This is a genomic window from Roseateles sp. P5_E4, assembly GCF_054049255.1.
The window spans coordinates 1-218,794 of record NZ_JBFUMS010000010.1 but is presented as its reverse complement, the minus strand read 5'-3'; the positions used below and the strand labels follow the sequence as shown (position 1 = coordinate 218,794).

Annotated in this window: 218 protein-coding genes and 1 riboswitch (1 of these 219 cut by a window edge); of the genes, 115 read left to right on the top strand and 103 right to left on the bottom strand. The window is 68.6% G+C overall.

All coding sequences use genetic code 11. The features are described from left to right. Positions 1-158: the 5' end (the start) of a ProQ/FINO family protein gene (locus tag ACXJLH_RS20390; protein WP_457445905.1), read on the bottom strand. The gene continues 754 nt to the left of window position 1, outside the view; only the first 158 of its 912 coding nucleotides appear in the window; it begins with the start codon at positions 156-158; its stop codon lies beyond the left edge, outside the window. Between the two features lie 92 nt (positions 159-250). Between ACXJLH_RS20390 and ACXJLH_RS20385 the strand changes: the two genes are divergently transcribed. Further along, entirely contained in the window at positions 251-736 is a 486-nt protein-coding gene (locus ACXJLH_RS20385; protein ID WP_457445904.1) for a GFA family protein, read from the top strand. Here ACXJLH_RS20385 and ACXJLH_RS20380 read toward each other — a convergent pair. The 4 genes from ACXJLH_RS20380 to ACXJLH_RS20365 form a co-directional block, all read right to left on the bottom strand. Next, complete coding sequence (locus ACXJLH_RS20380) at positions 733-1,410, bottom strand: DUF4197 domain-containing protein (protein ID WP_457445903.1); 678 nt, start codon at positions 1,408-1,410, stop codon at positions 733-735. The two genes, ACXJLH_RS20385 and ACXJLH_RS20380, sit on opposite strands and share 4 nt — an antisense overlap. A 40-nt stretch (positions 1,411-1,450) precedes the next feature. Continuing rightward, a complete protein-coding gene (locus tag ACXJLH_RS20375) occupies positions 1,451-2,455 on the bottom strand; it encodes a sensor domain-containing diguanylate cyclase (RefSeq protein WP_056191807.1) in 1,005 nt (334 codons plus the stop codon). A gap of 203 nt (positions 2,456-2,658) precedes the next feature. Then, the gene (locus ACXJLH_RS20370) at positions 2,659-3,597 is read right to left on the bottom strand and encodes a nucleoside hydrolase (protein WP_457389699.1); all 939 of its coding nucleotides are present in this window, start codon (positions 3,595-3,597) and stop codon (positions 2,659-2,661) included. Next, complete coding sequence (locus ACXJLH_RS20365) at positions 3,594-4,376, bottom strand: hypothetical protein (RefSeq protein WP_056191804.1); 783 nt, start codon at positions 4,374-4,376, stop codon at positions 3,594-3,596. Before ACXJLH_RS20365 ends, ACXJLH_RS20370 begins: the two co-directional genes overlap by 4 nt. 34 nt (positions 4,377-4,410) lie before the next feature. Between ACXJLH_RS20365 and ACXJLH_RS20360 the strand changes: the two genes are divergently transcribed. The 3 genes from ACXJLH_RS20360 (at position 4,411) to ACXJLH_RS20350 (ending at position 8,119) form a co-directional block, all read left to right on the top strand. Continuing rightward, positions 4,411-5,307 carry a hypothetical protein gene (locus ACXJLH_RS20360; protein ID WP_457445902.1) on the top strand — a complete coding sequence of 299 codons (897 nt, stop codon included), beginning with the start codon at positions 4,411-4,413 and terminating at the stop codon, positions 5,305-5,307. A 123-nt stretch (positions 5,308-5,430) separates the two neighbouring features. Further along, a complete protein-coding gene (locus ACXJLH_RS20355; RefSeq protein ID WP_056191800.1) occupies positions 5,431-5,712 on the top strand; it encodes a BTH_I0359 family protein in 282 nt (93 codons plus the stop codon). 94 nt (positions 5,713-5,806) lie between these two features. Further along, positions 5,807-8,119 carry an ATP-binding protein gene (locus ACXJLH_RS20350; RefSeq protein WP_457445901.1) on the top strand — a complete coding sequence of 771 codons (2,313 nt, stop codon included), beginning with the start codon at positions 5,807-5,809 and terminating at the stop codon, positions 8,117-8,119. Positions 8,120-8,135: 16 nt separating this feature from the next. On the opposite strand, the gene ACXJLH_RS20345 is transcribed toward ACXJLH_RS20350, so the two are convergent. Genes ACXJLH_RS20345 through ACXJLH_RS20330 form a run of 4 tightly spaced genes read right to left on the bottom strand, consistent with a single transcriptional unit; the run spans position 8,136 to position 10,590 of the window. Continuing rightward, the gene (locus ACXJLH_RS20345; RefSeq protein ID WP_457445900.1) at positions 8,136-8,444 is read right to left on the bottom strand and encodes a hypothetical protein; all 309 of its coding nucleotides are present in this window, start codon (positions 8,442-8,444) and stop codon (positions 8,136-8,138) included. A 39-nt stretch (positions 8,445-8,483) separates the two neighbouring features. After that, positions 8,484-8,999 (bottom strand): N-acetyltransferase family protein, encoded by a 516-nt coding sequence (locus tag ACXJLH_RS20340; RefSeq protein ID WP_457445899.1) that lies wholly within the window; start codon positions 8,997-8,999, stop codon positions 8,484-8,486. Next, positions 8,996-9,562: a helix-turn-helix domain-containing protein gene (locus tag ACXJLH_RS20335; RefSeq protein WP_457445898.1), complete on the bottom strand. Its 567-nt coding sequence runs from the start codon at positions 9,560-9,562 to the stop codon at positions 8,996-8,998. The genes ACXJLH_RS20340 and ACXJLH_RS20335 overlap by 4 nt, the downstream gene beginning before the upstream one ends. 29 nt (positions 9,563-9,591) lie before the next feature. Continuing rightward, on the bottom strand, positions 9,592-10,590 hold the full coding sequence (locus tag ACXJLH_RS20330; RefSeq protein WP_457322848.1) for a questin oxidase family protein: 999 nt from the start codon (positions 10,588-10,590) through the stop codon (positions 9,592-9,594). Positions 10,591-10,620: 30 nt separating this feature from the next. Here ACXJLH_RS20330 and soxR point away from each other — a divergent pair, with 30 nt between their 5' ends. The 4 genes from soxR (at position 10,621) to ACXJLH_RS20310 (ending at position 13,015) form a co-directional block, all read left to right on the top strand. Then, positions 10,621-11,109, top strand: a complete 489-nt coding sequence (soxR, locus tag ACXJLH_RS20325; RefSeq protein WP_235531787.1) for a redox-sensitive transcriptional activator SoxR — start codon at positions 10,621-10,623, stop codon at positions 11,107-11,109. Between the two features lie 91 nt (positions 11,110-11,200). Next, on the top strand, positions 11,201-11,977 hold the full coding sequence (locus tag ACXJLH_RS20320; RefSeq protein WP_457445897.1) for a ferredoxin--NADP reductase: 777 nt from the start codon (positions 11,201-11,203) through the stop codon (positions 11,975-11,977). Between the two features lie 47 nt (positions 11,978-12,024). After that, positions 12,025-12,597 carry a nucleotidyltransferase domain-containing protein gene (locus ACXJLH_RS20315; protein ID WP_457445896.1) on the top strand — a complete coding sequence of 191 codons (573 nt, stop codon included), beginning with the start codon at positions 12,025-12,027 and terminating at the stop codon, positions 12,595-12,597. Further along, complete coding sequence (locus tag ACXJLH_RS20310; protein WP_457389707.1) at positions 12,581-13,015, top strand: hypothetical protein; 435 nt, start codon at positions 12,581-12,583, stop codon at positions 13,013-13,015. The genes ACXJLH_RS20315 and ACXJLH_RS20310 overlap by 17 nt, the downstream gene beginning before the upstream one ends. A gap of 16 nt (positions 13,016-13,031) precedes the next feature. Here the strand turns inward: ACXJLH_RS20310 and ACXJLH_RS20305 are convergent, their stop codons facing one another. From ACXJLH_RS20305 to ACXJLH_RS20280, 6 genes are all read right to left on the bottom strand, one after another. Continuing rightward, positions 13,032-13,868 carry a LytR/AlgR family response regulator transcription factor gene (locus ACXJLH_RS20305; RefSeq protein ID WP_457445895.1) on the bottom strand — a complete coding sequence of 279 codons (837 nt, stop codon included), beginning with the start codon at positions 13,866-13,868 and terminating at the stop codon, positions 13,032-13,034. A gap of 18 nt (positions 13,869-13,886) precedes the next feature. Next, the gene (locus ACXJLH_RS20300; RefSeq protein ID WP_457322851.1) at positions 13,887-14,288 is read right to left on the bottom strand and encodes a hypothetical protein; all 402 of its coding nucleotides are present in this window, start codon (positions 14,286-14,288) and stop codon (positions 13,887-13,889) included. Continuing rightward, complete coding sequence (locus ACXJLH_RS20295) at positions 14,285-15,727, bottom strand: sensor histidine kinase (protein WP_457445894.1); 1,443 nt, start codon at positions 15,725-15,727, stop codon at positions 14,285-14,287. Before ACXJLH_RS20295 ends, ACXJLH_RS20300 begins: the two co-directional genes overlap by 4 nt. A 216-nt stretch (positions 15,728-15,943) precedes the next feature. Next, positions 15,944-16,513 carry a YceI family protein gene (locus ACXJLH_RS20290; RefSeq protein WP_056191784.1) on the bottom strand — a complete coding sequence of 190 codons (570 nt, stop codon included), beginning with the start codon at positions 16,511-16,513 and terminating at the stop codon, positions 15,944-15,946. A gap of 51 nt (positions 16,514-16,564) precedes the next feature. Next, positions 16,565-17,098, bottom strand: coding sequence for a YceI family protein (locus tag ACXJLH_RS20285; RefSeq protein ID WP_056191782.1), 534 nt, complete (start codon positions 17,096-17,098; stop codon positions 16,565-16,567). A gap of 20 nt (positions 17,099-17,118) precedes the next feature. Then, positions 17,119-17,655, bottom strand: coding sequence for a cytochrome b (locus ACXJLH_RS20280; RefSeq protein ID WP_457322853.1), 537 nt, complete (start codon positions 17,653-17,655; stop codon positions 17,119-17,121). Positions 17,656-17,872: 217 nt separating this feature from the next. Between ACXJLH_RS20280 and ACXJLH_RS20275 the strand changes: the two genes are divergently transcribed. The 3 genes from ACXJLH_RS20275 to ACXJLH_RS20265 all read left to right on the top strand — a co-directional run bounded on the left by ACXJLH_RS20275 (position 17,873) and on the right by ACXJLH_RS20265 (position 21,581). Continuing rightward, positions 17,873-18,985, top strand: coding sequence for a TRAP transporter substrate-binding protein (locus ACXJLH_RS20275; RefSeq protein ID WP_457322854.1), 1,113 nt, complete (start codon positions 17,873-17,875; stop codon positions 18,983-18,985). Positions 18,986-19,048: 63 nt separating this feature from the next. Then, complete coding sequence (locus ACXJLH_RS20270) at positions 19,049-19,717, top strand: TRAP transporter small permease subunit (RefSeq protein WP_457445893.1); 669 nt, start codon at positions 19,049-19,051, stop codon at positions 19,715-19,717. Beyond that, positions 19,710-21,581 carry a TRAP transporter large permease subunit gene (locus ACXJLH_RS20265; RefSeq protein WP_457445892.1) on the top strand — a complete coding sequence of 624 codons (1,872 nt, stop codon included), beginning with the start codon at positions 19,710-19,712 and terminating at the stop codon, positions 21,579-21,581. Before ACXJLH_RS20270 ends, ACXJLH_RS20265 begins: the two co-directional genes overlap by 8 nt. Here ACXJLH_RS20265 and ACXJLH_RS20260 read toward each other — a convergent pair. The 4 genes from ACXJLH_RS20260 to ACXJLH_RS20245 form a co-directional block, all read right to left on the bottom strand. After that, positions 21,523-22,476: a DMT family transporter gene (locus ACXJLH_RS20260; RefSeq protein WP_457445891.1), complete on the bottom strand. Its 954-nt coding sequence runs from the start codon at positions 22,474-22,476 to the stop codon at positions 21,523-21,525. The genes ACXJLH_RS20265 and ACXJLH_RS20260 overlap by 59 nt on opposite strands. An 86-nt stretch (positions 22,477-22,562) precedes the next feature. Next, positions 22,563-23,360 carry a substrate-binding periplasmic protein gene (locus tag ACXJLH_RS20255; RefSeq protein ID WP_457445890.1) on the bottom strand — a complete coding sequence of 266 codons (798 nt, stop codon included), beginning with the start codon at positions 23,358-23,360 and terminating at the stop codon, positions 22,563-22,565. A gap of 66 nt (positions 23,361-23,426) precedes the next feature. Beyond that, positions 23,427-24,146, bottom strand: coding sequence for a site-2 protease family protein (locus ACXJLH_RS20250; protein ID WP_457389713.1), 720 nt, complete (start codon positions 24,144-24,146; stop codon positions 23,427-23,429). After that, positions 24,146-25,027: a DUF2167 domain-containing protein gene (locus tag ACXJLH_RS20245; RefSeq protein ID WP_457445889.1), complete on the bottom strand. Its 882-nt coding sequence runs from the start codon at positions 25,025-25,027 to the stop codon at positions 24,146-24,148. Before ACXJLH_RS20245 ends, ACXJLH_RS20250 begins: the two co-directional genes overlap by 1 nt. A 116-nt stretch (positions 25,028-25,143) precedes the next feature. On the opposite strand from ACXJLH_RS20245, the gene ACXJLH_RS20240 reads away from it, so the two are divergent. Continuing rightward, the gene (locus ACXJLH_RS20240; protein ID WP_457445888.1) at positions 25,144-25,653 is read left to right on the top strand and encodes a DUF4440 domain-containing protein; all 510 of its coding nucleotides are present in this window, start codon (positions 25,144-25,146) and stop codon (positions 25,651-25,653) included. Positions 25,654-25,721: 68 nt separating this feature from the next. Here ACXJLH_RS20240 and ACXJLH_RS20235 read toward each other — a convergent pair whose 3' ends face one another. Further along, a complete protein-coding gene (locus tag ACXJLH_RS20235; RefSeq protein WP_457445887.1) occupies positions 25,722-29,267 on the bottom strand; it encodes an indolepyruvate ferredoxin oxidoreductase family protein in 3,546 nt (1,181 codons plus the stop codon). Positions 29,268-29,483: 216 nt separating this feature from the next. On the opposite strand from ACXJLH_RS20235, the gene ACXJLH_RS20230 reads away from it, so the two are divergent. The 3 genes from ACXJLH_RS20230 to ACXJLH_RS20220 all read left to right on the top strand — a co-directional run bounded on the left by ACXJLH_RS20230 (position 29,484) and on the right by ACXJLH_RS20220 (position 31,919). Continuing rightward, positions 29,484-29,993, top strand: coding sequence for an Lrp/AsnC family transcriptional regulator (locus ACXJLH_RS20230; RefSeq protein ID WP_056191761.1), 510 nt, complete (start codon positions 29,484-29,486; stop codon positions 29,991-29,993). Positions 29,994-30,003: 10 nt separating this feature from the next. Continuing rightward, positions 30,004-30,741, top strand: coding sequence for a metallophosphoesterase family protein (locus tag ACXJLH_RS20225; RefSeq protein WP_457445886.1), 738 nt, complete (start codon positions 30,004-30,006; stop codon positions 30,739-30,741). A 62-nt stretch (positions 30,742-30,803) separates the two neighbouring features. Continuing rightward, a complete protein-coding gene (locus ACXJLH_RS20220; protein WP_457445885.1) occupies positions 30,804-31,919 on the top strand; it encodes a GGDEF domain-containing protein in 1,116 nt (371 codons plus the stop codon). Here the strand turns inward: ACXJLH_RS20220 and ACXJLH_RS20215 are convergent. From ACXJLH_RS20215 to ACXJLH_RS20205, 3 genes are all read right to left on the bottom strand, one after another. Continuing rightward, the gene (locus ACXJLH_RS20215) at positions 31,916-34,507 is read right to left on the bottom strand and encodes a hypothetical protein (RefSeq protein ID WP_457445884.1); all 2,592 of its coding nucleotides are present in this window, start codon (positions 34,505-34,507) and stop codon (positions 31,916-31,918) included. The genes ACXJLH_RS20220 and ACXJLH_RS20215 overlap by 4 nt on opposite strands. After that, complete coding sequence (locus tag ACXJLH_RS20210; protein ID WP_457321080.1) at positions 34,507-35,142, bottom strand: hypothetical protein; 636 nt, start codon at positions 35,140-35,142, stop codon at positions 34,507-34,509. The genes ACXJLH_RS20215 and ACXJLH_RS20210 overlap by 1 nt, the downstream gene beginning before the upstream one ends. A gap of 178 nt (positions 35,143-35,320) precedes the next feature. Then, positions 35,321-36,946 (bottom strand): LuxR C-terminal-related transcriptional regulator, encoded by a 1,626-nt coding sequence (locus ACXJLH_RS20205; protein WP_457389721.1) that lies wholly within the window; start codon positions 36,944-36,946, stop codon positions 35,321-35,323. 63 nt (positions 36,947-37,009) lie between these two features. On the opposite strand from ACXJLH_RS20205, the gene ACXJLH_RS20200 reads away from it, so the two are divergent. Together ACXJLH_RS20200 and ACXJLH_RS20195 are read left to right on the top strand one after the other, a co-directional pair. Beyond that, positions 37,010-37,897, top strand: a complete 888-nt coding sequence (locus ACXJLH_RS20200) for an EamA family transporter (protein WP_457445949.1) — start codon at positions 37,010-37,012, stop codon at positions 37,895-37,897. 9 nt (positions 37,898-37,906) lie between these two features. Beyond that, positions 37,907-38,530 carry a hypothetical protein gene (locus ACXJLH_RS20195; RefSeq protein WP_457445883.1) on the top strand — a complete coding sequence of 208 codons (624 nt, stop codon included), beginning with the start codon at positions 37,907-37,909 and terminating at the stop codon, positions 38,528-38,530. Here the strand turns inward: ACXJLH_RS20195 and ACXJLH_RS20190 are convergent. Then, positions 38,521-39,315 carry an isocitrate lyase/PEP mutase family protein gene (locus tag ACXJLH_RS20190; RefSeq protein WP_457351233.1) on the bottom strand — a complete coding sequence of 265 codons (795 nt, stop codon included), beginning with the start codon at positions 39,313-39,315 and terminating at the stop codon, positions 38,521-38,523. The two genes, ACXJLH_RS20195 and ACXJLH_RS20190, sit on opposite strands and share 10 nt — an antisense overlap. 194 nt (positions 39,316-39,509) lie before the next feature. Here ACXJLH_RS20190 and ACXJLH_RS20185 point away from each other — a divergent pair, with 194 nt between their 5' ends. The 4 genes from ACXJLH_RS20185 to ACXJLH_RS20170 all read left to right on the top strand — a co-directional run bounded on the left by ACXJLH_RS20185 (position 39,510) and on the right by ACXJLH_RS20170 (position 44,040). Next, positions 39,510-39,878 (top strand): methylglyoxal synthase, encoded by a 369-nt coding sequence (locus ACXJLH_RS20185; protein WP_457445882.1) that lies wholly within the window; start codon positions 39,510-39,512, stop codon positions 39,876-39,878. A 22-nt stretch (positions 39,879-39,900) separates the two neighbouring features. Continuing rightward, positions 39,901-42,009: a putative bifunctional diguanylate cyclase/phosphodiesterase gene (locus ACXJLH_RS20180; protein ID WP_457445881.1), complete on the top strand. Its 2,109-nt coding sequence runs from the start codon at positions 39,901-39,903 to the stop codon at positions 42,007-42,009. Between the two features lie 66 nt (positions 42,010-42,075). After that, entirely contained in the window at positions 42,076-42,240 is a 165-nt protein-coding gene (locus ACXJLH_RS20175; RefSeq protein WP_200955205.1) for a hypothetical protein, read from the top strand. An 87-nt stretch (positions 42,241-42,327) separates the two neighbouring features. Then, complete coding sequence (locus ACXJLH_RS20170) at positions 42,328-44,040, top strand: NAD(P)/FAD-dependent oxidoreductase (protein ID WP_457445880.1); 1,713 nt, start codon at positions 42,328-42,330, stop codon at positions 44,038-44,040. Between the two features lie 22 nt (positions 44,041-44,062). Here the strand turns inward: ACXJLH_RS20170 and ACXJLH_RS20165 are convergent, their stop codons facing one another. The 8 genes from ACXJLH_RS20165 to ACXJLH_RS20130 form a co-directional block, all read right to left on the bottom strand. Beyond that, positions 44,063-44,464, bottom strand: a complete 402-nt coding sequence (locus tag ACXJLH_RS20165) for a hypothetical protein (protein WP_457445879.1) — start codon at positions 44,462-44,464, stop codon at positions 44,063-44,065. Positions 44,465-44,486: 22 nt separating this feature from the next. After that, positions 44,487-44,714: a DUF7661 family protein gene (locus ACXJLH_RS20160; RefSeq protein WP_457445878.1), complete on the bottom strand. Its 228-nt coding sequence runs from the start codon at positions 44,712-44,714 to the stop codon at positions 44,487-44,489. 38 nt (positions 44,715-44,752) lie between these two features. After that, on the bottom strand, positions 44,753-45,181 hold the full coding sequence (locus ACXJLH_RS20155) for a hypothetical protein (RefSeq protein WP_457445877.1): 429 nt from the start codon (positions 45,179-45,181) through the stop codon (positions 44,753-44,755). A 183-nt stretch (positions 45,182-45,364) separates the two neighbouring features. Then, positions 45,365-45,922, bottom strand: a complete 558-nt coding sequence (locus tag ACXJLH_RS20150) for a transglycosylase domain-containing protein (protein WP_457445876.1) — start codon at positions 45,920-45,922, stop codon at positions 45,365-45,367. 17 nt (positions 45,923-45,939) lie between these two features. Continuing rightward, complete coding sequence (locus ACXJLH_RS20145; protein ID WP_457445875.1) at positions 45,940-46,569, bottom strand: glutathione S-transferase family protein; 630 nt, start codon at positions 46,567-46,569, stop codon at positions 45,940-45,942. A 1-nt stretch (position 46,570) separates the two neighbouring features. Then, on the bottom strand, positions 46,571-46,924 hold the full coding sequence (locus tag ACXJLH_RS20140) for a HepT-like ribonuclease domain-containing protein (RefSeq protein ID WP_457445874.1): 354 nt from the start codon (positions 46,922-46,924) through the stop codon (positions 46,571-46,573). After that, entirely contained in the window at positions 46,921-47,211 is a 291-nt protein-coding gene (locus tag ACXJLH_RS20135) for a nucleotidyltransferase family protein (RefSeq protein WP_457445873.1), read from the bottom strand. The genes ACXJLH_RS20140 and ACXJLH_RS20135 overlap by 4 nt, the downstream gene beginning before the upstream one ends. A 10-nt stretch (positions 47,212-47,221) precedes the next feature. Next, positions 47,222-47,458, bottom strand: coding sequence for a hypothetical protein (locus tag ACXJLH_RS20130; protein WP_457445872.1), 237 nt, complete (start codon positions 47,456-47,458; stop codon positions 47,222-47,224). A 24-nt stretch (positions 47,459-47,482) separates the two neighbouring features. Between ACXJLH_RS20130 and ACXJLH_RS20125 the strand changes: the two genes are divergently transcribed. Continuing rightward, entirely contained in the window at positions 47,483-47,764 is a 282-nt protein-coding gene (locus tag ACXJLH_RS20125) for a DUF427 domain-containing protein (RefSeq protein ID WP_056191728.1), read from the top strand. Here ACXJLH_RS20125 and mltA read toward each other — a convergent pair. From mltA to apaG, 3 genes are all read right to left on the bottom strand, one after another. Further along, positions 47,748-48,749, bottom strand: coding sequence for a murein transglycosylase A (mltA, locus tag ACXJLH_RS20120; RefSeq protein WP_457445871.1), 1,002 nt, complete (start codon positions 48,747-48,749; stop codon positions 47,748-47,750). The two genes, ACXJLH_RS20125 and mltA, sit on opposite strands and share 17 nt — an antisense overlap. A gap of 198 nt (positions 48,750-48,947) precedes the next feature. After that, positions 48,948-50,915, bottom strand: coding sequence for a site-specific recombinase (locus ACXJLH_RS20115; RefSeq protein ID WP_457351246.1), 1,968 nt, complete (start codon positions 50,913-50,915; stop codon positions 48,948-48,950). Beyond that, on the bottom strand, positions 50,912-51,286 hold the full coding sequence (gene apaG / locus ACXJLH_RS20110) for a Co2+/Mg2+ efflux protein ApaG (protein WP_056192606.1): 375 nt from the start codon (positions 51,284-51,286) through the stop codon (positions 50,912-50,914). Before apaG ends, ACXJLH_RS20115 begins: the two co-directional genes overlap by 4 nt. 83 nt (positions 51,287-51,369) lie before the next feature. On the opposite strand from apaG, the gene ACXJLH_RS20105 reads away from it, so the two are divergent. The 4 genes from ACXJLH_RS20105 (at position 51,370) to ACXJLH_RS20090 (ending at position 54,267) form a co-directional block, all read left to right on the top strand. Continuing rightward, the gene (locus tag ACXJLH_RS20105) at positions 51,370-52,095 is read left to right on the top strand and encodes a substrate-binding periplasmic protein (RefSeq protein ID WP_457445870.1); all 726 of its coding nucleotides are present in this window, start codon (positions 51,370-51,372) and stop codon (positions 52,093-52,095) included. Between the two features lie 213 nt (positions 52,096-52,308). After that, positions 52,309-52,929 carry a DNA-3-methyladenine glycosylase I gene (locus ACXJLH_RS20100; protein ID WP_457445869.1) on the top strand — a complete coding sequence of 207 codons (621 nt, stop codon included), beginning with the start codon at positions 52,309-52,311 and terminating at the stop codon, positions 52,927-52,929. Between the two features lie 34 nt (positions 52,930-52,963). After that, positions 52,964-53,656 (top strand): ribulose-phosphate 3-epimerase, encoded by a 693-nt coding sequence (rpe, locus tag ACXJLH_RS20095; protein WP_457445868.1) that lies wholly within the window; start codon positions 52,964-52,966, stop codon positions 53,654-53,656. 137 nt (positions 53,657-53,793) lie between these two features. Further along, the gene (locus ACXJLH_RS20090) at positions 53,794-54,267 is read left to right on the top strand and encodes a low molecular weight protein-tyrosine-phosphatase (protein WP_056191718.1); all 474 of its coding nucleotides are present in this window, start codon (positions 53,794-53,796) and stop codon (positions 54,265-54,267) included. Here the strand turns inward: ACXJLH_RS20090 and ACXJLH_RS20085 are convergent, their stop codons facing one another. The 5 genes from ACXJLH_RS20085 to ACXJLH_RS20065 form a co-directional block, all read right to left on the bottom strand. Then, positions 54,268-57,369 carry an efflux RND transporter permease subunit gene (locus tag ACXJLH_RS20085; protein ID WP_457445867.1) on the bottom strand — a complete coding sequence of 1,034 codons (3,102 nt, stop codon included), beginning with the start codon at positions 57,367-57,369 and terminating at the stop codon, positions 54,268-54,270. After that, complete coding sequence (locus tag ACXJLH_RS20080) at positions 57,366-58,553, bottom strand: efflux RND transporter periplasmic adaptor subunit (protein WP_457445866.1); 1,188 nt, start codon at positions 58,551-58,553, stop codon at positions 57,366-57,368. The genes ACXJLH_RS20085 and ACXJLH_RS20080 overlap by 4 nt, the downstream gene beginning before the upstream one ends. Before the next feature lie 107 nt (positions 58,554-58,660). Then, on the bottom strand, positions 58,661-59,569 hold the full coding sequence (locus ACXJLH_RS20075) for a pseudouridine-5'-phosphate glycosidase (RefSeq protein ID WP_457445865.1): 909 nt from the start codon (positions 59,567-59,569) through the stop codon (positions 58,661-58,663). After that, positions 59,570-60,478 carry a carbohydrate kinase family protein gene (locus ACXJLH_RS20070; RefSeq protein ID WP_457445864.1) on the bottom strand — a complete coding sequence of 303 codons (909 nt, stop codon included), beginning with the start codon at positions 60,476-60,478 and terminating at the stop codon, positions 59,570-59,572. A 17-nt stretch (positions 60,479-60,495) separates the two neighbouring features. Further along, a complete protein-coding gene (locus ACXJLH_RS20065) occupies positions 60,496-61,188 on the bottom strand; it encodes an alpha/beta hydrolase family protein (protein WP_457445863.1) in 693 nt (230 codons plus the stop codon). Between the two features lie 94 nt (positions 61,189-61,282). Here ACXJLH_RS20065 and alaC point away from each other — a divergent pair, with 94 nt between their 5' ends. Both alaC and gph read left to right on the top strand, forming a co-directional pair. Next, positions 61,283-62,500: an alanine transaminase gene (gene alaC / locus ACXJLH_RS20060; protein WP_457445862.1), complete on the top strand. Its 1,218-nt coding sequence runs from the start codon at positions 61,283-61,285 to the stop codon at positions 62,498-62,500. Then, complete coding sequence (gene gph / locus ACXJLH_RS20055) at positions 62,497-63,144, top strand: phosphoglycolate phosphatase (RefSeq protein ID WP_457445861.1); 648 nt, start codon at positions 62,497-62,499, stop codon at positions 63,142-63,144. The genes alaC and gph overlap by 4 nt, the downstream gene beginning before the upstream one ends. 163 nt (positions 63,145-63,307) lie before the next feature. On the opposite strand, the gene ACXJLH_RS20050 is transcribed toward gph, so the two are convergent. Beyond that, positions 63,308-63,910 carry a chalcone isomerase family protein gene (locus ACXJLH_RS20050; RefSeq protein WP_056191702.1) on the bottom strand — a complete coding sequence of 201 codons (603 nt, stop codon included), beginning with the start codon at positions 63,908-63,910 and terminating at the stop codon, positions 63,308-63,310. Positions 63,911-64,182: 272 nt separating this feature from the next. On the opposite strand from ACXJLH_RS20050, the gene trpE reads away from it, so the two are divergent. From trpE to ACXJLH_RS20015, 7 genes are all read left to right on the top strand, one after another. Then, positions 64,183-65,670, top strand: a complete 1,488-nt coding sequence (gene trpE, locus ACXJLH_RS20045; protein ID WP_457445860.1) for an anthranilate synthase component I — start codon at positions 64,183-64,185, stop codon at positions 65,668-65,670. Positions 65,671-65,746: 76 nt separating this feature from the next. After that, the gene (locus ACXJLH_RS20040; protein WP_056191700.1) at positions 65,747-66,331 is read left to right on the top strand and encodes an anthranilate synthase component II; all 585 of its coding nucleotides are present in this window, start codon (positions 65,747-65,749) and stop codon (positions 66,329-66,331) included. Between the two features lie 70 nt (positions 66,332-66,401). Continuing rightward, complete coding sequence (ltaE, locus tag ACXJLH_RS20035; protein ID WP_457351269.1) at positions 66,402-67,451, top strand: low-specificity L-threonine aldolase; 1,050 nt, start codon at positions 66,402-66,404, stop codon at positions 67,449-67,451. Positions 67,452-67,454: 3 nt separating this feature from the next. Further along, positions 67,455-68,501 carry an anthranilate phosphoribosyltransferase gene (gene trpD, locus ACXJLH_RS20030; RefSeq protein ID WP_457445859.1) on the top strand — a complete coding sequence of 349 codons (1,047 nt, stop codon included), beginning with the start codon at positions 67,455-67,457 and terminating at the stop codon, positions 68,499-68,501. Then, the gene (gene trpC, locus ACXJLH_RS20025) at positions 68,498-69,292 is read left to right on the top strand and encodes an indole-3-glycerol phosphate synthase TrpC (protein ID WP_457445858.1); all 795 of its coding nucleotides are present in this window, start codon (positions 68,498-68,500) and stop codon (positions 69,290-69,292) included. Before trpD ends, trpC begins: the two co-directional genes overlap by 4 nt. Next, positions 69,289-69,975, top strand: coding sequence for a uracil-DNA glycosylase (locus tag ACXJLH_RS20020; RefSeq protein ID WP_457445857.1), 687 nt, complete (start codon positions 69,289-69,291; stop codon positions 69,973-69,975). Before trpC ends, ACXJLH_RS20020 begins: the two co-directional genes overlap by 4 nt. 139 nt (positions 69,976-70,114) lie before the next feature. Next, complete coding sequence (locus ACXJLH_RS20015; RefSeq protein WP_157256194.1) at positions 70,115-70,273, top strand: hypothetical protein; 159 nt, start codon at positions 70,115-70,117, stop codon at positions 70,271-70,273. Positions 70,274-70,277: 4 nt separating this feature from the next. Here the strand turns inward: ACXJLH_RS20015 and ACXJLH_RS20010 are convergent, their stop codons facing one another. Next, positions 70,278-71,213, bottom strand: coding sequence for a LysR family transcriptional regulator (locus ACXJLH_RS20010; RefSeq protein WP_056191688.1), 936 nt, complete (start codon positions 71,211-71,213; stop codon positions 70,278-70,280). Positions 71,214-71,296: 83 nt separating this feature from the next. Between ACXJLH_RS20010 and ACXJLH_RS20005 the strand changes: the two genes are divergently transcribed. The 4 genes from ACXJLH_RS20005 (at position 71,297) to ACXJLH_RS19990 (ending at position 78,027) form a co-directional block, all read left to right on the top strand. Beyond that, complete coding sequence (locus ACXJLH_RS20005) at positions 71,297-72,082, top strand: alpha/beta hydrolase fold domain-containing protein (RefSeq protein ID WP_457323529.1); 786 nt, start codon at positions 71,297-71,299, stop codon at positions 72,080-72,082. Positions 72,083-72,116: 34 nt separating this feature from the next. Beyond that, on the top strand, positions 72,117-73,334 hold the full coding sequence (locus tag ACXJLH_RS20000) for an efflux RND transporter periplasmic adaptor subunit (RefSeq protein ID WP_457445856.1): 1,218 nt from the start codon (positions 72,117-72,119) through the stop codon (positions 73,332-73,334). Positions 73,335-73,414: 80 nt separating this feature from the next. Next, complete coding sequence (locus tag ACXJLH_RS19995) at positions 73,415-76,630, top strand: efflux RND transporter permease subunit (RefSeq protein ID WP_457445855.1); 3,216 nt, start codon at positions 73,415-73,417, stop codon at positions 76,628-76,630. An 8-nt stretch (positions 76,631-76,638) separates the two neighbouring features. Then, the gene (locus ACXJLH_RS19990) at positions 76,639-78,027 is read left to right on the top strand and encodes an efflux transporter outer membrane subunit (protein ID WP_457445854.1); all 1,389 of its coding nucleotides are present in this window, start codon (positions 76,639-76,641) and stop codon (positions 78,025-78,027) included. Here the strand turns inward: ACXJLH_RS19990 and ACXJLH_RS19985 are convergent. From ACXJLH_RS19985 to ACXJLH_RS19975, 3 genes are all read right to left on the bottom strand, one after another. Continuing rightward, complete coding sequence (locus ACXJLH_RS19985) at positions 78,008-78,682, bottom strand: GNAT family N-acetyltransferase (protein ID WP_457445853.1); 675 nt, start codon at positions 78,680-78,682, stop codon at positions 78,008-78,010. The genes ACXJLH_RS19990 and ACXJLH_RS19985 overlap by 20 nt on opposite strands. Further along, a complete protein-coding gene (locus tag ACXJLH_RS19980) occupies positions 78,679-79,155 on the bottom strand; it encodes a MarR family winged helix-turn-helix transcriptional regulator (RefSeq protein WP_457445852.1) in 477 nt (158 codons plus the stop codon). The genes ACXJLH_RS19985 and ACXJLH_RS19980 overlap by 4 nt, the downstream gene beginning before the upstream one ends. A gap of 108 nt (positions 79,156-79,263) precedes the next feature. Then, positions 79,264-79,467, bottom strand: a complete 204-nt coding sequence (locus ACXJLH_RS19975) for a hypothetical protein (protein WP_056191678.1) — start codon at positions 79,465-79,467, stop codon at positions 79,264-79,266. A gap of 167 nt (positions 79,468-79,634) precedes the next feature. Here ACXJLH_RS19975 and ACXJLH_RS19970 point away from each other — a divergent pair, with 167 nt between their 5' ends. Then, positions 79,635-80,204 (top strand): thymidine kinase, encoded by a 570-nt coding sequence (locus ACXJLH_RS19970; protein ID WP_056191676.1) that lies wholly within the window; start codon positions 79,635-79,637, stop codon positions 80,202-80,204. Positions 80,205-80,290: 86 nt separating this feature from the next. Here ACXJLH_RS19970 and ACXJLH_RS19965 read toward each other — a convergent pair whose 3' ends face one another. The 3 genes from ACXJLH_RS19965 to ACXJLH_RS19955 all read right to left on the bottom strand — a co-directional run bounded on the left by ACXJLH_RS19965 (position 80,291) and on the right by ACXJLH_RS19955 (position 83,153). Beyond that, on the bottom strand, positions 80,291-80,527 hold the full coding sequence (locus ACXJLH_RS19965) for a hypothetical protein (RefSeq protein WP_056266878.1): 237 nt from the start codon (positions 80,525-80,527) through the stop codon (positions 80,291-80,293). Positions 80,528-80,622: 95 nt separating this feature from the next. Then, positions 80,623-81,384 (bottom strand): enoyl-CoA hydratase/isomerase family protein, encoded by a 762-nt coding sequence (locus ACXJLH_RS19960; protein WP_457445851.1) that lies wholly within the window; start codon positions 81,382-81,384, stop codon positions 80,623-80,625. Further along, the gene (locus tag ACXJLH_RS19955) at positions 81,381-83,153 is read right to left on the bottom strand and encodes a hypothetical protein (RefSeq protein ID WP_457445850.1); all 1,773 of its coding nucleotides are present in this window, start codon (positions 83,151-83,153) and stop codon (positions 81,381-81,383) included. The genes ACXJLH_RS19960 and ACXJLH_RS19955 overlap by 4 nt, the downstream gene beginning before the upstream one ends. A 62-nt stretch (positions 83,154-83,215) precedes the next feature. Between ACXJLH_RS19955 and ACXJLH_RS19950 the strand changes: the two genes are divergently transcribed. Next, entirely contained in the window at positions 83,216-84,868 is a 1,653-nt protein-coding gene (locus ACXJLH_RS19950; RefSeq protein ID WP_056191671.1) for an alkaline phosphatase family protein, read from the top strand. Here ACXJLH_RS19950 and ACXJLH_RS19945 read toward each other — a convergent pair. Both ACXJLH_RS19945 and ACXJLH_RS19940 read right to left on the bottom strand, forming a co-directional pair. Then, on the bottom strand, positions 84,858-85,499 hold the full coding sequence (locus ACXJLH_RS19945) for a hypothetical protein (protein WP_457389754.1): 642 nt from the start codon (positions 85,497-85,499) through the stop codon (positions 84,858-84,860). The two genes, ACXJLH_RS19950 and ACXJLH_RS19945, sit on opposite strands and share 11 nt — an antisense overlap. 33 nt (positions 85,500-85,532) lie before the next feature. Next, on the bottom strand, positions 85,533-86,327 hold the full coding sequence (locus ACXJLH_RS19940; protein WP_457323752.1) for a head GIN domain-containing protein: 795 nt from the start codon (positions 86,325-86,327) through the stop codon (positions 85,533-85,535). Positions 86,328-86,454: 127 nt separating this feature from the next. On the opposite strand from ACXJLH_RS19940, the gene ypfJ reads away from it, so the two are divergent. The 6 genes from ypfJ (at position 86,455) to pssA (ending at position 91,237) form a co-directional block, all read left to right on the top strand. Next, a complete protein-coding gene (gene ypfJ / locus ACXJLH_RS19935) occupies positions 86,455-87,333 on the top strand; it encodes a KPN_02809 family neutral zinc metallopeptidase (protein ID WP_056191665.1) in 879 nt (292 codons plus the stop codon). Positions 87,334-87,511: 178 nt separating this feature from the next. Continuing rightward, positions 87,512-88,249, top strand: coding sequence for a hypothetical protein (locus ACXJLH_RS19930; protein ID WP_457323751.1), 738 nt, complete (start codon positions 87,512-87,514; stop codon positions 88,247-88,249). Between the two features lie 70 nt (positions 88,250-88,319). Next, complete coding sequence (locus ACXJLH_RS19925) at positions 88,320-88,595, top strand: hypothetical protein (RefSeq protein WP_457445849.1); 276 nt, start codon at positions 88,320-88,322, stop codon at positions 88,593-88,595. 8 nt (positions 88,596-88,603) lie between these two features. After that, entirely contained in the window at positions 88,604-89,494 is an 891-nt protein-coding gene (locus tag ACXJLH_RS19920; RefSeq protein ID WP_457445848.1) for an HprK-related kinase A, read from the top strand. Beyond that, complete coding sequence (locus ACXJLH_RS19915) at positions 89,491-90,606, top strand: nucleotidyltransferase domain-containing protein (RefSeq protein WP_457445847.1); 1,116 nt, start codon at positions 89,491-89,493, stop codon at positions 90,604-90,606. The genes ACXJLH_RS19920 and ACXJLH_RS19915 overlap by 4 nt, the downstream gene beginning before the upstream one ends. 13 nt (positions 90,607-90,619) lie before the next feature. After that, entirely contained in the window at positions 90,620-91,237 is a 618-nt protein-coding gene (gene pssA, locus ACXJLH_RS19910; protein ID WP_056191659.1) for a CDP-diacylglycerol--serine O-phosphatidyltransferase, read from the top strand. Here pssA and ACXJLH_RS19905 read toward each other — a convergent pair. Then, positions 91,234-91,455: a hypothetical protein gene (locus ACXJLH_RS19905; RefSeq protein WP_056191657.1), complete on the bottom strand. Its 222-nt coding sequence runs from the start codon at positions 91,453-91,455 to the stop codon at positions 91,234-91,236. The two genes, pssA and ACXJLH_RS19905, sit on opposite strands and share 4 nt — an antisense overlap. 296 nt (positions 91,456-91,751) lie before the next feature. Here ACXJLH_RS19905 and ACXJLH_RS19900 point away from each other — a divergent pair, with 296 nt between their 5' ends. After that, positions 91,752-91,925 (top strand): hypothetical protein, encoded by a 174-nt coding sequence (locus ACXJLH_RS19900; RefSeq protein ID WP_157281035.1) that lies wholly within the window; start codon positions 91,752-91,754, stop codon positions 91,923-91,925. On the opposite strand, the gene ACXJLH_RS19895 is transcribed toward ACXJLH_RS19900, so the two are convergent. Next, on the bottom strand, positions 91,926-92,831 hold the full coding sequence (locus ACXJLH_RS19895; RefSeq protein ID WP_457389758.1) for a LysR family transcriptional regulator ArgP: 906 nt from the start codon (positions 92,829-92,831) through the stop codon (positions 91,926-91,928). Between the two features lie 73 nt (positions 92,832-92,904). Between ACXJLH_RS19895 and ACXJLH_RS19890 the strand changes: the two genes are divergently transcribed. Both ACXJLH_RS19890 and ACXJLH_RS19885 read left to right on the top strand, forming a co-directional pair. Continuing rightward, positions 92,905-93,543, top strand: a complete 639-nt coding sequence (locus tag ACXJLH_RS19890) for a LysE/ArgO family amino acid transporter (RefSeq protein WP_457445846.1) — start codon at positions 92,905-92,907, stop codon at positions 93,541-93,543. Between the two features lie 18 nt (positions 93,544-93,561). Continuing rightward, positions 93,562-94,839, top strand: a complete 1,278-nt coding sequence (locus ACXJLH_RS19885) for a D-amino acid dehydrogenase (RefSeq protein WP_457445845.1) — start codon at positions 93,562-93,564, stop codon at positions 94,837-94,839. Here ACXJLH_RS19885 and prsT read toward each other — a convergent pair whose 3' ends face one another. Then, a complete protein-coding gene (gene prsT, locus ACXJLH_RS19880; protein WP_457445844.1) occupies positions 94,840-97,626 on the bottom strand; it encodes an XrtA/PEP-CTERM system TPR-repeat protein PrsT in 2,787 nt (928 codons plus the stop codon). Positions 97,627-97,731: 105 nt separating this feature from the next. Here prsT and ACXJLH_RS19875 point away from each other — a divergent pair, with 105 nt between their 5' ends. After that, on the top strand, positions 97,732-99,030 hold the full coding sequence (locus ACXJLH_RS19875) for an Hsp70 family protein (RefSeq protein WP_056191644.1): 1,299 nt from the start codon (positions 97,732-97,734) through the stop codon (positions 99,028-99,030). Here ACXJLH_RS19875 and ACXJLH_RS19870 read toward each other — a convergent pair. Further along, on the bottom strand, positions 98,942-99,610 hold the full coding sequence (locus ACXJLH_RS19870) for a YecA/YgfB family protein (RefSeq protein WP_457389762.1): 669 nt from the start codon (positions 99,608-99,610) through the stop codon (positions 98,942-98,944). The genes ACXJLH_RS19875 and ACXJLH_RS19870 overlap by 89 nt on opposite strands. 353 nt (positions 99,611-99,963) lie before the next feature. On the opposite strand from ACXJLH_RS19870, the gene ACXJLH_RS19865 reads away from it, so the two are divergent. Then, a complete protein-coding gene (locus ACXJLH_RS19865) occupies positions 99,964-102,120 on the top strand; it encodes a putative bifunctional diguanylate cyclase/phosphodiesterase (protein ID WP_457445843.1) in 2,157 nt (718 codons plus the stop codon). 12 nt (positions 102,121-102,132) lie between these two features. Here the strand turns inward: ACXJLH_RS19865 and gshA are convergent, their stop codons facing one another. The 9 genes from gshA to ACXJLH_RS19820 all read right to left on the bottom strand — a co-directional run bounded on the left by gshA (position 102,133) and on the right by ACXJLH_RS19820 (position 115,827). Continuing rightward, positions 102,133-103,626 carry a glutamate--cysteine ligase gene (gene gshA / locus ACXJLH_RS19860; RefSeq protein ID WP_457320587.1) on the bottom strand — a complete coding sequence of 498 codons (1,494 nt, stop codon included), beginning with the start codon at positions 103,624-103,626 and terminating at the stop codon, positions 102,133-102,135. 46 nt (positions 103,627-103,672) lie between these two features. Beyond that, positions 103,673-105,340 carry a SulP family inorganic anion transporter gene (locus ACXJLH_RS19855; RefSeq protein ID WP_457445842.1) on the bottom strand — a complete coding sequence of 556 codons (1,668 nt, stop codon included), beginning with the start codon at positions 105,338-105,340 and terminating at the stop codon, positions 103,673-103,675. Positions 105,341-105,492: 152 nt separating this feature from the next. Beyond that, complete coding sequence (locus ACXJLH_RS19850; protein ID WP_457445841.1) at positions 105,493-106,479, bottom strand: tripartite tricarboxylate transporter substrate binding protein; 987 nt, start codon at positions 106,477-106,479, stop codon at positions 105,493-105,495. Between the two features lie 168 nt (positions 106,480-106,647). Further along, the gene (locus ACXJLH_RS19845) at positions 106,648-107,655 is read right to left on the bottom strand and encodes a Bug family tripartite tricarboxylate transporter substrate binding protein (RefSeq protein ID WP_457445840.1); all 1,008 of its coding nucleotides are present in this window, start codon (positions 107,653-107,655) and stop codon (positions 106,648-106,650) included. Between the two features lie 226 nt (positions 107,656-107,881). Then, positions 107,882-109,915 (bottom strand): diguanylate cyclase, encoded by a 2,034-nt coding sequence (locus ACXJLH_RS19840; protein WP_457445839.1) that lies wholly within the window; start codon positions 109,913-109,915, stop codon positions 107,882-107,884. After that, the gene (locus tag ACXJLH_RS19835) at positions 109,912-112,011 is read right to left on the bottom strand and encodes a diguanylate cyclase (protein WP_457445838.1); all 2,100 of its coding nucleotides are present in this window, start codon (positions 112,009-112,011) and stop codon (positions 109,912-109,914) included. Before ACXJLH_RS19835 ends, ACXJLH_RS19840 begins: the two co-directional genes overlap by 4 nt. 122 nt (positions 112,012-112,133) lie before the next feature. Beyond that, entirely contained in the window at positions 112,134-113,819 is a 1,686-nt protein-coding gene (locus tag ACXJLH_RS19830; protein ID WP_457445837.1) for an ABC transporter ATP-binding protein, read from the bottom strand. Positions 113,820-113,821: 2 nt separating this feature from the next. Then, positions 113,822-114,892: an ABC transporter permease gene (locus ACXJLH_RS19825; protein WP_457445836.1), complete on the bottom strand. Its 1,071-nt coding sequence runs from the start codon at positions 114,890-114,892 to the stop codon at positions 113,822-113,824. Beyond that, on the bottom strand, positions 114,889-115,827 hold the full coding sequence (locus ACXJLH_RS19820) for an ABC transporter permease (protein WP_457445835.1): 939 nt from the start codon (positions 115,825-115,827) through the stop codon (positions 114,889-114,891). The genes ACXJLH_RS19825 and ACXJLH_RS19820 overlap by 4 nt, the downstream gene beginning before the upstream one ends. Before the next feature lie 140 nt (positions 115,828-115,967). On the opposite strand from ACXJLH_RS19820, the gene ACXJLH_RS19815 reads away from it, so the two are divergent. From ACXJLH_RS19815 to ACXJLH_RS19780, 8 genes are all read left to right on the top strand, one after another. Continuing rightward, a complete protein-coding gene (locus tag ACXJLH_RS19815; protein ID WP_457445834.1) occupies positions 115,968-117,764 on the top strand; it encodes an ABC transporter substrate-binding protein in 1,797 nt (598 codons plus the stop codon). Continuing rightward, positions 117,764-119,560, top strand: coding sequence for an ABC transporter substrate-binding protein (locus tag ACXJLH_RS19810; RefSeq protein ID WP_457445833.1), 1,797 nt, complete (start codon positions 117,764-117,766; stop codon positions 119,558-119,560). The genes ACXJLH_RS19815 and ACXJLH_RS19810 overlap by 1 nt, the downstream gene beginning before the upstream one ends. 105 nt (positions 119,561-119,665) lie before the next feature. Further along, a complete protein-coding gene (locus ACXJLH_RS19805) occupies positions 119,666-119,995 on the top strand; it encodes a PspC domain-containing protein (RefSeq protein ID WP_457445832.1) in 330 nt (109 codons plus the stop codon). 90 nt (positions 119,996-120,085) lie between these two features. Next, positions 120,086-121,690: a wax ester/triacylglycerol synthase family O-acyltransferase gene (locus ACXJLH_RS19800; protein ID WP_457389002.1), complete on the top strand. Its 1,605-nt coding sequence runs from the start codon at positions 120,086-120,088 to the stop codon at positions 121,688-121,690. A gap of 128 nt (positions 121,691-121,818) precedes the next feature. Further along, positions 121,819-122,640 carry an esterase/lipase family protein gene (locus ACXJLH_RS19795; protein ID WP_457389000.1) on the top strand — a complete coding sequence of 274 codons (822 nt, stop codon included), beginning with the start codon at positions 121,819-121,821 and terminating at the stop codon, positions 122,638-122,640. 76 nt (positions 122,641-122,716) lie between these two features. Then, on the top strand, positions 122,717-123,484 hold the full coding sequence (locus tag ACXJLH_RS19790; RefSeq protein WP_457324301.1) for a DUF4184 family protein: 768 nt from the start codon (positions 122,717-122,719) through the stop codon (positions 123,482-123,484). A gap of 71 nt (positions 123,485-123,555) precedes the next feature. Beyond that, the gene (locus tag ACXJLH_RS19785; RefSeq protein WP_457445831.1) at positions 123,556-124,152 is read left to right on the top strand and encodes an ATP-dependent Clp protease proteolytic subunit; all 597 of its coding nucleotides are present in this window, start codon (positions 123,556-123,558) and stop codon (positions 124,150-124,152) included. 6 nt (positions 124,153-124,158) lie between these two features. Further along, complete coding sequence (locus tag ACXJLH_RS19780) at positions 124,159-125,055, top strand: alpha/beta fold hydrolase (RefSeq protein ID WP_056191610.1); 897 nt, start codon at positions 124,159-124,161, stop codon at positions 125,053-125,055. A 5-nt stretch (positions 125,056-125,060) separates the two neighbouring features. Here ACXJLH_RS19780 and ACXJLH_RS19775 read toward each other — a convergent pair whose 3' ends face one another. From ACXJLH_RS19775 to ACXJLH_RS19760, 4 genes are read right to left on the bottom strand one after another with little or no spacing between them, the layout of a single operon-like run. Continuing rightward, on the bottom strand, positions 125,061-125,624 hold the full coding sequence (locus tag ACXJLH_RS19775) for a hypothetical protein (protein WP_457445830.1): 564 nt from the start codon (positions 125,622-125,624) through the stop codon (positions 125,061-125,063). 47 nt (positions 125,625-125,671) lie between these two features. Further along, positions 125,672-126,076, bottom strand: a complete 405-nt coding sequence (locus tag ACXJLH_RS19770) for a DUF1801 domain-containing protein (protein ID WP_457388996.1) — start codon at positions 126,074-126,076, stop codon at positions 125,672-125,674. 3 nt (positions 126,077-126,079) lie between these two features. Beyond that, positions 126,080-126,523, bottom strand: a complete 444-nt coding sequence (locus tag ACXJLH_RS19765) for a copper chaperone PCu(A)C (RefSeq protein ID WP_457445829.1) — start codon at positions 126,521-126,523, stop codon at positions 126,080-126,082. 24 nt (positions 126,524-126,547) lie between these two features. Continuing rightward, positions 126,548-128,638, bottom strand: a complete 2,091-nt coding sequence (locus ACXJLH_RS19760; protein WP_457445828.1) for a TonB-dependent receptor plug domain-containing protein — start codon at positions 128,636-128,638, stop codon at positions 126,548-126,550. A 111-nt stretch (positions 128,639-128,749) separates the two neighbouring features. Between ACXJLH_RS19760 and ACXJLH_RS19755 the strand changes: the two genes are divergently transcribed. The 4 genes from ACXJLH_RS19755 to ACXJLH_RS19740 all read left to right on the top strand — a co-directional run bounded on the left by ACXJLH_RS19755 (position 128,750) and on the right by ACXJLH_RS19740 (position 132,622). Beyond that, positions 128,750-129,145 (top strand): GntR family transcriptional regulator, encoded by a 396-nt coding sequence (locus ACXJLH_RS19755; RefSeq protein ID WP_056191605.1) that lies wholly within the window; start codon positions 128,750-128,752, stop codon positions 129,143-129,145. Continuing rightward, entirely contained in the window at positions 129,142-130,029 is an 888-nt protein-coding gene (locus ACXJLH_RS19750) for an ABC transporter ATP-binding protein (RefSeq protein WP_457445827.1), read from the top strand. The genes ACXJLH_RS19755 and ACXJLH_RS19750 overlap by 4 nt, the downstream gene beginning before the upstream one ends. Continuing rightward, positions 130,029-131,480, top strand: coding sequence for a hypothetical protein (locus ACXJLH_RS19745; protein ID WP_457445826.1), 1,452 nt, complete (start codon positions 130,029-130,031; stop codon positions 131,478-131,480). Before ACXJLH_RS19750 ends, ACXJLH_RS19745 begins: the two co-directional genes overlap by 1 nt. Before the next feature lie 132 nt (positions 131,481-131,612). Beyond that, a riboswitch (cyclic di-GMP riboswitch) is annotated at positions 131,613-131,703 on the top strand. Positions 131,704-131,797: 94 nt separating this feature from the next. Next, positions 131,798-132,622 (top strand): hypothetical protein, encoded by an 825-nt coding sequence (locus ACXJLH_RS19740; protein ID WP_457351344.1) that lies wholly within the window; start codon positions 131,798-131,800, stop codon positions 132,620-132,622. Between the two features lie 150 nt (positions 132,623-132,772). Here ACXJLH_RS19740 and ACXJLH_RS19735 read toward each other — a convergent pair whose 3' ends face one another. Both ACXJLH_RS19735 and ACXJLH_RS19730 read right to left on the bottom strand, forming a co-directional pair. Beyond that, positions 132,773-133,216: an SRPBCC family protein gene (locus tag ACXJLH_RS19735; protein WP_056191596.1), complete on the bottom strand. Its 444-nt coding sequence runs from the start codon at positions 133,214-133,216 to the stop codon at positions 132,773-132,775. A gap of 90 nt (positions 133,217-133,306) precedes the next feature. Continuing rightward, positions 133,307-133,783 (bottom strand): flavin reductase family protein, encoded by a 477-nt coding sequence (locus ACXJLH_RS19730; protein ID WP_056191594.1) that lies wholly within the window; start codon positions 133,781-133,783, stop codon positions 133,307-133,309. Between the two features lie 131 nt (positions 133,784-133,914). Here ACXJLH_RS19730 and ACXJLH_RS19725 point away from each other — a divergent pair, with 131 nt between their 5' ends. After that, complete coding sequence (locus tag ACXJLH_RS19725) at positions 133,915-134,823, top strand: M48 family metallopeptidase (protein ID WP_056192583.1); 909 nt, start codon at positions 133,915-133,917, stop codon at positions 134,821-134,823. Here ACXJLH_RS19725 and ACXJLH_RS19720 read toward each other — a convergent pair whose 3' ends face one another. From ACXJLH_RS19720 to ACXJLH_RS19695, 6 genes are all read right to left on the bottom strand, one after another. Beyond that, a complete protein-coding gene (locus tag ACXJLH_RS19720) occupies positions 134,824-135,456 on the bottom strand; it encodes a Crp/Fnr family transcriptional regulator (RefSeq protein ID WP_056191593.1) in 633 nt (210 codons plus the stop codon). A 178-nt stretch (positions 135,457-135,634) separates the two neighbouring features. Beyond that, positions 135,635-136,312, bottom strand: a complete 678-nt coding sequence (locus ACXJLH_RS19715) for a helix-turn-helix transcriptional regulator (RefSeq protein WP_082532346.1) — start codon at positions 136,310-136,312, stop codon at positions 135,635-135,637. Between the two features lie 117 nt (positions 136,313-136,429). Continuing rightward, positions 136,430-137,074 carry an MBL fold metallo-hydrolase gene (locus ACXJLH_RS19710; protein WP_457351349.1) on the bottom strand — a complete coding sequence of 215 codons (645 nt, stop codon included), beginning with the start codon at positions 137,072-137,074 and terminating at the stop codon, positions 136,430-136,432. 186 nt (positions 137,075-137,260) lie between these two features. Continuing rightward, positions 137,261-139,039, bottom strand: a complete 1,779-nt coding sequence (locus ACXJLH_RS19705; RefSeq protein WP_457445825.1) for an FAD-dependent oxidoreductase — start codon at positions 139,037-139,039, stop codon at positions 137,261-137,263. Positions 139,040-139,159: 120 nt separating this feature from the next. Further along, on the bottom strand, positions 139,160-139,405 hold the full coding sequence (locus tag ACXJLH_RS19700; RefSeq protein ID WP_457320242.1) for a hypothetical protein: 246 nt from the start codon (positions 139,403-139,405) through the stop codon (positions 139,160-139,162). Beyond that, on the bottom strand, positions 139,350-139,571 hold the full coding sequence (locus tag ACXJLH_RS19695; RefSeq protein ID WP_056191584.1) for a hypothetical protein: 222 nt from the start codon (positions 139,569-139,571) through the stop codon (positions 139,350-139,352). Before ACXJLH_RS19695 ends, ACXJLH_RS19700 begins: the two co-directional genes overlap by 56 nt. A gap of 259 nt (positions 139,572-139,830) precedes the next feature. Between ACXJLH_RS19695 and ACXJLH_RS19690 the strand changes: the two genes are divergently transcribed. Beyond that, a complete protein-coding gene (locus tag ACXJLH_RS19690) occupies positions 139,831-140,166 on the top strand; it encodes a hypothetical protein (RefSeq protein WP_457320244.1) in 336 nt (111 codons plus the stop codon). Between the two features lie 21 nt (positions 140,167-140,187). On the opposite strand, the gene ACXJLH_RS19685 is transcribed toward ACXJLH_RS19690, so the two are convergent. Further along, the gene (locus ACXJLH_RS19685) at positions 140,188-140,880 is read right to left on the bottom strand and encodes a hypothetical protein (protein WP_235531777.1); all 693 of its coding nucleotides are present in this window, start codon (positions 140,878-140,880) and stop codon (positions 140,188-140,190) included. Positions 140,881-140,987: 107 nt separating this feature from the next. Here ACXJLH_RS19685 and ACXJLH_RS19680 point away from each other — a divergent pair, with 107 nt between their 5' ends. Continuing rightward, positions 140,988-141,479, top strand: coding sequence for an MOSC domain-containing protein (locus tag ACXJLH_RS19680; RefSeq protein WP_457445824.1), 492 nt, complete (start codon positions 140,988-140,990; stop codon positions 141,477-141,479). On the opposite strand, the gene ACXJLH_RS19675 is transcribed toward ACXJLH_RS19680, so the two are convergent. Together ACXJLH_RS19675 and ACXJLH_RS19670 are read right to left on the bottom strand one after the other, a co-directional pair. After that, a complete protein-coding gene (locus ACXJLH_RS19675; protein ID WP_457445823.1) occupies positions 141,472-142,929 on the bottom strand; it encodes an aminotransferase-like domain-containing protein in 1,458 nt (485 codons plus the stop codon). The genes ACXJLH_RS19680 and ACXJLH_RS19675 overlap by 8 nt on opposite strands. Next, positions 142,929-143,513: a LysE family translocator gene (locus ACXJLH_RS19670; protein WP_457351361.1), complete on the bottom strand. Its 585-nt coding sequence runs from the start codon at positions 143,511-143,513 to the stop codon at positions 142,929-142,931. The genes ACXJLH_RS19675 and ACXJLH_RS19670 overlap by 1 nt, the downstream gene beginning before the upstream one ends. Before the next feature lie 96 nt (positions 143,514-143,609). Here ACXJLH_RS19670 and ACXJLH_RS19665 point away from each other — a divergent pair, with 96 nt between their 5' ends. From ACXJLH_RS19665 to ACXJLH_RS19635, 7 genes are all read left to right on the top strand, one after another. Beyond that, positions 143,610-144,803: a PQQ-dependent sugar dehydrogenase gene (locus ACXJLH_RS19665; RefSeq protein ID WP_457445822.1), complete on the top strand. Its 1,194-nt coding sequence runs from the start codon at positions 143,610-143,612 to the stop codon at positions 144,801-144,803. A gap of 3 nt (positions 144,804-144,806) precedes the next feature. Continuing rightward, positions 144,807-146,018 (top strand): helix-turn-helix domain-containing protein, encoded by a 1,212-nt coding sequence (locus ACXJLH_RS19660; protein ID WP_457445821.1) that lies wholly within the window; start codon positions 144,807-144,809, stop codon positions 146,016-146,018. 26 nt (positions 146,019-146,044) lie between these two features. Continuing rightward, positions 146,045-146,689: a Vgb family protein gene (locus ACXJLH_RS19655; RefSeq protein WP_457445820.1), complete on the top strand. Its 645-nt coding sequence runs from the start codon at positions 146,045-146,047 to the stop codon at positions 146,687-146,689. An 81-nt stretch (positions 146,690-146,770) separates the two neighbouring features. After that, a complete protein-coding gene (locus tag ACXJLH_RS19650) occupies positions 146,771-147,532 on the top strand; it encodes a DUF899 domain-containing protein (RefSeq protein ID WP_457445819.1) in 762 nt (253 codons plus the stop codon). A gap of 5 nt (positions 147,533-147,537) precedes the next feature. Then, positions 147,538-148,095 (top strand): hypothetical protein, encoded by a 558-nt coding sequence (locus ACXJLH_RS19645; RefSeq protein WP_457445818.1) that lies wholly within the window; start codon positions 147,538-147,540, stop codon positions 148,093-148,095. Then, positions 148,052-148,975 (top strand): serine O-acetyltransferase EpsC, encoded by a 924-nt coding sequence (gene epsC / locus ACXJLH_RS19640; RefSeq protein ID WP_457445817.1) that lies wholly within the window; start codon positions 148,052-148,054, stop codon positions 148,973-148,975. Before ACXJLH_RS19645 ends, epsC begins: the two co-directional genes overlap by 44 nt. 36 nt (positions 148,976-149,011) lie before the next feature. After that, positions 149,012-149,404: a YybH family protein gene (locus ACXJLH_RS19635; RefSeq protein ID WP_457445816.1), complete on the top strand. Its 393-nt coding sequence runs from the start codon at positions 149,012-149,014 to the stop codon at positions 149,402-149,404. Here the strand turns inward: ACXJLH_RS19635 and ACXJLH_RS19630 are convergent. Both ACXJLH_RS19630 and ACXJLH_RS19625 read right to left on the bottom strand, forming a co-directional pair. Beyond that, a complete protein-coding gene (locus ACXJLH_RS19630; RefSeq protein WP_457445815.1) occupies positions 149,401-150,633 on the bottom strand; it encodes a potassium/proton antiporter in 1,233 nt (410 codons plus the stop codon). The two genes, ACXJLH_RS19635 and ACXJLH_RS19630, sit on opposite strands and share 4 nt — an antisense overlap. 5 nt (positions 150,634-150,638) lie before the next feature. Further along, entirely contained in the window at positions 150,639-151,787 is a 1,149-nt protein-coding gene (locus ACXJLH_RS19625) for a mechanosensitive ion channel family protein (RefSeq protein ID WP_457445814.1), read from the bottom strand. Between the two features lie 206 nt (positions 151,788-151,993). Here ACXJLH_RS19625 and ACXJLH_RS19620 point away from each other — a divergent pair, with 206 nt between their 5' ends. From ACXJLH_RS19620 to ACXJLH_RS19580, 9 genes are all read left to right on the top strand, one after another. Next, entirely contained in the window at positions 151,994-152,299 is a 306-nt protein-coding gene (locus tag ACXJLH_RS19620; protein ID WP_457354774.1) for a DUF2789 family protein, read from the top strand. Next, positions 152,296-153,267, top strand: coding sequence for an extracellular catalytic domain type 1 short-chain-length polyhydroxyalkanoate depolymerase (locus ACXJLH_RS19615; protein WP_457445813.1), 972 nt, complete (start codon positions 152,296-152,298; stop codon positions 153,265-153,267). Before ACXJLH_RS19620 ends, ACXJLH_RS19615 begins: the two co-directional genes overlap by 4 nt. A 57-nt stretch (positions 153,268-153,324) precedes the next feature. After that, on the top strand, positions 153,325-153,660 hold the full coding sequence (locus ACXJLH_RS19610) for an ArsR/SmtB family transcription factor (RefSeq protein WP_457445812.1): 336 nt from the start codon (positions 153,325-153,327) through the stop codon (positions 153,658-153,660). Between the two features lie 7 nt (positions 153,661-153,667). Beyond that, a complete protein-coding gene (locus tag ACXJLH_RS19605; protein ID WP_457445811.1) occupies positions 153,668-154,174 on the top strand; it encodes an arsenate reductase ArsC in 507 nt (168 codons plus the stop codon). Continuing rightward, positions 154,171-154,845 (top strand): aquaporin, encoded by a 675-nt coding sequence (locus ACXJLH_RS19600; RefSeq protein WP_457445810.1) that lies wholly within the window; start codon positions 154,171-154,173, stop codon positions 154,843-154,845. The genes ACXJLH_RS19605 and ACXJLH_RS19600 overlap by 4 nt, the downstream gene beginning before the upstream one ends. A gap of 115 nt (positions 154,846-154,960) precedes the next feature. Next, entirely contained in the window at positions 154,961-155,452 is a 492-nt protein-coding gene (locus tag ACXJLH_RS19595; RefSeq protein WP_056191549.1) for a MarR family winged helix-turn-helix transcriptional regulator, read from the top strand. Next, entirely contained in the window at positions 155,443-157,302 is a 1,860-nt protein-coding gene (gene arsN2 / locus ACXJLH_RS19590; protein WP_457445809.1) for an arsenic resistance N-acetyltransferase ArsN2, read from the top strand. The genes ACXJLH_RS19595 and arsN2 overlap by 10 nt, the downstream gene beginning before the upstream one ends. Before the next feature lie 2 nt (positions 157,303-157,304). Further along, entirely contained in the window at positions 157,305-158,489 is a 1,185-nt protein-coding gene (locus tag ACXJLH_RS19585) for an MFS transporter (protein WP_457445808.1), read from the top strand. Beyond that, positions 158,486-159,022, top strand: a complete 537-nt coding sequence (locus ACXJLH_RS19580) for an arsinothricin resistance N-acetyltransferase ArsN1 family B (RefSeq protein ID WP_457445807.1) — start codon at positions 158,486-158,488, stop codon at positions 159,020-159,022. Before ACXJLH_RS19585 ends, ACXJLH_RS19580 begins: the two co-directional genes overlap by 4 nt. On the opposite strand, the gene ACXJLH_RS19575 is transcribed toward ACXJLH_RS19580, so the two are convergent. The 3 genes from ACXJLH_RS19575 to ACXJLH_RS19565 are packed head-to-tail and all read right to left on the bottom strand — an operon-like array spanning position 159,006 to position 161,288. After that, positions 159,006-160,535 carry a tryptophan halogenase family protein gene (locus tag ACXJLH_RS19575; protein WP_457445806.1) on the bottom strand — a complete coding sequence of 510 codons (1,530 nt, stop codon included), beginning with the start codon at positions 160,533-160,535 and terminating at the stop codon, positions 159,006-159,008. The two genes, ACXJLH_RS19580 and ACXJLH_RS19575, sit on opposite strands and share 17 nt — an antisense overlap. Continuing rightward, positions 160,532-161,029 carry a PIN domain-containing protein gene (locus ACXJLH_RS19570; RefSeq protein ID WP_457445805.1) on the bottom strand — a complete coding sequence of 166 codons (498 nt, stop codon included), beginning with the start codon at positions 161,027-161,029 and terminating at the stop codon, positions 160,532-160,534. The genes ACXJLH_RS19575 and ACXJLH_RS19570 overlap by 4 nt, the downstream gene beginning before the upstream one ends. Positions 161,030-161,036: 7 nt before the next feature. Then, a complete protein-coding gene (locus ACXJLH_RS19565; RefSeq protein WP_056191539.1) occupies positions 161,037-161,288 on the bottom strand; it encodes a type II toxin-antitoxin system Phd/YefM family antitoxin in 252 nt (83 codons plus the stop codon). A gap of 206 nt (positions 161,289-161,494) precedes the next feature. Here ACXJLH_RS19565 and ACXJLH_RS19560 point away from each other — a divergent pair, with 206 nt between their 5' ends. Beyond that, complete coding sequence (locus tag ACXJLH_RS19560; protein WP_082532341.1) at positions 161,495-162,859, top strand: cation:proton antiporter; 1,365 nt, start codon at positions 161,495-161,497, stop codon at positions 162,857-162,859. A gap of 138 nt (positions 162,860-162,997) precedes the next feature. Beyond that, positions 162,998-163,534 (top strand): HPP family protein, encoded by a 537-nt coding sequence (locus ACXJLH_RS19555; protein ID WP_457388948.1) that lies wholly within the window; start codon positions 162,998-163,000, stop codon positions 163,532-163,534. On the opposite strand, the gene ACXJLH_RS19550 is transcribed toward ACXJLH_RS19555, so the two are convergent. Continuing rightward, positions 163,531-164,637, bottom strand: a complete 1,107-nt coding sequence (locus ACXJLH_RS19550; RefSeq protein WP_457445804.1) for an alpha/beta fold hydrolase — start codon at positions 164,635-164,637, stop codon at positions 163,531-163,533. The genes ACXJLH_RS19555 and ACXJLH_RS19550 overlap by 4 nt on opposite strands. Before the next feature lie 162 nt (positions 164,638-164,799). Between ACXJLH_RS19550 and ACXJLH_RS19545 the strand changes: the two genes are divergently transcribed. The 5 genes from ACXJLH_RS19545 to ACXJLH_RS19525 are packed head-to-tail and all read left to right on the top strand — an operon-like array spanning position 164,800 to position 171,587. Beyond that, positions 164,800-165,927, top strand: a complete 1,128-nt coding sequence (locus ACXJLH_RS19545; protein WP_457445803.1) for an AAA family ATPase — start codon at positions 164,800-164,802, stop codon at positions 165,925-165,927. Next, entirely contained in the window at positions 165,924-166,340 is a 417-nt protein-coding gene (locus ACXJLH_RS19540; RefSeq protein ID WP_457445802.1) for a bpX5 domain-containing protein, read from the top strand. Before ACXJLH_RS19545 ends, ACXJLH_RS19540 begins: the two co-directional genes overlap by 4 nt. A gap of 7 nt (positions 166,341-166,347) precedes the next feature. Beyond that, entirely contained in the window at positions 166,348-168,192 is a 1,845-nt protein-coding gene (locus ACXJLH_RS19535; RefSeq protein WP_457445801.1) for a hypothetical protein, read from the top strand. Continuing rightward, a complete protein-coding gene (locus ACXJLH_RS19530; RefSeq protein ID WP_457445800.1) occupies positions 168,185-171,022 on the top strand; it encodes a bpX6 domain-containing protein in 2,838 nt (945 codons plus the stop codon). Before ACXJLH_RS19535 ends, ACXJLH_RS19530 begins: the two co-directional genes overlap by 8 nt. A gap of 52 nt (positions 171,023-171,074) precedes the next feature. Beyond that, entirely contained in the window at positions 171,075-171,587 is a 513-nt protein-coding gene (locus ACXJLH_RS19525) for a DUF7482 domain-containing protein (RefSeq protein ID WP_457445799.1), read from the top strand. Here the strand turns inward: ACXJLH_RS19525 and ACXJLH_RS19520 are convergent. The 6 genes from ACXJLH_RS19520 to ACXJLH_RS19495 form a co-directional block, all read right to left on the bottom strand. Further along, the gene (locus ACXJLH_RS19520; RefSeq protein WP_457388943.1) at positions 171,488-172,708 is read right to left on the bottom strand and encodes an acyltransferase family protein; all 1,221 of its coding nucleotides are present in this window, start codon (positions 172,706-172,708) and stop codon (positions 171,488-171,490) included. The two genes, ACXJLH_RS19525 and ACXJLH_RS19520, sit on opposite strands and share 100 nt — an antisense overlap. 86 nt (positions 172,709-172,794) lie before the next feature. Next, complete coding sequence (locus tag ACXJLH_RS19515) at positions 172,795-174,291, bottom strand: hypothetical protein (protein WP_457445798.1); 1,497 nt, start codon at positions 174,289-174,291, stop codon at positions 172,795-172,797. Positions 174,292-174,402: 111 nt separating this feature from the next. Further along, the gene (locus ACXJLH_RS19510) at positions 174,403-175,095 is read right to left on the bottom strand and encodes a LytR/AlgR family response regulator transcription factor (RefSeq protein WP_457354800.1); all 693 of its coding nucleotides are present in this window, start codon (positions 175,093-175,095) and stop codon (positions 174,403-174,405) included. Then, the gene (locus ACXJLH_RS19505) at positions 175,083-176,150 is read right to left on the bottom strand and encodes a sensor histidine kinase (protein WP_457445797.1); all 1,068 of its coding nucleotides are present in this window, start codon (positions 176,148-176,150) and stop codon (positions 175,083-175,085) included. The genes ACXJLH_RS19510 and ACXJLH_RS19505 overlap by 13 nt, the downstream gene beginning before the upstream one ends. 75 nt (positions 176,151-176,225) lie before the next feature. Then, positions 176,226-176,480, bottom strand: coding sequence for a hypothetical protein (locus tag ACXJLH_RS19500; protein ID WP_056191525.1), 255 nt, complete (start codon positions 176,478-176,480; stop codon positions 176,226-176,228). Continuing rightward, on the bottom strand, positions 176,477-176,689 hold the full coding sequence (locus tag ACXJLH_RS19495; protein WP_056191523.1) for a hypothetical protein: 213 nt from the start codon (positions 176,687-176,689) through the stop codon (positions 176,477-176,479). Before ACXJLH_RS19495 ends, ACXJLH_RS19500 begins: the two co-directional genes overlap by 4 nt. A 185-nt stretch (positions 176,690-176,874) precedes the next feature. Between ACXJLH_RS19495 and ACXJLH_RS19490 the strand changes: the two genes are divergently transcribed. The 5 genes from ACXJLH_RS19490 (at position 176,875) to ACXJLH_RS19470 (ending at position 181,040) form a co-directional block, all read left to right on the top strand. Further along, the gene (locus ACXJLH_RS19490; RefSeq protein ID WP_457445796.1) at positions 176,875-178,011 is read left to right on the top strand and encodes an MlaE family ABC transporter permease; all 1,137 of its coding nucleotides are present in this window, start codon (positions 176,875-176,877) and stop codon (positions 178,009-178,011) included. Further along, the gene (locus ACXJLH_RS19485; protein WP_457388933.1) at positions 178,011-178,787 is read left to right on the top strand and encodes an ABC transporter ATP-binding protein; all 777 of its coding nucleotides are present in this window, start codon (positions 178,011-178,013) and stop codon (positions 178,785-178,787) included. The genes ACXJLH_RS19490 and ACXJLH_RS19485 overlap by 1 nt, the downstream gene beginning before the upstream one ends. Beyond that, a complete protein-coding gene (locus ACXJLH_RS19480; protein ID WP_457445795.1) occupies positions 178,784-179,824 on the top strand; it encodes an MlaD family protein in 1,041 nt (346 codons plus the stop codon). Before ACXJLH_RS19485 ends, ACXJLH_RS19480 begins: the two co-directional genes overlap by 4 nt. Beyond that, positions 179,821-180,444, top strand: coding sequence for a PqiC family protein (locus ACXJLH_RS19475; protein ID WP_056191514.1), 624 nt, complete (start codon positions 179,821-179,823; stop codon positions 180,442-180,444). The genes ACXJLH_RS19480 and ACXJLH_RS19475 overlap by 4 nt, the downstream gene beginning before the upstream one ends. 131 nt (positions 180,445-180,575) lie before the next feature. Further along, positions 180,576-181,040, top strand: a complete 465-nt coding sequence (locus tag ACXJLH_RS19470; protein ID WP_457388929.1) for a DUF3592 domain-containing protein — start codon at positions 180,576-180,578, stop codon at positions 181,038-181,040. Between the two features lie 31 nt (positions 181,041-181,071). Here ACXJLH_RS19470 and ACXJLH_RS19465 read toward each other — a convergent pair whose 3' ends face one another. The 8 genes from ACXJLH_RS19465 to ACXJLH_RS19430 all read right to left on the bottom strand — a co-directional run bounded on the left by ACXJLH_RS19465 (position 181,072) and on the right by ACXJLH_RS19430 (position 191,975). Beyond that, a complete protein-coding gene (locus ACXJLH_RS19465) occupies positions 181,072-182,484 on the bottom strand; it encodes an efflux transporter outer membrane subunit (protein ID WP_457445794.1) in 1,413 nt (470 codons plus the stop codon). Between the two features lies 1 nt (position 182,485). Next, positions 182,486-185,773 carry an efflux RND transporter permease subunit gene (locus tag ACXJLH_RS19460; RefSeq protein WP_457445793.1) on the bottom strand — a complete coding sequence of 1,096 codons (3,288 nt, stop codon included), beginning with the start codon at positions 185,771-185,773 and terminating at the stop codon, positions 182,486-182,488. Positions 185,774-185,790: 17 nt separating this feature from the next. Next, entirely contained in the window at positions 185,791-187,002 is a 1,212-nt protein-coding gene (locus ACXJLH_RS19455; RefSeq protein ID WP_457445792.1) for an efflux RND transporter periplasmic adaptor subunit, read from the bottom strand. 284 nt (positions 187,003-187,286) lie between these two features. Continuing rightward, on the bottom strand, positions 187,287-188,861 hold the full coding sequence (locus tag ACXJLH_RS19450) for a peptide MFS transporter (RefSeq protein WP_457388921.1): 1,575 nt from the start codon (positions 188,859-188,861) through the stop codon (positions 187,287-187,289). A gap of 146 nt (positions 188,862-189,007) precedes the next feature. After that, the gene (locus ACXJLH_RS19445) at positions 189,008-189,589 is read right to left on the bottom strand and encodes a L,D-transpeptidase (protein ID WP_457445791.1); all 582 of its coding nucleotides are present in this window, start codon (positions 189,587-189,589) and stop codon (positions 189,008-189,010) included. 126 nt (positions 189,590-189,715) lie between these two features. Next, positions 189,716-190,543, bottom strand: coding sequence for a hypothetical protein (locus ACXJLH_RS19440; RefSeq protein WP_056191499.1), 828 nt, complete (start codon positions 190,541-190,543; stop codon positions 189,716-189,718). Between the two features lie 35 nt (positions 190,544-190,578). Further along, positions 190,579-190,977 carry a hypothetical protein gene (locus tag ACXJLH_RS19435; RefSeq protein ID WP_056191498.1) on the bottom strand — a complete coding sequence of 133 codons (399 nt, stop codon included), beginning with the start codon at positions 190,975-190,977 and terminating at the stop codon, positions 190,579-190,581. A gap of 215 nt (positions 190,978-191,192) precedes the next feature. Continuing rightward, positions 191,193-191,975, bottom strand: a complete 783-nt coding sequence (locus ACXJLH_RS19430; RefSeq protein ID WP_056191496.1) for an exodeoxyribonuclease III — start codon at positions 191,973-191,975, stop codon at positions 191,193-191,195. A 180-nt stretch (positions 191,976-192,155) separates the two neighbouring features. On the opposite strand from ACXJLH_RS19430, the gene ACXJLH_RS19425 reads away from it, so the two are divergent. The 3 genes from ACXJLH_RS19425 (at position 192,156) to ACXJLH_RS19415 (ending at position 195,944) form a co-directional block, all read left to right on the top strand. After that, positions 192,156-194,474, top strand: coding sequence for a TonB-dependent receptor (locus ACXJLH_RS19425; RefSeq protein WP_457445790.1), 2,319 nt, complete (start codon positions 192,156-192,158; stop codon positions 194,472-194,474). 109 nt (positions 194,475-194,583) lie between these two features. Continuing rightward, complete coding sequence (pyrE, locus tag ACXJLH_RS19420) at positions 194,584-195,252, top strand: orotate phosphoribosyltransferase (RefSeq protein ID WP_056191492.1); 669 nt, start codon at positions 194,584-194,586, stop codon at positions 195,250-195,252. Then, positions 195,252-195,944 carry a hypothetical protein gene (locus ACXJLH_RS19415; protein WP_056191490.1) on the top strand — a complete coding sequence of 231 codons (693 nt, stop codon included), beginning with the start codon at positions 195,252-195,254 and terminating at the stop codon, positions 195,942-195,944. Before pyrE ends, ACXJLH_RS19415 begins: the two co-directional genes overlap by 1 nt. Before the next feature lie 24 nt (positions 195,945-195,968). On the opposite strand, the gene gatB is transcribed toward ACXJLH_RS19415, so the two are convergent. Genes gatB through gatC form a run of 3 tightly spaced genes read right to left on the bottom strand, consistent with a single transcriptional unit; the run spans position 195,969 to position 199,203 of the window. Further along, positions 195,969-197,417: an Asp-tRNA(Asn)/Glu-tRNA(Gln) amidotransferase subunit GatB gene (gene gatB, locus ACXJLH_RS19410; RefSeq protein ID WP_056191488.1), complete on the bottom strand. Its 1,449-nt coding sequence runs from the start codon at positions 197,415-197,417 to the stop codon at positions 195,969-195,971. Positions 197,418-197,419: 2 nt separating this feature from the next. Further along, on the bottom strand, positions 197,420-198,907 hold the full coding sequence (gene gatA / locus ACXJLH_RS19405) for an Asp-tRNA(Asn)/Glu-tRNA(Gln) amidotransferase subunit GatA (protein ID WP_056191486.1): 1,488 nt from the start codon (positions 198,905-198,907) through the stop codon (positions 197,420-197,422). Further along, positions 198,904-199,203, bottom strand: a complete 300-nt coding sequence (gene gatC, locus ACXJLH_RS19400) for an Asp-tRNA(Asn)/Glu-tRNA(Gln) amidotransferase subunit GatC (RefSeq protein WP_056191485.1) — start codon at positions 199,201-199,203, stop codon at positions 198,904-198,906. Before gatC ends, gatA begins: the two co-directional genes overlap by 4 nt. A 212-nt stretch (positions 199,204-199,415) precedes the next feature. Between gatC and ACXJLH_RS19395 the strand changes: the two genes are divergently transcribed. The 5 genes from ACXJLH_RS19395 to rodA all read left to right on the top strand — a co-directional run bounded on the left by ACXJLH_RS19395 (position 199,416) and on the right by rodA (position 205,301). Beyond that, positions 199,416-200,459 (top strand): rod shape-determining protein, encoded by a 1,044-nt coding sequence (locus ACXJLH_RS19395; protein ID WP_056191483.1) that lies wholly within the window; start codon positions 199,416-199,418, stop codon positions 200,457-200,459. Between the two features lie 149 nt (positions 200,460-200,608). Beyond that, a complete protein-coding gene (gene mreC / locus ACXJLH_RS19390; RefSeq protein ID WP_082532337.1) occupies positions 200,609-201,601 on the top strand; it encodes a rod shape-determining protein MreC in 993 nt (330 codons plus the stop codon). Continuing rightward, on the top strand, positions 201,598-202,119 hold the full coding sequence (gene mreD, locus ACXJLH_RS19385; RefSeq protein WP_056191481.1) for a rod shape-determining protein MreD: 522 nt from the start codon (positions 201,598-201,600) through the stop codon (positions 202,117-202,119). Before mreC ends, mreD begins: the two co-directional genes overlap by 4 nt. 6 nt (positions 202,120-202,125) lie before the next feature. Next, on the top strand, positions 202,126-204,150 hold the full coding sequence (gene mrdA / locus ACXJLH_RS19380; RefSeq protein WP_457445789.1) for a penicillin-binding protein 2: 2,025 nt from the start codon (positions 202,126-202,128) through the stop codon (positions 204,148-204,150). Beyond that, positions 204,147-205,301 carry a rod shape-determining protein RodA gene (rodA, locus tag ACXJLH_RS19375; RefSeq protein ID WP_056191477.1) on the top strand — a complete coding sequence of 385 codons (1,155 nt, stop codon included), beginning with the start codon at positions 204,147-204,149 and terminating at the stop codon, positions 205,299-205,301. Before mrdA ends, rodA begins: the two co-directional genes overlap by 4 nt. Here the strand turns inward: rodA and ACXJLH_RS19370 are convergent. After that, the gene (locus ACXJLH_RS19370; RefSeq protein ID WP_457354908.1) at positions 205,279-206,718 is read right to left on the bottom strand and encodes a sensor histidine kinase; all 1,440 of its coding nucleotides are present in this window, start codon (positions 206,716-206,718) and stop codon (positions 205,279-205,281) included. The genes rodA and ACXJLH_RS19370 overlap by 23 nt on opposite strands. A gap of 99 nt (positions 206,719-206,817) precedes the next feature. Next, a complete protein-coding gene (locus tag ACXJLH_RS19365) occupies positions 206,818-207,489 on the bottom strand; it encodes a response regulator (RefSeq protein ID WP_056191475.1) in 672 nt (223 codons plus the stop codon). 176 nt (positions 207,490-207,665) lie between these two features. Between ACXJLH_RS19365 and recA the strand changes: the two genes are divergently transcribed. The 12 genes from recA to ACXJLH_RS19305 form a co-directional block, all read left to right on the top strand. Further along, positions 207,666-208,703: a recombinase RecA gene (gene recA / locus ACXJLH_RS19360; protein WP_056191472.1), complete on the top strand. Its 1,038-nt coding sequence runs from the start codon at positions 207,666-207,668 to the stop codon at positions 208,701-208,703. A 21-nt stretch (positions 208,704-208,724) separates the two neighbouring features. Then, positions 208,725-209,255, top strand: a complete 531-nt coding sequence (locus ACXJLH_RS19355; protein WP_457445788.1) for a regulatory protein RecX — start codon at positions 208,725-208,727, stop codon at positions 209,253-209,255. 177 nt (positions 209,256-209,432) lie between these two features. Continuing rightward, a complete protein-coding gene (locus tag ACXJLH_RS19350) occupies positions 209,433-210,086 on the top strand; it encodes a DUF2889 domain-containing protein (protein ID WP_457321236.1) in 654 nt (217 codons plus the stop codon). A 25-nt stretch (positions 210,087-210,111) separates the two neighbouring features. Continuing rightward, the gene (gene sucC / locus ACXJLH_RS19345; RefSeq protein WP_457321234.1) at positions 210,112-211,272 is read left to right on the top strand and encodes an ADP-forming succinate--CoA ligase subunit beta; all 1,161 of its coding nucleotides are present in this window, start codon (positions 210,112-210,114) and stop codon (positions 211,270-211,272) included. Between the two features lie 21 nt (positions 211,273-211,293). Next, the gene (gene sucD, locus ACXJLH_RS19340) at positions 211,294-212,187 is read left to right on the top strand and encodes a succinate--CoA ligase subunit alpha (RefSeq protein ID WP_057297752.1); all 894 of its coding nucleotides are present in this window, start codon (positions 211,294-211,296) and stop codon (positions 212,185-212,187) included. A gap of 129 nt (positions 212,188-212,316) precedes the next feature. Continuing rightward, positions 212,317-213,012, top strand: coding sequence for a TerC family protein (locus tag ACXJLH_RS19335; protein ID WP_457445787.1), 696 nt, complete (start codon positions 212,317-212,319; stop codon positions 213,010-213,012). A gap of 10 nt (positions 213,013-213,022) precedes the next feature. After that, positions 213,023-214,162, top strand: coding sequence for a serine/threonine-protein kinase (locus ACXJLH_RS19330; RefSeq protein ID WP_457445786.1), 1,140 nt, complete (start codon positions 213,023-213,025; stop codon positions 214,160-214,162). After that, positions 214,159-214,956, top strand: a complete 798-nt coding sequence (locus ACXJLH_RS19325) for a Stp1/IreP family PP2C-type Ser/Thr phosphatase (protein WP_056191460.1) — start codon at positions 214,159-214,161, stop codon at positions 214,954-214,956. Before ACXJLH_RS19330 ends, ACXJLH_RS19325 begins: the two co-directional genes overlap by 4 nt. A 52-nt stretch (positions 214,957-215,008) precedes the next feature. After that, complete coding sequence (locus ACXJLH_RS19320) at positions 215,009-215,659, top strand: FHA domain-containing protein (protein WP_056191458.1); 651 nt, start codon at positions 215,009-215,011, stop codon at positions 215,657-215,659. Between the two features lie 165 nt (positions 215,660-215,824). Next, positions 215,825-216,610, top strand: a complete 786-nt coding sequence (locus tag ACXJLH_RS19315) for an MBL fold metallo-hydrolase (RefSeq protein WP_457445785.1) — start codon at positions 215,825-215,827, stop codon at positions 216,608-216,610. Between the two features lie 101 nt (positions 216,611-216,711). Beyond that, the gene (locus ACXJLH_RS19310; RefSeq protein WP_457445948.1) at positions 216,712-218,319 is read left to right on the top strand and encodes a phosphoethanolamine transferase; all 1,608 of its coding nucleotides are present in this window, start codon (positions 216,712-216,714) and stop codon (positions 218,317-218,319) included. Positions 218,320-218,455: 136 nt separating this feature from the next. Beyond that, positions 218,456-218,794, top strand: a 339-nt coding sequence (locus tag ACXJLH_RS19305; protein ID WP_457445784.1) for a pilin, incomplete at its 3' end; no start/stop codon positions are given.

Sequence of the window (218,794 nt, the reverse complement as noted above, 5' to 3'; positions counted from 1 at the left end):
GCCGGCGCGGCGTCGGCGGAAACCTCTGTCGCGCTCTCGATCTGGGGCGCGGCCTCGGGTGCGGCCGCCGGTGTGGCCTCAGGCGCAGGCACGGGTGCGGGCACAGCGGCTGCCGGTTCTTCGGACGGGGTGACGGGATCAGGAAGATCGGAATTCATCGCAAAGCCGTCGAAGCGGCAGCAAACAGGCAAGGGCCGGGATTGTCGGCCATCATGGGCTCCTGCACGCCATCCCATAGAAAGGCCAGCAAATGCACCTCGAAGGCTCATGCCATTGCGGCAGCGTGAAGTTCTCGGTCGAGGCCGACTCGCCCGTCCCTTTCATGCGCTGCTACTGCTCCATCTGCCGCAAGACGGCCGGCGCCGGCGGCTATGCGATCAACCTCGGCGCTCAGACGCACACGATGAAGGTCAAGGGCAAGCGGCATCTGCGCATCTACCGCGCCAAGCTGCCGAACAAGGAAGGCAAGGGCCGGCACAAGAGCAGCGGGCGGCGCTACTTCTGCATGAAGTGCGGCAGCGCGCTGTGGCTCTGGGACCCGACCTGGCCGGAGCTTGTGCACCCGCATGCCAGCGCCATCGACACGCCGTTGCCGACGCCACCCGAGCACGTGCATTGCATGGTGGGTTCCAAGGCAGATTGGGTCGAGGTGGAGGGCTCGCCTCGGGACCCGCGTTTTGACGAGTACCCCGACATGTCACTGGCCGAGTGGCACAAGGCGCACTACAGGCCCTAGCCCAGCCCGCCGAAAACCTTTTTGAGGATGGCGCTGCCCGTACCCACCGGGTCCTGCCGGATCTTCTTCTCCTCCTCGCCAATGATGCGGTAGAGCCCGTCCAGCGCCCTGGCCGTCACGTACTGCTGGATGTTGGCCTCGTCGCCCTTGACGAGGCCGAAGCCACCGGCCTTCCTGGCGACGGCGTTGTACTTGTCGGCGAGAGACACCTTCTCGGTCGCCTTGGTCACGATGGGTAGGAACTGCTGGCCCAGCGGCTCGCGCGTCTTCACGGCGAAGAACTGCGTCACCGAGTCGTCGCCGCCCCTGAGGATCTTCAGCCCGTCCTCGACGCTCATGTCCCTCACCGCCTTGACGAGCAGCGGCTTGGCCGCCGGCACGGCGGCTTCGGCGGCGCGGTTCATCGCTGTGACGAGCTCGTCGAGCTTCCTGCCTTGCCCGGTGGCCTTCAGCAGCTTGGCGACGTCCCTCAGATAACCCGGCAGCTCGATCTTGACGAGCGGGTTGCCGAGAAAGCCGTCGGGACGCCCCAGCAGCGACACCGCCGAATTGGCGCCGCGCTCCAGGGCCGCGCGGATGCCGGCGTTGGCATCACCCTCGCTGAGGTTCAGCGCCCAGGCCGGGCGCAGCAGGAACAGCGCGGGGGCACTGGCGATGACGAGGCGGCGTTGCATGGCGGGCTCCGGTGAGACGGAGCGCCATCTTGCCACCGGCTCAGGCGTGGGCGTGCTGCAGGCCGCGCTTGTGGCGGTACATGCGCTGGTCGGCCAGCTCGATGAGCCGGCCGAGATCCATCCCATCCTCGGGGAAGCAGGCCGTGCCCATGCTGGCACCGACCTGCAGCAGCCGGCCTTCGAACTCGAAGCCGCCGTCGAGATGCGCCGCCAGCCGCTGCATCGTCGCCTCCAGGCCGCCGTCGGCCGCCAGCGGCCGCAGCAGCACGCCGAACTCGTCACCCCCAAGCCGCGCCGCCATGTCGGACTGGCGCAGGCCGCCAACCAGGCGGCGCGCGAACTCCAACAGCGCCGCATCGCCGGCACGGTGACCGAAGCCGTCGTTGATCCGCTTGAGGCCGTTCATGTCCAGCATCATGACGGCCAGCGGCTGGCCGTCCCGCATGGCCTGGGCCAGCGAGGCATGCAGGCGATCCAGGAAGAGGGAGCGGTTGGGCAGGTCCGTCAGCCCGTCATGCGTCGCCTTGTGGAAGAGTTCGGCGGGCGCATAGCGGGTGGCGAAATACATGGCCGCGGCGACGAGCTGGGACACCAGCCCCAGCAGGGACAGATGCCGGTCAGCGAAATGACCCTCGCGTTTGGACATGGCCTTCAGCACGCCCACCGTCACGCCGTGATGACGCAGCGGCACGACGACCATGGCACGCAGGCCCAGGCGCTCGCAGGCGGCGCGGTCGCAGCGCGGATCGAGCAGTGCGTCGTCGCAGCGCAGCGCCCGCCCCTGGGCGACGCACAGGCCCGACAGGCTGTGACTGCGTTTGAGCCGCAGGCCCAGGCTGCCCTCCGCCATGCCGGCTGCCGCGCGGTAGACCATCTCGTCGCCCTCGGCCATCTCCAGGGCAGCGCCGTCCGCATCCACCAGGCTCAGGGTGCGTTTGACGACGCGGTCCAGCAGGCGCCCCAGGTCCAAGTCCAGGTCCAGCCCCAGTCCGGCCACCTCGGTCTGCAATGCGATGACCTCCAGCAGCTTGTCTCTGGTCGGCATCGATGTCTCCTCGACGCGCCGTCGCGCGACGATGCGCCTCTTCCACCCCCGGGCGCTGCGGTGTCCCCCTCGAGCGGCCAGTGTCTCACCGGATATAAATGATGTCGACACCCGTTTGCACATCATCTATGCGCCAAGCGCGTACTAATGGAGTTCTGGATCTTGCACTGCCAGACCATCCCGGCTTTCGCTCAATGACGCACTCACTGCAGAGCCGACAGCCTCTCGGTCAGCAGCGCGAAGAAGCCGTCGGCATCGACATGGCGCAGCACCTGGGCGTTGGCAGGCAGGCCGGTGACGGCCCACCAGTCGATGACCGTCATGCCGCGCGTCAGCTCGCTCCGAGTCTCGACGCGCACATTGCAATCCCGGCCGGTGAACAGCTCAGGCGCCAGCAGCCAGGCGATGACGCAAGGGTCGTGCAGCGGGCCGCCGTCCTGGCCATATTTCTCCTCGTCAAAGCGCTCGAAGAATTCCATCCAGGCGGCCACCACGCCGCCAACGCGGTTGCCCAAGGCGCGGATGGCCTCGATGCGGGCCGCCGTCGTCAGCGCCTCGTGGGTGACGTCCAGCGGCGCCATCGTGATGGGCACGCCACTCGTGAACACCTCATGGGCCGCCTGCGGATCGACATAGATGTTGAACTCGGCGGCCGGCGTGACGTTGCCGCCCTCGAAGAAACCGCCGCCCATCAGCACGATGCGGCGGATGCGCGCCGCGATGTCGGGCGCCTGGCGCAGGGCCAGCGCGATATTCGTCAGTGGCCCCAGCGGGCACAGCGTCACGGTGCCGGCCTCGCGCTCGCGCAGGGTCTGGATGATGAAGTCGACCGCATGGCGCGGGTCCAGGGCCAGCGTCGGCTCGGGCAGCTCGACGCCGTTCAGGCCGGTGTCGCCGTGCACATGCTCGGCGGTGACCAGGGGCACGTCCAGCGGCCTGTCGGCACCGGCGCAGATGGGCACGTCGCGCCGACCGGCCAATTCCAAGACCTTGCGGGCGTTCAGTGTCGTCAGCGCCAGCGGCACATTGCCGGCTACCGTGGTCACGCCGAGCAGTTCCAGCTCCGGGCTGGCAGCGGCCAGCAGCAGGGCGATGGCGTCGTCCTGGCCCGGGTCGGTGTCAATGATGATGGCTTGGCTCATACGGATGCGGGTGGCGGTGCGAGATCGATGTCGATGGCGCCGAACAGGCTGTGCTGGCCGTCGGCGGACTTGAGGTCCAGGCGCAGACTGTCACCGGGCGCTAGCGGCAGCTCCAGCGCGCCGAGGGCCGAGCCGGCCAACTGCCCGGCGCGCAGCGCCCGCAAGCGGGCCAGACGCGCCAGTGCGTCACCGGGCAGGGCAGCCACGTCGCGCGGATCGAGCTTGGCGCCGTTGTGCAGGGCCACCAGGCGGGCCTGCAGACGGCCGGCGCCCCAGGCCTCGCCCAACTCATCAGGCGTGACGGCCAACGGCGCGCAGTGGGTGGCGATCAATTCGCCGTCCAGGCGCCAGTCCACGGCAAAAGTCAGCAGACGCATGGCATCAAGTGCCGAGGCGGCATCACTCGCTGCCGCCAGGTCGCCCGTGATGACGGCAAGGGCCGGCTCGCAGGCCGCCGGCGCCCTCAAAGGCTGATGCGCGCCATGGAACTGACCAGCTTCGCGGCGCACGCCGCCTTCGGCGTCGGCAACGGCCCAGCCATAAGCGCGTGGCAGAGGCGCGACACATTTCTCGGGTTCGAAAGCAAAGGCGTGGCGCAGCTTGCCGTGGTTGAGCTGCACGGCCAGGTCTTCGAGCTGCGGCGACAGGAAGCCCCAGTCATCGAGGACCTGCTGCAAGCGCGTGGCGATGCCGGTGGCGTAATGCGCCTGGGTCTGGTCGCGCGACACGACGACGAGGTGGCCGTCGCGCGAGCCGTCGGCGTAGCTGGCGAGTTTCATGAGCGGGAGTTCAGGGTGATGGCAGCATTGTGCGATGCGCGCCGCCCTGCCCTCACCCCGCGCCGCCACGGTTGCACTGGCGGCCAGCCTGCTCGCCCACGCGCTGCTGCTGGGCGGTGAGCGGGTGCGCGACGACAGCGCCGCTCGGCCGGCGCGGGCCGTCAGCATCGCGTTGTTGCAGCCGCCGACGCTGCCCATGGCCCTGCCCGAGCCCACCCCATCCACCCGGCCCTTGCCTCAGGCCCGCTCGCCCCGCGCCAGCGCCAGGCCACCGATGCCCGCCGTTGAAGCCCCCATCGCCGCCCCCGAGGCCCCGCCGCTGCGCCTGGCCGGCCCAGCCGCCTGGCACTACCGCCTTCGCCAAAGCGGCCAGGACGGCGAGGCGCTGCTGGACTGGCGCCCCGAAGCCGATGGCCGCTACAGCCTGCGCCTGACCCGGCGCGTTGGCGAGCGCGCGCTGCCGGCCCTGGAAAGCCTGGGCCATACCGGCAGTGCGGGCCTGGCCCCCGAACGCTTCGCGCTGCAGCGCGGCGGTCAGGACCGCCAGGCCATCAACTTCGATGTCGAAGGGCGGCGTGTCAGCTTCTCGGCCAACCCGGCCCAGCTCGAACTGCCAGAGGGCGCGCAGGACCGCCTGTCCTGGTGGCTGCAACTCGCCGCCTTGGTGCAGGCCGCCCCGACACCGGGTGGGCGCTGGCGTGTCTGGGTGGCCGGATTGCGCGGCGAACTGCGGGAATGGACCTTCGAGACCGTGGATGCGACGCCTGAAGACGCCGGCAGCCTGCATCTGCGACGCCTGCCGCTGGGTGAGCGAGACCCTGGCGTGGAGCTGTGGCTGGACCCCAACCGCGGCTACTGGCCGGTCCGCCTGCGCCAGGGCGACCCCGAAACGCGCGGTTTCGAGATCCGTCTGTCCGACGTGAACTCCTGACGCTTCCTACACGTTGTCAGCGCATGGGATGACCCGAACAGCAGGGCGTTCTGCCAGTATCTGAACCAAGCGGGGCTTGAAACACCAGGCCTCACCCGCAGCTGAAGCCCTGAGGAGAACTCCATGCACATGCTTTACAACTCCGACAGCTTCATCGTCGTCCAGTTCGACGTCCCACACGCCGAGCTCCAGGCGGTGGAGGCCGGCCCGCAGCTGAACCGAGGCGGTTTTGAGATCGTCGACAAGTTCGCCCGCAAGGAAATCTTCATCGAAGGCGCCCTGGCCGAATCCTTCCAGCAAGGCGTGCAGGCCCTCATCGACGATGGCGAGCCTTCCGAGGACGAACTGGACGCCTTCATCGAGCGCTATGCCGTGATGGGCCAGCAACCGGTCGTGATGCACTGAACGTTTAGGGGGCCGATCTGACGTTGCTCTGCCGCCAAGCCTGATACAAGATGGGTCCGCGCCGCCGCTGCAGGCTGCGCAAGGAGCCCATCGAATGGTGAAGCGAGTCGCCGCTGAGACAGCCGCCCGGGCATCTGCCCGCTTGCTGCCCTCGCCCGGCCTGGACAGCGCTCCGGTGCTGGACCGCATGTGCTCGCAGTTCGTGCTGACGCTGACCGTCAGGCACGCCGGCCGCTTCAACCTGCGGCGCGACTTCAACGGCCTGCTGTCCTTCACGGGCCGCCATCTCGTCTGGCCCACGCGTGTGCTGCAAAGGCTGCGCGGCTATCTGGGCCAGCGCTGCGCCGGCAACGAGTTGTGGCGCGGCCACGATGCGCTGAGTGACGAAGCCTTCCTCGACCGCTTCGGCCAATGGAGCGGCCCCTTCTCGGAAGCCACACTGTTCTTCTACCTCGACGAATACGTCAAGGATGCGCCCAAGGACATGATGGCCCTGCTGGCCACCACCTGCGAGTACCTGGACCGCCAGCTCAAGCGCGAGTCGACGCTGGTCGAGAAGAACATCGCTGCGCTGGGCACGCTGCTGCAGCTCAACCCCGCCGAGCGGGCCATCCTGCTGTACGGCACCCTCGCCCGCTACCAGCGTGAGCTGCGCGGGGCGCTGGTCGAGTTCAAGGTCAACACCGCGCAGGAAGCCTTCGCGGCAATCGCCGCCGTTGCCGGCGTGGACGAACGCGAGGTCGCCGAGGCGCTGCGCGCCGGTTCACGCCTCGAGCGCATCGGCATGGTCGAGAACCTGATCTCCGAGCACAACATCACCGACCTGGCCGACCTGATGAAAGTCAGCGACCAGCTGCCGCCGGTGCTGATGCGCGAATACCAGGGCCCGCATGACCTGATGGCCGTGTTCACGCGGCCCGCCACGCTGAGCACGCTGGGCGCCAGCGATTTCCAGTTCGTCAGCGACGACCTGGGCTTGCTGCAAGGCCTGTTGCGCCAGGCCGTCACCACGCACGCGACCGGCGTCAACGTGCTGCTGTACGGCCCGCCGGGCACGGGCAAGACGGAGCTGGCCAAGGTGGCTGCCGCAGCTGCGGGGCTGGATCTGTACGAGGTCGAGTATGCCGACCGCGATGGCAACTCACTGTCGGGCCGCGACCGCTACCGTTCGCTGCAGATCAGCCAGGTCTTCCTGAAGGCCAGCGCCAATGTGGCCCTGCTGTTCGATGAGGTCGAGGACGTCTTCCCGCCGCTGTCCAGCGACACGGCCTCGCTGCTGAACCGGCTGGACGCCAGCGGCGAAGGCGGGGTCGGCAACTCGGTCAGCGGCAAGGCCTGGGTCAACCAGATCCTGGAAACCAACCCGGTGCCGGTCATCTGGGTCACCAACCGCATCGAGCAGATCGACCCGGCCTTCCGGCGCCGCTTCCAGTACCACCTGGAGCTGAAGTCGCCGCCGCCCGGCGCCCGCAAGGGGCTGGTGGCCAAGGCGCTGGGTGAGGTGCCCGTCAGCGAAGGCTTCATCGCCAAGCTGGCGGAACGCCCGGGCCTGACGCCCGCGCAGATCCGCACAGCCGTACGCTTCGCCCAGCTGGCCGGCTCGGCCGACGACGCCGAGAAACTGATCGAGCGCCAGCTGCTCAACGCCGACAAGGCCCTGGGCCGCGACGACGGCAGCAGCATGGCCCGGCCCTGCGTCACCAGCTATGCGCTGGACCTGCTGAACTGCGAAAGCCGCTTCGAGATCCCGCGCATCGTCGAGGCATTGCGCCGCAAGGGCGCGGGTCAACTCTGCTTCTACGGGCCACCCGGCAGCGGCAAGACCGCCCTGGCCGAGCACATCGCCCAGGCCCTGGGCCGGCCGCTCATGGTCAGGCGCGCCAGCGACATCGCCAGCAAATTCGTCGGCGAGACCGAGCAGAACATGGCGCGCATGTTCGAAACGGCCCAGACCGAAGGCGCCGTGCTGCTGCTGGATGAAGCCGACAGCTTCCTGCGCAGCCGCAAGCATGCCGAGCGCAACTACGAGGTGTCGGAGGTCAACGAGATGCTGGCCGGCATGGAGCGCTTCAGCGGGCTCTTCATCTGCACCACCAATCTCTTCGACGATCTGGACGAAGCGGCGCTGCGGCGCTTTGCGTTCAAGATCCGCTTCAAGGCGCTCAAGCCCGAGCAGCGGGTGGCGATGTTCGAGCGCGAGGCGGGCGCCGCCCCGGCCGATGAGCAGCGCTCACGGCTGGTGGCGATGGACTGCCTGACGCATGGCGACTTCGCGGCCGTGCGCAACCAGGTCGAGATCCTCGGCGAGGCATTCACGCCGGATGAGTTTTTGGCTCAACTGGAGGCGGAGCATCGGGCGAAGCCGGAGGTGAGGGAGCGGCGGGGGATTGGGTTCAGGGCGGGTTGATGCTCGACGGCGCCTGCTAGCGTGACGCCGCGAGAAGGCGCTGGTACTCGGCCTTGGCGCGTCTGTAGGAAACCACCCAGAGCGCGAACAGACCGGAAAAGATCGCCAAGAGCACCGCCATCGCCACGTCTGGCATCAGGCGCTGAAGGCCCCACGCCAAGCCCAAAGCAATCAACTGATACAGGGGCACCATCGGAAAGAGGGCGACGCCCGCTTTGGGCTCACGCCCGTGCCTGACATGAACGGTGTTGCCCTCGACGATCTCAATCGCGACGGTCTGCACGCACAACACCACGCTCAATACAAGGGCGACCAGAAAGATCATGTCCAGACACTCATCGCGACGAAGCGAGCTGAGTCAGCATCAAAGGATGCGGAAATAGTAGGTCGTCGAGCAGAACGGCCCCTCCGGCATCAGCGCGTAGTTAGGGATGTCGCCGGCTTTCAGCCACCCCAGTCGCTCATAGACCCGCGACGCATCGCTGCCTGTGACGGTGTCCAGCACCAGCGTCGTCTTGCCCAACTCGCGCGCCTTCGCCTCCAGCGCGCGCAGCAGCCGCTCGGCCACGCCCTGGCGGCGCATGCGGCGGTGGACCAGCATCTTGCTGACGTCAGCCCGATGCGGCTGGTTGTCGGGCATGTCGATGACGAGGGACAGCGTGCCGCAGATGCGGCCTCCCTCGTCCTCCGCGACAAAGAGATGGCGCTCGCCGGCCGCCACGCCAGCGGCCACCTTGCGCCAGAACGCCTCCGGGCGCCCCTCAGCCAAAGGCAGCATGAAACCCACCGACGCACCGCCCTCGACGCAGTCGCGCAGCACTTCGGACAGTTCATCCATGCGGGCCAACGCCTCGGCGCCATCGAGTTCGCGGACTTTCATGGGCGTGCTCCCGTGAGAGCCACGAGGTAGCGCGCCGGCTTGGTTCCAGGATTGTGGAAACGGATGGGCGCATCCAGCCGCATCGCCAGGCAGTCGCCCGGGTTCAGCTGCCACTGCTCGCTGCCGTGGCCGATCTCCATGGCGCCATCGATCATCCAGACGAGCTGGTGGATGTCGGCATCACGCTCCGAGGTTTCGAAGGAGACGCGCTGGCCGGCCGGGAAGATGACGTCCACCAGTTGCAGTGGCGACACGCCGGCGGGCGACACATTGCGGCGGCGGTAACCCGAGGCCGGGTCGTCCCAGACGGGTTGCTCGGCTACACGCGCCAGCGGCGAGGGTGTGGTCGGTGCCGGACCAGCCTCGAACATCGACGCGACGCTGACGCCGAGCGCCGACGAAAGCTTGTCGAGCACCACGGCCGTCGGGCTGCTCTGGCCGCGCTCGATCAGCGAGATGTTGGAGCGGCTGACGCCACTCTTGTTGGCCAGTGCGTCGAGCGACAGGCCGGCAGCCGAGCGCAGTTCGTGCAGGCGATGGCCGATGCGTTGCGTGATATCCATTCATCCAGTTTACTGGAATTTGTTTTCCATCAAAATGGAATTGCACGTTCAACGACGCGGCGCCAGGCCGGATCGGGCCAGCGGCGGCCAAGGCGCCAGGCGGCGTGGGTGAGCTTGATGGCATGGGCATCGTCCTGTTCGCAGGCCGCCGCGATCAGCGCCGGCCAGGGGCGGCTGGGTGGGCGGTCGAGCATCAGCGCCGGCTCGGCGCCGCTGGCCAGCAGGCCGGCAGCAGCGGCGACGCTGAAGCCCCGCGCCAGCTGGGGCGCCGGCCACCAGGGCTCCAGCACCACCATCGCGTGGCTGGCCGTCAGCAGATGCAGCACGGTGAAGTTGCCGGTCGCCGCATAGGTGCGGGCCGCCAGCAGCGCCAGGTCGCGCAGTGCGTCCGGCCCATGGCGCAGCCGCCCGGCGACTGCGGCGAAATCCGGCGATTCGCCCCAGGCCTGCATGCGGCCGTGGATCAGCGCACCTGCCGGGTAGGCCGGACGCGACAGCTTGCTCAGCGCCGGCAGCCAATCGGCCAGTTCCAGCGGCGGGCCGTCGGCCGTGGTCGGCAGCGGCAGGAAGTGGGCCGCCCAGTGCGCAAGGCCAGCGGCCAGCTCGCCCTCGTGGCCGGCCAGCACCGCATGGCCGGTGCGGATCAGGCCATGGAAGGCGATGGCACCGACACCAGGCAGCAGCAGGGACAGAGCCTTGCGCAACGTGCCGGCCGCACCGATCTCCGCAATGCGCGCCGCGAAGTGAGCATGCCAGGCGGTCTCGCTGTCGGGTCGGCCCAGGTCGCGCTCGACCGTGACGCTGCCCGGGCGAGCGGCGACGCGTGGTTCGAGGTGGACTTCGTAGCTTTCGGTCCAGGCCTGCAGCCGCGCCGCCGAGGCGCCCAGCTCCAGCAAGGCCTGCTGGGCCATGGGCAGGTGGTTGCTCAGTCGGCCCCGGTAGGTGGGCGCCAGCGCCGCACCGGCGTCGAGCAGATGGTGCAACTGGGCCAGCGTGGCGGGCGCGGGCAAGGCGGTCTTGGTCAGCATGGCGGCTCTTGGCTGTGGGAACATGGCGCCATGCTCGAAGTTCAAGTGGACTTGAAGTCAAGCGCCATGGAGTCCGCCGCACCGCTGACCATCGGCCAGTTGGCCAAGCGTGCCGGCGTGGCGGCCAGCGCGCTGCGCTTCTACGAGGCCGAGGGCCTGATCGCCGGCGGCCGCAGCGCCGGCGGGCACCGCCAATACCCCCGCCACGTGCTGCGGCGGGTGGCTTTCATCCGCGCGGCCCAGGTGGTGGGGCTGACGCTGCCGCAGATCAAGGCCGCCCTGGCCACCCTGCCTCAGGGCCGCACCCCCACCAAGGCGGATTGGACGCGGCTGTCGGCCGGCTGGGCGCCGTTGCTGGACGAACGCATCGCGGCCCTGCAGCAGCTGCGTGAGCGGCTGACGGGCTGTATTGGCTGTGGCTGCCTGTCCCTAAAAGCCTGCGCGCTGTACAACCCCCAGGACGTCAAGCGCAGCGAGGGTGCCGGGGCGAGGCTTCTGCGCATCGAAACCGCGACTTGACCCCTTGGCGACGGCGGGTGAGCACTTCCCGGCGAAAATACCCGGGTTAACCCGCCAAACCGTCCGCCAAACCGTCCCCAAAACGACTGCCATGAGTGCCTTCCACGAAGAGACCGTCCTGACCGTCCACCACTGGACCGACCGCCTGTTCAGCTTCACGACGACGCGCGACCAGGCCCTGCGTTTTTCCAATGGCCACTTCACGATGATTGGCCTGAAGACGGAGACGGGCAAACCGCTGCTGCGCGCATACAGCATCGTCAGCGCCAACTATGAGGAGCAGCTGGAATTCCTCAGCATCAAGGTGCCCGACGGCCCGCTGACCTCCAAGCTGCAGCACATCAAGCCGGGCGACAAGATCATCGTCGGCCGCAAGCCCACGGGCACGCTGCTGATCGACTATCTGCTGCCGGGCAAGAACCTCTATCTGCTGGGCAGCGGCACGGGCCTGGCGCCCTTCATCAGCGTCGCGCGCGACCCCGAGACCTATGAGCGCTTCGAAAAGGTCATCGTCGTGCACGGCGTGCGCCACGTGAACGAGCTGGCCTATCACGACCACCTCACGGTCGACCTGCACCAGCACGAATTCCTCGGCGAATTCGCTGCCGAGCAGCTGCTGTACTACCCGACGGTCACGCGCGAACCCTTCAAGAACATGGGCCGCATCACCGACCTGATCCAGACCGGCAAGCTGCAAGAAGACCTGGGCCTGCCGGCGCTGGACCCCGAGACCGACCGCATCATGCTGTGCGGCAGCCCCGCGCTGCTGAAGGACATGCAGGAGATGCTGGAGATCCGCGGCTTCAAGGAAGGCAGCACGACGACGCCGGGCGACTACGTCATCGAGCGCGCTTTCGTCGAGAAGTAATGTGACATTCCTTTTTCAGGTACATTCGTTCCTGAATTAGGAATTTCATGCGCCCACTGGATGTCTTGCTATCGCCCGCGGAGCAGCGCCTGATGAGCGCCGTGATGCTGCATCCCGACCGCGATTTCGGCACGGTCGAGCTGCTGGACCGCATGGGCAGCAGCCGCAGCGCTGGCAGCACGGTGCTCAAGCGCTGGGTCGACAGTGGCCTGCTGCGCGAGCGGCGGGTGGGCAACCAACGGCGGCTGGCGGCCAACCCCGCGTTTCTGCTGTATCCCGAACTGCGACGCATGATTGTGAAGACGGTAGGTGTTGCACAGCCCCTCGCGCAAGCCCTGCACCCCCTGGCCCATCGCCTGGAGAGTGCTTTCGTATTCGGCTCCGTGGCCGCCGGCACCGATGACAGCGAGAGCGACATCGACCTTGCCATCGTCGGCGACATCACGCTGTTCGACGTATCGCCGCTGCTCGACGCTGCTCAGGCCGAACTCGGGCGACCTGTGCACGTCAACCTCTACACGGCGGCGGAGTGGGCTCAGAACGACGACCCCGTGCTGACTGCCGTGCGGCAAGGTCCGCGGATCGATCTGATGGAGGCGTTGCATGCCGAGGCCGGTTGAGTACGACGCGCTGCTGAAGATCGGCAGCTTCAAGACAGCAGCGTCGAGCCCCTCCGCGATCGCCCAATTCCTGCACACGGCGCAGGACATGCTGGACGCCACCGCGGCCCCGATGCCCGACTCCGCGAGATTCCTGCTTGCCTACGAAGGCATGTTCAGCGTCGTCATGGCGGTTCTGGAATTCAACGAAGTGCGCCCTGGCGACGCAGGCGGCCATCGCGCGACCGCCATCCAACGGGTGGCCGCCGACCTCAAGCTCGACGCCGCACAGCAAAGTGTGCTGGCACGGCTGCACGACATGCGCAACCGCGTGACCTACCGCGCGCCGCTGCCACCGATCACCAGAGCCGACGCCGATGCCATGCAAGCGGTGCTCAGGGCGCTGCTACCCGCGGCCAAGACATTGATCGGCGCTTAGGCGGGCGCCATCCGCATCACATGCCCTTGAACAGGTGCGTATAGCTGCGGCTGACTTCGAGCTTCTCGGTCAGACCGCGCACCCCCACCAGCTGGCGGCCGCGGAAGTCGCGGGTGATGCCGTCGATGGCGCGCGCATTCACAAGCGTGGAGCGGTGGATCTGCCAGAAGACCTGCGGGTCCAGCTCGTCCACCAGCTCCTTGATGGGCTTGCGGATCAGGGCCTCGACCTTGGCTGTCTGCACCCGGGTGTACTTCTCGTCGCTGATGAAGAACAGCACGTCCTCGACCGGGATCATCTGGATGGCCTGGCCGACCGTGGCCTGGATCCACTGCAGATATTGCGGCTTGCCAGCCGGGTTCATCTGCCCCGACAGCTTGTGCAGTAGCTGCTGCAGCGGCACCGGCGCGCTGTCGCTGAAGTCGTTGGAGGGCGCCTCGCGCTGGGCCAGGCGCTTCTTGATGCGAGCCACCGTCAGCTGCAGGCGCTCGCGCTCGGCGGGCTTGAGCACGTAGTCGGCCACACCCTGCTCGAAGGCTTCGACGGCGTACTGGTCGTAGGCCGTGATGAAGACGATCTCGGGCACCAGCCAGTCGTCGTCTTCGGGGCCCTCATCTCCCATTTGGGCGATCTGGCGGGCGGCCTCGACGCCCGTCAGGCCCGGCATGCGGATATCGAGGAAGACGATGTCGGGCTTGTGCTCCTTGGTCAGCTCGACCGCCTCGAGGCCGTTCTTGGCCTCGGCGACGATGTCCAGCTCGGGCCAGACCTCGGTCAATCGGGCGCGCAATTGCTCGCGCATCAGTCTTTCGTCGTCGGCCAGAACGGCGCGGATGGGTGCTGCAGTGTTCATGCCGACGATGCTACTAGCTCAGACCGGCGTCGACCTGCTCGCGTTCGCGCGGCGGCGGTTGCGCATGACGACGAAGAGCAGCAGGCCGAGCAGGATCAGCGGCGAGCCGAGCACGGCGCCGACGCCCAGCAGGCTGGCCACGACCAGGGCCAGCACGCCGCCGACGATGAGCAGCGGCAGGGCCACACCCAGCAGCAGCACCAGTGGCACGACGATGACGCAGATGATGCCGGCGACGAACAGGCCGATGGTCGCGCCCAGCCAGTCGCCGACATCGCTGCCGCCGAGGAAGAACTCGCCGTCGTCCAGCACGATGTGCATGTCGGGGCCGCCATGGTGCAGCAGCGCAAAGCCGCCGAACATCGCCATCAGGACCATCAGCGCGGTGCCGATGAACAGAATCTTGAACAGGGTTTTCATGCCGTGGCTCCTTCGTCGTTGCGGCTGCGATAGGGCACGGTGATCGTGACGACCGTGCCACTGGGTTGGTTCTCGGTGACGGTGACGCTGGCGCGGTTGCCGTGCAGCAGTTGCAGGCGTTCGCGGATATTGGCCAGGCCCACGCCGGTGCCCGAGGTGGCGGCCCGGCCAAACCCCAGGCCCGTGTCGGCGACCGTGACGGCCAGCTTGCCGTGCACGATCTCGGCCTTGACCTTCAGCGTGCCGCCCTCGGCCTTGGGCTCCAGGCCATGCTTGATGGCGTTCTCGACCAGGCCCTGGATCATCATGGGCGGGAATTCGGCGGACAGCAGGCCCTCGGGCACATCGATCTCGGTCTGCAGGCGCTCTTCCATGCGCACCTTCAGGATCTCGAGGTAGGGCTTGATGACGGCCAGCTCGCGGCCCAGGTCGCGGGTGGCGGTGGCGTTGGCCTCACGCATGGTGGGCATGGAGGCCCGCAACAGCGCGATGAGGTTCTTCTGCATCTGGCTGGCACGCGGCGGGTCGGTCTCGATCAGGTGGTCGATGGAGGCCAGCGTGTTGAACAGGAAGTGCGGCTCCACCTGGGCCTGCATGGCGGCCATGCGGGCCTCGATGACCTGGCGCTTCAGGGCCTCGCTCTCGGCGTTCTCGGCCGCCTGGGCAGCCTTGACCTCGGCCTGAATGCGGCCCTTGTACATGGCCTTGATGACGGCGGAGGCCAGGATCCACAGGATGGCCAGGTCGACCAGGGAGTCGCCGGCATGCACGATGGTGACGCGCTTGCGGCTCTGCGCGTCCTTGGCTTCCTCGGCGGCCTGCTGCAGGGCGGCCTGGGCGTCGGCGGCGGCTTCCTGGGCTTCCTTGACCTCCTCGGCCTCCTGCTTGAGCTGGCTGAGCTGCTCCTTGGCCTGGTCGATGGCGGCGCGGATGTCCTCGGGACGGGCGCTCTTGGGGAAGTCGATGGAAATGGCCGGGGCCTCGTTGGCCTTGGGCTCGCCGTCGTCGCCTTCGGCGGCGCTGGCTGCCGAGGCTGCGGAGCGCACGGGCTGGATGCGCACACCACGCTCGTCGATCTTGACCTCGTAGTGAACGCCCTTGTCGGCCACCTTCTTGCCGCCCTTTTCGGCCCTGTCGACCGCCTTGCGGGCCTGGTCGGCAGCCTTCTTTGCCTCGGCCTCGAGCTTGGCCTGGCGGCGCACGGCGCCGTGGTCATGCTCCTCGACCTGCTCGCTGATGCGCCAGGTGAAGGGAGGCAGGTTCTTCAGCACGTTGACGCCGATCAGCAGCGCCAGCGACAGCAGCACGAAACGCTTCCAGCTGATGCCCACCAGCCAGCCGGCGTAGATGTGGAAATACCGCACCACGGTGGCGGAAAAACGCTGCCAACGCTCGATCCAGAGCTTTTGCTGGGGGCTGGGGGAGAAGGAGGGAGTCATGGCCGGGGTCTGTCGTTGGGAGTCACTGTACGCAGGGGCTTTGGGCGGCGCGGGCCCGGCGCGACACTCCGGCCGGGACGCATGACGAACTGCATGGGGCTGCGACAGGCCGTGCCGGTCGGCGTGACACCGCCGTGAAGGGCTCGGGAATAGTTCACGGACCACACAGCAAAAAGCCCGCCAGAGGCGGGCTTGCAGAGGGCGTCGGCAGGCAGATTACTGCTTGATGGCCTCGACCTGGACCAGCAGGCGGATGGCGTCGGGCGTGACGGCCGGCATCGCATAGACGATGCCCCATTGGCTGCGCTGGATGGTGGTCTCGAAGTCGCCGCCGCAGACCTCGCGCTTCAGGCGCGGGTTCTCGTAGCAGTTGAAGTTGGTGGCCGTCAGCGTGACCGGGTTGGTCTTGCCGCGCAGCGTCAGCTCGCCGGAGACGCTGGCCACCTTGTCGCCGTTGAAGCTGAACTTGTCGCCGACGAACTTGGCCGTCGGGAACTCCTCGACGGCGAAGAAGTCCTTGCTCTTCAGGTGGCCGTCGAACGGGGCCGTGCCGGTCGTGAGGGAGGCCATGTCGATGGTGAACTCGACCTTGCCGGTCTTGGCGGCCTTGTCCAGCGTGACCGTGCCTTCCTTCTTGTCCCAGCGGCCGCGCAGCGTGCTGGTGCCGAAATGCTTGGCTTCGAAGGTGACCGCGGTGTGGCTGGGATCAATGGCGTAGGTGGCGCTTTGGGCTTGAGCGGCGCCAGCGGCGGCGATCAGGGTGGCAAGCAACAGGGCATTCTTCATCGTGAAGGTCTCCGGGGGGTGGGAAGAGAGGGGTGGGAGGTTACAGGCCGACTAGATGCCGGAAAAGGACAGTTTGAACTTCACGGTCACGTCGTTGGCGACCATCGACGTGTCGGCCCATTCGCCGTCACCGATCTTGAAATCCAGGCGCTTGATGGCCACGCTGCCGCTGGCCACGCCAGAGGCCAGCGTGAGGGGCACGACGACATCGCGGCTGGCGCCCTTGATGCTCAGCTTGCCGGCCACGTCGTACTTGCCGGGGCCGGTGGCCTTGATGCCGCTGGACACAAATGTGGCCTTGCCGTTGCGCTTGGTGTCGAACCAGGGCGTCTTGGCGAGCTCGGCGTCGAAGCTGGCGTCGCCCAGGGACACGCTACCCAGGTCCACCGTGAAGGCGATCTTGCCGGCCTCGGGCTTCTTGGTGTCGAAATCGAGCTGGGCTTCGAACTTCTTGAACTTGCCGTCCACCGGCACGCCCATCTGCTTGAAAGTGAAGCTGAGGTCGCTCTTCTCGGGCTGCAGCGTGGCGGCCTGGGCGGCCAGGGCGCTGGTGGCGATCAGCAGGGCGGAGATCAGGCGTTTCATGAAGTCCTTTCAGGTGCGGTTCAGTTGCGACCCAGGCCCATGCGGGCAAGCAGGCCATCACGGTCGATGAAGTGATGTTTGAGGGCGGCGCCGACATGGCCGGCGACGAGCAGGCCCAGGCCGTAGGCGGCGAAGTGGTGCACCAGCTTCAGCGTCTCGGCGAGTTCCTTGTCCTTGCCCACGAAGTCCGGCAGCGGCAGCACGCCGAACCAGACGATGGGAAAGCCCGCCGCCGAGCTGTAGGCCCAGCCGGACAGCGGCACGGCGAAGAACAGCACATAGAGCAGGTTGTGCGTCACATGGGCGGCGCGCAGCTGCCAGGCCGGCATGGGGATGTCGGCTGGCGGGCGGTGCGTCAGGCGCCAAAGCAGGCGCAAGGCGGACAGCGTCAGGATGGTGACGCCGGCCCATTTGTGCCAGTTGTAGAGCTTGAGCCGTGTCGGCGAGAACGGCAGGCTGGTCATGTACAGGCCCACGCTGAAGGCGCCGACGATGGCCAGCGCCAGCAGCCAGTGCAGCGCGATGGCGATGGGGGTGTAGCGGGTGGCAGGGCTCATATGGGTTCGCAGTGTGTTCCCGGCAGAGGGGGGAGCGGTTCATTGGCGTTGTCGCCAATGTTCAGCGATTTTGAACGGCTCGGGGGTGGTGCGTGCAATCCCGTGGGTTTGACCCAGTTGCGCACCGACTGCGCCCAGCCAGACTCAGCCTCAGCGGCGCGCGCCCGGCCGCAGGTTCTGTTGAAGGCGCATTCAAAACATCCATTGGAGACAGCCCATGACCCAGAAACCCAGCGCTCGCCGTCGTTTCATCAAGACGGCCGCGGCCACGACGGCCGGGGGTGCCGCCCTGGCAGCCCCCATGATCTCGAAAGCGGAGACCGTCAGCCTGCGCTTCCAGTCGACCTGGCCGGCCAAGGACATCTTCCACGAGTACGCCCAGGACTTCGCCAGGAAGGTCAATGACATGGCCGGCGGCCGCCTGAAGATCGAGGTGCTACCGTCCAACGCGGTGGTGCCGGCCTTCCAGTTGCTCGAGGCCGTCAACAAGGGCACGCTGGACGGCGGCCATGGCGTGGTGGCCTACCACTACGGCAAGAACTCGGCGCTGGCGCTGTGGGGCTCAGGCCCGGGCTTCGGCATGGACCCGAACATGCTGCTGGCCTGGCACAACTACGGCGGTGGCGAGGCCCTGCTGGAGGAGATCTACAAGTCCATCAGCATGGAGGTGGTGTCTTTCCTGTACGGCCCGATGCCGACCCAGCCCTATGGCTGGTTCAAGAAGCCGGTGGCCAACCTGGACCAGATGAAGGGCGTCAAGTTCCGCACCGTGGGCCTGGCGGTGGACCTCTACACCGAGCAGGGTGCGGCCGTGAACCCGCTGCCGGGCGGCGAGATCGTCGCGGCGCTGGACCGCGGCCTCATCGATGCGGCCGAGTTCAACAACGCCACCAGCGACCGCATCCTCGGCTTCCCCGACGTGGCCAAGAACTGCATGCTGCAGAGCTTCCATCAGAGCACCGAGCAGTTCGAGATCCTGTTCAACAAGGGCAAGTACAACGCGCTGCCGGCCGAACTGAAGAAGATCATCGACTACGCGGTGCAGGCTTCCAGCGCCGACATGAGCTGGAAGGCCATCGACCGCAACTCCAAGGACTACGCCGAGATGAAGAAGGGCGGCGTGGCCTTCTACAAGACGCCGGACGCCATCCTGCGCAACCAGCTCGAATCCTGGGACAAGGTGATCGCCAAGAAGTCGGCCGAGAACCCGCACTTCAAGAAGGTGCTGGACAGCCAACGTGCCTTCGCCCTGCGTGCCGGCCAATGGCAGAACGACTACCTGGTCGATTTCAAGATGGCCTGGAACCACTACTTCGCCAAGAAGGGCTGAAGGCGCGCCGAGCACGTGAATCGACGGGCCCTTCGGGGCCTGTCCTGCATGAGGGGTGATGCGATGGATGTGCAGAAGCTGCTGCATCGGGTGGACGGCATCAGCACGTGGGTCGGGAAGGCCTCCGCCTGGTTGATCGTCGTGCTGATGCTGATGGTGGTGGCCGAGGTGTTCAAACGCTATGCGCTGAACATGCCGACGGCCTGGATCTTCGACGCGAGCAACATGCTCTACGGCACGCTGTTCATGATGGGCGGCGCCTACGCGCTGGCCCACGACGGCCACGTGCGCGGCGACTTCCTCTACGGTCGCATGCGGCCGCGCACCCAGGCCTGGCTGGACCTGGTGCTCTACGTCGTGTTCTTCCTGCCGGGCATCGGCGCGCTGACCTGGAGCGGCTGGACCTACTTCGGCGACTCGCTGCGCATCCACGAGACCACCTTCAACGCCACGCCGCTGCCGGTCTACCCCTTCAAGGCCATCATCCCGCTCGCCGGCGCGATGGTGATGCTGCAGGGCCTCGCCGAGATCCTGCGCTGCATCGTCTGCATCCACACGGGCGAGTGGACGCCACGGCTCAAGGATGCCGAGGAGATCGACGTCGTCGAGCAGCAGCTGGCGGCCAGCACGCATGTGGACGCCGACGCGGCCCGCGAGGCCATCGACCGGGCCAAGAACATCGATGACATCGCGCGCCAGCGCACCACCGCTGGAGGCAACACGCATGAGTAATGCCGCTCTCGGCCTGACCATGCTGAGCCTCATCGTGGTCGTCATCCTGCTGGGTTTCCCGACGGCGTTCACGCTGATGGGCCTGGGCATGCTGTTCGGCTTCGTCGCCTTCTACGACCCCGGCCAGCCCTGGCTGGACAACCGCATCTTCGATTTGATGGTGCAACGCGCCTACGGCGCGATGAACAACGACACGCTGCTGTCGATACCGCTCTTTGTGCTGATGGGCTATGTGATGGAACGCGGCGCGCTGGTGGACAAAATGTTCCACAGCGTGCAACTGGCCTTCCGTCGCCTGCCGGGCTCGCTGGCGGTGACGACGCTGGTGATCTGCACCTTCTGGGGCATTGCCAGCGGTCTGGTCGGCGCGGTCGTCGTGCTGATGGGCGTCATCGCGATGCGGCCCATGCTGAAGGCCGGCTACGACACGCGCCTGGCCGCGGGCGTCATCACGGCCGGCGGCACGCTGGGCATCCTGATCCCGCCCTCCGTGATGATCATCGTCTACGCGGCCGTGGCTGGGCAATCGGTCGTCAAGCTCTACGCGGCGGCGATGTTCCCGGGCTTCTTCCTGGCCTTCCTGTACCTGGTCTACGTGATCGGTTGGTGCATGATCAACCCGAAGGTCGCGCCGCAGTTGCCGCCGGAGCAGCAGCGCGCACCGATCTCGCCGGCCATCGCCGCACTGGCCGATCGCTATTCGCCGCGCATGCTGTGGGCACTGCTGAAGGCGGTGCTGTCTCCTTCAGGCGCACCCATGGGATGGGGCCGGCTGCTGGCCAGCCTGCTTCGCGCCCTGGTACCCGTGTGGCTGGCCCTGGTCTGCCTGGGCACGACCTGGTGGTACGTCACCGACTACACGCAAAAGACCGAGGTCAGTGCGCCCGCGGTGATGCAGAAGCTGGATGCGCCGGCCGCACCCGGCGGGCTGCAGGAGCCGCCGAGCCCATCGGGCGGCCTGGCCGAACCGCCAGGGGCCAGCGGCGGGTTGCAGGAACCGCCCGGTGCCCTGGCCGAACCGGGCGCAGCCAAGCCCGCCGCCGACGAGCCGCTGCAGCGCATGGGTGGCGCAGTCAGCGAAGCACCCCGACCCGAGGCCGTACCGAAGAACTTCTACACGGGCTTCGCCATCGTCTGCGTGCTGACGGCCCTGCTGCTGGCCTGGTACTACTGGCGCTTCGACGCCGAGCAGTACGAGATCCTGACCATGCTGGTGTCGTCGGTGATGCCGCTGGGCATCCTGACGCTGGTGGTGCTGGGCGTCATCCTGTTCGGCATCACCACCGCCACCGAATCAGCCGCAGTGGGTGCGGCAGGTGCCTTCCTGATGGCCTGGCAGGCCGGCTCGCTGACCTTCAAGAAGACCCGCGAGGCGGTGTTCCTGACCGCCAAGACGACGGCCATGGTCTGCTGGCTGTTTGTCGGCTCGGCGTTGTTCTCGGCCGTGTTCGCGCTGCTGGGCGGGCAAGCGCTGGTGGAGCGCTGGGTGCTGTCGATGGACCTGACGCCGCTGCAGTTCATGCTGCTGTCACAGGCCATCATCTTCGTGCTGGGCTGGCCGCTGGAGTGGACCGAGATCATCGTCATCTTCGTGCCCATCTTCCTGCCGCTGCTGGCGCACTTCCAGATCGACCCGATGCTGTGGGGCGTGCTGGTGTTCGTGAACCTGCAGGCCGCTTTCCTGAGCCCGCCGGTGGCCATGTCGGCCTTCTACCTGAAGGGGGTGAGCCCGCCGCATGTGACGCTGAACCAGATCTTCGCGGGCATGATGCCCTACATGCTTATCGTCATCCTGTGCATGGTGTTCATGTACGTGTGGCCGGAGATGACGCTGTGGCTGCCGGGCTACCTCTACGGGCGCTGACGAGGAAGACGCCGGCCATCACCAGCGTCGTGCCGAACACGATCCAGGCGTTCATCGGCTCACCAAGGATGAAGACGCCCATCAGAATGGTGCTCATCGGCCCGACCATGCCGACCTGCGATGACAGCGGTGCGCCAATGCGTGCGATGGCCAGCATCACCATCAGCACCGGCGCCACCGTGCAGGCGGTGGCATTCAGCAGCGACAGCCACATCACCGGCTCGGGCACGATGAAGGCGGAGGCGGGCTTGAGCAACGCGAACTGCGCGATGCACAGCACGCAGGCCACGCTGCTGGCCAGGCCTGCCAACCGCATCGAGCCCAGGCGCTGCACGACCTTGCCGGACAGCGCCAGATAGACGGCATAGCTGACGGCACTGCCGAACACCAGGGCCGCCCCGAACGCCGTGTCGGTCCCCTGGAAGCTGAGTTCATGCGCGAACACCGCCACGACGCCGGCATAGCTGATGGCCAGCGCAATGACCTGCCGCGCCTGCAGCCGGTGGTGGAAGAAGACGACCGACAGCAGCAGCACCAGCGTCGGGTTGAGGTAGAGGATCAGCCGCTCCAGGCTGGCCGTGATGTAGGCCAGGCCGGCGAAGTCGAGGTAGCTCGCCAGGTAGTAGCCGGTGAAGCCGAGCACGCCGATGTCGCGCCAGTCGCGACGCGTCAGCACCGGCTTGCCGCGCCCGGCCCACCAGGCCAGCGCCACGAAGAAAGGTAGGGCCAGCAGCATGCGCCACATCAGCAGCGTGACCGCGTCGACGCCGTGGCGGTAGGCCAGCTTGACGATGATGGCCTTGCCCGAGAAGCCGATGGCGCCCAGCACCGCCAGCAGCAGGCCCAGCCACCTGCGGCGGTCAGCGGCGGGCTGGAGCGGCGGCGGGGTCGGCATCATCCTGGCGCATGGTGCGGCCCAGTCTAGGCCGGCGCCGCGCGACGACGGCACTTGACTGGTGAAGCTTCGCTTGCCCGGCAGCCTCAGCGCCCGCAGCGCCCCAGTTCGCGCGGCGGATTTTGCTGACGATAGAGCTCGGCCTGCTGGCGATGCAGCTGCTGCAGTTCGGCTGCGTAGCCGGGCTGCAGCAGATAGTCCCGCACCTGCGCGGCGGCCGACACGCCCGGCGATTGCCGCGATATCTGCAGGTACAGCCCTGCCGCGCCGAGGCCACGCGGCAGCACGCGCACCTCCTGCTCGCAGCCCACGGCGCGCAACAGTTGCTCGCCCGATTCGCGCGCCGTGGCAACCGCATCCAGGCGGCCCAGCAGCAATTTGCGCAGGTTCAGCTCCTCGCTGAGCGCGTTGTCCACCAGGGCATGATGGGCAAGTTGCTGGTCCACCTCCGTTCCCAGGCTGACGCCCAGGCCCACGCCGATGCGAAGGCCGGCGAGATCGGTCCAGCCCTCAAAGCGCAGCGGGTTGTCCCGCCGCACGAAGAGTGCGCCCTCATTGCGTGCCAGCGCCGGCTCCACGACCACGGCGTACCCGCGCCGCTTGGGGGTGTCGAAGGCGCAGACCATCACGTCCACTTCGCCGCGCTCGACCAGGGCCTGGCAGCGGGACCAGGGCCCGACCGGTTCGACGGCAAGCGTCCATCCGGCGGCAGCGAAGGCGCGACGCGCGACCTCGACGCAGACGCCGTGCAGCCGGCCCTGCTGCTCCCAGCTCATCGGCTGGGCGGCCGGATGGGCACAGGCGCGCAGCTGCCGTTCCGCGCTGGCTCGTGACGCCAGCAGGGCGGACAGGCACAAGGCCAGCAGCAGGCGGGTGCGGGTCATGGGGAACTCCGGGCACGGGGTGCGGCTGGATCGTAGTGCGCCCCGAGGCCAACCCGCCTGCTCGTGTCAGCCGCGCACGACGGCCAGCATTTCGTGCACGTCGTGGCACATGACGGCAAGGTAGGCGGCCAGCACGAGGTAGTAGGTCGCGTACTCCCATTTCACGGCCGCGGGCACGGCGTAATAGGTCTGCGCCTCGGGGCTGTCGCTGCGATGCCGCCAGGCCTTGATGAGCTGGGGCCAGGCCAGCAGGGCCATCAGGATCAGCATCGGGCTGGGCCGCCAGAAGAACAGCGCCACGAGCATGGGCGCGCCGAGCAGCCAGATGCGCGGCGACAGCACGGCCGTGATGCGGCCGCCGTCGAAAGGCGAGATCGGGATCAAGTTGAACAGGTTCAGGAAGAAGCCGCTGTAGGACACGGCCAGCAGCCAGTCGGCGCCCCAGCTGCGCGCCATCAGATAGGTGACCGTGGCGCCGACCGTACCCAGCATCGGCCCGGCCAGGCCGACGAAAGCCTCGGTCTGCGCGTCATGCGGCATATCCTTCAACTCGACCCAGGCGCCGACGAAGGGGATGAAGGTCGGCGCGCCGACGTTGAGCCCCTTGTAGCGCGCCGCGATGAAGTGCCCCATCTCATGCACGAACAGCAACGCGATGAAGCCCGCCGCATAGCGCCAGCCGTAGATCCATGCGTAAACGACGAGCGACACCAGCATGCTGCCGCCGGTGACGAAGAGCTTGCCGAACTTGGCGCCCGTGAACAGCAACGCAAGGAGCTTGAACATCAGGCCGTGGGCTTGTCGCGTTTGAAGAACTTGGTGATGACCGCACCGAAGCCGAGGACCGCGATGAAGATGATCTTCGCGAACTTGGCGACGAAGGCGAACATGACCGCCAGCAAGCCGAGCTTCTTGGCACCCACGCCGACGACGAGGGCCGCCAGGCCGTACTCGGCGACATGGTCGGTGGCCGAATCGAAGTCCTCGTAGCGCTTGCCCTTGTCGAACTCCAGCGCCCCGAGCAAGGCTTTCGCATCGGGCTTCTGGGCCGGCAGCTCCTTCAGGTCGGTGACGAAGTTCAGGCTCAGATAGCCCTCGCGGCCCAGCGCATAGGTGTTGTAGTTGACGCCCTGGCCCGCGTCGGCCGGCGCGCCCTTTTCCTTGGAGCTCATCGCCCAGACGAGTCGATGCTGGGTCGCTTCATAGGCCGGCGGCTCGGCCCAGCCGGTGATCTCGATGGGCGCCACGCCCATCTTCTGGCGCTCGTCGTTGCTGGCCTCGGTGCCTTCCTTGTAGCTGGCCAGCAGGTCATCGGCCTTCCACTCCTTGGCGTCGCCGTCCTTCACGTAGCCGGAGGCGATGTAGCGCAGCGTGGCGAACCATTCGCCGTCGCCCTTGGGGAAGATGAGGCCGGCCAGTTCGGTGTGTTCGCCCGGGTTGCCCATCGCGGTCAGCAGCTTGCCGGCCTGGGGCTGGGGGATGAAGATGCGGCCGGCCGGCAGGTGCAGCGTGGCCTGCCCTGCGATGGCGACGTCGGCCGGGCCTTCCTTGGCCGCGGCCTTGGCCTCGGTCCAGGCAGCGTTCTCGGGTGGGGCGTCGGCGGCCTGTGTGGACAGGCTCAGCAGCAGGCCGACAGCGGCCAGCAGGCCGCGCAGCATCGTCTTCATTGGTTCTCCCTGTTGGAAAGGGCGCAGTCTAGGCAACCCCGGACGCGGCCCCGTTCAGGGATTGCCCCGCGACGGGCAGATTCACAATTCGCACCACAACGCAGGGGGAGCTGAACATGGCAATGATCAACAAGATGCGCCGCGTGCTCGCTGCGGCGACATGCCTGCTGCTGATGCTGGCCGGCAGCGGCTGCACGACGAAGCGCACGGTGGTCGTGTCACCGCCGCTGCGTTGCGACCAGCCCGGCAGCAACTGCGTCAACGCCCTGATGCAGGCGCTGGAAGACTGGAAGGACGCCTACAACAGCCGCGACCCACGACGGCTCCAGCAGCTGTATGCCCCGGGCGCGCTGATCACCGACGACGAATACACGGCCGTGCCGCTGGACGGCGTTGCACTGCCGGTGTTCTTCGAGCAGATGGCGCAACGGCCGACGGCGCGCATGCGCTGGATCGTTGGCAACCTGCAGCTGTTCGGCGACACGGCGGTGCGGTCGGGCCAATACGAGTTCAGCGAGCAGGTCGAAGGCCAGACCAAGACGCGGCCGGCGCGCTACAGCTTTGCCTATCAGCGCATCGACGGTCGCTGGCTGATCGTGCTGCAACACTCGACAGTACGCCCTTGAAAGACAAAGCCCCCCCGCAAGCCTGCTTGACGCGGGCTTGTGGGGCAGTTGTCAGCGCCTGTACGAGATCAGACCTTGGCCAGCAGTGCGTCCCACTTGGCGCGGGCGGCCTTCTCGTGGCGCTCCTTCACGTGGCCGTAGCCGCGGATGTCTTCCGGCACGCGGGCCAGCTCAACCGCATCGGCCAGCTTCTCCACCGTCAGGCCGGCCAGCGCCTTGTCGACACCGGCGCGGTAGTCGGCGATCCAGCGGCGCTCCATCTTGCGCTCCGCGGTGTGGCCAAAGATGTCGAAGGCCGTGCCGCGCAGGCCCTTCATCTTGGCCAGCAGGCCGAAGGCGGGGCGAATCCATTGGCCGAACGGCTGCTTGACCAGCTCGCCCTTGTTGTTCTTCTTGGCCAGCAGCGGCGGCGCGAGGTGATGCACCAGCTTGTAGTTGCCCTCGAACATGCCGGCCACCTTCTCGGCAAAGCCCATGTCGGTGTGCAGGCGGGCGACCTCGTACTCGTCCTTGTAGGCCATCAGCTTGAACAGATAGCGCGCGACCGCTTCCGTCAGCTTGGTCGTGCCGCCGAGCTTGGCTTCAGCGGCGCGCACCTTGTCGACGAAGGCCTTGTACTCGGCCGCGTAGGCGGCGTCCTGGTAGCCGGTCAGGAAGTCGACGCGCTTGGTGATGATCTCGTCGACGCCCTGGCGCTTGACCATCTGGATGACCTGCTGCGCGGCATACAGCGCCTGCACGCTCTTCAGGTCGCTGGCACAGCGACGGCCCCATTCGAAGGCGATCTTGTTGTTGTCGATCTGCACGCCGTTGAGCTCGATGGCGCGCATCAGCGCGTCGTAGCTGAGAGGGATGCGGCCCTGCTGCCAGGCATAGCCCAGCATCAGCGGGTTGGTGTAGAGCGAATCGCCCACCAGCTTGACGGCCACTTCCTCGGCGTCGAAGGAGCCGAGGTGGTCGCGGCCCACCGCGTTGCCGACGGCCTGCTCGCAGGCGGCGCCGGGGAAGCTCCAGTTGGCGTCATTCACGAGCGTGGCCGTCGGCGAGCCATGGGTGTTCAGTGCCACATAGGTGCGGCCCTCGCGCATGACGGCCAGCGTGGCCTTGTTGGCAGCGACGATGGCGTCGCAGGCGATGACGAGGTCGGCCTCGGCGGTGCCGACCTTGGTGCAGAAGATCGCTTCCGGGCTGTTGGCGATCTGGATGTGACTCCAGGTCGCGCCGCCCTTTTGCGCCAGGCCCGCGGCGTCCTGGGTGATAACGCCCTTGCCTTCCAGGTGGGCGGCCATGCCCAGCAACTGGCCGATGGTGATGACACCGGTGCCGCCGACACCGCCGACGACGATGCCCCAGGCCTTGTCGGGGTTGGGCACGACGGGCATGGCCAGCGGCGGCAGCGCCGCGTCGAAGGGGCTCTTGCGCGCTTCCTTCCTGGGCTTCTTCAGCTCACCACCTTCCACCGTGACGAAGCTCGGGCAGAAGCCCTTCACGCAGGAGTAGTCCTTGTTGCAGGTGTTCTGGTTGATCTGGCGCTTGCGGCCGAAGTCGGTCTCCACCGGCTCGATGGACAGGCAGTTGGACTGCACCGAGCAGTCGCCGCAGCCCTCGCAGACCAGCTCGTTGATGACGACGCGCTTGGCCGGGTCCACCAGCTTGCCGCGCTTGCGGCGGCGACGCTTCTCGGTGGCGCAGGTCTGGTCGTAGATGATGACCGTCGTGCCTTCGAGCTCACGGAACTGGCGCTGGATCTCGTCCAGCTCGTCGCGGTGGTGCACGGTGACGCCGGGCGCCAGGGCCACGCCCTCGTATTTGAAAGGCTCGTCGGTGACGATGACCAGCTTCTTGACGCCTTCCGAGATCACGCTGTTCATGATCTGGATGACGGTGTGGCCCTCGGGCCGCTCGCCAACCTGCTGGCCGCCGGTCATCGCGACGGCGTCGTTGTAGAGGATCTTGTAGGTGATGTTGACGCCCGCAGCGATGCTCTGGCGGATGGCCAGGCTGCCGCTGTGGAAGTAGGTGCCGTCGCCCAGGTTGGAGAAGATGTGCTTCTCGTCGGTGAACGGCGCCTGGCCGACCCAGGGCACGCCCTCGCCGCCCATCTGCGTGAAGGTGGCCGTGTTGCGGCCGGGCATCCACGTGACCATGTAGTGGCAGCCGATGCCGCCGACGGCGCGCGAGCCGTCGGGCACGCGGGTGGAGGTGTTGTGCGGGCAGCCGGAGCAGAACCACGGCGTGCGATCGGCGCCGCCGGCGGTCTTCTCTTCCGCCTTCAGCGAGTTTTCCTTGGCATCGATGACGGCCAGGCGTGCATCCAGGCGGGCCGCGATGTCGCTGTCCACGCCGAGCTTCTTCAGGCGCTTGGCAATGGCGCGGGCAATGATGGCCGGCGTCAGGTCGGCCTGCGGGCGCAGCAGCCAGTGCTCGCTGGGGTTGGGCACGCTCCACTCGCCGCCCTCGCCGCCGTCACCGGCGTCGAACTTGCCGAGCACATTGGGGCGCACGTCGGCGCGCCAGTTGTAGAGCTCTTCCTTGACCTGGTATTCGATGATCTGGCGCTTCTCTTCGACGACCAGGATCTCCTGCAGGCCCTTGGCGAAGTCACGCGTGATCTGCGCTTCCAGCGGCCACACGACGTTGACCTTGTGCAGGCGGATGCCGATGCGACGGCAGGTGTCGTCGTCCAGGCCCAGGTCGTGCAGCGCCTGACGCGTGTCGTTGAAGGCTTTGCCGCTGGTGATGAGGCCGAAGCGGTCGTTGGCGCCTTCGATGACGTTGTAGTTCAGCTTGTTCGCGCGGATGTAGGCCAGCGCGGCGTACCACTTGTAATTCATCATCCGCGACTCTTGCTCGAGCGGCGGATCGGGCCAGCGGATGTGCAGGCCACCGGCCGGCATCTGGAAGTCTTCCGGCAGGATGATGTTGACGCGGTCCGGGTCGACACTGACCGAGGCCGAGGATTCGACGATCTCCTGGATGGTCTTCATGCCCGCCCACACGCCCGAGAAGCGGCTCATCGCAAAGGCGTGCAGGCCCATGTCCAGGATGTCCTGCACGCTGCTCGGGAAGAAGGTCGGGAAGCCGACCGCCTTGAAGACGTGGTCGCTCTGGTGTGCGGCCGTCGAGCTCTTGGCGATGTGGTCGTCACCCGCGATGGCGATGACGCCGCCGTGCTTGCTCGTGCCGGCCATGTTGGCGTGCTTGAACACGTCGATGCAGCGGTCCACGCCCGGGCCCTTGCCGTACCAGAGGCCGAAGACGCCGTCGAACTTGGCTTTCTCGGGGAAGAGGTCGAGCTGCTGGGTGCCCCAGACGGCCGTCGCGCCGAGTTCCTCGTTGACGCCGGGCTGGAAGACGATGTTCTGCTTGGCCAGGTGCTTCTTGGCGGCCATCAGCGCCTGGTCGTACGTGCCCAGCGGCGAGCCGCGGTAGCCGCTGATGAAGCCAGCGGTGTTCAGGCCGGCCAGCGCGTCACGCGTGCGCTGCAGCATGGGCAGCCGCACCAGCGCCTGCACGCCGCTCATGAAGGCACGGCCGCTATCAAGCGCGTATTTGTCGTCGAGGGAGACAGTCTGCAGCGCGCGCAGGATGTGTTCGGGCAGCGGGGCGTTCATCAGTGGGAGCTCCTGAATGGCGACCCGAGAGGCCAGCCCTTGTGAGGCAGGCGCGCGGGCCATGGGCCAGTATGGCCGGACCGATCAGTGTAGGGAAATGGGGGCGAGCAGTGCTTTCTCAATTGCGCTCGAAACCAGCCGCCCTGGCAATCTTCTTGCTCAAATCTGCCAAATTCGCTTCAAATTGCATCGCCACTTCGCCGATCAGGGCAAACCATGAGTTCTCAAGTCGTCGATTCCAGCGCCACTCCCGAAGCCCTCGACCGCCACCACATCGCCATCCTGGCCGAGTTGCAGGCCGATGCTCGCCTGTCCAACGCCGAACTGGCCCAGCGCATCGGCCTGTCGGCCGCGCCCACCTGGCGGCGCGTCAAGTGGCTGGAGGACCAGGGCTACATCACCGGCTACCGTGCCGAGATCGACCGCAGGAAGTTGGGCCTGGGCGTGCTGGCCTTCGTGCGCGTGGACGCCGAGCGCAGCGCGGGCGCCGCCACCAAGCCGCTGGAAGACGCCATCCGCCAGCTGCCCGAGGTCATCGCCTGCCACTACATCTCGGGCGCCGGCACCTTCGAGTTGCAGGTCATGGCGACCGACCTGGACGCCTTCTCGCGCTTTTCCATCGACACGCTGCTGAACTTGCCCAACGTGAAAGACATCCACACCAGCTTCTCGCTTGGTGAGGTCAAGGCCAGCGGCGTGTTGCCTCTCGGTCACCTGGGCGGCTAGTCTCACGGCCATGCGCATCGCCCTCGTCTCCGATATCCATGGCAATCTGCCCGCCCTTGAAGCTGTTGCCGCCGACATCCGCCGCCGCGGCGCCGACCAAGTGCTGTGCCTGGGCGACAACCTCTCCGGCCCGCTGATGCCGCGCGAGACGGCGCAGTTCCTGATGGCCTCGGGCTGGCCCATCCTGGCCGGCAACCACGAACGCCAGATCCTCGAATGGCAGCCCGATGCCGGTGGCGCCTCCGACGGCTATGCGCTGTCCACGCTCGGCACGCCGGAGCTCGACTGGCTGCGCAGCCTGCAGCCGATGTGGCAATGGGCGCCGGACATCTTCCTGTGCCACGGCACGCCACGCAGTGACTGCGAGCACTTCCTGGAAACCCCGCGCGGCGGCGTACTCGGCCTGGCCACGGCCGCCGAGATCGCCGAGCGCCTGGGCGATCAACGCAGCGCACTGATCGCCTGCGGCCACAGCCATCTGCCGCGTTTTCTGCGCGTGGTCAGCAACCAGGTTCTCGTCAACCCCGGCAGCGTCGGCCTGCAGGCCTATGTGGACGATGAGCCGGAGCGCTATGTCGTCGAGCGCGGCACGCCCGACGCGACCTACGCCATCGTCGAGAAGCTCGACGGCGCCTGGCACTGTGCCCAGCACGCGGTGCCCTATGACCACGGCGCGATGGCCACATTGGCCGCGCGCAACGACCGGCCCGACTGGGCGCAAGCGTTGCAGACCGGCTACGTGGGCTGAAGGCTCGAACAAGGACGCAGGCGGACAGTGCCCCGGCGCCGCTGGCGCGGTAGGCTAGCGCCATGGCGGCGTCGCACCTCCGTCGGCTCGGCGACCTGTGGCTGGGCAGCGAACCAGCCCAGCGCCTGCGGCTGCGCCAGACCTCGCTCGCGATGGCGCTGATGGGCATCAGTGCGGTGATGCTGTATTACGCCGTTGACGTCAGCGGCCGAGAATTCGGACCGCTGCTCTGGGCCTGGACGGGCTATTCCCTGGGGGGCATGGCGCTGATCTATGCCGCCATCCGCAGCGGCTGGTCGCGGCGCTTCACCGACCCCTCGCTGACCAGCGTACAGATCGCCTTCGCGATCAGCTGCGCGGCCCTGGGCTATGCGCAGGCCGGGCTGCTGCGCGGTGGCGCCTTCCCGGTGCTGACGCTGATCCTGATGTTCGGCATGTTCCAGCTGCGCGCGCGCAGCGCCTATGTGCTGAGCTTCTTTGCACTCGCGCTGTTCGCCATGGTCATGGGCACCATGGCCTGGCTCCAGCCAGCGACCTACCCACCCGAAGTCGAGTTCGGCCACTTCGTCATGCTGGCCTGCATGCTGCCCGCCGTGGCCGTGCTGACGGCGCGGCTCAGCCGCATCCGTCGCCGCCTGTCCGAGCAGCGCGAGGAGCTGGCCCGGGCGCTGGCCCAGCTGCAGGCCATCGCCACGCGTGACGAGTTGACCGGCCTGCCCAACCGCCGCCAGGTGCAGGCGCTGATGGACCAGGAGCTGTTGCGATCGCTTCGCCACCCCCACGACTTCTGCATCGCCCTCGTCGATCTGGACCACTTCAAGCGCGTCAATGATGAGCACGGCCATGCGGCCGGCGATGCCGTGCTGCGCGCCTTCGCCCAGGGCGGCCAGACCGCCATGCGCGGCACCGACGTGCTGGCGCGCTGGGGCGGCGAGGAGTTCCTCGTGCTGCTGCCCGACACCGCCATGCCGCCGGCCGTGGCCGGCATGGAGAGGTTGCGCCAACAGACCGCCGCCTTGCGCATCGACATTGGTGACGACAAGCAGGTGGCGATCACCGTCTCCATCGGCCTGACCGGGCACCGCCGCGGCGACACCCTGGCCCAGACCCTGGAGCGCGCCGACCGCCTGCTCTACAAGGCCAAGGCGGAAGGGCGCAACCGCACCTGCATCGACTAGCGGTCGGAGTGCCGCAGATGCTCGCAGCGGCCCATGCGGGCGCCGTGCTTCACTTCGTCGACGAACTCGCTCGGGAAACCGACCTCGGTCGAGTTGCCATGCTTGCAGACGAAGGCCTTCTTCAGGTCGACATACCAGCTCATCGGGTAGCCCGGGATGCCGCCGACGATCTCGTTGCCGGCCGCGTTCATCGACGCCGGGCCGTCCAGGCCGTAGCGATAGGCCTCGGCCACGCCCTGGGTGCGGAAGAAGTCGCTGAGCTGGATCCAGCCGATGTCCTCCAGCCACAGCACGCCGCGCAGGCCGCTGAACCAGACACCGGCCGAGCCGATCATCATCTTGCCGTCGTCGCTGATGTCGGCCACCTGCACGGGGATGGCGCCGAACTGCTGCTGGATGGCTGCGGCGCCCTCGCTCTCGCAGGTCACGTCCAGGCCCAGCAGCGGCATGTCCACACACCACTGCATCTGCCTGAACTTCGTGAAGGCGCTGGCCTTGCTGCCCTTGTTGGCATTCCAGAACACGACGCCGTCGCGCTCCGTGTTCAGCGCCACGCGGCCAGCGTCGGGCGTCATCGCATAGCCGTCGATGGCACCGACGGCCTTGTAGAGGTCGATCGGCTTGCCCTCGTCAATCCAGGCATAGGCCTTCATGAAGTTGCTGTTGCCCAGCACGACGCGGCCATCGGACGACACCGCATGCGCCCGGTGCCAGGGCTCGGCGCTCAGGTCCACGCCGTCCAGGCTCAGCGCCCGCATGCCGCGGCCCGCCGTCCAGATGAAGGGGATGACCTCGCCGCCGATGGCGGCGTCGCCGGACCAGCCACCTTCGCAGCTGCCATCGCCATTGCGGTCCACATAGGCCGTGCCGACGGCCGTGCGGCCGGTCGAATCGAGCGCCCAGCCGTAGCTGCTGCTGACGCCGATCTGGCTGCTGCCGCCGCAGCGGTCGCGGTTGAGGTTGCCCAGGTCGGTCAGGCCGCCGGTGCGGGTGTCCCAGATCGTGGCCGAGTTGGTCTTCACCGGCTGGCCTTCGCCATCGGTGCCGATGACGTTGCCGTTGAGGTCGGCCTGCACGATGAGCTTGCGGCCGTCGCGCGTGATGCTGGTGTTGACGCCCGCGACACCGTCCGGCGCCCATTCAACACCGCTGCGCGAGTCCCAGACGAAGGGCTTGTTGTCGATCCAGCCCGCCGCGCGCTCGCCGTCCTTGGACATGCTGCCCAGGAAGCCGTAGACGATGGGCGTGTACTGCACGCCGTCCTTGTAGCCATTGAAGTAGAAGTTGGCCGTCTTGGTGACACCCGCCTCGGCCGTGATCGCGCTGGCCGTGCAGGCGCGGTCGTTGGCCGCGTTGGACTGCTCGTTGCTGTTCCAGTACTCGGCCTCGGAGACCAGGGCGGTCGGCGTCGTCGGATAGCCGCCAGCGACGATCTCCTCCAGGTAGAGCACGTACTTCTGCCCGGGCTTCAGGTTGTTGATGCGAAAGCGCCCGTCGGGGCCGACCAGGCCCTGCGTCTTGTCGCCGCTCATCGCCGAGATCGCGTCGCCGAGCGGGTCGGCAACGTTGCGGGCGACGATATTGATGCCGCCATAGGGCGTGCGGCCATCCTTCAGGAACAGCGTGCCAGCCACCGAGCCGCGCGTCTTCAGGTAGGTTGCGCTCGGGTAGAGGTCGGAGATGCCCGCCATGTCGTCGCTGCGGTCCACCGTACTTTGCTCGTAACCGGCGTTGCGGCCGTTGGCATCGGGGAAGGTCGGGTCGATGAAGGGGAACATCGTCTCGATGTACTTCGGGTCGATCTTTTTCGCCGCCGGATCGTCGTCGCGCCAGGAATGCAGGGCCGGCACGCAGCCGGGCACGCCGGGGAAAGCCTCGTAGTAGTAGGGATGGCTGAAATAGGCCATGGTGCCGTTGACCTGCGAGTGCGACAGGTTGATGGCGTGGCCGAACTCGTGCGTGAACACGCCGGCGATGCGCTTGCCGTCGATGTCGGGCGGCGGCATCCAGGGCTGGTCTGGGTCCAACGGCTCATGCGGCACGACATAGCCGTTCATGACGGCCGTGGCCTTGACGATGGTCTCGGGGTAGCCGTCGCCGTCGCGGTCCTCGGCGATCTCGGCGAAGGCGATGCCCAGCACCTGGTCCTTGGGCACGCCGAAATACTCCTCGATGACCTGGCCGCGCTGGTCGTAGATGACGTAGATGCCGCCCTCCAGCGCCTGGCCATAGACGCGCTTGGCGGTCTCGCCGTCCTTCACGTCCACGCCGACGCCCGCGAGCTGGCTGAACTTCTTGAACTTGGCCGGGTCGGTGACGGCTTTCCAGGTCGAGGTCGGCACATCGCTCCACTGCTTCAGCGCAAAGGCGGTGATCCTGTCGGCCTGGGCGTTGCTGAGGAACTCCGTGCCGCTGTCGCGGTAGGTCAGCGGTCCGATGTCGGTGTAGACCTGGATGGGCTTGCTCGTGTCCCAACGCAGCGGCTGCGGGTTGCGTGGGTGCTCGGTCAGCAGCAGTGGGCCGGCGGCCTGGGCCAGGGAAGCCGCCGCGAACAGCGCGGCCAGCGGGAATTTGAGGAAGGCGTTCATCAGCGCATCACTCCCTTGGCGATCCAGTCTTCGCGCACCGCGCGCTTGACCAATTGGTTCAGCACGCCACCGTCGACGGCGCCGCTGTTGCGGGTCAGCATCTCGGCCTCGAGCGGGCTCAGCACCGCCGGGTCCACGCTCATGCCCTGGAACAGGCCGCGGTTGTCGAAGGCATTGGCCAGCTTCGGCCCGCTGCCGGTCAGCTTGCCCTGGGCCAGGCCCACTGGGCTGGTCAGGCCCGTGCGGACCGAGGGCTTGTTCATGAAGACGGTCACCTTCTCGCCGACCGTCCAGCCCGGCAGGCCCTCGATGCGTGTGGCCAGCAGGTATTTGCCATCGGCCATGCGGCGGTTCTTCAGCAGGCCGTACTGGCGGAAGCGGTAGCTGCTGTCCGTCGCCAGCTCACGCTTGACGCTGCCCTTGACCTTGAGCGTCACTTCCGTGAACGGCACGCCGCGGTCGATGCCGTCACTGACCTTGGCGACATCGCCACTGACGATGACGTCGGCGGCCGCGATCATCTGCTTGAGGTTCTGGTGCACCAGTTGGGTGGCGTGTGCGGCTGGCGCCAGCAAGGCGGCCAGGCCGCCCAGCAGGGCCAGGCGCCGCAGCGCGGAAAGGGGTTCTCGGTTCATGGCGAAAAGCGGTTGGGTTTGCGGGCGGACAGCGCTCCGCCAACCCAGGGCCCGCGCTCATGCCGCCGGCCCGGGCTCGTGGTCGTCTTGTCCGGGGTGAGGGCACTGTGCGGCCGCCTCCCGACCCCGCCCATCCCCCGCGGCGGGGGACCCGCGAGCGCGGGGAGGAAAAACCCGGTCAGCCCGCCACGCCGATGACTCCCAGCGCCCGCGCTCGCGTCACCGCGTGCTTGCGCGAGCCGGCCTCCAGCTTGGCGTAGATCTTCTTCAGATGCGACTTGACCGTCTCGTCGCTGACCGCCAGCGCCGTGGCGATTTCCTTGTTGGCGTAGCCGCGCGCCACCAGCACCAGCACCTCGCGCTCCTTGGGGCTGAGCAGGCGCTCGGCGGCCGTTGCGCCCGCGCCCTGCGGCACGGCGCCGCGGCGCAGCGCCGCCGGCGTCTGGCTGAGCCGCATGCGCTCGGTCTCGCCGTCCTTCAGCGCCAGGGCCTGGCGGGCATGGCCATAGGCCCGGCCCATGTCGCCGGCCGCGGCCCAGTCCTCGGCCAGGGCTACGTGCAGGGAGGCCGGCGCCTTCCAGCCGACGATCTTCAGCCCCTCGGCCAGCGTCGCCTCGCCGTGGTGCAGCGTCGCGTTTGGCAACACCAGGCCGGGCGGCGGCGCCAGGTGCGGGTACCGGCGGTGGATCTCGGTCAGCGCCTCCTGCACGCCGACGACCAGCGCGTTGAAGCCATGGCGTGCGATCAGCTGCTCCGCTTCATCCAGCGCAGCCTGCGCCGCGTCCACCTGGCCTGCCGCCGACAGCGCCCGCGCCAGGCCCAGCAGGTTGACCGTCAGGTTGTCCGTAGAGCGCACCGCGCGGTACATCGCGATCGCCTCGGTCATGGGGCCGACCGCCTCGACGCCGCGGCCCAGGGCCAGCAGCGTCTGGGCCAGTTCGGCACAGGCGTTGGCCTTGTTGATGCCAGGCGGCACGCCCGCCAGCGAGGCCAGCGCGTCGCCCAGCAGCACGAGCGCTTCATCGAGGCGGCCGATCTCCTTCAGCAGCGCGCCCAGCCGCGTCTCGCAGGCGCCGATCAAGGCCGGCCAACCGGCCGCGCGCGATTCCAGCGTCGCCTGGTCGTAGCAGGCAGCTGCGCGGTCAAACTCGCCCAGGCCCTGCAGGGCCGTACCGGCATTGATGGTGCAGACCAGGGCGTGCCGCAGCAGGCCCCAGTGGCGGGCCGCATCGGCCGCACGCAGGAAGAGCGCCGCTGCGCGCGCCGGGTCGCGGCGGGACAGCGGCAGTGCCAGCGCAGCGTCGGCAAAGGCAGCCGCAGCGGGCTCGGCCGCGGGTGCGTCCGCATCGGCTGGCGTCGCGAAGGACTGCTCGTAGGCCAGCCAGGCGCGGGCGATGGCCTGGCGGCGCGGGTCAGGCCCGCGTGCGTGGCAGGCCGCAGCACGGGCATAGGCGCCCAGCTCGCGCTCGCGCTGGCCGCGCGCCTTGGCGACGACGGCCTCGGCCAGCAAGGCATCACCCTCCAGCGTGGCCCCGCCGCCGCTGCGCCGAGCCTGCGCCAGCTGCGTTTCGGCCTCGTCGAGCCGCCCCTGCAGGGCGGCGATCTCGCAACGCGAGAGCGCCAGCCGGGCCTGCAATGAAGGCGTGAGACCCGCCATGGCCAGAACCTGCTCACACAGGGCCAGCGCGCGGCGGCTGTCGCGCTGGCGCAGCTGCCAGGCCAACTCGGCCAGCGCTGCCGCCTCGCCGCCCTGCGCGGCCGCTTCAAGGCCGGCCAGCGCCGTGGCGGGAACGAGGAAATCCATGGCAAAAATTGTAGAAGTGCCTCCGCCTAGACTGCCTCCATGTCATCCCCCTCCGCACAGACCCTGCCGCTGCGCCATTTCCTGCTCGCACTGGCGGTCGTGGCGATCTGGGGCAGCAATTTCGTCGTCATCAAATACGCCCTGCACACGCTGCCGCCGATGACGCTGGCCGTGCTGCGCTTCAGCTTCGCCCTGGTGCCGGCCTGCTTCTTCCTGCGCCGGCCGCAGGTGGGCTGGGGCAATCTGGCGGGCTACGGCATCCTCATCGGCGTGGGCCAGTTCGGCCTGCTGTATCTCGCCATGCGCAGCCAGATCTCGCCGGGGCTGGCCTCGCTGGTCGTGCAGACCCAGGTGTTCTTCACGCTGCTGCTGGCGGTGCGCATCCGCAAGGAGAAGGTGCTGGGCGCGCAATGGCTGGGGCTGGTGCTGGCAGCCAGCGGCATTGTTGTCATCGCCTCGCACACCGACGGCACCACCACGGCGGTGGGCATCGCCATGGTGCTGGCGGCCGCCTTCTCGTGGGCCTGCGCCAATTTGCTGACGCAGCGCGCCGGCCGCATCGACATGCTCGCCTACGTCGTCTGGAGCAGCGCCTTCGCGGTGCCGCCGCTGCTGCTGCTGGCGCTGCTGATCGACGGGCCGCAGCAGATGGCCGCGGGCCTGGCGGCGTCGGACCTCGGCACCTGGACGGCGGTGCTGTGGCAGTCGGTCGGCAACACGCTGTTCGGCTATGGTGTCTGGAGCTGGCTGCTGGCCCGCCATCCGGCCGGGCGCATCGTGCCCATGGCGCTGCTGGTACCGGTGTTCGGCATGGGTTCGGCCGCGGTGCTGCTGGGCGAGCCGCTGCCGGCCTGGAAGCTCATCGCCGCAGCCCTGGTGCTGGCCGGTCTGGCAATCAACCTGTTCGGACCGCGGCTTTTGGCGGCCAAGTCCAAGGCCGTTGAGGAATAAGCTGGGCGCATGAAGCGCCGCCTCCTGCTCCTGCTGGCCCTGGTTGCGCCCTGGGCCACCGCCGCCCCACCCGCCGTGCAGCTCATCGTCGAGCTGCGCTGGGTGGATTCCAACCTGCCGCCCGCCGCCCAGGCCGCCGTGCGCGACGGTGCGGTCGTGGTCGGCACGGCGGGCTCGATCTCGCCGCGCGGCGCCGGCGTCGTCACCTCGACCGCGGCGCCAGCGCCCCAGCAGATCCAGCGCCTGAACGTGCTGAACGGCCAACGCGGCATGCTGCGCCTGACGACCCGCGAGCCTCTGCAGTGGGTGGATGCCGTCGTCGAGCTCGACCCGACCACCCGCACGCCCCAACGCGTCTACGCCAGCCCGCGCAGCGCCGAGCGCCGCTCGGTGCAGAGCTTCACCGTGACGCCCACCTGGCCCGGCGGCAAGGCGCCGGTGCAGGTCGCGTTCGACATCGACCAGGACGACCACGCCTTCCAGTCGACGCTGCAGCTGGCGCTGGACCGCTGGCAGACCGTCGCACGCAGCGGCAGCGCGGCATCCCCCGCTCCCAAGGGCACCTTGAGCAGCGCGGATGCCGCCGGCCGGCCCGAGCGTGAACTGCAGCTGCGGGTGTCGCTTCAGCCTTGAGCCGAAGCCAGGGCGCCATTGATCTGCGGATAGGGCGCGGCGCCGTCGAACAGCTCAGTGCCAGCACCATGCTCAAGGAAGCCCGTCGCCGCACGCTGCGCGCGGCCCCAGGCCGCCTCGGCGATGGCGCTGCCGGCCGAGATGCGGCGCACACCCAGGCGCTGGAGTTCGTCAAGGCCCGGCAGCACCGGCCGCGCCATCACGTTCAACGGCAGGGGCTGGCCGCCCACCAGGGCCTCGATGTCGGCCACGGCCGTCACGCCAGGGGCAAACAGGCCATCGGCGCCCGCCGCTGCATAGTCGCGCGCCCGCAGCAGCACTTCCTCGACCGCCCGGCCGGGCGCCAGGTTCTTCAGCCAGACATCGCAACGCGCATTGATGAAGATATCGACACCGGCCCGCGCCGCGGCGGCCTTGATGGCCTCGATCTTGCGGCACAGCAGGGCGGGCGCTCCGGCACCGTCCTCGATGTTGATGCCGGCGGCGCCGGCTTCGGCGAACTTCAGGATGTTGTCGGCCACCACCGCCGGGTCGTCGCTGTAGCCGGCCTCGCTGTCAGCCGACAGCGGCACGCGGGCGACGCGGGCGATGCGGCGCAGTGCCGCGGCATGCTCGTCGACCGGCAGGTGGTTGCCATCCGGGTAGCCCAGGGCCCAGGCCAGGCCGGCGCTGGTCGTGGCCAGGGCCGGCACGCCCAAGGCCTGGACCAGGACGGCGCTGCCGGCGTCCCAGACGTTGGCGATCTTCAGGAGCCCGGGGCCCTGGTGGAGCTGGCGGAAGTTCATGGTGTCTTTTGCGGGGTTGGCGGGATAGATTGGCGATGCTGCCGAGCCCCGCTGCCAGACCATGGCAGCAGGCCGGCGGCAGGTACGTTGAGTAACAGCTGCGGCCAGAATGGCAATGTGCCAAGTCTTGCGCGTTTATGGTCACGTCTTGCGTGTAACGTCAATCCTTTGCAGAACTCCCCGCCTTTCCGACCATGAAGCTTGCCTTGATCGCCCACGATGGCAAAAAGGACGCCATGATCTCCCTGGTCGCCGACTTCCTGCCGCTGCTGCGCCGCTGCCAGCTGATGGCCACCGGCACCACGGGCACCCGGCTGAACGCAGCCCATGGCCTGACCATCGAGCGCGTGCTCAGCGGCCCGATGGGCGGTGACCTGCAGATCGGCGCGCGGCTGGCGGTGGGCGACCTGGACGGCGTCATCTTCCTGCGCGACCCGATGACGCCCCAGCCGCACGAGCCCGATATCAACGCGCTGGTGCGCGCCTGCGACGTGCACGACGTGCCCTGCGCCACCAATGTGGCGACCGCGAGGTTGCTGCTGACGTGCTGGAGCGCCGCATGACGCCAGAGGTGCCGGCGCCGCCATGAGCAGCCTCAACAGGCCCCTGAGCCGGCTGTCGCGGCGGCTGCGCATACGCACCCGCCTGGGCCTGGCCTTCGGTCTGATGCTGCTGCTGCTGATGGGCCTCGCCGCCCTGTCGGTTTATCGCCTCACGGGGCTGTCGGATGCGCTGAACCGCATCGTCGACGACCAGGCCGTCATCCGCGACTCGGTCAACGAGATCAACCGCAATGCCGAGGCCGTCGCCCGCAAGCTGCTGGTGCTGATGAGCCCCGACGCCGAGCTGCGCGTGTCGGCCTACCCCGAGATCGCGTCGGCCAACAATCGGCTCGACGACGCCATGCAGCGCTTGGCCATGGTGCTGCCACTGGGGCCCCGCACCGATCGCCTGTCCGAGGTGCGCCTGCGCCTGGCCGACTACCGCGCAAGCTATGTCGACGTGCGCAACCTCATCGAGCGCGACGATTTCCAGGCCGCCCGCGCCCTGCTGGGCAGTGACACCGAATCGGCCCTGTCCCTCTTTGTCAGCGCCATCCACCAGCTCGCGGCCAGCGAGGAGCGTGCGGGCACGGCCCAGGCCCGTGAGCTGCGCGACCAGATCGACGTCGACCGCACCGGCGTGCTGGCCCTGTGCATCGGCGCCCTCGTCGCCGGGGCGCTGCTGGCGGTGGGCGTCACGCGCTCCATCGTCATCCCGCTCAAGCGCGCCGAGGACGGCGCCGAGCTGATCGCGCAGGGCCAGTACGGCCACCGCATCGAGGTGGACTCGGCCGACGAGCTCGGCCACATGGCCGCGGCGATGAACACCATGGCCGCGGCCGTCGGCGAGCGCGAGGCCGAGTTGCGCCGCCTGGCCGACATCGACCTGCTGACCGGCCTGCCCCAGCGCGCCCGCTTCATCGCCGACGGCGACCGGCTGCTGGCCAACCTGCCCGAGCGCGAGCAGCTGGCCGTGTTGATCTGCATCGACGTCGACCGGCTCAAGGCGGTCAACAGCGTGTTGGGCTTTGACGCGGGCGACGCGTTGCTGCGCGGTGCGGCAGCCAAGCTGGAGGGCCTGTTCGAAGGCGTCGCCGCCTACGGGCGCCTGGCCGGCGGCACCTTCGCGGCCCTCGCCCCCGTGGCACGGCTGGACCATGCCAACGCGCTGGCCGCCCAGTTGCGCGAAGAGGTCGAGCACAAGCTCAGCTGGCAGGGCCAGTCGCTGGACCTGTCGGTGTCGCTCGGCGTGGCCCATTGGCCGGAGCATGCCGCTGACACCGAGGCCCTGCTGCGCCGTGCCGAGCAGGCCATGTTCGAGGCCAAGCGCCTGCGCCAGGACGTTGCCGTCTTCAACCCCAGCGCCGAGGCCTCGCGAGCCCTGCACCTGAGCTTGCTGTCTGACCTGGCCACTGCCATCCAGCAGGACCAGCTGCGCCAGTTCCTGCAGCCCAAGCGCTGTCTGAAGACCGGCCGCATCACCGGCGCCGAGGCCCTGGTGCGCTGGCAGCATCCGCAGCGCGGCTGGTTGCCACCGGGCGACTTCGTGCCCTTTGCCGAGCGCAGCGGCCGCATCCGCCAGATCACCGACTGGATGCTGGCTCGCGCCGTGCGCACGCTGGCAGCCTGGGAGGCCGAGGGCCGCGAGCCCATGAGCATTGCCGTCAATATCTCGACGCTGGACATCCAGGACCAGACCCTGCCGGCCCGCCTGGCCGCCCTGCTGGCCGAATACCGCGTCGACCCCGGCCAGCTGCAGCTGGAGGTCACCGAGACCGGCCTGATGTCCAGCGGCACCGATCCCATCGCCGTGCTGAACGCGTTGAAGGCCTGGGGCGTGAGCCTGGCCATCGACGACTTCGGCACCGGCCAGTCGTCGCTGGCCTATTTGCAGCACCTGCCGGTGGATGAACTCAAGATCGACCGCAGCTTCGTGCAGGACGTGGACGGCGACCCACGCCGCCAGGCCCTGCTGAAATCCATCGTCGGCGTGGGCCAGGGCCTGGGCCTCAAGGTGACCGCCGAAGGGGTGGAAAACGCCGCCGAACTGGACTGCATCACGGCCTGCGGCTGTGATCTCATCCAGGGCTATCTGCTGGCCCGGCCGATGGATCTGCCGGACTTTGAAGCCTGGTTGGGCCGAACAGGCTAAAATCCGCGCCTTTCGTCGCTGTTTTGCGTTTCGCCCCTGCTGTGGGCTTTTGTTTACGGAGCCATCATGGGCAACAAGATCATCACCGAAGCGGCTCGCCGCGCCACCCCCCGTCCCGAAGCCCCCAAGGGCGTGACCTTCACCGCCGGCAAGGGCCAGCTGAGCAGCCTGGAGCGCGGTTCGCACACCCGCTCCAAGAAGAACCCGGGCAAGCGCCCGCATTCGGGTTGATTGACGGGCTGATCGCCTGACGATCTTCCTCACACACAGGCCCTGCGGGGCCTGTTTGTTTTTGTTGTCGGCTAAATCCTGACCACCATGATCCGCATCACCGAACTCCGCCTGCCGCTCAGCCATACCGAAGACGCGTTGCGACCCGCCGTGCTGGCGCGGCTCAAGCTCGCCGACACCGAGCTGGCCACCATCCAGGTGTTCCGCCGCGGCTATGACGCCCGCAAGCGCAGCGACATCCAGCTCGTCTACACGCTGGACTGCACGCTGAGCGAAGGCACCGACGAAGCCGCCGTGCTGGCGCGCTTTGCCGGCGACCACCAGATCCGGCCCACGCCCGACACCGGCTACCACTTCCTGGCCCAATTTGGAAAGGGTCGGGGCGACTACACCGGCCCACGCCCCGTCGTCGTCGGCTTCGGCCCCTGCGGCCTGTTCGCCGCGCTGATCCTGGCCCAGATGGGCCTGCGCCCCATCGTGCTGGAGCGCGGCAAGGCCGTGCGCGAGCGCACGCAAGACACTTGGGGCCTGTGGCGCGAACAGAAACTCCACCCCGAGAGCAACGTGCAGTTCGGCGAGGGCGGCGCCGGCACCTTCTCCGACGGCAAGCTCTACAGCCAGATCTCCGACCCGCGCCACCTGACGCGCAAGGTGCTGACCGAGTTCGTCAAGGCCGGCGCGCCCGACGAGATCCTGTTCGTCAGCAAGCCCCACATCGGCACCTTCCGCCTGGTCAGCATGATCATCAAGATGCGGGCCGACATCGAGGCGCTGGGCGGCGAGATCCGCTTCCAGCAGAAGATGACCGATCTGCTGATCGAGAACGGCACGGTGCGTGGCGTGCAGCTCGAATCCGGCGAGCAGATTGCCACCACCCACGTCGTCATCGCGCTCGGCCACAGCGCCCGCGACACCTTCCAGATGCTGCATGCCCGCGGCGTGCAGATGGAAGCCAAGCCCTTTTCCATCGGCTACCGCATCGAACATCCGCAAAGCCTGGTCGACGCGGCCCGCTTCGGTGTCCACGCCGGTAACGAGATCCTCGGCGCGGCCGACTACAAGCTCGTGCACCACGCCAAGAACGGCCGCTCGGTCTACAGCTTCTGCATGTGCCCCGGCGGCACCGTGGTGGCTGCCACCAGCGAGCCCGACCGCGTCGTCACCAACGGCATGAGTCAGTACTCGCGCAACGAGCGCAATGCCAATGCCGGCATCGTCGTGGGGCTCACGCCCGAGGACTACCGCCAGGACGGCAAGCGCGACGGCAGCCCCGTGAACCCGCTGGACGGCATGGCCTTCCAACGCATCTGGGAAAGCCGCGCCTACGAGCTGGGCGGCGGCGGCTACCTGGCGCCGGGCTCGCTGGTGGGGGACTTCGTCAAGCGCCAGGTCAGCAAGGAATTCGGTGACGTGGCACCGAGCTACAAGCCGGGCGTGACGTTGACCGACCTGCAGCAAAAGGGCCGCGGCTCGCTGCCGTCGTATGCCCTGGAAGCCATCCGCGAAGCCCTGCCGGCGTTTGCGCGCCAGATCCGTGGCTTTGATCGGCCGGATGCGGTGCTGACGGGTGTCGAGACGCGCACGTCATCCCCGCTGCGCATCAACCGCGGGCGGGACTACCAGAGCGTCAATGTGCGTGGGCTGTTTCCGGCTGGCGAAGGTGCCGGTTATGCGGGCGGGATCATGAGCGCCGGTGTCGACGGCATCGAAGTGGCCGAGGCGCTGGCGGCGGATCTGCTGGGCATGCCGGATGCGCCGGTGTTGCAGGGCAAGGGGGCGAAGGCGGGCGGGCAGGTTTAGACACCAGCTGACTTGCAGGCGTCTATTTGTCGAGTGCGTCCAACAGCGCTGCCCTCACAGCACCCGGCAGCGCAATCATCGTCATGGCTATGGCAGCAAACGTGAATGCCAAGCTTAGTCCGGGATGATTGACTGTGTTGTCCAACGCCACGAACGCGACGCTGAGCACAAGGCCTAAAAAGAAGAAACCCACCCAGTCTCGCCACGTCAACGGACTCTCTTCAGGCTTGCCACTTCGGCGCAACGCCGAGCCACTCCACATCCATACGGCGAATGGACCGAGCACGGCGTAGCCCGCAATGACAAGGGGCCAGAAATGATCGTCATACGGCAAGAACCAAGCGGCCGAAAGCCCCTCGATCAGAGCCAGCATCAACAGCGCGACGCTGGACGCGAGAACGTTGGCGCCCTCCAGTCTTTTCATCGCCCATCCACCATCGGAAACGTCAGCACGGGCGCTCCACACGAAAGATCCCACCCTTCTTGTACGCCGCCTGCTCGTGAAACAGGTCGAACAGGAACTGCTCCAGCTCCTCCGGTGCCACGAACTCCGGGATGACAAACCCGGCCGGCGCCCGCTTGCCGTCATTGCCTACGCCCAGCACTGACCAGCGCTCACCGCTGCGCTCGATGTCGAAGAGCCGGCCGAAGACGTTGAAGCGTTGCGCGGGCATAGGTAGTGAATCCTGTGAGATGAGCCGTTAGCCCGAGGCTAACCCAGACGTATTCCGAATCCATTCCGCTCGTCATCGTCGCTGCGCAGCCAGCCGAAGGCGGCAGCGATCAGTAGCGCCCCGAACAGGAGTCCGATGTATTTCCAGTGCTTGTCGTCCTCGAAGACCTCGTCGCCCTGCGAGATGCGGATGCAGCTCTTGAAGAGCTTTGTGGAGCGGACTTCGATGCTGTCGCCATCCTTCAACCGCGTGTAGAGGGCGAAGCCGACGGAGCAGGTCGCGACCACGCCGCCCGCCAGATGCAGTGTGTAGCTGGTGTCGCCCGCCCCGGCACCGCGTTGATCGCTCTTGAAGCTGCTGGTATGCCGGTCGACCCGCAACTGCTCGACGCGCGTGGGCAGCCCGGTGTCGGCGATGAGCACCAGCCCGACGATGAGGGAAATGCACCGAGCGATGAACGTGAACAAGGACGTCTCCTTCGTGGGATGTCGGGACCGCAGCAGTGGCGCAGCGACTATGCCAAGGAATAGTTGCAGTTCAAGGCCCGCTGCGGCGGACGTGAAGATGCACGCCATCGACCCTTGGTCAAACACGTCAACAGGAACTGCCCCAGGCCCTCGGTCGGAGCAAGGCCTTCCTTCAGCCGCCGACTACGTGCCACTCGCCGATCGATCCGCGAGCGGCGGAACCGACAGCAGCCACCGAACCCGTCGCTCCAGGCGCTCCGGAGAATCCAGCGAGGATGGCACCCACTCGATCGCCAACAGCCTTGCCGCCTGGGCCGAGTCGACGCGCTCCAGCGGGACGCCCAGGTAGTGCTGGGATACCGCCGCGAACCCGCGGATGCCGGAGCCCATATAGGCCGATGACAGCAAAGCGCCTTCAAGCTGAGTCTCGGACACGTGCAGCGGCAGCAGCAGCGCGACGCCGGCTTCCGTGAACATGCGGCGCAGCCCGCTCATGCGCTCATCCTCTCGCGCCGAAGCCAGCACGAGATTGCGCGCGACGATGAACTTGACCAGGTCGCCGTAAGCCCGGTGCAGCAACTGCCGCAGCGCGGCCGGTGGCTGGCGCTCGCTGGGCGCGGCGGCATCGAGGGCGCGTTCGACGCTGGCCGCATGAGGCCTAACCACCAGCAAGTCGAAGGCAAGAATGCCCAGCGTGCAGCAGCCCAGCAGTCCCGCCAGGGCAGAGGCCAGCCATTGCACCAAGCGCCGCACGGATCTCAATCCTCGGGAAAGCGCGCCTGCCACAGCGCCGCCAGCCTCGGATCCTCATCCACACGGCGTATCGCCGCCGCCATGCCCGGCGCCACCTCATAGAAGCGCTCCCGCCACGGCCCGAAGCGCGAGACGACGGCGACGTAGAGGTCCAGCACGGTGAGTTCATCGCCGAGCAGGAAGTCGCCCGGTGTCAGCTGCCGGTCCATGTTGGCCCAGCAGAAGGCGATGCGGTCGTGCACGGCCTCGACGACGGCTTGGCGAGATTCCTCCGGCGCGCCGATGCGCTTCACGTCGGGCTTGATCCAGTGCAACGCGTAGATGGCCGACGAGACGTACAGCATCCAGCGCAGAAACTGCCCCCGCAGCGGGTCGCCGGGCGCGGGCGCCAGGCCGGCGACCGGATCGAGGTCGGCCAGATAGATCAGGATGGCCGCGCTCTCGGTCATGACCTCGCCGTCGGGCAGCACCAGCGTCGGGATCTGGCGCATCGGGTTGCTGGCCGCGACGCGATCGCGGGCGGCCACCTCGGCCCAGGTGGCGCCTTCGATCAGCGTGTAGGGCAGGCCCAGCAGGGTCAGCGCGGCTTCCACGGCGACAGCACCCGAAGCCTCGGCGCCGTACAGGGTGAGCACGTCAGCCTTCGTCAGCCGGCAGCGCTGCCAACTGCGCCAGCAACGCGGGCAAGGCCGTCTGCACGGTATTCCAGACCACATCGAGGTTGATCTCGAAATAGCCGTGAGCCATGCGGTTGCGCATGCCGCGCATCTCACGCCAGGGCAGCTCTGGGTGCCGCTGGGCAAAGTCGGCGTGATGCTCAAGCAGTCGCGAGGCGGCTTCGCCGATCACGACGAGGTTCATCTCGATGGCCTTCTGCGTTTTCACGTCGCGCTCGAAGGCCTCGCGCGTCAGGCCGGCCGCGAACTCGCAAGCCTCTTGAGCTGCCCGCCGGATGTGCTGCAGATAGTCCGGCAGACGGGTCGGCTTCATACGGGCTGAGCCTCCGCCAGCACGACCGCACGCACCCGGGGCGGCAGATCGCCTGGCGTCACCAGGTCAACGCGCACACCAAGCAAGTCCTCCAGCGTCTGCTGCAGGCCGCCCAGGTCGAACAGGGTGGCGCCAGGCAGCGCATCGACGAGCAGATCGAGGTCACTGCCTTCGCCATCAGTGCCATGCAGCGCCGAACCGAACACGCGCAAGTTGGCTGCGCGGAAACGGCCAGCCGCCTCGCGCACGGCGGCGCGCTGGCTGGCGAGGGCGGCAGAAGGTCGCATGCCAAAGAGTTTAGGACGCCAGCATCCCGATCAACTCCTTCGCAAACGCCAACGCCTCCTCCGGCGTTTCGAAATGCATCTCGTTGTTGAGCTCGTCCACGTCGCCCTCCGGCCCCTTGTGCACGACCGACCAGCCGCCCGCGCCGCCGTCGATGGCGAGCACGCCGAACTGGCCGGGGTCGAGATCCCGGGCGCTGCCGCCGGTGATGACGATGTCGCGGCCGAGGTGGGAGTGGTAGCGTCTCATCCCTCAATTCTCCCGGAGCAGACGATGAAGGCAGTGTGGAACGGCGTAACCATCGCCGAGAGCGACGATACGGTGGTCGTCGAAGGCAACCACTACTTTCCGGCCGAAGCGCTGAAGAAGGAATACACGACCTTCTCCAACCACCGCAGCGGCTGCCCCTGGAAGGGCCAGGCGCAGTACCTGAGCCTGTTCGTCAACGGCGAGATGAACCCGGATGCGGTCTGGTACTACGCCGACCCGCTGCCCGCCGCAGCCGAGATCAAGGGCCGCTACGCCTTCTGGAAGGGCGTCAAGGTTTCGGAGTAAATCCGTCGGGCCACAGCGCCCACAGCCGCAGCGCCTGCTTGGTGCGGCCGGCCTGCAGCGCGGCGTCTTCACCCCAGCCCCAGAACAGGTCGGCGCGCACGGCGCCCTGGATGGCACTGCCGGTGTCCTGGGCCAGCACGAGGCGACGCAGCGGTGTCGTCGACAGCGGCGCGGTGCTGTCCAGCCACAGCGGCGTGCCCAGCGCGATGTAGCTGCGGTCGATGGCGACGGAACGGCCCGGCGTCAGCGGCACGCCTTGGGCGCCGCGCGGGCCCTGGTTCACATCGGGCAGGGGCTCCTCGCGGAAGTAGACGACGCGCGGGTTGACGGCCAGGGCCTCGCGCACCTTGGCCGGGTTGCGGCGCGCCCAGTCGCTCAGGGTTCGTGGCGTCGCGTCGCCCACCTCGCCACGGTCCAGCAGCGCGCGCGCGACAGACTGGAAGGGCTGATCGTTGTGGCCCGCGTAGGCGACGCGGCTGATGCGCTCGGCGCCAGCCGCATCACGCACGACGAGACGGCCCGAGCCCTGGATCTGGATTTGCAGCAGCGCAAAAGGGTCGTCGACATAGGCCAGCTCCAGCGCCGTGAAGCGCGGATGGGTGTCGATGTCGCGGCGCGGCGTGCGACGCAGCGCGGCATCGGCGGGCAGCGCATGCAGCGCCCACTGGAAGGCACCCTGGCGCGTGCGGCTGGCCGCGAGCTGGGGCTCGAAATAGCCCGTCAGCAGCCCGGCGGCCTCACCACCTTCGCCCTGCAGCCGCCAGGGGCGCAGATGCTTCATCAGGAACAGCGTGGCCTCCAGCGGGTCGGCGGGCGCCTGCAGCGCGGCGCGGGCACAGAACTCGGCCCAGCCCGGCGCGGGGCGCTGGCAGCTGGCCAGCAGAGCCGGCCAGGCGGCCAGCAGGTCGTCGCCGCCCCAGCCGGGCAGGTCCTTCCAGTCGGCGGCCACCCAGCGCTGCGACGCCGGCCGCGGCGTGGCCGGCACGGTCGGTGCGGGCTCAGGCGGCTGCAGCGGCGGAGATGAGCAGGCAGCGAGGCTTCCTAGAATGATGGCCAGCCCTCCACGCGTCCACCACCCCATGCTGCTCCTCGCCCTCGAAGCCCTTGGCGCGCTCGCGATCTTTGTCTTCATCATCTGGTGGACCATGTTCTCGGGCCGCAAGAAGGGCGAGCGGCGCGAGGACTAACTCCTCGCGATCAGGAAGCTCAAGGGCTGGCGTCGCAGCCGCGCGCGGATAGCCGCGTAGACGCGTTTGCGGTCGGCCAGGCGCACACCGCGCGAGCGCATCGCCACCTTGAAGGCGCAGAAGAAGCTGACGCCGACATTGAGCATGCCGATGCCGGCGATGCAAAGCACGCAGGACCAGAAGGCCCAGGTCGTCATGACGCCGACACCGAGCGCCCCCACGGCGGCGGCGAGCTGGCCGGTGGACAACGTCACGTGGCGCACCTCCAGGCCCAGGCCGACGAAGCCGAACAGCGCCGGCGCCAGGCCCAGCATCAGGCCCAGGCTGATGTTGGCCGTCAGGCCGGAGATGTTGGCCCGCCACCAGTGCGACCAGCGCTGCGCGCGCGTCTGACCCAGCGTCGCGACGATGCGCGGGTTCCAGGCGATGGCGCTGTCCAGGCGGTGGAAGACGAACCAGTTCTCCACCCAGCCGGCGATCATGCTGGACGCGAACAGCAGCGTGCCGGTGAAGGCGGCAAACAGCAGCGAGGGGCCGAACAGGCTCAGCGAATGCAGCACGTATTCGGCATCCCGCACGCCCACCAGCGGCGCACCGAACGCCAGCCAGCACAGGCCCTGCACCGCCAGCACCAGCGGCGCCACGACGGTGAGGTTGCCGATGATGCCGGCCACTTGTGAACGCACGAGATGGGTCACTTCGTCGACGAAACCGACGATGGCGTCGTCGCGGTCGATGTGCAGCAGCTTGTCGGCCATGGCCGGGGCCGTCATCGCCGGCTGCTTGGTGGCCACCGTCCAGTGCAGCAGGTGGATGAGGACGAAGCACAGCGCGTAGTTCACACCGGCCCAGAAGCCGCCCCAGAAGGCCGTGAAGCCGAGCAGGGCGATGCCGAACTTCAGGAAGGTGGTGCCGGCCAAAACAGCGCCGCCACCGGCTGCGCGACGCAGCATGTCGCGGTATTCCTCGCGGCTGCGGGTGATGTAGTGCTCGCCCGTCTCGGCGCTGCGCTCGGCCACCTTGCGCGCCATCAGCGAGTAGTGGCGCGCGAACAGCGTGCGCAGGCTGCGCCGCTCGTGCACGACGCGCACCAGGCCCGACACCAGGCGCAGCAGCTCGCGCTGGGGTTCGTGGGACAGCAGGCAGGCCAGCAGCGCATCGATGCGGTCCAGCCGCGCGGTGAGCTGCTCGACGGAGAACATCAGATCCACCGACACGCCATGCACTTCCAGATGCTCGGGCACCGTCAGCGCAGCAGCGCGGCAGCGGTCCAGCAACGCGTGCAGGTATTGCATGGCCGACCCCAGTGCGGCCGCATCGTCATCGGCGCCGGCCAGCGCGCGCTCGACGGCCGCCCAGGCGGCGGGCAGCTGGTGGAAGGGTTTGTCCTGCACCAACTCCGCATCCATGCGCACCCGCAGCGGGCCGGCCAGGCCGGCGGCATGCACGCTGCTGACCAGCACGGTGATCGCGGCGTTGGCCTCGACGCGCCAGCCGTCGTCGGGCGTGGCGGCAAACAGCAGGCCCAACCGCGCCAGCAGCTCATCGTCGATGGCGGCGATCCAGTCCTCGTCGGCCTCGTCGGGGAAGAGCAGCTCGAACAGTGCCGCGAGGTCGCGCGTGTCGGTGGTGGCCGGCAACAGGCGGCGGCGCAGCCGGCCCAGGAATTCATGCCACAGCGCCATGCGCGGCGCAAAGCCCACCTCGGCGAACAGCGCCACCGCGTCGACGTCGTTCCAGACGCCGCCGATGACATTGGCAAACGCCCAGGCGTGCTCGGGGTGGCGCTCCAGCACATTGAGCAGGTGCTTCAGGCGCACGATGGGCAGCGGCGTGCCCGATGAGGCCTCTTCACGCGGCGCGTGCCGCAGCCACTCCAGCAGGCGCACCAGCCACAGATTGCGCTCGGCGAGCGCGGCCTGCGGGTCGGCCGCGTTCAGGAGGGCTGTGAGATCCCAGGTCAATGCAGAGAGGCGCTATCAGCCAGCAGGAATTCGTCGACCTCGGTGTGGAAGATCTCGCAGCCCTCGGTCACGCACAGGAAACGCCCGCGCATCGTGCCCTGGGGGGTGCCGATCTGGGCCCAGGAGCTGTACTGGAAGCTCTGGCCTGGGGCGAGCACGGGCTGGTGGCCGACGACGGCCAGGCCGTCGACGACCTGCATCTGGCCACGCGCGTCCGTGATCTCCCAGTGCCTGCCAATGAGCTGGGACAGCACATCGCCGGTGTTCTCGATCGTGATCGTGTAGCTGAAGGCGTACAGGCTTTGCTCGAGATGAGTCTGCTCGGGCAGGGTCTGCACGGTGACGCTGCAACTGAAACGGGGGTTGGCCATCGGGTGATTGTCCGTCTCGGGGGCTATGCTCGCCGCATGTTCTTCGGGGTGTGTGATCCTAAGTGCTGCGCTGGCCTTGGTTGTTGAGTGCGCTGTTGAGCCTGGCGGCGCCGGCCCAGGAGCTGACGCTGCGCACGGTCCAGCAGGCCAGCTCGACAGTGAAGTACGACCCCGACGGCGGCCCGCTCAAACCCGGGCTCTGCCTGGAAATCCTGCGCGCCGTCGAGCGGCAGGACGCAGGCCTGCACTTCACGGGGCTGGACCAGCAGGTGCCGCTCAAGCGTGTGGAACGCCTGCTGGCCGACGGCCTCATTGATGCCTTCTTCTGCCTGCTGAAGTCGCCCGAGCGCGAGAAACAGTGGCGTTATGCGCCGGTGGCGCTGTATATCGTCCGCCACGTGGTCGTGCAGCGCGCCGACGACCCGCGCAACCCCGATTCCCTGGCCCAACTGGCCGCCTTGAGCCGCCGCAAGCCGGTGCTGGTCATGCGTGGCACGGCGCTGGCGCGCCGGCTGGTGGCGGCCAATGTGGCTGTCGCCGAGGTGAGCTCCGAGCGCGAGGCCCTGCAGATGCTGGTCATGGGCCGCGCCGACGCCATCTACGGCCAGGACATCAACCTGCAGCGCCATGTGGCACAGAGCAAGCTGGGCGACAAGCTCAGGTTCGGCCGCACCGTCTTCCAGGAGGAGCCGCAGTTCCTCGCGCTGCGCGCCGACCTGCCGGCCGCCCATGAGGAACGCCTGACCCAGGCGCTGCGCAAGCTGGAGAAGGATGGCACGCTGCGCCAACTCGCCGAAAAGTACCGTTAGCCCCTCGCCCAGTCCCGCCCCGCTGAACGCGGGCGCGCCTGGTCGGTCCCCCGAGGGGACGGCGATGCTTGCGGCATTGAACCGCAAGCACATCGCCAGCGCGGGCCGGCTAGGGAGCGGCCCGGCGCTCGGCCCGCAAAATGCGAGTGTGCAGCTGACACGTCAGTGCTCGTGTGAGTCGACACTCGGCACTTCGCAAGGAGCAGCTTCCCGATGCCGACCCGCCCCCTCTACTTGCCGCCCGACGGCCGCCCGCGCTGCGCCTGGTGCGCCGCCGCGCCCGGCGACGAGACCTATCTGCGCTATCACGACGAGGAATGGGGCCGGCCCGTGGCCGACGACTTCCGCCTGTTCGAGAAGCTGTGCCTGGAGGGCTTCCAGAGCGGCCTGTCGTGGCGAACCATCCTGAACAAACGCGAAGCCTTTCGCGCCGCCTTTGCGGGTTTCGACTACAACCAGGTCGCCAAGTTTGGCGAGAAGGACGTGAACCGCCTGCTAGCCGACGCCGGCATCGTGCGCCACCGCGGCAAGATCGAGGCGGCCATCCACAACGCCGGGCGTTGCGTGGAGCTGGTGGCCACCGAGGGCTCGCTGGCCGCCTATCTGTGGCGTTTCGAGCCGCCCAAGAACTCGGTGGCCCACAACCTGGCCACGTCGGCGCCTTCCGAGGCCTTGTCCAAGGACCTGAAGAAGCGCGGCTGGAAATTCGTCGGCCCGACGACCATGCATGCGCTGATCCAGGCCATGGGGCTGATCAACGACCACCAGCCCGGCTGCCATCACTGGGCCGAGGCGCAGAAGGCGCGCGACAGCTTCAAGCGGCCGGGCCGCTGAAGCGGGGCAAGCGGGCTGCCTAGAATCACCCGCTATGCCCGCCGCACCGCAATACCGCATCGCCCCCAGCCTGCTGTCCGCCGACTTCGCCCGCCTGGGCGACGAAGTGAAGAACGTGCTCGCCGCCGGCGCCGACTGGATCCACTTCGACGTGATGGACAACCATTACGTGCCCAACCTGACCTTCGGACCGATGGTGTGCGAGGCGCTGCGCAAGCATGCCGTGAAGCCCGACGGCACGCCGGCCGTCATCGATGTGCACCTGATGGTGCAACCGGTCGACAGCCTGGCCCAGGCCTTCTGCCGCGCCGGCGCGGACGTGGTGACCTTCCACCCCGAAGCCAGCGCCCACGTGGACCGCACGCTGCAGCTCATCAAGGCCGAGGGCAAGCAGGCCGGCCTGGTGTTCAACCCGGGCACGCCGCTTGACGTGCTGGAGTGGGTCATCGACAAGGTCGATGTGATCCTGCTGATGAGCGTCAACCCCGGCTTTGGCGGCCAGAGCTTCATCCCGTCGGCATTGAAGAAACTGCAGAAGGCACGCGAGATCATCAAGGCCAGCGGTCGGGACATCCGCCTGGAGATCGACGGCGGCGTCAAGGTCGACAACATCCGCGAGATCGCCGCGGCGGGCGCCGACACCTTCGTCGCCGGCTCGGCCATCTTCGGCAAGCCCGACTACAAGGCCGTCATCGACGCGATGCGCACGGAACTTGCGAGATCGTGAGCCCCTCGTCCAAGGATTACCTTGGCCGGTCCCCCGCGGGGACGGCGATGCTTGCCGGTTCGACCGGCAAGCACATCACCATTGCGGGCCGGCTTGGGAGCGGCCCGGCGCTCGTCCCGCGCAACTGAGTAACTGACATGGCCGCCATCCTGCTCGTCTGCACCGCCAACATCTGCCGCTCACCGATGGCCGAGGCCATCTTCAGGGCCAAGCTTGGCGACGTGTTCAAGACCATTGCCTCGGCCGGCGTGCATGCTGACCCGCGCGGCGGCCCGGTGGACGCCCGCGCCGCAGCGGCACTGGGCCGGCACAACTACAGCCTCGACCGCAAATGGCGCTCGCGCCGCGTCGAGCCTGAGCAGCTCGGCCAATACGACCTCGTGCTGGCCATGGAGGCTGAGCATGTCGACGCGCTGCGCACCAAGGCAGCGCCCGAGCACCACGCCAAGATCCTGCTGCTGACCGACTTCGTGCCCGAGCTGGCCGGCCAGGACATCCCCGACCCCTATTTCGGCCCGGTCGCAGGCTTTGACGCCGTCATCGGCATGCTGGAGCGCGCGGCCCAGCGGCTGCTCACCGAGAGCCGCGAAGGCCGCCTGAAACTGAGCTGATCAGGCTGCCTTGCTGGCGAAGTCCGCCACTTCGCGCACGTCCGGCCCGGTGCCGCTGAAGCGGTCCAGCGCCAGGTAGATCACGGGCGTGATGTAGAGCGTCACCGCCTGCGACAGGATCAGGCCGCCCACCACGGCCAGGCCCAACGGCTGGCGCAGCTCGGCCCCCGCGCCCAGGCCGAGCGCAATGGGCAGCGCGCCCATCAGCGCCGCCAGCGTCGTCATCATGATGGGCCGAAAGCGCAGGATCGCGGCCTGGCGGATCGCCTCGGCCGGCTTGAGCCCCTGGCTGCGCTGCACGTCCAGCGCGAAGTCGATCATCATGATCGCGTTCTTCTTGACGATGCCGATCAGCATGACGATGCCGATGGTGGCGATGATGGTCAGCTCCATGCCGAACAGCTGCAGCGTGATCAGCGCGCCCACCGCCGCCGACGGCAGGCCGGCCAGGATGGTCAGTGGGTGGATGTAGCTCTCGTAGAGCACGCCCAGCAGCACGTAGATCACGGCCACTGCCAGCCCGATCAGCAGCAGCTGGCCGCCCTGCGAATCCTGGAACACCGCCGCGTCGCCGCCGTAGCTGGTGATGATGCTGGGTGGGAGCTTGATGTCGCGCGTGAAGGCGTCAATCTGCTTGGTGGCGTCGCCCAGCGGCACGTTGGGTGCGAGATTGAAGCTGATCGTGACGGCCTGCAGCTGGCCTTGGTGGTTGACGGCCGTGGGCCCGAGCGTGCGCTGCACGGTGGCGAAGGCCGTCAGCGGCACCTGCGCGCCGTTCTTGCCGCGCAGGTAGATCTTGTCGAAAGCGGCTTCGCTGCTGCGGTCGTCCTCGCCGGCTTCCATGATGACCTGGTAGGTGTTGCTCTCGGCATAGATGCTGGACACCTGGCGCTCGCCGAAGGCGCCGTACAGCGCATTGCGCAAGTCCTGCATCTGCACGCCCAGGATGGCGGCGCGCTCGCGATCGATGACAAGGCTGGCCTGCAGGCCGCGCATTTGCGAGTCGCTGGTGATGTCGCGAAAGCGCTCATCGCCGCGCAGCTTCTCCTGCAGCCGGGTTGCCCAGGTGTTGAGTTCGCCGGTGGATACCGACTGCAGCGTGTACTGGTAGCGGCTCTTGCTCTGGCGACCGCCGAGCTGCAGGTTCTGCACCGGGCGCAGATAGACCTGGATGCCGGGCACTGCGCGCAGCTTCTTGCGCAGGCCTTCCAGCACCTTGGGCATGGGCTCGCGGCTATTGCGGGCCTTCAGGTTGATGAACATGCGGCCGGTATTGGTGGCGCTGCCCGAGGGCCCACCGCCGACAGCCGAACTCAGGGCGAAAACGTTGGGATCGTTGCGCACGATGGCGGCCACGCGCTCCTGCAGCAGGGTCATCGCGGCGAAGGATGTGTCCTCGGCAGACTCGGTGCTGGCCTGTATCTGGCCGATATCCTCCTCGGGGAAAAAGCCCTTGGGGATGGTCATGTAGAACCACACCGTCGCGATGAAGCTCAGCAGCGCCACGCCCAGCACCCAGTTGCGGTGGCGCAGGGCCAGGTCCAGCGTGCGGGTGTAGGTGTCCAGCGTCCATGTGAAGCCGCGCTCGAACAGGCGCCCCATCGGTCCATCCTCATGGTGCTCGTCGGCCTTCAACAACCGGCTGCAGAGCATAGGCACCAGCGTCAGCGACACCACGGCCGACACAAGAATGGACAGGCCCACGACGACCGCGAACTCGTGGAACAGCAGGCCGATGACGCCCGGCATGAAGAAGATCGGGATCAGCACGGCCACCAGCGACACCGAGATCGACAGGATGGTGAAGGCCATCTCGCGCGCGCCGCGCACGGCCGCGTCGAAAGGCTTCATGCCGTCCTCGACGTGGCGGACGATGTTCTCCAGCATGACGATGGCGTCGTCCACGACCAGGCCCACGGCCAGCGTGATGCCGAGCAGCGAGATGTTGTCCAGCGAGTAGCCGAGCGCGAACAGCAGCGTGAGCGCGCCGATCAGCGAGATTGGCAGCGAGGCCGTCGGGATCAACGTGGCCACGGCGCGGCGCAGGAAGATGAAGATCACCAGCACAACGAGGCCGACCGTCAGCGCTAGCGTCACGTAGACATCGTGCAGCGACTCGCGGATGGATACCGAGCGGTCGTTCAGCGTGCTCATCTGGATGGACGCCGGCATCTGCGACGCGAAGCGCGGCAGCAGGGCCTTGACCTTGTCCACCACCTGCACGGTGTTGGCGTCGGGCTGGCGCTGGATGGCCAGCACGATGGAGCGCTCGCCCTGGTAGGTGGAGTAGGTCTTGCTGGTTTCGACGCTGTCCTGCACGTCGGCCACGTCGCGCAGCAGCACCGGCGCGCCGTTGCGCGAGGCGACGACGGTGCGGCCGAACTCGGCGGCGTTGCGCAGCTGGCGGTTGGCCTGGATGGTCAGTGTCTGGCGCGAGCCGTCCAGCACGCCGACAGGCGTGTTGGCATTGGCGGCGCGCACCGCCGTCTGCAGCTCGTCCAGCGTGATGTTGCGCTGGTTGAGCAGGTCCGTCTTGACCTTGATGCGCACCGCATAGCGCTTCTGGCCAAAGATGGACACCTGGGCCACGCCGTCGATGGTGGACAGGCCCGGCGACAGCAGGTTCTCGGCGTAGTCGTTCAGCTCGGTCAGGTCGATGGAAGGCGACGTCAGCGCCACCAGCAGCACCGGCGCATCGGCCGGGTTCACCTTGCGGTAGCTGGGCGGCGAGGTCATCTCGGCCGGCAGCGCACGCAGGGAGCGGAACAGCGCCGCCTGCACGTCCACGGCGGCGGCGTCGATGTTGCGGGAGGGGTCGAACTCCAGCGTCAGCGAGGTGTTGCCCAGCGTGTTGGTCGACGAAATGGTCAACAGGCCGGCGATGGTCGAGAACTGCTTCTCCAGCGGCAGCGCGACGGACGAGGCCATGGTCTCGGGCGATGCGCCCGGCAGCGACGCACCGACGTTGATGATGGGCGTGTTGTAGGACGGCAGCGCCGCGACCGGGATGCGGCTCCAGGCGGCCAGGCCGGCGATGACGAGTGACAGGTTCAGCAGCACGGTCATGACCGGCCGCCGGATGAACAGCTCGGTGAGCCTCATTTGTCAGCGCCCGAAGCGGCAGACGCTGGGGCCGATGCGGCGCCCGCTCCGCCGCTGGCTTGAATGCGCAGTGGCGTGCCCGGCCGCAGGTTCTGCTTGCCTTCCATGACGACCTGGGCCGTCGCGTCCAGGCCCTCCACCACCGCCTGCTCGCCCATGGCCTGACGCAGCTGCACGGGCACCAGCTTGGCGGTGTTGTCGGGCGCCACGACGTAGACCGAGCGCTCGTTGCCGCGCATGATGATGGCGGCCTGCGGCACCACGGTCACGCCCTTGAGCGTGCGCAGCGTGACGCGCACGCGCAGGTACTGGCCCGGCCAAAGCGACTGGGCCTTGTTGTCGAACTCGGCCTTGACCTTGATCGTGCCGGTGGCGCTGTCGACGAGGTTGTCCACCGCCGTGACGCGGCCCTTGATGGAGATTGCGCCGCGCGCCGAGCCCGGCGGCGGCAAGGCCTCGACATCCAGCTCGCCGGCACGCGTGGCGCTCAGCAGCGAGCCGAGCTGGGTTTCAGGCACCGTGAAGCTGATGGCGATGGGGTCCAGCTGCGCGATGTTGACCAGCGGCAGCGCCGTCGCATTGGCCTGCACCAGGCTGCCCGGGTAGACGCTGACGATGCCGACGCGCCCGCTGATGGGCGCGCGCAACTCGTTGTAGCCCAGCGTGACCTGGGTCGCCTGGATCGCGGCCTCGTCACTGCGGATCAACGCCTGGCCGGCATCGAAGTTGGCCTGGGCCGTGTCCACCGCGTTCTGGGCGATGAAGTTCTGCGCCTTCAGTTCCTTGGCGCGGTTGAGCTGGCGCTCCAGGTCGGTGAGGCTGGCGCGGTCGCGGGCCAGCTGGGCGCGCGCCTTCTCCAGCGCGGCGCGGTCGCCGCGGTCATCGAAGCGGAACAGCAGGTCACCCTTCCTGACGTTCTGGCCGTCCTTGACGAGGACCTGGGCGACGATGCTGCTCGTCTGCGCACGCAGGTCCACGCTCTGCAGCGCGGTGACGGTGCCGCTGGCCTCCACGGTGATCGGCACGTCGGCCTGCCTGACCTTGACGACACCGACGTTCTGCGCCGGCGGCGCACTCGCCACCCCCGCCGGGGCCGACGCGCCGCCTGTATCGTCCTTGCGCCCACAGCCCGCCAGAACGGCCAGCACCAGGCCACAAAGAATCACGGGGGAGGTCGCGCGCATGCAAGCCTGCTGAAAGTAATGGGGATTGACTCAGGAAACAGATCAGCTTAACCGGCCTGTTTTGCTCGCAGTTTGCTGGCCACCACCAGCTTGCGCGTTTTTCGCTTTTAGTTCTGCAGCGCGCGCGCCAGCCGAGCGCCGACGATCGCGTTGTGCTTCACGAGGGCGATGTTGGTCGTCAGGCTGCGACCACCCGTCAGCGCCTTGATGCGCGCGAGCAGGAAGGGCGTGATGGCTTTGCCGGCGACGCCTTGCGCGTCGGCTTCCGCGAGAGCCTGGGCCGTGATGGCGTCGATCTCCTCGCGCGGCATGGCCTGTGCTGCCGGCACCGGGTTGCTGACGACGACACCGCCGGCCAGGCCCAGCGTCCACTTGGCGCGGATGAAGCGGGCCTGCTCGTCGGCCGAGTCCATGCGGAAGTCCGCCCTGAGACCGCTGTCAGGGGTGAAGAAGGCGGCGAAGTTGTCCTGGCCGACCGACAGCACCGGCACGCCGTGGGTCTCCAGATACTCCAGCGTCAGGCCCAGGTCGAGGATTGACTTGGCGCCCGCACAGACGACGGCCACCGGCGTGCGCGCCAACTCTTGCAGGTCGGCCGAGATGTCGAAGCTCTCATGCCCGCCGCGGTGCACGCCGCCGATGCCGCCGGTGACAAAGACCTCGATGCCGGCCAGGTGGGCGCAGATCATCGTCGCCGCCACCGTCGTGGCACCGAGGCGCCCGGTGGCGATGGCAAACGGCAGGTCGCGGCGGCTGAGCTTCATGGCGTCGGGCGCCTGGGCCAGCTGCTGCAGTTCGGTGTCAGTCAGGCCGACGCGGATGCGCCCGCCGATGACCGCGATGGTCGCCGGCACGGCACCTTCGATGCGGATGACGTCCTCGACCTCGCGCGCCGTCTGCAGGTTCTGCGGCCACGGCATGCCGTGGGCAATGATGGTGGATTCGAGGGCCACAATGGGCCGGCCCTGCTCATGGGCGGCGGCGACTTCGGGCGAGAGCTGGATCAGTTCGTTCATCTATCGTTCTTCCAGGAACCTGGGGTTCAGTTCGGGGTGGACGCTGTCCTCGGTCTGCAGCGTCAGTGCAGCGAGGTCCAGGCCCAGGCGGGCGGCGGCATCGAAGTCGTCGGGCGCGCGCAGCAGCGAAGCGCAGACGCCGGCTGACAGCGCGTCGCCAGCACCGGTCACGTCCACGACATGCACCTGCGGCGCCGGCCAGTGGCGTGGTGCGCGGCCCGGCGTGCTGAGCAGCAAGCCGTCGGCGCCCTTGGAGACCAGCACGCAGCCGACGCCGCGTGCGTGCAATGCATCGAAGGCCTCGTTCGCCTCTGCCGCAATGGTGGCCAGTTCACCGGCATTCATGACGAGCAGGTGCAGGCCGTCCAGGCGCTCCGGCAGTCTTTCCATCTTGGCTTCGGACACCGCCACGCCCACCAATGGGATGCCGCTGGCGCGTGCCTCGCCGAGCAGCAAGGGCCAGGCGTCGGTGGGCAGGTTGCCGTCGGCCACGACGAGGGCGGCCCCGGCGCGCAAGGCTTTGCTGGCCGCCAGCGCCCAGGGGTTCAGGCTCTCGACGAGCGGCATCGACGCCAGGCCGAGTTCCAGGCTGCCGTCTGGCGCGAGCACCGCGGTGTAGCTGTCGCTGGCGTGGCGGCGCAGCCGGATGACGGCGCGCGTGTCGATGCCGACCTGGGCGGCCTGCTCAAGCAGCATGCGCCCGCCGGCGTCGTCGCCCACCGCGGCAACCAGCGCGACCGGCAGGCCCAGCCGCGCCAGGTTTTCGGCGACGTTGCGCACGACGCCGCCGGGGGTTTCATGTGACTCGCAGGGGTTGGACGACCCGTGCAGGGAGTTGGACAGCAGCCTGAGCTTGCGGTCGATATTGAGGCCGCCGATGCAGGCAATGGGGGCGGCGGAGGTGTTCATTGCTCGATTCTAGGAAGTCACCCGCCGCGCGCCCCAGGGGCTTGCGCTAGGCACCATGCCGCCATCGCCGCTGCCAAGGCCAGCACCACGTGCGCGTCGTTGCGCCCGCTGCGGGCCCGGACATGGAAGGCGTGGTCCGCATCCTCCTCGAGATGCAGCATGGCTGGGTCGCCCAGGCCCTGGACAACGCCCCGCAGCAAGGCCAGGTCGGCCAGCTCGTCCCGCGTGCCCTGCAGGAACAGCATCGGTACGGCGACCTGCGCCAAGTGCGCCGCCCGGTCAATGGCCGGTTTGCCAGCCGGGTGCAAGGGAAAGCCGACGAACACCAGCCCACGCACGCCCGGCATCGCCTCGGCCGCCTGCGCCTGCGACGTCATGCGGCCGCCGAAGGATTTGCCGCCCGCGAACAGCGGTGTGTCGGGCAACCGCTGGCGCGCCTCTGCCACCGCAGCGCGAACGGCGGCGTGCGCCACAGCGGGCGAGTCGGGGCGCTTGGAGCCGCGCTCCATGTAGGGGAACTGGTAGCGCAAGGTCGCCACCGACGCGTCGAACAGGGCCTGCGACAACGCCGCCATGAAGCTGTGGTGCATGCCGGCACCGGCGCCATGAGCGAACACGTAGGTCGAACGCGGCTTGGGCGGCTGCAGCCACAAGGCCGAGACCGTGGTTTGATCGTCAACGGTCAGCGTGCGGGACTCAGGCGTGCTCATGGTCACCAGCTTAGTGCGCTAGAGTCGCCCGCGGTGCGGCGCCAAGCCGCCCACGTCGCTCGGACGGTTCCGGGCGCTCACGTGAACACTGCCAATGACCTCTTCTTCCGCTTCCAGCGGCAAGCGCCGCTTCGCGCGCATCGACCGTCTCCCACCCTACGTCTTCAACATCACCGCCGAGCTCAAGCTGGCGGCCCGCAGACGCGGCGAAGACATCATCGACATGAGCATGGGCAACCCCGACGGGGCCACACCGGCACACATCGTCGCCAAGCTCAACGAAGTCTCGCAACGGCCCGACACCCACGGCTACTCGGCCAGCAAGGGCATCCCGCGCCTGCGCCGGGCGATCTCGCACTGGTATGAGCGCCGCTACGGCGTCGCCATCGACCCCGACCACGAGGCCATCGTCACCATTGGCTCCAAGGAGGGCCTGGCCCACCTGATGCTGGCCACACTCGACCGCGGCGACACCGTGCTGGTGCCGGACCCGAGCTACCCCATCCACATCTACGGCGCGGTCATTGCCGGCGCCGACATCCGCGCCATTCCGGTCAGCAGCGAGGTCGACTTCTTCGCCGAGCTGGAGAAGACCATCCGCGGCAGCTACCCCAAGCCCAAGATGATGGTCTTCGGCTTCCCGTCCAACCCGACGGCGCAGTGCGTGGACCTGGCCTTCTTCGAGCGCGTCGTGGCGCTGGCCAAGAAGCACGACATCCTCGTCGTGCATGACCTGGCCTATGCCGACATCGTCTACGACGGCTACGTCGCGCCATCCATCATGCAGGTGCCCGGCGCCAAGGACGTGGCGGTCGAGTTCTTCACGCTCTCCAAGAGCTACAACATGGCCGGCTGGCGGGTCGGCTTCATGGTCGGCAATCCGGATCTCGTCGCGGCGCTGGCGCGCATCAAGAGTTATCACGACTACGGCACCTTCACGCCGCTGCAGGTCGCCGCCATCGCTGCGCTGGAGGGCGACCAGCAGTGCGTCAAGGACATCACCGCCAGCTACCAGCGCCGCCGCGACGTGCTCTACAAGGGCCTCATCGAGGCCGGCTGGGTGGTGGACTGCCCCAAGGCCAGCATGTACATCTGGGCGCCTATTCCCGAGCCCTACCGCGAGCTCGGCTCGCTGGAGTTCGCGAAGCAGTTGCTGGAGAAGGCCAAGGTCTGCGTATCGCCCGGCATCGGCTTCGGCGACCACGGTGACGGCCATGTGCGCTTTGCGCTGATCGAGAACGAGTCGCGCATCCGCCAGGCGGTGCGGGGCATCAAGGCGATGTTCAAGGCCGATGGCCAGCTGAAAACATGAAACCTCAAGCCCTCATCCTCGACCTGGACGGCACCCTTATCGACACGCTGGGCGACTTCGTTGCCGTGCTGGGCCGCGTGCTGGTCGATCTCGGCCTGCCACCGGTCACGTCGGCCTTCGTCGAGCACACCATCGGCCGCGGCAGCGAGCACCTGGTGCGCACGACGCTGGCCGAGGTGGGCGGCGCGCCGGCGCTGTTCGAGCAAGCCTGGCCGCTCTACCAGCAGCACTACGCCGGCCTGAATGGCGAGCATGCAACGGTCTACGCGGGCGTCGTCGAAGGGTTGGAAGCACTGCGGGCGCTGGGCCTGCCGCTGGCCGTGCTGACCAACAAGCCGGGCGCGCCGGCGCGCGAACTGCTCAGGCGCAAGGGCCTGGATGGTTACTTCACCCACGTCTTCGGCGGCGACGACTTCGCGCGCAAGAAGCCCGATCCGCTGCCGTTGCTCAAGACCTGCGAGGCGCTGGGCACACCGCCCGCGGCCACCTGGATGGTGGGCGACTCACGCAACGACGCCGAGGCCGCGCGCGCGGCCGGCTGCCCGCTGGTGCTGATGACCTACGGCTACAACCATGGCGAGGACATCCGTGCCGTGCCGGCCCTGCAGCATCTGGGCCGGCTCGACGATATCCAGTTCGGCTGACTGAGGCCCATCGTCTGCCTACGGGCCGAGCGCCGGGCCGCTCCCAAGCCGGCCCGATTGCCGATGTGCTCGCGGCTCGATGCCGCGAGCATCGGCGCCCCCTCGGGGGGCCGCTCAAGCTCGCCCGCGTTCAGCGTGGCGAGCTTGGGCGCGGGGCTCCGTTTCAGCGGCGGCGTTCGCGCTTGATGCCGAGCAGGGCTTCTTTCAGCGCATCGTCGGCCGGCTTGTCGCCCAGCCAGATGCGCAGCAGGGCCGTGAAGAACTCAGGCTCCTTGATCGGCTCGCTCAACAGCGACTTGCCGTTGACCAGCAGCGTCGACCCGAGCCCGGGCACATAGTCGACCGTGAAGTTGTCGCCGCTGTTGAGCTGCTTGCGGCTCGCGAAGACTTCGCTCAACTTGAGCACGCCATTGATGGACTTGACGAACTCGTCGCGCGGCGCGTTGGCTTCCATGCCCTTGGTGAAAAGCTTGCCGAGTTCGTTGCCGTCGATCTCGCGCAACATCTGGATATGGATGCGCTTGGGGCCGGGCGCCGCGAGCACCTCGGGCGTCGTGCTGACCTTGTGCGTCAGGTACAGGCCCGCCGTGTAGACCTTGACGACAAACTTGTAGCGCACGCCGGCGCCGTTGAGGACCAGCTTCTGGCCCGCCAGGTCCATGGCCGTCTCGTACTTCACGTTGGCCACCTCGACCGTCTCGGCCCAGGCGCTCCCCCCGCTCAGACTGCCCACGGCCACCAGGGCCGCGACGATGAATGCGCGCATGTCTCGCTCCGTTGCTGTGCCGCGATGGCGGCATCTTCGTGAACCGAAGTATGGCGTGTCAGGCTCAAAGACCCGCTGATACACTGATCCGATCATGTTCATCACGCGGAAGTACATCACGGGGTCGAGCGACCGGGGAGCCTGGCCCTGGCGTCGCTGGTTCACCGCCGACTGATGCTGCTTGGCGCGCCCTGACGCGCTTTTTCTCGCGTTGCCCGTTCTCCATCGGGCTGCACGCCAAGCCCTGAAAACTGTCTTTTCAAGGTTTGACCGTGATCACCGAACTTGAATTCCAGAGCCTCGCTGCCGAGGGCTACAACCGCATCCCGCTGATCAGCGAGGCCTTTGCGGATCTCGAAACCCCGCTGTCCCTGTACCTCAAGCTCTGCGCCGGCTCCGGCCAGGGCCGCAACAGCTTCCTGCTGGAGTCCGTCGTCGGCGGCGAGCGCTTCGGGCGCTACTCCTTCATCGGCCTGCCGGCCCGCACGCTGATCCGCGCAACGGGCCAGCTCTGCGAAGTCGTCACCGACGGCGCCATCGTCGAGACGCACGAAGGCAACCCGCTGGACTTCATCGCCGCCTACCAGGAACGCATCAAGCCCAAGATCCCGACGGGTCTGCCGCGCTTTTGCGGCGGCCTGGCCGGCTACTTCGGCTACGAGGCCGTGCGCGCCATCGAGAAGCGCCTGGACCGCGATCACGCGGGCGAGAGCCTGGGCACGCCGGACATCCTGCTGCTGCTGTCCGAGGAAGTCGCCGTCATCGACAACCTCTCCGGGCGCCTGTACCTCATCGTCTGGGCCGACCCGCGCCAGCCGGAGGCCTATTTCCGCGCCAAGAAGAAGCTCTCGCAGCTGCGCGACAAGCTGACGTATTCGGTCAGCGTGCCCCGCGTGCCGCGCGGTGAAGCCCACCCAGTCACGCGCGGCTTTGCCAAGGCCGACTACCTGGCCGCCGTGGCCAAGGCCAAGGAATACATCGCCGCTGGCGACCTGATGCAGGTCCAGGTCGGCCAGCGCATCTCCAAGCCCTACAAGGCCGAGCCGATCGCGCTGTACCGGGCGCTGCGAGCGCTGAACCCCAGCCCCTATATGTACTTCTACGACCTGGGCGACTTCCAGATCGTCGGCGCCAGCCCCGAGATCCTCGTGCGTGAAGAACATGCCGGCGACGGCAGCCGCAAGGTCACGATCCGCCCGCTGGCCGGCACGCGCCCGCGCGGCGCGACGGTGGAGCGCGACCTGGAACTGGAAGCCGAGCTGCAGGCCGACCCCAAGGAGCGCGCCGAGCACCTGATGCTGATCGACCTGGCGCGCAACGACATCGGCCGCATCGCCCGCGTCGGCAGCGTCAAGGTGACGCAGTCCTTCGCCGTGGAGCGCTATTCGCATGTGATGCACATCGTCTCGAACGTCGAGGGTGTGCTGCGACCCGAGGTCGGCCAGCTCGATGTGCTGAAGGCCACCTTCCCCGCCGGCACGCTGACCGGCGCGCCCAAGGTGAGGGCCATGGAGCTGATCGACGAACTGGAGCCCGTGCAACGCGGCATCTACGGCGGCGCCTGCGGTTATCTGAGTTTTGCCGGCGACATGGACCTGGCCATCGCCATCCGCACCGGCATCATCAAGAACGGCATGCTCTATGTGCAGGCGGCGGCCGGCGTCGTCGCAGACTCGGTACCCGAACTGGAGTGGCAAGAGACTGAGGCGAAGGCACGCGCTCTGCTGCGCGCCGCCGAACTCGTCGAGGAGGGATTTTGATGAGCCCCCACGTTCACTTCGTTCACTGCCCCCCAAGGGGGATGGCCTCCCTTGGGGCGGCCCGGCGGGAGTCCAAATGCTGCTGATGATCGACAACTACGACAGTTTCACCTTCAACCTCGTCCAGTACTTCGGTGAACTGGGCGCGGACGTGAAGGTGGTGCGCAACGACGAGATCACCGTGGCCGAGATGGCGGCGCTGGACCCGGCTCATATCGTGTTTTCGCCCGGCCCCTGCACGCCCAACGAAGCCGGCGTCTGCGTGGAAGCCATCCAGCATTTCATCGGCAAGAAGCCGCTGCTGGGCGTGTGCCTGGGCCACCAGTCCATGGGCCAGGCCCTGGGCGGCAAGATCATCCGCGCCCAGCGCCAGATGCACGGCAAGGCCAGCACGATCACGACCGATGGCCGCGGTGTCTACACCGGACTGCCCAAGGATTTCTCGGTGATCCGCTACCACTCCCTCGTCATCGAGGAAGCGAGCTGCCCGGCGGTGCTGGAGATCACCTCGCGCAGCGAGGATGGCGAGATCATGGGCGTGCGCCACCGCGAACTGGCCGGCACGGCCACGCCGTGCGAGGGCGTGCAGTTCCACCCCGAGTCCATCCTCAGCGAGCATGGGCACGCGATGCTGCGCAACTTCCTGGAGTTGAAGGCATGAGCCCCGCACGGCCGCCCGAAGGGGCTCATTCCCGCGTGGCGGGACAGCGCGAAGCGCGAAGGGTGCACCAATGACCGACTACGCGCCCGGATCGGGCGCAGCCGCCACCGGCAAGGTCGTGGATCTGCGCAGCGACACAGTCACCAAGCCGACGCCCGCCATGCTCGCAGCGATCGCAGCGGCACAAGTTGGCGACGACGTCTTCGGCGACGACCCCACCGTCAACGCGCTGCAGGAGCGCGTCGCTGCCCTGCTCGGCAAGGAGGCCGCTCTCTTCATGCCAAGCGGCACGCAGAGCAACCTCTGTGCCCTGCTGGCCCATTGCGGCCGTGGCGACGAGTACATCGTCGGCCAGCTCGCCCACACCTACCGCTACGAAGGCGGCGGCGCGGCGGTGCTGGGCAGCATCCAGCCCCAGCCCCTGACCAACCAGCCCGACGGCACGATCAAGCTCGAAGACATCGCCGCCGCCATCAAGCCCGACGACCCGCACTTCGCACGCACGCGGCTGCTGGCGCTGGAGAACACCTGGAGCGGCAATGTGCTGTCCACCCAGTACACCAACGCCGCCTGCGAACTGGCTCATGCGCGTGGCCTGGCCACGCATCTCGACGGCGCCCGCCTCTTCAACGCGGCGGTTGCCTCGGGCCGCAGCGTGGCCGACCTGGCCCGCCCTTTCGACTCGGTCTCCCTCTGCTTCAGCAAGGGCCTGGGCGCGCCCATCGGCTCGATGCTGGTCGGCTCGCGCGAGCTGATCGGCCGCGCCCACCGTGTGCGCAAGATGGTGGGCGGCGGCCTGCGTCAGGTCGGCCTGCTGGCGGCCGCAGCCGACCATGCGCTGACCCATCACGTCGACCGCCTCGCCGACGACCACGCGCTGGCCAAGCGCCTGGCCGAGGGCCTGGCCGCGCTGCCGGGTGTCACGGTCACGCCACCGCAGACGAATATCGTCTTTGCCCAGATCAGCGACGGCCGCACACCGGCCCTGCTGGAGCACCTGAAGTCACGCGGCGTGCTGGCCACCGGCCTCATCGGTCTGCGCTTTGTGACCCATCTCGATGTCGACACCCCCGGCGTCGATCACGCCATTGCCGCCGCACGCGAGTTCCTGGAGCGCTGAGCCATGCCCATCACCGACACCGAAGCCCTGACCCGCGTCATCGAGCACCGCGAGATCTTTCACGACGAGATGCTGACGCTGATGCGCCGCATCATGGCCGGCGAGATGTCGCCCGTCATCTCGGCGGCGCTGCTGACCGGCCTGCGCGTGAAGAAGGAAACCATCGGCGAGATCACGGCCGCCGCGCAGGTCATGCGCGAGTTGTCCAACAAGGTGCCCTTGCATGAGATTGGGCCGCTGCCGCATCTCGTCGACGTCGTCGGCACCGGTGGCGATGGCGCACACAGCTTCAACATCTCCACCTGCTCGATGTTCGTCGCGGCGGCAGCGGGTGCGCAGGTGGCCAAGCATGGCAACCGCAGCGTCAGCAGCAAGACCGGCAGTGCCGACGTGCTGGAGGCTCTGGGCGCCAACATCCAGCTCTCGCCACGCGCCGTGGCCGCGTGCCTGGACGAGTGCGGCATCGGCTTCATGTTCGCGCCCAATCACCACCCGGCGATGAAGAACATCGCGCCAGTGCGCCGCGAGCTCGGCGTGCGCACCATCTTCAACATCCTGGGACCGCTGACCAACCCGGCCGGCGCGCCCAACATCCTGATGGGCGTCTTCCACCCCGACCTCGTCGGCATCCAGGTGCGGGTGCTGCAGCGCCTGGGCGCCGAGCACGCGCTCGTCGTCTACGGCAAGGACGGCATGGACGAGATCTCGCTGGGCGCGACGACGCTGGTGGGCGAGCTGAAGGACGGCGCCGTGCGCGAGTACGAGATCCATCCCGAGGACTTCGGCATGGCCATGGCCAGCAACCGCAGTCTCAAGGTCGAGAACCCGGAACAGTCGCGCGAGATGCTGGTCGGTGTGCTCGATGGCAACCCCGGCCCAGCGCGCGACATCGTGCTGTTGAACGCTGGCGCGACGCTATACGCCGCCAACGTGGCGCCGACGCTGGCAGACGGCATCGGCCGCGCCCGCGCGGCGCTGGACAGTGGCGCGGCGCGTGCCAAGCTGGATGCCTTCGTCAAGCAGACCCAGGGGCTGGGAGGAAAAGCGTGAGCAGCGATATCCTGAACCGCATCGTCGAGGTCAAGTGGGAAGAGATCGCGGCGGCCAAGCTCAAGCGCTCGCTGGCCTCACAGCGTGAGGAGGCAGAGGCCCGCAAGGGTGAGCGCCTGGGCTTCGAACGGTCGCTGCGCGCCACCATCGCGGCCGGCCGCGCGGCCGTCATTGCCGAGATCAAGAAGGCCAGCCCCAGCAAGGGCGTGCTTCGCGAGAACTTCAAGCCGGGGGAGATCGCCGAGAGCTATGCCCGCAACGGCGCGGCCTGCCTGAGTGTGCTGACTGACGAGCGCTTCTTCCAGGGCTCGGCCGCCTATCTGCGCGAAGCCCGCGCCGCCTGCGAGCTGCCGGTGCTGCGCAAGGACTTCATGGTGGACGAGTACCAGGTCATGGAAGCCGGTGCGATGGGCGCCGACTGCATCCTGCTGATCGCCGCCTGCCTGGCCGACTCGCAGATGGCCGACCTCGAGGCGGCGGCCCATGCCCTCGGGCTGGACGTTCTCGTTGAAGTCCATGACGGCGATGAGCTCGACCGCGCCCTCCAGCTGAAGACGCCACTGGTCGGCATCAACAACCGCAATCTGCGCACCTTCGACGTGACGCTGGACACGACGCTGGCCCTGCTCCCGCGCGTGCCGGCCGACAAGCTGCTGGTGACCGAATCCGGCATCCTCGGCGCGGCGGACGTGAAGCGCATGCGCGAGGCGAACGTCAACGCCTTCCTCGTCGGCGAGGCCTTCATGCGCGCGCCCGACCCGGGCCAGGCGCTGGCGACCCTGTTCGGATGAAGCTGCCTCTGCAACTCCCCGACACCGACTGGCGCCCCGTCGTCGAAGCTTGGGCCGCCTCGCCCGTTGGCCAGAAACTGGAAGCCTTCCTCGAAGAGCGCGTCGCCGCCGGCGCCACCATCTACCCGCCCGAGCCGCTGCGCGCACTGACGCTGACGCCGCTGACCAGCACCCGCGTCGTCATCCTGGGCCAGGACCCGTATCACGGCCCCGGCCAGGCCGAGGGTCTGAGCTTCAGCGTGCCGCCCGGCGTGCCGCTGCCGCCCAGCCTGCGCAATATCTTCAAGGAGATCCAGCGCGACCTCGGCAAGCCCTTCCCGCCCAACGGCAGCCTGGTGCGCTGGGCCGAGGGCGGCACGCTGCTGCTCAACGCCGTGCTGACGGTGGAGGACGGTCAGCCCGCCAGCCATGCCAACCGTGGCTGGGAGGTGCTGACCGACGCCCTCATCAAGGCCGCGGCTGAAGACCCGGCTCCCAAGGTCTTCATGCTGTGGGGTAGCTATGCCCAGGCCAAGGCGCCGCTGATCGAGGCGGCCCGCCAGGACCATCTGGTGCTGAAGGCCAATCACCCCTCGCCGCTGTCGGCGCTGAAGCCGCCGCGGCCCTTCATCGGTTGCGGACATTTCTCGACGGCCAAAACCTGGCTGGAGGAACGCGGGCGGGGTGCGCCGCGCAAGAGCTGACCGGTTTTCAAGCCGCGGATTGTTCCGCTGGCAGCAACTCGCCGTTCTCTCTGCCCCGCTTTTTCTCGCGGCGCGCAATTCCTACAGTGACAACCTATCGGCACACCCCGCTCGGCGGTGGCCGACCAGGAGAGTCACCATGAACAACACCCGATCCATTTCCACGCTGATCACCGCCGCGACGGCTGTCGCAGCGTTGGCGGCGGGCATGTTGCTGGCTATCAGCGCCCCAGCTCCGTCGGCCGAAGACTTCGGTCCGGCGGCCGTGGTCGCCAGCAGCGCGGCCGACGAGGCTTGAGCCCTCAGCTCGTCGTACAGCGCAACTTCAGCCCGCCCATCGCCTCGCGGCCGATCAGCTCGACGACCCAGTCGACGAACACCCGCAGCTTGCTGCTGAGATGGCGGTTGGGCGGGTAGACGACGTAGACCGGCACCGGGTCGGCGTCCCATTCCTCCAGCACCCGCACCAGTTCGCCGCTCTTGAGTAGCGGGCCGGCCATGAAGCAGGTCACCTGCACGACGCCCAGGTGGGCCAGGCCGGCATTCAGATAGGCATTCGCATCGTTCACCGCCAGGATGTGGTTGCCCGCCACCTCTATTTCTTCCTCGCCGCGGCGGAAGGTGTCTGGCATGACCTTGCCGCTGCGTGCCGAGAAATAACCCACCATGCGATGTGGCGCCTGCGTCAGCTCCAGCGGATGGGCCGGCGCGCCATGGCGGCGCAGGTATTCGGGCGTCGCGCAGGTGATGAAGCGGAATTCGCCGATGCGCCGCGCGACCAGGCTCTGGTCGGTCAACTCGCCACCACGGATCACGCAGTCGATGTTGTCGCTGATCAGGTCCACCGTGCGATCGCTGACGCCAAGCTCGATCTGGATGTCGGGGTACTTGGCGTAGAAATCCGGCAGGTGCGGAATGATCATCTCGCGCCCCACCACGCCGGGAACGTCGATGCGTATGCGGCCACGCGGCGTCACACGGGCCTGGTTCATGCTGCCTTCCAGCTCCTCCAGGTCGCCCAGCAGGCGCATGGCGCGCTCGTAGTAGGCCGCGCCATCCGGCGTCACTGTCACGCGCCGCGTGGTGCGGTTCAGCAGCTTGGTGCGCAGATGGCCTTCCAGCGTCTGGATCAGGCGCGTGACGGTGGCCTTGGGCAGGTCCAGGGAATCGGCCGCCTTGGTGAAGGTGCCGGCCTCGACCACCCGGACATAGGCTTGCATCGCGGAGAGTCGGTCCATGACTTCATTGTTCCACGGCAAGGAAAAGTGAGTCACTTTCAAGGCCGTTTATCCCTAGGCCGTTGATCACTATCTTTCGGTCCATGGACAAGATCGCCTCCCCTGCCACTTTGCGCCTCGGCCCTGCGCCTGGCCTCGTGGCCCAGGTCTACACGGCGCGCCGGCCGCTGGACGGCGACGGGCGCGCGCTGCTGCTGTGGCTGCACGGCGGCTGCTTCACGGACGGCTCACTCCAGGCCAGCCGGGCGCGCAGCGAGATGCTCGCCGACGCGGGCGCTGATGTCGTCTCGCTGGACTATCCGCTGGCGCCTGAGCACCCTTTCCCCAGCGGCCTGAGCGCCGCCTTCGAGGCCCTGCAGGCCCTCGCCGCCAAGCCGGCCAGGCTGACCGGCAGCCCGCACACCGCCCTGTTCGTTGCCGGCGAGGAAGCGGGCGGCAACCTCGCCGCGGCGCTCGCGCTGATGGCGCGCGACCAGCACGCACCCAAGCTCGCTGGCCAGTTGCTGATTGCGCCCATGCTGGACCCGCAACTCGGCAGCGCCTCCATGCGCGACGGCGAATGCGGCGGCTGTGAATGCCACTACGCCAAAGGCTGGCAGGCCTATCTGGGCGGCAGCACGCGCGCCGACCACCCCTATGCCGCGCCGCTGAACGCCAGCCGGCTGAGCGGCCTGGCGCCCGCGCTGATCCTCAGCGCCGCGGGCCACCCGCTGAGCGACGAGTCGCGCCGCTATGCCGTTGCACTGCGGGAGCAAGGCGGCACCGCCAAGGAGATGACGCTGCCCGCCATCGCGCCGGGCTATGCGCTGAATCCCATCCACGAATTCCTGCGTGAAGCGGCCCGCCGCGCGCTGTCCCTTCCCGCCTGATTCCTGCCTGATTGACCTTCGGAGAGAAATAGAAATGCAGTCCACCCCTCGTTTCAATCGTCGCGCCGGCCTGATCGCTGGCGCCGTCGCTCTCGTCGCCCTTGGCGCCGTGGGCTTCGCCCAGTTCGGCTCGGGCGCAGCCCAGGCCGACGCCGGCCCCACCACTCCGCCCGCCACACCGGTGTCCGTCGCCCAGGTTGTCAGCCAGGATGTATCGGCCTGGAACGAGTTCTCGGGCCGCCTGGAAGCCGTCGAGCGCGTCGATGTGCGGGCCCGTGTGTCGGGCGCCGTGCAGGCCGTGCATTTCCGCGAGGGCAGCCTCGTGAAGGCGGGCGACCTGCTCGTCACCATCGACCCCGCGCCCTACCAAGCCGAGGTGCAGCGCCTGGAAGCACAGGTGGCCGCCGCCCAGGCCCGCGTCACGTACACGCTCAGCGAGGCCCAACGCGCCAAGTCCCTGCTGGAGGAGCGCGCCGTGGCGCGCCGCGAGTTCGACGAGAAGGACAACGCCGCCCGTGAAGGTGCGGCCAACCTGCGCGCCGCTCAGGCCGCGCTGCAATCGGCGCAGCTGTCCTTGAGCTACACCCAGGTGCGTGCACCGGTGGCGGGCCGCGTTGGCAGGATCGAAGTGACGCAGGGCAACCTCGTCGCCGCGGGTGCCGGTGCGCCGGTGCTGACGACGCTGGTGTCGGTCAGCCCGATCTACGCCAGCTTCGACGCCGACGAAAAGGTGGTGCGCGAGGCGCTCGCCTCGCTGCCCGGCGGCGGCGCCGAGCGCAAAGGCATGGAGCGCATTCCCGTGGAGATGCTGGCAGGCAGTGACAAGAGCCAGACAGGCCGCCTGCAACTCGTCGACAACCAGGTGGATGCCAGGAGCGGCACGCTGCGCGTGCGCGCCGTCTTCGACAACAAGGACGGCGGCCTGATCCCTGGCCAGTTTGCCAAGCTGCGCATGGGCCAGGCGAAGAACGAGGCGGCCCTGCTCGTCAATGAGCGCGCCGTCGGAACCGACCAGGACAAGCGTTATGTCATCGTCGTCGGCCAGGGCAACCAGGCCGAATGGCGCGGTGTGACGCTGGGCGCCAACGTCAACGGCCTGCGTGTCGTGACCAGCGGCCTCAAGGGCGGCGAGCGCATCGTCGTCGGCGGCGTGCAGCGCGTGAGGCCGGGGTCGGTGCTCGCGCCCAAGGACGTCGCCATGGACGCCAAACCCGAACTGGCGGCGCAGCAAGCCGCTGCAAAAACCTCCTGATCTAGCCCTCATCCCACCGCGAGCCCCTGGTTGCGGGCCGGTTCAGCCGGCCTGCGGGGGGCGTGCTGTCTGGAGCCAACATGAATCTCTCTAAATTCTTCATCGACCGCCCCATCTTTGCGGGCGTGCTGTCGCTGCTGATCTTCATCGGCGGCCTGCTGTCGATCCGCGCGCTGCCGATCTCGGAATACCCCGACGTCGTGCCGCCCTCGGTCGTCGTGCGCGCCCAATACCCCGGCGCCAACCCCAAGGTCATCGCCGAGACGGTGGCCACGCCGCTCGAGGAAGCCATCAACGGCATCGAGGACATGCTCTACATGAGCAGCCAGGCGACGACTGACGGCCTGATGACGCTGACCGTCAGCTTCAAGCTCGGCACCGACCCCGACAAGGCCCAGCAGCTGGTGCAGAACCGCGTCAGCCAGGCCGAGGCGCGCCTGCCCGAGGAGGTCAAGCGCCTGGGCGTGACGACGGTCAAGAGCAGCCCCGACCTGACCATGGTCGTGCACCTGACCTCGCCCAACGAGCGCTACGACATGACCTACCTGCGCAACTACGCGCTGCTCAACGTCAAGGACCGCCTCGCGCGCATCCCCGGCGTGGGCCAGGTGCTGATGTTCGGCTCGGGCGACTACGCGATGCGCGTCTGGCTGGACCCGCAGAAGGTCGCCGAGCATGGCCTGTCGGCCAGTGACGTGGTGACCGCCATCCGCGGCCAGAACGTGCAGGCCGCCGCCGGCGTCGTTGGCGCTTCACCGGGCCTGCAAGGCATCGACCTGCAGTTGTCCGTCAACGCGCAGGGCCGGCTGCAGACCGCTGAGGAATTCGGCGACATCATCGTCAAGAGTGGCGCCAATGGGGCCGTGACGCGGCTGCGCGACCTCGGCCGCGTCGAGCTCGGCGCCAGCGAATACGCGCTGCGCTCGCTGCTGGACAACAAGTCCGCCGTCGCCGTGCCCATCTTCCAGGCTCCGGGCGGCAATGCGCTGGACATCTCGGCCAATGTGCGCGCCGCGATGGAAGACCTGAAGACGGCCATGCCCGAAGGCGTGGAATACACCATCGTCTACGACCCGACGCAGTTCGTGCGCGCGTCCATCGAGTCCGTCATCCACACGCTGCTGGAAGCAGTGGCCCTGGTGGTGCTCGTCGTCATCCTGTTCCTGCAGACCTGGCGCGCCTCCATCATCCCGCTGCTGGCCGTGCCGGTGTCCATCATCGGCACCTTCGCCGTCATGCACGGCTTCGGCTTCTCGATCAACGCGCTGAGCCTGTTCGGCCTGGTGCTGGCCATCGGCATCGTCGTCGACGACGCCATCGTGGTGGTCGAGAACGTCGAGCGCAATATCGCCTCGGGCCTGTCGCCGCGCGACGCCACCTACCGCGCCATGCGCGAGGTGTCGGGTCCCATCATCGCCATCGCGCTGACGCTGATCTCGGTCTTCGTGCCGCTGGCCTTCATCAGCGGCCTGACCGGCCAGTTCTACAAGCAGTTCGCGCTGACCATCGCCATCTCGACGGTGATCTCGGCGATCAACTCGCTGACGCTGTCGCCGGCCCTGGCCGCCCTGCTGCTGAAGAGCCACGACGCCCCCAAGGACGCGCTGACCCGTGGCATGGACGCCGTGCTGGGCCGTTTCTTCGGCGGCTTCAACCGGCTGTTCTCGAGCGGCTCCGCCAAGTACGGCAGTGGCGTGAAGACGCTGATGTCGCGCAAGGCCTTCATGATGGTCGTCTACCTGGTGCTGGTCGCCGCCACCGCCGGCCTGTTCAAGGCCGTGCCCGGTGGCTTCGTGCCGGGCCAGGACAAGCAGTACCTGATCGGCTTCGCCCAGCTGCCCGACGGCGCGACGCTGGACCGCACCGAGGACGTCATCCGCCGCATGACCGACATCACGCTGAAGACGCCGGGTGTGGAGCACGCGGTGGCCTTCCCCGGCCTGTCGATCAACGGCTTCACCAACAGCTCCAGCTCGGGCATCGTGTTTGCAACGCTCAAGCCCTTTGACGAGCGCAAGAGCAAGGACCTGTCCGCGGGCGCCATCGCCGGCAAGCTGAACGCGCAATACGGCGCCATCGAGGATGCTTTCATCGTCATGTTCCCGCCGCCGCCCGTGCAGGGCCTGGGCACGACGGGTGGTTTCAAGCTGCAGCTGCAGGATCGCGGCGGCCTCGGCTACGAGGCCATGGACCAGGCACTGAAGGGCTTCATGGCCAAGGCCTACAAGACGCCTGAACTGGCCGGCCTGTTCTCGAGCTACCAGGTCAATGTGCCGCAGCTGTTCGCCGACCTCGACCGCACCAAGGCGCGCCAGCTTGGCGTGGCCGTGACGGACGTGTTCGACACCATGCAGATCTACCTCGGCAGCCTGTATGTGAACGACTTCAACAAGTTCGGCCGCACCTATTCGGTCCGCGTGCAGGCGGACGCCGCCTACCGCGCCCGTGCCGAGGACATCGGCGCGCTGAAGGTGCGCTCCAACACCGGCGAGATGGTGCCGCTGGCCGCGCTGATGAAGGTCACGCCCAGTTTCGGGCCGGAGCGCGCGCTGCGCTACAACGGCTTCCTGTCCGCCGACATCAATGGCGGCGCCGCACCCGGCTTCTCGTCGGGCCAGGCCCAGGCCGCGGTGGAACGCATCGCCGCCGAGACCCTGCCCCCGGGCATCGGTTACGAGTGGACCGACCTGACCTACCAGGAAAAGATTGCCGGCAACTCGGGTGCGTGGGTCTTCCCTCTCGCCATCCTGCTGGTCTTCCTGGTGCTGGCCGCGCAGTACGAAAGCCTGACGCTGCCCATCGCCATCCTGCTCATCGTGCCCATGGGCCTGCTGGCGGCGATGACGGGCGTGTATCTCAGCCATGGCGACAACAACGTGTTCACGCAGATCGGCCTCATCGTGCTGGTGGGCCTGAGTGCGAAGAACGCCATCCTGATCGTCGAGTTCGCCCGTGAGCTGGAGTTCGCCGGCAGAACGCCGATGCAGGCCGCGCTGGAGGCGGCGCGGCTCAGACTGCGTCCCATCCTGATGACGTCAATGGCCTTCGTCATGGGCGTGCTGCCCCTGGTGCTGTCCACCGGCGCCGGCGCCGAGATGCGCCAGGCCATGGGCATCGCGGTGTTCGCCGGAATGATCGGCGTGACGCTGTTCGGCCTGTTCCTGACGCCGCTGTTCTACGTCATCGTGCGCCGCGTCACCGGCAATGCACCGCTGCGCCACCACGGTGGCCAGATCGCCGCTCCTGCCGCACCCACGCAGCCCGTCATCGACGCCCTGCCGCAACGAGGAAAGTGATCAACATCATGAAATTGAACCTGACCCCACTTTTTGCAGCGCTGCTGCTGGCCGGCTGCGCGTCGGTCGGCACGGTCGACCCGTCCCAGCTGCCGCAGGCGCCCGCCGCCTACAAGGCCCAGGTTGCGAACGACGCACCTGCGCTGACCGCCAGCTGGTGGCAGCCCTTTGCCGACCCGGTGCTGGACGACCTCGTCGGCCGTGCGATGGCGGCCAACACCAGCGTGCAAGCCGCGGCCAACCGCCTGGCGCAGGCGCGTGCGGCACTGGGCAGCACCGAGGCGGCGCGTCTGCCGCAGCTCGGCGTCGCCGCCGGTGCCGGCCGCGCTGCCGACCCCGGCGCGCGAGGCGTCACGCAATACAACGCCGGCCTGAACCTGGCCTATGAACTGGACCTGGGCGGCCGCCTGCTGCACGAACGCAATGCCAGCGCGCTGGACGTGCTCGCCCGCGAACAGCTGCTGGCCGATGCCCGCCTGCTGGTGCAGGCCAATGTCGCCCGCGGCTACCTGGCGCTGCGTGCGCTGGATGCCGAGCGCGAGATCGTCAGGGGCACCGTTGCGGCCTATGGCGAGACGCTGTCGCTGACCGAGAAGCGCGCCCGCGCTGGCGACGTCGCCGACCTGGACCTGGCTCGCGTGCGCGCCGAGCTGGCCGCCAACGAGGCCGAGGCGCTGGCCCTGGACCGCCGCCGCCTGGAGCTAGAAACGGCGTTGGCCGTGCTGCTGGGCGAGCCGGCCTCCAACTTCCGACTCGCGCCCACCGCGTGGGCCACTGCCCTGCCCACCGTACCCGCCGGCTTGCCGAGCGAGCTGCTGCAACGACGCCCCGACCTCGCCGCCGCACGCAGCCAACTGCAGGCCGCGCAGGCCCGCGTCGGCGTCGCCCAGGCCACCTGGTGGCCCAGCCTGTCACTGACGGCCCAGGGCGGTGGCGTGTCGAGTGAGTTGTCCAACCTGCTGAAGAGCGGCGCCAGCACCTGGGGCGTGGGCCTGCTGGCCGCGCTGCCCATCTTTGACGGCGGCCGCCGCGAGGCGGGTGTCAACGCGGCCAAGACCCAGCTCGATGGCTCGGCGATTGCCTTCCGCGAGCAGTTCCTGCTGGCGCTGAAGGACGTTGAAGACCAGCTCGGTGCTTTGACGCTGCTGCAGCAGCAGGGCGAGGCCAATGCGCGTGCGGTCAGCGCGGCCGGCCAGGCGCTGAAGCTGTCGGACACGCGCTACCGCAACGGCCTGGTCAGCCAGCTGGAACTGCTGGACGCGCGCCGCAGTGAGCTCGCCAACAAGCGGGCCGCGCTGCAGGTGCGCTCGGCTCAGTACCAGGCCACGGTCGGGCTGATCCGGGCCCTGGGTGGCGGCTGGAGCGAGACGGCCCCGGTCAAGCTGGCTGGCGCTTGAGCACAGCGATGTTCACGGTGGCACGCGTGACGAAGCCCAGGCTTTCGTAGAGCGCAATCGCGGCGGTGTTGCTCGTCCAGGCGTGCAAGAAAGCCTGCTCGCCGCGACGCTGGATGTCGGCCGTCACCGCGGCCGACAGCCGGCGCGCCAGGCCCCGACCGCGGAAGTCGGGGTGGGTACAGACACCGCTGACCTCGACATGGCCGGCAAAGCGCATGCGCTCGCCGGCCATGGCCGCCAGCCGGCCGTCGATGCGGATGCCGATGAAGCGGCCCATGGTGTGGGTTCGCGGCAGAAAGGGCCCGGGCTCGGTCAACGTGGCCAGGGCCAGCATCTCGGCGGCATCGGCATCGCCGAGGACTTGCAAGTCTCCGTCTGCCGCCAAAGGTTGCGTCGCCACCATCTGCACGCCCAGCGCTTCCTTCACTGCGATCAAGCCCGGCGGCACGACGATGGGTGGCACCTGGGCCAGGAAGACGGCGTCATCGCCCGGCTGCACGAGGGCGGCGAGCGCGGCCAGGCTGGCGGCGCTTTCGTCGGGTGTCGCAGCAAAGCGGTTGATGTCGGCCTTGAAGCGTCGCGCCTTCTCGTCACCCGTGCCCCAATGCGGCTGGTGCTGCAGGCTGGCCCAGACCGGTCGGTCGAGTTCGTTCATGCCGGCCCTCGCTGCATCAGCGGCGCTTCGATCAGCGCGTCTTCCAGCGCCGCAAGCTGGGCCAGCAGGTCGCCTTCCAGCCCCGCGCAGGCCTGCGCGACGGCCGCTTCGATGGCCGGCCAGGCCTCACGCTGCGACCGCTCGACGAGACCCTGCCCCTTTCTGCTCAGCGCGATGCGGCGTACCCGCCGGTCCTGTTCCGACGCCTCCGAGCCGATGAGGCCTTCGTCTTCCAGCCCGCGCAGCGAACGCGTGATGACGGGCTGGCTGACACCCACGGCCTGGCTCAGCTCGCCGACGCTCAGCGGCCCCAGCCGGTCCAGCGCCGCCAGCAGCGGAAACCATGCGGCCGGCTGCTCAAAGCCATGCGCCACCAGCACGGCCTGGGTCTGCGCCTGCAGCGTCTCGCCGATGCGCTTGAGGCGAGTGCCCAGGCTCAGGTGGCCCAGTTCCTTGACGACATCCTCGACCATGACGAGCTCCGCTCAACCGATATGCATATCATGCTATGCAACCGGTCCAGCGCCGTCAATGGCGGGCGTCATAGGGTGCGGCAAGCGCACCCAGCCGACAGAGGCCCCTTAGGGCTCGGCCTTGCAGTTGGGCTTGCAGACTACCTCGTTGCGGCCAAGCAGTCGGATGGACTGCAGGCTGGCCGGCGCACGATGCTTGCCGCATTTGAAGCAGGAGCGGGTGTGGCCGCTTCCAAGGAAAGGCGAACCGCCGATTTTCGACTGGTAGCGCAAGCCATCCTGGCGGACCGCGGTGACGGTGTCTTTGCTCATTCTTCAGACAGGTCGGGACGAAACGTGAATTGACGCACGGCGAAGATGACAACGCCATCTCGCAAGCCCGCGGTTGCCGCCAGCAAAGGCCGAAATCGCGGGCTTTCCCTACCCCGATCTGCGGGGTAAGCGAGCGAGGACAATGCCGCTCCGCTCCAGAAGACGACATGGCCAAGCTTTTTTTCCGCTACGCCGCGATGAATGCCGGCAAATCCACCGCCTTGCTGCAGGTGGCACACAACTACGAGGAACGCGGCCATCGGGTGCGCATCTTCACGGCTCGCCTGGACGACCGCTATGGCCACGGCTTCGTCACGTCGCGCCTCGGCCCGAAGCGTGAGGCCGAGCAATTCGACGAGACCACCGATTTCCTGGCCCTGGTCGGCCAGAACGAAGACGGGCCGGGCATCGCCTGCCTGCTGGTCGACGAGGCGCAGTTCCTGTCCAAGCACCAGGTGCAGCAACTGCACGAATTGGCGCATCTGCGCAATCTGCCGGCCATCTGCTACGGCCTGCGCACGGATTTCCAGGGCGAACTCTTCCCCGGTTCCGCCACCTTGCTGGCGCTGGCCGATGAGATGGACGAAATGAAGACCATCTGCGACTGCGGCCGCAAGGCGACGATGAACATGCGGGTGGACGCCAACAACCGCAAGGTCACCGAAGGCGCCCAGGTCGAGATCGGCGGCAATGCGCGCTATCGATCCGTCTGCGGCCGCTGCTTCCGCCAAGGCTGAATGCAAAAAAGCGCCGCCACGGCGGTCGAGGCCGTGGCGGCGCTGGGTCGTTCATGGCCCTCACGCGAGGTGAGGGGCTGACAGCCCTATTTGGCTGCTATTTGCGCATCGAGTTCCTTGCAAGAAGGCGAGCAGACGGGCTGCGACTTGCCCAACAGCTTCTTGGACTTGAGCATGGCTCGGGGGCGGTGCTTGCCGCAAAGGAAGCAAGACATCGTTGCTGCGCCGAAAGACGAGGTTGCCGCGAAGGGCGAACCGGGAGCTTTGGAGCGGTAGCGCAGACCATCCGCTTCGATGGTGGTCTTGGTGGTTTCTTTGGCCACGCTGGTCCTGTCGAAGAGTGTGTAAAGAGGGGCGCCAGGCAGGCGCGCAGGCCCCGTATTTTCCACGATGTGGCGAAAGCCCCGGCCTAGGGCTTTCAACCCCCCTTGAATCGCGCTGGTCTTTTGCCCGCCCAGGCCGCCTGACCCTCGGCAAGATCGGCCGAATCGCGCGCCTTGACGATGTCGGCCGCCAGCTGTTTCGCGTCGAGCCGCCCAGCGGCGATCGCGTTCAGGTGCTGCTTCATCGGCAGCAGGGCCAGGGGCGCCATCCCCTGCAGTTCGTCGGCCAGAGCCTGCAGCGCGGCGTCCAGCGTTGCGACGTCGGGCAGCAACTGGTCCAGATAGCCGCAGCCAAGAAGGGCGGCGGCGTCCAGCGTGCGCCCGGCCAGCAGCACCTGCTTGGCGGTGGCGAGACCCAGTCGGTCGACGAAGCGCTGCAGGCCACCGGCATAGAAATGCAGCCCGATGCGCGCCGCCGGCACGAACATCTCGACGGCCGGCACGCCGAGGCGGAAGTCGCAGGCCAGGGCCAGATCGGCGGCGCCGCCATAGACACCGCCATGCAGGCGCGCAATCGTGATGGGCCGCGCGGCCTCCAGTGCATCGGCCAGTTCCCCGAAGCGCGCGCCCGCATCGACGGCGCCCAGGGCGCCGAGGTCGAAGCCACTACAGAAATGCCTGCCTTCGCCGGCCAGGACCAACACACGCACGGCATCGTTCGCATGCACCACCTCGATGAAGCCGCCGAGGGTGTCGAGGTCGTCCACAGCCAGACGATTGGCCTGGCGCGGCCGGCGCAGCGTGATGCGCGCCACGCCATCGGCCACCTCCAGCAACGGCGCCTGGCCGCTTGTCATGGCTTGCGCCTGGCGACGCGGCCCTCGGACTGGTAGCCGGCGTTCAAGCGCGCCAGGTTGGCGCGGCGCTCCGCTTCCACGAACTCGCGCAGCACCTGCGCGTGAGTCGGCCGCAGGCCCGTGTCCTGACGCAGCACGAGTTCCGCCACCAGCCCCCAGTCCGCCTCCAGCTCGGCCGGCCACAACGCCGCCTCGGCAGGCAGTTCCTCCAGCAAGGACGCCAAGGCATCGACTCTCGTCGCCGCGCCGACGAGAGTGACCATCTCAGGCCAGCGCGCCAGCAGTGCCGGCTGCTTGTCCTGGGGCGGCCACAGGGCGCAGAGCCACTGCGTTGCATGGTTTTCCACGTGCAGGCCATGCGCCGTCTGCGACACCTCGGTACTGGCATCGGCCACGTGCTGCGTCAACGCCGTCCAGGCCTGCGGCTGCCACTCAGCAACCAGCCGCGGGTCGGGTTCGCTGCGCGAGGCAAGGGCCTGCATGTCCAGCACCGGTGCCTCGACGGCCGTGGGCAGGGGCACCACCTTGGGCAGCTCGATGTCGTCGAGGACCTGCTGCGGGTCCGGCTCGGGCGGTGGCGGCGGGGCCCGGAAGTCCAGCACCGGCGCTTCGACGACGGCAGGGGGCGGTGCGCGGAAATCCAGTACCGGCGTTTCGACGGTGGCCGGCGGCGTGTCGAGCGACCCGGCGTCTTCCGCGACGGCGGGCGTGGACAGCGGCGGCGCGGGTGGCGGTTCAGGCATTTGCGCGACTGCGGGCTGCAGCGGCTCGTCGGGCAGCTCGACGGGTTCGATGAGCGGTTCGGGCTCGGGCTCGACCGTCGGCGGCTCCGGGTCCAACACTGCCGCTTCGACCGCAGCAGGTGGCGGAATTTCGAGCGGCTCAGCGTCCTCCACAAGGGCAGGCGCTGTTGGCAGCGGCGCGCTCAACGACTCAGGCGCCTGCGCGGCAGCGGGCTGCGGCGGCTCGTCGATCGACTCGGCGATGTCGATGAACGGCGTTGGCTCCGGCGCGAACACTTCGGGCGCTTCAACGTCTGCCATCAGCGCGGCGGCGCCCACGTCCGACGAGGGCGCTGCGAACGCTTCGCCGCCATGCATGACCGCAGTTGCGGGTGGCGGCTCCGCCAACGCTTCATCGTCCTCAACGATCTGAGGCGGCTCGAACCGGAGATCAAGCCATGCCGCTTCGGCGGCGAAAAGCGGCGGCGCTCCAGGCGAGTCGACAGCGTCGGGCTCGGCGGGCGCCGAGGCCATTTCCTCGAGGACCTGTGCTTCGGCTTCGAAGAGGGGCCATGGCCCCTCGACCGGCGGCGCAGGCGGCACCTCGCTCACAGGCGGCGGCACGAACTCGGCCTCGGCAAGCGGTGGCGCGGGCGAGACTTCCCGAACCAGGAGCTCGACGGCGATGCGCGGCGGCGGCGCCTCGGGCAACTCGATGTCCTCAACGTCCAGCATCTCGTAGCCACGCGCCTTCAGTCGCGCCTTCTTGGCCTCGTCGGGCCCGCTGCGGCCCGCGCGCACCAGGGACCTGAGTTCCAGGTCCAAGGGCGCCGGAGCGGGCGGGCGCCAGCCGTCCAGCAGATGCGTGGGGTCGAAGTTGACGGTTTCAGCCCTGACGAGAGGAAGCAGCGGCTCACTGCCCTGCCCATTGCCGTCGCCCCGCAGCAACGCGCCGAGCGCCAGATCCTGCAGCGGCACGGGCACAGGCGCGGGCGGACGCCAGCCGTCCAGCGCATGGGTGGGGTCGAAGGTGTCCGGTTCGGCCATGGCGTTTACAAGCCAGACATTGTGACGACGTAAGCTTGCGGACCCACTGTCACGAAAACGTCATGTTGCACACTCGCCGTCGCCTGCTGAGCCTGGCCTTCGCCGCTGCCCTGTCCGCCTGCGCAACGACGGCGCCGCCGGCCGTGGCGCCGCAAAAAAACCCCAAGCTCCTCGTCCTGGTCGTCATCGACGGCCTGCCGATGCGCCAGGTGACGGGCTACCGGGACCAGCTGGCACCTGACGGCTTCGCCCGCTTCCTCGACCATGGGCGCTGGTTTTCGCAGGCCCACTACGGCCATGGCCACACGGTGACGGCAGCCGGCCACTCGGTGATGCTTTCCGGCGCCTATCCACAGCGCAGCGGCATCATCAGCAACGAATGGCGCGACCCCGCCACCGGCGCCCAGGTCTACAACACCGGCGACGTGGCTTACCAGTACATCGACAGCCCGACCGCGCCGCTGGCCGGCACCAGCCCGCGCAACCTCAAGGTCGAGACCCTGGGCGACGTGCTGCGCACGGGTTCGCCGGCGTCCAAGGTCATCGGCATCTCGGGCAAGGATCGCGGCGCCATCCTGCCGGCCGGCCACAAGGGCACGGCGTATATGTACATGACGGAGACGGGCCGTTTCGCCTCCAGCACCTATTACATGCAGGCCCATCCGCAATGGGTGAAGGATTTCAACGCCACCAACCCGGCCGACGCCTTCTTCAAGAAGACCTGGGCTCCCCTTCTCCCGGAGGCGGCCTACGCCCGCTCCGTGCCTGACGGCCAGTCCTGGCAGATCGCCAGCGGCAACGGCAACAAGCTGCCGGCCGTCATCGGCGACAAGATGGACGGCCCCGGCCCGCGCTTCTACGGCGGCCTGCTGGCCTCGCCCTTCGGCGACGAGCTAACGCTGGCCTTCGCGCGCGCCGCCATCACGAACGAGAAGCTCGGCCAGCGCGGTGTGCAGGACATCCTGTCCGTCAGCCTGTCCAGCCACGACTACATCAACCATGCCTTCGGCCCCGAGTCGCGGCTGTCGCACGACCACACCCTGCACCTGGACCGCCATCTGCAGGCCTTCTTCCAGTTCCTCGACAAGGAAGTCGGTGCCGGCAACTATGTACTCGCGCTGACGGCGGACCACGGCTTCACCGATACGCCGGAATGGGCGGCCACCCAGGGCCGCGATGCCGGCCGCTTCAACAGCTCGCCGTCACTGGCGGTCGTCAATACCGCCCTGTCGGCACGCTTTGGCGTCGACAGGCTGGCGCGCGACTTTTCCGCTTCCGGTCTGTTGCTGGACGAGAAGCTGGCCGCCGACAAGGGCCTGAAGTTCGCTGACGTCCAGGCTGCCGCCCGCGAGGAACTGCTGAAGCTGCCCGGCGTGGCCACCGTCTTCACCCGCGAGCAGCTGCTGGGTGACGACCGCACCACCCCCTACCTGGAAGCCATGCGCAAGTCCTTCGATCCGACGCGCGCCGCGCAGTTGCAGATCGTGCTGAAGCGCAACTGGATCTTCAGCTACCGGCCTGGTGGCAGCACCCACGGCAGCCCTTACGACTACGACACCCATGTGCCCCTGCTGTTCTGGGGTCCGGGCTATGTCGGCCAGGGCGAGGTGAAAGAACGCGTCGAAATTGCCGATCTGGCGCCCACGCTGGCCGCCATCGCCGGCTTGCCCGCGCCGGCCCAGGCTCAAGGCCGGGACCTGAAGCTCAAGCCCTGACGATCAGTGCCGCTGCCGATTCGCCCCAGATGGCCTCGGTGAGCGTCAATGCCCCGAGGCGCTCGCCCAGCGCCGCGGCCTGGGCTGGCCCAGTGGACGGCAGCATGACGAGCAGCCGCCCGTCGTCCAGGCGCATGCAGCCATCCTCGCCACGGGTGCGCGCCAGCAGCTCGGCCGGATCGGCCTCGGCTGCCAACGTCGCCACGGACAAGGGCCAGGCGCGCGGGTCGGCCAGCAGAGCCTGCAGCAGTTCGCGGCCGGCCTGAGCCGACAGCAACTGGCCCGTCAAAGGCCGCGGCCCCGCCAGCGCGCTGATGTCCACGCCGGTCAGCGCCAGGCCGCCGTCTGGCATGCGCTGCTCCACCCACCAAAGGCGCCGGCCGTCGCGCCAGGCCTGTTCATAGCCTCGCTGCGCCATGCGGCTGCGGCGCTCCGGCACGTCGACCGGGCCGACGCCGGCCCGCTGGGCGGCCTCGACCATCTCGAGCCAGCCCGGCGATGCATCGGCAGCCAGCCCCCAGGCCTGTCGATAGGCCGCATTGGCTTGCCGCAGGCATTCGCCCGCATCAAACAGGGCCAGCAGCAGCGGGCCATCGGCCAGCGTCTGCCACCAGAGGTCGTTGGGGTTCACGGCCCCATTCTGAGGGGCCTGGGCCGTCGCGCTCTAGCGGCGGCTGATCTCGCCCGAGCCGCTGACGCTTTGGCGCAACTGCGGCCGTCCGGCGTAGCTCAGGTCGCCGGAACCGCTCAGTTGGACGTCCAGCTGTTCCGTCACCCCGACAGACACGTCGCCCGAACCGTTGATGTTGACTCGGGCTGCGCGGCCGGCAAGGGAACGCGCGTCAACATCGCCCGAACCGCTGACCGTCCAGCTCTGCTGGTCCGCCCGACCGGCCAGGCGCACATCGCCCGAGCCGCTGATGCTGACGCTCAGGTCCTTCAGCTCGACGGCACCGAAATGCACATCCCCCGAGCCGATGACGTTCAGGCTGAGGCTGTCGGCCTTGAAGCGCTCCACGGCCAGGTCGCCCGAGCCATTGATGGCGATGGACTGCAGGGCCCGGGCGTCGACGCGCACCGTCGGCGCGGAACGCGTCGTGAAGCCGGCGTCGCGTTTCATGCGCACCACCAGGGCATCGCCCTCGACAACGGTCTCCACCAGCGGCTCGATGTTGTCGTCGGCAACCACCGTGGCCTGGTCGCTGCCCGCCTGGGTCAGCTTGACGTCGAAGGGGCCGTCGATGCGCAGCTTGCTGAAGCTGCCGAGGGCGCGCGCCTTCTCGACCTTGACGCCCGAGCCCTTGATGCGGTTCTTGCCGCTGCCGTAGTCGATGGGACCGCTGAAGTGGGCCGTCCAGCCGTCGGATTCCTTCTTGATGCGCAGATGCCAGTCGTTGTCGCCGGCAAAGCTGCTGGTGGCAAGGGCGGCGGCAAGGGTCAGCAGGGCGAGGCGTTTCATGGGGGCTCCTGGTTCGGCGATGCGGCGGCAGTGTGTCCAGCCGGCCGGTGCGACGCCCGCGAGAGGCGACGGACTGCGTTTTGGCGGTCATGGGCCGTAGGATTGCCCGATCAGCAGGAGAGACAGCATGAAGTTGGATGGCCAGCGTGAGAGCGACAACGTCGAAGATGTCCGTGGCAGCAGCAGCGGGGGTGGCGGCCTGCCCATCGGCGGGCGCGGCCTGAGCCTGGGCGGTGTCGTCATCGCCCTGCTGGCATCCTGGGCCTTCGGCATCAACCCGCTGACGGTGCTCGGGCTGCTCGACGGCGGGGGCGGCGCTGCGCCGCAGGTCCAGCCGGGCGCGCCGGCCGAGCAACACCCCAAGGATCCGGGTGCGGTATTCGTCAGCAAGGTACTGGCGGATACCGAAGACGTCTGGGGCGCCTACTTCCAACGCGCAGGCCAGCAATACCCCGCTCCCAAGCTTGTCATCTTCCGCGACCGCTGGCCCACCGGCTGCGGCACCGGCGAGGCCGCCATGGGCCCGTTCTACTGCCCCGCCGACCGCAAGGTCTACATCGACCTGGGCTTCTACGACACCTTGCGACAGCGCCTGGGCGCGCCGGGCGACTTCGCCCAGGCCTATGTCATCGCCCACGAGGTCGGCCACCACCTGCAGAACCTGATGGGCACGACCGAAAAGCTGGATCGCGCCCGCGGCCGCGTCTCCGAGCGCGAGGCGAACGCCATGAGCGTCAAGCTGGAGCTGCAGGCGGACTGCTTTGCCGGTGTCTGGGCGAATCTGTCGCAGCGCAGCAAAGGCTGGCTGGAGCAAGGCGACATCGAGGAGGCGCTGAACGCCGCCTCCCAGATCGGCGACGACACCCTGCAAAAGCGCTCCCGGGGCGCCGTCGTGCCCGAAAGCTTCACCCACGGCAGCAGCGCGCAGCGTGTTCGCTGGTTCAAGCGCGGCCTGGAAGCGGGCGATCTGAAGACATGTGACACGTTTTCGTCAGCCGCCCTCTAAGTCCCTGATTCAGGCCCACCCAATCAAGGGGGCGCCAGATGACCCCCAAAAGGCTTTGTGTGAAACACTGCCATCCAAACCGCCGAGCCCCCTATTAGCATCGGCCCGCTCTGACGCCCAGAGCGAGTTGTGCCCTAGTCTGGTGCAACCCAAAAACGGATCCACGAGGCACACTGTCATGAGCGAACGCCAAATCAACGACCCGCAGTCGACGCCCAAGGTGCCGGCCTCCGTCGACGCGTCCGCCGGCCGGCCGACCTCGACCCGGATGAACGCGTCTCGCCGGCGCTTTGCCCAAGCGGGCGCGGCCACGCCGGTCGTGCTGGGCAGCCTGTTGAGCAAACCGGCGCTGGCGAGCCAGGCCTACAACTGCACCGTGTCGGGCCAGATGTCCGGCAATGCGTCGCCGCGGCCTGGCAAGGCGGACTGCAAGCTCCTCGGCAAGTCGCCCGGCTACTGGAAGAACGCAAGCACCTGGCCGGCCGGCACGCTGAAGGGCACTCTGCCCACGGCGAGTTGCAGCTTCGGCGGCAACAAGGGCACCGTCTTCGGAGGCTTCATCAGCGGTGGCCAGACACTGATGGACGCCTTCCGCTACAAGGCTGAGTCCTCGGCCTGCAATGTTTATGGCTACCGCGATTCGGCGTTCGGGTTGTGCACGAGCAAGGCCACCCTGCTGCAGGTGCTGAATTCGCCCGGCGGCCAGAACGACACGATGATCTACGCGCTGGGCCGCGCCACCGTGGCGACCATCCTGAATGCACTGAACGTCGGTACCGACTACCCGATCACGGTCGCCCAAGCCATCAAGATGTTCAATGCCGTCTGCCCGCTGGGCGGCAAATACCAGGTCAATACGACGGTCTCCTGGGACGCCAACCAGGTCATGGCTTACTTCCAGAGCCTGTACTCCTGAGCGGCCGGCACCGTCGGTGTGACACTTCGGGCGTCCGTAGCGACGCCCGAAGTCTTTCTGCAGCCACTCCGTGACCACCACCGATCCAGTGTCAACGCCTCGATGGGCGCTCACTTACGGGGCCGATCTGTCGATCAGGGTCTGGGGTGACGATTGCCTCGTGCATCACGCGCTGTCCAACGACACCCATCGCCTCGCCGCCTGGCTGGTACCCGCCCTGCGACGCCTCGCCGAGCAGCCGCCGGCAGGGTTCGATGAACTGGCTGCGCTGATGGATGCCGATTCGGAAATGACCGCCGATGTGCTGCAACAGCTCGAACAGCTGTTGTTGGTCCAGCGATGCTGACGCTGGGCATGCTGGCCCCGGCGGAACTTGGCCAACGGCTGCACGACGGCCTGACGCTCAGGACTGGCCCCTTCGCCTACCGCATCCACAGCAGCTGCCCGCCCGTGGCGGCGGGCCTGGCGGCGTTGTACGCGGATTTCGAGCTGGAACCCGAGGGCGGCATCGCCGACTTCCACGTGCATGTGCAGCCTGTCACCGGGCTGCGGCGCTGGCTTGGCGCCCAGGTGGAATTCCGGCTGGATCAGCACAGCCCCTTTCTGCCGCTGCCTGCCAACCACGCCTTCGCTCTGCTGGAATGGGGCATGAACTGGTGCCTGGCCAGCCAGGCGAATCACTACCTGCTCTTCCACGCGGCGGTACTCGAGAAAGACGGCCAATGCCTCGTCATGCCGGGCGACCCCGGTGCCGGCAAAAGCACGCTGACGGCCGCGCTGATGCTGTCGGGCTGGCGGCTGCTCTCTGACGAGATGGCCATGATCGACCGCGATGACGGGCAGGTCGCACCGCTGGCCCGTCCGGTCAGCCTGAAGAACCAGTCGATCGCCATCATCCGCCGCTTCTCCCCGCAGGCCGTCTTGGGTGAGGCGGCCCGCGACACGCACAAGGGCACGGTCTCCCATTTGCGCGCGTCGGCCGCCAGCGTGACCGGCCAGCAACAGCAGGCGCGGCCTACGCAGCTGATCTTTCCGCGCTGGCACGCCGGCGCGCCGACGCAGCTGGCGCCGGTGCCCAAGGCCCAGGCCTTCGAACGGCTGGCCGGTCATGCGTTCAACTACAGCATGCTGGGCCGGGCGGGTTTCGAGCTGACGGCGGCGTTGATCGATTCGTGCGGGTGCTGGGATTTCTGCTACTCCGACCTGGCGGAAGGGCTGGCCACGCTTGACGGGCTGAAGTCATGACGCCGGCATGGGAACCGCTGCTGCGCTCCTTGCGCGAGCCGGCGTTCATGGCTTCCCATGGCGAAGCGACCTGGGACCTGCTGCTGCGCCAGGCCGTGTCGGCCGGCTTGCTGGCCCGGCTGGGTGCGCTGGCCCGTGAGGCGGGCGTCGAGCGCTCACTGCCCTTGCCCGTGCGCCGCCAGATGCGCGCGCTGCTGGGCGTTTCCCAGGAACAGCGGCGCGCCGTGCGCTGGGAGCTGGTGCTGCTGTCCCGCGATCTGGCAAGCCTCCCCGGCCCCGTGATGCTGCTCAAGGGCGCGGCCTATGTCGCCGGCGATCTGCCGCCAGCCCCGGGCCGGCTGTTCTCGGACATCGACATCCTGGTGCCGCGTGAGCAGCTCGACGAGGCGGAGGCGGCGCTGATGCTCGGTGGCTGGGCCAGTGCTGCGGGGACAGCCTACGATGAACGCTACTACCGACGATGGATGCACGAGCTACCGCCGATGGTGCACCTACGCCGCCAGACCAACCTGGACCTGCACCACAACATCCTGCCATTGACGGCGCGCATCAAAACCCACAGCGCACCGCTTCTGGCGGCCGCCCAGCCGGTCACGGAATTCCCGCGTTTCAGCCTGCCGTCGGCGCCGGACCAGATCCTGCACAGCGCGACGCATCTGATGCACGAGGGCGAATGGGGGCACGGCCTGCGCGACCTCAGTGATCTCGACAGCCTGTTGCGCCGCCATGCTGCCGAGCCTGGCTTCTGGAACACCTTGCTGGCGCGCGCCGCAACCCTGTCGCTGGGCCGGCCGCTGTTCTATGCCCTTTGCCTGTGCCGGCGCCATCTGCACACACCCGTCCCCGAGGATGTGCTGGAGCGCTGCCCTGCCCGGCCCGGCCCTCTGTTGCGCTGGCTGATGCAGGGCTTGCTGAGGCGGGCCCTGACCAGCGCCCACCGCGGCTCGATGGCGCCGGGCACGCGCGTTGCCGAGTTTGCGCTCTTCGTTCGCAGCCATTACCTTCGCATGCCACTGCATCTGCTCGTGCCTCATCTCGTCGTGAAAGCGGTCAGCCGGCCGCCTGCGAGCCCGTCCCGGCGCGACGACATCGATCCGCTGGAGCAGCGTTGAGGAGGAGGTCCTGATGGAAAAACCCAAGCCCTTTTCGATGATCCGCGAGTTCCATCTCGCCGATTGGTTCACCCTCGGCAATGCCTGCGCCGGCATGGGCGCCCTGTTCGCCGTGATGAGCTTCCTGCAGACCGGCGAGCGCCAACATCTGCAATACGCCTGTGCGTTGATTCCGCTGGCGCTGGCCTTCGACGTGCTGGACGGCCGTATTGCGCGCTGGCGCCAGAAGAGCTCGGCCCTGGGCCGCGAGCTGGATTCCCTGGCCGACGTGATCTCCTTCGGCGTCGCGCCCGCGGCGATCGCTTACGGCTGCGGCATGCAGGGGCTGTATGACCGCATCGTGCTGGTGTTCTTCGTCGCCTGCGGCGTCAGCCGGCTGGCGCGCTACAACGTGACGGCGGAAAAACTCAGCGCAGGCTCGGACAAGGTGGCGTATTTCGAGGGCACGCCGATTCCGACGTCCATGCTGCTTGTGGCTGTGCTGTGGGTGGCCGCGGTTCAGGGGGCCATCGGTGACGCGCTATGGGGTGGCGTCTGGTGGCTGGCGGGCTTCAAGTTGCACCCGCTGGTGCTGATGTTCGCGCTATCCGGCTCGTTGATGGTGAGCCGGATTCGGATTCCGAAACTCTAAGCCGTTCGGCGCGACAACCAGCTCAGCGGCGATTCCTGAATCGCGACAGACGACTGGGATTCGAGGAAATCACTGGGCGGCTGGCTGCGATATTCGCTGACGCCCACGCCGTCCAGGCAGGCATCCAGGCCGAAGGCGGTGCCGAGGTCGGCGGGATCCGGCTCGCTGCGCGCAGCGACGTCTCGGCGGAAGAAGCGCAGCGCTGGAACGAATCGCATGGCAGACCTCATTGGCTTGACGGGCCGACAACAACATCAGCACCGTGAACCCAGTGTGCGGGATTCATGTGACAACCGAACCCCCCATCTGTGAGTAAATATTGCCTCGCCAGGCATTTCCGCACAGGGGCAACCCCTGTTTTTCCCAGTGTTGATGGGGTCTGCGGGCCGATGCCCCCGATCCGAGGGGAGCGTTGCGCTTTTGCAATTCTTTTCTGCGCCTCCCTAGAGCTCAGGATACGTTCGCAGGGTCCGGCGCTTAAGCTGCCCCACCTCCAAGCCCCCCGGCTTTTTGCATGAGTTCAGAACTGTTGAAGTGGGTCGCCAGCGGCCTGATTGCCACCGTGCTCGTCTGTACGTTGTGGATGGCGAGTGCCATACATCCCGAACAGGGCGGCACCAACTTGATGCTCGCCCAGGTGGCAGCACCGACAACGGCCGCATCGGCTCCAGTGACGGCCACTCGCTGATCAGCCCAGCGCAAGCTTGGCGCCGTCCGCCAGGGCCTGGCCGATCTGATCCAGCAGGGCGCCCCGCCCTTGCAACTGCCATTGGTGCCAGTACAGCGCCACGTCGACGCCGATCTCCGGCCTGAGCACGACGAGCTGGCCGGCTTCGACAAGGGCGCGAACCTGGATCTCGGGCGCCACGCCCACGCCCCAACCCATGGCGGCGGCGCGCACATAGGCTTCGCTGGACGGCACAAAGCGTTCGCGCAGCCTTGGTCCGCGCACGCCGAAGGCCTGTGACACCCATTGCACCTGCGTGTCGTCCTTGCGGTTGAAGACGAGAAATGGGGTGTCGGCGAAGTTGCCGGCGTGCAAACCTTCGGGCAACTGGCTCGCCAGGAAACCCGGGCTGGCCACTGCCACATAACGCATGACGCCCAGGGCCTGCACCCGGCAGCCCTGCAGCGCCTCGGCCACTGTGGACATGCAGCCGAGCACCGCGCCCTGGCGCAGGCTGTCGTGGGTGAAGTCCTGGTCGTCGACAACGAGCTCCAGCCCATAGCCCTCACGCAGGCCCCGCTGCACGAGCGCGTCCAGCGCTGCGGGCACCCAGGTCGCCAGGCTGTCGGCGTTGACGGCAATGGCCAGGCGCGATTGCGGCGCGACGCGCTCGCCCAGTTCTCGTGCCACATCCACGCGCAGCGCCTGCAACTGCCGGGCAAAGCGCAGCAGCACCTTGCCCGCCTCCGTCAGCCGCAGCGGCCGCGAGCGCACCACCAGCGGCTGGCCGACCTGGGCCTCCAGCGACCGCAAGCGTTGCGACACGGCGCTCTGCGTGATCGACAGGCGCTGGGCGGCACGCTCGAAGCCCTGCTCGTCGGCCAGGGCGGCCAGGCAGTCCAGCGCGGCGTGATCGAAGTCATTCATTAGCACTGCTAATGTATGGCCAATAATATGAATGACACTTCTTGAATTGCCTGCCGATGCAGAGAATCTGCCGATGCCCGCCTCCGCTCTGGCCTCTGCAACCGCGCCCGCCGTCTTTGCGCAGGGCTGGGCCATGGGCGCCGGCCTCATCCTGGCCATTGGTGCCCAGAACGCGCTGGTGCTGCGCCAAGGCCTCAAGCGGGAACACGTCGGCGCCGTCGTCGCGGTCTGCACGCTGTCGGACTGGCTGCTGATTGCGCTGGGCGTCTTCGGCCTCGGTGTGCTGATCCAGGGCCAGCCGCTTCTGCTGGAAGTGTTTCGCTTCGGTGGCGCCGCCTTCCTGCTCATTTACGCGCTGCTCGCCGCCCGGCGCGCCTGGCGTCCCGCCCCCGGGCTGGATGCCGCAACAGCCGCGTCCAGCCTCGGCGCCACCTTGTCGGCCGCTTTTGCCTTCACCTATCTGAATCCCCACGTCTACCTGGACACCGTCGTGCTGCTCGGCGGCCTGGGTGCGCGCCAGCCGGCCGAGCTGCGCACCGCCTTCGCGGCCGGGGCCGGCCTGGCGTCGGCGATGTGGTTTGGCCTGCTCGGTTTCGGCGCGGCGGCGGCGGCGCCGCGGTTGCGCAGCGCCCACACCTGGCGGGTCATCGATGCCCTCGTCGCTGTGCTGATGGCCGCGCTGGGTTTACAACTCCTCCTGCAACCCCTCTAAGAACTCAAAAGGACAGCCATGAAGATCGTCGTTCTCGGCGCCGGCATCATCGGCATCGCCACCGCCTGGTATTTGCTCGACGAGGGGCATGAGGTCATCGTCGTCGACCGCCAGCCGGACGCCGCGCTGGAGACCAGCTTCGCCAACGGCGCGCAGATCTCGGTCAGCTTCTGCGAACCCTGGGCCAATGCCGGCGCACCCTTCAAGGTGGCCAAGTGGCTGTTGCGCGACGACTCGCCGCTGCTGTTCCGTCCGCGCCTGGACCCCAACCAGTGGCGCTGGGGCCTGGCCTTCCTGATGCAGTGCACGAACGCCGCCTTCGAGCGCAATGTCGAGGAACTCGTGCAGCTGGGCCGCTACTCGCATGCCTCGCTGAAAGATCTTGTCGCGCGCACCGGCATCGAATATGACCGCCTGGAGCGCGGCATCCTGCATTTCTTCTCCAGCCAGGCCGACTTCGACAACGGCGCCGCCGGCGCCGAGATCATGCGACGCCATGGCGTGGACCGCCGCGTGCTGGGCCGTGAGGAGGTGCTGAAGGTCGAGCCGGCGCTGGCGGCCTTCGGCAACCGCATCTTCGGCGGCACCTTCACGCCCAGCGACGAAAGCGGTGACGCCAAGGTCTTCACGCAGAAGCTCGCCCGGCTGTGCGCCGAACGCGGCGCGCAATTCCTGTACGAGCACGACATCCTCGGACTGCAGCGCGCGGGCGACGGCATCGAGTCCGTGCAGGTCGCCCACATACGCAGCGGCGAGCGCCTGATGTTGAAAGCCGATGCCTTCGTCGCCGCCATGGGCTCGTACACGCCGGCCCTGGTTCAGCCTCTCGGCGAGCACCTGAACATCTATCCCGCCAAGGGCTACTCGGCCACGCTGCGGCTGAAGAAGCCCGAGGCCGCCAGCGTTGTCAGCCTGCTGGACGACACCCGCAAGATCGCCATCTCGCGCCTGGGCGACCACATCCGCATCGCCGGCACGGCCGAGCTGTCGGGCTTCGACCTCAACCTCGATTCACCGACGGCCCGGGTGCGCTGTGCCGCCCTGGTCAAGCGCTACGAGGAACTCTTTCCCGGTGTGGCCGACACCAGCGAGCCCAACTACTGGACCGGCCTGCGCCCCAGCACGCCGACCAACATCCCCTACATCGGCCGCAGCAAGAAGGCTCGCAACCTGTGGATCAACGCCGGCCACGGCACCCTGGGCTGGACGCATGGCGCCGGCTCGGGCCATGCGATGGCCGAGTTGATCGCTGGCCGAAAGCCGGGCATGGCCTTCGGCTTCTACGGTTCGGTCTGATCAGAGCGTCTTCAGCAGCGCCTCGACCTGGGCCTGCTGCGGGAACTTCTTGCCCAGCTTGGCCAGGCCTTCAAGCTCCGCCTTGGCGGCCGGCTTGTCGCCGGACTGGATCAGGATCTGTGCCAGGTTGAGCTTGTAGGCCGGCTGGTCGGGCTGGTCGCTGATGAGCTGGCGCTGCGCGCTGATCGCCTTGCTGAAGTCCTTTTCGTTGGCCAGCACGGTGGCATAGGTGTCTCGCAAGGCCGCGTAGTCGGGGTTGAGCTTGAGGCCACGTTCGGCCAGTTCGCGCGCACCGGGCTTGCCGGTCTTGCTGCGCAGCCAGGCGACGTTGTTGATGATGGGCAGCGCGTCAGGGTTGCGCTTGAGCAGGGCTTCATAGCGGGCGAGCGCCGGGTCGAGTTCGCCGCGGGCCAGCAGGATGTCGGCCGTGGCTGCCGGGAAGCTCTGGTCCTGCGGGTGCGCAGCCGCCCACTGGGTCTCGAAGGCCTGCGCCTCGTCACGCTTCTTGGCCGCCATCAACACCGAGAACAGACGCGGTGCGGCGTCGGCCGGCTCGCGCAGGGCGACGGCCTTGCGCAGGGCCGCGATGGCGCCGTCGTAGTGCTGGCGATTGCTCTCGATCTCGGCCTCCGCCATCAGCGCAAAGGCCTCCTGCGGATTCTTCTTCTGGCGCTCGCGCAGGGCGGTCAGCGCTTCGTCGACGCGGCCCTGGCGGGCGGCGAGCTGGATCAGCAGCCGCTGAGCCGGCACGGAGGCCGGTTCGGCTTCCAGCGCGCGCTTGACTTCGCGCTCGGCGCCCGCGTCGTCCTTCTCCATGAAGCGCAGCTGGGCCAGGCCCAGCCAGCCTTGGGCGCGCGTGGGCGCCATCACCGTCAGGCGCGCGTAGGTCTTGGCAGCCTGGGCCTTGTCGCCCGACGCTAGCTGGGTGCGCGCCAGGCGCTCCAGCAGGTCGGCGTTGAGCGGCAGGGCGGCGGCGGCCTCCTGCGCCGCCTGGGCGGCCTTGGCGGCGTCGCCGTTGCGCAGGTAGTGGTCGATCAACGACACGCGCAGGGCGGCCTCGGTCGGCTCCTCGCGCACGCCGGCGGCGAGCACCTCGGTGACGCGATCGACCGGCGCACGCGTCTGCGCCAGCAGGTCGGCCAGGGCCAGGCGGGCCTGCGGCGAATGCTGCTGGGTCGTGACGAAGCTCTCCAGGCGCTTGACGGCGGCCTCGCTGCGGTTGGCCTGCATGTCCAGCGTGACCAGGCCCAGCACGGCGGGCAGATAGCCGGCATCGGCCTTCAGCGAGGCTTCGAAGGAGGCTTGCGCCGCCGCCGTGTCCTTGCGGACGAGGTGGATCCGCCCACGCAGGCCGTCCGGCACCGGGCTGTCCTTCATCTTGGGCGCTAGCCTGTCCAGGGCTGCCAGGGCCGCAGGCAGGTCATTGCGCCGCAGCAGCGCATTGATCAGCATCAGGTCGTAACTGCTGCCGCTGTCCTTGGCGGCAATGTCGCGCAGCTGGTTCATGGCCGCGTCGGCTTTGGCCCGGCTGGCGCCGCCCGGCGCAGCGCTGTCGCGAATGATGGCCGACAGTGCCAGGGCCGCGGTGGTCTTGGCGTCGTCAGGGCGCAGCTTGGCGGCGGCACCGAAGGCCTGATCGGCAGCCTCGAAATTGCCCTGCATCAGCTGGGCCTTGCCGGCCATCAGCAGGGAGTCGGCGTCGGCGCGGCCGCTTTCAAGCATCGGGCGCAGCGTCTCCAGCGTCTTGGCGGGCGAGCGCCGCTGCAGCTGCAGCCCGGCGAACTGGCGGCGCAGCGCCAGGTCCTCAGGCGCGAGCTTGAGGGCCTGGTTGAGCAGGTTCTCCGCGTCGGCAAGCTCGCCCAACTGCTGATGGGCTCCCGAGGCCAGGCGCAGCAGCGGCAGGTAGTTGGGCATCACCTTGAGCAGGGGCACGGCCAGCTCTTTCGCCTTGGCCGCATCACCCTTGGCCAGCGCGAGCTGGCCCTGCATGAAACGACCCTGCGGCTTCTTGGCGAGATCCGGCGGCATTTCGTCGACGAGCTTGGTCGCCACGTCGATCTGCTGGCGACCGAACGCCAGGCGCAGCAGCAGCGAGCGCGCGTCGTAGGAGCGCGGATCCAGCACCAGCACTTCGCGCAGCAGCGGCTCGGCCTCATCCATCTTGCCGCGCGCCAGCAGCACCTCGGCCTTGAGCAGCAGCGCCTTGCCCGCCTTGGGGTTCTTCAGGATCAGCTGGTCCAGCGCCGCGAGGGCCTCGTCGGGAAAGCCGGCGGCCACCTTGGTGCGGGCGCTGACGATGATGGCGTCCTCGGACTCGGGCTGCAGCTGCAGGGCTCGCCCGGCCGCCGCCTTCGCTTCGGTCACGTTGCCCTGAGCCAGGAAAGCCATGGCCAGGTATTGCTGCAACGTCGACTGGGCCACGGGGTCGGCCAGGGTCTGGTCGGAGAATTCGCCGATCAACTTGCGCGACTGGCCCGACAGCAGCAGCGTTTGCGCCAGCAGCGGCGCCAGTTCGTCGCGCGGCGCGCCCAGCTCCCAGGCCCGGCGCAACTCGATCTCGGCGCCGGCTACGTCACCGGCATCCAGCAGCGCCTTGCCCAGTAGATGCCGGGCCTTGGCGTTCTCGGGGTTCTGCTGCAGCAGATTCTTCAGTTCAATGACAGCACCGCCGACGTCCTTCTGCTCCATGCGCTTTTGCGCGGCGGCGAGCAGGTCCTGCTCGGAACGTTGGCCGCAGGCCGCCAGTGCGGCAGCCAGCAGGAGGGGAGCGAAATGGCGCGTCTTCATCGAATCTCCGCAAATCAGGCGCGCGATTGTGTTCCTAGAATCCGCGCCCTTTCCTCCGAACTTTTCAGGACTTGTCAGGACTGGCCTCCCAGGGCCGTAATTCGAATGATTGCCCCTCCCCCTTTTTGCGCGATTGACTTCGGCACGTCGAATTCCGCGGTGGCGGTGCCCAATGCCAGCACGGCCGCCGGCGAGATGCATCTCATCGAGCTGGAACCGGCTCAACGCACGATGCCGACCGCGGTCTTCTACTTCACCGAAGGCGCCCACGACGCCGACGGCCCGCCGCGCGCCTTCGGCCGCGCCGCCGTGGCTGCCTATGTCGAGGGCCACGACGGCCGGCTGATGCGCTCGATGAAGAGCATCCTCGGCTCGCCCCTCATCGACCAGACCACCGACGTGGGCGGCGGCCGCGGCGCCAAGTATTCGGACATCGTCGCCGGCTACCTGAAGCGGCTGCGCCGCCTGGCCGGCGAACCCGAGCGCGCCGTGCTGGGCCGGCCGGTGTTCTTCGTCGACAGTGAGCCCGAGCGCGATGCGGCCGCCCAGGCCCAGCTGGAGGCCTGTGCCCGCGCGGTCGGCTTTCGCGAGGTGCATTTCCAGTACGAACCGATCGCGGCGGCCTTCGACTTCGAGCAGCAGGCGACGCGCGAACAGGTCGTGCTGGTCGCCGACATCGGTGGCGGCACCAGCGACTTCTCCATCGTGCGCGTCGGCCCCGAGCGCATGCAGCGCCTGGCGCGCCGCGACGACATCCTGGCCAGCCACGGCATCCACATCGCCGGCACCGATTTCGACCGCCACATCGAACTCGCCGGCCTGCTGCAGGAGTTCGGCTACCGCACCACGGGACCCAGCGGACGCGAGGTGCCCAGCGGCATCTATTTCGACCTGGCCACCTGGCATCTGATCAACACCTGCTACTCGCCGCTGCGCGTGGCCGAGTGGCGCGGCATGAAGAGCTGGTTCAGCGACGTGCGCCAGCACGCCCGGCTGATGACGGTGCTGGAGGAGCGCCTGGGCCACGAGTTGGCCGCTCGCGCCGAGGGCGCCAAGATTGCCGTGTCGGGCGGCGAGGACACGACGGTGGACCTCGGTCACATCGAGACCGGCCTGGTGCTGCCGCTGAGCGAGAAGACCGCGGTGGACGCGCTGCGCGCCGACCTCGACCGCATCATCTCGACCGCCCACGAAACCGTGGCGCTTGCCGGCCTGAAGGCCGGCCAGATCGACGCCCTTTACTTCACCGGCGGCTCGACCGGGCTGCGCCTGCTGGTGGACGGCATGGCCGCCGGCTTCCCCGCCGCGGCGCGCGTCAGCGGCGACCGCTTTGCTTCGGTCGCGACCGGCCTGGGCCTGCACGCCCGACGGCTTTTTGGGCCGGCTGCGGCTTCAATGGCCTAGACACGTCCGCCAGCATCAACACCGCGCTGACCAGCCCCTCGACCGCTTCTTCCAGGTCGGTCGGCGGCTCCAGCGACTCGATCTCCTCGAGCAGCGTATCGGCGTCCTCGAGGTCGTCCGGGTCCAGGTGCAGATAGAGGGCCGCCAGCGGCTCCAGCAGCGGTTCCTCGGGCAGCTTCATCAGTGCTGGATGGGCATCCAGCGCATGCGCAAAGCCGGCCACCCACGGCAGCACGGTTTCGCTGGGGCTGGCATCCTCGTCGAGCTCGAACACCCAGGGGTCGAACCACTGCCGACCGACGATGGCCAGGTTCAGCTCCTTGTGGCGGCGGCGCAGCAGCCCGATCAACTCGTCGCTGATGCGCTGGGGAATGGGTCGCCCCTCGCTGTCCAACAGCGGCGGCAGCCACTGTTCCAGCGACACGACTGAAGGCTGCAGCAGCACGCCACAGAGATAGCCGTCGGCCATGCTGACGTCCAGCGGTTCCAGCGGCGCCGGCAAGGCGTCAAGCAGAGCCTGCAGGCGCTCCAGATCGGCTTCGGACAGGGCTTCGGTGGGGCGGTGCTGGGGGGCTGACATGGCGGGATTATGGGCAGTGCAAGTGAATATTGCCCACCGGGGCGCCGGCCGAAGCTCTAGAGTGCCTCCATCCCAACGACGCCCTCTACCCTGAGGGCTTCACGACCCGGCAGCCTGCTGACCGGGTCTTTTTTTGTTGGTCACTTGGCACGCAGCTCGCTGGCGCGAGCCGCTCGGCGCTGGTGCGCCGGGACCTGCGGCCCTGTGCCAAGAGGCCCATCCGCGCCCCGTGGGGCGCGAGGCCGGTCACGTTGCACGCATCTCCCCAGCGTGAGCCGTGGGTTCCGGCACCCCTTCACGCAGCAAGCGAATGGCGCCGGGCCAATCTTGCGTCGGGCTTTCATACTGGCGGCATGTCCGCTGCCGTACTCGCGCTGCGCTTCGATCCGGCGGTCGTGGTGCTGTCCTACCTGACCGCTGCCTTCGCCTCCTATGTGGCGCTGGACCTCGCCCAACGCGTGCGCACGCCCGATGCGCTGGTCGCCCGCACCTGGTGGATTGCCGGTTCGCTGTCCATGGGCACGGGCATCTGGGCCATGCATTTCGTCGGCATGCTGGCCCTCAAGCTGCCCTTCCTCGTCGGCTATGACAGCGCCGTCACACTGCTGAGCTGGCTCGCGGCCGTGGGCGTGTCGGCCATCGCGCTGCGCGTTGCGGCCGGAGAGGCGCTGACGCCCACCCGCCTGGCCGTGGGCGCCATCAGCATGGGCGCTGGCATCTGCGCCATGCACTACACCGGCATGGCCGCCCTGGTGCTGGCCCCCGGCATCCAGTGGCACTGGGGCCTGGTGGCGGCCTCGGTCGCCGTCGCCACCGGCGCAGCCGCCGCGGCCCTCATCATCTTCTTCGGCCTGCGCAGGCTGCCGCGGGCCTGGGCCCGCTGGGGCCAGCTCGTCGCGGCCCTCGTCATGGGTGCGGCCGTGGCCGGCATGCACTACACCGGCATGGCCGCCGCCGACATTGCCGAAGGCACGGTCTGCCTCAGCGCCGACGCGCTGCGCGGCGACAACCTCGGCAATCTCGTCGCCGGCGCCACCTTCGCGCTGCTGCTGCTGACGCTGATCACCTCGGCCCTGGACGCCCGCGGCCAGCGCCGCACCAACCGGCTGCAGCAGTCCCTGCAGGCCGCCACGACCGAGCTGCAGGAAATCGCGTTGCGGGACCCGCTGACCGGCCTGGCCAACCGCCAGCTGCTGGACGACCGCCTGCAGCATGCCGCCGCGCGCGGCCACCGCGAGGGCGCCCGCCTGGCCTTGCTGGCCGTCAACCTGGACGGTTTCAAGCCCATCAATGACAGCTTCGGCCTGGCGGCCGGCGACCAGGTGCTGCGCGAAACCGCCCACCGGCTGGAGGGCCTGGCCCGCGGCCATGACACCCTGGCCCGGCTGGCCGCCGATGAATTCGTGCTGATGGTAGAGGGCGATGTCGGCGAGACGACGCTGGCCCAGATCGCCCAACGCCTGCTGGACGCGCTGGCCGAGCCCATGACCGGCGTGCCCGGCGCCGGCAGCCAGCCGCTGCGGCTGTCGGCCTCGGTCGGCATTGCGCTGTACGACGGCAGCGGGCCCGGCGAGGCGCTGGTGGCCCAGGCGGATTCGGCGGCGCAGGCGGTCAAACGTGCGGGCGGCAATGGTTTTGCGTTCTTCGAGGCGCATATGCAGGCCGGCGTGCGCGAGCAGGTCGAGTTGGCCCGCGACCTGCGCGCCACGCTGGCCGGCGAAACCGGCAGCGGCCGCCTGGCCCTGCATTACCAGCCCAAGATCGCCACTGCCCAGGGCGAAGTCAGGGGCGTCGAGGCGCTGCTGCGCTGGCAGCATCCGCAGCGCGGTGCGATCAGCCCGGTCGTCTTCGTTCCCGTGGCCGAGCGCTTCGGCCTGATCGTGCCGCTGGGCGACTGGGTCATCAAGGAGTCCTGCCGCCAGATTGCACTTTGGCGTGAGGCGGGCCTGCAGATGCGCGTGGCCATCAACCTGTCGGTGCAGCAGCTGCGCCAGCCCGACGCCCTGGTGCGCCGCTTCGAGGAGGCGCTGGCCCAGTATGGCGTCGACGCCCGCCAACTGACCTGCGAGATCACCGAGTCCGTCGCGATGGACGACGCCACCGCCACCGAACGCTCACTGCAGCGCCTGGCCGAACTCGGTCTGTGCCTGTCCATTGACGATTTCGGCACCGGCTATTCCAGCCTGGCCTATCTGCGTCGCCTGCCGGTGTCGCAGCTCAAGATCGATCGCAGCTTCATCCAGGACCTGGAGAGCAGCGCCGACGCCCGCGCCATCGTCAGGGCCGTCATCGAACTGGCCCATGCGCTAGGCCTGCAGGTGGTGGCAGAAGGGGTCGAGACCGAAGGCCAGGCCGAGGTGCTGCGCGGCAAACGCTGCGACAAGCTGCAGGGCTTTTTGTTCGCGCGCCCGATGCCGGCCGAGGACCTGACGCGCTGGGCGAAGGACGCGCAGGACGACCGGCCGCGCTTCAGCTCGTCGGTCTACGCAACGCTGGACCCCAGCATTTAGGGCCGAACGGCCCTAAACCGCCATCCGCGCCGGCGCCACGTAGAAGCGCCGGAACTCCTCGAAATCCATGGTGTCGGCCGCCTCGATGCGGGCCTGCTCGGCCAGCGACTCGGCCGCCATCTTCTCGAAGCGGCGTTGCAGCTCGTCTGGAAACGGCAGCGCCAGCAGGGCCGCACGCGTGGCATCGCTCTGGCGGCGGGTGAAGCCGACATAGCTGTCGTCGAAGTCCTGGGCCATCACAGTCAGCACGCGCGCCGATGGGCAGAGCTCGGGCTGCTGCAGGCGCTGGCCGACGCGGCGCAGGGCCGCGCGGTAGGCGTCGCCGCCATGGGCCGCGTCAAGGGCTGCGGCGTGCACAGCGCAGGCGGCGAGGATCTCGCCGGCCCAGTCGGCGAGGCTGCGCTCACCCCCGCGCCAATGCTCCAGCATCAGGCCCGGCTCCCGGCCACGGGCGGCCACGCGGTGCTGGTTGCGGCTGTTGGCGGCGATCTCGTCGGGCGTGTCGTCGGGGCTGTCGCTCTTCAGGCAGTGCAGCAGGAAGGCGTCCAGCACGCGGATGGCGTCGGCACCGATGCCGACCGGCTCGAAGGGGTCGAGGTCCATCAGCCGCACCTCGATGTATTCGACGCCGCGCTCGCGCAGCGCATGCAGCGGCCGCTCGCCGGAGCGGATCACCCGTTTGGCGCGAATGGTGCTGTAGAACTCGTTCTCGATCTGCAGCAGGCTGGTGGAGAGCTGGTTGTAGTCGCCGCCGGGCGTCTGCACGCCAATGGCCTCATAAGGCGGATAAGGCCGGCTCAGCGCCTCCTGCAGCGAGGCCGCATAGCTCTCCAGGCAGTTGTAGGTGACGGCGATGCTGGACTGCGCGTCGCTCTGGTAGCCCAGCCGGCCCATGCGCAGCGAGGTGGCGTGCGGCAGGTAGAGGGTGTGGTTGGAGAGGCGCTGCAGGCCATGCTCGCGGTCATGCACGAAGCTGTCGCACAGCGCCGGGCTGGCGCCGAAGAGGTAGAGCAGCAGCCAGCCCTCGCGGCGGAAGTTGCGGATGGCACCGAAATAGCCCTCCGTCGACACGCCCGGCAACGACCAGTTGTAGTGAATGCCCGAGATGGTCTGCATGCGCCGGCCATAGCGCTGGCCCAGGCCCATGCGGTAGACGCTCTTGGCACGGCCGACATTGCTCGAACCGTAGCGGCCGATCGGGATGGTCTCGTCCGTGGGCAGGCCGCAGGGCATGGAGCCCACCCAGAGCCGCTCGTCGGCAAGGGCCCGGTAGACGGCCTGGTGGACCTCGGTCAGCTCCAGCAGGCAGTCGTCGACACCGGCATGCACGCCGGTGATGAGCTCCAGCTGCGACTCGCTGTAGTCGGTCGTGATGTGCGGATGGGTCAGGGCCGCGCCGAGGGCCACCGGATGCGGTGTCAACGCCAGGCCGCCCCCGGGGAGGGCGCGCAGGCTTTCCTTCTCGATGCCACGGCGGATGCCGAGCAATGTCTCTTTGTCGTTCATGGCGTCCGGGGACCGGGAATTGGGCCAAGACGGTAGCAGATGAAGGCTAAAGCTGCCCAGGCGCGTCCATGTCAGCCAGACTCGGCCTCAGGGCATGTTCGCCGGCCTGGATGCCTTCGTGGTGGCTGAGGTAGAGCGAAACGTCATAGCGCTCCAGCCAACCGACGGCCTTGAGCCTGTCCAGCACCGGGCCCTTGACCTCGGAGAACTCCAGCCTCAGCCCCTCGGCCCGCAGCGCCGCATGCAGCTCCTGCAGGGCGGTCAGGCCCGACACATCGATGTGGTTGACCGGCGCCATCAGCATCAGCACGCGCTGCGGCGCGCCGACCTTCTCGCGGTGCTCGCGCACATGGGCCAGCACGGCGTCGACCAGGCCGCGGGCGTTGGTGAACACCAGGCTCTCGTCGACACGCAGCCCCACGACCTCGGGCCGGCATTCGACCGCGTAGCGCTCGAGATTGCGGTAATGCTGGGTGCCCGGCACGCGGCCGATGCGGGCGACATGGGGCTGGGCCGTGCGCTGGATCAGCAGCGCGACAGAACCCACCACGCCGATGGCCAGCGCGGCCGCGATGCTCCAGCACAGCACGGCCACCGTGACGGCCACCATCAACAACCCTTCGGCGCGCGCATAGCGCCAGGCCTCACGGTAGGGCCGCAGCGTGAAGCCGCCCAGCACCGCCACGACGATGGTCGCGGCAAGCACCGGCTTGGGCAGGTGGGCCAGCGGCTCGGCCAGCAGCAGCATCGCGACGAACATGAAGGCGCAGACGAACACCAGGCTCCAGCGGCTGGCCGAGCCGGCCTCGTGCAGCAGGATGCTGCGCGAGAAGCTGCCCGCGACCGGCATGCCGCCGCTGACCGACGCGACCAGATTGGCCGCTGCCAGGCCGCGCATCTCGGCCGCCGGCAGCAGCTTTTCGCCACGCCGCTGCGCCAGCGATTCCGACACCGCCAGGCTGGAAACGAAACCCATCAGGGCCACCAGGGCTGCGGACGGTAGCAACTGCAGCCACAGCGCAGCCTCCAGCCGCGGCAAGCCGAGCGGCAAGACCAGCGACGGCAGCGCACCGACCTGGGCAACGCCCATGGCGGCGGGCGTGAAGGCCGACAGCGCCATCGCCGCAACCAGCAGCAGCAGCGGCGCCAGCCGCGCCAGCAGGCGTGGGCCGGCCCGGCGCGACAGCAGCAGCAGCGCGATGCCTGCGCCTCCCCAGACCGCGCTGGCGACGCCGAAGCCGCCCTGCGGGGCCGATGCGATCAGGTCGGGCAGCGTGAAGCCCGCCGCCGCACTGCCCAGCAACACCGGCAGCTGGCCGGCCGCGATCATCAGCGTCGCGCCGGTCTCGAAGCCGCGCAGCGCCGGCACCGACAACAGGCTGGACAGCGCATCCAGGCGCAGCAGCGCGGCCACCGCCAGCAGCAGGCCCACTTCGGCTGCGAGCACGAGCGCACCTTCGGTCGCACTGACGCTGGCCGGCAACGCGCCCAGGGCCTGCGCGATCATCAGCGCCAGCACCGCCACCGGGCCCAGGCCCAGCACCGGGCTGGAGCCCAGGGCCGCATAGGCCAGCAGCGGCAGCAGGCTGGCATACAGCCCCACCTGCGGCGGCAGGCCGGCCAGCATCGCGTAGGCCAGGCTCTGCGGGATCAGCAGCACGGCGACAACAGCACCGGCGACCAAGTCGGCGCGCCAGGTGGGCATGAATCTCATCGGTGATCGATGCCGTGAATGAGTCTTGCGGGCTGAGCGACGGGCCGCTCCCTAGCCGGCCCGCACTGGCGATGTGCTTGCGGCTCGATGCCGCAAGCATCGCCGTCCTCTCGGGGGACCGGCCAAGGTAAGCCTTGGACGAGGGGCTTCATCTAGTCGACCTTGGCGCCCGAGACCTTCACGACCTTGGCCCACTTGAGGGTCTCGCTGGCGATGAGCGCCGCGAACTCCGCGGAGGAGCCCCCACCAGCCACTGCGCCCTGCCCCGCCATCCGTTCGCGCAGCGCCGGCGTATTCAGCGCCGCCGCGGCTTCGCGCTGCAAGCGGGCGACCTGGTCGGCCGGCTGGTGGGCAGGCGCCAACAGGCCGAACCAGGAGCTGGCTTCATAGCCCTTCAGGACCGCGCTACCCGCCTCGGCCACCGTGGGCAGGTCGGGCACGGCCGGGCTGCGCTGAGCGCTGGTGACGGCCAGGGCCAGCAGCTTGCCGGCCTTGATCTGCGGCAGGGCCGAGGGCAGGTTGTCGAACATCAGGTCGGTGTTGCCGGCGATCAGGTCGAGCAGGGCGGGACCCGAGCCGCGGTAGGGGAAGTGCAGCATGAAGCTGCCCGTCATGCTCTTGAACAGCTCGCCGGCCAGGTGGATGGACGTGCCGTTGCCGCTGGACGCCATGTTCAGCTTGCCGGGATTGGCGCGCGCGACGCGGATCAGATCGGCCACGTTGCGGATGCCATAACGCGCTGCATTGGCGGGGTTGAGCACCAGCACATTGGGCACGGCCGCGACCAGCGTGATGGGCGCGAAGTCCTTCGCCGGGTCGTAGGGCAGCTTGGGGTAGAGAGACGCGTTGATCGCATGCGTGCCGACGGTGCCCATCAGCAGCGTGTGGCCGTCCGTGGCCTTGGCGACCTCGGCCGAACCGATATTGCCGCCAGCGCCAGGCTTGTTGTCGACGACGACAGCCTGCCCCAGGCGCTGCTGCAGTTCGGGCGCCATTGCACGGGCCAGCAGGTCGGTCGTGCCGCCGGGTGTGAAGGGCACGACGAGACGGATGGGCTTGCTCGGCCACGGTGCCTGGGCGGCGGCGGGCAGCGCGAGGCTGCCGGCCAGGGCCGCAACTTGGCGACGGTTCAGCTTCATGGCGATCTCCATCAGTGATGCGCGTTCGGGCCGAGCGCCGGGCCGCTCCCAAGCCGGCCCGCGCTGGCGATGTGCTTGCGGCTCAATGCCGCAAGCATCGTCGTCCCCACGGGGGACCGACTGGGCTTGCCCGCGTCCAGCAGAGCAAGACCGGGCGAGGGGCTCACTCTATCTGTCTACCTTGACGCCCGAAAGCTGGACGACGCGCGCCCACTTGGCCGTCTCGGCGGCAATCAGCGCAGCGAACTCCGGCCCGCCGCCGCCATGCACGAGCATGCCACGTGCGGTCAGCCGCTCGCGCAGCGCGGGACTGGCGAGTGCGGCAACGCTGTCACGCTGCAGGCGGGCAAGCTGCTCCGCCGGCTGGCCGCTGGGAGAAAACAGGCCGATCCAGGCACTGGCCTCATAGCCCTTGAGCGCCGGCCCGCCGGCTTCTTCGACGGTGGGCAGCTCCGGCAGGCTGGGGCTGCGCCGCGCACTCGTGACGCCCAGGGCCAGCAGCTTGCCGGCCTTGATCTGCGGCAGGGCCGAGGGCAGGGAGTCGAACATCAGGTCCATGTTGCCGGCGATGACGTCCTGCTGGGCCGAGGCCGCGCTGCGATAGGGGAAGTGCAGCATGTAGGTCTGGGTCAGGCGCTTGAAGAGCTCGCCGGACAGGTGCGTCGGGTTGCCGTTGCCGCCGGAGGCGATGTGCAGGCGCCCAGGCTGGGTGGTGGCGGCGTGCACCAGGTCGCTCACGCTGCGCACGCCCAAGGCTTGCGCGACACCTGGGTTGATGACGAGCACCAGCGGCACGGTCGCGACCAGGCTGATCGGCGCGAAATCCTTCACCGCGTCATAGGGCAGGCGGCGCCACAGCAGCGGGTTGATGACATGCGTGCCAACGCTGCCCATCAGCAGCGTGTGGCCATCGCTGGCGCCGGCGACTTCGGCGGTGCCGATATTGCCGTCGGCGCCGGGCTTGATGTCGATGATGACGGGCTGGCCCAGGCTCTTCTGCAGCTCGGGCGCGAGCTGACGGGCGGCGACGTCGGCCGCGCCGCCCACTGCATAGGGCACGACGATGCGCAGCGGCCGCGTCGGCCATGGGCCACTGGGCTGGCTGTAAGCCGATGGCGCCGACAAAGCGGCCAGCCACATCAGCAAGCTGCGGCGCTGCAGCGGCGGCAGTGTCATGCTTGCCACTCCGCATGGGGGCCCGCGGGCCGAGCGCCGGGCCGCTCCCTAGCCGGCCCGCCATGGCGATGTGCTTGAGGCTCAATGCCGCAAGCATCGCCGCCCCCGCGGGGGCTGAGGCCGGACACATCGCGCCCGGTGGGCGGGATGTGCCTGCCGAAGGGCTGCGGCTCATGCCGCAGCGCGGCCTGCAAGGCCGGCCAAGGTACTCCTTGGACGAGGGGCCTCATTGCGGCCCCGGCAGCTGCCTGAGCTTGACCTGGCCATTCATGCAGGCGGCGTCGAAGTCCTGCAGCACGGCGGCCAGCGCATGGGCGTTGGGGGCCTCGACGGCACTGATGCCGACACCACGGTTGCGACCCTCGGCCTTGGCCTGGTACAGCACCATGTCGGCCCAGTTGACGGCCTGCTCCCAATGCAGGCGCAGGCCCGCGCCGGCCGCGCCGCCGAGGGGGAAGCTCGCGAATCCGATCGACACCGTGATGCGCAGCGGGCCCTCGGCGGTCTCGATCGGCTGGCTGCCGATGCCGCGCAGGACGCGCTCGGCCATCAGCGCGAGGTCGTCGCCAGGCAGCGCGGGCGCGAAGACGAGGAACTCCTCGCCGCCCCAGCGCACCACGAGATCGGTATCGCGCACGGCGGCGCGGATGCGGCGTGCCACCTCGACGATGACGGCATCGCCGGCCGCGTGGCCGTGCCAGTCGTTGACGTTCTTGAAGTGGTCGATGTCGATCATCATCAGCGCGCCGACAAAGCCCTCGCCCTTGGCGTCGCGGGCGCTCTGGTCCATGACGGCCAGGAAGTGGCGCCGGTTGGACAGGTCGGTCAGCGGATCGCGTTCGCTCTGGGCCCGCAACAGGCTCTGGTTGGCCGTGAGGCGCGCCTGGGCGCGGCGCATGCGCACCAGCGTCACGCCGATGAGGGCGACGGACAGCAGCAGCAGCGCGCCGATGGCGAAGCCGACCTGCTGCGCGAGCTGCTGGTTGGAGATCTGCTGGTCCTTGAGCTGGCCGTCGCGGGCCAGCAGGTCGAGGTCGCGCTGCTTGGCGGCGCTGTCGTATTTGCGGCCCAGCTCCTCCAACGCCGCCGCGCGGTTGCGCTCGTTGGCGCGGGTGTTGAGATCCCGCTCGGCATGCAGGGCCGCCAGCGCCTCCTTGTACTGGCCCGCCTCGCCCCAGGTGTCGCCCAGCTCACGCAGCTCGCGGGCGCGCGGCACCAGGTCGGCCGGGTCGGTGCCGAACTCGCCGACCTTGGCGAGCTCCTGGCGGGCCTGGTCGAACTGGCGCAGCTTGATGTGGGCCACGGCCAGGTTGTGGTGCAGGCTGCGCTCGTAGAAGCGGTCGCCGAAGCGCTGCAGCACCGGCATGGCACGCTGCCCGGCGACCAGCGCCTCCTTGGCCATGCCCAGATGCATGTAGGAGTCCACCAGGTTGGAGCGCAGTTGCGCGGCCAGGTGGGGCGCGTCGGCCTGCTCGGCCAGCAGCAGCGCGGCCTCGACGGCGCTGCGCGAAGCCGCCATGTCGCGGGCGCGGCGCTCGACCGCGGCCTCGTAGTTGCGCACGCGGGCGCCGGCCACGAGGTCGCCCGCGGCCTCGGCCGCGGCGGCACGCAGCTCGGCACGCGCGGCGTCCATGCGGTCCTGGGCCTGCTGCGCCACCGCCAGCATGCCGTGGCTGAGGGCGGTCAGATGCTTGTCATCGCCGGCACGGGCCAGGGCCAGGGCTCGCCTGATGCTGGCCTCGGCGACGGCGAAGGCGCCCTGGGCGTATTGCTCGCGCTGCAGGATGCGCAGGGCCTCCCAGGCGCTGCGGAAGTCGCAGCCCTGCTCGCGCACGGCACGCACCTCATCGCCGACGGGGCAGCGTTTGTCCAGGCCCGCCAGGGCCCGGGCAGCCAGGGCCGTGGCGGATCTGCCGGTACGTTCCTGAGCCAGGGCACGCAGCACCCAGCTGCGGTCGACGCCGTCCTCGCGGCCCATCAGTTGCACGGCAACGGCATCGGCCGCCCCGGCCTGGCCGGCGGCCAGCAGCACACGGCCCCGCGCCATCAGCCAGGCGGCCTCGCGCGGCTGACCGGGTTCGGCATGGGTGGGCCAGCGCTGCTGCAGCTCGGCCAGCATGGCCTCGGGCGCATCGAAGGCGCGGCGGGTGATGTTGGCCAGCAGGGTGTCCTCGGCCACCGGGTCGGGGGCCGTGACCGGTGCTGCGGTCGCAAAGCCCGAAGCCAGCATCAGCAGCAGCAGCAACGCAATGGTTCTCATGCGTTGGCCGGCCGGCTGGCGGCGTCGGGATGGAAGCCGCTGTCGGCCGCGCGGGCCGGGCCGCTGAGGGCCTGCAGGCCCACCAGGCCCTCGGCCCAGGCGGCCTCCAGCCGGGCCGTCAACTGCGCCGCGGCCAGGGCATCCTCGGCATGAATGCGCTCGACGCCATAGGCCTTGTTGCGGCCATGCGCCTTGGCCAGGTACATGACGGTGTCGACGAGGTCGATGGCGCGCTCCCAGGACAGGCGCAGCCCGTGCGGCGCCACCGGCAGGCTGACGAAGCCGATGGAGGCCGTGACAGTCACCTCACGGCCCTCATACAGAACAGGCTTGCTGCCGACCAGGTCGAGCAGACGCTGGGCCAGCTGGTTCGCCAGCATGCCGTCGTGGCTGCGTGCCACGATAAGGAATTCCTCGCCGCCCCAGCGCACGATGAGGTCGTCGTCGCGCACGGCCTGGCGCAGCCGCTCGGCAATCTCGATGAGGACGGTGTCACCGGCGGCATGGCCGAAGCTGTCGTTGATGCGCTTGAAGTGGTCGATGTCGATGAGGAAGAGACTGGCCGCCAGACCCTCGCCGCTGGCCAGGGTCTTGATCGCGGCCTGGAAGTGGCGGCGGTTGGCCAGCCCGGTCAAGGGGTCGGTCTCGCTCTGGCGCTTCAGCGAGGCATTGCTGTGGGCCAGCGCCTCGTTGGTGCGACGCACGCGGCGGAAGGCCTGCCAGAGCAGGCCCAGCGACACCAGCACGCAGCCGCCCATGGCCGACCACAGCGTCAGCGCCAGGTTGCGCTGGTGGACCTGCTCGGCCTTGAGGGCGTTGTCGCGGTTGAGCAGCTCGATGTCGCGCGCACGCTGTTCGGCGTCCTGGCGCTCCTGGGCCTCCAGCAGCAGCTTGCGGGTCTCGTCGCGCAGCACGCGCTCGTCCATGCGGCGATGCTCGCGGTAGGCGGAGATGGCGCCGGCCAGGTCGCCGGCGCGTTCCAGATAACCCGCGAGCTCCTGCCAGCCGGCGGAGGCGTAGGACATGGCGCCCTGCTGTTCGTCCAGCGTGATGCCGGCGCGCACGTCGTCGCGGCCCTCGGCGATGCGGCCCATGGCGATCTTGGCCAGGCCGATGTTGGAGCGGGCGACGCTTTCGGCGCTGATGTTGCGCGTCGCGCGCGCCAGCGGCAGCGCCTGCTCGGCGAGTTCCAGCGCCCGCGCCGGGTGGCCCTGGCGCAGGTGATAGTCGGCGAAGTTGGCCAGGCCCAGGGCGCGCACCGAGTCGGCACCAGCGCGCGTGGCCTGTTCCAGCGCATCCGAATTGGCCTGTAGCGTGATGCTGGAGTCACTGTCCTCGGCGTAGACGATGCCACGCATCGTGTAGACCTGGTTCAGCGTCATCGGGTCCGGGTCCTTCTGGGCCTCGGTGAGCGCCTGGCCGATGAGCTGGCGGGCGCGCGCCGGCGTGTCCGCACGGCTGGACGTGAAGGCCAGGTCCACCAGCGTCAACGCCACGCGCCAGGGCCGGCCGATCTGTTCGGCCAGGCGCTGGGCAGCGTGGCCCTGGTTCAGCGACAGGTCGAGTTCACCCGAATCGCTGGCGATGGCCATGAGCTGGTGGTGGTAGCGCCAGCGGAACACGGGCGCGGCGGCATTGAGCTGGGCGGCGTCCACGGCCAGCAGCGTCTTGCGCGCCTCGCGCAGGTCGCCGTGCGAGCGCAGGTATTCGGCGCTGGTGCTGGCGGCTGCGACGGCGGCCGCGGCGCGCAGTTCACCGGCTGGCCAGTCGCGCAGGCGCTGGGTGATCTGGTCGGTCAGCGCGCGGTCGCGTGCATAGGCGGCGAGCAACCCACGCAGGGCCAGCACGTCCAGCTCAGCGGCGCTGCCGGCTGGCAGCTTTTCGCCGCGGACCCGCAGCTCCTGCTCCAGCGCCGCGGGCTTGGCGCGGGCAGCGCGCTCGATGCGTTCGAGGTCATGGGCCAGGCCTTCGTCCGGCACGTTCGATGCGGCGGAGGCGGGCGCACCGGGACCCTCGCTGGGCGAGCAGGCGCACAGCAATGCCAATGCGGCCAGCGCCGCGCACAGCGTCGATCGTGAAGCCAGGGATTGATGCATCGAAACGGTTGGCGGCCGGGCTTGCCGGGCCGCGCTGCTGATTTCAGCGCGGTTCGGCCTGGCTGTTGCGGATCCCACGTCAGAGACCGTTGAAATTACACGCAACCGTAAGAATCGCCAGGCTAGGCCGGTCGGGCGCCGGGCCCCTGATATCCGCGCGGCACCGCGCCAAGCAGGCGGCGCGTGTAATCCTCACGCGGGGCCTGGATGATCTCGCGCGTGGGTGCCTGCTCGACAACGTCGCCGTTCTGCATCACCAGCACCTCGTCGGAGATGAACTTGACGACGGCCAGGTCGTGGCTGATGAAGATGTAGCTCAGGCCGAATTCGTCCTGCAGGTCCTTCAGCAGGTTGAGCACCTGGGCCTGCACCGACACGTCCAGCGCCGACACCGCCTCGTCCAGCACCAGCACCTCGGGCTGCAGCGTCAGGCAGCGCGCGATGGCAATGCGCTGGCGTTGGCCGCCCGAGAACTCGTGCGGGTACTTGGCCATTGCGCTCTCGTCCAGGCCCACCTTCTTCAACAGGGCGACGGCACGGGCCTCGCGGTCGGCGGTGCTGGTGCCGATGCTGTGGATCTCCATCGGCTCGCGCAGCGTCTGGCCGATGGTGAAGCGCGGGTTCAGCGAGGCATAGGGGTTCTGGAACACGACCTGGATGCGCCGGCGCATCTGCTGCCAGTCGCTTCCGCTCATCTTCAGCAGATCCTTGCCCTCGAACAGCACCTGGCCGCCGGTGGGTTCGTGCAGGCGCAGCAGCGTCAGGCCCATGGTCGTCTTGCCCGAGCCGGACTCGCCAACAACGCCCAGCGTGTGGCCCTTGCGCAGCTTGAAGCTCACACCCTTGACGGCCTTGAACTCGCGCTTGCCGAACAAGCCGTCCTTGAGCCAGAAGCTTTTCTGCAGGCCGGTCACTTCCATGATGACGGGCGCGCTGTCGTCCTTCACCTTCGCGTCGTTGCCGGCCGCGCGGCCGGCGATGTGGTCGTCGATGACCATCAGGCGTGCCGGGTTCTCCGTCAGCGACGGCCGGCAGGCCAGCAGGGCCTTGGTGTAGGCGTCCTGCGGGTCGTTGAAGATCTGCGCCACCGGTGCGTTCTCGCGCACCTGGCCGTGGCGCATGACGACGACCTGGTCCGAGATCTCACCGACGACGCCGAGGTCGTGGGAGATGAACAGCAGGCTCATCTTGTGCGATTCCTTGAGCCTAGCCATCAGCTCCATCACCTGGCGCTGGATGGTCACGTCCAGCGCCGTCGTCGGCTCGTCGGCGATCAGCAGCTTCGGGCTGCAGGCCAGGGCCACGGCGATCATCACGCGCTGCTGCTGGCCGCCGGACATCTCGTGCGGATAGGCCCTCAGGCGCCGCTTGGGCTCGGGGATGCCGACCTCGTTGAGCAGCTCCTCGGCACGCACCAGCGCTTGGCGGCGGCTCATGCCCATGTGCTTCATCAGCGGCTCGCGGATCTGCGTGGCCACGTCGAAGACCGGGTTCAGCGAGCTCATCGGGTCCTGGAAGACGCAGGCGATGTCGCGGCCGCGGATGGCCTGCAGATCGCGCAGGGAAGCCTGCAGCAGGTCGCGGCCCTGGAACAGGATGCGCCCTTCGCGCTCGGCGTTGCTGGGCAGCAGGTTGAGCACGGACATCGCCGTCACGCTCTTGCCCGAGCCCGACTCGCCGACCAGCGCCACGGTGCTGTTCTCCGGCACGTCGAAGCTGACGCCCTTGACGGCCACCTGGCGCTGCATGACGCCGTCGACCTTGCCCATGCGGAAGGCGACCTTGAGGTCTTGGATGCTCAACAGCATGGTCACTCCAGACCGCGTAGTTTCGGGTCGAGCGCATCGCGCAGCGCATCGGTGAACAACGCGAACGCGGTGACGAAGACGGCCATGAAGACCGCGACGGCGGCGAGCTGCCACCAATAGCCCAGGATGAGCTCGTTCTGCGCCTCGCCCAGCATCGTGCCCCACGAGACCTGGTCAACGCTGACGCCAAGGCCCAGATAGCTCAGGATGACCTCGCTCTTGATGAAGCTGACGACGTGCAGCGACAGTTGCACCAGCGCGACGTGCGAGACGTTCGGCAGGATGTGCTTGAACATGCGCGACCACTGGCTGGCGCCGATCGCTTCGGCCGAGCGCACGTACTCGCGCACACGATGCTTCATGAACTCCGCGCGGATGAGGCGATAGATGCCGGTCCAGCCCGTCAGGGCCAGGATCAGCGCCACCATCAGCACCTGGCGGCTGGACCTGCCGATCGCGGCGTCCAGCGTGCTCAAGTCCATGTGCTGGGCTACCGCCGCGAACGCAAACAGCAGCACGATGGAAGGGATGGCGGTGAAGACGTTGTAGATCCACTCCAGAAAGTCGCCGACCTTGCCGCCGAAGTAGCCCGACAGCGCGCCCAGCATGGTGCCGATAAAGGTGGCCACCAGTGCACCAAGCAGGCCCACCATGATCGACACCTGGGCGCCCTTGATCACCTTGTCCAGAACGCTCCGGCCCAGTCGGTCGCCGCCAAACGGCAGCGTCTCCGCCTTGACAGCCTCATCAGTCTTGAATGCCTTGGCACGCTCGGCCCATTCGCCATAGCGCGGCGCCAGCGGGTCGATGTCGGACAGGTCGACGTTCGGGCCCTTGGGCGCGGCGATCGTGCCCGTGTCTTCCTGCGGTTGGGGGCCGATCATCGTCGGTGGCGCATTCGGCACACCGACCTCCTGCTGCCAGCCGGACGCGATCAGGTTGGTGGCAGCCAGCAGCACGAGGATGAGGAAGGCGCCGACGATGCTCATCGATACGATGCCAACGCGGTCGGTGCGCAGACGTCGCCAGGACGCGGCCCAGACGCCGCCGGAGGAGTTCGAGACCATGCTCATTTCAGCACCACCCGCGGATCGACGACTTTGTAGAGCAGGTCAACCACAAGATTGACCGTCATCGTCAAAGCGGCCAGGTAGATCGCGAAGGCCTGGATGACGGGATAGTCGCCGCGGTTGACGGCCAGCAGCAGCTCACGGCCGAGGCCGGGAATGGAGAAGAACACCTCGATAAGGAAGCTGCCCACCAACACGCCAGGCAGCAGCACCGACACATTCGTCAGGATGGGGATCATCGCGTTGCGCAGCACATGCTTGAGCAGCACGGTGCCCTCGGTCATGCCTTTGGCACGCGCCGTCCGCACATAGTCGTGGCCGATCTCATCAAGGAAGAAGCTTCGGTACAGGCGAATCTGCGGCGCCATTGCCACCGCCACGGCCACCAGGATGGGCAGCGGCGCATAGGTGGTCAGGTTGGTCCAATGGCTGTTCGTCCAGCCCTGCACCGGGAACCAGCCGACACGGAAGGCGAAGAAGTACTGCGCCAGGATGACGTAGACCAGCAGCGAGATGGACACGGCCACCGTGGTGCTGACCATCACCGCACGGTCCGTCAGGCTGCCACGCACGGTGGCCACTGCCAGCGCGAAAGGGATGGCCAGCAGCACTTCCAGGATGAGGATGGGCACCGTGACCGTCAGCGTGGCGGGCAGCCGGGTGGCGAACAGGTTGGCCACCGACTCGCGTGTCGCCCAACTCACGCCCCAGTCGAAGGTGACGATCTGCTTGATGAAGATCCACAGCTGCTCCCAGACCGGCTTGTTCAGGCCGAGCTGTTCGCGGATGGATTCGATCTGCTCCGGGCTCGCGTTCAGGCCACCCAGGATGATGGCCGGGTCGCTGCCGAAGTATTTGAAGAGGAAGAACACCAGCAGCACGACACCGAGCAGGGTCGGGATCATCTGCCACAGGCGTCGGATCAGATAGGCCGCCATTCAGGGCTCCAGAAACCACAAACCCCGCCGTGGATGCGGGGTTACACGAGAGAACGGGGCGGAGTCTATGCGAGCCTCCTTCGGCTTTGTCCTGACGGTTTCACTAGACTCCGCGACTTTCCTGCCACCGCGCATCCGCGATGAAGCTCCCCTTCCTGTTCACCGCCCTTTTGCTCGCCAGCGCCCTGACCGCCGCACAAGCCCAGGACAAGGTGTTGCGCTACGCCTTCAAGGTCGCGGAGACCGGCTTCGACCCGGCCCAGGTGACCGACAAGTACTCCAAGGACATCCTCGGCGGCATCCTCGACGCGCCGCTGGAATACGACTTCGGCGCCCGCCCCTTCAAGCTGCGCCCGGCCACGCTGGCCGAGATGCCCGAGATCAGCACTGACTTCAAGACCATCACGATGCGGGTCAAGCCCGGCATCTACTTCTCGGACGACCCGGCCTTTGGCGGCAGGAAGCGCGAGCTGACCGCGGCGGACTACGTCTACAGCGTCAAGCGCCACTACGACCCCGCGCTCAAGAGCGGCAACCTCTACATCCTGGAGAACGTCAAGATCCTGGGCCTGTCGGAACTGCGCCGTGACCTGATGAAGGCCAAGAAGCCTTTCGATTACGACCGTGAGGTCGAGGGCTTGAAAGCCCTGGACCGCTACGCCTTCCAGATCAAGCTCGGCGTCGGCGACCCGCGCTTCGTCCAGCAATTCGCCGACGCCGGCTTCCTGGGCGCCGTCGCCCGAGAGGTGGTGGAGTTCTACGGCAGCAAGATCATGGAGCACCCGGTCGGCACCAACGCCTTTCGCCTGGCCGAGTGGCGGCGCAGCTCGCGCGTCGTGCTTGAGAAGAACCCCAACTACCGCGACCAGCGCTATGCCGAGATCGCGCCACCCGACGCCAGCGACAAGCTCAAGGCCGAGGTCGCCGCGCTGCAGGGCAAGAAGCTGCCGCTGGTGGACCGCGTCGTCATCGACATCATCGAAGAGGCCCAGCCGCGCTGGCTGTCCTTCCTGCGCGGCGAGGCTGACGTCATTGAGGAGGTGCCCATCGACTTCGCCAGCGTCGCCATGCCCGGCAACCGCCTGGCGCCCAACCTGGCCAAGCAAGGCATCACGGCGACACGCTACCCGCGCGCCGACATCTCGGTCAGCTACTTCAACATGGAGGACCCGGTCGTCGGCGGCTACACGCCCGAGCGCATCGCGCTGCGCCGCGCCATCAACCTGGCCGTGGACCTGGACAAGGAAATCCGCCTCGTGCGCCGCGGCCAGGCGCTGAAGAGCCAGGGGCCTATCCCGACCACCGTCTTCGGCTACGACCCGGCCTTCAAGTCGGAGATGAGCGAGTTCAGCCTCGCCAAGGCCAAGGCACTGCTGGACCTATACGGTTACGTGGACCGCGACGGCGACGGCTGGCGCGAGCAGCCCGACGGCCAGCCGCTGTCCATCGAATACTCCACGCTGGCCGACGGCGAACGCCGCCAGCTCGCCGAGCAGTGGCAGAAGAACATGGCCGCTTTAGGCATCCGCATGAGCTTCAAGATCGGCAAATTCCCCGAGCAGCTCAAGGCGGCCAACGCCGGCAAGCTGCAGATGTGGGCCGTCGGCTGGGTGGGCACCACGCCGGATGGCGACACCTTCCTCGCCTTGGGCTCCGGCAAGGCCAAGGGCCATGCCAACAAGCCGCGCTTCGACCTGAGCGCTTTCGACGTCATCTACGACAAGCAGAAGTCCCTGCCTGACGGGCCCGAGCGGCTGGCCTTGATGACCGAGGCCCAGCGCCTGCTGGTCGCATACGCGCCCTATAAATTCCACGTCCACCGCATCTGGACCGACATGGCCCAGCCCTGGGTCAAGGGCTACAGCCGAAACCTCTTCGTGCGCGATTTCTGGAAGTACGTCGATGTCCAACGCGACGCCAGCGCCAAGGTCAAGTGATGAAACACCTCCTCGCCCTGCTCACCGCCTGCCTGTCCTTGCTCGCGCCAGCCCACGCGGCCGAGCCGGTCAAGACGCTGCGCTACGCCTTCAAGATCGCCGAGACCGGCTTCGACCCGCCGCGCCTGTCCGACATCTATTCGCGCAGCATCACTGCCCACATCTTCGAGACGCTGTACGCCTTCGACCCGCTGGCACGGCCGACACGGCTGATGCCCTTGATCGCCGCCGGCGAGCCCGAGATCAGCGCCGACTTCAGGACCTTCACGATGAAGGTCAAGCCGGGCATCTACTTCGCCGACGACCCGGCCTTCAAGGGCAAGAAGCGCGAAGTCACGGCCGCCGACTTCGTCTACAGCATCAAGCGCTTTGCCGACCCGGCCACCAACGCCCAGGCCTGGACGAGCTACGAGGACCAGGACATCACCGGCCTGGGCGCGGCGCGCGACAAGGCCCTCAAGACCAAGCAGCCCTTCTCCTACGACACCGAGATCGCCGGCGTGCGGGCGCTGGACCGCTACACGCTGCAGATCAAGACCAATGGCCCGCGGCCGCGGCTGATCGAATCCATCTTTGCCGGCAACGATCTCTACGGCGCCGTGGCGCGCGAGGTGGTCGAGTTCTACGGCGACAAGATCATGGAACACCCGGTCGGCACCGGCCCTTTCATGCTCAAGGAATGGCGGCGCAGCTCGCAGATGGTGTTCGAGCGCAACCCCGACTACCGCGAACGCCATTACGAAGCCCAGCCGGCGCCGGGCGACGCCGAGGCCCAGGCCATCTATGCCAAGTTCAAGGGTCGCCGCATCCCGATGGTCGACCGCGTCGTCATCGACGTCATCGTCGAGAACCAGCCGCGCTGGCTGGCCTTCCTGAACAACGAGCATGACTTCATCGAGCGCGTGCCCGAGGAGTTCATCACCCAGGCCGCGCCGGGCGGCAAGCTCGCACCCAACCTGGCCAAGCGCGGCATGCAGGCCGTGTTCACGCTGGCGCCCGACATGACGCTGACCTGCTTCAATCTCGAAGACCCGGTCATCGGCGGCATGACCCCCGACAAGATCGCGCTGCGCCGCGCGATCTCGCTGGCCTTCGACGTGCGCAAGGAGATCAAGAGCGCGCGCCGCGGCCAGGGGACGCCGGCCCAGGCGCCCATCGTGCCCAACACCAGCGGCTACGACCCCGCGTTCAAGAGCGAGATGAGCGACTACGACCCGGCGCGCGCCAAGGCCCTGCTCGACATGTATGGCTACGTCGACAAGGACGGCGACGGCTGGCGGGACCTGCCCGACGGCAGCCCGCTGATCCTGACGCGCAACACCGAACCCAATTCACTGAACCGCGCCATTGACGAGCTGTGGGAGAAGGCCCTGCGCGCCGTCGGCATCCGGCTGCAGGTCAAGATCCAGCAGTGGCCCGAGAACCTGAAGGCCGCCCAGGCCGGCAAATTCCAGATGTGGCCGGTGGGCTCCATCGCGGCCTCGTCGGACGGCCAGGAGGCGCTGCAGCGCCTGTACGGCCCGGCCTCGGGCACGCAGAACCTGCCGCGCTTCAAGGACGCCCGCTTCGACGCGATGTACGACCGCATGCAGGCCATGCCCGATGGGCCGGAGCGCGATGCGCTGTTCCGCGAGGCCAAGCGCATCGCCGTGGCCTATATGCCCTACAAGGTGCATGCGCACCGCATCCTGACCGACATCGAGCAGCCCTGGATGAGCGGTTTCCGCCGGCCGCTGTTCTGGCAGGACTTCTGGCAGTTCGTGGACATCGACCCCGGCAAACAGCCTGTCCATTGATTTCCGCGGGCGCGTCCCGCAGATTCGACCGACTGTCGCAACACGCTGGCCTGCACGCGCCAGGCCGCTAGGCTTCGTCCCATCAACCCCGAAAGGAGCCCCAAGATGAACGACGCAGAAGAACTCAACAAGCTGGCCGACCTGCATGCACGCGGTGTGCTCAACGACGAGGAGTTCGCCCGCGCCAAGGCCCGCTTGCTCAGCGGCCAGGCCACGGCGAGCCAAGGCAGTGCGGCAGGCCCCAACGTCGGCGCCGTCAACGGCCTGCGCCGCGCCCGCATCGACCGCTGGGTCGGCGGCGTCTGCGGCGGCATCGCCCGCACGACCGGGCTGGATTCCTGGGTCTGGCGCCTGATCTTCACGGTGCTCTTCCTGGCCTTCGGCAGCGGCATCCTGCTCTACATCCTCTTGTGGATCTTCGTTCCTGAAGAGTGATTGACGGGCGACCCGGAAGGGTCGCCCCCGAGACCCTCGGGGCCGGCAGCGCGGGTATGCTGGGCTGACAAAAGCCCAGGAGACAGCCCGATGAAACAGCTCGCCGGCCTCGACGCCAGCTTCCTCTACCTGGAAACGCCGCAGATGCCGATGCATGTCGGCGCGCTGCACCTGCTGGAACTGCCCGTCGGCTACGACGGTGACTACGTCGAAGACCTGCGCGAGCACATGCGGGCTCGCATGCCGCTGCTGCCGGCTCTGCGCCGCCGCCTCGTCGCGATGCCTCTGGGGCTGTCCAACCCGGGCTGGGTGGATGCCGACCCCGATCTCGAGGAGCACATCGTCGAGATCCCGCTCCCTGAAGGCAGCGGCATGGCTGACCTGGAGGCGCAGGTCGGTGCCCTGCACCCCGTGCTGCTGGACCGCAGCCGGCCGCTGTGGAAGTTCCATGTCTTCACTGGCCTGGAGCCGGGCCCCGACGGCCAGCAGCATGTGGCCCTGTACACCCAGCTCCACCACGCCGCCGTGGACGGCCAGGCCGCCGTCGCGCTGGCCCAGGTCATCCTCGACCTGAGCCCGGAGCCGCGTGCCATCGACGCCATCGCCGCCCGCGGCAAAAAGCGCGGCCAGCTCGGCACCGTCGGCATGCTGCGCGCCGCCGTGTCGCAGCAATGGAAGCAGACCGTCAAGCTGGCCCGCTCCCTGCCCAGCGCCGCCAACATCCTCGGCAACATGGCCATGGGCTACGCGGGCGGCGCCGCGGCTGGCGCCTCCATCGACAAGCTGCGCACGCTGCTGGGCGACGTTGCCGCGCAGACGACGGCGGTCGTGCGCGGCAAGACAGCTGTCTCCAGCCTGGGGCCGGCGCCACGCACGCGCTTCAACGTCAGCCTGTCTGACACCCGCTCTTTCTCGGGCGTGACCCTGCCGCTGGCCGAACTGCACCGCACGCGCAAGCGCCACCACGCCAGCGTCAACGACGCCGTGCTCTTCGTCATCGGCGGCGCGCTGCGGCGCTACTTCGCCAAGCATGGCCCGCTGCCGCGCAAGAGCCTGATCGCCGCCGTGCCCGTGTCCACACGCGCTGCCGGCGACACCACGTCCAACAACCAGGCCACCATGACCTTCATGAGCCTGGGCACGCACCTGAGCGACCCGAGCGAGCGCCTGGCCCATGTGATGGCCTCCAGCAAGGCCATGAAGGCGCAGATGAGCCAGCTCAAGAGCCTGATGCCGACCGACTTCCCCTCCTTGGGCATCCCATGGCTGATGCAGGCCGGCGCCATGCTCTACGGCCGCGCCAAGGTGGCCGAGAAGCTGCCCGTGGTCGCCAACGTCGTCATCTCCAACGTGCCCGGGCCGCAGCTGCCGCTGTACCTGGCCGGCGCCAAGATGCTGACCAACTACCCCACGTCGATTGCCGTGCACGGCCTGGCGCTGAACGTGACGGTGCAGACCTACAACCAGTCGCTGGACATCGGCCTGATGGCCTGCGGCGAGGCCTTGCCGGAGACGGCGGAGCTGTCGGCGTACGTCGAGGCGGCGTTCATGGAGTTCCAGGCGCTGCCGGTGGCGGAGGTTGTCGAGCCTGAGCCGGTGCCGGTGGTGAAGAAGGCGCCGGCCAAGAAAGCCCCGGCTAAGAAGGTCGCAGCGAAGAAGGCACCCGCCAAGCGACGAGCAGCCGCTGCGGCCTGATCGCGCATGAGCGGCTCGCCCGCTCATGCGAAGTCACCAACGCGACACCCCAGCCCCGGGCAAGCACGCCCCGGAAACAGGCGACAGCTGGCTAACATCGCGGTGCCTGCCCGATCCCCGCTTTACGCATGCCCGCCTCCCGCTCGCCGCGCTTCTCGCACTGGCACCAGACCCCTACCACCCCTCACCCCGACTGGTCCGACTTGCGCGCACCCAACGCCTGGCTGCTGATGCTGGAGGGCCGCGCGCCCTGGGAGTACGCGGCCCTGCTGGCCACCATGCCGTGGATGAAGAAGCTGCCACATGGCGACGGCCATCCCGTGCTCGTCTTCCCCGGCCTGGGCGCGCACGACTTCACCACGGCACCGCTGCGCGCCATGCTCGACTCGCTGGGCTACGCGACCCAGGGTTGGGGCCAGGGCTTCAACTTCGGCCCACGCGCCGGCGTGCTGGAGCAGACCAAGGCCGACCTCATCGAGCTGCACCGGCGGCACGGCCGCAAGGTCAGCCTGATCGGCTGGAGCCTGGGCGGCATCTATGCCCGCGAGCTGGCCAAGGAATGCCCGGAACTGGCGCGCTGCGTCGTCACGCTGGGCACGCCCTTCACCGGCCATCCGCGCGCCACCAACGCCTGGCGCTTCTTCGAGATGGTCAGTGGCCATGCGTCCAACGACCCGGAGCTGATGGAACAGATCCGCCAGGCACCGCCGGTGCCGACGACCTCCATCTACTCCAAGAGCGATGGCGTCGTCGCCTGGCGCTGCAGCGTCAACGCGCCCTCGCCGCTGGCCGAGAACATCGAGGTGCAGGCCAGCCACATCGGCCTGGGCGTGAACCCGATCGCGCTGTATGCGCTGGCGGACCGCTTGGCACAGCTGGATGGCGAGTGGAAGCCGTTCGAGCCCAAAGGGGCGCGACGGTGGTTCTACAGGACGCCGGTGCGGCCGTAGAACGCCCAGCCACCCGTCGGGCACGCATCGTGCAGCATGCACGACGGTGCTCTTGTGTGCTGTTGACAACCCCACCATGCCCTGGACCTTCGCCCACCCCGCAGCCGTCCTGCCCCTGCGGTCTCTCTGCCCCCGCTGGCTCTCGTTTCCCGGCCTGATCCTGGGGGCCATGGCCCCCGACCTGAGCTACTACGTCGGCATGCACGGCCCCTGGCGCGCCTTCTGCCACACGCCGATGGGGGTCCTGACCGTCTGTCTGCCGGCCGGCCTGCTGTTGTTGGGCCTCATGCTGCGGTGGCCGCGCCCGCTGACCGTGCTGCTGCCCGAGCCTCACCGGTCGTTGGTGCGCGGTGAGCTACAGCCGCCGCCGCGAGCGGCCGTCGCGCGCTGGGCGGTCGCCGTGCTCTCCATCCTGCTCGGCGCGGCAACCCACCTGCTGTGGGACCTCTTCACCCACCCCGTGCCGCCACTCACCGACCTGCTGCCCTGGCTGGCCCAGCCGCTGCTGACCTTCCTGGGCCGGCCGCTGACGGTCGCCCGGCTGCTGCAGCACCTGAGCACCGTGGCCGGCGCGCTGGTCCTTGCCGTCGCCTACGCCCGGGTGGTGCGCCGGCAGCCCGACCGCACGGAAGCGCCGGACCCGCGGCGCGCCCGCGTGCTGTGGGCCTGCCTGGCGGTGGCGCTCGCGGTCGGCGCACAGTCCGCCTGGGCCCTTACGCCCGACACGCTGCCCGGCTACCCGATGCGCCGGCTGGTGCGCACGGTCGTCTGGAGCACCAGTTGCTTCGCCACGCTGTTCGTCATCGGCAGCGTCGCCTGGTGGCGCCGCCTGGGCGACGCCTGACCCTTGAACCCATATTCAACCCGCTCCCGCATCTCGCGGTAAGGTATCGCCCTTAACCCGGACCCCCGACCATGCAACACCACACCCTCGCCGCCGAAGACAAGGCCGCCAAGAAAGACGCCCCCGAGAAGATGGAAGAGCAGCTGCTCTTCAAGGGCCGCTTCGTGATGATCTTTGGCGAGATCGACGACAAGATGGCGCATGCCACCTGCCGCCGCCTGCTGGCGCTCTCGCAGGAATCGGACGCGCCGATCACGCTGCTGATCTCGTCGCCCGGCGGCCATGTGGAAAGTGGCGACGCCATTCACGACATGATCCGCTTCGTGCGCGCCCCGGTGAACGTGATCGGTACCGGCTGGGTGGCCAGCGCCGGCACCCACATCTACCTCGCCGTGCCCAAGGAGCGCCGCTTCGCGTTGCCCAACACGCGTTTCATGATCCACCAGCCTGCCGGTGGCGCTGGCGGCCAGGCCAGCGACATCGCCATCCAGGCCAAGGAGATCCTGCGCGCGCGTGAGCGCCTGGCCACCACGATCTCGCGCGAGACCGGCCAGCCGCTGGAGCGCGTGCGCTCAGACATCGAGCGCGACTTCTGGATGAGCACGGAAGAGGCCATCGCCTACGGCCTGGTGTCGCGCGTCATCGAGCGCCAAGTGGACCTGGGCTGACCCGCGATGCGTGTCTCGGCCAACGGTGTGCAGATCGAAGTGGACATCCACGGCCCGGACAACGGCGAGCCGTTGGTGCTCATCATGGGCCTGGGCATGCAGCTCATCGCCTGGCCCGAGGGCTTTGTGGACGAGCTCGTGGCCCGCGGCTTTCGCGTCATCCGCTTCGACAACCGCGACGTCGGGCTGAGCCAGCCCTTCGATGAACTCGGCACGCCCAATATCCCGATGGCGGCCCTGCTGCACACGCTGCGGCTGCCGGTGAAGGCCCCCTACCAGCTCAGCGACCTGGCGCGCGACACCGTTGGTGTGATGGACGCACTGGGCATTGCCAAGGCCCATGTCTGCGGTGCATCCATGGGCGGCATGGTGGCCCAGCATCTGGGTTTTTCGCATGGCCAGCGCCTGAAGAGCCTGACGCTGATGATGACGACCAGCGGCGACCGCAGCGTGCCCAAGGAGAGCCTGAAGGTGCGCCGTGCGCTGCTGTCGCGCCCGCGGCCGGCCACGACGCCGCAGCAGAAGTTCGAGAACGTCCTCGACCACTACGCCAGCCTCTACGGCATCATCGGCAGCCCCGGCTACCCGCCCGAACCCAGCCAGTTGCGCGAGCGCCTCGCGAGCGGCGTGAAGCGGTCCTTCCGGCCTCAGGCAGTCGCTCGCCAGATCGTGGCCGTTGCCGCCGATGTGCACCGCGCCGAGCGGCTGCCACGCATCACGGCGCCCACCCTCATCGTCCACGGCGAGGACGACGCGCTGATCCCGGTCGCCGCGGCGCACGACCTGGCCAAGCGCATTCCCGGCGCGCGGCTGGAAACCATTCCCGGCTGGGGGCACGACCTGCCGGAGGTGCTGTGGCCGCGGCTGGCCGCTGAAATCGCGGCCAATGCGGCCCGGGCCTGAGGGCCTCAGCCCTCGGCGCCGCCCAGCTGCTCGACCGCCTCGTAGGCCCTGACCGCAGCGTCGGCCTCGGCGGCGCGCGCGGTTTTCTCCGCCTGGGCGGCGGCCTTCTCGTCGGCCAGCTTGGCCTCGTAGGCCTGCCGCTCCATGGGGGAGACCGTGCCATCCTCGTCGGTATCGGCCGGCTCGTACGTCGGGGTGGTGCTGGTGCTGACCGCGGGCGTCTCGCGGCCGGCAGGCGCCGCACCGCCTGCGCCGCCGCCGCTGGCATCCGCCGGGGGCGCCTTGGGCGCGCTGGCCTGGAGTTGCTGTGCTGTCACCTGGACGTCGCTACCATCGTCCGGCCGGGCCGGCAGGCTCTGGGCACTGGGCGCCGCCTGGGCGGCCTGAGTGACAGTGCCGGCTCGCTTCGCGCCCTCTGCCGAGATATTGACGACCACGGCCTGCTGGTTGCCGCTGTCCAGCTCCTTGGCGGGCTGCTCGGTGCGGTCGACGGAGGCGCCGCCAGTCAGGGAACTGGCCGGGGCTTGGGTGTTGACGGCGGCGACCATGGGCAACTCCGGAGTAATCATGTGGTATCGGCAACCCTGGCCAGAACTGAACGGGCTTTACGCCCGCTTCACTGGCCCGCGACGCTCGCCCGCTGCGGGTTGCCCAGCTCGGCATTGAGCGCGACGGCCGCTTTCACCAGGGCCAACGCGGTGTCGCGCTCGAATGGCGTGTCCTCTTGCAGTTCCAGCGTGCGCAGCTCGAACTTGCCGCCACCGCGCATGCGGGGCTCCAAATGCAGCAACCGCTTGCCTCGCCAGAAGCCGAACAGCACGCGCTCGGGCTCGGCGCGGATCAGCAGCACCGGGCCGTTGCTGAAGTAGACGAGGTGGCCCCACTTGAGCTTCTCCTCCAGGCCGGGCGCCGCCTCCAGCACGGCCGCGCGCAACGCCACCACCTGGGCCTGTTGCCAGCCGCCGAGCGCGGCGACATAGCCGTCGGGGTCGGCGGCATCAACGATGTACATCTTGGCCATGCGTCAGCGCGCCTGCGCCTTGATCTCGACCGTCGTGCGCTGCTTGTCCTCGCCCTCGACGGTCAGCGTCAGCGGCACGGTCTCGCCGGCCTTGATCGGACCCTTGAGGCCCATCAGCATGACGTGATAGCTGCCGGGCTTGAGCGCCACGGCCTGACCGGCGGGCAGCGGCAGCGCATCGACGGCGCGCATCTTCATGACGCCGTCGTCCATCTTCATCTCATGGATCTCGACCATGGCCGCCACTGGCGAACTGGCCGCCACGACCTTGGCCGGCTTGGCCGAGGTCAGCTGCATGAAGGCGCCGGTGGCCTTCTGCGGCGCGACGGTGGCGCGCACCCAGGGGTCGTCAACCTTGACTTGAGCCTGGGCGGCGAAAGAGGCGAGCAGGGCAGAAGCGAGCAGCAGGCGGCGCATGGTGAAGGGCGGGAACGCTAAAGCCTGCATTGTGCGCAGTCCTTCGAGCAAGGGCTAGAAGCGGTACAGCCCCTGCAGCCAGAACCAACGCCCGGCCAGCGGCAAGTCGTTGGGCAGCACGCCGCCGGGCAGGGTCGGCTCGCGGGCGTCGGCGTTGAGCGCATTGCGCAGCGAGCCCGAGACTTCCCAGCCGAGGGTAGCGGCCAGGCGCCGCACGGTCAGGTCGACGGTCGTGTAGTCGGCCACTGGCGGCCGCGCGTCGCCCGCCGCGCGCTTGCGGTCGGCGACATGGTTGGCCTGGCCGCTGACGAGCCATTGGTCAGGCAGGCGCCAGTCGACGCGCAGGTAGTGATGCTGATGCGGCGCATAGCCGGCATCAGCACCGGTCGCGCGGTCGGTGGCGCGTTGCAAGGCCAGGTGACCCGTCACGCTCAGCTGCCGCAGCGCGTCCCACCGCAGCTCGAACTCGCCGCCACGGCCCTTGAGCCGGCCGACGTTGCGGTAGGTCGCACCGGTGGCCGGTGCCGGGTTCGCAACGACGCGCACGATGTCGACGGCGTCGAGCCGGTAAAGGCTCAGATTGAACTGCAGCTCGGCGCTCGGCGCCCAGGCGAGCACGAACTCGGTCGTCTTGATGCGCTCGGGCCTGAGGTCCGGGTTGCCGGTGCTGACCGGGTTGATCGTGTACTGCTCGCTGAAGCCCGGCGCGCGGAACGCTCGCCCATGCATCAGCTTGGCCGTCACGTCGTAGGCAGCCTCCCAGACCAGGGCCAGGCGCGGATTGGTGGTGCCACCGAAATCGGAGTAGCGGTCATGGCGGACGCCGGCGGTGAAGGTCCAGTCGGGCGCGACGCGCCATTCGTCCTGGCCGTAGACATAGTTGCTGTCGCGGCGAGCCGGCCGGATATGGGGCTGGATGGCGTTGTAGTCGATGACAGGCCCGGTTGGCACCGGCACGCCGGTCGGCGTCAGGATGAAGTTCTTGTGCGTCTCGGCGCGGTAAAGGTCGGTGTCGTCGTGGCCGACGCCGATGCGCAGGCTGTGGCCTTGGAACCCGCCATACACCGCATGCGCGTCCACGCGCCACATGCGCTCCCAACGCGCCGGGCCGCCGATCATGCCGTCGGGAAAGAGATTCGGTCCGATGCGGACGCCGGCCGGAAACAGGACCAGGCCGCGCGGCGTCTGCTCGTGATAGTTGTGCAGCGCCGCGCTGAAACCGGCGGCCCAGTCGGGTGCGAGCTGCGCGTCGGTCCAGCCCAGATCGGCCATCAGCCGGTCCATGTCGATCACGCTGTCGGGGTCGAGGGCCGAGTTGACGCCGGCGCCGGTGCCGGCATTGCGGCGCACGACCTTGTTGACGCGCAGCCGCCACTTGTCCCAGCCGAGTTCGAGACCTGCATCAACGGCATCGTGGCCAAGATTGGCCGGCCCGGGAGCGCGGCTGGCGTGGGTGCCAAACAGGTTGTCGAGCCGCGTCGCGCCGTCGGCCGTGATCGTCGCGCCATGGCCATCGGTCGCGCCGATGCGCAAGTAGGCGGCGAGCACCAGCGGCCCGAGCTTGCCGCCATGCTGGAGCCAGGCGTCGCGGCTGCGGAAGGAGCCGCCGCGCAGGCCAGCCTCGGTGCCCCGCAGATCGGCCGGGCCCTTGGTCACGATATTGATCACGCCGGCGAAGGCGTCGGCACCGTAGAGCGCCGAGCCGGGGCCGCGGATGACCTCGATGCGCGCGACGTTCTCCAGCGGCAGGCCAGCCCAGGTATTGCCCTTGTCGCCCGTGTACGCGGTCTTCATCGGCTGGCCGTTGATCATCAGCAGCACCTGCACATTGAGCGGCTGGCTCAGCAGGCCGCGCACGCCATAGAGCGGCGTGTACATGATCGGGCCGTAGCTGACATGCAGGCCCGGCACGGTGGCCAGGGCCTCGTCGAGATCGGTCGCGCCTATCGCCGCGATGTCCTGCGCCGTGATGACGGTTGCCACGGCCGGCGCACGGCGCAGGGGCTGCGCGCTGCCGGTCGCGATGCTGATGGTGCCCTTGTCGCCATAGGCCAGGGCCAGGTCTTCATCGATAGGTTCGGCACCGACACCCGCCGCCGCGAGCATCGAGATGACCAGCCAGTGCCGACGGTGTGTCTGCATCATGAGGGTCTCCGCGGGCCGAGACGCAAACCATCGTACGCCCGCGCAGACAACAAACGCTTGACATCAACTGTCCACGTGTACTATCGTACTGATACACGTAGGCAGTTAACGATGGATCCCACCCATTTCGTCCACATCAACACCGGCTCGCCCGAGCCCATCTACCGCCAGCTCATCGAGCAGGTGAAGCGGCGCGTCGCGGCCGGGCAGCTGAAGGCGGGTGACGAGATCCCGTCCGTGCGCGAGCTGGCGCAGGCGCTGGCCGTGCACCCCATGACCATCTCCAAGGCCTATTCCCTGCTGGAGTCCGACGGCGTGTTGGAGCGCCGCCGCGGGCTATCCATGGTGGTGGCGGCGCAGCACCAGCGCGCCCAACCCACTGCCGACCGCGTCGAGCTGCTGCGGCCGACGCTGGAGAAGGCGGCCGCCGAAGCGCGGCAGCTGGAGCTCCCCAAGACCCAGGCCCTTCAGCTGTTCAAAACCATCCTCGACGAGACGCAAGCATGACCGCCTCCTCCGCCCACTTTCCCCACTCCGACACCGCCACCGCCGAACTCGCTGGCGTCAGCCTCGCCTATCCCAAGGGCAAGGCCGTGCTGAAGGCGCTGGACTGGACGTTGCAGCCGGGCCAGGTGGTCGGCCTGCTGGGCCGCAACGGCTGCGGCAAGACGACGCTGCTGGAGACGCTGCTGGGCCTGCGTGAACCTCAGCAGGGCCGCGTGCAGCTGTTCGGCCAGGACGCCGCGCGGCTGGATGACGCGGCGCGCGCCCGCATCGGCTATGTGCCCCAGCAGAGCGACCTGTTCGAGAGTTTCACCGCGGCCCAACTGCTGGCCTACTTCAAGAGCTTCTACCCGCGCTGGAACGAGTCCAGGGTCGAGGGCCTGCTGTCGCGCTGGGATATCGCCCGCGACAAGCCCATCCGCAAGCTCAGTGGCGGCCAGCAGCAGCGCCTGTCCATCATCCGCGCGCTGGCCCACGACCCCGACCTGCTGGTGCTGGATGAGCCCGTCGCCAGCCTTGACCCCGTCGGCCGGCGCGACTTCCTGCGCGAGCTGGTCGACCAGGTGCTGGACCGCGGCACGACCGTCGTGTTCTCCACCCACATCCTGTCCGACCTGGAGCGAGTCGCCTTCAACCTCGCTTTCCTGAGCGGCGGCCGCATCGCCCTGCAGGCGCCGCTGGACGAGCTGCTGGAGCAGGTGCGCGCCTTCACCGGCACCGTCACCGAACTGGCCAGCCTGTTCGCGCGGCTGAACGCCCAGCCGCTCAAGCGCACGCCACTGGAGGCCGGCCGCGAGCGCGTGCTGGCGCGGCTGCCGGCCGGCGTGAGCGCGCCGCTGGACGCACAGGCCGTCAACCTCGAAGACCTGTTCGCGGAGCTGACGTGATGAAAGCCGCCCCCTACAGCCAATTGCTGCTGGCCTTCTGGCGCCAGCGCGATCGCGAATCCCCCTGGGGCCGCCGGGCGCTGTTCGCCCTCGCCGTGCTGGGCCTGGCGCTGGGCGTCTACCTGGCGCCGCAGCTGGCGATGCCCATGCTGGCCCTTTCGGCGGCACTGGTGCTGATGTCGCTGTGGATGGCCATCATCGGCAGCCTCATGCAGCAGAACCATCCCCATGCCGCGCGCTTCGTGCCCGGCCATCTGCGCCAGACGCTGGAGTCCGCGCTCGCAGCCTGGGCCGGCTTGTCGCTGGGCAGCGCAGCCCTGCTGTGGCTTTGCCTGCCGCAGATGCCCTCCTTCGCCCTGCTGCTGCTGGGCGCCGCGGCCGTGCTGGTCTTCATGGGCTGGGCGACGCGCGAATGGCAGCTCTGGCTGGTGATCCCCTTTGGGCCGATGCTGTTCTTCGGCACCGGACTGGATCGGCGGCTGGCGGCTCTGAGCACCGCGCTGCGCGAGCTGTGGCTGGCCCAGCCGCTGTCCGTGCTCGCGCTGAGCCTGCTGGCCCTGGGCTGGTCGCTCACGCGGCTGTTCGGCAGGGGCGATGCGGCCCATGCCGAGGCCTATGCCCGCCTGGGCCGCATGCGCCGCGCCGCCGAGGACAGCATGCAGGGCAAATACGCCGGCGCTGCCGCCTTCGGTCGCGTGGGCGAATGGCTGAGCCAGCCTTTTGCGCTCGCCGTGTCGGCCTGGCAGTGCCATGTCGTCGCGCAGGCCGAACCGACTGGCCAGAGCGCCATGCGCCGCGCCGAGATCGTGCTGCATGGCCGGCAGCACTGGCTGCACCAGAGCCTGGGCGCCGTGATGGCCGTGGGCATCGCCGCGCTGAGCTTCTTCATCGCGTTTGCGCTGGCCGGCCAGGGCCTGCAGGACAACTGGACCAAAGGCGCCTACGGCATGGCCATCGGCCTGGCGAGCATCGGCTTCAACCCTTGCTTCACCCTGCCCAACATGCTCTGGCACAGCCGCCGCGAACAGGCCCTGATGCGGCTGCTGCCAGGCCTGCCGCAGGGAGAGGCGCTGAACCGCGCGGTTGCGCTGATGCAGTTGCGCCACGCCCTGGTTGCCTGGGCGCTGACGACCGCCGGCCTGGGCCTGCTGGCCTGGGCCGCGAACAATGCCGCACTGCTGTGCCTGGCCTTTGGCGCCCTGCCACTGAGCACCGGCTGGCTGCTGCGCGCGCCTTCGCGCATGAAGTCGCCCACGGCCTGGACCACCGTCGTGCCCATCCTGGCCTTCATGCTGATGGGCTGGGGCATGTTCCTGCTGCAAAAGGATCTGGGCGCGCCGCTGCCTCTGCTGGCAGGCATCAGTGTTGCGCTCAGCGCCGCGCTGGGCGCATGGCGCTGGCGCACGCTGAGCGCTGCGCCAACGGCCTTGCCGGCCGGTCGCTTGAGCTGAAAACGCTCGGCGCAAGCCCGCCGCAAGCTTCAAAAACCGCTCGTCGCGGGCCTCGCGCCGCTCGCCGGTCGGGGGTCTCGGTTCGTGAACTGACGCACGGACAAGACACGGCTTACATCCGCACACTGCGTCCCATGCAGTCGGCAAACCCGTCGAAAGGCGGGGACGCAAAGCCACCGGTCTTCGTGCTCTGACAGGAGCAAAAGACAGCGGGGCCGCCCTGGGCGGACAAGGACATGTCCGCAGCGTGGCACACGGGGAGGTGCCGGCTACTGCCCAGTAGCCCCACCCTTTGCATCAACCCGAAAGACCACGCCATGAAGTACCAAGCCATTGCCTTCGCTGCCCTCGCCCTGTTCGCCCAGGCCAGCTTCGCCGCCGACCCGACGGCCCAGCTCACCGGCCTCGTGCGCATCGTCAAGAGCGACGGCCAGACCGTCCTCGCCCAGGCCGCGCCCATGCTCGTCGCCGCCAACGGCACGGCCACGGGCGCCATGCCCCAGATCACCGTCAGCGAGAAGGATGCCTTCATCTCCAGCCTCGGCCGCTGCGCCTTCAACTTCAAGTACGACGAGGTCAGCGCCTCGGCCGTGGCCACCAGCACCAACCGCATCTACAGCAACGACACGTTGATCGCGCAGAACACGCAAATCGCGCTGACGCCCAAGGTCGTCAAGACGATCTGGACCCAGCCCTATCTCTTCGCCGGCGCGAACAACGTGAAGGTCGTCGTCAATGTCGACGGCGTGCCGAGCACGGGCTGGGTGCGCATCAACGTGAGCGGCACCTGCGGCAAGCCCGCCGCGGCACCAGCTCCGGCACCCGTGGCCGCGCCGCCCGCACCGGCCCCGTCGCCCGCTCCCGCACCGGTCGTCTATGTCCAGCCCGGCTCGGGCGACTGGAACAACCTCAACAACGCCTGGGGCTACAGCAACTACGCGGCAACCCAGCTCAAGGGCAAGGGCTATGCGAAGTACGCCGAGATCGTGCGCCTGAACGCCGCCCTCACGACGGCGATCAACGCCAAGAAGATCTCGACCGGTGACTACGGCAGCCTGATGGCGGCCTGGAACGCACTGATGGCCGACCCCGCCTTCAAGGCCGCGATGGCGGCCATCGTGCCGACACCAGGCGTCAAGTAAAGACCCCTCGTCCAGTCCCGCTCCGCTGAACACGAGCGGGCCTAACCGGCCCCCCGAGGGGGCGGCGATGCTTGGCGGCATTGAGCCGCAAGCACATCGCCATGGCGGGCCGGCTAGGGGCGGCCCGTCGCTCGGCCCGAGCGCACCACGTTACTGGTTGATTTCCGGCTCGGCCAGCTGGGCCAGCAGGGTCAGCGACTCCTGCCAGCCCAGGTAGCAGGCCTCGGCCGGGATCATGGCCGGGATGCCTTCCTGCTTGATGTGCACCTCGGTGCCGCAGAACACGGCGCGCAGCTCGACGGTCGTCGTCATCTCACCAGGCAGGTTGGGATCGTCGAAGGCTGCCGTGTAGCGCAGCTTCTGGCCGGGCACCAGCTCCAGGTAGCGGCCACCAAAGCTGTGGCCGCCGCCGGTGGTGAAGTTGGTGAACGACATCTTGTACGTGCCACCCACCTTGGCATCCATCTCGTGAACGGTGCCGGTAAAGCCATGGGGCGGCAGCCACTTGGCCATGGCGGCCGGCGTCGTGAAGGCGCGGTAGACGCGGTCGGGCGGGCAGCGCAGCACGCGGTGCAGGGTGACGGTGTTGGTCATGGTCGATTCCGTGGTTGGACAGAGGATGGCCCTCTGTCATGACGACGATCAGAGCCCGACCGGATCGACAACGCCAACCCGGAAAAAACCCTAGATCGGCAACTCGGTGAAATAACGGCCGCCGTGGAAGATCAGCGGCTGAGCGCCGAGCCGGGACGAGCAACGCTCGACTTCGCCGACGAAGATGACGTGGTCGCCCTCCTCGTAACGGCTGCGGTTGGCGCATTCGAAGACGGCAGCAGCCCCCTCCAGCACCGGCGCGCCGCCCGCGCCCTCATGCCAGGCCACGCCGGCGAAGCGATCGATGTCACGCGTCGCGAAGCGCTGGGCCAGCTCCTTCTGGTCGGCCGCGAGGATGTTGATGGCGTAATGCGAGCCATGCGAGAACACCGGCATGGAGCCGGCGCGGCGCGCCAGGCTCCACAGCACCAGGGGCGGGTCCAAGGACACGGAGTTGAAGGAATTGGCGGTGAGGCCGACCAGGCCGCCGTCCGCAGCGCGAACGGTGACGATGGTCACGCCGGTGGCAAACATGCCCAGTGCGGCGCGGAATTGCTGGCTGTCCATGGGGTGATTGTCGCCAGTCCCGCGCCGCTGTCCTACGAAAGCCGCCATCGCCGCCCAAGCACAATGTCGGCATGGATGCCGACGACTTCCAGGTCCGCGACGACCTGCAGTTCACTGACCCGCCGACGCGCATGTTCGGCGACTGCGCCGACTGCGCCGCCGGCCGCTGCGCGCCCCCGGCCTTGCGCGGCCGCCGCCTGTTCACCGGGCTGCTTGCCGCTACCGGTGCCGCAGCGTTCATGCCAGCCTGGGCACGCGAAGGCGTGGAGGTCGGGCCCAAGAGCAAGTTCACCGGCTTCGTGTCGGCCGACCAGCTGGAACAGGCCGGTGGCCAGCAGTACGCGCTGATGATGCGCGAGGCCGGCCAGCAGCGTGCCCTGGCGCCGATGGACCACCCCCAGGCCCAGAGGCTGCGCTACATCGCCCAGCGCATCATTCCCTTCAGCTACGAATGGAACGACCGCGCCCGGCAGTGGAAGTGGGAAGTCAACCTGCTGGCCAGCGCGCAGCTGAACGCCTTCTGCATGCCGGGCGGCAAGATCGCGTTCTTCTACGGCATCCTCGACAAGCTCAAGCTGGAAGACGACGAGGTCGCCGCCATCATGGGCCATGAGGTCGCGCATGCGCTGCGCGAGCATGCCCGCGAGCGCGTCGGCAAGTCGGCGTTCACGAACGGCATCGTGGAATTGGGCTCGGCCTTGCTGGGGTTGGGCAACGTGGGCCGCGGCCTTGCCGGCATGGGAGCCCAGCTGGTGAACCTGCGCTTCAGCCGCGACGACGAAAGCGAGGCCGACCTCGTCGGCATCGAGCTGTCCGCCCGTGCGGGCTATGACCCCGCCGCCGCCGTGCGCCTGTGGGAAAAGATGATGACGGCCAACAAGGGCGCGCCACCGCAATGGCTGTCCACCCACCCGGCCAGCACGACGCGCATCCGCGACATCCAGGCCAACCTGCCCAAGGTCGAGGGCCTCTACAAGCGCGCAGCCAAGCCGGACCAGCGCTTCCCGGTTGCGCCGCCGCTGCAGGTCAGGTCGCGGTAGCTACCAGCGCGCTGGCAGGCTCTTGAGTCGCTGGTATTCGCCGGCCGCCACGCGCCTCAGGTAGCCGCCCAGCTCCAGGTCCTTGACGAGCTTGGACACCATCTCACGCGAGCAGCCCAGGCGCTGGGCCATGCCCTGATGGGTGAGCGCCAGGTGGCGGCCATCGCCGGTGGTCTCGTCGACGAGGTTCTTGAGCCGGCCGTAGACATCGTTGAGCGCCAGCTGCTTGGTCGACAGCGTTGCGGCGCGGGCGCGACGGATGACCTTGGTCAGCAACTCGAAGGCAAATTCGGGGTGCTCGCTGATGTGGGTCAGCAGGCTGGCCCGCGTGACCATGACCAGGCGGCTGCCTTCTTCGGTGATGACACTGGCCGAGCGCGGCCCCCCGTCCAGGCTCATCTCGCCGACGTATTCGCCGGGGCCATAGACGCCGTAGGTGATCTCGCGGCCACGGGCGTCGCTGCTGAAGGCGCGCAGCGAGCCGGAGAGGATCAGATAGAGGTTGTCGCCGAGCGAGCTCTCCTCGATCAGCACGATGCCCTTGCGATAGCTGCGTGCAATGCCGCGCGCGGCCAGCTGCCGCAGCGAGGGCGGCAGGGCCAGGAGTTCGTTGTCGAGCGTGTCGTCAGGCATCCGGCGGCGCTCTGAGCATTTGGCTCCGGAGCGCGCCGGAATGTTAGCCCCTCGTCCAAGGAGCTACCTTGGCCGGTCCCCCTGGGGGACGGCGATGCTTGCGGCATTGAGCCGCAAGCACATCGCCCGCGGGCCGGCTAGGGAGCGGCCCGGCGCTCGGCCCGCGCGTTCGCCGCCTTCAATTGACCAGCTTGGCTGGCCGCAGCGACGAAACAAGAGGCGGCAGCAGCGCCAGCTGGCGCATCAGCTCGCCGATGCTGTCGGCGCCGCTCTTGGCGCGGATGCTCTGGATCTGGCTGCGCACCGTCGAGATCGCCACGCCCTGGCGCTGCGCGACCTCGGTCGGCTTGACGCCGTTGGACAGCGCCTTCAGCACCTCGGTCTCGGCCGGCGTCAGCTGGTAGCGCAGCGCGAACCACTGTGCAGCCAGGTCGCCGCAGAGCTGGCGGCGCTCCAGGATCAGCAGCACCGCCGCCTGGTTGACATCGCGGTTCAGCGGCACGACGACGACATTGGCGCGGCCGCATTCGGCGCGATCGTCACCCAGGCGCAGCAGGCAGCGCCGGCCACTTGCCTCGGCGCCCTCCAGCGCGTCGGCCAGAGGCACCGCGTCGGTCAGCAGGCGGGCCCGCAGATGCTGGCCGACGAGCTCCAGCGGGTGGTTGTCATCCAGCGACGCCCGCGCCGCGAGATTGCTGTGAAGCACACGGCCCGCGCCGTTGAGAAGCACGACGCCGTGGTCGAGCTCCTCCAGCACAAGGCCCATCCATTGGTTGGAAAGCGAGGCCGCCTGACGGCGCTCGCGAGGACGGGAGCCCGGGACCTGCCCCGGCTGCACAAACTCGGACATCCACATCGAAGCACTCCTCGGCCCACCCCATGCGAGCCCTCATCAAAGAGTAGGAGAGCACGTTTCGCTTCGGGCGTAAATGTTGCTGGATGTGTTTGTGAACGAATTACCTCCAACCGCCGTTCAAACGACATCGGCAACATAGGGATTGCTGCGGCGCTCTCTTCCGATGCTGCTTTCCGGCCCATGACCTGGAATGAAAACGGTGTCGTCACCCATCGGCCAAAGGCGCTGGCGAATGGCGTCGAGCAGCTGCTGGTGGTTGCCGCCAGGGAAGTCGGTCCGGCCGATGCCGCCAGCGAACAGCACGTCGCCGACGAAGGCCCGCTGCGCCGAGGCGGAGTGGAAGACGACATGACCCGGCGTGTGGCCGGGGCAATGGCGCACGGCCAGGGTCTCATGGCCGATCTGCACCGTGTCGCCATCGTCCAGCCAGCGGTCGGGCTTGAAACCTTCCGCTGGCGGGAAGCCAAACATCTTGCTTTGCTGTGCCAGACCGTCGATCCAGAACTGATCGCCGGGATGCGGCCCGATGATGGGCAGGCCCTGTTCGCGGGCCAGCTGGCCAGTGCCGCCGGCATGGTCGATGTGCGCGTGGGTGAGCCAGATGGCCTTCAGGTTCAGCCCGCGCTCGCTGACGGCGGCCAGCAAACGCGGCAGCTCACCGCCGGGGTCGATGACGGCGGCGTCTTTCGTGACGTCGCACCAGACAAGGGAGCAGTTCTGCTGAAAGGGCGTGACGGGGACGGTCAGGTATTGCAGGGCCATTCGGGAGGGAGCTGATAACAAAGTTTCGAACTGAAGGTCAATGTATCGAATCGGCCCACCGAGCTTCACCGAATGCCAATGTCAAAGTTTCGAAGCCCTTGGGCCGCAAGCAACGTATGAATCGGAAACGAAGCAAGCTGCCGAGGGGCTAGCGCGCGTGAGCAGGCCATGCGCAGAACTCAATCCTCAAACCCGCACAAACCCGTCCGCACTCCACGCCTGCGAGCCCACGCCGTGGTGCACGAAGAAGAGGCCATCGGGGTCGTACCGCGCCTTCACGGCCCGCAGGCGCGCGGCGTTGGCGCCCCAGAACTCGCGCTGCCAGTCGGCGTTGAAAAAGTTGCTCTCCGACACATAGGAGCCTGACCTCGGCGCCACGCGGCGCAGCGCGGCGGCGGCGGCATCGATGGCGCGCGCGTTGCGGTGCGCGTTGGCCAGGTCGGGCGGGGTGCGGGCCAGGCCCGGGTAGGCGGGCGCCTCGCCGTCGGCCATGATGACCAGCGCGAACGACTCGCACACCGCCGGGTTGGTGGCCGTGTTGGCGGCGCTGGCCAGTGCCGCGGGCGGCGCGCCGGCCAAGCCCTTGTTGAAGTGCAGGTCCAGGTGCTTGTGGCGTGTGCTGTCCAGCAGCGCCTGCACCATGCGGGCGCGCTCGCCGGGCTGCAGCAGCGCGGCGGGCAGCCAGAGGGACTCATAGCCGTGTAGCCAGGCGCCCACCTGGGCCTGGTCGCCTTTCCACCAGCCGTGGTGCTTGGGCGCGCCCTCGCGCGTGTCGGGGATCATGGAGCCGTTGCCCTCCATCCTCCACCAGCCGCGCGCATCGTCCGCCCACGCGCCGGGCTCCTCCACCACGCTGAAGTCCTCGGGCGAGCCCTTCACCCAGTCGAAGAACGGCGCCCACACCTGCTGCGCCTGCGCCTTTTCCAGGCCCTGGCACACCATGGAAATCTTGAGCGCGTTGTCCGGCCCGAACGACGCCTGCTCGCCCCAGTGCGGGTTGAAGAGTGAGTCGGCATAGAAGTCCACGAACCGCGCCACGAGGCGCCGGTAGGCCTCGTCGTCGCGGGCCTTGAACTTGCCCCATGCCGCGCCGAAGTGCTGCGGCAGTTCGTGCGTGCGCAGCGTCACGCGTGTCACCACGCCCCAGCTGCCACCGCCTCCGCCCTTCAGCGCCCAGAACAGCTCAGGGTCTGACCGCTCATTGACCGTGCGCACCTGCCCATCGGCCGTCACGACCTCGGCCTCCAAGAGGCTGGACGCCGCCGTGCCAAAACCCTTGGAGAAGCTGCCAAAGCCCCCGCTCTGGATGAGTCCCGCCACGCCCACGTCCGTGCAGCCGCCGCCTTGCACATAGCGGCCAGCCAATGTCGTCACCGCGTGGTACAGGTCAATCCACACCGCGCCCGCCTGCGCGGACACCGCCGGCACCGGCGCCACCTTGCCCTCGCAGCCCTTGGGCACGAAGCCGTCGTGCAACGTCACCTCGTTCATCGCCCGCGTCCAGATCAACAGCGAGTCCGGCGCGTTGGACGTGCCCTGGTAGCTGTGCCCCGCGCCCTTCACCACCAGCCGCAGGTTGTGCTCGCGCGCGAAGTTCACGCCCGCCACCACGTCCGCCGTGCTGCCGGCCTTGATCACATAGGCACTCGCCGCTGGCGTCCACGCGTCCAGGTAGCCCGACACCTGTGTGCCCCCGGCCTGGTCGCCCACGAAGAACGGGTTGCGCAGGTTCTTCATCAGCACGCCGCAAGCCGCCGCGACGGGGCTGGCCGCGCACGGCGCCATCAGCGGCTCCACGGCCGACAGGCGCCCGCCCACCGCGTCCTTGAGCCGCTGCCACTGCGCGGCGTCGGGCCAGTCCGGGTCCGTCGGCCGCTTGCGCCGCCGCGCCCGGCCCTGTGCATGGGTGACCAACGGCAGCGCCGCCATGGCCGCTGCGCCTTGAAGAAGATGTCTACGAAGCAACGTGAACTCCCTGGGTCATTGGATGAGCACCAGCATTCCACGGCGCTGCGCGCCTGGCAGGCGCGTTGGGGTGAATGGTGGGGCGAGCGGGGCCAGCGGCTGGCCCGCTGGAAAGACGGGCTAAGGCTCGCAGCGCGCCGCCAGATGACCCACGGCGCGATAGAACGACGCCACATGCAGCGCCTGCGAGAACCGCCCGGCCTCGATGTCGCCGCTGATGGCCGCCTGCGCTATGAAGCTGACCTCGATCTCCTCCGACGGGTCGAGCGACTGGGCCGATGCATGGGCCAGGTCGGCCGCAGCGCCGCTGCTATTGCTTGCGGTCGTGCGGCGAGCGGCCCAGGCCGAACAAGAAGATGCCGCCAAGCAGAGCGGTGATCAGCGACGCCATGCCTGATCCAAACAAGGGATGGTGCCCCCACAGGGCCAAGTCATGGTGCTTGAGGGCATGGCCGAACGACAGGCCCAGGAAGGCCAGGCCGACGAGCGCGGCGAACAGCAGCAGCGATACGAAAGCGTGTTGAGCATTCATGTGACTTCCTCAGACTGCAACTTCGAATGGCGGTTTTAGCCAAGGCACCGAAGGTTGGCGAGGCCCAGGTTGAGTGGGGCGTCATCAAGCATGAGGACTTCGCCACGTTTCCGGCACCCAAAATACTGTTTAAATCAACAGTATCATGCCGGGTCGCCGTTGCCAGGTGTGAGGTGCACGCCAAGGCGTTCAATCCCGGCGGCCCAAGGGTCGCCGGGCTTTTTTGCCATCGTGGGGTCGCCAGACAATCCGCCGTGCCATGCCACGCCGACAACGCCGCGATCACCACCACGTCTATGTCGTGCTGCTGTCTGAACGCGTCTGGAACGAGCCAGCCTTTCGCAAGGCCAACCCCGGCCATGACATCGTCAAGCCCTGCCTGTACGTTGGCATGACGGGCCTGGACCCCGATCTGCGCTTTGACAGGCACATGGCCGGCGTGCAGGCCAATCGTTTCGTCCTGAAGTACGGCATGCGCCTGATGCCCGAGCTTTACGAGTTCTACAACCCGATGCCCTACGACGCGGCGCGCGACATGGAAGTGGAACTCGCCATCGGCCTGCGTGAGGCGGGCTACGCGGTGTGGCAGGCGTAGACGGGAAAGAGCGGCGTCAGCTCAGTCCCTGAGACCACGCGCCCAGACGCGGTCGGCGGCCTCGAACATCGTGCGGCCGTCCAGCATGGCCGGGTCGCGGACGAGGGCCAACCAATCCAGTGTGTCGTGGTGGCTGCCGGGAATCAGGTCGGTCGACCGTTCCGCCACGAGCCAGGCATGCAGCCTGGCATACAGCGCGGGATGGCGCGCCTGCGCCCAGGCCAGGCCAACGAGATCGCCATAGGCTTCCTCACGCCGCGTGGACCGCATGGCCAGCCAGGCCTGCTGCAGATCCGCGGCCAGGCCGTCCGGGGGCTTGGCGGCGACGAAGCCGGCCGGCACACCATGCCAGGCGCCATCGAGATAGCGGCGGCAATGGCCCAGTTCATGGGCGGCCATCAGCTCCAGGGCCGGGCCGCGCAACGCGGGGTCGAGGGCGTCGATCTGGCGCTGGCCTTCGGGGTTGCCGCGCATCGACAGCACCAGCTTGCAGCGGCCATCGACAAAACCCAGCGCGAGCGGCGCCGTGCCGGGCTCGGCCTGGGGCTGCACGACGATGTCCACCGGCAGGGCGAGCGCCTGGCGAGCATGGGCAATGACAGGCGTGATGCCCTGCAGCCAGCGCATTTCCAGGGCGGTCAGATCGGCGGCGTGAGCGGTCTGCGACAGCGCGACACACACAAAAGCAAAGGTGGAAAAAAGACGTCTCAGCACGGCAGACACTCCTTGAGAGCATCTTCGGGCGTGACCGGACGAGACTTGACTGCCCCGTGCCGCGCATCCGTGAACTATGCGGACCAAAGCCGGGCTAAGGTGTATCCATGAAAACCATGCGCGACCTGATGACGCCGCCGGCCCATATCCAGGGCCGCGTCGAGACCATCATCGTGCGCGGCGCACCGCGCGACCGGGCCCGACGCATCGAGCAGACGACGGCGCTGGCCGGCATTGGCCTGGCCGACGACCGGCTCGGCCAGCGCGGCGAGGCCGAGCTGTCGACGCGCCAGGTCACGCTGATCCAGCTGGAGCACCTGCCGCTGATCGCGGCATTTGCGCGCAGCGGCCCGATCGACCCGGTCGGCCTGCGCCGCAACCTCGTCATCTCCGGCATCAACCTGCTGACGCTGAAGAACGCCAAGGTGCGCATCGGCGCGGCGCTGATCGAGATCGTCGGCCCCTGCGCCCCCTGCTCGCGCATGGAGGAGGTCATCGGCCCGGGCGGCTATGCGGCGATGCGCGGCCATGGCGGCATGACGGCGCGCATCCTGGAGGGCGGGGCCATCCGTGTCGGTGATGTGGTGAGCGTCAGCTGACCTTGCTGCGTGCCCGATCGACGGCGCGTTGGGCACTGGCCGTCGCGCTGAGCTGGTCCCGCAGGAAATCAGCCAGCCGCGGCTGCTGGCTGAAGGCGGCGTTGAAGCGGATGTGCGAGTCGCGAGCGCCATCGGCCGCGAAGGTGGCGCCGCGCACCAGCAGGATGCCGGCGCGAAAAGCCTCCTTCACGACGTTGTCCACGTCGACGCCGGCCGGCAGCGTGCCCCACAGGAACAGGCCGCCCTCACCCGGATGCTCAAGCAGCACGCCGGCCTGGCGCAGCTGCAGCGTTGCCGCGGCGCGGGCCGCGGCCAGGCGCTGCTGCAGGCGGTCCAGGTGCTTGCGCCAGCGGCCGGCGGCCAGCACTTCCAGCAGCACGTATTCGTTGAGCGCGGCCGTCGTCAGCACCGAGATGATCTTCTCGCGCATCAGCGCCTTCAGCAGCGCCGGCTCGGCCGCCATATAGCCCAGGCGCAGCGCCGGGCTCATGGCCTTGCAGAAGCTGGAGTAGTAGATGACGCGGTCCAGCCCCGAGAGCTGGGCCAACCGCGTCGGCGCGCCGGGGTGGAAGTGGCCCTGCACGTCGTCCTCGGCGATCAGGAAGTCGTGGCGCTGGGCCAGCATCAGCACCCGGTGCAGGTTGGCGGCCGTGCTGCCCCAGCCGGTGGGGTTGTGCAGCACGCTCTGGATGAAGAGCAGGCGTGGGCGGTGCTGCGTGCAGGCGGCGTCCAGCGCCTCCAGGTCGATGCCGTCGGGCCGTCGCGGCACCGGCACGATGGTCACGCCGGCCTGGCGCAGGCGGTCAAAGAGCAGGAAATATCCCGGCGTCTCGACGGCGACCGTATCGCCCGGGCGCAGGAAGGCGCGGCAGATCAGGTCGATGGCCTGGGTGCCGCCATAGGTCGTCAGGATGCGGCCGGCATCCACGGCCACGCCCTGGCTGCGCAGCAGCATCGCGATGCGCTCGCGCAGCTCAGGCAGGCCCTGCGGCGGGCAGCGCGAAGCCATGCCGGCCGTGGCGCGGGCCAGGCCGCGCTGCACGGCGGCCGCGGGGATGGCGTCTTCCAGCCAGGTGGCCGGCAGCGCGCCGCTGCTGGCCAGCAGCACGCCGGCCTTCTGGTCGTTCGCCTGCTGGGCCAGCCAGACAGCCTCCTGCTCCTCGCCGGCTTCCACGCGCGCCGCCTGAGTCAAAAGGTCGGGCATGGCGTCCGCCGGGCCCTCGGCGACGAAGAAGCCGGCCGTGCCGCGCGAGTCGATGAGGCTGGCAGCGACGAGGCGGTCGTACGCGACGACGACGGTGTTGGGGCTGACGCCCAGCCGCGACGCGAGCTGGCGGATGGAGTTCAGTCGGGCCCCGGGCGGCAGCTGGGCGCTGGCAATCAAGGCATGCAGGCGCTGCTCGATCTGGTCGGCCAGCGGCGTCGGGGAGTCGCGGTCCAGAGAAAACATCAGCGCAGCAGCATCAGGGCCAGCACAACCAGGGAGGTGGCCATGATGACATTGAAGGCGCGGCGGCGCGCCGGGCTGGACAGGAAGCGGGAAATGCCGACGCCGAACAGCGCCCACATCGAGACGCAGGGAAAACCGATGAGGGCGCCCGCGAAGCTGACGAACAAGGCGCCGCTGACGATGCTCCACTGCGCCGGCATGAAGACCGACGCCACCGTCACCGCGCGGATCCAGCTCTTGGGGTTCACCGCCTGGAACAGCGCGGCCTCCGCGAACCCGACCCGTTCCGGCGGCCGGCCATTGGCGGCGGGCGCCACGGCCAGCTTCCAGGCCAGCACCAGCATGTAGAGGGTGCCGGCCAGCTTCAACATTTCGTGCAGCACCGGCCAGGCCGTGAAGACGGCACCCAGGCCCGCACAGGTCGCGAAGGTCAGCACGGCCACACCGGTGTTGGTGCCCAGGATGGCCGGCAGCGTGCGCCGGTAGCCGTAGTGGGCGCCGTTGGCCACCAGCATCATGTTGTTGGGGCCAGGGGTGCTGGACATCAGCAGGCAGTAGGTGGCGAAGGGCAGCATCTCGTTCATGGGGCCATTGCAGCGCCCGGCGGCTGGGACGTGAAGCTACAGCGCGCGGTGCCGTGCGGCGTGCTGTATCAATGCGGCGACCGACACAATGGCCGTATGAGCTTCACCCTTCGCGCCGCCTGGGCCCTGGCCGCTGCCGTCGCCGCACCCGTCTGGGCCGAGCCGCCCGCCTATCGCACCCAGGGCCAATGCGACGGCCTGCCCGCCATCACCTCGTTGAAGGTCGCGCCCGAGTTCTGCCTCGCATTGGCCGCCTCCAACCTGGGCCGGCCACGTGGTGTGCTGGCGCTCAGTGCCAACCGCCTGCTCGTCACCGACATGGGCAACTGGAACCCCGGCCATGGCCGGCTGCTGGAGCTGACCCGCGAGCCGGGCCAGCCCTTCAAGGTCACGGTGCTGCTGAAGGGCCTGGACCGCCCGCATGGGCTGCGCAAGGACGCTCAGGGCCATGTGCTGCTGGCCGAGGCGCACCGGATCAGCCGCGTCGAACTGCCCGCGGGCCGGCTGCAGCCCCTCGTCACCGAGCTGCCCACCCAGGGTCGCCACCCGCTCAAGTCTTTCGCCGTCGACGCCGCCGGCGCCCTCTTCGTCAACTACGGCGCGCCGAGCGACCATTGCGAGGCCATGGACGGTGTCGCGGCCGGTACGGCCCAGGGTTGCGGCCAGACGGGCGGCAAGGCGCCGCTGGCGGCGGTCTGGAAGTTCACGCCGAAAGATGGCGGCGCATGGGAGGGCCAGCCCTTCGCGTGGGGCCTGCGCAATTCCGTCGGGCTGGCTTTCCACCCCGACAGCGGCGAGCTCTGGCAGGCCGAGAACAGCCGCGACAGCCTGCCCGGCGACAAATACGACAAGGCAAGCCCGCCCGATGAACTCAATCGCGTCGAACCCGGCCGCCACTACGGCTGGCCGCATTGCACCGGCACCGACATCCTGGACAGCAGCTACGGTGAGCGCCGCTGCCAGGACTTCACCCCACCGGTGAAGCTGCTGCCGGCGCATGCCGCGCCGCTGGGCATGCTGTTCTACGGCAAGGCCGGGCCGGCGAAATGGCAGGGCAGCCTCGTCATGACCTGGCATGGCTACCAGCCGACGGGCCATCGGCTGATGGCCTGGCGCTTCGATGGCAAACACCAGCCCATGGGCGAGCCGCTGCCGCTGATCGCGGGATGGAGCGCCCAGACCGGCAAGCACCCGATGGGCGCGCCGGTCGATGTCGACCAGGACGAGCAAGGCCGCCTGTGGATCACCGAGGACCGCAATGGCGACCTGCTGCTGCTCGCGCCGCGCTAGCCCATGGACTCGCTGATCTCCGCCGCAGCCCGCGCCCTGGCCGCCGGCGATGCGCTGGCGGCACTGAAGCGCGTCGCGCTGCGCGAGGACCCGCCTGCGCTGGCCTTGCGCGGCATCGCGATGGCCCAGCTCGGCGAGCTGGCCCGGGCGCGCGAGCTGCTCAGGCGCGCGGCCCAGGGCTTTGGCGCGCAGGAGGCCACGGCACGGGCGCGCTGCGTCGTCGCCGAGGCGGAGGTGGCGCTGGCCATGCGCGACTTCAGCGCCGCACCGCGCGCGCTGGAGGCCGCCATGGCCGCGCTCGAAACGCGCGGCGACCGCGTCAACGCGCTGCAGGCCCGACTGATCGCGGCGCGGCGGCAATTGCTGCTGGGCCGACTCGATGCCGCGGCAGCCCTGCTTGCGCCGCTTGACGACCAGGCATTGCCACCCCTGCCCGCTGCCGTGGCCGCCCTGGCCGCAGCGGAACTGGCGCTGCGCTCGCTGCGCATGGCCGAGGTGCACGCCGCCCTCGCACGCGCTCGCGACGCTGCCGCACGGGCCGGCGTGCCGGCGCTGATGGCCGAGGCCGCCGACGCAGCTGCCGTGCTCGACCACACCGCCGCACGCCGGCTCGTGGCCGGCGCCTGGCAGCCGCTGCGCCTGCACGAGGTGGCCGCGCTGATGGACTCGGGCGCCGTCGTTGTCGACGCATGCCGCCACGCGCTGAGTGCCGGGGAGTTGCGCGTGCCACTCGTCCGCCGCCCCGTCCTGTTCACGCTGTTGCGCGTCCTCGCCGAGGCCTGGCCCGGCGAGGCCGAGCGCGACGCGCTGATCGCCCGCGCCTTTCGCATCCGCGAGGTCGACGAAACCCATAGAGCGCGGCTGCGCGTCGAGATTGGAAGGCTGCGTGCCCTGGTCAAGCCCGTCGCCGGCATCGAGGCGACCGCACGCGGTTTTGCGCTGCGCGCTCCGGAGGTGGCCGTGCTCTCGCCACCGATGGAAGGCGAGGCCAGCGAGCTGCTGGCCCTGCTGTCCGACGGCGCCGCCTGGTCCACCTCGGCCCTGGCCCTGGCCCTGGACGCCAGCCAGCGCACCGTGCAGCGCGAGCTGGCCGAACTGGAGGCCGCAGGCCGCGTGCGCGCCATCGGCCAGACGCGCTCGCGGCGCTGGCTGGCGCCGCCGCTGACCGGATTCACGACGATCTTGTTACTCCCCGCCGCACTGCAGCTTGGCTAAGGTTCGCCCATCGCAAGGAGCAAACCATGAACACAGTGATCCACCCCGCCGAGATCGTCCGCGAATACGGCCCCTTCGAAGGCGGCAAGAGCGTCGCCGGCGTCACCCACGACGGTCGGCGCGTCTGGGCCGCCACCGGCGCCGCCCTGGTCGCCTTCGACCCCGCCAGCGGCGAGGCCCAGCAGCGCATCGAGCGCCCCTGCGATGCCGGCACGGCCTTCGACGGTCGCTACCTCTGGCAGCTCGCCGAAGCCCGCATCGACAAGATCGACCCCGCGACCGGCAGCGTCGTCGCGTCCATCCCGGCGCCGGGCCAGGGCGGCGACTCCGGCATGGCCTGGGCCGAGGGCAGCCTGTGGGTGGGCCAGCACCGCGGCCGCAAGATCCACCAGATCGACCCCGCCACCGGCGCCATCCAGCGCACCATCGAGTCCAACCGCTTCGTGACCGGCGTGACCTGGGTCGATGGCGAACTCTGGCACGGCACCTGGGAGGACGACGCCAGCGAGATCCGCCGCATCGACCCCGCCGATGGCAGCGTGCTTGAAAGCCTGCAGATGCCCGCCGGCACCAATGTCAGCGGCCTCGAATCCGACGGCGCCGACTTGTTCTACGCCGGTGGTGGCGGCACCGGCAAGGTCCGCGCTGTGCGCCGACCCAAGCGCGCTTAACCACTGAATTCCCCTGAGCAGAACTCACCCGAACCCCGGGTGGAGCCGCTGCATTGCCTTCACCCACCCAAGGAGCCTTTGATGAACGCCCCCATTTCTCATCCTGTCGTCACCCGCGATCTCTGGATCGCCGAACGCAAGAACCTGCTCGCCCGCGAGAAGGAACTGACCCGGCTGCGCGACCAGGTCGCCGAAGAGCGCCGCACCCTGCCCTGGGTGCGCCTGGACGATGCCGTCTACGTCTTCGACACGCCGGCCGGCCCGCGCAAGCTGAGCGAGCTGTTTCAGGGCAGGCGCCAGCTGTTGGTACAGCACTTCATGTTCGGCCCCGGCTGGGAGCAGGGCTGCAAGAGCTGCTCCTTCATGGCCGACCACCTGGACAGCGTGGCGCCCCACCTGGCCCAGCGCGACATCGCGCTGCTGGCGGTGTCGCGCGCGCCTCTGGCCGACCTCGAGGCCTTCAAGCGCCGCATGGGCTGGCAATTCGCCTGGGCCTCGTCCAACGGCAACGACTTCAACCGCGACTTCCACGTCAGCTTCACGCCGGCGGACCGGGTCGACGGCGAGGTCTATTACAACTTCCACATGACACCCTTCCCGAATGAAGAGGCGCCCGGCATCAGCATCTTCTGCAAGGACGACGACGGCCAGGTCTTCCACACCTACTCGACCTTCGGCCGTGGCGTCGAAGTGATGATGGGCAGCTACAACCTCATCGACCTGACGCCCAAGGGCCGCGACGAGGCGGGTCTGAGCTACACGATGGAGTGGGTTCGCCACCACGACCGCTACGAATCGGCAGCACCCGCGGCGGCAGCCTGCTGCGGCGGCGCCAAGGCCTGACAGTCATGAGCGCCACCAGCCTCTGGCCCTGGCTGGCCCTGGCCGGCGCCGGCGCCCTGCACGGCTTGAACCCGGCCACCGGCTGGGGCCTGGCCGCCTGCTCAAAGGACGCGCGCCGCGCCCTGCTGCCGATCGCGCTCGGCCATGCCGGCGCCGTCGGTGGTGTGGCGGTGCTGGTGGCTTTGGGCGGGACCATGGGCAGCGGGCAGCTGCTGTGCGGCCTGCTCTTGCTGCTGGCGCTGGCGCTGCGGCGCGCCAAGACCGGGCTGGCGTTGTGGTCCTGCCTGGTGGCCAGTGCCCATGGCAGCGGCATGATGCTGGTGCCAGCATTGGTGCCGCTATGCCTGAGTACCTCACCCGCCCGCGAGATCACTGCCTCGGGCTCGCTGCTGCTGGCCTTGGCGGCCGTGGCTGTGCACATGGCGGCGATGCTGGCCGTGACGGCGGCCCTGGCCCTCGTGGGGAAACGGTGGATTTCTATACTGGCCGCCCTTGCCAACCGCCTGCGCGGCGCCCGCCATGACCCAAGCCCTCACTCCTCCGTCAATGCCCGCGCCCGGTGATGAACTGCAGGCTGTCGTCGAGGCCTTGCGCGACGAACGCAGGCGCTGGCGCGAGGCGCACCGCCGCGGCGGCGACGGCCGCGAGCTGCCGTCGCGCGAGCTGCTGGCAGGCATGGTGCAGTGCCTGTCGGGCGCGCTGTTCCCGATGCGCCTGGGGCCGCCAACGCTGCAGCCCGAGAACGAGGATTTCTACGTCGGCCACACCATCGGCACCGCCATGGCAACACTGCGCCAGCAGGCCGCGCTGGAGCTGCGTCACGAGGCCCGCCAGCGTGGCGATGACACACCCGGCCAGGATGCCGCCGAGCTGGCCACTCGCTTCCTGCGCACATTGCCCGGCGTGCGCGTGCTGTTGGACAGCGACGTGCTCGCTGCCTACCAGGGCGATCCGGCGGCGCGCAGCGTCGACGAGGTGCTGCTGTGCTACCCCGGCGTGCGCGCCCTGATCAGCCACCGCCTCGCGCATGAGCTCTACAAGCTCGGCCTGCCGCTGATCGCCCGCGTCGTCGCCGAGCTGGCGCATGCCGACACGGGCATCGACATCCACCCCGGTGCCACGATCGGCAGCGGCTGCTTCATCGACCATGGCACCGGCGTGGTCATCGGCGAGACGGCCGTCATCGGCGAGCGCGTGCGCATTTATCAGAACGTCACGCTGGGCGCCAAGAGCTTCCCCACCGACGGCGACGGCAATCTCGTCAAGGGCAAGCCGCGCCATCCCATCGTCGAGGACGAGGCCGTCATCTATGCCGGCGCCACCGTGCTCGGACGTGTCACCATCGGCCGCGGGGCCGTCATTGGCGGCAATGTCTGGCTGACGCGCAGCGTGCCGCCGGGCAGCCTTGTCACGCAGGCGGACTCCCTGGCCGGCACAACCTGAAACAGCGAGCGCCCGCCGTGGCGCTAAGGTGGTGACATGCAAGCCGATGAACAAGAGATCCGTGATCTCGTGACGACTTGGATGGCCGCCACGCGCGAGGGCGATGTCCAGGCCGTGCTCGCACTGATGACGGATGACGCCGTCTTCCTGACGCCCGGCCGGGCCCCGATGACCAAGAGCGATTTCGCCAAGGCCGCCGAGGGCCAGGCACGCGGCGAGGCGCCGAAGTTCGACGGGCACAGCGAGATGCTGGAGATCCAGGTGCTGGGCGACTGGGCCTTCATGCGCACCCGCCTGAGCGTGACCGCCACGCCGCCGGATGGCTCGCCGCCGACACGTCGCGAGGGCCACACGCTGACGCTGCTGCGCAAGGACGGTGGCCGCTGGAAGCTGGCGCGTGACGCCAACCTGCTGGCGCCGGTAGCCTAGCGCTCACTCTGATCAAGCCCCAGCCAGCGCGCCAGCGGCGCCAGCGTCGGGCCCTGGATGAGCAGGGACAACAGCACGACGACGAAGGCCACGTCGAAGAAGCGCCAGCCGTTCGGCAGGCCGGCCAGCACCGGGTAGGTGGCCAGCACGATGGGCACCGCGCCGCGCAGGCCCGACCACGCCACGAAGCACTGCGCCCGCCAGCCAAAGCCCAGCGGCGCCAGGCACAGGAAGACCGCAGCGGGCCGCGCGACCAGCATCAGGCCGGCCGCCAGCAGCAGGGCCGGGCCGATCAGGCGCAGAACCTCATGCGGCGTGACCAGCAGGCCCAGCAGCAGGAACAATACCGCCTGGGCCAGCCAGGTGTAGCCGTTCAGCCCGGGCAGGCTCATCGCCGCCACGCGTTCGGCCCGGTGGCGCACCAGCAGGCCGGCGACGTAGACGGCCAGGAAGCCCGAGCCGCCGCAGCGGTTGGTGACGGCGAACAGCAGGAAGCCCAGGGCCGCCATCAGCAGCGCCGTCAACCCGTCGTGGTCGTCGGTGATGGGCAGCTTGCCCACCCACCATGCGGCCAGCAGGCCGCCCAGCACGCCGGCAAGCAGGCCCAGGCCGAGTTGCTCGCCCAGCAGGGGCAGCAGGTCGACCAGGCTGTTCACCTGCGCGTCTCCCGGTTGGCCGAAGGGCATCAGCCAGGCGATCAGGCCGATGGTCAGCACCATGGCCATGGGGTCGTTCAGCGCCGACTCCACCTCGATGGTGGCCGCCAGGCGGGGCTCCAGGCGCAGCTTGCTGGCGGCGAACTGCGCGAACACGGCGGAGGCGTCGGTGGACGAGACCGCCGCGCCCAGCAGCAGGCCTTCGGTCCACGGCATGTCCAGCACCGCCTTCGCGATGCCCGCGACGATGGCGGCCGTGATCGCGACGCCTACCGTGGCCAGCAGGCTGGCCGGCAGCATCGCGCGGCGCACCTCGCTCCAGCGCGTGCGCAGGCCGCCATCGAACAGGATGAGGGCGAGCGCGAGATTGCCGACGGTGACGGCCAGCCGGTGATCGTCGAAGGGCAGGCCCAGCGGCCCATCCACGCCGGTCAGCATGCCAACCGCCATGAAGACGAGCAGATGCGACAGGCCGAGGCGGTGGGTGTAGAGGGCGCCGGCGATGGCGACAAGAACGAGCGCAGCAATGGCCGCCGTCAGCAACTCGGGGCCGGCGGCGGCGCTGTGGATCACAAAGTTCAGCCTGCCGCGGCGGGCACGATGTCAGGCGCGTCGGGCGACGAGCCTTTGCGCGTTGGTGCCGGGCCAGCCGGCGCAGGTGACTGCAAGCCGACAACGTTGACGGTGTTGGTGGCGAACGCCAACCGGATGCCGCGCTGCTGCAGCTCGCGCATCAGCGCCAGGTTCAGCGTCTGCTGGTGGTCCATGTAGACGTCATAGCTGGGATCGTTGACGCGGTAGACCACCTCGAAGTTCAACGAGTTCTCGCCAAAGCCCTTGAAGTGGGCACGCACCAGTTCCAGCTTGGGGTCGGCGTCGATCAGCGCCTTGACCAGCGGCGGCACGGCAGCAGCGTCATCGGCGGACGCATCGGACGTGATGCCGAAGGTGAAGGCCACGCGGCGCGTCTGCAGGCGCTTGAAGTTGGCCACCGTGCGCTTGAGCAGTTCGGCGTTGGACATGACGATCTGCTCGCCGCCCAGGCTGCGGATGCGCGTCGTCTTCAGGCCCACGCGCTCCACCGTGCCGGTGACGTCGCCGACGGTGATGGAGTCGCCCACCTCGAAGGGCTTGTCCACCGCGATGGCGAGTGACGCAAACAGGTCGCTGAGGATGTTCTGCACGGCCAGCGCCAGCGCGATGCCACCGATACCCAGGCTCGCAACAAAGGCCGTGATGTTGACGCCGAGGTTGGATAGCACGGCCAGCACTACCACCACCCACAGCGCACCGCGCAGGCCCCAGCTGAGCAGCGTGGCCGAGGCCGACAGCGCCGCCGTACCGCCATGGCGCATCTGCTGGGCCGTGAGCACCTGCGCCACCGCCTGCTGGGCCCACAGGCCGAGCTGCAGGGCCACGACGGCGAACCACAGCTGCGACACGCGGTCATGCCAGCGGTCGTCCAGCGGCAGCATGTTGAGGCCCACCAGCAGGCCGACCACCCAGATCAGCGCGCCATTGGTGCGCTCCAGCACGCTGACGAGGCCGTCGTCCAGCGTGCTGCTGGTGCGCTGCGACAGTTTGCGCAAGCGCTGCACGACGAAGCGCAGGCCGACCTTGATGATGACGATGGTCAAGGCGCCGGCCAGCACGGCGGGCAACACGTCGGTCCAGCCCACATCGGGCCACGCGGCCTGCATGCGCGCAATGAATTCATTCCAGGTCATCGCGACCTCCTGCAGTCTTCAATCCCATGACCGTAGGTGCGCCGTTCCCGCCAGTCTGTCAGCGGGTGACAGCCGGCGGTGTGGGCCTCGGCTGACAGGGACGGCCGTCGTGGACGGGGTGTCGGCTGACACCGCGCAGCGGCGTCGACATCTAAGGTCTAAGCCTCACGGTTTCCGCCTTGAAACCCTTTGAAAGAGGATCCGCCATGGACACCACCACCCACCATGACATGCAGGCCCTGTTCTGCCAGCTCGGCCTGCCGGATTCGCCGGCCGAAATCAAGCAGTTCATCCGCCTGCACCGGCCGCTGCCGCAGACGCTCAACCTGTCGGAGGCCCCGTTCTGGAACGCCAGCCAGGTCGCCTTCATCCGCGAGCAATGGCATCAAGACGATGGGGACTGGTGTGGGCAGATCGACCAGCTGAACGCCGCGCTGCGCGAGCACCCGGACCCGTCGGAGCTGGAACAGGCGGACTGCACGCGGGATCCAAGCCATCCGGATTGCCAATGAAGCAACCGTCCTGGGCAGCGCTGCTGAATCGCAACGCCGCGCTGCTCCGACAGGCCGCAAAGCCGCTTCGCGAGCGCCATCGTCCGCCGTCCAGCGCGGGCAGCTGGTTGATGGGCCTGGTGATGGCCGCGGACGGGCCGCGCCGCTACTACCTGTTCCGGCCCGCGAGCGCGCGCTTCGGCGAACGGCTGCCGTTGCTCGTCATGCTGCATGGCTGCCACCAGGACGCCAAGAGCTTTGCCGCCAGCACGCGCATGAATGCCGTCGCCACGCGCGAGCGCTTCCTGGTGCTCTACCCCGAGCAGCCACGGCTGTGCAACACCCAGGGCTGCTGGAACTGGTTCGACACACAGTCGGGCCGCGCCTTCGCCGAGGCCGGCTGGATCATGAAGGCCGTCGACCAGGTCTGCATGCTGTACACGGCCGACCGCGAGCGCATTGCCGTGGCCGGCCTGTCGGCCGGCGCCAGCATGGCGGCCCTGCTGGCCACGCGCTACCCGCAGCGCTTCAAGGCCCTGGTCATGCACTCGGGCGTGCCGCCCGGCACGGCGAGTTCGCCGGTCTCGGCCGTCGGTGCGATGCAGGGACGGCGCCAGCCGCTGCCACCCGGCTCGGCCCAGGACTGGCCGCCGCTGATGGTCATCCACGGTGACGCGGACCGCGTCGTGTCAGCCCGCAACGCCGGTTCTGCGGCGCTGATGTGGTCCGAGGCGGCCGGCGCACACCAGGAGCCGGCGCAAGAACAGCGCCGCGGCAAGCGCTACCCGATGCGGGTGACGCAGTTCAAACGCTCGCGCGAGGTGGTGGCGACGCTGGTGGAGGTCGACCGACTGGGCCACGCCTGGAGCGGCGGCGCGGCGCGCCAGCGCTTCAGCGACGCCAACGGGCCGGACGCATCACGCATGGTCTGGCGCTTTGTGGCGCGGCAGTTTGAGGCAAAGCAGCCAAAGATCCAATCCCTTCGCTGAGCGCTGGCATTGCCGGACCGCTTGCACTTCAATCCATGATTCGATAATAATGGAATCATGGATGAACAAGCCGTCGAGCAATTTGTAATCAAGGCCCTCGCAGCCCTGGCCCAGCCGCTGCGGCTGCAGGTATTCCGGGCCCTGGTCGTCGTCGGTGATGCGGGGCTGACACCCGGCGCCATCCAGGAGGGGCTGGGCGTAGCACCAGCCACGCTGTCCTTCCATCTGAAGGAACTCGTCAACGCGGGCCTGGTGACCCAGGAGCGCGCCAGCCGCAACCTGATCTATCGCGCCCAATACGACAGCATGAACTCGCTGCTGGGCTATCTGACCGAAAACTGCTGCCAGGGCGCCACCTGCGCCGTGCCGAGCGGCACGGCATCCTGCTGCTGAGATCGCCATGACCACCCACGTCCTCATCCTCTGCACCCACAACTCCGCCCGCAGCGTGCTCAGCGAGGGCATGCTCAACCACTGGGCGAAAAAGCTCGGCCGTGACGTGCAGGCGCACAGCGCCGGCAGCGCGCCAAGCGGCCGCATCAATACCCTCGCGCTGGAGGCCCTGAGTAACGCCGGCGTCGACACTGCCGGCTACCGCAGCAAGAGCTGGGATGAATTCAGCCAGGACGGCGCACCACCGCTGTCCATCGTCATCACCGTCTGCGACAGCGCGGCCGCCGAGCAGTGCCCGGTCTTCTTCGGTGGCAGCGGCGGCCAGCCGGTCAAGGTGCACTGGGGCTACCCGGACCCTTCCAATGCCGAGGGCGGCGATGAGGGCAAGCGCCGCGCCTTCGAGCTGACGCGCCAGGCCATCGGCTTTCGGCTCCTGCAGCTGCTGCAACTGCCACTGGCCACGATGAGCAAGGCCGAGCTGCAGCAAGCCCTCGTCGGGATCTCGAAGGCATGAACCTGCCTCGCCGACTCCTCGCCGAAGCCCTGGGCACGGCCCTGCTGCTGGCCATCGTCATCGGCTCCGGCGTCATGGCCGAGCGCCTGTCCGGCGGCAACGTGGCCCTCGCGCTGCTGGCCAACACGCTGGCCACGGTCGGCGGCCTGTACGTGCTGATCGAGGTTTTCGGCCCGGTCAGCGGCGCTCACTTCAACCCCGCCGTCAGCGCCGTGATGGCTTGGCGTGGCGAGTTGCCTGTCGCCGCCCTGCTGCCCTATGTCGCCGCGCAACTGACCGGCGCAATGCTGGGCGCGTGGCTGGCCCACGCAATGTTCGACATGAGCGTGCTGCAGTTCTCGACCAAGCTGCGCGCCGGCACGGGGCAGTGGATCGCGGAGGGCGTCGCGACCTTCGGCCTCGTGCTCGTCATCCTGCGCGCGCCGGGCTCGCGCGTCGCGGCCATGGTGGCGGCGTATATCGGTGCGGCCTACTGGTTCACCGCGTCGACCTCCTTCGCCAACCCGGCGGCCGTGTTCGGCCGCATGTTCAGCGACAGCTTCGCCGGCATCGCGCCCGCCAGTGCACCGGGCTTTGTCGTTGCTGAACTGGTGGGCGCCGTGATGGCCGTGGCGGTGAACCGCGTGCTGTCAGGCACGGCCGCCGAGGTCACGGCCCGAAGCGCGGCCTGACCGTGACTTGAACGCGCGGGGCTGCGAGCCCCGCCTTTTTGACCCAGGTAGTTGCTATTGACAACGAACAAAGCGGACCTCAACATGCGCCCGGATAGTTGCTATACACACCCAAATGACCGAGTCCGCCCCCGGCAGCCTGTTGCGCGAAGTGGCGCGCCTGTACACCCGCGCCCAGCGCGTCGTGGCCGACTGCTGCCGCACCACCAGCACGCAATGCCATCTGCTGACCGAGCTGGGCCGCTCCGGGCCGCTGCCGCTGTCGGAACTGGGCACGCGGGTCAGTCTGGAGAAGAGCTGGGTGTCGCGTGCCGTGGAGGCCATGGCAGCCCGTGGGCTGGTGAGCAAGGAGCCGAACCCGCTCGACGCAAGGAGCTGGCTCGTCACGCTCACCGCCGACGGCGAACGCACCGTCCGTGAGCTGAACCAGACCCTCGACGACCATGCCCAGCAGCTGCTGGCATCCCTGAGCGAGCGCGAACGCGCCGCCGTCGAGACCTCTTTGCTGACGCTCCTGAAGGCCTTGCGCGAAGACCCGGCCGCGACCTGCTGCCTGCCGCCCCAAGTGCTGAAGGAGCCCATCCAGGATTCCAAACCATGCTGTTGAACGACACCCCCTCCCTGCGCCAGGCCGGCGCCGCCGACTGGCCCGCCATCGAAGCCCTGCTGCTGGCGAACAAGTTGCCCACCGAGGGCGCGCAGGCGCACCTGCCCACCTATCTGCTTGCCATCAGCAACGGCGAGCTCGTCGGCTGTGCCGGCGCCGAGGTCTACGGCCACGTCGCCGGAACCATCGCGCTGCTGCGCTCGGTGGCCATTGCGCCGGGCCTGCACAAGCAGGGCATCGGGCGCCTGCTCGTCGAGCGGCTGCTGCAGGAAGCCCGCTCGCGCGACATCGCGGCCCTCTATCTGCTGACCGTCACGGCGCCGGAGTACTTCGCGCAATACGGCTTCAAGCGCATGAAGATCGAGGACGCACCGGCCGCATTGAAGGCCTCGGCCGAATTCCAGGGTGCCTGCCCGGCCTGCGCGGCGCTGATGACGCTGGTGCTGCGTGAAGCGCCGGTCGCCGATGGCCCGCTGCCGGTCGCGGTGCTTGGCGCCGGGCCGGTCGGGCTGGCGGCCGTCGCCCAGCTGATCGAGCGCGGCCTGCCGTTTGTCGCGCTGGAGGCCGGCGCGACGGTGGGCGCCAATCTCGTCGACTACGGCCATGTGCAGCTGTTCTCGCCGTGGCAGTTCGACGTCGACCCCGCGATGGCCCGCCTGCTGTTGCCCACTGGCTGGACAGCGCCGCCGGCGGCCGAGCTGCCCAAGGCCGGCGAGGTGGTCGAGCGCGTGCTCAAGCCGTTTGCGGCCCTGCCGCAGGTGGCCGGCGCGTTGAAGCTGGGCGCACGCGTCGTGGCCGTCAGCCGCGAGGGTTTCGACAAGGTCAAGAGCGCCGGGCGCGACCAGGCTGCCTTCCTGATCCGCTACGAGCAAGGCGGCGAAGTGCACGAGCTGCGCGCCCGCGCCGTCATCGACGCAACCGGCACCTGGAACCAGCCCAATCCGGTCGGCGCCAACGGCCTGCACGCCATCGGCGAGACCGAAGCAGGGGCGCAGATCTTCTACGGCATTCCGGACGTGACGGGCGCGCAGCGGGCGCGCTACGAGGGCCGGCGCACCCTGGTCGTCGGCGCCGGCCACTCGGCCGCGAATGCGCTGCTGGCGCTGGCCGAACTGGCCAGGCAGTCGCCCGGCACGCGCCTGGCCTGGGCCGTGCGCACGCCGACGCTGCAGCGCGTCTTCGGCGGTGGCGACGCGGACGCCTTGCCTGCCCGCGGCGCGCTGGGCGCGTCGCTGCGCCGGCTGCACGATGGCGGTGCACTGGAGTTCTTCGCTGGCCTGCGCATCACGCGGATCGAGCGCGTGGGCGGGCAGCTGCGCCTCAGCGGTTTGGACCCGAAACAGCAGCCCGTCGTCGTTGACGGTGTCGACGAAATCATCTGTGCGACCGGCCAGCGCCCCGACCTGTCGCTGGCCAGCGAGCTGCGCGTCAAGCTCGACCCGTGGCTGGAATCCACCGAAGCGCTGGGGCCGCTGATCGACCCGAACCTGCACAGCTGCGGCACGGTGCGCCCGCATGGCCACCGCGAGCTGGCCCACCCGGAGCCGGGCTTCTACACCGTGGGCGTGAAGAGCTATGGCCGCGCACCGACCTTCCTGATGGCGACGGGCTTCGAGCAGGCGCGCTCGGTCGTCGCCGCTATCGCGGGCGACCTGACGGCGGCGGACCGGGTCGAACTGGAGCTGCCGGAGACGGGTGTCTGCTCGGTCAACCTGGCGGTCGAAGGCGAAGCGTCCGGCTGCTGCGGCCCGGCAGCGGTGGTGGCCGTGGCCGCGCCCAAGTCGGGCTGCGGCCCGAGCAGCTGCGCCCCCAAGCCGGCGCCGGAGCGCGCCTCGCGCTGCTGCGGCTGAGCATGGCGGCCAGCCGCCTGCGCGTCGTCGGCTCGCTGGGCACGGCCCAGACGCTGGCCTGGGCCTCGACCTACTACCTGCCCGCCATGCTGGCGCGGCCGATGGCGGCGGAGCTGGGCGTGTCGGAGCCGACGGTGTTCGCGGCCTTTTCCGCGGCCCTGGTCGTCTCGGCGATCGTTGGGCCGCACTCGGGCCGCCGCATCGACCATTGGGGCGGCCGGCCGGTGCTGATGGTGACCAGCCTGCTGTTCGCCGTCGGTCTGGCGCTGCTGGCCCTGGCCGATGGGCCGGCCGGGCTTTTCGCCGCCTGGCTGGTGTTGGGCGTGGCGATGGGCAGCGGGCTCTACGAGGCAGCCTTCGCGTCGCTGGTGAGGCTGTACGGCCATGACGCGCGCAGCGCCATCACCGGCATCACGCTGATCGCGGGCTTTGCCAGCACCGTCGGCTGGCCGTTGACGGCGGCGCTGGAGCACACCTTCGGCTGGCGCGGCGCCTGCTGGACCTGGGCGGGGCTGCATCTCCTGGTGGGCCTGCCACTGAACGCCTGGCTGCCCAAGGCCGCGGCGCTGGCGGTGCCCACCCAGGCGCCAGCGGCCGCGAACGGCGAAGCGCCGCCGATGCGGACCGCCGCGCTGCTGGCCTGGGTGTTCGCAGTGACCTGGTTCATCAGCACGGCGATGGCTGCGCATCTGCCACGGCTGCTGGGCGCCGCGGGCGCCGCGCCGGCGGCGGTCATCTTGATCAGCGCCCTGGTCGGCCCGGCCCAGGTCGCGGGCCGGCTGCTGGAGTTCGGTTTCCTGCGGCGCTTGCACCCCTTGCAGTCGGCGCGCGCCGCGGCGCTGATGCATCCGCTGGGCGCGGCCCTGCTGGCCGTCATCGGCGCGCCTGCCGCCATGGTGTTTGCGCTGTTGCATGGCGCGGGCAACGGCGTGCTGACCATCGCCAAGGGCACGCTGCCGCTGGCCTTGTTCGGGCCGCTGGGCTACGGGCAGCGCCAGGGCGTGCTCGTGCTGCCGGCGCGCCTGGCGCAGGCGCTGGCGCCATGGCTGTTCGGCCTGCTGCTGGCGGACTTCGGAACCGGCGTGCTGTGGTTGTCGACCGGCCTGGGCCTGAGCGCGCTGGCCGCCCTGCTTTTCATCCATGTGCCCGCGCGCACCACCCAGCCATTCATGGAGGACCCGCCTTGAAGATCCGTACTGCCGCCCCCGAGGACGGCGCCGCCGTCGCAGCCATCTATGCGCCCATCGTGGCCCACACCAGCATCTCCTTCGAGACGGAGCCGCCGGACGCGCAGGAGATGCGCAGCCGCATCGAGAAGACGCTGGCCAGCCTGCCCTGGCTGGTGGCCGAGGACGCGACCGGCGCCATCTGCGGCTATGCCTATGCCAGCAAGCACCGCGAACGCGCCGCCTACCAGTGGTCGGTGGACACGACGGTCTACGTGCGCGAGGACACACGCGGCCAGGGCGTCGGCCGGGCGCTGTACGAGAAGCTGCTGCCGCTGCTGGCCGAGCTCGGCTACTTCCAGGCCTTCGCCGGCATCGCCCTGCCCAATGCGGGCAGCGTGGGCCTGCACGAGGCGGCGGGCTTCGAAGCCCTGGGCGTGTATCGCAACGTCGGCTTCAAGAACGGCGAGTGGCGCGACGTGGGCTGGTGGCAGAAGGCGCTCAGGCCCCTGGACACACCCTCGCCGCCCCAGGCCTTCAGCGCCCCGCGTTGATCTGCTGGATCAACGCCCGGTGGCTGGGCAGATCGGCGATGGCGCGGTCGGCAAAACGCTGGATCTTGGCGAACAGCTTGTCGGCGTCCACCATCTGCGGGAAATCGCTGCGGCCGGCGCTGAGGTCGGTGGCGAAGCCCATGCCGTAGAGGATGTACTGGTAGTTGAAGAAGGCGAAGGTTTCGGTGTCGAGCACGAAGTCGAAACGGCCCGGCGGGCGCAGCTGCCATTCCTCCAGCAGGCCGGCGAGGCGGTCCGGGATGGTGGAAGACTGGGCGTTGTCGCGCCAGAAGGGCTCCTGCCGCTGGCTCAGGCAGTAGTGCAGCTTCAGGAAGTTGATGATGTTCTCGAAGCGCGCCGTCATCAGCTCGTTGAAGCGCCGCGCCGGCGCGTGCATGGGGCCGCTGTGCGGCAGCATCTCCGCGATCATGCCGATGGCCGCCTCGATGAGGACGAGGCCGGTGGCCTCCAGCGGCTCCAGGAAGCCGGCCGACAGGCCGACGGCGACGCAGTTCTTCACCCACTGCTGCTCGCGGTAGCCGGGCGTGAAGGGGATGCTGCGCATTGCCAGGTCTTCGTTGCCCGCGCCGCAGTAGCCGCGCAGGATGTCGGCGGCACGGTCGTCGCTGAGATGGTCGCTGGAATAGACGCAGCCGATGCCGCGCGCGCCGTTCAGGCCGATCTCCCACAACCAGCCCGCCTCGTGGGCGGTAGCGATGGTGGAGCTCTCCATGACCGCGTTGGCATCCAGCGGCACCTTGCAGGCCAGGGCGCGGTCGACGAAGAGCTGGTGGCGCACGGACTTGAAGTTCGAACCCATCGCCCGGCCGATGAGCTCGGCGCGAAAGCCCGTGCAGTCGATATAAAGCTCGGCCTCGAAACGGCCCAGCTGGGCGGTGTCGAGATGGGCGATGGCGCCCGTCGCATCGAGAACGACGTCAGTCACCGTGCCTTCGACGTGGCGCACGCCGAGCTCACGGGCGCGCGCGGCCAGCAGCTTGGCGAGCTTGAGCGCGTCGAAGTGGTAGGCGTAGTTCAGCGGCGCCGCATAGGGCGCCTCGCCGGCCCGCTTGGGCGCGCGGTGGGCTTCGGCAACGCGCACCTGCAGCGTCATGGCCTCGGCGAAGGGCATGCGCCCGGCCTCGTCCTGCAGCAGCCAGTAGGGCACGAGGTTGAGATCCTCCGTGTAGAAGGGCGCCTCGAAGGGATGGAAGAACTGCTGATGCTGGCCCGCGGTGGGCGTGCGCGCCCAGTCGACGAAGCGGATGCCCTGCTTGAGCGTGGCCGAGGTCTCGCGGATGAAGCGCGCCTCGTCGATGCCGAGGAATTGGAGCGTGCTGCGGATGGTGGGGAAGGTGCCTTCGCCGACGCCGACGCTGCTGATGTCGGGCGACTCCAGCACGGTCACCTCCAGGTGGCTGCGCTCGGACAGCTTGAGGGCCTTGGCCAGGTAGGCGGCGGTCAGCCAGCCGGCCGTGCCGCCGCCGACGATGAGGATGCGTCGCTTGTTCATGCGCGTGTGTACAGGTTCTTCAGCCACTGCTGGCCGGTCTGGGCGCCATGGCTCCAGTCCTCGTCCTCGTCACTGGGCTGGGCGACGTAGCCGGAGGGGTTGAGCAGCTTCACGCGCCCGACGCGGAAAGCCGAGACGCGGTGGGTGACGAAGGTGAGGCCATGCTCCAGCGCCGTCGCGGCGAGCAGGCCGTCGCGGGTATTGGCATAGGGCAGCTGGGCCCGGCGGCGCACGACGGCCGCATCCACCGGCAGCACGCGGCCTTCGAAGGCGGGAATGACGCGGCTGTCGATCCAGTCGCGCACGACGAGTCCGGCGGCGCGGTCCTTGCGGCCCAGGCGGGCGGCGGCGTTCTCGATCTCCAGCAGGTTCAGCGCCGAGATGAAGAGTTTTTGCCGCGGCAGGCCGGCGGCCCAGGCGGCGAGGCCGGCGTCGGACTCGCCGGCCTTGGCCTTGCGCAGTTCGAGAACGATGCTGGTGTCGAGCAGGAACATGGCGCCCTCAGGGGAGGTTTTCGCGGTGATCCCAGGCGCCATCGGCCGCGGCGTCGGCCGCATCGATCGTCACGACCTCGGGCATGGCCAGCAGCTCCAGGATGCTCTCGCCCTCGCCGGTCAGGCGGCGGTACTCGGCAATGCTCATCAGCACATGAGTGGGCTGGCCGCGGTCGGTGATGACGACCGGCTCGACCTGCGCCGCCCGCTTGGCGAGGCTGACGTCACGGTTGAAATCGCGGCTGGTGAGCAGTTTCATGGCCTCGTCAATGTACCTACCTACCTGCAATCGCGCAATTGGGATGTAGGTACATAGGCCCGGATCTGTTCGACCCAATGGACATTGAAAACCCGGCTGGCAAAGTGTTCCACGTGGTGAGAGCGCTTTCACCAAAAGAGGCAGACAACGTTGTACAAAACCGCGCGGCGGTGCGTGGCAACGGCAAAAAATCTACAGGAACAGCCATGGAATTCGACCTTCTTGCCATCATGGGCGACGTGTTCGCCAAGCATGGTCCCGCTGCGGCCGCGGCCGCCAAGACCTACGCGCCGGGCGATTTCAGCGTCCACTTCTTCCTGCAGCTCGGGCTGATCATGCTGGCGTGCCGCGTGGTTGGCTGGGCCGGCCGCAAATTCCTGGGCCAGCCCCAGGTGGTTGGAGAAATGATCGCGGGCGTCATCCTCGGCCCGTCGCTGCTGGGCCTGTTCTTCCCCGACGTGCAGTCCGCCATCTTCCCGAAGGAGATGCGCAGCGTGCTGTACTCCGGTGCCCAGCTGGGTGTGGGGCTGTACATGTTCCTGGTCGGCACGACGCTGCGACTGGACCACTTCGCGACCAAGGCGAAGAGCGCGATGGGCGTGTCCTTCGCCGGCATCGCGGCGCCCTTCTTCATCGCCTTCCTGATCACACCGCTGCTGCTCCAGGTTCCCGGGCTGTTTGCCGAAGGCATCTCCACGGCGAATGCGACCCTGTTCATGGGCGCCTGCATCGCGCTGACGGCCTTCCCGATGCTGGCCCGCATCATCAACGAGCAGGGCCTGGCCAACACCTCGCTGGGCACCCTGACGCTGACGGCCGGCGCCTTCGACGACGCCGCCTCCTGGTGCGTGCTGGCCCTGGTGCTGGCGGCCTTTGGTGCGGGCCCCGGCGTGGCCGTGCTGGCCATCGGCGGCGGCGTGCTGTGGGCGGCCTTCGTCATGCTGTTCGGCAAGAAGCTGCTGGCCCCGCTGGGCCGCATGGTCGAGCGTGATGGCCACATGAGCAACACGGTGCTGGGCATCACGCTGATCTGCTTCTGCACGTCGGCCTTCATCATGGACGCCGTCGGCATCCATGCCATCTTCGGCGGCTTCATCCTGGGCGCCGTCATGCCGCGCGGCCTGTTCGCTGCCGAGCTGAAGAAGAAGGTCGAGCCGCTCACGGTGATCCTGTTGCTGCCGATGTTCTTCACCTACTCAGGCCTGAACACGCGCCTGGACATGATCAATTCGGTGCAGCTGCTGCTGATCGCCGCCGGTGTGCTGGTCGCCTCGGTGCTGGCCAAGTTCGGCGCCTGCTACCTGGCTGCGCGCATGGCCGGTGAAGACAACCGCACCGCCCTGGGCATCGGCGCACTGATGAACTCGCGCGGCCTGATGGAGCTCATCATCATCAACATCGGCCTGCAGAAGGGCATCATCGGCCCGGCCCTGTTCTCGATGCTGGTGCTGATGGCGGTGGTGACGACCATGATGGCCACGCCGCTGTTCGAGATCTTCTACGGCCGCAAGGCGCGCGCATCGGGTGAGCTGGAAGCCGTGCCCGGCACGCCGGCCAGCAACCCGGCCTGAGGCCTCGTTTCGCTCTCCTCGCCATCGCTGAGAGGTGTCGGTGGCGTTCTCAGGGGCAAGGCTGCAGGCCTGCCCCCTTTTTTATGCCCTGAGTTGGCGCGCTCCTTGCTGCGACTCCGAGACCTGCCGAGGACATCCATGAGCGAGCTTGCTCCCGACGTCGTGGCCCGCCCGCCCGCGCCGGCGCCCGTCGTGCATCCGCCCACGAGGGCGCCCACTTACACCCTGAGCCAGGGCGTCCTGGCCTGCGCCGGCGTGTTCACCATCATTGGCGTGCTGGCGATCGGCTCGTTCAACCTGGGCGTGCTGCTGCTGCTGGGCTCCTTCGGCTCGACCGCAGTGATGATGTTCACCTTCCCGGAGCTGCACTTCTCGCAGCCCCGCAGCGTCATCGGTGGGCATTTCATCTGCACAGCGGTGGGCCTGGCGGTGCTGGCGGTGTTCGGCCCGGCGTGGTGGTCGCTCGCCGTGGCCGCGGCGGTCTCGGTGGCATTGATGATGCTCACGCGGACGATGCACCCACCCGCGGGCTCCAATCCCGTGATCGTGTTCCTCGTCGCACCCAAGTGGGGCTTTTTGCTCTTTCCCACGCTGTTTGGTGCGCTGACGATGGTGGTCGTCGCGGTGCTTTATCACCGGGCCACGCGGCGGCCGTATCCGGCGTACTGGTACTAACGCACCAACGGACGCACCTGCTCGACCAGAGCGAGCAGGAACTTGCCGGGCTCCTCGTGGGGCGCCAGATGCGCCGAGTGCTCGAACCAGACGAGCTTCTTCACCGGCGCCTTCAGCTGGGTCAACCAGGGTTCGATGACCGAGGACGGCGTGGTCAGGTCGTGGCGGCCGAGGAACATGAAGACCGGGAAGCGCGTCTCGCGGATGCGCGTGTGGTCGACGCGGCGCATGTCGGGCAGTAGGGCCGGCACCGACAACTGGCCGCCCTGGTCGATGGCCAGGCGGTCCTCGAACTCGTAATAGGGCGACAGCCGCGCAGCGCGGAAGTAGAAATCGGCGTTGTCGCGGTAGGCGGCCAGGCCGCCATAGGCCATCACCCATTTGCGCGCGACATTGACCTTGGCGAAGGGGATCTCGCCCTCACCCGGATAGGGCGCGATGGCTTCCAGCTCGGTCAACGCGACCGTGTCATGGCGCTTGCGCGCCTCGGCCAGCAGCGCCTCATATTGCGCCTTTTCGTTGGCCTGCAGATTCATCAACGGCCCGACACCGACATAGGCGCTGACCCAGCTCGGCTTGGCCATGGCCGCATCCAGGCCGATGACATTGCCCCAGGAATGGCCCAGCAGGACGACGCGCTCGACCTGGAGGCGCTGGCGCACCATGGCGATCAGCTCGATGAGGTCGTCCGCCATCTGCCGGCGTGTCAGCGAGGCCTTGTTGGCCGCCTCGCCACCGTGGCGCAGCGTCTTGCCGGTGCCGCGCTGGTCCCATTGCACGACGGTGAAGAAGTCCTCCCAGCCGCGCTGGTAGGGCCAGCTGCGCCCCATCTCGGCCGCGCCCGGCCCACCGTGCACATAGACCAGCACGGGGTTGGCCTTGTCGGCGCCGCGGATGGTGATCCATTGCTTGAGCCCACCCAGCTCGACGGCCTCGCTGATCTCGACCGCATTGGGCGCCACGAGGCGCTGCTGGTCGGCAATCATGGGCCGCACTGTGGTGTAGGCGGGCTCGGCAGGGGGCGGCGCGACGGGGGCGTCGGCAGCCTGGGCCAGACCCGCAAACAGCGGCAGCACGGTGGACAGGATTCGACTCACGTTCATGGCAGGAATGCAGGGAGGACGGCCCACCATAGCACCGTGAATGCAGGGACCGCCGGCGGCGCCGCACCGACGACAATCGCCGCCACAGGCCTCGGGAGGAGCGGCGTCAGCGAACGTCGGCCGACGCCACATTTCCAAGAACGGCACCAGGCCGGACCTGCCATGAACGCCCTGCAAGACGCCGCGCGCCATCTGCGCGCCGCCATCCAATCCGCCACCGTGGGCCTGGTGGGCCGCGAACCCCTGGCCGAGCTCATCGTGCTGGCCGCCGTGGCCCAGGAGCACCTGCTGGTCGTCGGGCCGCCCGGCACCGGCAAGAGCGCCGTCGTGCGCCGCGTCGCCCAGGCCCTCGGCGGGCGCTATTTCGAATACCTGCTGGGCCGCTTCACCGAGCCCTCGGAACTCTTCGGCCCTGTGGACCTGCGCAAGCTGCGCGAGGGCACGGTGGAGACCGACGTCACCGGCATGCTGCCCGAGGCCGACGTGGCCTTCCTCGACGAGGTCTTCCTCGGCTCGACGGCCATCCTCAACACATTGCTGGGCATCCTCAACGAAAGGCGCTTCCGGCGCGGCCACACCCAGCTGCCCTGCCCGCTGCGGGTCTGCGTCGGCGCGGCCAATGCCCTGCCCGACGACGAGGCCCTTGCCGCCTTTGCCGACCGCTTCCTGCTGCATGCCTTCGTCGAACCGGTGCCCGACGAGCAGCTCGAATCCCTGCTGCAGGGCGGCTGGCGCTCCGACTTCGCCCACATCGACGACAGCGGTGCCCTGGCCCATCTGGACCTGCTGAGCCGGCATCTGCAGCAGGTGCAGATGGACGCTGTGCGCCCGGCCCTGGCCGACGCGCTGCGCCAGTTGCGCGCCGTGGGCATCCGCCCGTCCGACCGCCGCATCGTCAAGGCCCAGCGCCTGGTCGCCGCGGCCGCCGTGCTGGCCGGGCGCCTGCAGGCCCAGCCCTCGGACCTGTGGCCGGTGCTGTACGCCCTGCCCACCCAGGCGGCCCAGCAGCAGGCTCGCGATGCGCTGAAGGAAGTGTTCGCGCTGGCCGAGCACCCCCATCTGCATCACGCCGTCGAGGAAGCCACGCTGCAGCCGCGCTCGCGCATCGCCCGCCTGCTCGACACCGCCCGCGCCTGCCTGGAGCCGGCGGGCGAGCCCGCCCCGGTGCGGCTGGAAACCGTGCTGCGCGAGATCGACGCCAACTTCTCGGCCGAGCAGCTGCCGGCCGAGCTGGCCGAGGTGCGCGCCCAGCTGCGCGCCCGGCTGGACGCGACGACGTCGGCGCCATGAGCGGCTGGCGCTGGCGGCCGGTGGAGCAGGCCCTCGCACCGCGGGCGGCCGTCGCGCGCGGCGCCGTCGCGGCCAGCCTGCTCGAGCGCCTGTCGCGGCAGCTGGCCAGCGAGCGGGAGTCATTGCAAATGGTCGCCGCGCCGGGCTGGCTGGTCGTGCTCGGCACGGCCGACGCGCTGCCCTGGGTGGACGGCATCCGCTATGCCGCACCCAGCCCGCAGGCGCCTTCGCTGTGGCTGCCCACGCATGCCGAGCCCGATCTCGCCCATGACCTCGTCGACCGCGCGCTGCGCCGCCACCATGGCCGGCAGCCGCTGCTGCTGTGGCCAGATCCGACCGTCGCCCTGCCACTGGACGCGCCGCAGGCCGCCAGCGATGCCGTGCTGCAGCGCTGCAGCGCTGCGCGGCCCTGAAGCCTGCATGAACGCCCCAACGGAACTCCCTGCCCCGCTGCAGCCCTGGCGACCCTGGCTGGGCTGGTTCGAGCCCCTGCTGGCCGACGCCCTGGGCCAGCTGGTGCGCCGGCTGGCGGAGCTGGCCGGTCCCGCATCGGCCAACACCGGCCGCGTCGCGACCGAGCCCGACGGCCTGGGCGACCTGCGCCTGCGTGGCACCTACGAGCGGCTGCTGACCAGCGAATGGCTGCTGGCCGACGAGATCCCGGACGAGTTCCTGCGCCGGGCCGCGGCGGCCGAACATCTCTTCCTGGCCCCGCAGCTGCGCGCCATCCCGTCGGAGCGCATCGTCGTGGCCATCTTCGACGCCGGCCCGCGCCAGCTCGGCGCGCCGCGCCTGGCGCAGCTGGCGGCCTGGGTGCTGCTGGCCCGCCGCGCGGTCGATCTCGGCGGCACGCTGCGTTGGGGCCTGCTGCACCAGCCGGGCCAGCTGCACGAAGCCGACGCGCCGCAAAGACTGCTGCAACTGCTGAACGGCCGCTGCCTCGCAGCCGGCGGCGCGGCGCAGGAGGCCGCCTGGAAGGCCGCGCTGCTGGAGCAGGGCGATGTCGATGCCGAGGTCTGGTGGGTGGGCGCCGCGGGTGCCGCGCCGGCGCGCCGGGAGCGCCGCCTCGTGCTGCGCCCGACGCTGGCCGGCGACGCACTGGAGGCCGAGCTGGTCGCGTCCAGCACCACACGACGGGCGCGCCTGCCGCTACCCGCCGACGACGTGACCACCCGGTTGCTGCGCGGTCGCTTCGAGGTCGAGGCGGCCGCCGCCCCACGGCCCGTCAAGGCCGACGCGAAGTTGCGCATGGCACTGAACCGCGCGCCGCTGTTTTCCCGCTTTGGCAGCCATGTCGCCGTGCGGGCACTGACCGGCCACGCCATGCTGGTGCTCAAGATGCCGGCGCCCGGCCAGGGCGGCCGCGTCAGCTGGCGGCGGCAGGAATGGTCGTCGGCACGGCCCCTGGTCGCCGCGCAATTGCACAAGGGCCAGTCCTTCGGCCTGGCACTCGACGACGAGCAGCTCTACTTCTGGCAGGTCGACCGCTTCGCCGCACGGCCCCGGCCGTCGCGGGAGGATTTCGAACCCGCCGTGTCGGCCGGCCGCTGGATGCCACTGAGCCTGCTGGGCGCCGGCGCCGAGCGGCTGGTCTGCGTCATCGACCGCCGCAACCGCCTGCTGGCCTGGACGCCTTCGCTGGCGCCGGTTCACGAGATCGACAAGCAGGTGATCGGCATGGTCAACCTGGACCATGAGCGCCTCGCCTACGCGGTGTTCTGGGGCAATGGCGTCTGGCTGCGCGAGCTGGACAAGGACGGCGATGAGACCCCGCTGCGCCGCCGCCTGTGCAAGGTCGACGAATCCCAGGCCGCGGTGTTCTTCGCGCTGCAGGCCCTGCCCGGCGGCCAGGCGCGCCTGGGGGCACTCGCGGTGCGGCAGCAGAAGGCGCCGCATGAGAGCTGGCGGCTGTTCGCGGCGGCCCGACCCGAGCTCGCCCTGGATGCCGAGGGCGGTGCAGATGAGCGCGAGGTCGTGCTGCAGCCCGGCGAGCAGGCCGTCGGCGTCTTCCACGCCAAGGCAGGCGCGGCCAGCCTGGTCTTCCTCAGCGCCGGCCGCGGCATGCTGCGGCTGCAGACGCGCGAAGGCCGGCGCAACCTGTTCAACAGCACGACACCGATCACGCAATGCACCGTCTGCCCCCACACCGGTCGCGTCGCCGTGCTGACCCAGGCCCGTGAACTGATCGTGCTGTCGTCCGACGGCGGCCGCCTGATGACGGTGCAGGACGCCGGCGGCGAAGCGGCGGAGGGCCAAGATGACTGAGGCCCTGGACATCCGCAGCGCCGAGGTCAGCCACCCGACGCTGCTTGGTCACCACCCGGTGGCCGCGCTGTGGTGGCCCGCCGGCTGGCAGGGCGAAGCCGCGCGACAGCGGGACATGCTGGCCGCCTGGACCGCTGGCGCCAGCCTGCACCGCTTTGCCGAGGGCGACCTGCTCTGCCTGCCCCAGCCGCGGGCCATGGACTGCGACCGGCTGTCGGCCTGGCCGCTGCGCCGCGTGGCCGGCGCGCTGTGCAGCGCGGCCATCGAGCCCGCGGCACTGGCCGGCCGCGCCACGGCCGATGTCTGGTTGGCCGAGGGCGGGCGCCTGCGCCCGCTGCAGCTCGCCGCGGCCGAAGCGGTCGATCCGTCGACCTGGCTGCAGGTCGACGTGCCGCTGCTGCAGCCCCTGGACCTGCGGCTGCCAGAGCCGCCGCGCGAGCTCGTCGCCCAGCCCAAGGAGCTGCACGACATCCTCGGCCCGGGCATCCCGCGCGAGCCCTCGCCCGAGGCGCGCCGCCTGCTGCAGGCGCTGCGCGATGCGCCGGCGCGTGCGGCCTCGTCGTCCGGGCGCTCGGCGGCGCAGCCGGCCATCGGCGCCCGCCTCGGCAAGCTGCTGCTGGTCGCTCTCGCCATCGGGCTCGTCATCCTCGTCCTGGCCTTGCTGTTCGGCAGCGAGACCAGTCTCACGCCACGGCTCTGGTGGCTGCTTCCCCTTCTCTACTTCGCCCGGCGAGGCTGGCGGGACTCCGACGAAGGCGCGGCGCCATCGCGGCCGTTGCCCTCGGCGGCGAAGGCGACCGCGCCCGGCCTGCGCCAGCGCCTGACGCGCTCACGGGTCGTGCCCCAGCGCTGGCGCGAATGGGCTGCGCGGCTGGCCATCACTTCGGGCCTGAGCCGGCTGCTCGGCGCCCAGCACGCGGCCTATATGCGCCGCATGCTGGCGATGTTCGACGAAGGGCGGCTGGACGAGGCCCTGCGCCACGCCATCCCGCTGGGGGGTGAATCGCTGGGCCAGGCCTTCGGCCGCCTCGGGCCCCGCCAGGACCTGCGCCTGGGCGAGCGCGGTGGCGCCGCCACCTCCGTCGACTTCGGCGCCGACCTGGAGGCGCATCTGCGCAGCCTCTACCGGCGCAGCGCCCAGCAGCTGGAAACCGCCGGCCGCATCGACGAGGCCGTCTTCGTGCTGGCCGAGCTGCTGAAGTCGCGCCAGGAGGCCCTGGACCTGCTGGAGCGCCACGGGCGCGCCGCCGATGCGGCCGAACTCGCCTTCCGCTGGGACATGCCACCGGCCCAGATCGTGCGCCTTTACGCGCTGGCGGGCGACTGGAAGAAGGCCGTGCTGGTCGCGCGCCGCGACGGCGCCTTTGCCGCCGCGGTCGACCTGCTGCAGGCGCGCTGGCCCCAGGCGGCCGCCCAGTTGCGCCTGGCCTGGGCCGAGGCCCTGACCGCCAATGGCCGCTGGCTCGAGGCCGTGCAGGTGATCTGGCCGCTGAGGGTCGAGCATGGCCGCGCCGCGCCCTGGCTGGACGTGGCCGAAGCCGCCGGCGGTGGCCAGGGCGTGCGGGCCTTGGCCTGGCGCGCCCAGGTCTGGCCCGACTCGCTGCCCACACGCAGCGCCTTGATCGAGGCCCTGCAAGGCGACGCCGACCTGCAGGCCGAGCGCTGGGCGCTGGCCGAGGAATTGCTGCAGCTGCCGACGCCGACGACGCCCGCCGCGCGCCGGCTGGCGGCCCTCATCGTCGGCCCGCTGCTGGCCGACCAGGCCGGCCCGCGGCCGCTGCCGCTGGATACCGCCAGACTGCGCCAGCTCGTCACGCTGGCCGGCGACGCGGCCCTGTCGGCCGACCTGCCTCCCCTGGCGGCCGACCCGGCGGCGCGGCCGCTGGAGAGCCGCCAGCAAGCCCTCGAAGCCGAGCTGCCACCGGTGGGCCTGCAGGCCATCGTCGATGCCATCCCGCTGGCCGACGGCGAGCTGCTGCTGGCCCTGGGCGAAGGCGGTGTCGTGCGCCTGGACGCGCGGGGCCGGCGGCTGGCGCATTTCGCGGTGCCGGCCCAGCGCCTCATCGCGGCAGACGACGGTGGCATCGCCCTCGCCCTGGCCCGCCGCGAGGAGGTGTGGCGCGTCAGCCGGCTGGAGCTCGCGCGCGGCCGCTGGAGCGACCTCGGCCTGCACCGCTTCGACACCTTCGCCGATGGCTTCGACGGCGTCGGCTGGAGCGTGGGCATCGGCAACCGCGTCGAGGTGCTGGACGTGCAGTCGCCCGGCCTGCGGGACGTGCTGTGGCGCGTCGCCGACCTGCCCGGACCCGTCGTGCAGATCGACCGCGGCGACGTCCGCGAGCGCTGGCTGCTGGCGCCGCCTTCAGAGCAGATCCCCGCCCAGCAGTGGACCTATCTGCTGCAGGGCCGGCGCCTGCAGTCCCGCGAGGAAGTGCCGCCCACCGACGGCAACACGCTGGGCCGCGCCTTCGTGCACGGGCGCGGCCTGGTCGATCTCATCACCGTGTCCGGCACCGAGACGGAAACCCGTGTACGGGCCCGGGAGATCGCGCCCGGCGGACCGGCGGGCGGAGAGATCGTGCTGTCCGGCGCCGAGGTGCTGAAGGGCGGTGGCGACTGGTTCGTGCTGTCCCGCTTCGACGGTGAACACGACCTGCTGGAGCTGGCCCACTGGCACAGCGGCCTCGTACATGCGCGCTGGCGCTGGCCCGAGCAGGACGAACCGCAGATGCGCCAGCACCGCGGCCGCTGGTTGGTGTTCGATGCGCGCGGCCGAGTCGCGGTGCTGGACACGCGCAGCAGCCATCTGCGCGGGGTTTCGGTACGCTAGCCACGGGGCCTCGCGGGTGTAAGACTTGGCAATGGCTCGGCGATTGCTCTTGATGACCTCGCACCCCCTTCTCCGTCACGGCCTGGCTTCGCTGGCGCTCGTCCTGCTCGGCGCCTGCGCTTCGCCTTCCGGCATCACGCTGCCGCGCCAGCAGGCATGGGTCGAGGGCAAGCGCGTCGAGTACGTGACGACGGACATCTCCGACGGGACGATGGCCGCGCAGGCGGGCATCCACCACGTGCCGCGCCTGGCCGGCGCCGTGGGCATGGGCAGCGCCTCGCTGACCGAGCGCGTCTACAAGTTTGCCGATGGCGCGCAGATCAGCGTCTTCGCCTCCGGGCCGGCGGCCGTGGGCGCGACCAAGCCAGATCCGAACTACAGCCCCCTGTGGCGGCTGGTGCTGGTGCGCTGGAAACCGGCCAGGCCGCCGCGCGAGCTGCGCTCCGAAGAGGCGGTGCTGGACGCTCAGGCCTCGGGCGACGTCGAGCTCGACGTGACGGGCATCGTCGTCAACTGCCCCATCACGCGCGGCGTGGACGGCAGCGCCTTGCGCGGCGTGCGCTGAATGCCGACCAGCAACGCCAGCCCCGGCACGCGGCGCAGCACGAGATAGGCGCCGCCGCTGATGGCAAAGGTCAGCACGATCAGCAGCACCGCCTCCAGCCCCCAGGGCAGGGCCAGAGGTTTGAGCCACTGGCTCAGCACGACGATGACGCTCTGGTGCAGGATGTAGAGGCAGAACACCGCCTTGCTCGCCTCGCGCAGCAGCGGCGACTCCTTCGTGAAGGCGCGCTGGGCCCATCCGCCCGCGGCGACGATGGCAAACCAGGTCAGCGAGCCCCGCAGCGTGCGGGCGGCGGTCAGGACGGCATCGCTCGGCGTCGCCTCGGCGTACTGCTGGCTGAAGACCATCAGCACGGCCCAGCCCGCCAGCGAGACGCCGAGGGCCACCCAGCGCAACCGCAATGCCGCCGCCCAGAAGCCCTGCGCCAACGGCGTGCGGCTGGCCCAGCCGATGGCAAACAGCCAGCCGTATTGCAGGTGGTTGTAGAGGTCATGCACCAGGTCGTGCTCGATCGGGAACCGCGGCTTGATGAAGATGCGCATCAGCGCCAGCGGCACCGCCGGCAGCAGCAGCCAGGCCCAGGCGGGCAACCGCAGCTCGCCGCGCAGGCGGATGAAACGGGCCAGCAGCGCCCCCAGCACCGCATACAGCCACAGATAGGGCAGGAACCACAGGTGGTTCCAGGTCGGCACGTCCATGCAGTCCTGGCCGCGGCAGTATTTGCCGCCCTTCAGGTAGGCCTGCCAGAAATCGAGGTAGCCGCCATCGCCCGGCAACTGCGCCGGCACCTTGGTCAGCACCTCGAAATAGGCCTGCGGCGTGACGATGACGGCCATGCCGAATAGCAGCGGCAGCAGCAGGCGCAGCGAGCGGTCCTTCAGCGTGCCCAGGGCGCCGCGCTTGGTGAACAGGCCCTGGCAGGCCGCGCCGGCAATCAGGAACAGCAGGCCTAGTCGCCACGGCGAGCTGAGCTGCATAAAGGGCTCGAGGGCGCCGCTGGCCGCGGGGCTCTTCACATGCCAGTCCCAGGTCACGTAGTACATGCCGACGTGATACGGGATCAGCAGCGCGAAGGCGGCAACGCGCAGGCCGTCAAGGAAGGGGAGGCGGTTCGTGTTCATGGCCGCCAGCTTCGCGGTGGCACGGCGCGCGAGCCAGCGCGCTGGGGCGAGTGGCGCCGCCCCAGGGGCCAACGGCTCTCAGCCTCTCAGGGCAGGCTGCTGAGCCGGATGCTGGCCGCCGCGTCGGGCGCGCCGCGCAGCTCGGTCAGCAGCACCGCCTTGCCGTTGGCACGATGGAAAACATAGCGGCCGACCTGCGCGAAGCGGTCCGCGCCCACGGTGACGGGCGCCAGCGAGGCACGTGCCTGCAACGCCATGTCGGTCGCGTTGAAGGTGCCGACCCGTGTGAAGCAGGCGTAGAGCATGTCCAGGCGAGGATCGCAATTGAACTTGTCCTGCTCCAGCACCACCAGCTGGTTGCTCACGAGGCTGTCGCTGATGGACAGCGCCGCATAGCCGAAGCTGGCCGTGGACGTTGCCGCCGACATCGCGAAGGAGCCGGCATAGCGCATGTCCAGGCTCGGATCGCTGGACGCCGTGAAGACCTTGCCGCAGGCGGTGTACAGCCGCGAGGTGGTCGCCGAGGTCCACACCTGGCCGCAGATTTCATAGTCGCCGTGATAGGGCGAATCGACGGCATCGCGCGGGCCGGTGGCTTCCAGCGTGACGTTGTAGATGTCATTGGGCGACACGTCCCGGGTCGAGAAATAGATGCGGTCACCGGCGGCGTGCAGTACCGGCCGCACCGGGCTGTAGATGTTGGCCGTGGCGGTCTTGTCGATGCCGTTGGCCGTGTCCACCCAGTGCAGGTAGGCCCAGGTCGGCGCCGAGCCGAAGGCGTAGATGCGGCCCTGGCCGTCCAGCACGACGGCGCCGACCGGCATGCTGACCGCAAACCGGCTGACCGCCATCGCCGCGCCCGGCGTGGCCGGCACGAGGTCGACGAATGAAACGGCGCCGTCATGTCCCACTGCCGCGCGCCGGCCGTCGGGCGACAGCGCCACCGAGGTCGGCACCGAGGCCAGCGCGACGCTGCGCGTCTGCCCATCGGCGAGCGAGCGCAGGTTCAGCGCGGCGGCCGGCGCCTTGGACACCGACACGACGGCATCCAGGCTCGCGCTGTAGGCAGCGGCAACGACGTCATGCGGCAGCGTGACGGCGTCAGCCAGCACCTGCGGCGGTTGGCCGGCCTCGGGCTCGGCGAAGTAGCCCACCTTGAGCTTGACCGGCACGACGAAGGGGCTGCCGCGCGCGGGCGAGGCGCATTTCGAGTCGATGCAGACCTCGACGGTGATCGTGTCGTCATAGCTGCCCAAACCGAGCACGCCGGGAGACGACAGCCCGACCTGCAGATCCAGCCCCGAGTCGGTGCGCGGTGATTCGCCAATGAAGTTCAGGGCCTTTTTTGTGTAGGTCACGCGGTAGTAGTAGCCCTCGGCGGGCGGACGGTCCACCAGCAGCGCGAGCTCGACCTTCTCGACCTGGTTGCGCCGGTAAAGGTCGCGCTCCACGGTCACGCTGGACATCGACATGTGGGCGCCGATGTCGTTGGACGGGGTCACCGGCGTGGTCGTGTCGCCCGGCGTGCTCGACCCCCCGCCACCGCCACCGCCACAGGCGGCCAGCACCAGGCAAGAGGCCATCAACGCCCACCGCACACGCCTGCCCATCGCGCCCCCCGGCCTGTGGCCTTTTGATTGGGCGACGATGCTAACCCGGTCAGCGGCTTGCTTCGTTAGCACACGTATCGACCGTCAGCCGGCGATCGCGTCCAGAACCCCGCGGTAGCCGCGTGACACGCGCAGCGTTCCGCCGCAACTCAACGTCAGCACGGCCTCGCCACTGGACAGGCGCTCGATGCGCCGCACATGCACCGGATTCACCGCGTGGCTGCGGTGCACGCGTACAAAGCGCGCGGCCCAGCCGGGGCGGCCCAGCGCATCGGCCAGCGTGGCGCGCTCCAGCAGGCTGCGCGGGGGCAGGTGCAGCTCGATGTAGTTGTCGGCTGCCGAGATCCATTGCACTTCGGCCAGCGCAATGCGCTCGCCTTCAACCCACCACTCGCCCACTGGCGCCGCGGGGCGCGCCAGCGACTCGCGCACGCGCGCCAGCGCCGCTGCCAGCCGCTCGGCCGTGTAGGGCTTGAGCAGATAGTCCAGCGCCGCCAGCTCGAAGGCCTGCAGCGCGTGCTCGGCGTGCGCCGTCGAGAAGATGATGCAGCGCACACCGGCCTCGCGCAGCGCGGCGGCCAGCTGCACGCCGTTGCCGCCGGGCATCTCGATGTCGAGCAGCGCCAGGTCGGGCGGCGTGGCGAGCGAGCGCACGAGGGCCAGGGCCGACGGCGCGTCGGGCGCCTCCATCAGCTCGGCCACGTCCGTCTCGGCCGCCAGCAGGCGGCGCAGCTTGGCGCGCGCGGCGGGCTCGTCGTCGACGATCAGCGCGCGCATGGCAGCTCCAACGTCAAGCACATGCCGCCACCGTCGGGCCCGAAATTGACGCTGGCAGCATCGGCATAGCGGGCTTCCAGCCGCTCCCGCAGATTGCGCAGCCCCAGGCCGCCATCAGGGTCAGGCGGCGAATCGGGCACAGGGGTGTCGCCATGGTTGCTGACCTTCAGATGCAGCCGCTCGCCGACGCGCTTCGCGACGACGCTGACCGTGACGCGGCCGCGATGCCGCGCCACGTCATGCTTGACGGCGTTCTCCACCGGCGCCAACAACAGCAGAGCAGGCAGCCGGCAGGCGCTCGCCGCCTCGTCGGTCTCGATATGCACGACCAGCCGCTCCGGCCCGAAGCGGGCCTGCATCAGCGCGAGGAAGGGCTGCACCAGCGCCAGCTCCTCGCCCACCGTGTGCTCGGCGCGCTGTTGGGCTGCCAGCGTCTGGCGCAGCAGGTCGGCGAGCTGGCACAGCAGCTTGTCGGCGCGCGGCACGTCCTCGTACATCACCGAGCTGATGAGGTTGAGCGTATTGAACAGGAAGTGCGGCTGCACCTGATCGGCCAGGCGGGCCAGGCGCACCTCGGCCAGCTCGCGGCGGGCCCGGTCCAGCTCCTGCGCGCGCAGGGCCGCCGCCTGGGCCATCCAGACCCCGCGCGAGATCAGGCAGAAGCTGAGATAGCTGACGGCGTCCTTGCCACCCTCAAAGACAAGCACCGTGGCCAGATCGTCGGGGTGGTAGCCCACGCCGGCCAGGCCGTAGACCGCAAAACGCAGGCCGAACATGCCGGCGATGTGCAGCAGGCTGAACAGCGGCATCGCGGCCGCATGCGCCGCCAGCTGGCGCTGCCAGGACCGGCCCCGCAGTTGGCCCAGCAAGGCATGCACACCCAGGGCCAGCAGGCCGATGACGCTGACCGAGCTGAACTCCCACAGGAACGGCTCCCAGGGGTGGGTGCCGCCCGAAAGGCGGTAGGTCTGCAGCGCGGAGATGCTCAGCAGCAGGCCGATGATGGCCAGCACGGCGACATAAGGCAGGCGCCAGCGGCGCGGCAGGATGGTCATGCCGCGAGGTTAGCCCGGGCAGGGGCTGCGCCTCGGCGCTTCGCCCCGGCCAGGGCGCCATTCGTCCCAGGACCGTCAGCGGTTGGGCCGTGGTTTGCTGTCGGCCGCGCCGTGCTCGCCACCCTTCACCATGCCGCCGCGGCGATCGGCATCCAGCCCCGGCGTAGCGCGCAGGTCAGTGTCAACCTGACCCTGCTTCAGATCGCGCGCCGCACGATCCACCTGAGGGTCGGGCTTGGCGTTGGTCGCCGAGTTCTGCTGGTCACGCTCGTGCGGCAGCGACGGCTTGCCCTCGGGGCGGGCGGCGTCGGGGTTGATGGTCTTGCTCATCGCCTGGCGTGGCTCTTGCCAGCCTGCTCGGCATCGCGCATCTCGCGGGCCTCGTCGATGCTGCGCGGCGCGGCCTCGCGGGCGGCTGGTTCCACACCGCCGCTTTTCACGAACTTCTCGGCGGACTCGCGGTGGCGGCGCGCGGCGTCGTAATTGCCTTCGCCCTGCAGACCGTCGCCCTGGGTCGGGCTTTTGGAGGTGGATTTCATCGCGGGCTCCGGAAGAAGATCAGTTGAACAACTTTCGGCGACGAGCGCAGCGGTCGCGGTCATCCAGGCCGCCTTCGCCCTGTCGGCGCAGGCCGACAGGGCGGTCGCGGCGGCGCGCCGTCCTACAAAGCGCGCAGTCGGCGTCCGGGCCTCTGGCAAGACGGCGCGGCAGAGCATGGGTCGTCATGTCCTCCACCCCTGCTGCCTCACTGCCTCCGCCCGCCGACACCGCAAGCACCGGCGAGGGCAAGGCGCATTGGGAAGGCGAAGGCCCGCAGTGGCGCCTGGTGCTGGCGGGCGACGGCGCCGATGTGGCGCTGCCAAAACCGCCCGCCGAGTTGCCGGTGGCGGCGGGCACGCGGCTAGGCTTTGACAGCTCGGCGCTGTCGCACTGGCAACCGCCACTGGCCGGCGCGCTGTGGCAGCTGCTGGCGCCGCTGGCGCGAGGCGGCGTGCAACTGGACCTGGCTGGCCTGCCGCGTGGCCTGCAGCCGCTGCTGTCGCTCAGCCTGCCCAAGACCGAGGCCGCGCAGAAGAAGAAACCAGCCGCCGATGATGAGCCTCAGGCCGAGCCCGAATGGCGCAAGACCCTGGTCTTCGTCGGCGACATGCTGGGCGCCGTCGGCCGGCTGGCGCGGGGCAAGAGCGCTATGCGCATGAGCGACTGGCTGTGGCAGATCGAGCAGACCGGCCCGCGCAGCCTGCCCATCGTGCTGCTGGTCAGTTCGCTGGTGGGGCTGATCGTGGCCTACATGGGCGCCGAGCAGCTGAAGCGCTTCGGCGCGCAGAGCTACATCGCCAATCTCGTCACCGTCGGCGTCGTGCGCGAGATCGCGGCCCTCGTCGTCGGCATCGTGCTGGCCGGCCGCGTGGGTGCGGCCTTCGCGGCCCAGATCGGCAGCATGCGCGCCGGCGAGGAGATCGACGCGCTGACGACGCTGGGCGTGGACCCGGTCGAGCACCTGGTGCTGCCGCGCATGCTGGCCCTGCTGGTGACCGGCCCACTGCTGACGCTGTGCGCTGGCGCCGCTGGCCTGGCCGTGGGCTGCGGCGTGGCCGTCGTGCTCTACGACGTGCCGGCCGCGGCCTACCTGGCGACGACGCGCGAGGCGCTGGAGGGCTGGGACCTCTTCGTCGGCCTGCTCAAGGGCAGTGTGTATGCGGTGCTGGTGGCACTGGCCGGCTGCCGCCAGGGGCTGAATGCCGGTCGCAGCGCCCAGGCAGTGGGCGAGGCGACGACGGCGGCGGTCGTGCAGGCCATCGTCTGGATGGTGGTGGCTGCCTCGGCGCTGACCGTCATCTTCCAAAGGCTAGACATCTGATGGACAAGGGCGAGGTCCTGATGCGTGTCGAGAACCTCAGCCTGCACGCCGGCGGCAAGGAGTTGCAGCATGGCCTGAACTTCGAGGTCAAGGCGGGTGAGGTGCTCGCCATCGTCGGCGCCAGCGGCTGCGGCAAGAGCACACTGCTGCGCCACATGATCGGGCTGCAGACGCCGCAGACCGGCCGCGTGCTGTGGACGGCCGGCGGCAAGGAACGCGATGTGCACGGCGACGATCCGCCGCGGCGCGAGATCGGCGTGGCCTTCCAGGCCGGCGCGCTGTGGAGCAGCATGACCGTCGGCGAAAACATGATGCTGCCGCTGGAGCTGTACACCGAGCTGGACGAGGCCGAGCGCGAGCGCCAGGCCCGCTTCAAGCTCGCCCTGGCAGGTTTGAACGACCCCGCCACCTTCGACGCCGAACCGGCCGCGCTGTCGGGTGGCATGCGAAAGCGCGCGGCCATCGCCCGCGCCCTGATGCTGGACCCGCCGCTGCTGTGCCTGGACGAGCCCTCGGCCGGCCTGGACCCGCTGACCTCGGCGCGGCTGGACGACCTCATCAAGCAGCTGAAAAACGATGTCGGCTCGGCCATCGTGCTCGTCACGCATGAGCTGGAGAGCCTGTTTGCCGTGGCTGACCGCGTGCTCTTTCTCGACGTCGAAGCGCACACGGCCACGGCGCTCGGACCGCCGGCAGAGCTGCGAGATCAAGGGCCCGAGCCGGTGCGCGAGTTCCTGACCCGTGGCCAGTACGAACCGCAGAAGGAAGCCGCGTGAAGCGCCGCCGCGCCAGCCCCCTGGCCATCGGCGCCTTCGTCGTCGGTGCGCTGGCCCTGCTCGCCGTGGCCCTCGTCGTGCTGCCGGGCCAGCACTGGTTCAAGCAGCCGCAACGCGTCGTGATGTTCTTCTCCGGCTCGGTGTTCGGGCTGCAGAAGGGCGCGCCGGTGGTATTCCGTGGCGTGCGCATTGGCGACGTGACCGACATCAGCGTGCACTACGACAGGGAAACCGACAGCTTCGCCATCCCCGTCGTTGCCCAGCTGGATGCCGACGCCGTGCGCGGCCTGAACGGCCGCAACGACAGCGACGACATCGGCCACGCCTTGCCTGCCCTCATCAAGCGCGGCCTGAGCGCCCAACTCGGCACGCAAAGCCTGCTGACCGGCCAGCTCTACATCGACCTGGACATCCGCACCAAGCAGCGCGGCACGCTGCGCGGGGGCTTTCGCGGCGACATGACGGAGATCCCGACCGTCGCGACCGCCTTCCAGGCGCTGAAGAACCAGCTCGAGAGCGTGGACCTGCGCAAGATCCTCGATGACCTGAGCCAGATCGCAAATTCTGCTCGCTCGCTGATCGCAGCGCCCGAGCTGAAGCAGGGCCTGAAGGACTTCGCGGCCACCGCGGGCCACGCGCGCAAGCTGGCCGCGCAGCTGGAACAGCGCGCCGCGCCGCTGACGCGCAGCGCCGAACGCGCCATGGCCAGCGTGGATAGAGCTGGCGACAAGGTGTCCGGCGCGGCTGACAAGGTGGGCGTCGGCGCCGACAAGGCCAGTGCCGTGCTCGACCCGAACGGCCCGGTCATGCGGGACCTGCAACGGGCCCTCGCAGAGCTGAGCCGCGCCAGCGCCTCGCTGCAGGAGGCCGCGAGCAGCGATGGCCCCTTGCTGCAGCAGACCGAGCGCACGATGCGCGACTTGTCGCAAGCGGCGCGGGCCTTGCGCCAGCTCGCCAACACGCTGGACGCGCAACCCGAGGCGCTGCTGCGCGGCCGCAAGCCCGACACCACGCCCGCACCGGAGCCCGCACGATGAAGCCGATCGCCCTGCACCGCCGAGACCTGGTCCTGGGCCTGCTGGCCGCGGCCACCCTGGCCGGATGCGCCACGCGCGACGCGCCGCCGCGCCGCCTCTATGGCCTGACCAGCACGCCGCCCCTGCCGGCCAGTGCCAAGCCCGGCCAGGACGGCCGCGCCTGGGTGCTGAGCCCGCAGATCGCGCTGCCCGAACTGCTGGACCGCGACGAGATCCTGGTTGCCGAGGGCAGCGCGGGCCTGAGGCCCTGGCCCGAGGCGCGCTGGGCCGAGCCGCTGCGTGACGCGCTGCCGCGCGTGCTGGCCGAGGACCTGGGGCGGCTGCGCCAGCCCTACCCGGTCACGTTGGGCGCCAAGTCGCAGCCCGACAACGGCGCGGAGTCGCTGCGCCTGGTCGTGCAGGTGGATGAATGGCTGGCTCGCCAGGATGGCGGTGGCCTGCAGCTGACGCTGCGCGCGCGCTGGCGCTGGGCACCGCTGCACGCGCCGATCAATACCGCCCTGCCTGCCGCCGGCGCCGCCGAGCTGACCGTCCCGTGCGCGGCGAACGCCGATGCACTGGCCGACGCTTACCGTCGCAGCATCCTGGAGCTGGCCGCACGCATGGTCGCGGCCTCCTGAACCCGTCACTTCAGGGAGACCCTGAGGCGATCGCGCGGCCGGCGCGGAAACAATAGCGGCCGCAGGGGCGGCTGCCTCGTTTAAAAAAGAACCGCGCCCGGGCCGCCCGAGGGCGCCTGAGGGAGTAAGTGATGCTGGAAAGTTTGAGGTCCTGGGTCTTCGTGCTGGCGCTGCTGATCGGTGGGCCTTATGTGATGTTCAGCGGCGCAAACGACTCGCGCGACATCAAGCGCCTGCAGGCCAATGGCCGCGAGACCACCGCCACCGTGGAAAGCATCGAGTGGCGCAAGAAGCGCAGCGGCTCGGAGAGCGGTTTCCGCGGCCACATCGTCTTCAAGACGGAGGCCGGCAACCTGGTCAACGCCGAGATCGGCCTGCCTCAACAACAGGGCCAGGCCATGAAGGACGGCAAGGCCGACCCCATGGTCAAGGTGCGCTACCTGCCCAATGAACCCAGCGTCGTGCGCTTGGCCGACATGCAGGACAACACCAGCGAAACCCGCTGGATCGGCGCAGTCATGTTCCTCGCCGGCCTGGGCCTGTTGTGGTGGCGCTGGCGCAAGAACTCGGGCGGGCCGGCGGCAGTCGCGGCTTGATGGAAGTGGGGCCGGCGATGCCGGCCCCGGATCACTGCGCCACCGTCAAGCGGGCCGCGAACGCCTTGTGCACGCCCAGCAGGGCAGCGGCGCGCTGAGTCTGCACCTGGATCAGCGCATCTGCCGCCGCGAGGCGCTCCTGCTCGACGCTGAGCAGCGCGTAGAAGTCGGTCACGCCGGCCTCGTAGCGCTTCAAGGCCAGCTCGCGGGCACGCCGCGTCGCGTCGGCGGCGGTGGCCTGGGCCGCGGCCTGAAGCTCCGTCTCGCGCAGCGTCGACAGGCTGCCCTGGGCGTCCTGCAGGGCCGTCAGCTGGGCCTGCTCGGCACCGGCGACAGCAGCCTCGTAGCCAGCGCGGGCCGCGCTCTCCTCGGCCTTGCGAGCGCCGAAGTCGAGAAAATTCCAGTTCAGCGCCGCGGCCAGGCTGTGGATCTGCGTACCGCTCTTGAACAGGTCACCGGCGCTGCCGGCGCTCCAGCCGATCTGGCCGGTCAGGCCCAGGCTGGGCCAGCGCGCGGCCCAGGCGACATGAGCGCGTGACGCGGCAGCCTGGGCGCGCACGGCGGCGGCCTTCACGTCAGGGCGTTGGGCCAACAGGCCGGCGGGGTCAGGCAGCTGCCCCAAGCTGATGAGGCGGGGTTCGGGCATGGCAGGCAGGGGGTCGCTGTCGGCCTTGTCGCAGTCGGCTGGCGGCTGGCCGCGCAGCACGTCGAGCTGCAGCCGCGTGAGGCAGGCCGCGTTGCGCAGCGCCGGGACGCTGGCCGAGGTCTGCGCCACCAAGGCTTCAGCGCGGGCCTGGTCCAGCGCGGTGCCGCGGCCGGCGCCGACGCGGGCCTTCACCAGATCGAGCAGCTGGTTCTGCACGACCAGGGTCTCCTTGGCCAGATTCAGGCGGTGGCCGAGGCCGATGAGCTGGGTCTGCAGGTTCAGCGCCGTACCGGCCAGGCTGAGCTGGGCGGCGTCACGATCGAGCGCTGCGCCTTCGGCGTCATAGCTGGCGGCCCGGGCGTTGGATGCGGCGCGGCCCCACAGGTCCACCTCCCAGCCCGCCGTCGCATTGACGCCGTAACTGGTGAAGTTGTTGAACACGCCCTGCTCGTTGGGCGCGCGCTGGCGGCTGGCGCTGGCACCCAGGCCCACGGTCGGGAAGCGCTGGGCACCGGCGGCCGTCGCAAAGGCTTCGGCCTGCTTCAGCCGCGCGGCGGCGGCACGCAGGTCCCGGTTGTTGGCCAGCACCTCGTCGACGACGCGCTGCAGCTGGGCGCTGTCGACGAAGGCGGCGGTCATGGTCGCGGCGCCAGGATTGGCCCCGGCCTCGATGGCAGGCAACTGAGCGAAGGTCGCGGGCGCCAGGTTCTGCGGTCCGGAGGAAAGGCCGGGCGCGGCGCATCCGGCCAGCAGGACGGCGGCGGAAGCGGCGGCGAGAGGGGTCAGGCGGGCGAGCATTTCAGTGGCCCTCCTTCTTGGGTGCAGCATCGTCGATGCCGGGATGGAAGGCATGCGCGGAAGCGTCGATCTGGGCTCGCACCGTGGCGGCGCGGGCGCGACGCTTCTGGGTGCTGGCGCGCAGCAGGCTGTAGAAGACCGGTGTCAGGAAGATGCCGAACAGCGTCACGCCCAGCATGCCGGCGAACACCGCGATGCCCATGGCACGGCGCATCTCGCTGCCCGCGCCGCTGCCCAGGATCAGCGGGATGACGCCGGCGCAAAAGGCGATGGACGTCATCAGGATGGGGCGCAGCCGCAGTCGGCAGGCCTCGATGACGGCCTCGCGGATGGTCTTGCCCTGCTCTTCCAGCTCCTTGGCGAACTCGACGATCAGGATGGCGTTCTTGCACGCCAGGCCGACCAGCACGACGAGAGCCACTTGCGTGAAGATGTTCAGGTCCCCCGCCTGCCCGAAGGGCGGAAAGTGCGACAGCCAGACGCCGAACAGCGCCGACAGGATGCACATCGGCACGATCAGGATGATGGCCAGCGGCAGGCTCCAGCTCTCGTATTGCGCCGCCAGCACGAGGATGACGAGCAGCACCGAGAAGGCCAGCACGGCGGCCAGCGTCGGCACCTTGATGTTCAGCCCGGGCACGGTCACGTCGCGCGTCAGGCGGTCCTGGTAGCTGAGCTCGGTGAACTCGTAGCCGAAGCCGCGCGGCAGCGTCTTCAGCAACTGCTCGATCTCGGCCTCCGCCTGGCCCGACGAGAAGCCGGGCTTGGGCGCGCCGTTGATGTCGGCCGACGGGAAGCCGTTGTAGCGCGTGACGCGGGTCGGGCCGAAGGTCGGCTCGACGCTCATCAGCGAACCCAGCGGCACCATCTCGCCGGCGTCGTTGCGGGTCTTCAGCTGCGTGATGTCCTCGGCCTTGGCGCGGAAGGGCGCGTCGGCCTGCACGATGACCTGGTAGGTCTTGCCGAACTTGGTGAAGTCGTTGACGTAGAGCGAGCCCAGGTTGATCTGCAGCGTGTCGTAGATGGAGGCCAGCGGCACGCCCATCTGCTTGGCCTTGACGCGGTCGACGTTGGCGAACAGCTGGGGCACGTTGATGTCGTAGTTGGAATACGGCGTGCCGATGCTGGTGTTCTGGTTGCCATAAACCTGGCCCAGCGTGCCCCAGACCGCGCCGTACAAGGCCTGCTCGCCCTGGCTGCTGCGGTCCTGCACCTGCACCTTGAAGCCGCCGGCGATGCCCAGGCCGTCGACCGGCGGCGGCGGCACGACGAACATGCGCGCGCCCTGGATCTCCTGGATGGCGCCGTTGACCTTGCCGAGGATGGCCTCCTTGCTGAGGTCGCGCGAGGTGCGCTTGTCGAAGTCCTCCAGGCCGAAGAAGACGATGCCCTCGTTGGGCGCGGCCGAGAAGCCGGCGCCCGACAGGCCGGGGAAGGCCACCGAGTCCTTGATGCCGGGCACCTTGAGCGCGATCTCGCTCATGCGGCGGATGACCTCCTCGGTGCGGTCCAGGCTGGCGCCGGCCGGCAGCTGGGCGATGCCGATCAGGTATTGCTTGTCCGGCGCCGGCACGAAGCCGCTGGGGATGCGCGCCATCAGCAGGGCCGTGGCGCCGAGCAGCAGCGCATAGACGATCAGGGCCAGCGACTTGCGCTTCAGGATGCCGGTGACGCCCTTGCCGTAGTCCGACGAGCGGCGCTGGAAGAAGCAGTTGAACCAGTGGAAGAAGCGGCCGAAGACCTTGTCCATGCCGCGCATCAGCGCGTCCTTGGGCGCGTCATGCGGGCGCAGCAGGATGGCCGCGAGGGCCGGCGACAGCGTCAGCGAGTTGAAGGCCGAGATCACCGTCGAGATGGCGATGGTGACGGCGAACTGCTTGTAGAACTGGCCCGACAGGCCCGGCACCAGGGTCAGCGGGATGAAGACCGCGCACAGCACCAGGGCGATGGCGATGATGGGACCCGAGACCTCCTGCATGGCCTTGACCGTCGCCGCATGCGGCGTGAGGCCGTCCTGGATGTTGCGCTCGACGTTCTCGACCACCACGATGGCGTCGTCCACCACGATGCCGATCGCTAGAACGAGGCCGAACAGCGTCAGCGTGTTGATGGAGAAGCCCAGCAGCAGCAGCACGGCAAAGGTGCCGACGATGGACACCGGCACGGCCACCAGCGGGATGATGGAAGCGCGCCAGGTCTGCAGGAAGATGATGACGACCAGCACCACCAGACCGACGGCCTCGAACAGCGTGCTGACGACCTTCTCGATGGAGGTCTGCACGAAGCGCGTCGGGTCGTAGACGATGTCGTAGTCCACGCCCTTGGGGAAGCTGGGCTTGAGGCGCTCCATCGTCTCGCGGACGTTGTTCGAGATGGCCAGCGCGTTGGAGCCGGGCGCCTGGAAGACGGCGATGGCCGCGGCTTCCTTGTTGTTCAGCAGGCTGCGCAGCGCATAGGTGTTGGCGCTGATCTCGACGCGGCCGAGGTCCTTGACGCGCACCATGGCGCCCGTCTTGGGCTCGCTGCGAACGATGATGTTGCCGAACTCTTCCTCGGTGGCCAGGCGGCCCTGGGCGTTGATGGACAGCTGGAAATCGGTGCCCTTGGGCGAGGGCGAGGCGCCGAGCACGCCAGCCGCCACTTGCGTGTTCTGCTCGCGGATGGCACCCACGACCTCGCCGGCCGTCAGGTTGCGGGCGGCCAGCTTCTGCGGGTCCAGCCAGATGCGCATGGCGTAGTCGCCGGCGCCGAAGCTCAGCACCGAGCCCATGCCGGGCACGCGCAGCAGGTCGTCACGCACGTTCAGCGTGCCGTAGTTGCGCAGGTAGAGGGCGTCGCGCGAGTTGTCGGGGCTGACCAGGTGGACCACCATGGTCAGGTTGGACGCGGCCTTCTCGGTCGTCACGCCGATCTGGCGCACGATGTCGGGCAGGCGCGGCAGCGCGCGGTTGATGCGGTTCTGCACCGCCGTCTCGGCGGCTTCCGGGTGGGTGCCGATCTTGAAGGTGACCGTCAGCGTCATGCCGCCGTCGCCGGTGGCCTGGCTGTCGAAGTAGAGAACGTTCTCGAGGCCGTTGATCTGCTCCTCGAGCGGCGTCGCCACCGTCTCGGCGATGACGCGCGGGTTGGCGCCCGGGTACTGGGCGCGCACGACGACCTGGGGCGGTGCGACCTCGGGGTATTCCGAGATCGGCAGCAGCGGGATGGCCAGCGCGCCGATGAGGAAGATGAAGAGGGACAACACGGTCGCGAAGCGCGGCCGGTCGATGAAGAAGCGTGAGATGTCCATGGGCTACCGCCTTGGGATTACTTCGAGGCGGCGGAGGCCGGGGCGGGAGCGGGTGCTGCGCCTGGAGGGGCTGCGGGGATCGGCATGCCGTTGGCATCGACCTTCAGCACCTGGGGCGTGACCGGGGCGCCGGGGAAGGCGCGCAGCAGGCCGTCGACGATGACCAGCTCGCCGGCCTTGACGCCCTCGACGACGCGCATGCCGTCGATCAGCGCGCCCGGCGTGACCGGGCGGGGCTGCACGATGTTGTTGGCGCCGACGATGAGGACGATCTTGCGGGTCTGGTCGGTCGAGATCGCGCGGTCGGGCACGACGACGGCGTTGTAGCTGCCGCTGCCGATCAGCTTGATGCGGGCGAACAGGCCCGGCGTGAACAGGCCCTGCTTGTTGTCGAACACGGCGCGGCCGCGGATGGAGGCGGTGGCCGGGTTCAGGCGGTTGTCGACGAAGTCCATCTTGCCGGCGTGCGGATAGCCCTGCTCGTTGGACAGGCCCATCTGCACCGGGTTGGCGACGTCGCGCGACGAGGTGCGGCTGCCATCGCGGGCGGCGCGCATGTACTTCAGGTAGGTTGCCTCGCTGGCGTCGAAATAGGCATAGACCTTGTCGCTGGAGACGACGGTCGTCAGCACCGGGTCGCCCACGCCGACGAGGTTGCCCGGCGTCACGTTGGCGCGCGAGGTGCGGCCGCTGACCGGCGCCGTCACGCTGGCGTACTCGACATTGAGCTTGGACTGCACCAGGGCCGCCTCGGCCGCCTTCTGGTTGGCCTCGGCCGAGCGCAACGCCGAGCGCAGCTGGTCGATCTCCTGTTGGCTGACGGCGTTGATGCTGATCAGCTTCTCGGAGCGGGCCAGATCGGTCTTGGCGAGCTCGGCCTGGGTACGGGCGGCGGCGATCTGCGCCTCCACCCGCGCCACGTCGGCCTTGAAGGCGCGGGCGTCGATGGTGAACAGCGGGTCGCCCTTCTTGACGAGCTGGCCTTCCTTGAAGCGCACCGCGTCGACGGTGCCAGCCACGCGGGAACGCACGTCGACGGTATCCGGCGCTTCCAGGCGGGCGGTGAACTCGTCGAACTCCTGCACTTCGCGCTGGGTGGCAGGTGCCACCGACACGGGCGGCGGGCCGCCATGAGCCCCCGGGCCGCCGCCCTCCTGCTTCTGACCACAGGCGGCGAGCAGGGCGATGAGGACGGGAGACAGGGTCAGCGCCAGATTCTTCTTGGACATGGGGGGCTCCGAATGCAAGCGGGCGACTGTAAGCACATCGACCCGACGCCGTTACCCCAAAACCTAAAGCCCATTCAGGCTGCTGACATTCCTTGTCAACAGGCTGGAACTGTGAACAGCAGGTTGTTTGCGCGCTGGCTCCGTGGCGGCCAACTGTCGGCAGGCTCCGAGCCCTTGCGCCCCAGCGGTTCGCGCGCAAACAGCCGTCAAAAGCCGCTGGGCGCGCGGACCCGGCGGCTTTCTGACGTAACGCACGGATTTCATGACCCCGTGCAGATGATTTATTAGTGGACGCCGTGCATCTTCTTCTTCATCCACGGCGTCAGCAGCATCAGGATGACGCCAGCGCCGATGGGGATGGCGGTGAAGATCAGGAAGAAGACAGACATCGAGTAGTGGTTGGAGATGTCGTCGATGTAGGAGCCCGTCACGCCGGCCAGCTTGTTGGCGATGGCCGTGTTCAGGAACCAGACGCCGAACATCAGCCCCAGCAGGCGTGCGGGCGCCAGCTTGGAGATATAGGACAGGCCCACGGGCGACAGGCAGAGCTCGCCCATGGTGTGCAGCAGATAGGCCAGGCTCAGATAGAGCATGCTGACCTGGGCCGTCTTGGCGCCCTGGGGGATACCGGCCGAGCCGTAGGACAGGGCCGCAAAGCCCAGGCCGAGCAGCACGAGGCCGACGCCGAACTTGACCGGACCGGCCGGGTTCCAATGCCTCTCCCACATCTTGGAGAACATCGGCGCCAGGATGACGAGGAAGAAGGAGTTCAGCACGCCGAACCAGCTGGCCGGCACCTCGGACTGCTCCAGCGCGAACTCGCGCGCCAGCATCCAGATCACCAGGCCCCAGATGACGGCGAAGGCCAGGCCCAGCATGGTGTTGGCCAGCAGGTAGCGGCTGCCGGTGCTGCGGTTGAGCTTCCACAGCAGCCAGGTCAGGATCACGGCCGGCAGCACGGTCATCAGCGAGTTGACGACCTTGAAGATGAAGCCGCTGGTGCCCACCAGCGCGCGGTCGGTGTAGTCGGCCGCGAAGATGGTCATCGAACCACCGGCCTGCTCGAAGGCGAACCAGAAGAAGATCGTGAAGAAGGAGAAGACGAAGATGGCCTTCAGGCGGTCGGCCACGACGTGGGCCGGCGCTTCGTCAGCCGCGGCCGCAGCAGCGGCCTTGGCGCGATCCTCGACCTTCGGGGGCGCGCCGATGTCGCCGAAGATGTGCTGGCTGAAATAGAACTGCAGCGCACCCAGGATCATGAACAGGCCCGCGAGGCCGAAGCCCAGGTGCCAGGACACCTTCTCGCCGATATAGCCGCACAGCAGGATGCCGAAGAAGGCGCCGGCATTCACGCCCATGTAGAACAGCGTGTAACCGCCGTCGCGGGCGTTGTCTTCCTTGGGGCCGTAGAGCTGGCCGACGATGGCCGACACATTGGGCTTGAACAGGCCCGTGCCCAGCACGACGAGGCCGAGGCCGATGTAGAAGCTCGGCACCGTGTTCAGGAACATCGAGATGTGGCCGGCCGCGATGACGAAGCCGCCGAACAAGACGGCGCGGCGCGTGCCGAGGTAGCGGTCCGCCAGGTAGCCGCCCAGCACCGGCAGCAGATAGGCCATGCCCGTGTACCAGCCATACAGCGACGTTGCCTCGGCACGGCTCCAGCCCCAGCCGCCCTTGGCGACCTCGGTCACGAGGAAGAGCACCAGCAGGCCGCGCATGCCGTAGTAGGAGAAGCGCTCCCACATCTCGGTAAAGAACAGCACGAAGAGCTGATTGGGCTGGCCGAGGATGGTCGCCGGGGTAGGCGCCGCTCGGCCGGCCGTGGCCGGGTTGGCCACGGGGGTGGTGGTAGTCACGTCAGTCGTTCCAGGTGAAACCGCGAGGAGGCGGGCGGGTAGCCCGTGCGGAAGCCTGGAATTGTCCCGCCAGCAGGGCGTTTTCCGCGGACGGGCGGCCCAGGGATTGCCCTGGGTCGGTTCAAGCCCGCGGTATGCCGAGGAACTCAGGGCGCAGCGGCGTGCGGTGCGCCCGCGGCGGCGGCGAGAACGGGCTCACGCTCCGGCAGGATGTAGACCAGGCTCTTGCCAGCGCCCAGTGTGGGCAGCACGACCTCGTCGAAGAAGGCCGGTTCGACGACGACGCAGCCCAGCGTGATGCGACGGTCTTCCAGCCTGGCCGAGGCCAGGCGCTCTGGGCGGCGCTGGCTGGCCGGCGCGGGACGCAGCCGGTGGATGGCAAGGTTGGCTCCGTAGTCGAACCAGACAATGCGCTCGCCGTTCAGGTTGACGCCCGGCTGGGCTTCGAAGCGGCCGGCCGGTGTCACGCGTTCGTTGACCTTGAGCGCCGCCGGCTGCTTGCCGCGCGAGCTCTGCGGCTCCTGGTCACCGGGCGTCAGGCCCAGCAACACGGGGGCGCGGCCGACGAGACTACCGTCCGCGGCATAGATCGACAGCGTCGCCTGGCGCTTGTCGACGATCGCAAAAGGGCGGCCGTCCCGGGCGTCACTGGCCACCGGCCTTGAGATGACCTGCGCACCAGCCGAAGCCGTCGCAAAAAGGCTCCACACTGTGGCGATGCCACACATGACGGCCCTGGCCCGATCTGCCCAACTGCTGCCCACTCGACGCCCCTTGTCCCGGGCGGCGCAACCATCGCGCCTGCCTTGGCGGGCAGTCTAGGAAAGCAGTCTTGTAACCAACAGACAAGGACTTCACGGTTTGGCGTTGTTACCTCGTCTTGACCCGGCCTGGGCCAGCACCTGGGGCGGTGCAGCGCCTGGGAAGAAGGCCATCAGGGATTTCTTTTCCGGCAGCACGTAGACAACGGCACGGCTCTGGCCCAGGTTGGGCAGGACGGTGCGCTCGAAGAAATCGACGGGAACGTTGATGCAGCCCCAGCTGATGCGGTTGTCGGCCGCCGTCTTGGTGGCCAGGCGCTCCAGGCGGCGCTCCTTGGGGTTGGAGTTGATCACGCGGTGCATGGACACGGCGGCGTCGTAGTCCACCCAGACGACCTCCTTGCCGTCGGCGTTGCGGCCAGGGGCCGACACGAAGCGGCCGGCCGGCGTCGTGCGCTCCTGCGGCTTGATCTGCTCGATGCTCTTGCTGCCGATGCCAGCCACCGTGAGGTCGCCAGAGGCATAGCCGAGCAGCACCGGACTGGTGCCAAGCAGGCGGCCACCAGCGGTGAAGACGTAGACCTGGGCGCGGCGCTTGTCGATGATGGCGAAGGCGCTGCTGCCGTTGTCGGCCTCGCGCACGGCCCAGGCGGCCACGCGGGTCACGTCCAGCGGCGCACGGACCTTGCCGAAGTCAAGCTGGCGGTCGATGACCGCGGGCGGCTGGGTTGGGGCGGGCGCCTTGGCGACAGCCGCCGGGCGATGGGCGGACGCCACGGGCTTGCGCTTGAAGCTGCCGCCAAAGAAGGTGAAGAAAACGGCCAGTGCCAGGGCAGCGATGACGCCACCCTGGCCGAGGCCGATGAGGATGTCACGCCGCCGGGCTGCGGCGGCGAGATCAGCGCGTTCTCCGAAACGCATGGTTTGTGACGGAGACAGCGCTCAGCCGACGACGATCAGTGGCGGTCGGCGCGGGGGGCGGGCGCAGCCGGCTGGTCGTACGACGGGCTCGGCGTGGTCGTCGTGGTCGTGGTCGTCGTGTCAGTCGTCGTGGTGGTCGGCGTCGCGGCGGTGCTGTCGACCGGCGGCGTCACCTTGGCCGGGTCGTCGGCGGGCGGCTGCTGCTCGGCCATGGCGGCCGTGGCGGCGGTGCTGTCCGCAGGCGCCGCTGCATTCGGATCAGCCGGCGCCGCATTCGGGTCGGCAGGGGTCTGTTCGCTGGTGGGCGAAGCCGTGGCAGCGGCCATCGGGTCGGTAGGCTGCTTTTGATCTTCGGTCTGGGCGAAAGCCAGGCCGATGCTGGTCACGAGAACGGCGGCGGTCAGTGCACTGGTGGCGGTCTTGAGGGCGGACATGGGGGGAACTCCTTTTGAAAGCGGGAACCGGCCTGGAGCCGGGTGGCTGGGCCGGGCATTTCCACCGGCTGAGGTCCACTCTAGGCCTGCACCCTTGCGCCCGGCGTCGGCGCCGAGCGTCATCTCATGTAGGAGGCTCCCCCAGTCCGTAGCGGCCGGTTACGCCGTGTAGCTGCCGTGCCTCGCCGCTCGCATTCGCCTGAGCCTTCGCAGCCTCAGAGATTGAAGTCGTAGTCCACCGTCAGCGGTGCGTGGTCGCTGAACATCTGACCGGTGTAGATGGCCTCCCGCCGGGCCAGCGCCGCTATGCCGGGTGTGGCGAGGTGGTAGTCCAGCCGCCACCCGACGTTGTTGGCGCGCGCCGCACCGCGGGCGCTCCACCAGGTGTATTGCTCGGCCTTGTCGTTCAACGTACGGAAAACGTCGACGACACCCCCGTCGTCGAAAAGCGTGGTCAACCAGGCGCGCTCCTCGGGCAGGAAGCCGCTGTTCTTCTGGTTGCCGCGCCAGTTCTTCAGGTCGATCTCCTTGTGCGCGATGTTGACGTCGGCGACGAGGATGAACTCGCGCTCGGCCTTCAACGCCTGCAGATGAGGGTAGAGCGCCGCCAGGAAGCGGTACTTGACCGCCTGGCGCTCCTCGCCACTGGTGCCGCTGGGAAAGTAGACGCTGATGAGGCTGAGCTTGCGGCCGGGCTTGTCGAAACGCTTCTCCACCCAGCGGCCCTCGCAGTCGAACTCGGGCATCGCCAAGCCCGTGATCAGGTCGCTGGGCTCTTCCTTGGTGTACAGGCCCACGCCCGAGTAGCCCTTTTTCTCGGCGTAATGGAAATGGCCGTTGAGCAGGTCGCAGCTGCGGAACTTGGCTTCCACGACATCCGCCTGCGCCTTGAGCTCCTGCACGCCGACGGCATCGGCCTGCTGCTTGTCGAGCCAGTCGAAGAAGCCCTTGCTGGCGGCGGAACGCACGCCGTTGAGGTTGGCGGTGATGAAGCGCATCGGATTAGGGAGAGGGTTTGACCTGGAGAAGTATCGCAGTGCAGCAAATGCACAACACAGCGGCACGCTTTCATCACGGAACCGTCATGTGATCTTTACGATCCAGTAGGAATCAGAGGCGCCGCGAGCGCCCATTTCTTTACCCACTTGCCCGCGAACCCGTCAACCCGAGGATTTCTCATGCCCAAATACAGCCTTTCACCGACCCTGCTCGCGCTGGCGCTGAGCACGGCCTTCCCGATGGCGGCGCTGGCGCAAGCCACGCCGACAGCCGAAGCCAAGAAAGACGTCAGCCAGCTCGAAGCCGTCATCGTCACCGGCAGCCGCCGGGCCGAGAACCTGAAGGAAGTGCCGCTGTCGATCTCGGCGATCAAGTCCGAGGATCTGGACACCTACAACGCCAGCGGCCAGGACGTCCGCGCCTTATCTGGCAAGGTGCCGAGCCTGAACATCGAGTCCGACTACGGCCGCACCTTCCCGCGCTTTTACGTGCGCGGCCTGGGCAACACCGACTTCGACATGAACGCCTCCCAGCCGGTCGGTCTGGTGTACGACGATGTCGTGCAGGAAAGCATCGCGCTCAAGGGCTTCCCGGTCTTCGACATGGCCCAGGTGGAACTGCTGCGCGGCCCGCAGGGCACGCTGTTCGGCCGCAACTCGCCGGCCGGCGTCATGAAGTTTGATTCGGCCAGGCCCACCAAGCGCCTGGAAGGCTACGCCAACATCGGTTTCGGCCGCTGGAGCGCCGTCAACCTGGAGACGGCCGTCAACGTGCCGGTGAACGAAGACCTGCAACTGCGCGTGGCGGGCCTGGCCCAGCGCCAGAGTGACCGCGTCCACAACCCGGTGACCAGCGCGACGTCCGACCTTGAAGGCTACAACGACAAGGCGCTGCGCCTGCAGGCCCTCTACAAGAGCGGCAACTTCGAGGGTCTTTTCAAGGTCCAGGCCCGCGACTTCAAGGGCACGGCCACGACTTTCCGCGCCAACATCATGAAGCGCGGCACCAATGACCTCGTCGATGGCTACGACGACAGCTCCTACCCCTCCGACGGCTACAACTCGCAGACGCTGAAGTCCAGCGAGATCAGCGCTCGCCTGCGCTGGGATTTCGACGGCGTGTCGCTGTACTCCATCACCGCCCACGACCGCGCCAAGTTCTACAGCCGCGGCGACGTGGATGGTGGCTTCGGCTGCCGCTTCTGCGGCATCCCGGACGGCCCGAAGTACTTTCCCGCAGGCTCGAACACGCCCTACCCGTCCGTCATCCCGTTTGACGCGCAGACGGCCGACGGCATCCCCTACCTGCGCCAGACGACCCAGGAATTCCGCCTGCAGTCCAACACCAGCGCGCCGTTCCAGTGGATCGCCGGCCTGTACTACTTCAATGAGAAGCTGCAGGTCGACAGCTTCAACTTCGACAGCTTCGCCGCGGGTGACCCGCAGAACGGCTATGCCGTGCAGCACCAGGAAGCCAAGTCCTGGGCGGCCTTCGGCAATGTGAAGTACGCCGTCACGCCGGACTTCAAGCTCACCGCCGGCCTGCGCTACACCGACGACAAGAAGGACTTCGACGCCGTGCGCACCTGGACGCCGGGCAAGGCCAACAACGTCGACATCATCGGCCCGTTCTACACCCACCCCAAGTCGACGAACTGGAGCTGGGACTTCGGCGCCAACTACAACCTCGACAAGTCCACCAGCGTGTTCGCGCGCGTTGCCACCGGCTACCGCGCACCGTCCATCCAGGGCCGCGTGCTCTTTGGCGACTCGATCTCGGTGGCGAACTCCGAGAAGGTGCTGTCCGTCGAGGCCGGCTTCAAGGCCGACCTGCTCGACAACACCGCCCGCGTCAGCGGCACGGTGTTCAAGTACCGCGTCAAGGACATGCAGCTGACGGCCGGCTCGGGCTCGACCAATCAGAACCGCCTCGTCAACGCCGCCAAGGCCGAGGGCCAGGGCTTCGAGCTGGACGCCCAGGCCATCATCGCGCGCGACTGGCGCACGACGCTGGGCTTCTCGTACAACGACACGAAGATCAAGGACGCCAATCTCTTCGTGCAACCCTGCGGCAATGCCAACTTCCAGTTCCTGGAAGCCAACACCGGCTGCACGGTGCTCGACCCGGCCGGCCCGCTGGCTGGCACGGTCAGCATCAACGGCAACCCGCTCCCGCGCGCACCCAAGGTCACCTGGAACTGGACGCTCAAGTACAGCGTCGAGCTGGGCAACGGCGAGCTGAGCGTGCTGACCGACTGGGCCTACAAGGACAAGTACAACATGTTCCTGTACGAGGCCGTCGAGTACAAGGCCAAGTCGGCGCTGGAAGGCGGCCTGCGCGTGGGCTACGGCTGGAACAACGGCAAGTATGAAGTGGCGGCCTACTCGCGCAACATCACCAACCACCGCCAGGTCGTCGCCGCCATCGACTTCGACAACCTGACCGGCATCGTCAACGAGCCCCGCAGCTACGGCGTTCAGTTCAAGGCTTCGTTCTGACCCCGTAAGACGTCATGCGGGCCCCGCCCGCGACTTGGTGAAAACCATCGACGGCCCGGCCCCTTCTAGGGGTCGGGCCTGTTTTTTTGACCCCTAGAATCTTTGTCACATGTCCGCCGCGCCCACCGACTCTCTCGCCCAGTCCTTTGTCGCCTTCGCCGTCGAGGCTGGCGTGCTGCGCTTTGGCGAGTTCAAGACCAAGGCCGGCCGGCTCAGCCCCTATTTCTTCAACGCCGGCCTTTTCGATGACGGTGCCAAGCTGGGGCGACTGGCTGGCTTCTACGCCGAGCGGCTGATTGCCTCGGGCCTGCAGTTCGACATGATCTTCGGCCCGGCCTACAAAGGCATCACGCTGGCCGCCGCTGTATCCATGGAGCTGGCGCGCCGCGGCCACAACGTGCCGTTCGCCTACAACCGCAAGGAAGCCAAGGACCATGGCGAGGGTGGCACCCTCGTCGGCGCGCCGGTCCAGGGCCGCGTGCTGATCATCGACGACGTCATCTCCGCCGGCACCTCGGTGCGCGAATCCATCCAGATGATCGAGGCCGCCGGTGCCACACCCTGTGGTGTGAGCATCGCGCTGGACCGCCAGGAGAAGGCGGCCGAAGGCGGCGTCGACAGCCCGCAGTCTGCCGTGCAACAGGTTCAGCAGCGCTACGGCCTGCCGGTCGTCGCCGTGGCGGGTCTTGCCGACCTGCTGGCCTTTCTTGAAGGCGCGCCGGAGCTGGCCGCCCACCGCCCGGCCGTGCTGGCCTACCGAGAGCGTTACGGGGTCTGATGCGCGTCCTGCCCGCCCTGCCCGTTCTTGCCGGCCTGTTCGTCGCCAGCACCGCGCTGGCGCAAGACGTCACGCCCGCCAAGGGCATCTACACCTGCACGACGGCCGATGGCCGCAAGCTGACCGGCGACCGCCCCATCCCCGAGTGCACGACGCGCGAACAGCGCGTGCTCAACCCCGACGGCTCGCAGCGCGCGACGCTGCCGCCCTTCCTCAGCCCCGAGGAGCGCACCGCCAAGGAGGCCGCGGACCGCCGCGCCGCGGCGGAACGCATTGCCCAGTTGGACGCCATCCGCCGCGACCGCACGTTGATGCTGCGCTATCCCACCGAGGCCGCCCACCAGCGCGCCCGCAACGCCGCGCTGGACGACTCCAACAAGGCCATGCGCATGTCTGAGCGCCGCATCAAGGACCTGAACATCGAGCGCAAGCCCTTGCTCGACGAGGCCGAGTTCTACAAGGGCCGCCCGCTGCCGGCCAAGCTCAAGCAGATGCTGGACGCCAATGACGCGAGCATCGAAGCCCAGCAGGTTCTCATCGAGAACCAGAAGGCCGAACTCGTGCGCATCAACAAGACCTTCGACGCCGAGCTCGCCCGGCTGAAGAAACTCTGGGCCGGCGCCACGCCGGGCTCACTGCCACCGCTTGGCGAGCTGCCGCCGACGGCACCGCCGCCGACGCCCAAGCGCTGAGTTCAGCTTCGGGCAAACCCTGGGCTAACCGAGCTTCTTCTTCAGCAGTTCATTGACCAGGGCGGGGTTGGCCTTGCCCTTGGTCGCCTTCATCGCCTGGCCGACCAGCGCGTTGAAAGCCTTGTCCTTGCCGGCCCGAAACTCGTCGACCGACTTCTGGTTGGCGGCCAGCACCTCGTCGAGGATGGCCTCGATGGCGCCGGTGTCATTCGACGTCCTGAGGTCCTTGGCGTCGATGACTGCATCGACATCCTTGCCCTCGCCGCTCCACAAGGCTTCGAAAACTTGCTTGGCAGAGTTGTTGGAGATCGTGCCGTCGGTAATGCGCACGATCAACTTGGCCAGCAATTCCGGGCCGACTGGCGCGGCATCAATCTCGCGGTCTTCCGAATTCAGCCGGCGCGACACCTCGCCCATAACCCAGTTTGCAACCAGCTTCGGAACCGCACCCGCGGCCTTCGCGGCCTCGTAGTAGCGCGCCGTCGCCAGGCTCTGCGTCATCATCGTCGCGTCATAGGCGGGCAGGCCGTCGACGCTCTCGAAGCGCGCCGCCATCACGCGCGGCAGCTCGGGCATCTCACCCTTCACACGCTCCACCCACTCCGGCGCAATGACCAGCGGCGGCAGGTCGGGGTCGGGGAAGTAGCGGTAGTCCGCCGAGTCTTCCTTGCTGCGCATCGCGCGGGTCTCACCCGTGTCCGGGTTGTAAAGGATCGTCGCTTGGCTGATTCGGCGGCCGTCCTCCAGCTCATCGATCTGCCAGTTGACCTCGTAGTTCACTGCGTCGACCAGGAAGCGGAAGCTGTTGAGATTCTTGATCTCGCGGCGGGTGCCATAGGGCTCGCCGGGCTTGCGCACCGACACGTTGACGTCGCAGCGGAACGAGCCTTCCTGCATGTTGCCGTCGCAGATGCCCAGCCACATGACGAGGGCGTGCAGCGTCTTGGCGTACTCGACCGCCTCGGCTCCCGAGCGCATGTCGGGCTCGGAGACGATCTCCAGCAGCGGCGTGCCGGCGCGGTTCAGGTCGATGCCGGACTGGCCGTGATAGTCCTCGTGCAGGCTCTTGCCTGCATCCTCCTCGAGGTGGGCGCGGGTCAGGTTGACCTTGTGCTTGACGTCGCCGACGAAGAACTCGACCGAGCCGCCCTGCACCACCGGGATCTCGAACTGGCTGATCTGGTAGCCCTTGGGCAGATCCGGGTAGAAGTAGTTCTTGCGCGCGAAGATGGACAGCGGCGCCACCTTGGCGCCAACCGCCAGGCCAAAGCGGATGGCCCGCTCGACCGCCGCGCGGTTCAGCACCGGCAGCGTGCCGGGCAGGGCCAGGTCCACCGGCGAAGCCTGGGTGTTGGGCGCCGCACCGAAGGCGGTCGAGCTGCCGCTGAAGATCTTGCTCTGCGTGGAGAGCTGGACGTGGTTTTCGAGGCCGATGACGACCTCATAACCGCGGATGAGCTTGGAAGTTGGCATATTCAGAATCCTGCGGGCGCGGCCAGATGCCAGTCGGTGGCCTGCTGGAGGGCATGAGCGGCGTGCAGCAATTGCCCTTCCTTGAAGTAGTTACCGATCAACTGCAGGCCGACGGGCATGCCGCCGTCGCCCAAGCCCACCGGCACGCTCATGCCGGGCAGGCCAGCAAGCGAGCCGGGCAGCGTGAAGATGTCGGCGAGGTAGGCCTGGGTCGGGTTGTCCTTGCCCTCGCCATGCTTCCAGGCGACGGTGGGCGCCACCGGGCCGGCGATGACGTCGCACTGGGCGAAGCACTGCTGGAAGTCGTCAGCGATCATGCGGCGCAGCTTCTGAGCCTGCAGGTAATAGGCGTCGTAGTAGCCGTGTGACAGCACGTAGCTGCCAATCATGATGCGGCGCTTGACCTCTGGGCCGAAACCCTCGGCGCGCGTCTTCTTGTACATATCGAGAAGATCGTCGTACTTGGCCGCACGATGGCCGAACTTGACGCCATCGAAGCGACTCAGGTTGGAACTCGCCTCGGCCGGCGCAATGATGTAGTAGACGGGAATGGCCAGTTCGGTGCGCGGCAGGCTGACGTCCACCAGCGTGGCGCCCAGCTTTTCCAGCTCGGCCAGACCCGCGCGCACGGCGGCGTTCACGTCCGCCGACAGGCCCGCTGGGAAGAACTCCTTGGGCAGGCCAATGCGCAGGCCCTTCAGCGGTTTGCCGGCAGAAGCGCCCTCGCGGGCCGCCAGCATCTGCGCATGAAAGTCCTGCGGCGGTTGCTGCACGCTGGTCGCGTCGCGCTCGTCGAAGCCGCTCATGCTGGACAGCAGCAGCGCGCAGTCCTCGGCCGAGCGGGCCATGGGGCCGGCCTGGTCCAGGCTGGAGGCGAAGGCGATCATGCCGTAGCGGCTGCACACGCCATACGTCGGCTTGATGCCGGTGATGCCCGTGAAGCTGGCCGGCTGGCGGATGGAGCCGCCGGTGTCGGTGCCGGTCGTGCCGGGCACGAGGCGGGCTGCCACGGCGACGGCCGAGCCGCCGGACGAGCCGCCGGGCACGCGACTGACATCCCAGGGGTTGTGCGCCGGACCGTAGGCGCTGTTCTCGTTGGCCGAACCCATCGCGAACTCGTCGCAGTTCAGCTTGCCTAATGAAACCGTGCCGGCCGCGTTCAGCTTGGCGACAACGGTCGCGTCAAACGGGCTGCGGTAGCCGGCCAGGATCTTGGAGCCGGCCGTCGTCGGCATGTCGGCCGTGACGTAGATGTCCTTGTGCGCAATCGGCACGCCGGTCAGCGCAGCGGCATTGCCGGACGCCAGCACCGCGTCAGCGGCAGCCGCACGGGCCAGCGCGCCGTCGGCGTCCACATGCAGGAAGGCGCCCAGGCTGGCGTGGGCGGCAATGCGCTCCAGCAGGCTTTGCGTCGCCTCGCGGCTGGACAGGGCACGGCTTTTCAGGGCGGCGGCCAGCTCGGCCACGCCCATGTCGTGAACGGGCTTCATTCGATGACCTTGGGAACGAGGAAGAGGCCGTCCTCGACGGCCGGGGCGCTGCGCTGGTTCAGCTCGCGCTGGTTGGTCTCGGTGACGGCGTCATCACGCAGGCGCAACTGCACCTGCTGGATGGCCGACAGCGGCGTGTACAGCGGCTCGACGCCGGCCGTGTCGACGGCGCTCATCTGGTCCACGATCTTGAAGAAGTCGTTCAGGTTGCCCAGCAGCGCCGCAGATTCAGCCGGTTGCAGTTCCAGCCGGGCCAAATTGGCGATGCGGCTCACGTCATCGGGAGTGAGGCTCATGAGTCGTTTTCAGAAGTAAGGATTGAGCCAGAAACCCAGTATTGGCGGGCTCAAAACGAAGGGGTTCGGTTATTATCGCCGTCCATCTTCATGGCCTTCGGGGCTGCCCTCTCAGCGACAGATTTCGTCGCGGTCCGGGCGGCCTTGCTGCTTTAAGCACCCCCCATTTTCAGAGCCGCGCCCCGCCGGCGAGGCTCCTTCCGCGCCCACCCATGTTCGCCTCCCTGCGCCGCTATTTCTCGACCGACCTCGCCATCGACCTCGGCACCGCCAACACCCTGATCTACGTGCGTGGCAAGGGCATCGTCCTCGACGAGCCCTCGGTCGTTTCCATCCGCCACGAAGGCGGCCCCAACGGCAAGAAAACCATCCAAGCCGTTGGCCGCGAGGCCAAGGCCATGCTGGGCAAGGTGCCCGGCAACATCGAGGCCATCCGGCCGATGAAGGACGGCGTCATCGCCGACTTCACGGTGACCGAGCAGATGCTCAAGCAGTTCATCAAGATGGTCCACGACTCGAAGACCTTCAAGCCGAGCCCGAGGATCATCATCTGCGTGCCCTGCGGTTCCACCCAGGTGGAGCGCCGTGCGATCCGCGAGAGCGCCCTGGGCGCCGGCGCCAGCGAGGTCTACCTGATTGAGGAACCCATGGCCGCCGCGATCGGCGCCGGGCTGCCGGTGGCCGAGGCCTCGGGCTCGATGGTCGTCGACATCGGCGGCGGCACCACCGAAGTCGGTGTCATCTCGCTGGGCGGCATGGTCTACAAAGGCAGCGTGCGTGTCGGCGGCGACAAGTTCGACGAGGCCATCATCAACTACATCCGCCGCAATTACGGCATGCTGATCGGCGAGCCCACGGCCGAGGCGATCAAGAAGAACATCGGCAGCGCCTTCCCCGGCTCCGAGGTCAAGGAGATGGAGGTCAAGGGCCGCAACCTCTCCGAGGGCGTGCCGCGCAGCTTCACGATCTCCTCCAACGAGATCCTGGAAGCCCTGACCGATCCGCTGAACCAGATCGTTTCCGCCGTGAAGAACGCGCTGGAGCAGACGCCGCCCGAGCTGGGCGCCGACATCGCCGAACGCGGCATGATGCTGACCGGCGGCGGCGCACTGCTGCGCGACCTGGACCGCCTGCTGGGCGAGGAAACCGGCCTGCCGGTGCTGGTGGCCGAAGACCCGCTGACCTGCGTCGTGCGCGGTTGCGGCATGGCCCTGGAGCGCATGGAGCGCCTGGGCTCGATCTTCACGTCGGAGTGAACCGGCCTTCTTCCCACGCTGAAGCAATGCAACCACAGAGGCACAGAGGCACGGAGAACAGACCGGCTCCGCATTTCCTCTGTGCCTCTGTGCCTCGGTCGTTGCGTTTATCGTCGCAACCGCCACTGTCGGCCTGACCTCGCGGCGCCATGCCCCTCGGCACACTAGACCGCACCCCCCCGCCGTTCTTCCGCCAGGGTCCGTCGGCGCTGACCAAGCTCGCGCTGTGTTCGGCGCTCGCGCTGCTGCTGATGGTGGCGGACGCGCGTTTCAAGCTCATGCAGCCGGTGCGCGGCGCCTATGCGCTGGTGCTGCACCCGGTGCAGCGCCTGCTGCTGACGCCGGTGGACGCCTGGGAGACGGCTGGCGACTACCTGCGCGGCACCAAGCGCGCCATGGAGGCCGAGGACCAGGCCAGGCGGCAGCTCAGCGCCCAGGCCGAGCGCCTGTCGCGCGCCCAGGCGCTGGAGGCCGAGAACGACCATCTGCGCAAGCTGCTGGGCCTCAAGCCCTCGCTGATTGCGCCCTCGATGCCTGCCGAGGTGCTGTTCGAAGCACCCGACCCCTTTTCGCGCCGTGTCGTCATCGACAGGGGTGCCACGCTGGGCGTGGTGGCTGGTTCGCCGGTCATCAATGAGGCCGGCGTGCTGGGGCAGGTAACGCGCGTCTACCCGCTGTCGGCCGAGGTCACGCTGCTGACCGACAAGGAGGCAGCCATCCCGCTGTTGAACGCCCGCACGCAGATGCGCAATGCCGCCGCCGGCCGCGCTGACGGATCGGGCATGGAATTGCGCTTCCTGGCGGCGAACGCCGACATCAAGGTCGGCGACCTGATGACGACCTCCGGCCTGGACGGCGTCTACCCGCCGGGCCTGCCGGTCGCCAAGGTCAGCGTCGTCGAGCGGCGCGGCGATTCCAGCTTCGCCCAGGTGCTGCTGGCACCCATTGCCCAGCCCGACAGCGCCCGCCACGTCCTCATCTTGCTGCCGCAGGACCGTCATCTGCCTGCCAAGAAGGAAGCGGAAGCGGCCGCCGCCGATGAAGCCGCCTCCGCCGCGGCCACCAAGGCCGCCGTGCGCGCCGCCAAGAAGGCCGAGCGTGCTGAAAAAGCTGCCGCCAAGGCCTCGGGAGCCTCCCAATGATCATGCCGCGCGCCGCCGACCAGCTGCTGCTGCCGGCCAACCCCTGGTTCATCGGCTTCACGCTGATCGTCGCGCTGATGATCGACATGGTGCCGGCCGGCCGGCTGGCGGCCTCGCCTGACGTGCTGGCCGTCGTGCTCGTGTTCTGGGGCGTGCACCAGCCCCGGCGCGTCGGCGTGTTGTGGGCCTTCATCTTCGGCCTGGCCATGGACGTGCACGACGGCGCCCTGCTCGGGCAGCATGCGCTGGCCTACAGCGGCCTGAGCTTCGGCGCCATCACGCTGCACCGCCGCCTGACCTGGTTCCCGCTGGGCGCCCAGGCCGTGCAGGTGCTGCCGCTGTTCTTCGGCGCCCATGCGCTGGCCTTGATCGTGCGGATGATCATCGGTGGCATGTGGCCAGGCTGGGGCGTGCTGCTGGCGCCGGTCTTCGAGGCGGCGCTGTGGCCCGTGGCGAGCTTCCTGCTGCTGGCACCGCAGCGCCGTGCGCCGGATCGCGACGCCCACCGGCCGCTGTAGACGTCCGTGGTCGTCCTCAAGAACCTCCACCAGGAGCTGTCGCGCTTCCGGCTGCGCGTGCTGGCCGCGGGCGCCTTCGTGCTGTTCTGCTTCGGCCTGCTGGTCGCGCGCCTGCTGTGGTTGCAGGTGGTGCAGTACGACAGCTTCGCCGAACGCGCCGAGTCCAACCGTATCGCCGTCGTGCCCATCGTGCCCAATCGCGGCCTCATCAAGGACCGCAACGGCGTCGTGCTGGCGAGCAACTACTCGGCCTACACGCTGGAAATCAACCCCGAGAAAGTCGTCGATCTGGACGCCACCATCGAGGCCCTGGGTCAGGTCATCGAGGTCCAGGCCCGCGACAAGCGCCGCTTCAAGCGCCTGCTGGAAGAAACCAAGCACACCGACTCCCTGCCCATCCGCACCAAGCTGACGGACGAAGAGGTCGCCCGCTTCACGGCACAACGCTTTCGCTTTCCCGGCGTGGAGATCAAGGCGCGGCTGTTCCGCTCCTATCCCCTGGGCGAGGTTGGCGCCCACCTGATCGGCTATATCGGCCGCATCAACCAGGCCGAGAAGAAGGCCATGGACGATTGGGAAGAAGAAGACCTCGCCAACTACCGCGGCACCGAGTACATCGGCAAGCTGGGCCTGGAACAGGCCTATGAGAAGGAGCTGCACGGCGCGACCGGTTTCGAGCAGGTGGAGACGAGCGCAGGCGGCCGCGCCGTGCGGCGCCTTGCCCACAAGCCGCCGACGCCCGGCAACACGCTGAACCTGTCCATCGACATCAAGCTGCAGGCGCTGGTGGAGCGGCTTTTCGGCGAGCGCCGCGGCGCGCTGGTCGCCATCGATCCGCGCAACGGCGAGGTACTGGCCTTCGTCTCCAAGCCGACCTTCGACCCCAACCTCTTCGTCGACGGCATCGACGCCGACTCCTGGCGCGACCTCAACGAGGACATCGACAAGCCACTGCTGAACCGGGCCCTGCGCGGCACCTACCCGCCGGGTTCGACGTTCAAGCCGCTGATGGCCATGGCGGCGTTGAACAGTGGCAAGCGCTCGCCCAGCACGGTCATCATCGACAACCTGACCTACAGCTTCGGCGGCCGCACCTTCGGCAGCCCCGAGACCGATCGCGCCGGCCCCAAGGACATGCGCCTGGCCATCGTCAGCTCGTCCAACGTCTACTTCTACAGCCTGGCCAACGAGATGGGCGTGGACCTGATCCACGACCAGCTGGAGCCCTTCGGCCTGGGCCGCAAGACCGAGATCGACGTGCAGGGCGAGGTCACCGGCGTCCTGCCCTCTCAGGACTGGAAGCGCCGCTACTTCGCCAGGAGCCCGGCGAATCAGAAGTGGTTCCCCGGCGAGACCATCTCGCTGGGCATCGGCCAGGGCTACAACAGCTTCACCATGCTGCAGATGGCCACGGCCTACTCGACCATCGCTTCCGGCGGCCAGCGCTACAAGCCGCGCCTGGTGCGCGAGATCGAGGACGTGGTGAAGCACGAGCAGCGCCGCATCGCCAGCGATGCGCTGCCCGCGCTGCCGCTGAAGCCCGCCGACGTCGCCGTCATTCAGAACGCGATGAACGGCGTGACGCTCGAGGGCACGTCGCGCCAGGTTTTCCTGGGCGCGGGCTACCAGAGCGGCGGCAAGACCGGCACCGCCCAGGCCGTCGGGTTGAAGGCCGGCGAGAAGTACAGCAGCATCAAGGCAGACGAGCGCAAGCGCGACCATTCGCTCTACGTCGCCTTCGCGCCGGTGGACAACCCGACGGTGGCCCTGGCCGTCATCGTCGAGAACGCCGGCTGGGGATCTTCCTCCGCTGCGCCGATTGCGCGCCGCGTATTCGACTATCTGCTGCTGGGCCAGTACCCCAGCGAGGAAGACATTGCCAAGACGCAGCTGGGCCAGACCTTCGCCCCCATCGGCACACCGCGCAAGGTGGCGGACGTGCCACTGTCCGGCTGGCAGCCGATAGCGCCCTCGGTCTCGGCCTCCGCAGCTTCGGCGCCCCCCGCACCCACCTCGGGAGCCTCGCGATGACCGTCATCGAACGCCCGCCCCTGTGGCAACGCCTCAAGCCCTGGCTCAGCGGCTTCGACATCCCGCTGCTGCTCGCCGTGCTGTGGATGTGCGGCTGGGGCCTGCTGTGCATGTACTCGGCCGGCTACGACCATGGCACGCGCTTTGCCGACCATGCCCGCAACATGGTGCTGGCACTGGGGCTGATGTTCATCGTCGCCCAGGTGCCGCCGCAAAAGCTGATGGCCCTGGCCATTCCGCTGTACACGATCGGCGTGATGCTGCTGATCGCGACCGCTCTCTTTGGTGTCACGAAGAAGGGGGCCACGCGCTGGCTCAGCATCGGCGTCACGCAGATCCAGCCGTCCGAGCTGCTCAAGCTGGCGACGCCGCTGATGCTGGCCTGGTGGTTCCAGAAGCGCGAGGGCCTGCTGCGCTGGCCCGACTTCATCGCCGCCTTCGCGCTGCTGCTCGTGCCCTTTTTGCTGATCGCCAAGCAGCCCGACCTGGGCACCGGCATCCTGGTGCTGGCGGCCGGCCTTTACGTGATCTTCTTCGCCGGCCTGCCGTGGAAGCTCATCGTGCCGGCCCTGGTGTTGGGCGCCGCCGGCGCGACCGCCCTGGTGCTCAGCGAGGACGCCATCTGCCAGCCCGACCTGAAATGGCCGGTGCTCAAGGAGTACCAGAAACACCGCATCTGCACGCTGCTGGACCCGTCCAAGGACCCGCTGGGCAAGGGCTTTCACATCATCCAGGGCGAGATCGCCATCGGCTCCGGCGGCATGACCGGCAAGGGCTTCATGCAGGGCACCCAGACTCACCTGGAATTCATTCCCGAACGCACCACCGACTTCATCTTCGCGGCCTTTGGCGAGGAGTTTGGACTGATGGGGGCGCTGGCCCTGCTGGCCGGCTTCACCGCGCTGATCCTGCGCGGGCTGATGATCGCCTCCGACGCGCCGACCCTGTTCACCCGCCTGATGGCCGGCGCGGTGACGCTGTCCTTCTTCACCTATGTCTTCGTCAACATGGGCATGGTCAGCGGCATCCTGCCGGTCGTGGGCGTGCCCCTGCCCTTCGTCAGCTATGGCGGTACGGCGATGGTGACGCTGGGGTTGTCGCTGGGGCTGCTGCTGTCGATCGCCCGCGTCAAGAAGCTGGTGAAGACGTAGCCGGAAATCTGATCGTGAACCGCGCCCCCGGCCCCTGGCCGTCGGGCGTCTCGCCCCCCACGGCGCGCCGCACGCGCGCGTCATCCAGGGTCAGCTCGGCCTCGTGGTGCTGCACGATCTCCTGCACGATGGCCAGCCCCAGGCCCGAGCCTTCCACACCGCTGCCGAGCGAGCGATAGAAGGGCTGGAACACCTTGTCGCGCTCGGCGGGCGCGATGCCCGGCCCGGTGTCCTCGACCTGCAGCACGACAACTTGGCCAAAGGGGTCCTCCACCACGCGCACCGTCACCAGGCCGCCGGCCGGCGTGTAGAGCAGCGCGTTGTCGACGAGGTTGCGGATCAGCTCCCCGATCAACACTGGCTGGCCATGCACACGCAGCCGGCTTTCATCCGGCACCACGCCGTCGTAGCCCAGGTCAATGCGGCGCTCCAGCGCGCGCGGCACGAAATCGCGCACCGTGTCGATGGCGATCTCGGCCAGGCTGACGGGTTCACGCCGCATGGCCTGTTCGGCGTCTTCAGCGCGGGCCATGGACAGCAGCTGGTTGACCATGTGGGCCGCTCGCTCGCTGGCGCGGGCAATCTGGGCCAGCGAACGTTTCAATTCATCGGGGTTGGAGCGGCCAGCATCGATCTCGCGCTGCATGAACTCGGCCTGGGTACGCAGGCCAGCCAGCGGCGTCTTGAGCTGATGGGCAGCGTCGGCCAGGAAGTGCTTCTGCCGGCTCATCGATGAGTCCAGCCGCGCGAGCAGGTCGTTGATGGCCTGCACCAGCGGCGCGACCTCATCGGGCACGCGCTGCTCGTCAATGGGCGACAGGTCTGAACTCTCGCGCGAACGGATGCGCCGCTGCAATTCATTCAGCGGCGAGATGCCACGCGCCAGCGCCAGCCAGACCAGCAGCACCGCCAGCGGCAGGATGACGAACTGCGGCAGGATGACGCCTTTGATGATCTCGTTGGTCAGCCGGGCGCGCTTGCCCAGCGTCTCGGCGACCTGCACCAGCATGGTCTTGGCCGACCCGGCCTGCCCCTCGGGCGCCACCCAGAGATAGGCCACGCGCACGGCGTCGGTGCCGACCTCGTCGTCGCGGAAATGCAGCTCCCAGGGCACGACGGGGGCATCCTCGGTCGGCACCGCCAACGTCGCATCGCCACTGAGCAGTTCGCCACGCAGGCCCAGCACCTGGTAGAAGACCGTGTCCGACGCGTCCGCCCGCAACAACGCCGCGGCCTCGGGCGCCAGCGCATAACGGTCCTTGCCCTTGACAGGCGCCGCCTCGGCCGCCACCTGCAGCCCGAGGCTGCGCGCCATCTCGCCCAGCTCGCGGTCGTAGGGCCGGCTGGCAATGCCCTGCGCCACCAGCCAGGTCAGCGCGACGCTGATCGGCCAGATCAGCAGCAGCGGCGCGAGCATCCAGTCGAGGATCTCGCCGAACAGCGAACCCTGCGCAGCAGGGGCGCCCGCCCGAACCAGCGTGCCCTGTTCGGGGCTGGCGCCGTCCTTGTTGGGCATTTAGGAGTTGATCTTCTCTAAGCAGTAGCCGAGGCCGCGCACCGTCGCGATGCGAATCGGCCCCTGCTCGATCTTCTTGCGCAGGCGGTGGATGTAGACCTCAATGGCGTTGTTCGAAACCTCCTCGCCCCACTCGCACAGGCGCTCGACGAGCTGGTCCTTGCTGACCAGCCGCCCGGCGCGCTGCAACAGCACCTCCAGCAGCGACAGCTCGCGTGCCGACAGCTCCAGCATCTGCTCGTTGATATAGGCCACGCGGCCAGTGGCATCAAAGGTCAGCGGCCCATGCTTGATGAGGCTGCTGGCGGTGCCCAGGCCGCGCCGGGTCAGGGCGCGCACACGCGCTTCCAGCTCCTGCAGCGAGAAAGGCTTGGCCATGTAGTCGTCGGCGCCCAGGTCCAGCCCCTTGACGCGCTGCTCGACGCTGTCGGCCGCCGTCAGGATCAGCACCGGCATCGTCGAGCCCCGTGCGCGCAGCTTGCGCAGCACTTCCAGCCCATGCAGGCGCGGCAAACCCAGGTCGAGGATGACCAGGTCGAACTCATGCGTCGCCAACGCCGAGTCGGCCTCGGTGCCAGAACTGACCCGGTCGACAGCGTAGCCAGAGGCCCGCAAGGCCCGCAGCAAGCCATCGGCCAGCACTTGGTCGTCTTCGGCAATCAGGATGCGCATAGGTTTTGTCTCCGCCGCCGATGTTAGGCGGTGGCACGCTGGCTCATGCCATGAGCCACCCCACACCTAGGATGCTCCTCAATCCTGATCCGCTAGCTGCCGCGGATCGGGGGACAAACCACTGTACAAACCCACAGCTTGCCCCATAATTCAGCCCATTCCCCACGGAGATTCGCATGGACGCCCCCGTCAAAGCCCTGAACACCGAAAAAGCCAAGGCCCTGCAGGCCGCCCTCGCCCAGATCGAAAAGCAGTTCGGCAAGGGCTCCATCATGCGGCTCGGTGAAGGCGAGGTCATCGAAGACATCCAGGTCGTCTCCACCGGCTCCCTGGGCCTGGACATCGCACTGGGCGTCGGCGGCCTGCCACGCGGCCGCGTCGTCGAGATCTACGGCCCTGAGTCCTCCGGCAAGACGACGCTGACGCTGCAGGTCATCGCCGAGATGCAAAAGCTCGCCGGCACTTGCGCCTTCATCGACGCCGAGCACGCACTGGACATCCAGTACGCCCAGAAGCTCGGCGTCAACCTGCAGGAACTGCTGATCAGCCAGCCCGACACCGGCGAGCAGGCCCTCGAGATCGTCGATGCGCTGGTGCGCTCCGGTTCGGTGGACCTGATCGTCATCGACTCGGTCGCAGCACTCACCCCCAAGGCCGAACTCGAAGGCGAGATGGGCGACAGCCTCCCCGGCCTGCAGGCCCGCCTGATGAGCCAGGCCCTGCGCAAGCTGACCGCCACGATCAAGAAGACCAACTGCATGGTCATCTTCATCAACCAGATCCGCATGAAGATCGGCGTCATGTTCGGCTCGCCCGAGACGACCACCGGCGGCAATGCGCTGAAGTTCTACGCCTCCGTGCGCCTGGACATCCGCCGCATCGGCTCGATCAAGAAGGGCGAGGAAGTCATCGGCTCCGAGACCAAGGTCAAGGTCGTCAAGAACAAGGTCAGCCCCCCGTTCAAGACTGCCGAGTTCGACATCCTCTATGGCGAGGGCATCAGCCGCGAGGGCGAGATCGTCGACATGGGCGTGGTCGCCAAGGTCGTCGAGAAGTCCGGCTCCTGGTACGCCTACCAGGGCGAGAAGATCGGCCAGGGCAAGGACAACGCTCGCGAGTTCCTGCGCGAGAACGTCGACGTGGCCCGCGAGATCGAGAACAAGATCCGTGAATCCCTGGGGGTCGCTCCGCTGACCACGGCGGCCGAGGAGTAAGCCGCTGGGCGGGCCTCCCCCATGGCGACCCGGGCGCCGCTGTCGTTGAAAGCCCGCGCCATCGGCCTGCTGGCCCAGCGCGAGCACAGCCGTGCCGAGTTGCGGCGCAAGCTGTTGCGGATCGAGCAGCAACGGCGGCAGCGTGCGCGCCTGGCCGCGGCGCAGGCCGCCGGCGAGGGCGAACCGTCGGCGGCTGTCGAAGAGGAAGATGGCGCTGAGGACGTTGCGGTCGCGGTCGATGCCTTGCTCGACGCCCTCGCGGCCACCGGTTACCTGGACGAAACCCGTTTCGTCGAGTCCCGCCTGCATCTGCGCGCCAACCGCTTTGGCGCCCAGCGCATCCAGCAGGAGTTGGCCCAGCACGGGCTCAAGCTGGGTGCCGAACAGCAGGCAGCCCTGCGCGAAACGGAGATGGAACGCGCCCGTGAAGTCTGGCGCAGGCGCTTCGGCGAGGAGCCTTCGCGCGAGGCGGCCGAGCAGGCGCGCCAGACCCGTTTCCTGCTGGCACGCGGTTTTGCCCCCGAAGTGGTGCGCCGCTTGCTGAGGGCCTAAGGGCCGCTTGACCGAGCGCGCAGGGGGAGTTTTCACCCTCCGTGCTACATTGCCGCCTGCCCCAAAAACGAGGGTTCACCCGGTTACAAGCCCCTTTGCCCCTCTGGCAGAGCGGTGCAAAAACCGGGCCGACCCCGTCCCGGCATCGGCCGGGGTGATTCGCCATTCCCCCGTTTCATGCCTGTCGCCCACCCGTCCGTCCCGCGCCGCCCGCTGCATCGCCGCGCCCTCGATGTGCAGGTGTTCGCGCGTGATGACGGCTTGTTCGACGTCGAAGCCAGCCTGACAGACACCAAGACACATGACGTGCCACTGGCGGGCGTGCCGCGCAAGGCCGGCCAGCCTATCCACGAGATGCACCTGCATCTGACCGTGGACGCGACGCTCACCATCACCGCAGCCCGTTCCGAGACGCTGTGGATGCCGTATCCGGGCGCCTGCGACCACCATGGCAATGCCTATGCCCGCCTCATCGGCCTGAACCTGATGAAGGGCTTCCGGCAGGCCGTCGGTGAACGCCTCGGCGGCACGCGCGGCTGCACCCACGTCACCGAGCTGTGCCAGATCTTGCCGACGGCCGTCATCCAGGCCATGGCTGGCTCCGTCATCGACACACGTGAGAGCCCCCACGCGCCTTCGGCGCTGCCCCCCGAGGGGGCTGAGACGCCTAGGGGCGGCCCGTCGCCGTCTCGCGAAGGCGATGCCGCCGGCAACCCGCCCTTCCAGCTCGACCGCTGCCACGCCCTGCGCCGCGACAGCGTGACCGTCGCCAAGTTCTATCCCCGCTGGCATCAACAAACCGCTGCCCAGCCGGCCACTTCCGAATCCTGACTTCCCCGACCCGAGAGACCCAGCCATGAAAATCCACGAATACCAGGGCAAAGAGATCCTGCGCCAGTTCGGCGTGCCGGTGCCGCGCGGCATCCCGGCCTTCACCGTGCAGGAAGCCGTCGAGGCCGCCCAGAAGCTGGGTGGCCCGGTCTGGGTGGTCAAGGCCCAGATCCACGCCGGCGGCCGCGGCAAGGGTGGCGGCGTCAAGGTCGCCAAGACACAGGACGACGTCAAGGCGCTGGCCGAGAAGATCCTCGGCATGCAGCTGATCACGCACCAGACCGGCCCTGAAGGCCAGAAGGTCCGTCGCCTGTACATCGAAGATGGCGCTGACATCAAGAAGGAGCTCTACGTCTCGCTGGTCACCGACCGCGGCACGCAGAAGGTCGCCTTCATCGCGTCGAGCGAAGGCGGCATGGACATCGAGGAAGTGGCCCACTCCACGCCCGAGAAGATCATCACCGAGATGATCGACCCGCTGACGGGCCTGAGCGAAGCGCAATCGCGCAAGATCGCCGCGGCCATCGGCCTGACTGGCGCCTCCATCGACCAGGCCGTCGACATCTTTGCCAAGCTCTACAAGTGCTACATGGACACGGACGCGTCGCTGGTTGAAATCAACCCGCTGAATTGCGACAGCAAGGGCAACCTGATGGCCCTGGACGCCAAGTTCAACTTCGACGCCAACGCGCTGTTCCGCCACCCCGAGATCGTGGCCTACCGCGACCTGGACGAAGAAGATCCCGCTGAAGTTGAAGCCAGCAAGTTCGACCTGGCCTACATCAGCCTGGACGGCAACATCGGCTGCCTGGTGAACGGCGCCGGCCTGGCCATGGCCACCATGGACACCATCAAGCTGTTTGGCGGCGAGCCGGCCAACTTCCTGGACGTCGGCGGCGGCGCCACGGCCGAGAAGGTCACCGAGGCCTTCAAGATCATGCTCAAAAACAAGAGCGTGAAGGGCATCCTGGTCAACATCTTCGGCGGCATCATGAAGTGCGACACCATCGCCGAAGGCGTCATCACCGCCTGCAAGGCCGTGAACCTGTCCGTGCCGCTGGTCGTGCGCATGAAGGGCACCAACGAAGAACTGGGCAAGAAGATGCTGGCCGAATCCGGCCTGCCCATCATCGCGGCCGACACGATGGCCGAAGCGGCCACCAAAATCGTCGCCGCAGTCGCCTAAGCCCGCCCAGAGGAATCAGACATGTCCATCTACATCAACAAAGACACCAAGGTCATCACCCAGGGCATCACCGGCAAGACCGGCCAGTTCCATACCCTGGGCTGCCAGGCCTATGCCAACGGCAAGAACGCCTTCGTCGCGGGCGTGAATCCGAAGAAGGCTGGCGAGAAGTTCAGCGAGATCCCCATCTACGCGACCGTCAAGGAAGCCGCCTCGCAGACCGGCGCGACCGTGTCGGTGATCTACGTGCCGCCCGCCGGTGCCGCCGCCGCGATCTGGGAAGCCGTCGAAGCCGACCTGGACCTGGCGATCTGCATCACCGAAGGCATCCCGGTCCGGGACATGCTGGAAGTGCGCAACAAGATGAAGGCCAAGGAAGCCGCTGGCGGCAAGCGCACGCTGCTGCTGGGCCCCAACTGCCCCGGCCTGATCACGCCGGAAGAAATCAAGATCGGCATCATGCCGGGCCACATCCACCGCAAGGGCCGCATCGGCGTCGTGTCGCGCTCCGGCACGCTGACCTATGAAGCCGTGGCGCAGCTGACCGAGATCGGCCTGGGCCAGTCGTCGGCCGTCGGCATCGGCGGCGACCCGATCAACGGCCTGAAGCACATCGACGTGATGAAGGCCTTCAACGACGACCCGGACACCGACGCCGTCATCATGATCGGCGAGATCGGCGGCCCGGACGAGGCGGAAGCCGCGCGCTGGTGCAAGGCCAACATGAAGAAGCCCATCGTCGGCTTCATCGCCGGCGTCACGGCGCCCCCCGGCAAGCGCATGGGCCACGCCGGCGCGCTGATCTCCGGCGGCGCCGACACGGCCGATGCCAAGCTCGCCATCATGGAAGAGTGCGGCTTCACAGTCACGCGCAACCCGTCGGAAATGGCCAAGCTGCTCAAGGCCCTGCTCTGAGCCTGCTCCTCGTGAGCAATTCGAGGGCCGTTCGCTGAACGGCCCTTTTCCTTTGCTGCCTGCGTAGTTGCACGCAGACGCAGCCCGCCCGGGCGGACCGACACTCGGGCGACCAACACCGAGCCTGCCATGGACCTGCTGAACGCTGCCTTCTTCATCGCGCTGCTGAAGATCATCTGGGTCAATATCCTGCTGTCCGGCGACAACGCCGTCGTCATTGCGCTGGCCTCGCGCAATCTGCCGCCCGGCCAGCAGAAGAAGGCCATCGTCTTCGGCAGCGGCGCTGCCATCCTGCTGCGTGTCGTGCTGACGCTGTTCGCCGTGCAGCTGCTGCAGCTGCCCTGGCTGAAGCTGATCGGCGCCGTGCTGCTGCTGTGGATCGGCATCCAGCTGCTGGCCGACAGCGAAGACGACGCCGACGTGCACGCCAGCGGCAACCTGTGGACGGCCGTGCGCACCATCCTGATCGCCGACCTCGTCATGAGCCTGGACAACGTCATCGCCGTCGCGGCCGCCGCCAACAGCGCGCCCGAGGGCGCCCGCCTGATGCTGCTCATCATCGGCCTGGGCCTGTCCATCCCACTCATCATCTTCGGCAGCACGCTGCTGTTGAAGCTGATGGAGCGCTTCCCGGTCATCATCACGCTGGGGGCCGCCCTGCTGGGCTTCGTCGCCGGCGAGATGGCGACGACCGATGCGGCCGTGCACGAGTGGTTCGAGGCGCATATGCATGGCCTGGACTACGCCGTCAGCATCAGCTGCGCGGTCCTGGTCGTCGTCGTTGGCATGGCGCTGGCCCGCCGCAGCAAGCGCGAGGCCGCCTAAGATCGACCGCATGGCAAGCGGCGGCAAATCCGGCAAGGCAGGCAGCTTTTGGCAGCGCCTCATCGGTCGGGTGCCCGATCCTGCTGGCTCACCGTACGGCGATCCGTCGGCCCTGCCGACCGTGCAGCAGACTCAAGGCCCCGGCGCGTCCACGCCGCAGGTCAGGGCCGCACAGCCGCCCCCCGACCTGCGCGATTTCGAACTCGGTGCCGAGATCGGCCGCGGCGCGATGGCCGTGGTCTACAAGGCCACGCAACGCTCCACGGGCCGCCAGGTCGCCATCAAGCGCCTCGCGCTGAGCCGCGAATTCTCGGCCGAAGACCTGGCGGACGTGCGCGAGCGCTTCATGCGCGAGGCGCGTGCAGCCGGCCAGCTGGAACATCCAGACATCCTGCAGGTCGTCGATGCCGGCCAGGACGGTGCTGACGCCTGGATCGCCCTCGAATACGTGCTCGGCCGCGACCTGAGCAGCTTCAGCAAGGCCGGCCAGCTGCTGCCCGCTCGCGAAGTCGTGCAGATCGGCGCGCGTCTGGCGCGGGCCCTGGCCTATGCCCACAGCCAAGGCGTGGTGCACCGCGACATCAAGCCCGCCAATGTCATGCTGGACCGCATCAATGGCAGCCTGAAGCTGATGGACTTCGGCATTGCCCGCGTTGGCGACGGCAGCCGAACCCGCACCGGCCTCGTGCTGGGCACGCCGTCCTTCATGTCTCCGGAGCAACTTGCCGGCCTGACGGTGGACGGCCGCAGCGACCTCTATTCCCTGGGCGTGCTGCTCTACCAATTGCTCAGCGGCGCACTGCCCCACCAGAGCGAGTCCATGGCGCGGCTGATGCAACAAATTGCGACCGAGCCAGCGCCGGACGTCCGCATCCATCGCCCCAGCCTGCCCGAGGCCCTCGCCCTGGTGCTGGCCCTGGCGCTGGAGAAGCGCCCCGAGCTGCGCTACGCCGACGGCGAGCAGATGGCTCGTGATCTCGAAGCCGTGCTCGTGCTCGGCCTGCAGGCCGAACCCGCTGCGCCCGAAACGGCTGCAGTGGCTTCCCCCCAGGATGCGGCCTTCGCACAAACACTGCGCTTGGCGCCTGAGGAAGCAGGGCAGAATCCTTGCTCCTCTGCCGAGCCCCACGAGCCACCGCAAGCCTCATGACCCTGGAGTTCTTCAGCGCCACCGACGTGGGACGTGCGCGCGACAACAATGAGGATTCGGTCGCCCTGGACGAGGCCGCAGGCCTGACCGTGCTGGCCGACGGCATGGGCGGCTACAACGCCGGCGAAGTGGCCAGCCAGATGCTGACCAGCTTCGTCAGTTCCGAGCTGGGCCGCTGGCTCAAGGACGCCGGCCGCGAGGCCCGGGCCGGCGAGGTCAAGCGCGCCATGGACATCTGCGTGGACAACGCCAACCGCGCCATCTTCAACGCCGCCAACACCAACCCGCGCTATGCCGGCATGGGCACGACGCTGGTGCTGGGCGTCTTCCGCCCCGAAGGCCTGCTGCTCGGCCATGTCGGCGACTCGCGCGCCTACCGGCTGCGCGCCGGCCGCCTGACGCAGATCACGCGCGACCACTCGCTGCTGCAGGAGCAGATCGACGCCGGTCTGCTGACCGTCGAAGAAGCCGCGTTTTCCAGCAACAAGAACCTCGTCACGCGCGCTGTCGGCGTCGAGGACACGGTGCTGATGGAGCTCCATCTGCACGAGGTCCAGCCGGGCGACACCTACCTGTTGTGCTCCGACGGCCTGTCCGACATGCTCGACGATGACAGCCTCGCCAACCTGCTCAACGGCAATCCGGCCTTGCCCGAAGCTGCACGCGCACTGATCAACGCAGCCAATGACAGCGGCGGTCGCGATAACATCGCGCTCATCCTGGCCCGCGCAGAAGGACGCCAACGTACCGAAGGACGGGGCTGGTGGCCCTTCGGTCGACGCGGCGGCAACTGACTTGCTACCCCATGCAAAGTCAGGGCACGTACAACAGAACTTGAGGTCATAAATGGGCAAACTGGTGGTTTCGCTCGACGGCGTCGTGATCAAGGAGGTGCAGATCACCAAGGACAAGACCACCCTCGGTCGACGTCCCTACAACGACATCGTCATCGACAATCTCGCGGTCAGCGGCGAACACGCCGTGCTGCAGATGGTCGGCGCCGACGTCTTCATTGAAGACCTCAATTCCACCAACGGCACGTACATCAACGGCAAGGCGATCAAGAAGCAGCTGCTGGCCGACAACGACACGGTCGAAATCGGCAAGTACAAGATCAAGTTCCTGCTGAACGACGGCGGCGACTACGAGAAGACCATGATCCTCAAGCCCGGTTCCGGCGCGCCGCCGAGCCTGGGCCTGGGCTCCAACTTCGGCTCGCTGGGTGCGGCCGCCATCGGCCCGGCCTCCATCAAGGTGCTGACCGGCGCCGCCGCGGGCCGCGAGGTCGCGCTGACCAAGGTCGTCACCACGCTGGGCAAGCCCGGCGTGCAGGTCGCCTCCATCACCAAGCGCCCCACCGGTTATGTCTTCGCCCACGTCGAAGGTAACCAGCGCCCCAGCGTCAACGGCATCCCGCTGACGGGCGAATCGATTGCACTCCGCACCGGCGACCTGATCGAGCTGGCCGGCACGCAGATGCAGTTCATCCAGGGTTGATCGCCCGAAGTCCAGGCCGGCCGCGGCCTTCGCGGCTGCTGTGACTTCCTCACGATAGCGACACCCCCAACTCGGTAATCCGACCGTCCGACCCACGGGGCGGGTGCGTACATTCTTGGCTCGGCCTCGCCTGATGCGAGCCACCCATTCCGAGCCACGCACCGCATGAACATCCGCGTCCTGGGCTGCTCCGGCGCCATTGCCGCCGGCTACAAGACCACTGCCTTCCTGCTGGACGACGATGTCCTCATCGACGCCGGCACCGGCGTGGGTGACCTGCCGCTGGATGCGCTGGCCGCGGTCGACCACATCCTGCTCAGCCACTCCCATCTGGATCATGTGCTCGGCATCCCGTTGCTGGCTGATGCGGTGCTGCGCCTGCGCGCCGCGGCGGGCCGCCCGCCCATCCAGGTCCACGGCCTGCCCGAGACGTTGGCCGCCCTGCGCCAGCACATCTTCAATGGCGTGATCTGGCCCGATTTCACCGTCCTGCCCAGCCGCGAGGCGCCGGTGCTGAGCCTGCACCCCTTCCAGATCGGCGACCGCGTCGACCTGGGAGGCCGCCTCATCGAAGTGCTGCCGGCAGCCCACACCGTGCCGGCCGTCGGTTTCGCCGTCGATGCCGGCACCGCGAGCGGCCACGCGCACTGGGTTTTCACCGGCGATACCGGCCCCAACCCGGCCCTGTGGCGGCGCCTGGCCGACCTGCGCCTGTCCCATCTCGTCATCGAGACGGCCTTCAGCGACGACGAGGCCGAGGTGGCCCACGTCAGCCAGCATCTTCATCCGGCGGAGCTGGGCCGCGAATTGACCCATCTGGCCGGCAGCGTCGACGTGCGCATCACCCACATCAAGCCCGGCGAGGTCGAAGCCGTCATGCAAGGCGTGCAGGCCTTGAACAGTCCCCATCGGATCAGCGCGCTGCAGGCCGGCCAGGAGATGCAGCTCTGAAGCGGCGCAGCTGGACCGACCCCTGGGTCGCTGGCGGCCTGGTCGCATTGCTGGGATCCCCCAGTCTTTACGTCGTCTTTGGTTCGGATCACACCTTGGTGATGTCCGAGCGACTTGCCGTGCTGTTGTTGACGGCGTGGAGCTTGGCGCTGGCCTGGGTCGCCTGCGGGTCAACCCGTAGGCTCTTGCTGGCCGCCTGGCCGGTGGCCGCGTTGCTGCCTCCGTATGCCTACGTCCTTGTGCGCTTTGGCACCGTGCCGGGCGACGCCTTGCTCATCGCCGCGCTGCATACGGCGCCGGCGCGCAGTTGGGAACTGCTCAAGTCTTTTGGTTGGGCCTGGCTCGCTGCCTGGTTGATCGTCTCGCTGGGTTACGGGCTGCTGGCATGGCGGGTCCGGCCGATGCGAGCCGGCGCCGAAACGCGCAAGCGCTGGCTGGCAGGTTTGCTCATGTTCACGATGGTTTCGCTTGGGCTGCGGCAGACGCTGCCGCAAACCGCGCACTGGCCGTCCGCATTCGACGGCGAGACTGCAAGTCTCGTCTACCCCATCAACGTCGCCGTGTCTGCCCGGCGCGTCTGGAAGACGTCAGTTGCAAGCCCGGGGGTCTCAGTACACGGACGGGCGCAACCGGCGTGGGGCAACCAACCGTTGACCGTCGTTCTGGTGATCGGGGAAAGCGTCCGTGCCGACCACCTGAGCCTTTACGGCTACGCGCGCGACACGACACCAAGTCTTCGCCGCATAACTGATGACCTTATCGTGTTCTGCGACGTGGCATCGACGGCGCACTACACCCATGTGGCGGTTCGCAACCTCGTCGGCATGGCGGGGCCTCAAGGCACCGCGTCCATGGTGCAGACCTTCTCGGAAGCGGGCTTCACCACGGCATGGTTGTCAAACCAGGAGCGCAGCGAGCTCAGCGAACGTGCCAATGTTTCCGACCATTCCGACAACGACTACAACTTCCATCTGCGCCGCGACACCGCGCTGTTGGCGCCGTTCGAATCCTTTCTCAAGCAGGGCGGTCCGCGGCAGTTCATCACTCTGCACATGATCGGCAGCCACTTCCCCTATGAAGAGCGCTATGGCGCCGCCTCAGCGGTCTTTCGCCCGACGCTTGCGGACATCGGCGTGCCGGGTCATCCTGGTGCCGAAAACAAGGCGGCGGCTGTCAACTCCTACGACAACACCGTGGTCGAGCTCGATGCGTTCCTGAATCGCGTGCTGGCCGCGCTGGCCAAGCAAGACCGCCCCGTCCTGTTGCTCTACACGTCGGACCATGGGGAAGATCTTTTCGACGACCAGCGCCAGCGTTTCATGCATGCGCTAGGAGCCCCGTCGTCCTGGAACACCCGTGTCCCCCTTCTGGTTTGGTCCAACGCGGCCTATGCGCGGCTTAACGTGAGCGGGCTGAAAGCCTTGTCGGTAAGGCGCGAGCAGCGGATTAGTCATCGAGACGTGTTCCCGACCCTGCTCGAGTTGGCCGGCGTCGACTGGGATGACCACGCGCAGCGTCCCGGCTTGGCCAACCCTGCATGGCACGAGGCAGCCAGGACGCTCTACGGACCGACGGTCACGACCCAGTGGGATTTTGATGAGTTGCTGCGACGCGAACAGGGTCCCGCCTGCAGGCCGCCCATCGCCCGCCAGCAGCAAGAAGAGTCATCCCAGCCAATGGCGAGTGACAACTTGCGTCACAACAACTGACGAAAAGCGTCAGCCCATACGGCCTGGCGCAGCAGATCGTGCCGAATGTCACGCCAAACGGGGCAAAACCAGCTGGCATGTCCTCTGCTTTAAGTATTGCGCCCCTCAACGCCTCTTTCCTCACGGAGTTTGCACCATGAACATCAAGCAACGCGCCCAACAAGGCTTCACCCTGATCGAACTGATGATCGTCGTGGCCATCATCGGCATCCTGGCTGCCGTGGCTATTCCGCAGTACAAGGACTACACGGCCAAGGCCAAGCTCGGCAATGCCATCACCGCTGCGGATCCGTGGAAAGCGGCCATCGCCCTGTGCACCCAGGAGACCGGCGACGCGACCTTTGCTGCCTGTGGCCCTAGTGCCAACGGCGTTCCTGCGGACGTCACCACCAACGGTGGCAAGCTGGCCACCGAAGTGGCATCAGTCACGAGCGCCGCCGGTGTCATCACGGTGACGCTGGCCGCTGCTTCGGTG

What these genes read in the sequence shown, in the direction of transcription:
- ACXJLH_RS20385 (WP_457445904.1), top strand. Translation starts at nt 251, where the DNA reads ATGCACCTCGAAGGCTCATGCCATTGCGGCAGCGTGAAGTTCTCGGTC.
- ACXJLH_RS20380 (WP_457445903.1), bottom strand. Translation starts at nt 1,410, where the DNA reads ATGCAACGCCGCCTCGTCATCGCCAGTGCCCCCGCGCTGTTCCTGCTG.
- ACXJLH_RS20375 (WP_056191807.1), bottom strand. Translation starts at nt 2,455, where the DNA reads ATGCCGACCAGAGACAAGCTGCTGGAGGTCATCGCATTGCAGACCGAG.
- ACXJLH_RS20370 (WP_457389699.1), bottom strand. Translation starts at nt 3,597, where the DNA reads ATGAGCCAAGCCATCATCATTGACACCGACCCGGGCCAGGACGACGCC.
- ACXJLH_RS20365 (WP_056191804.1), bottom strand. Translation starts at nt 4,376, where the DNA reads ATGAAACTCGCCAGCTACGCCGACGGCTCGCGCGACGGCCACCTCGTC.
- ACXJLH_RS20360 (WP_457445902.1), top strand. Translation starts at nt 4,411, where the DNA reads ATGCGCGCCGCCCTGCCCTCACCCCGCGCCGCCACGGTTGCACTGGCG.
- ACXJLH_RS20355 (WP_056191800.1), top strand. Translation starts at nt 5,431, where the DNA reads ATGCACATGCTTTACAACTCCGACAGCTTCATCGTCGTCCAGTTCGAC.
- ACXJLH_RS20350 (WP_457445901.1), top strand. Translation starts at nt 5,807, where the DNA reads ATGGTGAAGCGAGTCGCCGCTGAGACAGCCGCCCGGGCATCTGCCCGC.
- ACXJLH_RS20345 (WP_457445900.1), bottom strand. Translation starts at nt 8,444, where the DNA reads ATGATCTTTCTGGTCGCCCTTGTATTGAGCGTGGTGTTGTGCGTGCAG.
- ACXJLH_RS20340 (WP_457445899.1), bottom strand. Translation starts at nt 8,999, where the DNA reads ATGAAAGTCCGCGAACTCGATGGCGCCGAGGCGTTGGCCCGCATGGAT.
- ACXJLH_RS20335 (WP_457445898.1), bottom strand. Translation starts at nt 9,562, where the DNA reads ATGGATATCACGCAACGCATCGGCCATCGCCTGCACGAACTGCGCTCG.
- ACXJLH_RS20330 (WP_457322848.1), bottom strand. Translation starts at nt 10,590, where the DNA reads ATGCTGACCAAGACCGCCTTGCCCGCGCCCGCCACGCTGGCCCAGTTG.
- soxR (WP_235531787.1), top strand. Translation starts at nt 10,621, where the DNA reads ATGCTCGAAGTTCAAGTGGACTTGAAGTCAAGCGCCATGGAGTCCGCC.
- ACXJLH_RS20320 (WP_457445897.1), top strand. Translation starts at nt 11,201, where the DNA reads ATGAGTGCCTTCCACGAAGAGACCGTCCTGACCGTCCACCACTGGACC.
- ACXJLH_RS20315 (WP_457445896.1), top strand. Translation starts at nt 12,025, where the DNA reads ATGCGCCCACTGGATGTCTTGCTATCGCCCGCGGAGCAGCGCCTGATG.
- ACXJLH_RS20310 (WP_457389707.1), top strand. Translation starts at nt 12,581, where the DNA reads ATGCCGAGGCCGGTTGAGTACGACGCGCTGCTGAAGATCGGCAGCTTC.
- ACXJLH_RS20305 (WP_457445895.1), bottom strand. Translation starts at nt 13,868, where the DNA reads ATGAACACTGCAGCACCCATCCGCGCCGTTCTGGCCGACGACGAAAGA.
- ACXJLH_RS20300 (WP_457322851.1), bottom strand. Translation starts at nt 14,288, where the DNA reads ATGAAAACCCTGTTCAAGATTCTGTTCATCGGCACCGCGCTGATGGTC.
- ACXJLH_RS20295 (WP_457445894.1), bottom strand. Translation starts at nt 15,727, where the DNA reads ATGACTCCCTCCTTCTCCCCCAGCCCCCAGCAAAAGCTCTGGATCGAG.
- ACXJLH_RS20290 (WP_056191784.1), bottom strand. Translation starts at nt 16,513, where the DNA reads ATGAAGAATGCCCTGTTGCTTGCCACCCTGATCGCCGCCGCTGGCGCC.
- ACXJLH_RS20285 (WP_056191782.1), bottom strand. Translation starts at nt 17,098, where the DNA reads ATGAAACGCCTGATCTCCGCCCTGCTGATCGCCACCAGCGCCCTGGCC.
- ACXJLH_RS20280 (WP_457322853.1), bottom strand. Translation starts at nt 17,655, where the DNA reads ATGAGCCCTGCCACCCGCTACACCCCCATCGCCATCGCGCTGCACTGG.
- ACXJLH_RS20275 (WP_457322854.1), top strand. Translation starts at nt 17,873, where the DNA reads ATGACCCAGAAACCCAGCGCTCGCCGTCGTTTCATCAAGACGGCCGCG.
- ACXJLH_RS20270 (WP_457445893.1), top strand. Translation starts at nt 19,049, where the DNA reads ATGGATGTGCAGAAGCTGCTGCATCGGGTGGACGGCATCAGCACGTGG.
- ACXJLH_RS20265 (WP_457445892.1), top strand. Translation starts at nt 19,710, where the DNA reads ATGAGTAATGCCGCTCTCGGCCTGACCATGCTGAGCCTCATCGTGGTC.
- ACXJLH_RS20260 (WP_457445891.1), bottom strand. Translation starts at nt 22,476, where the DNA reads ATGCCGACCCCGCCGCCGCTCCAGCCCGCCGCTGACCGCCGCAGGTGG.
- ACXJLH_RS20255 (WP_457445890.1), bottom strand. Translation starts at nt 23,360, where the DNA reads ATGACCCGCACCCGCCTGCTGCTGGCCTTGTGCCTGTCCGCCCTGCTG.
- ACXJLH_RS20250 (WP_457389713.1), bottom strand. Translation starts at nt 24,146, where the DNA reads ATGTTCAAGCTCCTTGCGTTGCTGTTCACGGGCGCCAAGTTCGGCAAG.
- ACXJLH_RS20245 (WP_457445889.1), bottom strand. Translation starts at nt 25,027, where the DNA reads ATGAAGACGATGCTGCGCGGCCTGCTGGCCGCTGTCGGCCTGCTGCTG.
- ACXJLH_RS20240 (WP_457445888.1), top strand. Translation starts at nt 25,144, where the DNA reads ATGGCAATGATCAACAAGATGCGCCGCGTGCTCGCTGCGGCGACATGC.
- ACXJLH_RS20235 (WP_457445887.1), bottom strand. Translation starts at nt 29,267, where the DNA reads ATGAACGCCCCGCTGCCCGAACACATCCTGCGCGCGCTGCAGACTGTC.
- ACXJLH_RS20230 (WP_056191761.1), top strand. Translation starts at nt 29,484, where the DNA reads ATGAGTTCTCAAGTCGTCGATTCCAGCGCCACTCCCGAAGCCCTCGAC.
- ACXJLH_RS20225 (WP_457445886.1), top strand. Translation starts at nt 30,004, where the DNA reads ATGCGCATCGCCCTCGTCTCCGATATCCATGGCAATCTGCCCGCCCTT.
- ACXJLH_RS20220 (WP_457445885.1), top strand. Translation starts at nt 30,804, where the DNA reads ATGGCGGCGTCGCACCTCCGTCGGCTCGGCGACCTGTGGCTGGGCAGC.
- ACXJLH_RS20215 (WP_457445884.1), bottom strand. Translation starts at nt 34,507, where the DNA reads ATGAACGCCTTCCTCAAATTCCCGCTGGCCGCGCTGTTCGCGGCGGCT.
- ACXJLH_RS20210 (WP_457321080.1), bottom strand. Translation starts at nt 35,142, where the DNA reads ATGAACCGAGAACCCCTTTCCGCGCTGCGGCGCCTGGCCCTGCTGGGC.
- ACXJLH_RS20205 (WP_457389721.1), bottom strand. Translation starts at nt 36,946, where the DNA reads ATGGATTTCCTCGTTCCCGCCACGGCGCTGGCCGGCCTTGAAGCGGCC.
- ACXJLH_RS20195 (WP_457445883.1), top strand. Translation starts at nt 37,907, where the DNA reads ATGAAGCGCCGCCTCCTGCTCCTGCTGGCCCTGGTTGCGCCCTGGGCC.
- ACXJLH_RS20190 (WP_457351233.1), bottom strand. Translation starts at nt 39,315, where the DNA reads ATGAACTTCCGCCAGCTCCACCAGGGCCCCGGGCTCCTGAAGATCGCC.
- ACXJLH_RS20185 (WP_457445882.1), top strand. Translation starts at nt 39,510, where the DNA reads ATGAAGCTTGCCTTGATCGCCCACGATGGCAAAAAGGACGCCATGATC.
- ACXJLH_RS20180 (WP_457445881.1), top strand. Translation starts at nt 39,901, where the DNA reads ATGAGCAGCCTCAACAGGCCCCTGAGCCGGCTGTCGCGGCGGCTGCGC.
- ACXJLH_RS20175 (WP_200955205.1), top strand. Translation starts at nt 42,076, where the DNA reads ATGGGCAACAAGATCATCACCGAAGCGGCTCGCCGCGCCACCCCCCGT.
- ACXJLH_RS20170 (WP_457445880.1), top strand. Translation starts at nt 42,328, where the DNA reads ATGATCCGCATCACCGAACTCCGCCTGCCGCTCAGCCATACCGAAGAC.
- ACXJLH_RS20165 (WP_457445879.1), bottom strand. Translation starts at nt 44,464, where the DNA reads ATGAAAAGACTGGAGGGCGCCAACGTTCTCGCGTCCAGCGTCGCGCTG.
- ACXJLH_RS20160 (WP_457445878.1), bottom strand. Translation starts at nt 44,714, where the DNA reads ATGCCCGCGCAACGCTTCAACGTCTTCGGCCGGCTCTTCGACATCGAG.
- ACXJLH_RS20140 (WP_457445874.1), bottom strand. Translation starts at nt 46,924, where the DNA reads ATGAAGCCGACCCGTCTGCCGGACTATCTGCAGCACATCCGGCGGGCA.
- ACXJLH_RS20135 (WP_457445873.1), bottom strand. Translation starts at nt 47,211, where the DNA reads ATGCGACCTTCTGCCGCCCTCGCCAGCCAGCGCGCCGCCGTGCGCGAG.
- ACXJLH_RS20130 (WP_457445872.1), bottom strand. Translation starts at nt 47,458, where the DNA reads ATGAGACGCTACCACTCCCACCTCGGCCGCGACATCGTCATCACCGGC.
- ACXJLH_RS20125 (WP_056191728.1), top strand. Translation starts at nt 47,483, where the DNA reads ATGAAGGCAGTGTGGAACGGCGTAACCATCGCCGAGAGCGACGATACG.
- apaG (WP_056192606.1), bottom strand. Translation starts at nt 51,286, where the DNA reads ATGGCCAACCCCCGTTTCAGTTGCAGCGTCACCGTGCAGACCCTGCCC.
- ACXJLH_RS20100 (WP_457445869.1), top strand. Translation starts at nt 52,309, where the DNA reads ATGCCGACCCGCCCCCTCTACTTGCCGCCCGACGGCCGCCCGCGCTGC.
- rpe (WP_457445868.1), top strand. Translation starts at nt 52,964, where the DNA reads ATGCCCGCCGCACCGCAATACCGCATCGCCCCCAGCCTGCTGTCCGCC.
- ACXJLH_RS20090 (WP_056191718.1), top strand. Translation starts at nt 53,794, where the DNA reads ATGGCCGCCATCCTGCTCGTCTGCACCGCCAACATCTGCCGCTCACCG.
- ACXJLH_RS20085 (WP_457445867.1), bottom strand. Translation starts at nt 57,369, where the DNA reads ATGAGGCTCACCGAGCTGTTCATCCGGCGGCCGGTCATGACCGTGCTG.
- ACXJLH_RS20080 (WP_457445866.1), bottom strand. Translation starts at nt 58,553, where the DNA reads ATGCGCGCGACCTCCCCCGTGATTCTTTGTGGCCTGGTGCTGGCCGTT.
- ACXJLH_RS20075 (WP_457445865.1), bottom strand. Translation starts at nt 59,569, where the DNA reads ATGAACGAACTGATCCAGCTCTCGCCCGAAGTCGCCGCCGCCCATGAG.
- ACXJLH_RS20070 (WP_457445864.1), bottom strand. Translation starts at nt 60,478, where the DNA reads ATGAACACCTCCGCCGCCCCCATTGCCTGCATCGGCGGCCTCAATATC.
- ACXJLH_RS20065 (WP_457445863.1), bottom strand. Translation starts at nt 61,188, where the DNA reads ATGAGCACGCCTGAGTCCCGCACGCTGACCGTTGACGATCAAACCACG.
- alaC (WP_457445862.1), top strand. Translation starts at nt 61,283, where the DNA reads ATGACCTCTTCTTCCGCTTCCAGCGGCAAGCGCCGCTTCGCGCGCATC.
- gph (WP_457445861.1), top strand. Translation starts at nt 62,497, where the DNA reads ATGAAACCTCAAGCCCTCATCCTCGACCTGGACGGCACCCTTATCGAC.
- ACXJLH_RS20050 (WP_056191702.1), bottom strand. Translation starts at nt 63,910, where the DNA reads ATGCGCGCATTCATCGTCGCGGCCCTGGTGGCCGTGGGCAGTCTGAGC.
- ACXJLH_RS20040 (WP_056191700.1), top strand. Translation starts at nt 65,747, where the DNA reads ATGCTGCTGATGATCGACAACTACGACAGTTTCACCTTCAACCTCGTC.
- ltaE (WP_457351269.1), top strand. Translation starts at nt 66,402, where the DNA reads ATGACCGACTACGCGCCCGGATCGGGCGCAGCCGCCACCGGCAAGGTC.
- trpD (WP_457445859.1), top strand. Translation starts at nt 67,455, where the DNA reads ATGCCCATCACCGACACCGAAGCCCTGACCCGCGTCATCGAGCACCGC.
- ACXJLH_RS20020 (WP_457445857.1), top strand. Translation starts at nt 69,289, where the DNA reads ATGAAGCTGCCTCTGCAACTCCCCGACACCGACTGGCGCCCCGTCGTC.
- ACXJLH_RS20015 (WP_157256194.1), top strand. Translation starts at nt 70,115, where the DNA reads ATGAACAACACCCGATCCATTTCCACGCTGATCACCGCCGCGACGGCT.
- ACXJLH_RS20010 (WP_056191688.1), bottom strand. Translation starts at nt 71,213, where the DNA reads ATGGACCGACTCTCCGCGATGCAAGCCTATGTCCGGGTGGTCGAGGCC.
- ACXJLH_RS20005 (WP_457323529.1), top strand. Translation starts at nt 71,297, where the DNA reads ATGGACAAGATCGCCTCCCCTGCCACTTTGCGCCTCGGCCCTGCGCCT.
- ACXJLH_RS20000 (WP_457445856.1), top strand. Translation starts at nt 72,117, where the DNA reads ATGCAGTCCACCCCTCGTTTCAATCGTCGCGCCGGCCTGATCGCTGGC.
- ACXJLH_RS19995 (WP_457445855.1), top strand. Translation starts at nt 73,415, where the DNA reads ATGAATCTCTCTAAATTCTTCATCGACCGCCCCATCTTTGCGGGCGTG.
- ACXJLH_RS19990 (WP_457445854.1), top strand. Translation starts at nt 76,639, where the DNA reads ATGAAATTGAACCTGACCCCACTTTTTGCAGCGCTGCTGCTGGCCGGC.
- ACXJLH_RS19985 (WP_457445853.1), bottom strand. Translation starts at nt 78,682, where the DNA reads ATGAACGAACTCGACCGACCGGTCTGGGCCAGCCTGCAGCACCAGCCG.
- ACXJLH_RS19980 (WP_457445852.1), bottom strand. Translation starts at nt 79,155, where the DNA reads ATGGTCGAGGATGTCGTCAAGGAACTGGGCCACCTGAGCCTGGGCACT.
- ACXJLH_RS19975 (WP_056191678.1), bottom strand. Translation starts at nt 79,467, where the DNA reads ATGAGCAAAGACACCGTCACCGCGGTCCGCCAGGATGGCTTGCGCTAC.
- ACXJLH_RS19970 (WP_056191676.1), top strand. Translation starts at nt 79,635, where the DNA reads ATGGCCAAGCTTTTTTTCCGCTACGCCGCGATGAATGCCGGCAAATCC.
- ACXJLH_RS19960 (WP_457445851.1), bottom strand. Translation starts at nt 81,384, where the DNA reads ATGACAAGCGGCCAGGCGCCGTTGCTGGAGGTGGCCGATGGCGTGGCG.
- ACXJLH_RS19955 (WP_457445850.1), bottom strand. Translation starts at nt 83,153, where the DNA reads ATGGCCGAACCGGACACCTTCGACCCCACCCATGCGCTGGACGGCTGG.
- ACXJLH_RS19950 (WP_056191671.1), top strand. Translation starts at nt 83,216, where the DNA reads ATGTTGCACACTCGCCGTCGCCTGCTGAGCCTGGCCTTCGCCGCTGCC.
- ACXJLH_RS19940 (WP_457323752.1), bottom strand. Translation starts at nt 86,327, where the DNA reads ATGAAACGCCTCGCCCTGCTGACCCTTGCCGCCGCCCTTGCCACCAGC.
- ypfJ (WP_056191665.1), top strand. Translation starts at nt 86,455, where the DNA reads ATGAAGTTGGATGGCCAGCGTGAGAGCGACAACGTCGAAGATGTCCGT.
- ACXJLH_RS19930 (WP_457323751.1), top strand. Translation starts at nt 87,512, where the DNA reads ATGAGCGAACGCCAAATCAACGACCCGCAGTCGACGCCCAAGGTGCCG.
- ACXJLH_RS19920 (WP_457445848.1), top strand. Translation starts at nt 88,604, where the DNA reads ATGCTGGCCCCGGCGGAACTTGGCCAACGGCTGCACGACGGCCTGACG.
- ACXJLH_RS19915 (WP_457445847.1), top strand. Translation starts at nt 89,491, where the DNA reads ATGACGCCGGCATGGGAACCGCTGCTGCGCTCCTTGCGCGAGCCGGCG.
- pssA (WP_056191659.1), top strand. Translation starts at nt 90,620, where the DNA reads ATGGAAAAACCCAAGCCCTTTTCGATGATCCGCGAGTTCCATCTCGCC.
- ACXJLH_RS19905 (WP_056191657.1), bottom strand. Translation starts at nt 91,455, where the DNA reads ATGCGATTCGTTCCAGCGCTGCGCTTCTTCCGCCGAGACGTCGCTGCG.
- ACXJLH_RS19900 (WP_157281035.1), top strand. Translation starts at nt 91,752, where the DNA reads ATGAGTTCAGAACTGTTGAAGTGGGTCGCCAGCGGCCTGATTGCCACC.
- ACXJLH_RS19895 (WP_457389758.1), bottom strand. Translation starts at nt 92,831, where the DNA reads ATGAATGACTTCGATCACGCCGCGCTGGACTGCCTGGCCGCCCTGGCC.
- ACXJLH_RS19890 (WP_457445846.1), top strand. Translation starts at nt 92,905, where the DNA reads ATGCCCGCCTCCGCTCTGGCCTCTGCAACCGCGCCCGCCGTCTTTGCG.
- ACXJLH_RS19885 (WP_457445845.1), top strand. Translation starts at nt 93,562, where the DNA reads ATGAAGATCGTCGTTCTCGGCGCCGGCATCATCGGCATCGCCACCGCC.
- prsT (WP_457445844.1), bottom strand. Translation starts at nt 97,626, where the DNA reads ATGAAGACGCGCCATTTCGCTCCCCTCCTGCTGGCTGCCGCACTGGCG.
- ACXJLH_RS19875 (WP_056191644.1), top strand. Translation starts at nt 97,732, where the DNA reads ATGATTGCCCCTCCCCCTTTTTGCGCGATTGACTTCGGCACGTCGAAT.
- ACXJLH_RS19870 (WP_457389762.1), bottom strand. Translation starts at nt 99,610, where the DNA reads ATGTCAGCCCCCCAGCACCGCCCCACCGAAGCCCTGTCCGAAGCCGAT.
- ACXJLH_RS19865 (WP_457445843.1), top strand. Translation starts at nt 99,964, where the DNA reads ATGTCCGCTGCCGTACTCGCGCTGCGCTTCGATCCGGCGGTCGTGGTG.
- gshA (WP_457320587.1), bottom strand. Translation starts at nt 103,626, where the DNA reads ATGAACGACAAAGAGACATTGCTCGGCATCCGCCGTGGCATCGAGAAG.
- ACXJLH_RS19855 (WP_457445842.1), bottom strand. Translation starts at nt 105,340, where the DNA reads ATGAGATTCATGCCCACCTGGCGCGCCGACTTGGTCGCCGGTGCTGTT.
- ACXJLH_RS19850 (WP_457445841.1), bottom strand. Translation starts at nt 106,479, where the DNA reads ATGAAGCTGAACCGTCGCCAAGTTGCGGCCCTGGCCGGCAGCCTCGCG.
- ACXJLH_RS19845 (WP_457445840.1), bottom strand. Translation starts at nt 107,655, where the DNA reads ATGACACTGCCGCCGCTGCAGCGCCGCAGCTTGCTGATGTGGCTGGCC.
- ACXJLH_RS19840 (WP_457445839.1), bottom strand. Translation starts at nt 109,915, where the DNA reads ATGAGAACCATTGCGTTGCTGCTGCTGCTGATGCTGGCTTCGGGCTTT.
- ACXJLH_RS19835 (WP_457445838.1), bottom strand. Translation starts at nt 112,011, where the DNA reads ATGCATCAATCCCTGGCTTCACGATCGACGCTGTGCGCGGCGCTGGCC.
- ACXJLH_RS19830 (WP_457445837.1), bottom strand. Translation starts at nt 113,819, where the DNA reads ATGCTGTTGAGCATCCAAGACCTCAAGGTCGCCTTCCGCATGGGCAAG.
- ACXJLH_RS19825 (WP_457445836.1), bottom strand. Translation starts at nt 114,892, where the DNA reads ATGAGCATGGTCTCGAACTCCTCCGGCGGCGTCTGGGCCGCGTCCTGG.
- ACXJLH_RS19820 (WP_457445835.1), bottom strand. Translation starts at nt 115,827, where the DNA reads ATGGCGGCCTATCTGATCCGACGCCTGTGGCAGATGATCCCGACCCTG.
- ACXJLH_RS19815 (WP_457445834.1), top strand. Translation starts at nt 115,968, where the DNA reads ATGAAGCTCCCCTTCCTGTTCACCGCCCTTTTGCTCGCCAGCGCCCTG.
- ACXJLH_RS19810 (WP_457445833.1), top strand. Translation starts at nt 117,764, where the DNA reads ATGAAACACCTCCTCGCCCTGCTCACCGCCTGCCTGTCCTTGCTCGCG.
- ACXJLH_RS19805 (WP_457445832.1), top strand. Translation starts at nt 119,666, where the DNA reads ATGAACGACGCAGAAGAACTCAACAAGCTGGCCGACCTGCATGCACGC.
- ACXJLH_RS19800 (WP_457389002.1), top strand. Translation starts at nt 120,086, where the DNA reads ATGAAACAGCTCGCCGGCCTCGACGCCAGCTTCCTCTACCTGGAAACG.
- ACXJLH_RS19795 (WP_457389000.1), top strand. Translation starts at nt 121,819, where the DNA reads ATGCCCGCCTCCCGCTCGCCGCGCTTCTCGCACTGGCACCAGACCCCT.
- ACXJLH_RS19790 (WP_457324301.1), top strand. Translation starts at nt 122,717, where the DNA reads ATGCCCTGGACCTTCGCCCACCCCGCAGCCGTCCTGCCCCTGCGGTCT.
- ACXJLH_RS19785 (WP_457445831.1), top strand. Translation starts at nt 123,556, where the DNA reads ATGCAACACCACACCCTCGCCGCCGAAGACAAGGCCGCCAAGAAAGAC.
- ACXJLH_RS19780 (WP_056191610.1), top strand. Translation starts at nt 124,159, where the DNA reads ATGCGTGTCTCGGCCAACGGTGTGCAGATCGAAGTGGACATCCACGGC.
- ACXJLH_RS19775 (WP_457445830.1), bottom strand. Translation starts at nt 125,624, where the DNA reads ATGATTACTCCGGAGTTGCCCATGGTCGCCGCCGTCAACACCCAAGCC.
- ACXJLH_RS19770 (WP_457388996.1), bottom strand. Translation starts at nt 126,076, where the DNA reads ATGGCCAAGATGTACATCGTTGATGCCGCCGACCCCGACGGCTATGTC.
- ACXJLH_RS19765 (WP_457445829.1), bottom strand. Translation starts at nt 126,523, where the DNA reads ATGCAGGCTTTAGCGTTCCCGCCCTTCACCATGCGCCGCCTGCTGCTC.
- ACXJLH_RS19760 (WP_457445828.1), bottom strand. Translation starts at nt 128,638, where the DNA reads ATGATGCAGACACACCGTCGGCACTGGCTGGTCATCTCGATGCTCGCG.
- ACXJLH_RS19755 (WP_056191605.1), top strand. Translation starts at nt 128,750, where the DNA reads ATGGATCCCACCCATTTCGTCCACATCAACACCGGCTCGCCCGAGCCC.
- ACXJLH_RS19750 (WP_457445827.1), top strand. Translation starts at nt 129,142, where the DNA reads ATGACCGCCTCCTCCGCCCACTTTCCCCACTCCGACACCGCCACCGCC.
- ACXJLH_RS19745 (WP_457445826.1), top strand. Translation starts at nt 130,029, where the DNA reads ATGAAAGCCGCCCCCTACAGCCAATTGCTGCTGGCCTTCTGGCGCCAG.
- ACXJLH_RS19740 (WP_457351344.1), top strand. Translation starts at nt 131,798, where the DNA reads ATGAAGTACCAAGCCATTGCCTTCGCTGCCCTCGCCCTGTTCGCCCAG.
- ACXJLH_RS19735 (WP_056191596.1), bottom strand. Translation starts at nt 133,216, where the DNA reads ATGACCAACACCGTCACCCTGCACCGCGTGCTGCGCTGCCCGCCCGAC.
- ACXJLH_RS19730 (WP_056191594.1), bottom strand. Translation starts at nt 133,783, where the DNA reads ATGGACAGCCAGCAATTCCGCGCCGCACTGGGCATGTTTGCCACCGGC.
- ACXJLH_RS19725 (WP_056192583.1), top strand. Translation starts at nt 133,915, where the DNA reads ATGTTCGGCGACTGCGCCGACTGCGCCGCCGGCCGCTGCGCGCCCCCG.
- ACXJLH_RS19720 (WP_056191593.1), bottom strand. Translation starts at nt 135,456, where the DNA reads ATGCCTGACGACACGCTCGACAACGAACTCCTGGCCCTGCCGCCCTCG.
- ACXJLH_RS19715 (WP_082532346.1), bottom strand. Translation starts at nt 136,312, where the DNA reads ATGTGGATGTCCGAGTTTGTGCAGCCGGGGCAGGTCCCGGGCTCCCGT.
- ACXJLH_RS19710 (WP_457351349.1), bottom strand. Translation starts at nt 137,074, where the DNA reads ATGGCCCTGCAATACCTGACCGTCCCCGTCACGCCCTTTCAGCAGAAC.
- ACXJLH_RS19695 (WP_056191584.1), bottom strand. Translation starts at nt 139,571, where the DNA reads ATGAATGCTCAACACGCTTTCGTATCGCTGCTGCTGTTCGCCGCGCTC.
- ACXJLH_RS19690 (WP_457320244.1), top strand. Translation starts at nt 139,831, where the DNA reads ATGCCACGCCGACAACGCCGCGATCACCACCACGTCTATGTCGTGCTG.
- ACXJLH_RS19680 (WP_457445824.1), top strand. Translation starts at nt 140,988, where the DNA reads ATGAAAACCATGCGCGACCTGATGACGCCGCCGGCCCATATCCAGGGC.
- ACXJLH_RS19675 (WP_457445823.1), bottom strand. Translation starts at nt 142,929, where the DNA reads ATGTTTTCTCTGGACCGCGACTCCCCGACGCCGCTGGCCGACCAGATC.
- ACXJLH_RS19670 (WP_457351361.1), bottom strand. Translation starts at nt 143,513, where the DNA reads ATGAACGAGATGCTGCCCTTCGCCACCTACTGCCTGCTGATGTCCAGC.
- ACXJLH_RS19665 (WP_457445822.1), top strand. Translation starts at nt 143,610, where the DNA reads ATGAGCTTCACCCTTCGCGCCGCCTGGGCCCTGGCCGCTGCCGTCGCC.
- ACXJLH_RS19660 (WP_457445821.1), top strand. Translation starts at nt 144,807, where the DNA reads ATGGACTCGCTGATCTCCGCCGCAGCCCGCGCCCTGGCCGCCGGCGAT.
- ACXJLH_RS19655 (WP_457445820.1), top strand. Translation starts at nt 146,045, where the DNA reads ATGAACACAGTGATCCACCCCGCCGAGATCGTCCGCGAATACGGCCCC.
- ACXJLH_RS19650 (WP_457445819.1), top strand. Translation starts at nt 146,771, where the DNA reads ATGAACGCCCCCATTTCTCATCCTGTCGTCACCCGCGATCTCTGGATC.
- ACXJLH_RS19645 (WP_457445818.1), top strand. Translation starts at nt 147,538, where the DNA reads ATGAGCGCCACCAGCCTCTGGCCCTGGCTGGCCCTGGCCGGCGCCGGC.
- epsC (WP_457445817.1), top strand. Translation starts at nt 148,052, where the DNA reads ATGACCCAAGCCCTCACTCCTCCGTCAATGCCCGCGCCCGGTGATGAA.
- ACXJLH_RS19635 (WP_457445816.1), top strand. Translation starts at nt 149,012, where the DNA reads ATGCAAGCCGATGAACAAGAGATCCGTGATCTCGTGACGACTTGGATG.
- ACXJLH_RS19625 (WP_457445814.1), bottom strand. Translation starts at nt 151,787, where the DNA reads ATGACCTGGAATGAATTCATTGCGCGCATGCAGGCCGCGTGGCCCGAT.
- ACXJLH_RS19620 (WP_457354774.1), top strand. Translation starts at nt 151,994, where the DNA reads ATGGACACCACCACCCACCATGACATGCAGGCCCTGTTCTGCCAGCTC.
- ACXJLH_RS19615 (WP_457445813.1), top strand. Translation starts at nt 152,296, where the DNA reads ATGAAGCAACCGTCCTGGGCAGCGCTGCTGAATCGCAACGCCGCGCTG.
- ACXJLH_RS19610 (WP_457445812.1), top strand. Translation starts at nt 153,325, where the DNA reads ATGGATGAACAAGCCGTCGAGCAATTTGTAATCAAGGCCCTCGCAGCC.
- ACXJLH_RS19605 (WP_457445811.1), top strand. Translation starts at nt 153,668, where the DNA reads ATGACCACCCACGTCCTCATCCTCTGCACCCACAACTCCGCCCGCAGC.
- ACXJLH_RS19600 (WP_457445810.1), top strand. Translation starts at nt 154,171, where the DNA reads ATGAACCTGCCTCGCCGACTCCTCGCCGAAGCCCTGGGCACGGCCCTG.
- ACXJLH_RS19595 (WP_056191549.1), top strand. Translation starts at nt 154,961, where the DNA reads ATGACCGAGTCCGCCCCCGGCAGCCTGTTGCGCGAAGTGGCGCGCCTG.
- arsN2 (WP_457445809.1), top strand. Translation starts at nt 155,443, where the DNA reads ATGCTGTTGAACGACACCCCCTCCCTGCGCCAGGCCGGCGCCGCCGAC.
- ACXJLH_RS19585 (WP_457445808.1), top strand. Translation starts at nt 157,305, where the DNA reads ATGGCGGCCAGCCGCCTGCGCGTCGTCGGCTCGCTGGGCACGGCCCAG.
- ACXJLH_RS19575 (WP_457445806.1), bottom strand. Translation starts at nt 160,535, where the DNA reads ATGAACAAGCGACGCATCCTCATCGTCGGCGGCGGCACGGCCGGCTGG.
- ACXJLH_RS19570 (WP_457445805.1), bottom strand. Translation starts at nt 161,029, where the DNA reads ATGTTCCTGCTCGACACCAGCATCGTTCTCGAACTGCGCAAGGCCAAG.
- ACXJLH_RS19565 (WP_056191539.1), bottom strand. Translation starts at nt 161,288, where the DNA reads ATGAAACTGCTCACCAGCCGCGATTTCAACCGTGACGTCAGCCTCGCC.
- ACXJLH_RS19560 (WP_082532341.1), top strand. Translation starts at nt 161,495, where the DNA reads ATGGAATTCGACCTTCTTGCCATCATGGGCGACGTGTTCGCCAAGCAT.
- ACXJLH_RS19555 (WP_457388948.1), top strand. Translation starts at nt 162,998, where the DNA reads ATGAGCGAGCTTGCTCCCGACGTCGTGGCCCGCCCGCCCGCGCCGGCG.
- ACXJLH_RS19550 (WP_457445804.1), bottom strand. Translation starts at nt 164,637, where the DNA reads ATGAACGTGAGTCGAATCCTGTCCACCGTGCTGCCGCTGTTTGCGGGT.
- ACXJLH_RS19545 (WP_457445803.1), top strand. Translation starts at nt 164,800, where the DNA reads ATGAACGCCCTGCAAGACGCCGCGCGCCATCTGCGCGCCGCCATCCAA.
- ACXJLH_RS19540 (WP_457445802.1), top strand. Translation starts at nt 165,924, where the DNA reads ATGAGCGGCTGGCGCTGGCGGCCGGTGGAGCAGGCCCTCGCACCGCGG.
- ACXJLH_RS19535 (WP_457445801.1), top strand. Translation starts at nt 166,348, where the DNA reads ATGAACGCCCCAACGGAACTCCCTGCCCCGCTGCAGCCCTGGCGACCC.
- ACXJLH_RS19530 (WP_457445800.1), top strand. Translation starts at nt 168,185, where the DNA reads ATGACTGAGGCCCTGGACATCCGCAGCGCCGAGGTCAGCCACCCGACG.
- ACXJLH_RS19525 (WP_457445799.1), top strand. Translation starts at nt 171,075, where the DNA reads ATGACCTCGCACCCCCTTCTCCGTCACGGCCTGGCTTCGCTGGCGCTC.
- ACXJLH_RS19520 (WP_457388943.1), bottom strand. Translation starts at nt 172,708, where the DNA reads ATGAACACGAACCGCCTCCCCTTCCTTGACGGCCTGCGCGTTGCCGCC.
- ACXJLH_RS19515 (WP_457445798.1), bottom strand. Translation starts at nt 174,291, where the DNA reads ATGGCCTCTTGCCTGGTGCTGGCCGCCTGTGGCGGTGGCGGTGGCGGG.
- ACXJLH_RS19510 (WP_457354800.1), bottom strand. Translation starts at nt 175,095, where the DNA reads ATGCGCGCGCTGATCGTCGACGACGAGCCCGCCGCGCGCGCCAAGCTG.
- ACXJLH_RS19505 (WP_457445797.1), bottom strand. Translation starts at nt 176,150, where the DNA reads ATGACCATCCTGCCGCGCCGCTGGCGCCTGCCTTATGTCGCCGTGCTG.
- ACXJLH_RS19500 (WP_056191525.1), bottom strand. Translation starts at nt 176,480, where the DNA reads ATGAGCAAGACCATCAACCCCGACGCCGCCCGCCCCGAGGGCAAGCCG.
- ACXJLH_RS19495 (WP_056191523.1), bottom strand. Translation starts at nt 176,689, where the DNA reads ATGAAATCCACCTCCAAAAGCCCGACCCAGGGCGACGGTCTGCAGGGC.
- ACXJLH_RS19490 (WP_457445796.1), top strand. Translation starts at nt 176,875, where the DNA reads ATGTCCTCCACCCCTGCTGCCTCACTGCCTCCGCCCGCCGACACCGCA.
- ACXJLH_RS19485 (WP_457388933.1), top strand. Translation starts at nt 178,011, where the DNA reads ATGGACAAGGGCGAGGTCCTGATGCGTGTCGAGAACCTCAGCCTGCAC.
- ACXJLH_RS19475 (WP_056191514.1), top strand. Translation starts at nt 179,821, where the DNA reads ATGAAGCCGATCGCCCTGCACCGCCGAGACCTGGTCCTGGGCCTGCTG.
- ACXJLH_RS19470 (WP_457388929.1), top strand. Translation starts at nt 180,576, where the DNA reads ATGCTGGAAAGTTTGAGGTCCTGGGTCTTCGTGCTGGCGCTGCTGATC.
- ACXJLH_RS19465 (WP_457445794.1), bottom strand. Translation starts at nt 182,484, where the DNA reads ATGCTCGCCCGCCTGACCCCTCTCGCCGCCGCTTCCGCCGCCGTCCTG.
- ACXJLH_RS19460 (WP_457445793.1), bottom strand. Translation starts at nt 185,773, where the DNA reads ATGGACATCTCACGCTTCTTCATCGACCGGCCGCGCTTCGCGACCGTG.
- ACXJLH_RS19455 (WP_457445792.1), bottom strand. Translation starts at nt 187,002, where the DNA reads ATGTCCAAGAAGAATCTGGCGCTGACCCTGTCTCCCGTCCTCATCGCC.
- ACXJLH_RS19445 (WP_457445791.1), bottom strand. Translation starts at nt 189,589, where the DNA reads ATGTGTGGCATCGCCACAGTGTGGAGCCTTTTTGCGACGGCTTCGGCT.
- ACXJLH_RS19440 (WP_056191499.1), bottom strand. Translation starts at nt 190,543, where the DNA reads ATGCGTTTCGGAGAACGCGCTGATCTCGCCGCCGCAGCCCGGCGGCGT.
- ACXJLH_RS19435 (WP_056191498.1), bottom strand. Translation starts at nt 190,977, where the DNA reads ATGTCCGCCCTCAAGACCGCCACCAGTGCACTGACCGCCGCCGTTCTC.
- ACXJLH_RS19430 (WP_056191496.1), bottom strand. Translation starts at nt 191,975, where the DNA reads ATGCGCTTCATCACCGCCAACCTCAACGGCGTGCGTTCCGCCGCCAGC.
- ACXJLH_RS19425 (WP_457445790.1), top strand. Translation starts at nt 192,156, where the DNA reads ATGCCCAAATACAGCCTTTCACCGACCCTGCTCGCGCTGGCGCTGAGC.
- pyrE (WP_056191492.1), top strand. Translation starts at nt 194,584, where the DNA reads ATGTCCGCCGCGCCCACCGACTCTCTCGCCCAGTCCTTTGTCGCCTTC.
- ACXJLH_RS19415 (WP_056191490.1), top strand. Translation starts at nt 195,252, where the DNA reads ATGCGCGTCCTGCCCGCCCTGCCCGTTCTTGCCGGCCTGTTCGTCGCC.
- gatB (WP_056191488.1), bottom strand. Translation starts at nt 197,417, where the DNA reads ATGCCAACTTCCAAGCTCATCCGCGGTTATGAGGTCGTCATCGGCCTC.
- gatA (WP_056191486.1), bottom strand. Translation starts at nt 198,907, where the DNA reads ATGAAGCCCGTTCACGACATGGGCGTGGCCGAGCTGGCCGCCGCCCTG.
- gatC (WP_056191485.1), bottom strand. Translation starts at nt 199,203, where the DNA reads ATGAGCCTCACTCCCGATGACGTGAGCCGCATCGCCAATTTGGCCCGG.
- ACXJLH_RS19395 (WP_056191483.1), top strand. Translation starts at nt 199,416, where the DNA reads ATGTTCGCCTCCCTGCGCCGCTATTTCTCGACCGACCTCGCCATCGAC.
- mreC (WP_082532337.1), top strand. Translation starts at nt 200,609, where the DNA reads ATGCCCCTCGGCACACTAGACCGCACCCCCCCGCCGTTCTTCCGCCAG.
- mreD (WP_056191481.1), top strand. Translation starts at nt 201,598, where the DNA reads ATGATCATGCCGCGCGCCGCCGACCAGCTGCTGCTGCCGGCCAACCCC.
- rodA (WP_056191477.1), top strand. Translation starts at nt 204,147, where the DNA reads ATGACCGTCATCGAACGCCCGCCCCTGTGGCAACGCCTCAAGCCCTGG.
- ACXJLH_RS19370 (WP_457354908.1), bottom strand. Translation starts at nt 206,718, where the DNA reads ATGCTCGCGCCGCTGCTGCTGATCTGGCCGATCAGCGTCGCGCTGACC.
- ACXJLH_RS19365 (WP_056191475.1), bottom strand. Translation starts at nt 207,489, where the DNA reads ATGCGCATCCTGATTGCCGAAGACGACCAAGTGCTGGCCGATGGCTTG.
- recA (WP_056191472.1), top strand. Translation starts at nt 207,666, where the DNA reads ATGGACGCCCCCGTCAAAGCCCTGAACACCGAAAAAGCCAAGGCCCTG.
- ACXJLH_RS19355 (WP_457445788.1), top strand. Translation starts at nt 208,725, where the DNA reads ATGGCGACCCGGGCGCCGCTGTCGTTGAAAGCCCGCGCCATCGGCCTG.
- ACXJLH_RS19350 (WP_457321236.1), top strand. Translation starts at nt 209,433, where the DNA reads ATGCCTGTCGCCCACCCGTCCGTCCCGCGCCGCCCGCTGCATCGCCGC.
- sucC (WP_457321234.1), top strand. Translation starts at nt 210,112, where the DNA reads ATGAAAATCCACGAATACCAGGGCAAAGAGATCCTGCGCCAGTTCGGC.
- sucD (WP_057297752.1), top strand. Translation starts at nt 211,294, where the DNA reads ATGTCCATCTACATCAACAAAGACACCAAGGTCATCACCCAGGGCATC.
- ACXJLH_RS19335 (WP_457445787.1), top strand. Translation starts at nt 212,317, where the DNA reads ATGGACCTGCTGAACGCTGCCTTCTTCATCGCGCTGCTGAAGATCATC.
- ACXJLH_RS19330 (WP_457445786.1), top strand. Translation starts at nt 213,023, where the DNA reads ATGGCAAGCGGCGGCAAATCCGGCAAGGCAGGCAGCTTTTGGCAGCGC.
- ACXJLH_RS19325 (WP_056191460.1), top strand. Translation starts at nt 214,159, where the DNA reads ATGACCCTGGAGTTCTTCAGCGCCACCGACGTGGGACGTGCGCGCGAC.
- ACXJLH_RS19320 (WP_056191458.1), top strand. Translation starts at nt 215,009, where the DNA reads ATGGGCAAACTGGTGGTTTCGCTCGACGGCGTCGTGATCAAGGAGGTG.
- ACXJLH_RS19315 (WP_457445785.1), top strand. Translation starts at nt 215,825, where the DNA reads ATGAACATCCGCGTCCTGGGCTGCTCCGGCGCCATTGCCGCCGGCTAC.
- ACXJLH_RS19310 (WP_457445948.1), top strand. Translation starts at nt 216,712, where the DNA reads ATGTCCGAGCGACTTGCCGTGCTGTTGTTGACGGCGTGGAGCTTGGCG.